This is a genomic window from Mycoavidus sp. B2-EB, from assembly GCF_014218255.1.
In the GTDB taxonomy this organism is placed as follows: Bacteria; Pseudomonadota; Gammaproteobacteria; order Burkholderiales; family Burkholderiaceae; genus Mycoavidus.
In genome coordinates this window covers 807,401-1,038,086 of the sequence record NZ_AP021872.1, presented here as the reverse complement: position 1 = coordinate 1,038,086, position 230,686 = coordinate 807,401, and the positions used below count along the sequence as shown (strand labels likewise).

Annotated in this window: 177 protein-coding genes, 2 tRNA genes, 1 other RNA gene and 12 pseudogenes (1 of these 192 only partly in view); 82 read left to right on the top strand and 110 right to left on the bottom strand. The window is 48.4% G+C overall.

What is annotated here, in order from left to right:
* Positions 1 to 236 precede the first annotated feature (236 nt).
* Complete coding sequence (blaOXA, locus tag MPB2EB_RS04635) at positions 237 to 1,061, top strand: class D beta-lactamase (protein WP_185181210.1); 825 nt, start codon at positions 237 to 239, stop codon at positions 1,059 to 1,061.
* 389 nt (positions 1,062 to 1,450) lie between these two features.
* Positions 1,451 to 2,866: a gamma-glutamyl-gamma-aminobutyrate hydrolase family protein gene (locus tag MPB2EB_RS04630; protein ID WP_232534413.1), complete on the top strand. Its 1,416-nt coding sequence runs from the start codon at positions 1,451 to 1,453 to the stop codon at positions 2,864 to 2,866.
* Between the two features lie 321 nt (positions 2,867 to 3,187).
* Here the strand turns inward: MPB2EB_RS04630 and MPB2EB_RS04625 are convergent, their stop codons facing one another.
* The 4 genes and pseudogenes from MPB2EB_RS04625 to MPB2EB_RS08640 form a co-directional block, all read right to left on the bottom strand.
* Positions 3,188 to 4,009 carry a hypothetical protein gene (locus tag MPB2EB_RS04625; RefSeq protein ID WP_185181208.1) on the bottom strand — a complete coding sequence of 274 codons (822 nt, stop codon included), beginning with the start codon at positions 4,007 to 4,009 and terminating at the stop codon, positions 3,188 to 3,190.
* A 66-nt stretch (positions 4,010 to 4,075) separates the two neighbouring features.
* Positions 4,076 to 4,165: pseudogene (locus MPB2EB_RS08645) on the bottom strand (hypothetical protein); the annotation flags it as partial.
* 465 nt (positions 4,166 to 4,630) lie between these two features.
* Entirely contained in the window at positions 4,631 to 5,677 is a 1,047-nt protein-coding gene (locus tag MPB2EB_RS04615) for a WD40 repeat domain-containing protein (protein WP_185181207.1), read from the bottom strand.
* 483 nt (positions 5,678 to 6,160) lie between these two features.
* On the bottom strand, positions 6,161 to 6,541 hold the full coding sequence (locus MPB2EB_RS08640) for a DUF6685 family protein (RefSeq protein ID WP_370576581.1): 381 nt from the start codon (positions 6,539 to 6,541) through the stop codon (positions 6,161 to 6,163).
* Here MPB2EB_RS08640 and MPB2EB_RS08635 point away from each other — a divergent pair.
* The gene (locus tag MPB2EB_RS08635) at positions 6,480 to 6,719 is read left to right on the top strand and encodes a group II intron maturase-specific domain-containing protein (protein ID WP_370576580.1); all 240 of its coding nucleotides are present in this window, start codon (positions 6,480 to 6,482) and stop codon (positions 6,717 to 6,719) included. The two genes, MPB2EB_RS08640 and MPB2EB_RS08635, sit on opposite strands and share 62 nt — an antisense overlap.
* 239 nt (positions 6,720 to 6,958) lie before the next feature.
* Here the strand turns inward: MPB2EB_RS08635 and MPB2EB_RS04605 are convergent, their stop codons facing one another.
* Together MPB2EB_RS04605 and MPB2EB_RS08630 are read right to left on the bottom strand one after the other, a co-directional pair.
* Positions 6,959 to 7,780 (bottom strand): hypothetical protein, encoded by an 822-nt coding sequence (locus MPB2EB_RS04605; RefSeq protein WP_185181206.1) that lies wholly within the window; start codon positions 7,778 to 7,780, stop codon positions 6,959 to 6,961.
* A gap of 78 nt (positions 7,781 to 7,858) precedes the next feature.
* A pseudogene (locus tag MPB2EB_RS08630) lies at positions 7,859 to 7,948 on the bottom strand (hypothetical protein); the annotation flags it as partial.
* A 241-nt stretch (positions 7,949 to 8,189) separates the two neighbouring features.
* Here MPB2EB_RS08630 and MPB2EB_RS04595 point away from each other — a divergent pair.
* From MPB2EB_RS04595 to MPB2EB_RS04585, 3 genes and pseudogenes are all read left to right on the top strand, one after another.
* Positions 8,190 to 8,438, top strand: a pseudogene (locus MPB2EB_RS04595) (penicillin-binding transpeptidase domain-containing protein); the annotation flags it as partial.
* Between the two features lie 332 nt (positions 8,439 to 8,770).
* Positions 8,771 to 9,970: a hypothetical protein gene (locus tag MPB2EB_RS04590; RefSeq protein WP_185181204.1), complete on the top strand. Its 1,200-nt coding sequence runs from the start codon at positions 8,771 to 8,773 to the stop codon at positions 9,968 to 9,970.
* A 327-nt stretch (positions 9,971 to 10,297) separates the two neighbouring features.
* Positions 10,298 to 12,829 carry an ATP-binding protein gene (locus MPB2EB_RS04585; protein ID WP_185181203.1) on the top strand — a complete coding sequence of 844 codons (2,532 nt, stop codon included), beginning with the start codon at positions 10,298 to 10,300 and terminating at the stop codon, positions 12,827 to 12,829.
* Here MPB2EB_RS04585 and MPB2EB_RS04580 read toward each other — a convergent pair.
* The 5 genes from MPB2EB_RS04580 to MPB2EB_RS04560 form a co-directional block, all read right to left on the bottom strand.
* Positions 12,826 to 16,383 carry a YadA-like family protein gene (locus tag MPB2EB_RS04580; RefSeq protein ID WP_185181202.1) on the bottom strand — a complete coding sequence of 1,186 codons (3,558 nt, stop codon included), beginning with the start codon at positions 16,381 to 16,383 and terminating at the stop codon, positions 12,826 to 12,828. The genes MPB2EB_RS04585 and MPB2EB_RS04580 overlap by 4 nt on opposite strands.
* 290 nt (positions 16,384 to 16,673) lie before the next feature.
* The gene (locus MPB2EB_RS04575) at positions 16,674 to 17,783 is read right to left on the bottom strand and encodes a cell division protein ZipA C-terminal FtsZ-binding domain-containing protein (RefSeq protein WP_185181201.1); all 1,110 of its coding nucleotides are present in this window, start codon (positions 17,781 to 17,783) and stop codon (positions 16,674 to 16,676) included.
* A 26-nt stretch (positions 17,784 to 17,809) separates the two neighbouring features.
* Positions 17,810 to 21,325 carry a chromosome segregation protein SMC gene (gene smc / locus MPB2EB_RS04570; RefSeq protein ID WP_185181200.1) on the bottom strand — a complete coding sequence of 1,172 codons (3,516 nt, stop codon included), beginning with the start codon at positions 21,323 to 21,325 and terminating at the stop codon, positions 17,810 to 17,812.
* A 380-nt stretch (positions 21,326 to 21,705) separates the two neighbouring features.
* Complete coding sequence (locus MPB2EB_RS04565) at positions 21,706 to 21,924, bottom strand: DUF1127 domain-containing protein (RefSeq protein ID WP_185181199.1); 219 nt, start codon at positions 21,922 to 21,924, stop codon at positions 21,706 to 21,708.
* 516 nt (positions 21,925 to 22,440) lie between these two features.
* Positions 22,441 to 23,418: a DMT family transporter gene (locus MPB2EB_RS04560; RefSeq protein ID WP_185181198.1), complete on the bottom strand. Its 978-nt coding sequence runs from the start codon at positions 23,416 to 23,418 to the stop codon at positions 22,441 to 22,443.
* A 170-nt stretch (positions 23,419 to 23,588) separates the two neighbouring features.
* On the opposite strand from MPB2EB_RS04560, the gene dapC reads away from it, so the two are divergent.
* The 14 genes and pseudogenes from dapC to MPB2EB_RS04490 form a co-directional block, all read left to right on the top strand.
* Complete coding sequence (dapC, locus tag MPB2EB_RS04555) at positions 23,589 to 24,791, top strand: succinyldiaminopimelate transaminase (RefSeq protein ID WP_185181197.1); 1,203 nt, start codon at positions 23,589 to 23,591, stop codon at positions 24,789 to 24,791.
* 28 nt (positions 24,792 to 24,819) lie between these two features.
* Positions 24,820 to 25,662, top strand: a complete 843-nt coding sequence (gene dapD / locus MPB2EB_RS04550; protein WP_185181196.1) for a 2,3,4,5-tetrahydropyridine-2,6-dicarboxylate N-succinyltransferase — start codon at positions 24,820 to 24,822, stop codon at positions 25,660 to 25,662.
* Positions 25,659 to 26,018 (top strand): Spx/MgsR family RNA polymerase-binding regulatory protein, encoded by a 360-nt coding sequence (locus MPB2EB_RS04545; RefSeq protein ID WP_185181195.1) that lies wholly within the window; start codon positions 25,659 to 25,661, stop codon positions 26,016 to 26,018. Before dapD ends, MPB2EB_RS04545 begins: the two co-directional genes overlap by 4 nt.
* Positions 26,019 to 26,140: 122 nt before the next feature.
* Positions 26,141 to 27,286 carry a succinyl-diaminopimelate desuccinylase gene (gene dapE / locus MPB2EB_RS04540; protein WP_185181194.1) on the top strand — a complete coding sequence of 382 codons (1,146 nt, stop codon included), beginning with the start codon at positions 26,141 to 26,143 and terminating at the stop codon, positions 27,284 to 27,286.
* Between the two features lie 15 nt (positions 27,287 to 27,301).
* Positions 27,302 to 28,189, top strand: coding sequence for a 50S ribosomal protein L3 N(5)-glutamine methyltransferase (prmB, locus tag MPB2EB_RS04535; RefSeq protein ID WP_185181193.1), 888 nt, complete (start codon positions 27,302 to 27,304; stop codon positions 28,187 to 28,189).
* Entirely contained in the window at positions 28,189 to 29,637 is a 1,449-nt protein-coding gene (gene cls / locus MPB2EB_RS04530; RefSeq protein WP_185181192.1) for a cardiolipin synthase, read from the top strand. Before prmB ends, cls begins: the two co-directional genes overlap by 1 nt.
* 9 nt (positions 29,638 to 29,646) lie before the next feature.
* Entirely contained in the window at positions 29,647 to 31,578 is a 1,932-nt protein-coding gene (locus MPB2EB_RS04525) for an ATP-binding cassette domain-containing protein (protein ID WP_185181191.1), read from the top strand.
* Between the two features lie 139 nt (positions 31,579 to 31,717).
* On the top strand, positions 31,718 to 32,065 hold the full coding sequence (locus MPB2EB_RS04520; RefSeq protein ID WP_232534412.1) for a holin: 348 nt from the start codon (positions 31,718 to 31,720) through the stop codon (positions 32,063 to 32,065).
* Complete coding sequence (locus MPB2EB_RS04515) at positions 32,062 to 32,322, top strand: hypothetical protein (RefSeq protein WP_185181190.1); 261 nt, start codon at positions 32,062 to 32,064, stop codon at positions 32,320 to 32,322. The genes MPB2EB_RS04520 and MPB2EB_RS04515 overlap by 4 nt, the downstream gene beginning before the upstream one ends.
* 1,228 nt (positions 32,323 to 33,550) lie before the next feature.
* Positions 33,551 to 33,865: a hypothetical protein gene (locus tag MPB2EB_RS04510; protein ID WP_185181189.1), complete on the top strand. Its 315-nt coding sequence runs from the start codon at positions 33,551 to 33,553 to the stop codon at positions 33,863 to 33,865.
* A gap of 180 nt (positions 33,866 to 34,045) precedes the next feature.
* Positions 34,046 to 34,855 carry a toll/interleukin-1 receptor domain-containing protein gene (locus MPB2EB_RS04505; RefSeq protein ID WP_185181188.1) on the top strand — a complete coding sequence of 270 codons (810 nt, stop codon included), beginning with the start codon at positions 34,046 to 34,048 and terminating at the stop codon, positions 34,853 to 34,855.
* Positions 34,856 to 34,992: 137 nt separating this feature from the next.
* Positions 34,993 to 35,655: pseudogene (locus MPB2EB_RS04500) on the top strand (helix-turn-helix domain-containing protein); the annotation flags it as partial.
* A gap of 122 nt (positions 35,656 to 35,777) precedes the next feature.
* Positions 35,778 to 37,226 carry an IS4 family transposase gene (locus MPB2EB_RS04495; RefSeq protein ID WP_185181187.1) on the top strand — a complete coding sequence of 483 codons (1,449 nt, stop codon included), beginning with the start codon at positions 35,778 to 35,780 and terminating at the stop codon, positions 37,224 to 37,226.
* 97 nt (positions 37,227 to 37,323) lie between these two features.
* A pseudogene (locus MPB2EB_RS04490) lies at positions 37,324 to 37,518 on the top strand (IS3 family transposase); the annotation flags it as partial.
* Positions 37,519 to 37,560: 42 nt separating this feature from the next.
* Here the strand turns inward: MPB2EB_RS04490 and MPB2EB_RS08625 are convergent.
* The 3 genes and pseudogenes from MPB2EB_RS08625 to MPB2EB_RS04475 all read right to left on the bottom strand — a co-directional run bounded on the left by MPB2EB_RS08625 (position 37,561) and on the right by MPB2EB_RS04475 (position 39,462).
* A pseudogene (locus MPB2EB_RS08625) lies at positions 37,561 to 37,850 on the bottom strand (Arm DNA-binding domain-containing protein).
* A 177-nt stretch (positions 37,851 to 38,027) separates the two neighbouring features.
* Positions 38,028 to 38,120: transfer RNA gene (locus tag MPB2EB_RS04480), tRNA-Ser, on the bottom strand.
* Positions 38,121 to 38,202: 82 nt separating this feature from the next.
* Positions 38,203 to 39,462: an aspartate kinase gene (locus tag MPB2EB_RS04475; RefSeq protein WP_185181185.1), complete on the bottom strand. Its 1,260-nt coding sequence runs from the start codon at positions 39,460 to 39,462 to the stop codon at positions 38,203 to 38,205.
* 270 nt (positions 39,463 to 39,732) lie between these two features.
* Here MPB2EB_RS04475 and MPB2EB_RS04470 point away from each other — a divergent pair, with 270 nt between their 5' ends.
* Positions 39,733 to 40,677, top strand: coding sequence for a DMT family transporter (locus tag MPB2EB_RS04470; RefSeq protein WP_370576578.1), 945 nt, complete (start codon positions 39,733 to 39,735; stop codon positions 40,675 to 40,677).
* Positions 40,678 to 40,687: 10 nt separating this feature from the next.
* On the opposite strand, the gene tilS is transcribed toward MPB2EB_RS04470, so the two are convergent.
* The 4 genes from tilS to cysS all read right to left on the bottom strand — a co-directional run bounded on the left by tilS (position 40,688) and on the right by cysS (position 45,582).
* Positions 40,688 to 42,181 carry a tRNA lysidine(34) synthetase TilS gene (tilS, locus tag MPB2EB_RS04465; RefSeq protein WP_232534411.1) on the bottom strand — a complete coding sequence of 498 codons (1,494 nt, stop codon included), beginning with the start codon at positions 42,179 to 42,181 and terminating at the stop codon, positions 40,688 to 40,690.
* Entirely contained in the window at positions 42,168 to 43,145 is a 978-nt protein-coding gene (locus tag MPB2EB_RS04460; RefSeq protein WP_185181182.1) for an acetyl-CoA carboxylase carboxyltransferase subunit alpha, read from the bottom strand. Before MPB2EB_RS04460 ends, tilS begins: the two co-directional genes overlap by 14 nt.
* A gap of 95 nt (positions 43,146 to 43,240) precedes the next feature.
* On the bottom strand, positions 43,241 to 44,143 hold the full coding sequence (locus MPB2EB_RS04455) for a DNA-3-methyladenine glycosylase (RefSeq protein WP_232534410.1): 903 nt from the start codon (positions 44,141 to 44,143) through the stop codon (positions 43,241 to 43,243).
* A 47-nt stretch (positions 44,144 to 44,190) separates the two neighbouring features.
* Entirely contained in the window at positions 44,191 to 45,582 is a 1,392-nt protein-coding gene (cysS, locus tag MPB2EB_RS04450) for a cysteine--tRNA ligase (RefSeq protein ID WP_185181181.1), read from the bottom strand.
* 124 nt (positions 45,583 to 45,706) lie between these two features.
* Here cysS and MPB2EB_RS04445 point away from each other — a divergent pair, with 124 nt between their 5' ends.
* From MPB2EB_RS04445 to MPB2EB_RS04435, 3 genes are all read left to right on the top strand, one after another.
* Positions 45,707 to 46,300 carry a tetratricopeptide repeat protein gene (locus tag MPB2EB_RS04445; protein WP_185181180.1) on the top strand — a complete coding sequence of 198 codons (594 nt, stop codon included), beginning with the start codon at positions 45,707 to 45,709 and terminating at the stop codon, positions 46,298 to 46,300.
* A 74-nt stretch (positions 46,301 to 46,374) separates the two neighbouring features.
* Complete coding sequence (locus MPB2EB_RS04440) at positions 46,375 to 46,869, top strand: peptidylprolyl isomerase (protein ID WP_185181179.1); 495 nt, start codon at positions 46,375 to 46,377, stop codon at positions 46,867 to 46,869.
* On the top strand, positions 46,862 to 47,692 hold the full coding sequence (locus tag MPB2EB_RS04435) for a UDP-2,3-diacylglucosamine diphosphatase (RefSeq protein ID WP_370576631.1): 831 nt from the start codon (positions 46,862 to 46,864) through the stop codon (positions 47,690 to 47,692). Before MPB2EB_RS04440 ends, MPB2EB_RS04435 begins: the two co-directional genes overlap by 8 nt.
* Positions 47,693 to 47,757: 65 nt before the next feature.
* Here the strand turns inward: MPB2EB_RS04435 and MPB2EB_RS04430 are convergent, their stop codons facing one another.
* Both MPB2EB_RS04430 and MPB2EB_RS04425 read right to left on the bottom strand, forming a co-directional pair.
* Positions 47,758 to 49,077, bottom strand: coding sequence for an ankyrin repeat domain-containing protein (locus MPB2EB_RS04430; RefSeq protein WP_185181177.1), 1,320 nt, complete (start codon positions 49,075 to 49,077; stop codon positions 47,758 to 47,760).
* 272 nt (positions 49,078 to 49,349) lie between these two features.
* On the bottom strand, positions 49,350 to 50,174 hold the full coding sequence (locus tag MPB2EB_RS04425; RefSeq protein WP_185181176.1) for an RNA methyltransferase: 825 nt from the start codon (positions 50,172 to 50,174) through the stop codon (positions 49,350 to 49,352).
* 111 nt (positions 50,175 to 50,285) lie between these two features.
* Here MPB2EB_RS04425 and MPB2EB_RS04420 point away from each other — a divergent pair, with 111 nt between their 5' ends.
* The gene (locus MPB2EB_RS04420; RefSeq protein WP_185181175.1) at positions 50,286 to 51,086 is read left to right on the top strand and encodes an inositol monophosphatase family protein; all 801 of its coding nucleotides are present in this window, start codon (positions 50,286 to 50,288) and stop codon (positions 51,084 to 51,086) included.
* A gap of 252 nt (positions 51,087 to 51,338) precedes the next feature.
* Here MPB2EB_RS04420 and MPB2EB_RS04415 read toward each other — a convergent pair whose 3' ends face one another.
* The 14 genes from MPB2EB_RS04415 to iscR all read right to left on the bottom strand — a co-directional run bounded on the left by MPB2EB_RS04415 (position 51,339) and on the right by iscR (position 71,317).
* Positions 51,339 to 55,661, bottom strand: coding sequence for a HEAT repeat domain-containing protein (locus MPB2EB_RS04415; RefSeq protein WP_185181174.1), 4,323 nt, complete (start codon positions 55,659 to 55,661; stop codon positions 51,339 to 51,341).
* Between the two features lie 247 nt (positions 55,662 to 55,908).
* The gene (locus MPB2EB_RS04410; protein WP_232534409.1) at positions 55,909 to 56,310 is read right to left on the bottom strand and encodes a diacylglycerol kinase; all 402 of its coding nucleotides are present in this window, start codon (positions 56,308 to 56,310) and stop codon (positions 55,909 to 55,911) included.
* The gene (locus tag MPB2EB_RS04405; RefSeq protein WP_185181172.1) at positions 56,303 to 58,369 is read right to left on the bottom strand and encodes an LTA synthase family protein; all 2,067 of its coding nucleotides are present in this window, start codon (positions 58,367 to 58,369) and stop codon (positions 56,303 to 56,305) included. Before MPB2EB_RS04405 ends, MPB2EB_RS04410 begins: the two co-directional genes overlap by 8 nt.
* 401 nt (positions 58,370 to 58,770) lie before the next feature.
* Positions 58,771 to 59,871 (bottom strand): cell division protein ZapE, encoded by a 1,101-nt coding sequence (gene zapE / locus MPB2EB_RS04400; protein WP_185181171.1) that lies wholly within the window; start codon positions 59,869 to 59,871, stop codon positions 58,771 to 58,773.
* 75 nt (positions 59,872 to 59,946) lie between these two features.
* The gene (gene lpdA / locus MPB2EB_RS04395) at positions 59,947 to 61,383 is read right to left on the bottom strand and encodes a dihydrolipoyl dehydrogenase (protein WP_185181170.1); all 1,437 of its coding nucleotides are present in this window, start codon (positions 61,381 to 61,383) and stop codon (positions 59,947 to 59,949) included.
* A gap of 26 nt (positions 61,384 to 61,409) precedes the next feature.
* Positions 61,410 to 62,651, bottom strand: coding sequence for a 2-oxoglutarate dehydrogenase complex dihydrolipoyllysine-residue succinyltransferase (gene odhB, locus MPB2EB_RS04390; RefSeq protein WP_185181169.1), 1,242 nt, complete (start codon positions 62,649 to 62,651; stop codon positions 61,410 to 61,412).
* Positions 62,652 to 62,766: 115 nt separating this feature from the next.
* Entirely contained in the window at positions 62,767 to 65,622 is a 2,856-nt protein-coding gene (locus MPB2EB_RS04385) for a 2-oxoglutarate dehydrogenase E1 component (protein WP_185181168.1), read from the bottom strand.
* A gap of 192 nt (positions 65,623 to 65,814) precedes the next feature.
* On the bottom strand, positions 65,815 to 66,162 hold the full coding sequence (fdx, locus tag MPB2EB_RS04380; protein WP_185181167.1) for an ISC system 2Fe-2S type ferredoxin: 348 nt from the start codon (positions 66,160 to 66,162) through the stop codon (positions 65,815 to 65,817).
* Between the two features lie 31 nt (positions 66,163 to 66,193).
* Positions 66,194 to 68,071, bottom strand: coding sequence for a Fe-S protein assembly chaperone HscA (gene hscA, locus MPB2EB_RS04375; protein WP_185181166.1), 1,878 nt, complete (start codon positions 68,069 to 68,071; stop codon positions 66,194 to 66,196).
* Positions 68,072 to 68,082: 11 nt separating this feature from the next.
* Complete coding sequence (hscB, locus tag MPB2EB_RS04370) at positions 68,083 to 68,610, bottom strand: Fe-S protein assembly co-chaperone HscB (RefSeq protein ID WP_185181165.1); 528 nt, start codon at positions 68,608 to 68,610, stop codon at positions 68,083 to 68,085.
* Between the two features lie 88 nt (positions 68,611 to 68,698).
* A complete protein-coding gene (gene iscA / locus MPB2EB_RS04365) occupies positions 68,699 to 69,022 on the bottom strand; it encodes an iron-sulfur cluster assembly protein IscA (protein ID WP_185182655.1) in 324 nt (107 codons plus the stop codon).
* A gap of 63 nt (positions 69,023 to 69,085) precedes the next feature.
* Positions 69,086 to 69,490 carry a Fe-S cluster assembly scaffold IscU gene (gene iscU, locus MPB2EB_RS04360; RefSeq protein ID WP_185181164.1) on the bottom strand — a complete coding sequence of 135 codons (405 nt, stop codon included), beginning with the start codon at positions 69,488 to 69,490 and terminating at the stop codon, positions 69,086 to 69,088.
* 105 nt (positions 69,491 to 69,595) lie between these two features.
* Positions 69,596 to 70,819 carry an IscS subfamily cysteine desulfurase gene (locus MPB2EB_RS04355; RefSeq protein WP_185181163.1) on the bottom strand — a complete coding sequence of 408 codons (1,224 nt, stop codon included), beginning with the start codon at positions 70,817 to 70,819 and terminating at the stop codon, positions 69,596 to 69,598.
* A 21-nt stretch (positions 70,820 to 70,840) separates the two neighbouring features.
* A complete protein-coding gene (gene iscR / locus MPB2EB_RS04350) occupies positions 70,841 to 71,317 on the bottom strand; it encodes a Fe-S cluster assembly transcriptional regulator IscR (protein ID WP_185181162.1) in 477 nt (158 codons plus the stop codon).
* Positions 71,318 to 71,592: 275 nt separating this feature from the next.
* Between iscR and MPB2EB_RS04345 the strand changes: the two genes are divergently transcribed.
* The gene (locus MPB2EB_RS04345) at positions 71,593 to 71,928 is read left to right on the top strand and encodes a helix-turn-helix domain-containing protein (RefSeq protein ID WP_185181161.1); all 336 of its coding nucleotides are present in this window, start codon (positions 71,593 to 71,595) and stop codon (positions 71,926 to 71,928) included.
* A 5-nt stretch (positions 71,929 to 71,933) separates the two neighbouring features.
* Entirely contained in the window at positions 71,934 to 73,211 is a 1,278-nt protein-coding gene (locus tag MPB2EB_RS04340; protein WP_185181160.1) for a type II toxin-antitoxin system HipA family toxin, read from the top strand.
* A 102-nt stretch (positions 73,212 to 73,313) separates the two neighbouring features.
* On the opposite strand, the gene MPB2EB_RS04335 is transcribed toward MPB2EB_RS04340, so the two are convergent.
* The 3 genes from MPB2EB_RS04335 to MPB2EB_RS04325 are packed head-to-tail and all read right to left on the bottom strand — an operon-like array spanning position 73,314 to position 75,048.
* Positions 73,314 to 73,976 carry a DUF799 domain-containing protein gene (locus tag MPB2EB_RS04335; RefSeq protein ID WP_185181159.1) on the bottom strand — a complete coding sequence of 221 codons (663 nt, stop codon included), beginning with the start codon at positions 73,974 to 73,976 and terminating at the stop codon, positions 73,314 to 73,316.
* The gene (locus MPB2EB_RS04330; protein ID WP_185181158.1) at positions 73,976 to 74,341 is read right to left on the bottom strand and encodes a DUF4810 domain-containing protein; all 366 of its coding nucleotides are present in this window, start codon (positions 74,339 to 74,341) and stop codon (positions 73,976 to 73,978) included. Before MPB2EB_RS04330 ends, MPB2EB_RS04335 begins: the two co-directional genes overlap by 1 nt.
* 32 nt (positions 74,342 to 74,373) lie before the next feature.
* A complete protein-coding gene (locus MPB2EB_RS04325) occupies positions 74,374 to 75,048 on the bottom strand; it encodes a CsgG/HfaB family protein (protein WP_185182654.1) in 675 nt (224 codons plus the stop codon).
* Between the two features lie 146 nt (positions 75,049 to 75,194).
* Here MPB2EB_RS04325 and MPB2EB_RS04320 point away from each other — a divergent pair, with 146 nt between their 5' ends.
* On the top strand, positions 75,195 to 75,653 hold the full coding sequence (locus tag MPB2EB_RS04320) for a hypothetical protein (RefSeq protein ID WP_185181157.1): 459 nt from the start codon (positions 75,195 to 75,197) through the stop codon (positions 75,651 to 75,653).
* A gap of 34 nt (positions 75,654 to 75,687) precedes the next feature.
* Here the strand turns inward: MPB2EB_RS04320 and MPB2EB_RS04315 are convergent, their stop codons facing one another.
* The 6 genes from MPB2EB_RS04315 to MPB2EB_RS04290 all read right to left on the bottom strand — a co-directional run bounded on the left by MPB2EB_RS04315 (position 75,688) and on the right by MPB2EB_RS04290 (position 82,269).
* The gene (locus MPB2EB_RS04315) at positions 75,688 to 77,232 is read right to left on the bottom strand and encodes a 2-isopropylmalate synthase (RefSeq protein WP_185181156.1); all 1,545 of its coding nucleotides are present in this window, start codon (positions 77,230 to 77,232) and stop codon (positions 75,688 to 75,690) included.
* A gap of 55 nt (positions 77,233 to 77,287) precedes the next feature.
* Positions 77,288 to 78,157, bottom strand: a complete 870-nt coding sequence (pssA, locus tag MPB2EB_RS04310; RefSeq protein ID WP_185181155.1) for a CDP-diacylglycerol--serine O-phosphatidyltransferase — start codon at positions 78,155 to 78,157, stop codon at positions 77,288 to 77,290.
* A gap of 127 nt (positions 78,158 to 78,284) precedes the next feature.
* Positions 78,285 to 78,923 carry a phosphatidylserine decarboxylase gene (locus tag MPB2EB_RS04305; protein WP_185181154.1) on the bottom strand — a complete coding sequence of 213 codons (639 nt, stop codon included), beginning with the start codon at positions 78,921 to 78,923 and terminating at the stop codon, positions 78,285 to 78,287.
* Positions 78,924 to 78,930: 7 nt separating this feature from the next.
* Positions 78,931 to 79,947 carry a ketol-acid reductoisomerase gene (gene ilvC, locus MPB2EB_RS04300; protein ID WP_185181153.1) on the bottom strand — a complete coding sequence of 339 codons (1,017 nt, stop codon included), beginning with the start codon at positions 79,945 to 79,947 and terminating at the stop codon, positions 78,931 to 78,933.
* A gap of 31 nt (positions 79,948 to 79,978) precedes the next feature.
* On the bottom strand, positions 79,979 to 80,470 hold the full coding sequence (ilvN, locus tag MPB2EB_RS04295) for an acetolactate synthase small subunit (protein WP_185181152.1): 492 nt from the start codon (positions 80,468 to 80,470) through the stop codon (positions 79,979 to 79,981).
* A gap of 8 nt (positions 80,471 to 80,478) precedes the next feature.
* On the bottom strand, positions 80,479 to 82,269 hold the full coding sequence (locus MPB2EB_RS04290; protein WP_185181151.1) for an acetolactate synthase 3 catalytic subunit: 1,791 nt from the start codon (positions 82,267 to 82,269) through the stop codon (positions 80,479 to 80,481).
* A 385-nt stretch (positions 82,270 to 82,654) separates the two neighbouring features.
* Here MPB2EB_RS04290 and MPB2EB_RS04285 point away from each other — a divergent pair, with 385 nt between their 5' ends.
* The 6 genes from MPB2EB_RS04285 to MPB2EB_RS04260 all read left to right on the top strand — a co-directional run bounded on the left by MPB2EB_RS04285 (position 82,655) and on the right by MPB2EB_RS04260 (position 86,400).
* On the top strand, positions 82,655 to 83,221 hold the full coding sequence (locus MPB2EB_RS04285; RefSeq protein WP_185181150.1) for an RNA polymerase sigma factor: 567 nt from the start codon (positions 82,655 to 82,657) through the stop codon (positions 83,219 to 83,221).
* Complete coding sequence (locus MPB2EB_RS04280; RefSeq protein ID WP_185181149.1) at positions 83,218 to 83,640, top strand: DUF3619 family protein; 423 nt, start codon at positions 83,218 to 83,220, stop codon at positions 83,638 to 83,640. Before MPB2EB_RS04285 ends, MPB2EB_RS04280 begins: the two co-directional genes overlap by 4 nt.
* 17 nt (positions 83,641 to 83,657) lie before the next feature.
* Positions 83,658 to 84,206: a DUF3106 domain-containing protein gene (locus MPB2EB_RS04275; protein ID WP_232534408.1), complete on the top strand. Its 549-nt coding sequence runs from the start codon at positions 83,658 to 83,660 to the stop codon at positions 84,204 to 84,206.
* Between the two features lie 175 nt (positions 84,207 to 84,381).
* Positions 84,382 to 85,077 carry a TetR/AcrR family transcriptional regulator gene (locus MPB2EB_RS04270; protein ID WP_185182652.1) on the top strand — a complete coding sequence of 232 codons (696 nt, stop codon included), beginning with the start codon at positions 84,382 to 84,384 and terminating at the stop codon, positions 85,075 to 85,077.
* Between the two features lie 179 nt (positions 85,078 to 85,256).
* Positions 85,257 to 85,811 (top strand): hypothetical protein, encoded by a 555-nt coding sequence (locus tag MPB2EB_RS04265; RefSeq protein ID WP_185181148.1) that lies wholly within the window; start codon positions 85,257 to 85,259, stop codon positions 85,809 to 85,811.
* An 88-nt stretch (positions 85,812 to 85,899) separates the two neighbouring features.
* Positions 85,900 to 86,400, top strand: coding sequence for a DUF4385 domain-containing protein (locus MPB2EB_RS04260; protein WP_185181147.1), 501 nt, complete (start codon positions 85,900 to 85,902; stop codon positions 86,398 to 86,400).
* A gap of 62 nt (positions 86,401 to 86,462) precedes the next feature.
* Here the strand turns inward: MPB2EB_RS04260 and MPB2EB_RS08530 are convergent, their stop codons facing one another.
* Positions 86,463 to 86,666, bottom strand: coding sequence for a DUF488 family protein (locus MPB2EB_RS08530; RefSeq protein WP_370576630.1), 204 nt, complete (start codon positions 86,664 to 86,666; stop codon positions 86,463 to 86,465).
* Between the two features lie 404 nt (positions 86,667 to 87,070).
* Between MPB2EB_RS08530 and MPB2EB_RS04250 the strand changes: the two genes are divergently transcribed.
* Positions 87,071 to 87,922: a pirin family protein gene (locus tag MPB2EB_RS04250; protein WP_185181146.1), complete on the top strand. Its 852-nt coding sequence runs from the start codon at positions 87,071 to 87,073 to the stop codon at positions 87,920 to 87,922.
* Positions 87,923 to 87,948: 26 nt separating this feature from the next.
* Here MPB2EB_RS04250 and MPB2EB_RS04245 read toward each other — a convergent pair whose 3' ends face one another.
* Genes MPB2EB_RS04245 through hemC form a run of 4 tightly spaced genes read right to left on the bottom strand, consistent with a single transcriptional unit; the run spans position 87,949 to position 92,145 of the window.
* Entirely contained in the window at positions 87,949 to 89,160 is a 1,212-nt protein-coding gene (locus MPB2EB_RS04245) for a heme biosynthesis HemY N-terminal domain-containing protein (RefSeq protein WP_185181145.1), read from the bottom strand.
* Between the two features lie 3 nt (positions 89,161 to 89,163).
* Positions 89,164 to 90,270: a uroporphyrinogen-III C-methyltransferase gene (locus tag MPB2EB_RS08525; RefSeq protein ID WP_232534407.1), complete on the bottom strand. Its 1,107-nt coding sequence runs from the start codon at positions 90,268 to 90,270 to the stop codon at positions 89,164 to 89,166.
* Positions 90,271 to 90,288: 18 nt separating this feature from the next.
* The gene (locus MPB2EB_RS08520; protein WP_232534406.1) at positions 90,289 to 91,092 is read right to left on the bottom strand and encodes a uroporphyrinogen-III synthase; all 804 of its coding nucleotides are present in this window, start codon (positions 91,090 to 91,092) and stop codon (positions 90,289 to 90,291) included.
* Positions 91,093 to 91,146: 54 nt separating this feature from the next.
* Entirely contained in the window at positions 91,147 to 92,145 is a 999-nt protein-coding gene (gene hemC / locus MPB2EB_RS04235) for a hydroxymethylbilane synthase (protein WP_185181144.1), read from the bottom strand.
* 294 nt (positions 92,146 to 92,439) lie between these two features.
* Here hemC and MPB2EB_RS04230 point away from each other — a divergent pair, with 294 nt between their 5' ends.
* Positions 92,440 to 93,327: an Rpn family recombination-promoting nuclease/putative transposase gene (locus tag MPB2EB_RS04230; protein ID WP_185181143.1), complete on the top strand. Its 888-nt coding sequence runs from the start codon at positions 92,440 to 92,442 to the stop codon at positions 93,325 to 93,327.
* A 63-nt stretch (positions 93,328 to 93,390) separates the two neighbouring features.
* Here MPB2EB_RS04230 and MPB2EB_RS04225 read toward each other — a convergent pair whose 3' ends face one another.
* From MPB2EB_RS04225 to MPB2EB_RS04205, 5 genes are all read right to left on the bottom strand, one after another.
* Positions 93,391 to 94,143, bottom strand: a complete 753-nt coding sequence (locus MPB2EB_RS04225) for a uracil-DNA glycosylase family protein (protein ID WP_185181142.1) — start codon at positions 94,141 to 94,143, stop codon at positions 93,391 to 93,393.
* Positions 94,136 to 94,642, bottom strand: coding sequence for a ribosomal protein S18-alanine N-acetyltransferase (gene rimI, locus MPB2EB_RS04220; protein ID WP_185181141.1), 507 nt, complete (start codon positions 94,640 to 94,642; stop codon positions 94,136 to 94,138). Before rimI ends, MPB2EB_RS04225 begins: the two co-directional genes overlap by 8 nt.
* Positions 94,635 to 95,372, bottom strand: coding sequence for a tRNA (adenosine(37)-N6)-threonylcarbamoyltransferase complex dimerization subunit type 1 TsaB (gene tsaB, locus MPB2EB_RS04215; protein WP_185181140.1), 738 nt, complete (start codon positions 95,370 to 95,372; stop codon positions 94,635 to 94,637). The genes rimI and tsaB overlap by 8 nt, the downstream gene beginning before the upstream one ends.
* A gap of 12 nt (positions 95,373 to 95,384) precedes the next feature.
* Positions 95,385 to 95,461 (bottom strand) — tRNA-Arg (locus MPB2EB_RS04210).
* Positions 95,462 to 95,514: 53 nt separating this feature from the next.
* Positions 95,515 to 96,213 (bottom strand): peptidoglycan DD-metalloendopeptidase family protein, encoded by a 699-nt coding sequence (locus MPB2EB_RS04205; RefSeq protein WP_185181139.1) that lies wholly within the window; start codon positions 96,211 to 96,213, stop codon positions 95,515 to 95,517.
* Between the two features lie 273 nt (positions 96,214 to 96,486).
* On the opposite strand from MPB2EB_RS04205, the pseudogene scpB reads away from it, so the two are divergent.
* The 9 genes and pseudogenes from scpB to rng form a co-directional block, all read left to right on the top strand.
* Positions 96,487 to 97,041: pseudogene (gene scpB, locus MPB2EB_RS04200) on the top strand (SMC-Scp complex subunit ScpB); the annotation flags it as partial.
* 62 nt (positions 97,042 to 97,103) lie between these two features.
* A pseudogene (gene rluB, locus MPB2EB_RS04195) lies at positions 97,104 to 98,465 on the top strand (23S rRNA pseudouridine(2605) synthase RluB); the annotation flags it as partial.
* 164 nt (positions 98,466 to 98,629) lie between these two features.
* Complete coding sequence (locus MPB2EB_RS04190) at positions 98,630 to 99,358, top strand: YebC/PmpR family DNA-binding transcriptional regulator (RefSeq protein WP_185181137.1); 729 nt, start codon at positions 98,630 to 98,632, stop codon at positions 99,356 to 99,358.
* 23 nt (positions 99,359 to 99,381) lie between these two features.
* Entirely contained in the window at positions 99,382 to 100,650 is a 1,269-nt protein-coding gene (gene purD / locus MPB2EB_RS04185) for a phosphoribosylamine--glycine ligase (RefSeq protein ID WP_185182586.1), read from the top strand.
* A 98-nt stretch (positions 100,651 to 100,748) separates the two neighbouring features.
* Positions 100,749 to 101,675, top strand: a complete 927-nt coding sequence (hemF, locus tag MPB2EB_RS04180; RefSeq protein WP_185182585.1) for an oxygen-dependent coproporphyrinogen oxidase — start codon at positions 100,749 to 100,751, stop codon at positions 101,673 to 101,675.
* 97 nt (positions 101,676 to 101,772) lie between these two features.
* Positions 101,773 to 102,462, top strand: a complete 690-nt coding sequence (locus tag MPB2EB_RS04175; RefSeq protein WP_232534490.1) for a nicotinate-nucleotide adenylyltransferase — start codon at positions 101,773 to 101,775, stop codon at positions 102,460 to 102,462.
* 1 nt (position 102,463) lies between these two features.
* Positions 102,464 to 102,817: pseudogene (gene rsfS, locus MPB2EB_RS04170) on the top strand (ribosome silencing factor); the annotation flags it as partial.
* A 5-nt stretch (positions 102,818 to 102,822) separates the two neighbouring features.
* Entirely contained in the window at positions 102,823 to 103,293 is a 471-nt protein-coding gene (rlmH, locus tag MPB2EB_RS04165) for a 23S rRNA (pseudouridine(1915)-N(3))-methyltransferase RlmH (RefSeq protein WP_185182583.1), read from the top strand.
* A 74-nt stretch (positions 103,294 to 103,367) separates the two neighbouring features.
* Complete coding sequence (gene rng / locus MPB2EB_RS04160; protein ID WP_185182648.1) at positions 103,368 to 104,822, top strand: ribonuclease G; 1,455 nt, start codon at positions 103,368 to 103,370, stop codon at positions 104,820 to 104,822.
* On the opposite strand, the gene msbA is transcribed toward rng, so the two are convergent.
* Positions 104,819 to 106,573 carry a lipid A export permease/ATP-binding protein MsbA gene (gene msbA / locus MPB2EB_RS04155; protein ID WP_185182582.1) on the bottom strand — a complete coding sequence of 585 codons (1,755 nt, stop codon included), beginning with the start codon at positions 106,571 to 106,573 and terminating at the stop codon, positions 104,819 to 104,821. The genes rng and msbA overlap by 4 nt on opposite strands.
* 54 nt (positions 106,574 to 106,627) lie before the next feature.
* Here msbA and MPB2EB_RS04150 point away from each other — a divergent pair, with 54 nt between their 5' ends.
* Positions 106,628 to 107,905, top strand: a complete 1,278-nt coding sequence (locus MPB2EB_RS04150) for an O-antigen ligase (RefSeq protein ID WP_185182581.1) — start codon at positions 106,628 to 106,630, stop codon at positions 107,903 to 107,905.
* Entirely contained in the window at positions 107,886 to 108,662 is a 777-nt protein-coding gene (locus tag MPB2EB_RS04145) for a glycosyltransferase family 2 protein (RefSeq protein ID WP_185182580.1), read from the top strand. Before MPB2EB_RS04150 ends, MPB2EB_RS04145 begins: the two co-directional genes overlap by 20 nt.
* Positions 108,663 to 108,790: 128 nt before the next feature.
* Here MPB2EB_RS04145 and MPB2EB_RS04140 read toward each other — a convergent pair whose 3' ends face one another.
* The 6 genes from MPB2EB_RS04140 to MPB2EB_RS04115 all read right to left on the bottom strand — a co-directional run bounded on the left by MPB2EB_RS04140 (position 108,791) and on the right by MPB2EB_RS04115 (position 115,569).
* Positions 108,791 to 110,059, bottom strand: a complete 1,269-nt coding sequence (locus tag MPB2EB_RS04140) for a 2-hydroxycarboxylate transporter family protein (protein WP_185182579.1) — start codon at positions 110,057 to 110,059, stop codon at positions 108,791 to 108,793.
* A 205-nt stretch (positions 110,060 to 110,264) separates the two neighbouring features.
* A complete protein-coding gene (dnaE, locus tag MPB2EB_RS04135) occupies positions 110,265 to 113,828 on the bottom strand; it encodes a DNA polymerase III subunit alpha (RefSeq protein WP_185182578.1) in 3,564 nt (1,187 codons plus the stop codon).
* Entirely contained in the window at positions 113,755 to 114,405 is a 651-nt protein-coding gene (locus MPB2EB_RS04130) for a hypothetical protein (RefSeq protein ID WP_185182577.1), read from the bottom strand. The genes dnaE and MPB2EB_RS04130 overlap by 74 nt, the downstream gene beginning before the upstream one ends.
* A gap of 178 nt (positions 114,406 to 114,583) precedes the next feature.
* Positions 114,584 to 114,862, bottom strand: a complete 279-nt coding sequence (locus MPB2EB_RS04125; RefSeq protein WP_185182576.1) for a hypothetical protein — start codon at positions 114,860 to 114,862, stop codon at positions 114,584 to 114,586.
* A complete protein-coding gene (locus MPB2EB_RS04120) occupies positions 114,859 to 115,212 on the bottom strand; it encodes a hypothetical protein (RefSeq protein WP_232534489.1) in 354 nt (117 codons plus the stop codon). The genes MPB2EB_RS04125 and MPB2EB_RS04120 overlap by 4 nt, the downstream gene beginning before the upstream one ends.
* 36 nt (positions 115,213 to 115,248) lie before the next feature.
* A complete protein-coding gene (locus MPB2EB_RS04115) occupies positions 115,249 to 115,569 on the bottom strand; it encodes a hypothetical protein (RefSeq protein WP_185182574.1) in 321 nt (106 codons plus the stop codon).
* Between the two features lie 110 nt (positions 115,570 to 115,679).
* On the opposite strand from MPB2EB_RS04115, the gene MPB2EB_RS04110 reads away from it, so the two are divergent.
* Genes MPB2EB_RS04110 through MPB2EB_RS04100 form a run of 3 tightly spaced genes read left to right on the top strand, consistent with a single transcriptional unit; the run spans position 115,680 to position 117,820 of the window.
* Positions 115,680 to 116,009 (top strand): hypothetical protein, encoded by a 330-nt coding sequence (locus MPB2EB_RS04110; RefSeq protein ID WP_185182481.1) that lies wholly within the window; start codon positions 115,680 to 115,682, stop codon positions 116,007 to 116,009.
* Entirely contained in the window at positions 116,009 to 116,365 is a 357-nt protein-coding gene (gene tnpB, locus MPB2EB_RS04105) for an IS66 family insertion sequence element accessory protein TnpB (RefSeq protein WP_198422345.1), read from the top strand. Before MPB2EB_RS04110 ends, tnpB begins: the two co-directional genes overlap by 1 nt.
* Before the next feature lie 21 nt (positions 116,366 to 116,386).
* On the top strand, positions 116,387 to 117,820 hold the full coding sequence (locus MPB2EB_RS04100) for an IS66 family transposase (RefSeq protein ID WP_185182573.1): 1,434 nt from the start codon (positions 116,387 to 116,389) through the stop codon (positions 117,818 to 117,820).
* A 63-nt stretch (positions 117,821 to 117,883) separates the two neighbouring features.
* Here MPB2EB_RS04100 and MPB2EB_RS04095 read toward each other — a convergent pair whose 3' ends face one another.
* The 5 genes from MPB2EB_RS04095 to MPB2EB_RS04075 all read right to left on the bottom strand — a co-directional run bounded on the left by MPB2EB_RS04095 (position 117,884) and on the right by MPB2EB_RS04075 (position 130,097).
* Positions 117,884 to 118,681, bottom strand: coding sequence for a hypothetical protein (locus MPB2EB_RS04095; protein WP_232534488.1), 798 nt, complete (start codon positions 118,679 to 118,681; stop codon positions 117,884 to 117,886).
* 10 nt (positions 118,682 to 118,691) lie between these two features.
* Positions 118,692 to 119,684, bottom strand: coding sequence for a hypothetical protein (locus tag MPB2EB_RS04090; protein WP_185182571.1), 993 nt, complete (start codon positions 119,682 to 119,684; stop codon positions 118,692 to 118,694).
* Positions 119,685 to 119,813: 129 nt separating this feature from the next.
* Positions 119,814 to 120,746 carry a PoNi-like cognate immunity protein gene (locus tag MPB2EB_RS04085; RefSeq protein WP_185182570.1) on the bottom strand — a complete coding sequence of 311 codons (933 nt, stop codon included), beginning with the start codon at positions 120,744 to 120,746 and terminating at the stop codon, positions 119,814 to 119,816.
* A complete protein-coding gene (locus MPB2EB_RS04080) occupies positions 120,743 to 128,383 on the bottom strand; it encodes a hemagglutinin repeat-containing protein (protein ID WP_185182569.1) in 7,641 nt (2,546 codons plus the stop codon). The genes MPB2EB_RS04085 and MPB2EB_RS04080 overlap by 4 nt, the downstream gene beginning before the upstream one ends.
* Positions 128,384 to 128,804: 421 nt before the next feature.
* Positions 128,805 to 130,097, bottom strand: coding sequence for an NAD(P)/FAD-dependent oxidoreductase (locus MPB2EB_RS04075; RefSeq protein WP_185182568.1), 1,293 nt, complete (start codon positions 130,095 to 130,097; stop codon positions 128,805 to 128,807).
* Positions 130,098 to 130,439: 342 nt separating this feature from the next.
* Here MPB2EB_RS04075 and MPB2EB_RS04070 point away from each other — a divergent pair, with 342 nt between their 5' ends.
* Positions 130,440 to 130,706: a hypothetical protein gene (locus MPB2EB_RS04070; protein WP_185182567.1), complete on the top strand. Its 267-nt coding sequence runs from the start codon at positions 130,440 to 130,442 to the stop codon at positions 130,704 to 130,706.
* Here the strand turns inward: MPB2EB_RS04070 and polA are convergent.
* Positions 130,703 to 133,459: a DNA polymerase I gene (gene polA, locus MPB2EB_RS04065; protein ID WP_185182566.1), complete on the bottom strand. Its 2,757-nt coding sequence runs from the start codon at positions 133,457 to 133,459 to the stop codon at positions 130,703 to 130,705. The genes MPB2EB_RS04070 and polA overlap by 4 nt on opposite strands.
* A 24-nt stretch (positions 133,460 to 133,483) precedes the next feature.
* Here polA and MPB2EB_RS04060 point away from each other — a divergent pair, with 24 nt between their 5' ends.
* The gene (locus tag MPB2EB_RS04060) at positions 133,484 to 134,242 is read left to right on the top strand and encodes a TIGR00730 family Rossman fold protein (RefSeq protein WP_185182565.1); all 759 of its coding nucleotides are present in this window, start codon (positions 133,484 to 133,486) and stop codon (positions 134,240 to 134,242) included.
* Positions 134,243 to 134,307: 65 nt separating this feature from the next.
* On the opposite strand, the gene MPB2EB_RS04055 is transcribed toward MPB2EB_RS04060, so the two are convergent.
* A complete protein-coding gene (locus MPB2EB_RS04055) occupies positions 134,308 to 135,801 on the bottom strand; it encodes an AMP nucleosidase (protein WP_185182564.1) in 1,494 nt (497 codons plus the stop codon).
* A gap of 228 nt (positions 135,802 to 136,029) precedes the next feature.
* Between MPB2EB_RS04055 and MPB2EB_RS04050 the strand changes: the two genes are divergently transcribed.
* The 3 genes from MPB2EB_RS04050 (at position 136,030) to MPB2EB_RS04040 (ending at position 138,751) form a co-directional block, all read left to right on the top strand.
* Entirely contained in the window at positions 136,030 to 137,007 is a 978-nt protein-coding gene (locus tag MPB2EB_RS04050; RefSeq protein WP_185182563.1) for a homoserine kinase, read from the top strand.
* Between the two features lie 27 nt (positions 137,008 to 137,034).
* Complete coding sequence (locus MPB2EB_RS04045; RefSeq protein ID WP_185182562.1) at positions 137,035 to 137,877, top strand: BPSS1780 family membrane protein; 843 nt, start codon at positions 137,035 to 137,037, stop codon at positions 137,875 to 137,877.
* Between the two features lie 100 nt (positions 137,878 to 137,977).
* Entirely contained in the window at positions 137,978 to 138,751 is a 774-nt protein-coding gene (locus MPB2EB_RS04040) for a BPSS1780 family membrane protein (RefSeq protein ID WP_185182561.1), read from the top strand.
* 44 nt (positions 138,752 to 138,795) lie between these two features.
* Here MPB2EB_RS04040 and cutA read toward each other — a convergent pair whose 3' ends face one another.
* The 3 genes from cutA to MPB2EB_RS04025 form a co-directional block, all read right to left on the bottom strand.
* A complete protein-coding gene (gene cutA, locus MPB2EB_RS04035; RefSeq protein ID WP_185182560.1) occupies positions 138,796 to 139,119 on the bottom strand; it encodes a divalent-cation tolerance protein CutA in 324 nt (107 codons plus the stop codon).
* 30 nt (positions 139,120 to 139,149) lie between these two features.
* Positions 139,150 to 141,474, bottom strand: coding sequence for a UvrD-helicase domain-containing protein (locus MPB2EB_RS04030; RefSeq protein ID WP_185182559.1), 2,325 nt, complete (start codon positions 141,472 to 141,474; stop codon positions 139,150 to 139,152).
* 110 nt (positions 141,475 to 141,584) lie between these two features.
* Positions 141,585 to 142,382 (bottom strand): hypothetical protein, encoded by a 798-nt coding sequence (locus MPB2EB_RS04025; RefSeq protein WP_232534487.1) that lies wholly within the window; start codon positions 142,380 to 142,382, stop codon positions 141,585 to 141,587.
* Positions 142,383 to 142,892: 510 nt separating this feature from the next.
* On the opposite strand from MPB2EB_RS04025, the gene MPB2EB_RS04020 reads away from it, so the two are divergent.
* Positions 142,893 to 144,362, top strand: coding sequence for a DEAD/DEAH box helicase (locus MPB2EB_RS04020; protein WP_185182557.1), 1,470 nt, complete (start codon positions 142,893 to 142,895; stop codon positions 144,360 to 144,362).
* Here the strand turns inward: MPB2EB_RS04020 and MPB2EB_RS04015 are convergent.
* The 6 genes from MPB2EB_RS04015 to ffs all read right to left on the bottom strand — a co-directional run bounded on the left by MPB2EB_RS04015 (position 144,353) and on the right by ffs (position 147,971).
* Entirely contained in the window at positions 144,353 to 144,787 is a 435-nt protein-coding gene (locus MPB2EB_RS04015) for a universal stress protein (RefSeq protein ID WP_185182556.1), read from the bottom strand. The genes MPB2EB_RS04020 and MPB2EB_RS04015 overlap by 10 nt on opposite strands.
* A gap of 108 nt (positions 144,788 to 144,895) precedes the next feature.
* Positions 144,896 to 145,093 (bottom strand): Fe-S cluster assembly protein IscX, encoded by a 198-nt coding sequence (iscX, locus tag MPB2EB_RS04010; protein ID WP_185182555.1) that lies wholly within the window; start codon positions 145,091 to 145,093, stop codon positions 144,896 to 144,898.
* Between the two features lie 79 nt (positions 145,094 to 145,172).
* Positions 145,173 to 145,769, bottom strand: a complete 597-nt coding sequence (gene recR / locus MPB2EB_RS04005; RefSeq protein WP_185182554.1) for a recombination mediator RecR — start codon at positions 145,767 to 145,769, stop codon at positions 145,173 to 145,175.
* A 31-nt stretch (positions 145,770 to 145,800) separates the two neighbouring features.
* A complete protein-coding gene (locus MPB2EB_RS04000) occupies positions 145,801 to 146,127 on the bottom strand; it encodes a YbaB/EbfC family nucleoid-associated protein (RefSeq protein WP_185182553.1) in 327 nt (108 codons plus the stop codon).
* A 13-nt stretch (positions 146,128 to 146,140) separates the two neighbouring features.
* Positions 146,141 to 147,853, bottom strand: coding sequence for a DNA polymerase III subunit gamma/tau (dnaX, locus tag MPB2EB_RS03995; protein WP_185182552.1), 1,713 nt, complete (start codon positions 147,851 to 147,853; stop codon positions 146,141 to 146,143).
* A 19-nt stretch (positions 147,854 to 147,872) separates the two neighbouring features.
* An RNA gene (gene ffs, locus MPB2EB_RS03990) (signal recognition particle sRNA small type) lies at positions 147,873 to 147,971 on the bottom strand.
* Positions 147,972 to 148,224: 253 nt separating this feature from the next.
* Between ffs and MPB2EB_RS03985 the strand changes: the two genes are divergently transcribed.
* Positions 148,225 to 152,766 (top strand): HEAT repeat domain-containing protein, encoded by a 4,542-nt coding sequence (locus MPB2EB_RS03985; RefSeq protein ID WP_185182551.1) that lies wholly within the window; start codon positions 148,225 to 148,227, stop codon positions 152,764 to 152,766.
* A gap of 108 nt (positions 152,767 to 152,874) precedes the next feature.
* Here MPB2EB_RS03985 and MPB2EB_RS03980 read toward each other — a convergent pair whose 3' ends face one another.
* The 4 genes from MPB2EB_RS03980 to alr form a co-directional block, all read right to left on the bottom strand.
* The gene (locus tag MPB2EB_RS03980) at positions 152,875 to 155,427 is read right to left on the bottom strand and encodes a hypothetical protein (protein WP_185182550.1); all 2,553 of its coding nucleotides are present in this window, start codon (positions 155,425 to 155,427) and stop codon (positions 152,875 to 152,877) included.
* A 69-nt stretch (positions 155,428 to 155,496) separates the two neighbouring features.
* Positions 155,497 to 156,210, bottom strand: a complete 714-nt coding sequence (locus MPB2EB_RS03975) for a hypothetical protein (protein WP_185182549.1) — start codon at positions 156,208 to 156,210, stop codon at positions 155,497 to 155,499.
* 353 nt (positions 156,211 to 156,563) lie between these two features.
* Entirely contained in the window at positions 156,564 to 157,937 is a 1,374-nt protein-coding gene (gene radA, locus MPB2EB_RS03970; protein WP_185182548.1) for a DNA repair protein RadA, read from the bottom strand.
* 6 nt (positions 157,938 to 157,943) lie between these two features.
* Positions 157,944 to 159,008, bottom strand: coding sequence for an alanine racemase (alr, locus tag MPB2EB_RS03965; RefSeq protein ID WP_185182547.1), 1,065 nt, complete (start codon positions 159,006 to 159,008; stop codon positions 157,944 to 157,946).
* Between the two features lie 138 nt (positions 159,009 to 159,146).
* Here alr and lplT point away from each other — a divergent pair, with 138 nt between their 5' ends.
* The 4 genes from lplT (at position 159,147) to argH (ending at position 164,055) form a co-directional block, all read left to right on the top strand.
* On the top strand, positions 159,147 to 160,451 hold the full coding sequence (gene lplT / locus MPB2EB_RS03960; protein WP_185182546.1) for a lysophospholipid transporter LplT: 1,305 nt from the start codon (positions 159,147 to 159,149) through the stop codon (positions 160,449 to 160,451).
* Positions 160,452 to 160,484: 33 nt separating this feature from the next.
* Positions 160,485 to 161,294 carry a bifunctional hydroxymethylpyrimidine kinase/phosphomethylpyrimidine kinase gene (gene thiD, locus MPB2EB_RS03955; RefSeq protein WP_185182545.1) on the top strand — a complete coding sequence of 270 codons (810 nt, stop codon included), beginning with the start codon at positions 160,485 to 160,487 and terminating at the stop codon, positions 161,292 to 161,294.
* Positions 161,295 to 161,433: 139 nt separating this feature from the next.
* Positions 161,434 to 162,351, top strand: coding sequence for an Rpn family recombination-promoting nuclease/putative transposase (locus MPB2EB_RS03950; RefSeq protein ID WP_185182544.1), 918 nt, complete (start codon positions 161,434 to 161,436; stop codon positions 162,349 to 162,351).
* A 291-nt stretch (positions 162,352 to 162,642) separates the two neighbouring features.
* On the top strand, positions 162,643 to 164,055 hold the full coding sequence (gene argH / locus MPB2EB_RS03945; RefSeq protein ID WP_185182543.1) for an argininosuccinate lyase: 1,413 nt from the start codon (positions 162,643 to 162,645) through the stop codon (positions 164,053 to 164,055).
* A 34-nt stretch (positions 164,056 to 164,089) separates the two neighbouring features.
* Here the strand turns inward: argH and MPB2EB_RS03940 are convergent, their stop codons facing one another.
* From MPB2EB_RS03940 to apbC, 8 genes are all read right to left on the bottom strand, one after another.
* Complete coding sequence (locus tag MPB2EB_RS03940; protein ID WP_185182542.1) at positions 164,090 to 166,363, bottom strand: arginine/lysine/ornithine decarboxylase; 2,274 nt, start codon at positions 166,361 to 166,363, stop codon at positions 164,090 to 164,092.
* Positions 166,364 to 166,486: 123 nt separating this feature from the next.
* Positions 166,487 to 167,056, bottom strand: a complete 570-nt coding sequence (dcd, locus tag MPB2EB_RS03935) for a dCTP deaminase (protein WP_185182541.1) — start codon at positions 167,054 to 167,056, stop codon at positions 166,487 to 166,489.
* 209 nt (positions 167,057 to 167,265) lie between these two features.
* The gene (locus MPB2EB_RS03930) at positions 167,266 to 169,062 is read right to left on the bottom strand and encodes an ABC transporter ATP-binding protein (RefSeq protein WP_185182540.1); all 1,797 of its coding nucleotides are present in this window, start codon (positions 169,060 to 169,062) and stop codon (positions 167,266 to 167,268) included.
* Between the two features lie 3 nt (positions 169,063 to 169,065).
* On the bottom strand, positions 169,066 to 170,814 hold the full coding sequence (locus MPB2EB_RS03925; protein WP_185182539.1) for an asparagine synthase C-terminal domain-containing protein: 1,749 nt from the start codon (positions 170,812 to 170,814) through the stop codon (positions 169,066 to 169,068).
* Entirely contained in the window at positions 170,738 to 171,547 is an 810-nt protein-coding gene (locus MPB2EB_RS03920) for a lasso peptide biosynthesis B2 protein (protein ID WP_232534486.1), read from the bottom strand. The genes MPB2EB_RS03925 and MPB2EB_RS03920 overlap by 77 nt, the downstream gene beginning before the upstream one ends.
* A 110-nt stretch (positions 171,548 to 171,657) precedes the next feature.
* Positions 171,658 to 171,792 carry a burhizin family lasso peptide gene (locus MPB2EB_RS08500; RefSeq protein WP_232534485.1) on the bottom strand — a complete coding sequence of 45 codons (135 nt, stop codon included), beginning with the start codon at positions 171,790 to 171,792 and terminating at the stop codon, positions 171,658 to 171,660.
* Positions 171,793 to 172,541: 749 nt separating this feature from the next.
* A complete protein-coding gene (locus tag MPB2EB_RS03915) occupies positions 172,542 to 173,075 on the bottom strand; it encodes a superoxide dismutase family protein (protein WP_185182537.1) in 534 nt (177 codons plus the stop codon).
* Between the two features lie 122 nt (positions 173,076 to 173,197).
* Positions 173,198 to 174,286, bottom strand: a complete 1,089-nt coding sequence (gene apbC, locus MPB2EB_RS03910) for an iron-sulfur cluster carrier protein ApbC (protein ID WP_185182536.1) — start codon at positions 174,284 to 174,286, stop codon at positions 173,198 to 173,200.
* A 376-nt stretch (positions 174,287 to 174,662) separates the two neighbouring features.
* On the opposite strand from apbC, the gene MPB2EB_RS03905 reads away from it, so the two are divergent.
* A complete protein-coding gene (locus MPB2EB_RS03905; protein WP_185182647.1) occupies positions 174,663 to 175,322 on the top strand; it encodes an OmpA family protein in 660 nt (219 codons plus the stop codon).
* A 170-nt stretch (positions 175,323 to 175,492) separates the two neighbouring features.
* Here the strand turns inward: MPB2EB_RS03905 and MPB2EB_RS03900 are convergent, their stop codons facing one another.
* Positions 175,493 to 180,811: an NACHT domain-containing protein gene (locus MPB2EB_RS03900; protein ID WP_185182535.1), complete on the bottom strand. Its 5,319-nt coding sequence runs from the start codon at positions 180,809 to 180,811 to the stop codon at positions 175,493 to 175,495.
* A gap of 509 nt (positions 180,812 to 181,320) precedes the next feature.
* On the opposite strand from MPB2EB_RS03900, the gene MPB2EB_RS03895 reads away from it, so the two are divergent.
* The 3 genes and pseudogenes from MPB2EB_RS03895 to metG form a co-directional block, all read left to right on the top strand.
* Positions 181,321 to 182,802, top strand: a complete 1,482-nt coding sequence (locus MPB2EB_RS03895; RefSeq protein ID WP_185182534.1) for a hypothetical protein — start codon at positions 181,321 to 181,323, stop codon at positions 182,800 to 182,802.
* A gap of 322 nt (positions 182,803 to 183,124) precedes the next feature.
* The gene (locus MPB2EB_RS03890) at positions 183,125 to 184,582 is read left to right on the top strand and encodes a hypothetical protein (RefSeq protein WP_185182533.1); all 1,458 of its coding nucleotides are present in this window, start codon (positions 183,125 to 183,127) and stop codon (positions 184,580 to 184,582) included.
* Positions 184,583 to 184,730: 148 nt separating this feature from the next.
* Positions 184,731 to 186,398 (top strand): annotated as a pseudogene (gene metG / locus MPB2EB_RS03885) (methionine--tRNA ligase); the annotation flags it as partial.
* A gap of 4 nt (positions 186,399 to 186,402) precedes the next feature.
* Here the strand turns inward: metG and MPB2EB_RS03880 are convergent.
* A complete protein-coding gene (locus MPB2EB_RS03880) occupies positions 186,403 to 189,666 on the bottom strand; it encodes a translocation/assembly module TamB domain-containing protein (protein ID WP_185182531.1) in 3,264 nt (1,087 codons plus the stop codon).
* Entirely contained in the window at positions 189,666 to 191,408 is a 1,743-nt protein-coding gene (locus tag MPB2EB_RS03875; protein ID WP_185182646.1) for an autotransporter assembly complex family protein, read from the bottom strand. Before MPB2EB_RS03875 ends, MPB2EB_RS03880 begins: the two co-directional genes overlap by 1 nt.
* Before the next feature lie 264 nt (positions 191,409 to 191,672).
* On the opposite strand from MPB2EB_RS03875, the gene MPB2EB_RS03870 reads away from it, so the two are divergent.
* The 5 genes and pseudogenes from MPB2EB_RS03870 to MPB2EB_RS03850 all read left to right on the top strand — a co-directional run bounded on the left by MPB2EB_RS03870 (position 191,673) and on the right by MPB2EB_RS03850 (position 195,050).
* The gene (locus MPB2EB_RS03870; RefSeq protein WP_185182530.1) at positions 191,673 to 191,858 is read left to right on the top strand and encodes a DUF3460 family protein; all 186 of its coding nucleotides are present in this window, start codon (positions 191,673 to 191,675) and stop codon (positions 191,856 to 191,858) included.
* A gap of 14 nt (positions 191,859 to 191,872) precedes the next feature.
* Positions 191,873 to 192,721: pseudogene (locus tag MPB2EB_RS03865) on the top strand (ScpA family protein); the annotation flags it as partial.
* A 78-nt stretch (positions 192,722 to 192,799) separates the two neighbouring features.
* Positions 192,800 to 193,636 (top strand): pantoate--beta-alanine ligase, encoded by an 837-nt coding sequence (gene panC / locus MPB2EB_RS03860; RefSeq protein ID WP_185182528.1) that lies wholly within the window; start codon positions 192,800 to 192,802, stop codon positions 193,634 to 193,636.
* A gap of 72 nt (positions 193,637 to 193,708) precedes the next feature.
* Entirely contained in the window at positions 193,709 to 194,104 is a 396-nt protein-coding gene (panD, locus tag MPB2EB_RS03855) for an aspartate 1-decarboxylase (RefSeq protein WP_185182527.1), read from the top strand.
* A 16-nt stretch (positions 194,105 to 194,120) separates the two neighbouring features.
* Positions 194,121 to 195,050: a cobalamin-binding protein gene (locus tag MPB2EB_RS03850; RefSeq protein WP_185182526.1), complete on the top strand. Its 930-nt coding sequence runs from the start codon at positions 194,121 to 194,123 to the stop codon at positions 195,048 to 195,050.
* A 152-nt stretch (positions 195,051 to 195,202) separates the two neighbouring features.
* Here the strand turns inward: MPB2EB_RS03850 and MPB2EB_RS03845 are convergent, their stop codons facing one another.
* Complete coding sequence (locus MPB2EB_RS03845) at positions 195,203 to 197,845, bottom strand: WD40 repeat domain-containing protein (RefSeq protein WP_185182525.1); 2,643 nt, start codon at positions 197,843 to 197,845, stop codon at positions 195,203 to 195,205.
* 460 nt (positions 197,846 to 198,305) lie between these two features.
* Between MPB2EB_RS03845 and MPB2EB_RS03840 the strand changes: the two genes are divergently transcribed.
* Positions 198,306 to 199,034, top strand: coding sequence for a hypothetical protein (locus MPB2EB_RS03840; protein ID WP_185182524.1), 729 nt, complete (start codon positions 198,306 to 198,308; stop codon positions 199,032 to 199,034).
* Positions 199,035 to 199,126: 92 nt separating this feature from the next.
* On the opposite strand, the gene mltB is transcribed toward MPB2EB_RS03840, so the two are convergent.
* The gene (gene mltB, locus MPB2EB_RS03835; protein WP_370576618.1) at positions 199,127 to 200,296 is read right to left on the bottom strand and encodes a lytic murein transglycosylase B; all 1,170 of its coding nucleotides are present in this window, start codon (positions 200,294 to 200,296) and stop codon (positions 199,127 to 199,129) included.
* Positions 200,297 to 200,475: 179 nt separating this feature from the next.
* Here mltB and MPB2EB_RS03830 point away from each other — a divergent pair, with 179 nt between their 5' ends.
* Positions 200,476 to 201,603: a L,D-transpeptidase gene (locus MPB2EB_RS03830; RefSeq protein ID WP_185182523.1), complete on the top strand. Its 1,128-nt coding sequence runs from the start codon at positions 200,476 to 200,478 to the stop codon at positions 201,601 to 201,603.
* A 126-nt stretch (positions 201,604 to 201,729) separates the two neighbouring features.
* On the opposite strand, the gene aroC is transcribed toward MPB2EB_RS03830, so the two are convergent.
* From aroC to aceE, 5 genes and pseudogenes are all read right to left on the bottom strand, one after another.
* Positions 201,730 to 202,821, bottom strand: coding sequence for a chorismate synthase (aroC, locus tag MPB2EB_RS03825; protein WP_185182522.1), 1,092 nt, complete (start codon positions 202,819 to 202,821; stop codon positions 201,730 to 201,732).
* An 82-nt stretch (positions 202,822 to 202,903) separates the two neighbouring features.
* Complete coding sequence (locus MPB2EB_RS03820; RefSeq protein WP_185182521.1) at positions 202,904 to 203,350, bottom strand: CBS domain-containing protein; 447 nt, start codon at positions 203,348 to 203,350, stop codon at positions 202,904 to 202,906.
* Between the two features lie 80 nt (positions 203,351 to 203,430).
* A pseudogene (gene lpdA, locus MPB2EB_RS03815) lies at positions 203,431 to 204,834 on the bottom strand (dihydrolipoyl dehydrogenase); the annotation flags it as partial.
* Between the two features lie 62 nt (positions 204,835 to 204,896).
* Entirely contained in the window at positions 204,897 to 206,252 is a 1,356-nt protein-coding gene (gene aceF / locus MPB2EB_RS03810) for a dihydrolipoyllysine-residue acetyltransferase (RefSeq protein ID WP_185182519.1), read from the bottom strand.
* A gap of 92 nt (positions 206,253 to 206,344) precedes the next feature.
* Positions 206,345 to 209,038: a pyruvate dehydrogenase (acetyl-transferring), homodimeric type gene (gene aceE, locus MPB2EB_RS03805; protein WP_185182518.1), complete on the bottom strand. Its 2,694-nt coding sequence runs from the start codon at positions 209,036 to 209,038 to the stop codon at positions 206,345 to 206,347.
* 363 nt (positions 209,039 to 209,401) lie between these two features.
* On the opposite strand from aceE, the gene folD reads away from it, so the two are divergent.
* Together folD and MPB2EB_RS03795 are read left to right on the top strand one after the other, a co-directional pair.
* Entirely contained in the window at positions 209,402 to 210,277 is an 876-nt protein-coding gene (folD, locus tag MPB2EB_RS03800) for a bifunctional methylenetetrahydrofolate dehydrogenase/methenyltetrahydrofolate cyclohydrolase FolD (RefSeq protein WP_185182517.1), read from the top strand.
* Positions 210,278 to 210,284: 7 nt separating this feature from the next.
* Positions 210,285 to 212,360: a M3 family metallopeptidase gene (locus tag MPB2EB_RS03795; protein ID WP_185182516.1), complete on the top strand. Its 2,076-nt coding sequence runs from the start codon at positions 210,285 to 210,287 to the stop codon at positions 212,358 to 212,360.
* Here the strand turns inward: MPB2EB_RS03795 and MPB2EB_RS03790 are convergent.
* Positions 212,293 to 213,528 carry an SDR family oxidoreductase gene (locus MPB2EB_RS03790; protein WP_185182515.1) on the bottom strand — a complete coding sequence of 412 codons (1,236 nt, stop codon included), beginning with the start codon at positions 213,526 to 213,528 and terminating at the stop codon, positions 212,293 to 212,295. The two genes, MPB2EB_RS03795 and MPB2EB_RS03790, sit on opposite strands and share 68 nt — an antisense overlap.
* Before the next feature lie 149 nt (positions 213,529 to 213,677).
* Here MPB2EB_RS03790 and MPB2EB_RS03785 point away from each other — a divergent pair, with 149 nt between their 5' ends.
* Entirely contained in the window at positions 213,678 to 213,914 is a 237-nt protein-coding gene (locus MPB2EB_RS03785) for a type II toxin-antitoxin system Phd/YefM family antitoxin (protein WP_185182514.1), read from the top strand.
* Between the two features lie 273 nt (positions 213,915 to 214,187).
* On the opposite strand, the gene MPB2EB_RS03780 is transcribed toward MPB2EB_RS03785, so the two are convergent.
* Positions 214,188 to 214,976 carry a 4'-phosphopantetheinyl transferase superfamily protein gene (locus MPB2EB_RS03780; RefSeq protein ID WP_185182513.1) on the bottom strand — a complete coding sequence of 263 codons (789 nt, stop codon included), beginning with the start codon at positions 214,974 to 214,976 and terminating at the stop codon, positions 214,188 to 214,190.
* 47 nt (positions 214,977 to 215,023) lie between these two features.
* Positions 215,024 to 215,785, bottom strand: coding sequence for a metallophosphoesterase (locus MPB2EB_RS03775; protein ID WP_185182512.1), 762 nt, complete (start codon positions 215,783 to 215,785; stop codon positions 215,024 to 215,026).
* A 519-nt stretch (positions 215,786 to 216,304) separates the two neighbouring features.
* Here MPB2EB_RS03775 and fabD point away from each other — a divergent pair.
* Positions 216,305 to 217,432: an ACP S-malonyltransferase gene (fabD, locus tag MPB2EB_RS03770; RefSeq protein WP_185182511.1), complete on the top strand. Its 1,128-nt coding sequence runs from the start codon at positions 216,305 to 216,307 to the stop codon at positions 217,430 to 217,432.
* Positions 217,433 to 217,778: 346 nt separating this feature from the next.
* Here the strand turns inward: fabD and MPB2EB_RS03765 are convergent, their stop codons facing one another.
* Together MPB2EB_RS03765 and MPB2EB_RS08620 are read right to left on the bottom strand one after the other, a co-directional pair.
* A complete protein-coding gene (locus MPB2EB_RS03765) occupies positions 217,779 to 218,132 on the bottom strand; it encodes a hypothetical protein (RefSeq protein WP_185182510.1) in 354 nt (117 codons plus the stop codon).
* Entirely contained in the window at positions 218,050 to 218,238 is a 189-nt protein-coding gene (locus tag MPB2EB_RS08620) for a hypothetical protein (protein WP_370576628.1), read from the bottom strand. The genes MPB2EB_RS03765 and MPB2EB_RS08620 overlap by 83 nt, the downstream gene beginning before the upstream one ends.
* A gap of 31 nt (positions 218,239 to 218,269) precedes the next feature.
* Between MPB2EB_RS08620 and MPB2EB_RS08570 the strand changes: the two genes are divergently transcribed.
* From MPB2EB_RS08570 to MPB2EB_RS03750, 3 genes are all read left to right on the top strand, one after another.
* Positions 218,270 to 218,392, top strand: coding sequence for a hypothetical protein (locus tag MPB2EB_RS08570; RefSeq protein ID WP_255491208.1), 123 nt, complete (start codon positions 218,270 to 218,272; stop codon positions 218,390 to 218,392).
* A 593-nt stretch (positions 218,393 to 218,985) separates the two neighbouring features.
* Positions 218,986 to 220,098 carry a branched-chain amino acid ABC transporter substrate-binding protein gene (locus MPB2EB_RS03755; RefSeq protein ID WP_185182644.1) on the top strand — a complete coding sequence of 371 codons (1,113 nt, stop codon included), beginning with the start codon at positions 218,986 to 218,988 and terminating at the stop codon, positions 220,096 to 220,098.
* Positions 220,099 to 220,204: 106 nt separating this feature from the next.
* Complete coding sequence (locus MPB2EB_RS03750) at positions 220,205 to 221,383, top strand: efflux RND transporter periplasmic adaptor subunit (protein WP_185182508.1); 1,179 nt, start codon at positions 220,205 to 220,207, stop codon at positions 221,381 to 221,383.
* Between the two features lie 100 nt (positions 221,384 to 221,483).
* Here MPB2EB_RS03750 and MPB2EB_RS03745 read toward each other — a convergent pair whose 3' ends face one another.
* Positions 221,484 to 221,684 carry a DUF1127 domain-containing protein gene (locus MPB2EB_RS03745; RefSeq protein ID WP_185182507.1) on the bottom strand — a complete coding sequence of 67 codons (201 nt, stop codon included), beginning with the start codon at positions 221,682 to 221,684 and terminating at the stop codon, positions 221,484 to 221,486.
* A 327-nt stretch (positions 221,685 to 222,011) separates the two neighbouring features.
* On the opposite strand from MPB2EB_RS03745, the gene mutS reads away from it, so the two are divergent.
* Positions 222,012 to 224,615: a DNA mismatch repair protein MutS gene (gene mutS / locus MPB2EB_RS03740; protein ID WP_232534508.1), complete on the top strand. Its 2,604-nt coding sequence runs from the start codon at positions 222,012 to 222,014 to the stop codon at positions 224,613 to 224,615.
* Positions 224,616 to 224,684: 69 nt separating this feature from the next.
* On the opposite strand, the gene MPB2EB_RS03735 is transcribed toward mutS, so the two are convergent.
* Positions 224,685 to 225,242, bottom strand: coding sequence for a peptidylprolyl isomerase (locus MPB2EB_RS03735; protein WP_185182505.1), 558 nt, complete (start codon positions 225,240 to 225,242; stop codon positions 224,685 to 224,687).
* Positions 225,243 to 225,496: 254 nt separating this feature from the next.
* Between MPB2EB_RS03735 and MPB2EB_RS03730 the strand changes: the two genes are divergently transcribed.
* Positions 225,497 to 225,748, top strand: a complete 252-nt coding sequence (locus tag MPB2EB_RS03730) for a hypothetical protein (protein WP_232534482.1) — start codon at positions 225,497 to 225,499, stop codon at positions 225,746 to 225,748.
* A 58-nt stretch (positions 225,749 to 225,806) separates the two neighbouring features.
* Here the strand turns inward: MPB2EB_RS03730 and bamC are convergent, their stop codons facing one another.
* The 5 genes from bamC to MPB2EB_RS03705 all read right to left on the bottom strand — a co-directional run bounded on the left by bamC (position 225,807) and on the right by MPB2EB_RS03705 (position 230,384).
* On the bottom strand, positions 225,807 to 226,583 hold the full coding sequence (bamC, locus tag MPB2EB_RS03725) for an outer membrane protein assembly factor BamC (protein ID WP_185182504.1): 777 nt from the start codon (positions 226,581 to 226,583) through the stop codon (positions 225,807 to 225,809).
* A 58-nt stretch (positions 226,584 to 226,641) separates the two neighbouring features.
* Positions 226,642 to 227,550: a 4-hydroxy-tetrahydrodipicolinate synthase gene (gene dapA, locus MPB2EB_RS03720; protein WP_185182503.1), complete on the bottom strand. Its 909-nt coding sequence runs from the start codon at positions 227,548 to 227,550 to the stop codon at positions 226,642 to 226,644.
* Between the two features lie 41 nt (positions 227,551 to 227,591).
* Positions 227,592 to 228,794, bottom strand: a complete 1,203-nt coding sequence (locus MPB2EB_RS03715; RefSeq protein WP_185182642.1) for a tryptophan--tRNA ligase — start codon at positions 228,792 to 228,794, stop codon at positions 227,592 to 227,594.
* A gap of 8 nt (positions 228,795 to 228,802) precedes the next feature.
* Positions 228,803 to 229,465 (bottom strand): site-2 protease family protein, encoded by a 663-nt coding sequence (locus MPB2EB_RS03710; protein WP_185182502.1) that lies wholly within the window; start codon positions 229,463 to 229,465, stop codon positions 228,803 to 228,805.
* 85 nt (positions 229,466 to 229,550) lie between these two features.
* Complete coding sequence (locus MPB2EB_RS03705; RefSeq protein WP_185182501.1) at positions 229,551 to 230,384, bottom strand: 3',5'-nucleoside bisphosphate phosphatase; 834 nt, start codon at positions 230,382 to 230,384, stop codon at positions 229,551 to 229,553.
* A gap of 97 nt (positions 230,385 to 230,481) precedes the next feature.
* On the opposite strand from MPB2EB_RS03705, the gene MPB2EB_RS03700 reads away from it, so the two are divergent.
* Positions 230,482 to 230,686: the 5' portion of a hypothetical protein gene (locus MPB2EB_RS03700; protein ID WP_185182500.1), read on the top strand. It continues 110 nt past the right edge of the window; only the first 205 of its 315 coding nucleotides appear in the window; it begins with the start codon at positions 230,482 to 230,484; its stop codon lies off the right edge, out of view.

The window sequence follows — 230,686 nt, the reverse complement described above, 5'->3', positions numbered from 1 at the left end:
CGGCCCGATAACCCAGATAGGGGAGTTACCATCTGGCTTTCTGAAAACTTCGATTTTTTCATGTAAAACTTCCTCTCTTTTGTTTGGAGAAAATTCTACTTTCAATCTCTTTCAATTTGTGGGGGGATTACCTCCTACATGATATTGTGTTGGTTTAATATGTCACAATTCATCCTTTCTTCTTTTTCTCCACCCCCACATTTCTTTGGCGGATGGATAAGGATCTATAACTATAAATGTATTTACAATGCGCTGTGGCTGGCTTTCTGGCAGTCAATTTTTTTATTTCAACGGTTCAAGCCAAAACAATTTGTACGGCTATTGCCGATGCTAAAACGGGTAAGATAGTCCTGGAAGAAGGGAACTGCAGTGCTCGATTCACGCCTGCATCGACATTCAAAATCGCCTTAAGTGTGATGGGATACGATTGTGGTTTTCTCAAAGATACACATTCGCCAACGCTTCCATTCAAGAAAGGTTACGTGGAATGGGGAGGGGATAACTGGCGTCAGCCCACAGATGCAACCAGGTGGATGAAATATTCGGTGGTTTGGTTCTCACAGCAGGTTACGCAATTTCTCGGGCAGGATCGTTTACAGCAATATGCAACCCAATTCGGCTATGGAAATGCCGATTTCGGTGGGGATCCCGGTAAGAATAACGGCCTTGAGCGAGCTTGGATCAGCTCTTCATTAAAAATATCGCCATTAGAGCAACTTGCATTTCTTCGGAAACTTGTTAATCGGCAGCTTCCTGTGAGTGCGAATGCTTTCGACATGACGAGCCGCATCGTTGAAAAAATCGCACTGCCAAGCGGTTGGGATGTACAAGGCAAAACAGGTATGGCATATCCGCGGCAAGCTAATGGTGATTTTGATGAGGAACACCCTTGGGGCTGGTTTGTTGGCTGGGCTACAAAAGGCGACCACACTTTAGTGTTTGCGCGGCTCATTCAGGACGATAAAAAAGAGCTAGGCACAGCTGGAGTACGGTCACGCGAGGCTTTTTTGATGCAACTGCCTTCCTTGTTGGCGGATTCTTTCGTCAAGCAAACAAAGTGAGGGTTGTTCGCGCAACGATTGATTCACTTCATCAGTTTCATGCAACACCGAAATTAAATGGTCCAACCAGCGGCCAATGTCTGGCCCCTCAGTTCAGTAGCACGGACAGGATCGAGCCGATTACTAAACAAGGCCTTATTCCTGACGACTTGACATCAGACTAAGTTGTCGCCAATCGGATGGCCAACTTCCAACGCAAACGTATCAATTTTAAATCGCTGTTGCCCCCTACACCATAATCGATTCCGGACCCATCTTGGGTGTGGTACGAGCACTCAATAGCTACCGAATGTATTCGTGCTAACTTTAGCTATAATCTATCCTGTTCATTCACGCACAGGTGACCACCGTCGGGCCGTATGGACCAATGCCAATGTAAACTATGCAGGATGCCATCCATCCTGTCTAATTGGCATATTTCTGAACTTCAAATAGAGCTGATTATGGACAACAAAATAACAGCAACGATTGCCTATCGCGACTGCTCGAGAGGAACCGGGGCGTTTTGGGATCACCACAGAATTCAGTCTATCACTGGTGGGCGGACTATTGCTGCGACCCCAGAACCAAGTGCAAATACCTCCCCAATAGAGATTCAGGCAAGCTATACAACAGATAACGTAAACCATAAAGGTCATTATTGCGAAAATCGCCTACCAAAAGGAATGCCAAAACAGAGTCGACAAGGCTGGGGACTTCTTATTGTTCCCGGGGGGAACTGGTCATTAAGGGGAGAGCTTCCTGAACCAGCTACAGCGCATATGCCTAAAAAAAATGATTCTGAGGCGCAAAGGCGTTACGATGCGCGTGAAGCATTTGAGCATGAGTTATTACGCGATGCAATAAGAAGAGGGCGACCAATACTAGCTATTTGTCATGGGTCAGCAAGGCTCTTGGAGGTCTTTGGCGGAGTTACACGCTGTGTGAAGCCGAAGACGCACCAGTCACGTCAAATGCTTTACCTGTGCAAAGATGGCTCGGTCGCTAATGTCTGTGATCAGCATGATATAAAGTTTATTAAGTCAAAACACTCTCTGCTGAAGAGGATGGTTCTTTGGGAAAGAACGCCAGCCACTCCGCCCGTAAGAGGGGGCTGGAAAAAGAATAAAAATCATATAAGCCTGCCAGATAAAGTAAATAGCATGCATTGGAGCGTGGCGGCTGAAAAAAATGGGGTTTCTGTAGAATCAAGCTTCTCTCCAGTACCAGAATTTGAATTGCGCCGATATAAAATTCATTCCGAAAAAGATGCAAGAGCCGAAGGTACCCAAGTTTCTCGGCTGGCCAACTTAGTTGTGACAGTCCGTGCTCAAAAGCACTCGAACTGTTATGTACAAGAATCGCCTAAAACTAAAGCAAGTACTTTATCTAAAGAATACCCTGAATATCCTGCTGAAGCTTTTGAGACGCGGTATGGTGCTCCCACTATGGGAGTGCAGTGGCATCCGGAAGCTTATGAAATTCCAGAAAAAGGAAAATCCACTGCAAATAGAACAACAAAAGATACGATGGGCTTTCACCATAAACTAATTTTGTATTTTGCCCAAGCAGGATGGGCATATGGAATGCGGGTTCAGGCTGTTAATGAGATTAAGAAAGCCGCATTGAGTAAGGCTTATGTAAAAAGCAGGAATGCCGCTGACCTCCTACAAAAAGCTACATTTCAAATGACTAAAAAAGTAACTGCTGTTGAGCCGGAAGATTATTTAAGTGAGGCGATATCGAATTTAGCGATTAGTGAGTCCGATGAAGTACTTGACCTCACTTCACAAATGGCTTCCCTAACGGTGCGTAGACTTGCTTGAAATGCAGAGGATGAAAAATAGTCAATAAGTCTAATGCAAGCCATATTTTGATGAACACTACGCATGGGGTTACTCCTTAGCGCTTACGCGCTGGTTTAATAAAGTTTCGTACCTCTATCAAACCGGAGAACCCCACCAGTTGGCAAGGCCTTACTGTACGATCAAGTAAGAACTAATACAGATGATACAACGCATTGGCATATTGACAACTTGCAACTTCCAGGAGTTGGTTTCCTTGCCAAGTATGCTGCTTTTAAGGCGGCCAATGCAAGTGGCGTGTCGATTCGTTTCAAAATGCATATCGATCGAGACCACTACAAATTATGTACTCTCCATCAACCTTGGGTCTTCAAAATGAATCTTAAGTTCTTCGCATATTTCATTGAAATAACCTCCAAGCTCTTTGAAGTTATCTTGAGGTGTATTCAAGCTCTCTTGAATCGAACTCATCATAAGCGCAGGATTATTTTCTTTAAATTCAATATTAAGTTTTTCACATATTTCGCGCAAACTATTTTTAATGGATGCCATCGCTTCCTCACGTTGAGAGTGAGGGGTGCGTACTTCAGAAGTATCTTTCGTGCTATTAATTAGAATATTGACCTGATTGAAGACGTTATTAAAATTATTTATCAAATGTAAAGAGTCAATATCATCTGATGGTATTTGTAAATTTAACTCATTTATATCTCCGATGGTCCGCGTAATTTCTTGCCTAGCGGGTTGAGTATCTATATCAGACGGCGTGTTTTCATCTGATTTAAGCGAATTTAAGAAATTATCTACTATAAGCCGTAATTTCATTAAGAGAACAATAGCTGCATCCTGTGCATTCGTAGTTGCAGTACCCTGCATCGATTCTAAGGTCTGTCTCGCTTCTTGAAAAACCCGATCAAAAATTATTTCCGCATCACTTTTTGTTGTTATTGGGACATTTTGCCGCTCGTTACGTAAAATTTCCCCCAACGGTCTAATGACTGCTCTTTCGAAGTCACGTGCAACTTCTCCAGCAGGCCTGATGACCGCTCTTTCGAAGTCACGTGCAACTTCTCCAGCAGGCCTGATGACCGCTCTTTCGAAATCACGCGCTATTTCTCCAGCAGGTCTGATGAACGCTCTTTCGAGACCTTTTAGAAAACCCATAACTATCTCCTTAAAGAAAAAGATTGCACTGTGCAACATATTGTAATCTGCGCAGGAATGCCGTTTTCAGGTGGGGGCGCCGGGCAGAATAACGGCCACCGTAATTGTAAGGGCATCGCCCAAACGAGTTGTCATTTGCGCAAATGGCATCAGCTGTAAGAGGTTAGAATACTACATTGCCAATCTCGCCCGCAAGCATGAATAATTACTCATTCAATCGGAAACTCTATCATTAGATATATCCTACGTGATATCAAAAGGCGATTACACCTTAGTGTTTGCGCAGCTCATTCAGGACGATAAAAAAGAGCTAGGCACGGCTGGAGTACGGTCACGCGAGGCCTTTTTGATGCAACTACCTTCTTTGGCGGATTCTTTCCTCAAGCAAACAAAGATGATTCATTCATTTTGAATACAGTCAGAAAAACGATAAATTAGAGGCACTGTCTTTAACCAATGAGGTATCAGGTAACCTTAGGTGCCAAGATGCGGAGCTGGCGAATCAGCAAAAAATCTTTAATTTCGTAAACTAACTAGAATGTGGATTATGTTAAATTGAACATATTAATCTCCGAGATACCTTTCCCCCTGAGTATTCGACGAGAAAGATATATACCGCCTCTAATAAGCATCTTTAGAGAGTTTGTCCTTTTTGCTCTCTAATATTTTTTTGACTTGTTGTTCGTGCTCCGAGAGAACCCTCGATGCATTAGTTGCCTCTGCCTTATCTTCCGGTGACGACATCTTGAACACCATTTCTCTTGCAAATTTCAGGCTTGGTTGCATTTGAGACAATAGATTTTCTAATTCCTCGTTTTCTTTCCTTAACCTTTCTTCAAAGTGCTGCCGCTCCAATTTCAGTTTCTCTGCATGTTCACTGCTGATGAGACTATAGGGCGTATTTTTTCTAATAGCGACAGGTTCTCTAAATATAGTACTCTTGCAACGAATCATTAAATCAATTACTTGATCTGTTTGGCGCCAACTTAGATCAGATATCTCCTCTTGTTTGCTAGCGTCTATAATCATTTGAGCCTTTTGTTCTTCCCCTGGATCTTTTTCAGTAGACCATATTTCAATATATTTATGATTAGTGGCTACAGCAAGGAGTTGGCCATCTTTGGAAAAAGATAATTTAGTTACTTCAGAACCTGAACCTTCGAGGATATAAGTAAAGCTATTACTTATCCATTGCAGCGCAACAGCATATTTACCGGGTTTTTTGCTTTCTCCTCCAACAGCAAGCCATTTTCCATTTAAAGAGCATGCTAGTGCTGTGATTTGCTTCAGCGATTCCGAATAATCCTTTCGTTTTGTATCGTGGATTATCCCTACTGAGGTATAACAAATAGTATTAGAATCATTGACCGAAACAACCGCTCTGCTATCGTATAGAAAAATAGGCTCAGGACGCATTGTAGATTTCTGCAAAATATAAGGTTCTGTTCTTTCCTCCAGAAGGCGTGCCCAGAATCCTTTGCCCAGAACATTACCATTCCCTATTAATCCTATTTTCTCGTTCTCCAATCGAACAAGCATATAGCAATTATTAGGCGAGGTTTTTATACAGCTAAAAGAGCTTGATCCAAACTTAAGGCCGCCCTTGAAATTATCGTGTCCTATATATGGGCGCCAAACCACCTCGCCCGCACCTGGCTCTTTGATCATCCATCGGCATGCTACTTTGTCTGAAATTGTAAGAAGGCAGTCTTTGCTTGTAAATAATAAGGTATGAAAACCAGGGTCAGATAGGCGAGCTGGCCTCAGATAAGTCCTAAGCAAAAGGTGCTAGCGTCTCCATGGTGAGATAAATGTTCTTGCAAATTCACTCCAGAGTCATTGAGAATGACTTCTGTTGGTTGTGATTTATTGCGCTCGTATGGTCTCTCAGTAGCAGAAGCAGGTATACAAGAAATTGGACGGCTATATGAGAAAATCCTGAACATATCATTTCTCCATTCTGATAGATGCCTGATGTAATAATATACCAAAAACAAAACCACGCTACCTGCATACGCTGATTCGGCGTAACGAGGTTAATAGGAATGGCTACTTGGGCTACAATATTCTTTGATAGGCTTAATCTATGGTAGAAACTGACCAATAAATATTGGCCAACATCAAAAACGTTATATTCACGCAATATCGAGGCTATCTTTCTAGAACGGTTATTCTCTTAGGAAAGAAAACCAAAGAATTAGCTAGCTGCCTTTTGTTTGGTCCTGGACACCAGAAAAATGGGATTTCAAATCGTAGCATTTCATTCATGAACCAAGGATGGTAGTCAATATCTACAGTTGAAAATATATCGAATTTTTCTGTCAATTCGAGCAGCGCCGAACGGGAAATATAAGATCGCCACAATTTGCCACGTATTATAAATTTTGTACGATGTTTTCTTGCTATATAACGGGCTGCAGCAAAATCATGTGGCCCATCGCAGCATAAAAAATAGCTGTTTATCCCATGAGTGCCACGCGCTGGATGGCCTGGCGCGCATGTGTTTAATGCGAAGATCCGAGGATGGGTCAATTACTACAGTGCTTTCTACAAATCGGCACTGTACCCGACCCTTGCGCAGATCGACCGTAAACTAGCATTGTGGACTACTCGAAAATACAAACATCTGCGTGGGCATCGTCGCCGAGCCAGTCATTGGACTCGACTTTACTTGGCGTGCCCTCTTGGGCTATGGACCAAGGTTGTTTGAAGAATCAAGCCACTTTTAAAAAGCTGGGTGATTGATGGACAAGCGCCGAGTGCATGCGCTTGTCGTTATAAATGTGCTCCAAGGCGCGATGATACAACGCGCTGGCATATTGACAACTCCTGTCAGTAATGCAACTTCCAGGGGTTGGTTTCCTTGCCAAGTATGCTGCTTTTAAGGCGGCCAATGCAAGTGGCGTGTCGATTCGTTTCAAAATGCATATCGATCGAGACCACTACAAATTATGTACTCTCCATCAACCTTGGGTCTTCAAAATGAATCTTAAGTTCTTCGCATATTTCATTGAAATAACCTCCAAGCTCTTTGAAGTTATCTTGAGGTGTATTCAAGCTCTCTTGAATCGAACTCATCATAAGCGCAGGATTATTTTCTTTAAATTCAATATTAAGTTTTTCACATATTTCGCGCAAACTATTTTTAATGGATGCCATCGCTTCCTCACGTTGAGAGTGAGGGGCGCGTACTTCAGAAGTATCTTTCGTGCTATTAATTAGAATATTGACCTGATTGAAGACGTTATTAAAATTATTTATCAAATGTAAAGAGTCAATATCATCTGATGGTATTTGCAAATTTAACTCATTTATATCTCCGATGGTCCGCGTAATTTCTTGCCTAGCGGGTTGAGTATCTATATCAGACGGCGCGTTTTCATCTGATTTAAGCGAATTTAAGAAATTATCTACTATAAGCCGTAATTTCATTAAGAGAACAATAGCTGCATCCTGTGCATTCGTAGTTGCAGTACCCTGCATCGATTCTAGGGTCTGTCTCGCTTCTTGAAAAACCCGATCAAAAATTATTTCCGCATCACTTTTTGTTGTTATTGGCACATTTTGCCGCTCGTTACGTAAAATTTCCCCCAACGGTCTAATGACTGCTCTTTCGAAGTCACGTGCAACTTCTCCAGCAGGCCTGATAACCGCTCTTTCGAAGTCACGTGCAACTTCTCCAGCAGGCCTGATGACCGCTCTTTCGAAATCACGCGCTATTTCTCCAGCAGGTCTGATGAACGCTCTTTCGAGACCTTTTAGAAAACCCATATAACTATCTCCTTAAAGAAAAAGATTGCACTTATGAGTATAGTGCAACATATTGTAATCTGCGCAGGAATGCCGTTTTCAGGTGAGGGCGCCGGGCAGAATAACGGCCACCGTAATTGTAAGGGCATCGCCCAAACGAGTTGTCATTTGCGCAAATGGCATCAGCTGTAAGAGGTTAGAATACTACATTGCCAATCTCACCCGCAAGCATGAATAATTACTCATTCAAGGAAACTCTATCATTAGATATATCCTACGTGATATCAAGTGGGAGAGTCGGAATGAAACAAAAGGATAAGGATCTATAATTTCTTCGGAAACTTGTTAATCGGTAGCTTCCTGTGAGTGCGAATGCTTTCAACATGACGAGCCGCATCGTTGAAAAAATTGCACTCCAAGCGGTTGGGATGTACAGGGCAAAACGGGTATGGCATATCCGCGGCAAGCTAATGGGGATTTTGATGAGGAACACCCTTGGGGCTGGTTTGTTGGCTGGGCTATAAAAGGCGATCACACCTTAGTGTTTGCGCAGCTCATTCAGGACGATAAAAAAGAGCTAGGCACGGCTGGAGTACGGTCACGCGAGGCCTTTTTGATGCAACTACCTTCTTTGGCGGATTCTTTCCTCAAGCAAACAAAGATGATTCATTCATTTTGAATACAGTCAGAAAAACGATAAATTAGAGGCACTGTCTTTAACCAATGAGGTATCAGGTAACCTTAGGTGCCAAGATGCGGAGCTGGCGAATCAGCAAAAAATCTTTAATTTCGTAAACTAACTAGAATGCTTATACCGCCTCTAATAAGCATCTTTACTCTGTATTTTATATGTAGTTCTATTTTTCCATCAAAGTGTGAATGAGATACTTTCATTTATGATTTTTAAGAAACATCTATGTAGTAATTCGTTTTATACGACTTTGCTTCGCATGATTTTGAGAATTTCTTCTTTTATTTATATAAAGTTGCTATTTTTATAGGAGTATATTGATGTTATCAGCAAATGTTGACGGATCATCCCGGCGCTCAAGTTTTACAGAAGGCACTGGTGTAGCAGCTGATGTAAAGGTTCAAGGATTATCCCGGCGCTCAAGTTTTACAGAAGGTACTGGTGCCGCAGCTGATGTAAAGGTTCAAGGATTATCCCGGCGCTCAAATCTTACAGAAGGCACTAATGTAGCAGCTGATGTAAAGGCTCAAGGATCACCCCGACGCTCAAATCTTACAGAAGGGTATTTCAATAATTATAGCTATGATCTTGGCGCAAATGATAAAGCAAATTTTAGCAGTGTTTTTAGTAGAGGTCTTTCTTCCCTTAAACAAAAAGTAGATTTAACCAATGCTAGAAGCCGCATTGGCACATTTTTTTCTTCCATTAAACCAAGTTTACCTGAAGTAGATTTAACCAATCTTAAAACTGGTTTAGATAATTTTAGAAATCAAGCTAGTAAACACTTATCTTATACTAACATTAAAAATAAAGCTGAAGAAGCTTTGTCTAAAGCTGAGCACAATTTTAAAAATTTCAGAAGGCAAGTTATTTATGCTGGAGATAATTGCTTTATTAAGGATTATTTAAGAAAAAGTAATTTAAATAAAATTAAAATCGAATCCGAAACCCAGCTCCGTTTGCTTAAGAGGAAATATAAGTTAAAGATGTTTCCATCTAAAAACAAGAGGGATTTTGAGAGCGGCATAAGAAATTGGATAGAAAAAATACCTCCATCTCCTCAAAAAATACTCCGTAGAGCAATTGAGGAAGAGCTTAAAATAGCAATGACAAATAATCTTAATTATATAAATGCCGATAATATTGTTAAAAGAATTGAAAAATATATCTCGACTAATCAGAGAGCAGCTGTTGAAAATGAATTTAAAAATCAGGATTTGAATAATATTTTGGCGTATCTTCCAAAAGTAGAATGTTTGAGATATAGTGATGGTCGCTCAGTTTCTTTTGGGGAAGATGACCCTGGGAAAGATGACCTATTTAATACAGAAGATAAAGATCTTTTATATTTTAATCAGAAAGGTCTCTGGCATGATTTAAGAGGCTTAAATCTTTCTGTCAGAAATTCTTATCGAGACTCATTTGGTTTAGAAATTCTCGAGCCAGATGATGAACTGTCACAAACTCACCGTATATCAAGAAGTAATTCTAGAAGTACAACCACTACGTCGAGGCTATAGATATGTCTAGTACATCTAAAACTACGTCAAGACTATATTTATAATAATTAAATTTAACTTTTTCAGCTATAGCCTTTCCAATAATGGAAAGGCTATAATTTATTTTTTTGGAAAGAATTTTAATCATAAATTTCTTTAAACAAGCATCAATCCGCTCACGCCTAGCTTAGCCATTACCTCAATTTCAAACAAAAGATTGTTGTTATATAGCAATTAATGCATACTGCATTGGCCTTCTCTCCGGTATGATCCTGCCCTTTGCTTATAGATTCTAGCGTTTTGGCTCCTACGCAAATCTGTCCCCAAACACCTCGAATGAGCATATATTTGGATCGCAAACTTTGCTACTCGTTGTGGTTAGCGGTTACTTTGATAATTTCGCCTAACGTGCATGGCGCCGAGAAAAAAATTTGCTTTTCTGCTGAAGAGCGGGCTTGGCTTGAGCTGCGCCCAGTGGTGCGAATAGCGGTGGCGCCGGATTGGGGGCCGATTGAATTTATTGAACATGGCCAACATCGAGGTTTAACCGCTGGATATTTACAGGCTATTACACAAATCAGCGGCTTGCAATTTCAGCTCGTCCCTACTCGCTCTTTGCAGGCATCGCTCAAAAAATTAAGGGCCGGGCAGGTTGATCTATTGCCGGTTGCTTATGGTTTTTCTGAGGTCGATGAGGCGCTAGGCTATGTGCGTTGCACGCGTCCTTATTTTAGCGGCTCAAGCGTTGTTATTACTAAGGGGGAGACGCCGGTAACCGGCGATTTGCGGCAACTCGCCGGCCATGTAGTGGCCATTAGTAATAGTGCATTTTATGCATACTGGTTACGTCAATATCACCCCGATATTAAAATATTACAGGTAACCTCGCCGGAGGCTGCGCTCTCCGCTGTAGCCAAAGGTAAGGCTTATGCTGCTTTAGGTTTTGGTATGAATTTTCATGGTTTAATGAATACAAAGTACCGCGGCGTGCTTTTTTATTCAAGTAAAGTCCCTAATCTACCTATTGTTGGCCGCATGGGGGTGCGAGGCGATCTTGTTTTATTGCGAGATATTTTAGATAAATCTCTCGCTATGCTTTCAGCCGCGCAAAAAGGTGAGATTGAACAACGCTGGATATATTTTTCTCCTCAGCTTACTAAGATGCAATCTACGCCTCAAACCGTGGTGCAGCAAGCGTCATTTTATAGCATATATAATGAAGCGTTAGTGCTTGGGATTAGCTCAATTATTTTTATTTGTCTGGTGCTTCATCTGTGGCAAACGCATAAAAAAGCCTCTGAAACAGTTAAAGAAAAATCCATGTTATTGGCTGTTTTCAGCCATGAATTACGTACCCCGATTAGCGCTATTATCAGCGCGGTTGAAATGCTTAAACGGTTTTCTGGCGACGCAAGGCGGCAATCGCGCTTGATTGCTGTGACTGAATCCACAGCCCAATCACTCTTATTATTATTGAACGATACACTCAATAACGCCGGAGATATATCGTTTAAAAAAACTCCCGTACGGCCCGCCGCGCTGGCCAAAGAAGTGGTAGATGTTGTGGCTGCGCCCGCTGCAAATAAGCATCTGCCTATTTTTATTCAGATCAGCGAGAATTTGCCGGAACGAGTTTGCTTAGATGTTTTACGATTTAAACAAATTTGTGTCAATTTACTTGCTAATGCAGTTAAATTTACTGATACCGGTTCAGTAACTTTAAGGCTTGCAATAGATAAACCTGATTTTGTTGAAAACACCGCTGAACTTGTTTTATCTGTGTGTGACACTGGGATCGGGATTTGCCCACAACAACAAACCCGTTTGTTCCGCCCTTTCTCGCAAGCTAATCATTTAATTGCACGCCACTATGGCGGCTCTGGCTTGGGGCTAGCGATTTCAAATAAGCTAGCGAAACGCATGGGGGGCTATATTACGATTAACAGCGCGCCGAATCAAGGCACGACAGTGAGCGTACGGGTTCCGATACAAGTGCTGAAATGGCATTCTAAGGCGGATGCTAATCAAGATGAAAAGCAGTGTGCTCAAACACAAATTCAACAGAATGTGAAGCAATCTTCATTACTGAGCGTCGCGCATTCGGTGGCCGAGCCACCTGCTGTACCTAGGGTGCTTTTGATTGAAGATCATATTGCCATTCAATCTGTTGTACTGGAGCAGATTACCTTACTTGGCTATCATGCAGTACTTGCTACGCATGGCGCGCAAGGGTTAAAAATGTGGCAAGAGCAACTGTTTCCAATTGTATTGATGGATTGTTCATTGCCTGATCTGGATGGTTACACCATAGCGCGTGAAATTCGACGTATCGAGCGTGAACGAGGTCCGCTTTATCCGCACACTGCCCTCTTCGCTCTTTCTGCAGCTACCGATGACGCGCATCAAATGCAGTGTTTGGCCAGTGGCATGGATGGAGTGCTCAGCAAACCGCTAGAGAGTGAAGTACTACAACGTATGTTGGCTATTTGGGTGCCCTTGCCTACTCCTGCGAATAATCTTGCAAACCTGGCGCATCAGGCCACGGCTTTTTCTAGAGCAAATGATTCGGAAAATATAGGTGAAACGGCCCAGACCTTAAGCGAAGATTCGCGCCATCTCATTACACGTTTTCAACAAACTACAGTGCAAGATATTCATCAGCTTGATGCTGCTTTAAACCAGTGCGACATGGAAGGCGTTGCCCGCTATGCGCACCGGATTAAAGGCTCAGCTTTAATGTTTAAGTTTTCTTCTATTGCTGATACAGCAGACCAACTCGAGACCTCCGCCCGCTCGCGCAGCACGGATCGAGCCCGGCTAGACAAAGCGTTACAGGCTTTACGTGAAGCCTGTAACGGTCAGCTCTACCCGCTAACTTAAAATTCGTAGCCAAGCTGTACACGCATACCTGTGTCTGAGCCTGCTTTTGAAGCAGCAGCATTAATCACCACTTGCCCTCCGCGTGAACGGTAAGTGACGCCCACACCGGTTGCTTTGCGTCCTTTAAAGCTTGCAGTGCCTACGCTTACCATGGTGCGACCTGGGCTAACTGGCCCCATGCTGGGCATAGCCATGGCGGCAGCTACGCCTGAATAGGCGTGGCTTGCTACGCTGTTGATGCTTTGGCGCATTTCATTTATGTTCTGCCCCATTTCATTCATGTCTTGCTGTATTTCAGAAAAACGCTGATCGGTGTATTGCATTGATTGATTAATCGAAAAATTTGTATATTGGAAAAGTTGAGCTCCATTGACTGCATCGGTGCTGTTTGGCGATACATCGCCAGGAGCTACGTTGTGTACTTGGACGGGAGTTTTATTGATACCGCCTAAAGTTAGGCTATCACGTTTATCAGTGTCATAAATCACGGTGCTGTCAGGGTTGCCTGAAGGAAAGGCAGAGATAGCCATATTTTTTGTAAGTCCCTCAAATGCAAGAGTCATTTGTTGCTTAACGTGTGCAACCGTAGCTTCGTCAGCAAGGACGGCTTGCTTAGTTTCTGCAACCGTATCTTTGTCAGCAAGGATGGTTTGCTTAGCATCTGCAACCGTATCTTTGTCAGCAAGGACGGTTTGCTTAGCATCTGCAACCGTATCTTTGTCAGCAAGGACGGCTTGCTTAGTTTCTGCAACCGTAACTTTGTCAGCAAGGACGGCTTGCGTAGTTTCTGCAACCGTAACTTCGTCATCAAGGACGGCTTGCTTAGCATCTGCAACCGTATCTTTGTCAGCAAGGACGGCTTGCTTAGTTTCTGCAACCGTAACTTTGTCAGCAAGGACGGCTTGCGTAGTTTCTGCAACCGTAACTTCGTCAGCAAGGACGGCTTGCTTAGCATCTGCAACCGTATCTTTGTCAGCAAGGACGGCTTGCTTAGTTTCTGCAACCGTAACTTTGTCAGCAAGGACGGCTTGCGTAGTTTCTGCAACCGTAACTTCGTCATCAAGGACGGCTTGCTTAGCATCTGCAACCGTATCTTTGTCAGCAAGGACGGCTTGCTTAGTTTCTGCAACCGTAACTTTGTCAGCAAGGACGGCTTGCGTAGTTTCTGCAACCGTAACTTCGTCATCAAGGACGGCTTGCTTAGCATCTGCAACCGTATCTTTGTCAGCAAGGACGGCTTGCTTAGTTTCTGCAACCGTAACTTTGTCAGCAAGGACGGCTTGCGTAGTTTCTGCAACCGTAACTTCGTCATCAAGGACGGCTTGCTTAGCATCTGCAACTGTATCTTTGTCAGCAAGGACGGCTTGCGTAGTTTCTGCAACCGTATCTTTTCCAGAAAAAGTGGTGGTTTGAAAATTAGAATTTGCTAAAACTGGTTCAATAGAAAGAAAGGGGAATGAGCTATCCTCAGGCTGTAAATCATCTGTCGTAAAACTGTCTGTAGAGATATCACTTTTTCCCAACATCATAGCTGAAAAAGTAGGATAGGGGCTGAAAGCCTTTTTATGATCAGTCTTGAGAAAGGTACTGCTACGGTGCATCTTTCTTGGGTCTTCATTATCTGAAGGTTGACTTTCTACGTCTGATAGCTCTTGGCTAAGAGATAGTGTAGGGCTATGACTTGTCGACATGGTTAAAAATAATTGGCTAATTGATTCTCTATTAGAATTTTCTCCACTACGGATTGTTTCTATAGAAGAATTTAATTTTCCAGATAAATTATCAATGTCAGATTTAACTTTATCTGATAAAGATCTTTCTAAACCTTCATATAATGAAGTTAAGTTATCTGGGGTTAAGTTCTCTTGAGTTTTTTTATTATTGATGGGGCTTATTAGATTTCTTTTAATGATTTCCACCTCTTTGGGTAAATCGATAATATCTTGGGGTAATATTTTATTTAAAATGGTGATTACATTTTCTTCTAATGAATTTTTAAATGTATAAAAATTATTTTTGCTGATTTTTTCTTTCAATTCGTCCTTAATTTCACCTTGAGATTTATTTATTTCACTCAGTTTATCTATTGCTAATTTGAATAAATCGGCATTTCTATTTAAATCAGTTTTATATTGTTTAGTTTCGTCTTGAATTATGGCTGGTAATTCTTCACGTAGAGTTGTGTGTGCTTCTAATGATTGTCCTAGTCTACTATCCAATGTGCGGATAGATTTTGTGTTTTCAATAATAATGCCATCCAATGAGTTAAATTTATCATGTAATTCCTCACGATTAACGGCATCACTATTTATTTCACTTTTTGCAATCCCTTTTAATATTACCGGATTTTGACCCTCTGAAACAAAACTAACTGACTTTTGATTTTTGTCAAATTTAATAATTTTTTCATTTTGTATCTTTTCCTCAATTAAATTTTTAGTGGCCTTTTGCGCAGAATTTATCGTTTCAATAATCCCCGTAAAAACTCTACTCAGTTGACCTACCACTACGACGTCACTGTCTTTCTCTCCATCTTCTACGCCACTAATTCGACGTCCGCTCATTAAAATTGACGCTGGAGTTTTTGGCATTTCATGTGTTCCTGGAATTTCAGGTGCAATATAAATTGGTGGATAGCTAGGGGCATTTTCCATATTTCTATTAATATAAAAAGGTATTTGCTCTTGGGTAATGTGCATAATAAGATTATTGATTTGCCCTTGATTAACTGCATCATTTTCGCTTTTAGCCGGCGCTAAGCCGGAAATTCTCACGAGCTTATTTTCATCAGGTTTTTTTGCGAGCGTAATTTTGTTGAATTCAGGATCATCAGAAATTTCATCATACAAAACTGCCATACTTTTTACTTGACCTACCGTTGCGGCATCGCTATTTCTCCTGCCATTTTCCACATGGATAATTTTTCGTCTGGACGTTGAACTTCCAATTGATACTACATTTTTTTTATCAGCTTCACTATAATCTCCAAGCGCAGTTGAGTTAACTGCAGATTCATGCACTAAGGCTTGAAATCCAAGCGCGGTTCCTATCTTTGCATCTACCTGTGCATGCGAACCATAATGCACTTTTTTACTTTCAGTTTCTAAATCTTCTTTTTCTTGTTCAAATGTTTTTATATGATCAAGAAGTTCCTGGCTATCTTTAATTAAACTATCACCTATTGTGAATAATCTATCATTTTGTGCCGGGTTATGATTGACTTCTGGTGTGGAAGAAGTCACATCCATTCCTTCTAACATAAAAGAGAGAGAAGATGACGAGGACATGCTATCTCTTATGCTTCTTGTCTTAGATTCTGCCTCTACGACTGCTTTATCTGCATTATTTATTATTTGATCTAATATTTTACTACTTGATGAATTTCGTTTTAAAATCCATCTTTTTTTATCTGAAATTTTTGCATCATCAGTAGAGTTTTCAAAAAAATTAGGTTTTTCTGAATCTATATGAAAATTCAGTGGGTCTTCAGCTGATTCTGAGCCTTCCACAGCATAAACTAATTTGCTGTTAATAAGCACTAAACTGATTACCATAAGAAAAATTATAGCTTTATGTATCCACCAGCAGAAAGAGTGATTTTCTTCTGTATACTTTTGATTTCCTAGGATTCTGTGATATGATTTGCAACGATATTGCATTAAATGCCTCTAAATAAAAAGAAAAGAACGAAAGTATATTTCAAATTTGGCTGAACAAAAACTCAGCCATATAAGAATAGTCTTAAAAATTCAAAGTAAAAAGGATATTACTTATTTTTAAATAAATAATTTTTTATTTTTCAGAATGAAAAATAGATTTTTGATTCTAAATATTTTAATTGGAATTAAATAAATAATCGCCGCGCTAGCGGTGAACCGGCGGGTATGCTTGCTTCTTCAAGCTTAGTGTAGAGAGTCATTAATTGCTGCTCAATTGCAGCCAGAGCAGTTATTGGCAAAGGGTTTTGCCGATCATCCGTTAAATGGGCGCCAATGCGTTGCGAGAGAGATGTTGCGTAGTTATACATCAACCTAAACGGTACGTTTTCTTCGCCAACAGTCGGCACATCAAGTAAAAAAGTAATGCTTCTACCTCCTTTATACGTTAAGTCATCTCGTAAGAAATTGGTGTTGTTAAATTGCAACACAAAGACAGGATTTTGCTTTGCATCCAGTTTGATGAAGCGAGTGCCATCGCGTGATAAGAGCAGGCCATCTTGTGCTGCAATGGCTTGTACATAATGAGCAGACCATGGAGCACTATCTGAGGTAACGTTGATTAAGAGTTGCACGTCGCATTGAGCAGCGAATGCGTCAAGTTCACGCGCGCTGGCAACGGTTGTATGCATGTCTGGGCAATCCAATTCCGCGTCTAGCGTATCTGCTAGAATTTGCATGCCCGCGATAAATTCTGAAAACTCTAACTCGTTGAGCGGGCCGGAACGATTGGCTAGCTGTACAGCAATATGCAAGGCCTGATAGCGTTCGCCAGCTTGCAAATTTTGCCAGATAGCCGTGTTGCTGCTCGGTTCTCCTGCAATTAAGATGGGTTTATTGCCAGCGCGGCGTAACCGTTGCGCGAGAGGAATGAGTTTTTCAGCTGCAATCGGCGTGGTAAACCGCAATGGCACAATGCAATCGATACGGGGATCGATTATGCTGGTTAGATCGCTCTTAGGATGAGCGGCTGGGGAAAGATTTACAGTTGGTTCTTCAGCTTGAGAAGGCTGTGTATTAATGGATTCCAACTGAGTTTCAGGATCCGCAGATGTTGGCTTCAGCAGTGTAGGTTCCGCGGGTGCGCTTTGAATTTGTCCGCTGCTTTGTTGTAACTCCGTTGACAATGAACGGGGCAAAGCACGCCGAACCTTAATACGTTGCCATGCGTTGTAAATGATCACGCCCAGTAAAACTGATACCCCCGCGCCGATTAAAGCGAATTGTAGTTCACCCATGCCCTTTCTCTAGTCTGCTCCGTGCATCAGGCCGCGGCTACAAAATTCTCTGCCGCCTCCATATCGACTGCGACAATCCGCGAAACGCCCTGCTCTTGCATGGTAACGCCAATTAGCTGCTGTGCCATTTCCATCGCAATTTTGTTGTGTGAGATAAACAAAAATTGCGTGTGGTCAGACATCGTGCGCACTAAATTGACAAAACGTTCTGTGTTTGCATCGTCCAGCGGGGCATCTACTTCATCTAGCAGACAAAATGGCGCTGGATTAAGTTGGAATAAGGCAAAGACCAGTGCGGTAGCAGTCAGAGCTTTTTCACCGCCGGAAAGTAAATGAATGGTTGAATTTTTCTTGCCCGGTGGCTGTGCCATGACTTGCACGCCGGCATCAAGAATTTCGTCGCCAGTCATCAGGAGTTTGGCTTGCCCTCCCCCAAAAAGGCGTGGAAAGAGTTCGCCAAAATGACGGTTCACTTCATCAAAAGTGTTTTGTAAGAGTTGACGTGTTTCTTGGTCGATTTTGCGAATGGCGGTTTCAAGCGTATCGATTGCGCTATTTAAATCGGTGGATTGCGCATCTAAGAATTGCTTACGTTCACGGGCGGTGGCGCATTCGTCAAGCGCCGCCATATTGACCGGACCGAGGGCTTGAATGGCTTGATTTAAGCGGGTGAGTTCACTTTGCAAAGCGGATGGCTTAAGCTGTGCGGGAAGTTTAGTGGCAAGTTCAGCTTGGTTAGCGTCGGCGCTAACCAGTTGTTCGTCGAATTGCGTTTGATTCATCTGCGCTGCTTGTACTTTAAGCTGCAATCCAGTGATTTGTTCGCGTAATGGCTGTAACGTGCGCTCAGCGGTTAAACGCGCCTCGTCGGTCATGCGTAGTTGCACACCAAGCATGTCAAGCTCGGTGCGCGCTGCTGATAATGAGTGTTCTTTTGCAACGCGCGCATTGAGCGCCTCTTCAAGGCTTTCTTGTAGGGTTTGGCTATGGGTTGCTTCGAGTTCAGCCTGGGTTTGATGTAGTGTCTTAAGGTGCTGTTCGGCTTGCTCCTGGGCGGCTTGGATAAGGCGCTTTAGCTCATCGATGCGAGTGGTTGCGGCACGCACCGCGTAGTGTGCTTCTTGTGCATTACGCTCATGTTCGCGGGCTTGCTGACGCGCTTGGGTCAGTTCTTGCTCAAGTGTGCTGAAGCGGTGTTGATCATCGCTGAGATTCGCCTGGGCCGCTAGTAGCGCTTGGTGGGCTTGTTTAAAATTATCTTCGGCTTGAGCGAGGTGTTCGTGTTGCGTCTCGATGTGCGCAATGACTTCGGATAACTCTTCATTGATTTGCGTACTGCGTGCGGTATAGCGCTCTTCAGCTTGAGTCAGTTTAAGTGCTTCGAGTTGTAAGGCATGGCCACGTTGGATGATGTGTTCGATCTGCGCGCGTGCTTCGGTAAGCGTTTGATTGGCTTGATGCCAGGCGGCTGCAGTGCGCGTTGCCGTGGTTTTGAAGTCTTCCGTGAGCAGGCTTTGTGCGCGCACTTGTTTGTCTAAGTTTTCAATTTCTTGCGCGCGCGCAAGCAAGCCAGCTTGCTCCGAGTCTGCGGCATAGAATTGCACGCCGACGCGGCTAATTTGATGACCCGCCGGCACGACAAAGACTGAGCCAACTGGCAATTGTGCGCGTTCGGCGAGCGCTTGCGCCAGATTATTGGCAATAAATACGCCTGCTAGCCAGTCTGCTAATACAGCACGCAAACTGGGGTCGTTAATGCGCAAAAAAGCGAGGAGTGGGCGTAAACCGGTGGCTGGCATGACCGCGTAACTCGCTGGCGGTGGCGCAAAAAAGGCGAGTTTTGCGGGCGGAGCTTCGGCTACCAGCGTAGCAGTTTGGGCCAGATCTGAAATTTCAAGGGCCGCCAAGCGTTCACGCAGCACGGCCTCGAGTGCAGTTTCCCAGCCTGGTTCGATATGAAGTTTTTGCCATAAGTGCGGTGCTGCGGCGAAATCGTGCTGCTCAAGCCAGGGCTGCAGGGCATCGTTGGCTTGGATACTGTGTTGGAGTTGCTTTAATGCGTTGAGTTGCGCTTCGAGCTGCTGTAGGACCGTGCTTTCAGCTTGCCACTGTTGCTGGGCTAAACGCAGCACTTGCTCGCTTTGTAGGGCGGCTTGCTGGGCTTGGTTTAAATGTTGTTGCTGATGCTGTAGATTCTCATCTTGTTCAGCGCGTTGGAGGCGCGCTGCTTCAAGCTGTGCTGGATCGGGCATAGCCAGTGAGCGGATTTCATGGTGCAGCCGTTCGCGCCGTTGTTGCCATTGCTGTAGCTGCTGTTGCGCATTATGTTGCTGGGCGGTTTCAAGTTTGCAAGCTTGTTCAAGCTGGGCGATTTGGCTATGCCCATGCGTTAATTGAGCTTGCGCCTCGCGCCAGCGCGTTTCGAGGGCGGGTAGCACCGTGTTTTGGGACCGCGCAGCATGCTCTGCTTGCGCACTTTTTTCGGTGGCGATCGCTAAGGTTTGCTCTGCATTGACATATTCAGCACGAGCCTGGGCGGCCTGCGCTAGCCATTGCTCACGCTGCGTATTCAGGTTGCTAATTTGGGTTTGTATGCGATGACGCGTTTCTGTGATGAAACGTATTTGCGTTTCCAGTTGGTTGATTTGCGCATTGATTTCATACATTGCGCCCTGCTCGGCTTGCAACGTGTCGCTGGCGGTGGCGTAGGCTTCTTTTAAAATTTCAAGCTGGGCTTCAATTTCACGTAGCTTAGCGGTTTGCTCTTCAAGCTCGACTTGAGCGTTAGCCAGTGCGCTTTGTTGCAGCGCTTTTTCTGCTTGCGCTTCATTTTTGCGCAGTAGCCATAATAGAAGTTGCTTTTCTTCGTTTTCGGCCTTGAGTATCTGGTAACGTTGGGCGATAGTCGCTTGAGCTTCGAGTTTATCGAGCTGACAGTTGAGTTCGCGGAGAATGTCTTCAACCCGCGTTAGATGTTCGCGCGTGTCATGCAAGCGATTGGCGGTTTCCCGCCGCCGTTCTTTATATTTTGAGACACCGGCTGCCTCTTCAAGAAAAACCCGCAATTCATCAGGTTTGGCCTCGATGATGCGCGCAATCATGCCCTGTCCGATGATGGCATACGCCCGAGGACCTAAGCCAGTGCCGAGAAAAATGCCTTGAATATCGCGGCGGCGCACGCTAAGGTTATTGATGTAATAGCTCGAAGTGCCGTCGCGCGTGAGAATGCGCTTAACAGCAATTTCAGCGTATTGGCTCCACTGCCCAGCGGCGCGGCCGGCGGTATTATCAAAAATGAGTTCTACACTGGCGCGGCTAGCTGGCTTGCGCTGTGTTGAGCCATTAAAAATCACATCTTGCATTGATTCGCCGCGTAATTCAGAAGCGCGCGATTCGCCTAGCACCCAACGCACGGCGTCAATGATATTGGATTTTCCGCAGCCATTCGGTCCAACCACACCAACCCGTTGACCCGGTACCGCAAAAGAAGTCGGGTCAACAAATGACTTAAAGCCTGCCAGTTTGATCGAGATTAAACGCACGAAGCAACCGCTGATCTAAAAGAGCTTAACGAAAAAATGTAAGGCGCCTGATACTGTATTGCCTTGCGCCAGAGAGAATAGCCCAAGGTTGAGGCGTCGGTGCTAAACCGAGATCATACCACTGCTTGCTTACATTTTTAAGTGTTCTACTTAACGGTTGGATATCTTAACAGCCAGATTCAAATTGCATTTGAATCACTCGTCAGGCTTTAATCACTCAATTTGTGCAGTAATAAAGAAAGAAATGCTCTGAGGGTTGTGGATATCTAATTTTGGTAATGTTTTTCCTATCTGGGTGATAATTAATGCTTGAATTGAGTGAAATGGGCTGCTTCTAAAAATGATGCCCGCCCTTCTCTCACTAGGCTGATTATCAATGATTAACCTTGGTTGGCTCTACGGTGATGATAAGGATAATTTTTTGAGCAAGATTTAATGCGCGGGGTTTCTTCTAATAGCCATATTTGAGCTCGGGTTAGTCCAACATCTTTTAACGCCTCATCGTCCAGTATGCTCAGCGCTGAACGAGTACGGGCGATACGCCACTCATTTTGCAATACTTTAAGTATTTTAGCGCCTAAGCGCGAAAAATCCACCATATTTACCCCCGATTGAGTTGCCAATAAATAATTCGGTTTAAAAATATAAAGTATAAGAAAATATAAGGCCTAAAACTGCGATCAAGTGATAACCTAACAATGAAGCGACTTTTCTCCGCCTTATTAGGCGAGATTGAATCAGCTAAAATTAATTTAGGGTTTTCTAAGATAAATTAATTTAGGGTTTTCTAAGATAAATTAATTTAGGGTTTTCTAAGATAAACGATAAAAAATCTTTGTCAAGATTAAATTAGCAACGATACAAAGAATATGAATTATTTTATATCTTTCTAAAAATAAATTGATGCGTTGCAAAATTATAATAAGTTCATATGGATTCTGATTTCATTATAAAATTTCTTGAAAAGCATGTTGCACTGCGAAAAACGTTTAGGTAGGTTGATCTATATAAATAGTAAGATGCAAACACGGCGCTTAATTGAAGTAAAACGGCGCAGCAGATGCGGAGCCCTCTCTCCGTTTGCGCGCCTTGATTGCCTGATGAAAAAACGGGGGTTAACGCTGCCGATGTACCCAACTGGATAAAAGCGTAGCTACAATAATACAGCTCGCCCCGCTCCATTCACGTGGCGAGGGCATTTCACCGGTGAGCCACCAGACGGAGAGTGCGGTGATTACAATTTCAAAGAGCATAATCAGCGCCGCGCGGTTTGCTGATATGCGCTGGATCCCGTATTGCACGAGCATATTATTTAACGCGAGTACTGCACCTAGGCAAATTGTCAGAAGCAGCGCATGACTTAATGCGGGCGATGTGAGCGGTAAGCTGGCGAGTGAAATCGGCTCAAGTGGAATGAACACCAAGCCCACTAAAGCGCCACCACCAAAGATTATGGCGGTGCGTAACTGGGGGGGCAAGCTAGGTAACGCGCGGCTCACTTTGCGGGAGAGTATGTTTTGCAGAGCAAAGCTGATGCCTGCAATGAGCCCGGCCCATTCTGCCAGGTCCGCGGGTAACGGGAGACCAAGCTCGGGGGACCAAAGCATGAGCATGGCGCCCGCTAATGATAAGCATGCAATCGCGATATCCGCCGCATTTAAACGTTCGTGCAATAACCAGTGCGCTAAAAAAACTGTCCAAGCCGGCGATAAGTAAAATAACAACATGACCCGCATGACCTGCCCATGAATCGCGCCCCAGGTGAAGCCAACATTGGTTATGCCTCCAGCGAGCGCAAGCGCAGCGAGCAGTAGACAGGCATCGTATCTAGAAATAGGGAGTGCATTCGATACTATTGAGCGGAGCGCTGTGGATAGCGAACGCCAAAATACAACCCACAAAAATAGACAGGTAGAAAAGCCAACCAGCGTACTGGCCAGCGTGCCAGAGATGCCAAGCGCAGCTAATAAGCGTAGCGGATACCAAATTACACCCCAAACGGATGCGCCGAGTAAAATAGCCAGCGTTGGCAAACTTTGTTTGCTATAAGAGCATAGAGTTGAGCACTCTTTGCCAAGTAGATTTAAATTCATATTGCTTTTTTTAGGTTGTTTGTATTAAAAATTCTGAACGGACTCTATTGTCTGGCATTCTGTAAACCGTGCTTAGGCTACGCTCGGTTCAGCTGTTTTAGCATTTTTGCCCTACAATCTTGAGCTTAAATTGCGCCCACTTTTTTCATTTCTTATGCAAGATCATTGACGTGAATCCTCTTCTGAATCAATTACAGCCTTATCCGTTCGAAAAGCTGCGCAGGTTGTTCGCGCATATTATGCCAGCATTGCTGCGCCCCATCAGTTTTGGCATGGGTGAACCCAAGCATCCTACACCACAGTTTATCAAGGATGCATTCATTAATGCGGTAAGCGGGTTGGCGCACTATCCATCTACGGTGGGTTCAGCCGAGCTTAGGCAAGCGCTGGCAGCTTGGTTGCAAGCACGTTATCAACTGCCAACAGTGGATGAAGCAACTCAGGTGTTGCCTGTGGCGGGTTCGCGCGAAGCGCTTTTTGCGCTTGCGCAAACCGTTGTTAACAGCAGCCGCCCAGGTGCGCTGGTGGTATGTCCTAACCCGTTTTACCAGATTTATGAAGGCGCAGCGCTGTTAGCCGGTGCACGACCCTATTTCGTTTCTGCGCAGGCTCAGAATTTTGCCTGCGACTATAATACCGTACCTTCTGAGGTTTGGGCACGCGTGCAATTACTCTACGTGTGTACCCCCGGAAACCCAACGGGCGCGGTGTTGCGCCTGGAAGATTGGCGGCAGTTGTTTGCATTATCGGAGCGTTATGGCTTTGTGATTGCTTCCGATGAATGTTATTCAGAGATTTATTTTGATGAGGCCAAGCCACCGTTAGGTGGCCTGCAAGCGGCGCATCTCCTTGGCCGTGGCTTTGAGCGGTTGTTGGTGCTGTCGAGTCTTTCTAAGCGCTCGAATGCGCCGGGTTTGCGCGCGGGGTTTGCCGCGGGTGATGCGGCGTTACTGAAGCAATTTATACAATACCGCACGTATCATGGCAGCGCCTTAAGCCCAGTGGTGCAAGCGGCCAGTATTGCTGCGTGGAGCGATGAAGCGCATGTGCGCGCAAACCGCACTCAATACCGCCGCAAATTTGAAGCTGTGACGCCCTTGTTGGCTGAGGTGTTGGATGTGCGTATGCCGGATGCGGGGTTTTATCTATGGGCGCGCGTTGACGGATTGGGGATGGATGACACAGAATTCGCGCAGCGCCTTTTTGCTGAATACAATGTAACAGTGCTGCCAGGTAGCTATTTAGCGCGTGATGTAGGTGCGGTTAATCCAGGCCGCAATTACGTGCGGATTGCGCTGGTGGCTGAATTAGATGAATGTGTGGCTGGAGCACAGCGCATGGTTGCATTTTGCCAAGGGCTTAAACGGATTTAAAGCATCTAAACTTTCTTTTTTTATTTTTATGTCAGAACAACTGCAAGCTATTATCAACCGCGCATGGGACAACCGTGCTGAACTTTCACCTGCATCAGCCTGCGCTGAAGTGCGCGAGGCTGTCGCACATGTGCTGGATAAACTGGATAGCGGCGCTTTAAGAATTGCCAGCCCACACTCTACGGCACCTGCTGACAGTGGATGGGAAGTTCATCAATGGTTAAAAAAAGCCGTCTTGCTCTCATTTCGGTTGAGCGACAATACGCCTGCAGCAGGTGGATACACCCAATTTTATGACAAGGTACCCAGCAAGTTCGCTCAATATTCAGCAGATGATTTTGCGGCGGGCGGTTTTCGGGTCGTGCCGCCTGCGTTTGTGCGGCGCGGCGCGTTTATTGCAAAAAACGTGGTGTTAATGCCATCTTACGTGAATATCGGCGCCTATGTCGGTGAAAACAGTATGATTGATACTTGGGCGACGGTGGGTTCGTGCGCGCAAATTGGCAAAAATGTACATATATCGGGCGGCGCGGGGATTGGCGGCGTGCTTGAGCCTTTGCAAGCTAATCCGGTGATTATTGAAGATAATTGCTTTATCGGGGCGCGCTCGGAAATTGTAGAAGGCGTTATTGTGGGCGAAAACTCTGTCATTTCGATGGGCGTATTTATTGGGCAAAGCACCAAGATTTATGATCGTGAAACTGGAGAAACTTTATATGGCCGAGTGCCGCCTGGCTCGGTTGTGGTGGCGGGGAATTTACCTTCGCCAGATGGCCTCTATAGCTTATATGCCGCGATCATTGTCAAGAAGGTTGACGCAAAAACACGTGCTAAAACAGCGCTTAACGAACTGTTAAGAGAAGATGCATGAAGGTTTTTGTGTATGGCATTCCAAATTGCGAGACGGTGAAAAAAGCCCGTCTTTGGCTGGCCGAGCATGCTATTTCGTATCAATTCCATGATTTTAAAAAAGCGGGGGTTGAGCGAGCCCTATTATGTAGTTGGCTCCAGGATGTTGCGCTAGATCTTTTGTTAAATCGGCGCGGCACAACCTGGCGTATGCTCCCGGATGAGGTTAAAGCTGAGGCCATGGGTGAAGAGTGCATGTTAAAGTTAATGATTAACAGTCCTTCGGTCATTAAACGCCCAGTGCTGGTAGTTGATGGTCGAGTTCAGGCAGTCGGTTTTTCAGCGGCTGCTTACGCCGCTTTTTTTGCCCAAAGTTAATCCTATTTATTGCTTGATAAAATATCGATAAGTGTTTGATTTATATAAATATTACCTTTTAATTTGATCTTGTGGCAGAAGAGAGTTGTGCTCTTTTGCTTGATCTATTCAATCTAAACTGCATGTCTACTACGCTTTCTCTTGTTGAAGAATTAATTGCCCTCGCCTCAATCACGCCGGCTGACGCAGGATGTCAAACCCTGATTGCCAAACGCTTAAAGCAGATAGGTTTCGCTTGCGAAACTATCGCTGAGGGTGAAACCACTAACCTTTGGGCGGTGCGTCACGGCACTGCAGCGGGCACGGGTAAATTGCTGGCTTTTGCGGGCCATACGGATGTGGTGCCGCCAGGTCCGCTTGAGGCATGGAATTTCCCCCCTTTTACGCCCACTCAACACAACGGTAGGCTGTACGGTCGAGGGGTGGCCGATATGAAAACCTCGCTGGCGGCTTGTGTGGTTGCGGTTGAAGAATTCGTGGCGGCACACCCTACTCATACTGGCTCGCTGGCATTTTTGTTGACGAGTGACGAGGAAGGTCCGGCAACAGACGGCACCATTAAAGTGGTAGAGCGTTTACAGGCACGCGGTGAACAGCTCGATTATTGTATTGTGGGTGAACCAACCAGTCATAAACAGCTGGGCGATACGCTTAAAAACGGCCGGCGCGGTTCATTATCTGGCAAGTTAACGGTACATGGCCGCCAGGGACATATTGCTTATCCACAGCGTAATCCGATTCATCTATTGGCGCCAGCGCTCGCGCAGCTGGTAGCGGCAGAATGGGATCGTGGTAATGAATACTTTCCACCCACGAGCTGGCAAGTTTCAAATATTCATGCCGGAATGGGCGCAACCAATGTAACGCCAGGTGAGATTGTGGTTGATTTCAACTTCCGTTTTTCAACTGCAAGCACTGCGGATACGCTTAAACAGCGTGTCCACGCTATGCTGGCGGCACATGGACTTAACCCAGGCAAAGAATATACGCTTGACTGGAAACTGAGCGGCGCGCCTTTTTTGACGCAGCCAGGCACTTTATCCAATGCTCTGATGCAAGCGATTAAAAATGAAACCGGCGTGCAAGCCCAGCTTTCCACCACCGGCGGTACTTCGGATGGCCGTTTTATTGCCGCTATTTGCGATCAGGTGATCGAATTTGGGCCGACTAATGAAAGTATTCATCAAGTCAATGAGTCGATCTGTCTGAATGATATTGAGCCCCTAAAAAATATTTATTTTAGGGTGATTGAGCAACTTATCGCTTAGGAAAAATCTTTTTTTATGACACCTCCATTTCTGACTGTGCGCGATCTATTGCGTTATGCTGTGTCGCGCTTTAACGAAGCTCAATTATCGTTTGGGCATGGTATTGCCAATGCTTATGATGAAGCCGCTTATTTGATTTTACATACGCTGCATTTGCCGCTTGATATGCTAGAGCCTTTTTTGGATGCGCGCTTGCTTGAGGCTGAAATGAGCAAGCTTTTGCAAGTCATTGAGCGACGCGTGCAGGAACGTGCGCCTGCCGCCTATATTACGCATGAAGCTTGGCTGCATGGCTATCCATTTTATGTTGATGAGCGCGTGATTGTGCCGCGCTCGCTCATTGGTGAGTTATTGCAAGAAAAGCTGGCTCCCTGGCTGAATGAAACTCACCCGGTCCAGACGGTGCTAGATTTATGCACAGGTTCGGGCTGCTTGGCGATCCTCGCAGCTGAAAATTTTCCCCAGGCTAGAGTCGATGCAGTCGATGTGTCAGCGGATGCGCTAGCAGTGGCTCAACGCAATGTCGCCACGTATGATTTGGAGGAACGAATTACTTTATATGAAGGTGATTTGTATGCTCCGCTACCTGCCACGCGCCGCTATAATTTAATTATCGCGAATCCCCCTTATGTGAATGAGGCTTCTATGCATGAGTTGCCGGCTGAATATCAGCACGAGCCGCGGCTTGCGTTAGCCGGCGGCAGCGATGGTATGGATATTGTGCGCCAGATTGTTGCCGGGGCGCGGCGCTGGCTAGCACCACATGGCACGTTGGTCGTTGAGATTGGGCATGAGCGGGAATACGCGCAAGCGGCGTTTGGCAAGCTTAACCTCAATTGGCTGACGACCAGCGCGGGGGATGATTTTGTTTTTATGCTGAATGCGGCTGATTTGAATTCCTAATGTTTCTCGATTTATTAGGCATTGGCACGCTCATTGCCCTCATCCAGTTGTTGGGGGTGCTGGCTGCGTTTCATGCGATTCGGCATGCGCGTACTTCGCAAGGCGCAGTGGCCTGGGCCGTGTCATTGGTTGCAGTGCCTTATGTCACATTGATTCCTTATCTTTTTTTAGGTCATAGCCGGTTTACTGGTTATGTTAGAGCGCGGCGGCTGTGTAACCAGCTTATGCGCCGCCGCGCCCGGCAAAAAATCCTGACGCAGGCGCTTGATTTAGAACCTGGACACGGTACACGGACTGACTATTTAAATCAATATGCGCTTGCCGCTCTGACCCAATTAGCGCAAAACCCTTTCTCAGAAGGGAATCAAGTTCGTGTGCTGATCAATGGCGCCGCGACCTTTGCCGCGATTTTTGCAGCGCTTGAACGCGCAACTCAATATGTGATGGTGCAGTTTTTTGTGGTGCGCGATGATCATCTCGGACGGCAGTTAAAAGACATTTTATTAGACAAAGCGGCAGCGGGGGTACGGGTTTATTTTTTATACGATGGCATCGGCAGCTATGAATTGCCACGGCACTACACGGATAGCTTAAGAGCGGGTGGCGTCGAAGTCTATCAATTCGCTGCACGGCGTTTTGTCAATCGTTTTCAGCTTAATTTCCGTAACCATCGTAAACTCGTCGTGATCGATGGTGAATGGGCGTTTGTGGGGGGGCATAATGTCGGCATCGAATATCTTGGCGAAGAGCCGCCGCTAGCGCCCTGGCGGGATACGCATATTGAAGTTCTAGGTCCTGCGGTACAAGATCTGCAAGCGGTCTTTATCGAAGATTGGTATTGGGCCACGCAGCGCTTTCCGGTGCTTGAACCGCCCCAACCCTGCGCACCGCTTAAGGCGGAGATGCATTGCTTGGTTATCCCAAGTGGTCCAGCGGATCCTTATGAAACCTGTTTATTGTTTTTTATTGAGCTGATTAATGCAGCGCGCCAACGTATCTGGATTAGCACCCCCTACTTTGTGCCGGATGAGGCTTTGTTTGTCGCGCTCCGCCTGGCAGTCATGCGTGGTCTTGATGTACGTATTTTGATACCTGCGCGCAGTGATCATACGGTGGTTTTCGAAGCCTCTACGCTTTATGCCTATGATGCAGTGCGGGCCGGAGTCAAATTATTACGCTACCGGCCTGGTTTTTTGCATCAGAAAGTGGTGCTGATTGACGAAGCTGCTGCCGCGATCGGGAGCGCGAATCTAGATAATCGCTCTTTCCGGCTCAACTTTGAGCTGATGGTATTAACCCTTGACGCTTCCTTTGCGGCCGAAGTCAGTAAAATGCTAGAGGCCGATTTTGCCCTGGCCGATGCAGTAGAGTTAACTGAATATATAAAAATTCCCCCCTGGCGGCGTACAGTGATGCATGTGGCGCGCCTTTTTTCACCGATTTTATAGTGCATAAGCATGATTCGTTTTGATCAATTTACGTTGGCCCGTGGGGTTAAATCTCTTTTTGAAAAAACTTCATTTACTCTGAATCCTGGCGAAAAAGCCGGCCTTGTGGGGGCCAATGGAGCGGGCAAATCAACGCTCTTTGCGGTTTTGCGCGGGGCCTTGCAAGCGGATGCTGGAGAAGCATCTTGGCCGTTATCCTGGCGCATTGCACATGTTGCCCAAGAAACCCCGGCGACGGAGCGCAGCGCACTTGACTATACGCTAGATGGCGATACTGTGCTGCGTGAGATTGAAGCGCAGATTGCGAGCGCCCATGCGGCTCATGATGGCTTGGCTGAAGCCAATGCCCATGCGGCCTTTGCTGATGCCGATGGGTATACCGCGCCAGCCAGAGCGCAAGCGCTTCTACTTGGCTTAGGCTTTACGCTTGAGCAAACTGAGCAACCGGTTGCGCACTTCTCCGGGGGCTGGCGCATGCGGCTTAACCTTGCGCAGGCGCTGATGTGCCGCTCTGATTTGCTGCTCTTAGACGAACCGACCAACCATCTCGATCTCGATGCAATTGTGTGGCTGGAAGATTGGCTCAACCGCTACCCGGGTACCTTGGTGGTGATTTCGCATGACCGTGAATTTCTAGATGCAGTCTGTGCCATAACGCTGCATATTGACCAGCAGCAAGTGAACCGTTACGGCGGCAATTACAGTCAATTTGAGCGCTTACGCGCGCAGCAACTTAACTTACAGCAAAGCGCTTATGACAAACAGCAGCGCCAGGTTGCACATTTGCAAAGCTTCATTAATCGTTTTAAAGCCAAGGCCAGCAAAGCTCGCCAAGCACAGAGTCGGGTTAAGGCGCTTGAAAGAATGGAGCAAATCGCCAGTGTCCAGGCAGACTCCCCTTTCAGTTTTAGTTTTCGTACCGCTGGCACAGCCCCCAATCCAATGTTGACGCTGGATGAGGTGCAGTGTGGCTATCGCTTGGAAAAGCGTGATGCCACGATCATTAACGAGATAACGTTATCGATTCAAAATGGTCAGCGCATTGGTTTGTTGGGCGCAAATGGTCAAGGTAAATCCACCTTAGTTAAAACCCTGGCTGGCGTATTGCCGCCATTGACTGGCAACATGCATGTTGGCAAAGGACTAAGGATTGGCTATTTCGCACAGCATCAATTGGAAACGCTGCGCGACGCAGATTCGCCGTTGCAGCACTTAATACGCCTTGCACCAGAGACACGCGAGCAAGAGCTACGTAATTTTCTGGGGAGTTTTAACTTTAGTGGCGCGACCGCCACCTCACCCATCGCCCCGTTTTCCGGTGGCGAAAAAGCGCGTCTTGCGCTGGCTTTGATGATTTGGCTTAAGCCTAATCTGTTATTGCTGGACGAGCCAACCAACCATCTTGATCTCGAAACCCGCGAGGCGCTCACTTTGGCATTAGCGCAATTCGATGGAACTTTGATTGTGGTTTCACATGACCGGCATTTGTTACGCGCCGTATGTGATCAATTTATGTTGGTTGCAAACCATTATTTGCAACCTTTTGATGGCGACCTTGAGGATTATCGCGCTTGGCTTTTGCGTGACGCAGCAAATAAACGGAGTCTCAGCAACGGTTGTGCTGCCAGTGTCTCAACCAGCAACCATGCGGTTGACCGAAAAGCTAGGCGGCGCGCGCAAGCGGATCCACGGCAACAGGCTATACACTTGAAAAAGCCGATCCAGCAGCGCATTACGCAATTGGAAAAAGTGTTGCAGCGCTTGGGCACAGAGAAAAACGCAATCGATACCCAGTTGGCGGATCCTGCAAGCTATGAAAGCGCAAATAAAGTGCTGTTGAGCGATACGCTAAAACGTCAGGCTGAAGTCGCCGCCCAGCTCGCAGAAACTGAAAGCGCCTGGTTGAATGAACAAGCAAGCCTAGAGCAGTTAGAGTCTTAAACAACGAATCTGTGTGCAGTATGTGAGCTTTTAGTCGCCATTTGCAGTGGGTTAGTTTCAATTTTTCTTACACTATCCCAGTGGATGATTATAATGCTGTAAGAGACAGTATTCAGCTTTTGCCTAGAAAGTGAGAACTATGCTTGAATCAATCATCAATCTAGCGGCGGCTTGGGAGTCTGATTTTGTCGCCTGGTTGCAGTTGCTGCTACCCAGTGCTGCCGGGTCAGCATGCTCGCTAAAATGTTTAGAGGCGTCTTTAGAGAAGTGGCAGAAGCTTTATACTTTTCTGATAGGCGTGAGTTGTGCTGTATTTATTGCACCCGCTCTGGTTGAGATATTGGCAATTACAGCCCCTAAAATAGAAATGTGCATTAACTTTTTAGTAGGCTTATTTGCCCTAGCCGTCATCAGCGAAATTTTCAAAGAAATCCAATCCGCGGATTTTATAGGTGCAATTAAACGTTATTTGTTGAAAAGACCATGAATATCTTAATTGCGATTGGCTATGGGGTGATTTTTCTGATTACCACTTGGGCGGTGCTGAATCCGCGTGTTCCGACCCAGATCATCGGCACTTTGGGCTTATCGGGAATTGCTTTGGCCGCTTTTTCTTCGATCGTTGTAGAACCTGAGCGCTACAGCGTCAATGCAGTCAGTATTAGGCCAACAGAATGGATGCTAGTGTTCTGTAATGCATTAGTTGGGATCTGGTTTTTTATTCGCTGGGTCCGGCGGAAGTAGCTTTTGCGTTGGCATCTTTTCGTTTTTTTCAGCTCCTCTAGATTAAACAAATCTTTACACTTGCAGGCGTTAGCTTATGGTGTAAAGTTCTGAGCGTGGTTGATAATCTGTACGACCGTATTTAGCTTTGGCCTAAATCAAGTATCGTCGATGGATTGGTTTATCTTCCAATGATGGAAATAAATGCATTTCAATGCCCCGTAATACATTTGACCGGTACGATGGTGTTATATCGCCCCGCCCAATACTGCAACACAGCATCCTTAAACCTTAACGCGACGGAGGGATTCATAAAATTAGATACAACTCAATATTTACAATGTATTTTATATATGAAAATTAATAGTTACCCTCAAAGTTACCCATATCTTATTAATGCTTCCTTTTGATACCGCCTATTTTTCTACGTTTATAGGAGCAGCCTAACGACTCCCCACTATTTACCAGTTCGAAGGAATCCAAAACTACAATTGTGTTTCTTGAACGGCTAGCTGTTGTTATCTCTTGTTCTGAATGCGAGAACTAAAAATATAGTGCTTGAAAAAGTAAGCGCGCTTACCCACGGGTCAAGTCTTACGAAGGGTGATAAGCCGCAGTTAGGTCATACCATAACTACCTGACCACCAAGGCTGCAAATTGTTATCCTGCCGCTGAACATAGAGCCGCACGCTACTCAACCTGTCACTTTCCTAATGTTCTAGCGCCGCAAGCTCGTACATATGCAATTTTATATAAATAACGTTGCCACCACTGTAATTGTTCAAATTGAGCTTTAATATATCTAAGGTATTGCCATACTCTCCCGCTTATCCATTTTTATCCGAAACATCGAAACAAGCCTGGTATGACAAGGGCTAATGTGTTTTATTTTGCATTTCTGTTTCGAAACATTTCTTCCATCCGAAACAGCTAGGGTAATTCGTTAACCGCATCATATTGTCAAACCAAAATAATAATGTCCCCTTTTGACCCAAGTAGAAATGTCCCCACATTGAAAGTTTAAGAGCAAAGAGATCTAAAGATTGTGCCTGTCTCAAAGGCATAAGGATGAGCCGCTTTTATCGTTAATCCATTGAGCCTGTTCAGCAACCTGGGGATGGGATGCGGTGTTCCACTTTTTCCAAGGATGATGCGAAGGCGGCCGATGCATTTTTTTCATGGCTGCCTTGTCAGAAGCGGCTTGTGCCCGTACCTCAAGTGTCTTGTCGTCCGCCGCTTCCTTGATCGCTTGGAGAGGATCGAAGACCCTGTAGGGCAGCGTCTATTAAAAGGTACGCCTAATGCAGATGCCTGCCGTCAATTTATCCAGTTTGCCACAGACCCTGAGCAACAGGCACGCCTTATCCCCTATGGGATAGCTCCGACCCAACCTAGTGCTTTGACCCAAGAAGTTCTACAAAGAAACCGGATTGATCCAAAATATGTAAGGCTACTCGCCACTTATCCAGATAATTTGAAAAAAGGGATGCCAAGCGATGGAGGATATTGGGCTAGTAGGCACAGTACAGTTCTTGAGCGCTATAATCATTGGCTTTTGAGTTAATAAAAGGGCGGCCATTGCGATTGACAATGTGCTCAACTGATTATCGGGCGCAGCTAACTAAGCGGTGCGAATTTGTAACTTCCTTTTAGAATTTGGATAATCTCTATATAATTTCCCAATGAATCGTCTTTCAAGCTTAAAAGTGATATTTAAGATTTATAGTACTATTAAGGCGAGCACATGATCCAAGACTATATATATATTTTTGAGTGCGATTACGGATCGAGAGTTAAGGAACGCCAGTTCGTAAAAGAAATCCTCAGGACTTTCGATAAGAACTACGCAACAATGGTTGGGGCTGTCGTTAACAATAATCCATATTGCCTAGAATTCTTTATTGTCGTAAATCTCGAAGGTGATCCTGTGAAATTTGAACGATGGCTACGAGGCAATTATCCAGAAAAAATAAAACGACATAATGTGTTTCTGAAGGATACGTTGTCGTTCAATGTGCTAACATTCATAGACGAATTTATGGTCGACCTGGCCTTCGTGCGTGAAGGCCAGGGATTTTTATTTCATTGGCCAGAGCAAGAATTTCTTGAATCTCTATATCCGCAGTACAAACGCATGAAACGAAATATGTCGAAGGTATTCATTAGCCATTCCTCAAAAGATAAGGAACTAATCGTCAATCCGTTAAACGCGTACTTACAGGCGCAAAGCATTGGTACTTGGCTGGACAGTTACGAGATTGACTACGGCGAGAACATATATCTAAAAATAAACGAAGGCATTGAAACTGCAAAAGTTGGGGTGTTTGTACTAACAGAAAACTTCTTCGATAATTCCAGCGGTTGGCCAATTACCGAATTTTCGACTTTTTTCATGGGGTTAATGAAGTGCAACAAAAAGGTGCTCATGGTGAACGCAGGTGTAGACCCAGAAAAAATTGATTCAATGATGAAAGTCTATCGTTACTTAACTTGGGATGAAGGAAAAGGTTTGCCAGAAATTGCAAACGCCATAAAAAGAAAACTGGCTACCTGAACCTAAACATTACTAATTTATTTGTATTAGTTCAGATTTGATCGTACAGTAAGGCCTTGCCAATTGGTGGGGTTATCCGGTTTGATAGAGGTGTGAATCTTTATTAAACCAGCGCGTAAGCGCCAAGGAATAACACCATGTATAGTGTTCATCAAAATATAATTAAACACAAGGTCGGCCTGCTCAATTTGGCAGCAGAACTTGGTAACGTGTCTCGCGCCTGTAAGGTGATGGGATTTTCCCGCGACACATTTTATCAGTATCAAACGGCGGTAGAAACCGGCGGAGTGGATGCGCTGATCGATGCCAATCGAAGAAAGCCGAATCTTAGAAATCGTGTTGAAGAAGCCACCGAAATAGCGGTAACTGAATTTGCTTTGGAACAGCCAGCTTTTGGTCAAGTCCGAGTCTCCAACGAACTGCGTAAGCGGGGTATTTTTGTTTCCCCATCGGGAGTGCGGTCAGTTTGGCTACGGCGCGATTTAGAGTCATTTAAACAGCTCCTTTCGGCGCTGGAGAAGCACGTTGCCGCAACCGGTGTGGTTTTGACGGAAGCACAGGTCGTTGCGCTCGAGAAGAAGCAGGAAGATGATGTAGCACACGGCGAAACTGAAACAGCTCATCCGGGTTATCTTGGCAGCCAGGATACCTTTTATGTTGGCACGATCAAGGGTGTAGGCCGAATCTACCAGCAAACCTTCGTGGATACCTACTCGAAGTGGGCGGCGGCTAAGCTTTACACAACCAAAACGCCCATTACCGCAGCAGATCTTTTGAACGATCATTCTCTTGCCCGCTTTCTTCAAGTGCAAGGTGGGGTTAATTTCCTTTCAATTACCCACAGATTTAACGCGTTTAAAGCCTGTTAACAATGATCGAGTTCTGTTAACGTCATTGCTCGTACAGATGATGAGACCTATGGATGTTAAAAAGAAAGCGTGGCAAAGATAGCAGGGTAGGAAAGAGTGAAGATCAGAAATGGTTTGAAGAGGAGATAGGACAGAATAAGTTCCGCGATGAACGCCTTACGAAGAGATTTAGGCTGGTCCTAGAGCGTTTGTGGTCTTACGTTGGTCAGAGTATTCCGATGGCCTTTCAGGACTGGAGTAACACGAAAGCAGCCTACCGGTTTTTTTCGAATGCTAAAGTGAGCGAACAGGAAATCCTAAGTGGGCATTACGAAGCAACTCAAAAGCGGTTTGAAGCCTCAAGAGGCCCCATATTAGTATTGCAGGATACGACCGAATTCTCATATAAACGAGAGCATCCGGAGTGGATAGGCGCGACGCGTGAAGTTGCAGGTCGCAAAGACCAGATGGGGAAGAACATCAAATATACGGTGTGTGGGATTTTGATGCATTCGAGTCTGCTGGTTACCACACAAGGTGTTCCACTGGGGTTGGCAGCAATCAAATTCTGGACGCGCAAGAAGTTCAAGGGGACCAGGGCCCTCAAGTGTAAAATTAATCCAACACGCATTCCGATCGAAGAGAAGGAAAGTTATCGGTGGCTCGAGAATTTGCGGCAATCCACCGCATTGCTTAGCGATCCCCAGCGGTGTGTCCATGTAGGTGATCGCGAAAGCGACATTTACGAACTCTTCTGTTTAGCGCAAGAGCTCCAAACAAATTTCTTGGTTCGGACCTGTGTGGATCGGCTCGCAACAGATGGGAAGCATACGATCTCGCAAGAAATGGAAGAGGTTCGCGTTAATGGAATACATCGAATTACGGTTCGAGACTCTAAGGGTAAGGAGCATCGAGCTGTGCTGGAGCTTCGATATCATCGCATAAAGGTGTTGCCTCCCATCGGCAAACAGCGTCGTTACCCGCCTTTGCATCTGACGGTGATTCATGCATTTGAACGGGACGCACCTGCAAGCAGAGAGCCTATTGAATGGAAGTTGATCACCAATTTATCCGTGACTTCTCGCAAGCAAGCTATTGAAAAATTGGACTGGTATGCACTACGCTGGAAAATAGAGGTATTCCACAAAGTCCTCAAATCAGGCTGTAAGGCTGAAGAGTCCAAGCTGCGTACAGCTGAGCGGCTAGTCAATCTCATTTCTATATTCTGTGTCGTGAGTTGGCGTATCTTCTGGATGACTATGCTACATCGAGCTGCGCCAGATATATCGGCTGAAATCGCGCTGACGCCTTCTGAAATGCAGCGGCTTGATCAATTGGTCAAAGATAAGCCGAAAAATGTAAATGCCAATCCTCTTACACGGTACATCATTAAGCTAGCTCAACTAGGGGGCTATCTAGCTCGAACCGGTGATCCTCCTCCTGGTAACACCGTTATCTGGCGTGGGTTACGAAAACTTATTGATATACAGATCGGTTTTGAACTCGCTCATAATTGTGGGTAATTGCAAGGTTAATTTCGCGCTTACGTTTCTCTGGAGTGAAACTGTAATTTTTTAGGGTGACTTCCGAAAACACAAAATTTCTGACAGGCCCCCCCTTAACGCGGCCATGGAGAGTTTCTTCGCTACAATAAAATCTGAGTTCTTTTATCTAAATAAATTTCGCAATATTGACGAATTGCAAACAGGTTTAAGTGATTACATTTATTACTATAACCACGAGCGGATTAAACTCAAATTGGATGGGCTGAGCCCTGTACAATTTCGACTACGGTCACAGCCTTTTTATTCTTAACTAATTTACCTTCCAACTTTTGGGGGGCAGTTCAAAAATGAGTCAACACCAACTTAACGTGGCGCGGTTTGCCTTACGCGGTGCCATAGGATCAGCGCCGTCCCGTAACTGGGTTTTCAGTTCATCCCGTCTAGCCCTAACATCCGCTAAAGATACGCTAGGATAAGGACCAAAACTAATCGTCTGCGGCTTTCCAGCAAGTCGATACGCCATATCTTGCCGCCTTTAGACGATACCCATAAAAAAAGCCCACCTCCATCAAATAGTTTGTAGTCTTTTTTAGCAGGTCTCGCAGCTTTGCATTTAGCGTCAGATAGTCTATTTGTAGGCATCTTGAGTACCTCTCTCTTCGGATGCCTACATAGATGCCTACAAAACATCTATGTATTTGGATCCGATTGCGTTGTTTTCGATTAGACTTAAGGGAATAAATACCCCGTTAAGCCTTTATTTTACAAGGCTTTTCGGTTTATTTAAAGGGGAAGGTGTTGGGGCCAGTTTTGGGCAACTGGCGGAGACGGAGGGATTCGAACCCTCGATGCAGATTTTGTCCGCATGCTCCCTTAGCAGGGGAGTGCCTTCGACCTCTCGGCCACGTCTCCGAACTTCTTTTGCGTCTAAGGTAAAAACGACGAAAACCGGATGATAGCGGGTTCGGCTTTCGAGGTCAAATTTTTACTGTGTTTAGGCGGGCCTGCCCTGCTCTAATTCAAATGCTTTATGGAGTGCGCGTACTGCGAGTTCCATATATTTCTCATCGATGAGCACTGAAATTTTGATTTCGGAGGTGGAGATCATTTGAATATTGATTCCTTCTTCCGAAAGGGTGCGGAACATCTTGCTGGCAATGCCAACGTGCGAGCGCATGCCCACCCCAACCACGGATACTTTAGATACTTTCGCATCGCCTAGCACTTGTTGAGCGCTGACTTGGCTTTTGATGTGTTGATTTAAAATATCCATGGCTCGCGCGTAGTCATTGCGGCCAACCGTGAAGGTAAAATCGGTTTTGCCTGCTACGCTCTGGTTTTGTATAATCATATCGACATCAATGTTCGCCGCAGCAATCGGGCCTAGGATTTGATAGGCAATGCCTGGTGTATCCGGTACGCCAACTACGATAATGCGACCTTCATTGCGCTGAAAAGCGATTCCGGAAATAACAGCTTGTTCCATAGTTTTGTCTTCTTCAAAGGTGATGAGTGTGCCTGAGTGCATTTCTTCGTCAAGCGGTATCAAAGGGTCTGTGAGGCTGGACAAGACCCGTGTTTTAACTTGATATTTTCCGGCAAATTCGACCGAACGGATTTGCAATACTTTCGAGCCCAGACTCGCCATTTCCAGCATTTCTTCAAATGTGATGCGCTCAAGGCGGCGCGCTTCTTCGACGACGCGCGGATCTGTCGTGTAAACGCCATCCACGTCGGTATAAATTAAACACTCATCCGCGTTAAGCGCCGCCGCGACTGCTACGGCCGAGGTGTCGGTGCCGCCGCGTCCTAGGGTCGTGATATTGTGTTCGCTATCCACACCTTGGAAACCCGCAATGACGACAATCCGGCCTGCCGCCAGGTCTTGTTGCACGCGGGCCCCATCAATCTCAGCAATCCGCGCCTTAGTGTGGGTGTTATCGGTTTTAATTGGCACTTGCCAACCGGTGTAGCTGCGTGCATCTAGCCCGAGTTCTTTGAGCGCGATCGCAAGTAAACCTACGCTGACCTGCTCTCCAGTGGCGGCAACCATATCCAATTCACGCGGGTCGGGTTGGGGAGAAATGGCATGCACTAATTCAAGCAAACGGTTGGTTTCGCCAGACATGGCTGACGGGACCACCACAATCTGGTAGCCAGCCTTATGCCATTTGGCAACGCGTAACGCAACGTTTTTAATGCGCTCAATCGAGCCCATCGAAGTACCGCCATATTTATGTACGATTAAAGCCATAGTGGTTTGATGAAACAAAGGAATAACAGATTTCAGCGCATCGCGTGCAAGGCTGATGCAGGCAAGCGTTGAAAACTACATGAAGCACGCTAAAAAAACAAGTTTATTGCTTAGAATATCGTGTAGCTGAATTAAATTTCGCGCCGGATTCACGAAGCCACTGATGCCAATGCGAATCCCGGAGAGCGCAAGTGCGCGGCGGCGCTTCCTGTCTATATGCCGATCGACGGCTTGCTTACACAATTCAAGTACTGTATATTTGTACAGTATATGGAATCGTGCGGGGGATCACACGTGAACGGCAAATCATTTTTTCTTTTATTTTTACTGGCTGCGCTTTGGGGTGGGTCGTTTCTCTTTATTTGTATGGGCGTTTCTGCGTTCGGCCCGATTCCATTGATGGCGGTGCGCGTAGCGATTGCCGCGAGTTTTTTATTAGCGGCACTTTTATATCAGCATGGCATACCTGGACTACGCAATTTATACATTTATCTTGGGCCGTTATGCGTAGTCGGCATGCTCAATGCTGCTTTGCCATTTATTTTATTTGCTTATGCAGAACTCACGATCGCCGCTGGGCTGACCTCAGTGATTGCGGCCACAGCGCCGCTTTGGGGGGCGCTGATTGGACGGGTATGGTTTAAAGAACATTTAGGCTTGTCTCGTACCATCGGTTTACTGATTGGTTTTGCCGGGGTACTCTTGTTGGTTTGGCATCAAGTGTCCATTTCCGTGGGTAAACTTGAAGAGGCGCCAAACCCCTTGCCTATCTTACTGGCCATATTGGCCTCGTTGGTGGCGGCGCTAATGTATGGAGTTAGCGTGAATTATACAAGTCGCTATTTAAGTCAATTAAACTCTATGCAGATTGCCACGGGCAGTATGCTCAGTTCTGCTGTGGTGCTGCTTCCGTTCGCTATTTTGCAATGGCCAAGTGTACCGGTGCCTTGGCAGGCGTGGGCGGTGGTTACCGCATTGGGGATTGCCTGTACAGCGATTGCCTTTATTGTGTATTTCCATTTAATCGCCACGACAGAACCCGCTTACGCCATTTCAGTCATGTTTTTAGTTCCGATTTTTGGGGTCTTGTGGGGCGTACTTTTTTTGCAAGAAGAAGTATCGCCCGATATGCTTGCGAGTGGCTCGGTGATTTTAATCGGCGTACTTTTGTCTACTGGGCTGGTGAGTCGTCTGTATGCTAAATGGAAGAGTTGATTGCGACTAGCTATTCAGACACACGCCACTCAAGCCGCACGCGTTCTGTTACAGCGGGGTCAATCAGTTGAGAAAGCTCGTAATTTAAACCGAGATAAGGAACAAAGAGCAATCTATCGCCAACATAAATACAGGGTGTATTACGTTGCCAGGCGGGAATGCCCGCTTCTTGGAAGAGATTTTTTAGCGTGCGACGTGGACCCTGCGGCGCTTTGCGCATGCGCTCACCGCCCTGGCGCGGAGCGGCGCGGAGCGGCGCTAACCGGAGTAATGAGGTGGGCACGCCAGCCGGATCACAGTTATGTGTGGCGGTAAAAAGTAACGTGCCGCGCCACTGTGGAAGACCCCAGGCGGTTGGCCCTGACCAACATAAGCTGGGTTCTGGCGCATCTGAGCGTAAAGCGGCATGAGACGCTGAGGCATCCGCTGCGCACAGTGGATCATGTGGGCGCTCAACTCGGTCCCACCAAATTTTGTCACGATACATGCGTAGTCGGTGGCCAGCATGATCGATCTGGAGCGTAGCGTCTGCGCGCGCCGTGCACAATTGTTTGAGTATATTCTCGAGTCGCGCGTTTGAGGGGGCTGGCAAATTGAGCCTTCGCAACCAGTAGCGGATTAAATTGATGGCACGCAATGCCTGCTCTGTATTGAGCGTAATAAGAGCGGCGCGGGATAAGACAGAGGCGTTGGGCGGCACGGCGACGCGCTGTAAATCGAGCTTTGCCAATTCATCTAATAAGGTTTGCGCATCGGCTGCGTGTTGTGCTGCGCGCGCCAAGGTGGTGCGGTAAGCTGGAAAATGCGCGCCAATCTGCGGCAATAGAGTATGCCGTAAGGCATTGCGCGTATAACGCAAATCCGTATTTGATTCATCCTCAAGCCAACGCAAATTATATTCCTTGGCGTACGTTTGCAGCGCTTGGCGGGGTATGCCCAGTAATGGCCGCAGATAGGTCAGCTCATTTGAGGTCAGGTTTGAAGCCGATGCAAGCGGCTCCGTCTGAGTAATTTTTTTAGCTTTTTTAAGCGTGGGCATTGCCGCCAGTCCGGCGATCCCTGTGCCGCGCAATAATTGTAGCAAGACGGTCTCAGCTTGATCGTCAGCATGATGTCCAAGCAGCAAAAGTTGCGCCGCTTGTGCTTGGCAAAGTTGGTTTAACGCGGCATAGCGCGCATCCCGCGCCGCAGCCTCAAGGCCATGGCCAGACTTCATCTCGATGGTGATTTGGCGTGCGGCAAAACGCACGCCCAGCTGAGCAGCGTAGGCCTGACAATGGGCTAACCAAGCATCGGCGTGCGGGCTTAAGCCATGATGAATGTGTAGGGCAATACAGTGTTCAGCGCCTACAGATGCCATCGCTGCGTGCAGCAATACCGTCGAATCGAGTCCGCCGCTCAGTGCAATCGCCAACGTCTGCTGCACATACAGCGGCTGCAGCGCCGCGTGCAGTGCTTCTGCTACCCGCTTAACCTCAGTGGCCTGAATGCTAGGTGGAGCCAAGCGTGGTGGTTTCCTTGAATTTGCCATAGCTCATTAAACGCTCAAAGCGCCGCTCATGCAAATCCGCTGGGCTCATGCTCTGTAATTGGCGTAACGTATCGACCAAAGCGCGCCGTAATAATGCGAACATGGCTTTCGGATCTCGATGTGCGCCGCCCAAGGGTTCATTGACAATTTTATCGATTAAGCCCAAGGCTTTGAGTCGGTGAGCGGTGAGGCCAAGTGCTTCGGCAGCTTCGGGGGCTTTGCTCGCGCTTTTCCAGAGAATGGATGCGCAACCTTCTGGCGAAATCACCGAATAAGTCGAAAATTGCAGCATTAATACACTATCTGCCACGGCAATTGCGAGTGCGCCGCCTGAGCCACCTTCGCCAATGATGGTCACGATGAGCGGTGTTTTTAATTCCGCCATCACATAGAGATTGCGGCCAATGGCCTCTGACTGCCCGCGCTCTTCAGCACCGATTCCAGGGTAAGCGCCGGGCGTGTCGACAAAAGTAAAAATCGGAATCCTGAATTTTTCAGCCAACCGCATCAAGCGTTCTGCTTTGCGATAGCCTTCGGGACGAGGCATGCCGAAATTACGCAAAGCGCGCTCTTTAGTATCGCGCCCTTTTTGATGGCCAATCACCATGCAGGGTTGTCCATTAAAGCGCGCTAGGCCACCTACCACAGATAAATCGTCAGCATATGAACGATCGCCATGCAGCTCATGAAAGTCCGTGAAGATTTCTCGAACGTAATCAAATGTATAGGGGCGTTGTGCATGCCGCGCAATTTGCGCAACTTGCCAAGGGCTTAGCCGCGCATAGAGATCTTTTGTGAGCTGTTGGCTTTTCTTGGACAAGCGCTCAATTTCCTCCGAAATATCGACAGCTGAATCATCTTGTACAAAGCGCAATTCGTCGATTTTTGTCTCAAGTTCAGCAATTGGCTGCTCGAAATCCAAAAAAATGGTCTTCATTTTATTCACATCCCTCGTTCTCCATGCAGAGCATGGACTTTAACATTTAATGTATGGCTTTTATCTCGCGCTGGTTTGGCGCGACTACACTGGATTTAGTAATCAACCGGCAAGGGATCAAGGCTACGCCACATATACCAAGTCGCAACTGTACGCCAAGGCTCCCAATTGGCGGCCACCTCGCGCGCCTCGCTACGCGTCACCGGCTCACCGCTAAAGTAATTTAAGCTAATCGCGCGGATTAAGCCAACATCGTCTAGCGGTAGCACATTCGGTCTAAGCAGGTTAAAAATCAGAAACATTTCAGCCGTCCAACGGCCAATGCCACGAATTTGCGTCAGTTCGATAATCACCGCTTCATCGTCCATGGTTGCCCACTTATCGACGTGCAACGCCCCCGAAACAAAATGTTGTGCGAGGTCAAGAATATATTCGGCTTTTCTTTTTGACAGCCCACACTGGGCCAGGGTGTCGCAATCCAATTTTAAGAACTGTTTGGGGGTTAATTTGGGACAGGTTTTTTGTACTCGCTGCCAAACCGTTTGGGCTGCTTTAACTGAAATTTGCTGCCCCACAATCGAACGTGCTAGTGTGACAAAGGGCTCGCCCCGGCCTACCAAATGTACCGGCCCGAACTTTGGAATGACCTTTTTTAGGATCCGATCGCGCTTCACCAAATCCGCACACGCTTTATCCCAATAGGTTGGCCGTATAGCACTGGGCTCTAAGGTATCGACGGGTACGGCCACCGCGGTTTCTTGCAGTGCGCGTTGTATGGTGTTGCTGGTTTTTGCTTTGGGCGTAGCTTGAGCGGTCACTCCCTTAGTGATGGCCGCCACCTGGGCGGTGGCTTCAGTTGCTGCAACTTTGACTGGGTTGCTGGCCGTTGTCGCCACGGCCTTTAATGGCGGCTTTTTGGCAGGGGTAGTGCCCAGGTGCAAGGCCGCCTTACGTACTGTCTTACTGGCTATTGCCATGGTGCCCTCTAATTGACTCACTGACTTAATTGCTCAACCGTTATGAAATGATGTGTCGGCCATACTGATTAAGCGCGCCGCCATTCAGTCAATTCATCTGATTTATCTTCAAGCACGATGCCGGCCGCCAAAAGCTCGGCGCGAATTTGGTCCGCCAGATGATAGTTTTTAGCTCGCTTGGCGGCTTGCCGCTCGGCAATCCGGGCGGCAATCGTGGTTGGATTTAAAACGGCGTTGATCGGTGCGCTTTTTTGTAAAAATAACTGCGGCGCGCGCGCTAGTAAGCCGAGAACGTCAGCTAATCCTTTTAACTGTCGCGCCAGCGCCTGATCACGGTGTTTATTGACTGCAAGCGCTAGGTCAAACAAAATAGCCACGGCAATCGGTGTATTGAAGTCATCGTTCATGGCGGCGTGAAATCGCAGCGCATGCGCTTCATTCCAATCCAGCGGCAGGGTATCTGGCACGGTTTCTTTAAGCGCTGTATACAACCGTATGAGTCCACTCCGCGCATCTTCAAGGTGTGCGTCGCTATAGTGAATCGGGCTGCGATAATGCGTGCGCAAAATAAAAAAACGGATCACTTCGGCATCGAAGCTAGCCAACACGTCGCGAATAGTGGAAAAATTACCCAGCGATTTTGACATTTTTTCATCATCAATTTGCACATAGGCATTATGCATCCAGTAATTCACAAATGGATGCCCATGCGCGCCCTCGCTTTGCGCAATTTCGTTTTCATGGTGCGGGAACTGCAAATCCTGTCCGCCGCCGTGAATGTCGAAGCGGTCGCCGAGCAAGGCGCTACTCATCGCTGAGCATTCAATATGCCAACCAGGCCGCCCACTGCCCCATTTAGAATCCCAGCGGGCTGTCGTCGGTTCATCTGGCTTAGCGCGCTTCCACAGCACAAAATCTAGCGGATCTTGCTTAGCTGTATTGGCGGCAACCCGCTCGCCAGCGCGCAAATCATCCGGCGTGAAGCCGGCGAGTTGGCCATATGCGGCGAATTTGCGCACCGCGTAATTGACATCGCCATCGGCGGCCTGATAGGCATAGCCGTTTTGTTCTAAGGTTTCAATCAGGGCGAGCATGTGTGGCACAAAAGCGGTTGCGCGCGGCTCAAAATCTGGCCGCTCCACGCCCAGCGCGTCGGCATCTTCATGCATGGCGTGCGTGAAGCGTTCGGTCAGCGCGGCAATGGTTTCGCCATTTTCTGAAGCGCGGCGAATGATTTTGTCGTCAATATCCGTGATATTGCGCACATAGGTGACCCGGTAATCAAGCGCACGCAACCAACGCTTAACCATATCAAACACCACCATGACACGCGCATGGCCGAGATGGCAATAATCGTACACAGTAACGCCACAGACATACATGCGGACTTCGCCAGCCACAAGGGGTACAAAAATCTGCTTGTCGCGCGTAAGCGTGTTATAAATACGCAGTGAATTCATAGAAAACAGGGGGCTGGCCGTCAATGCTTCACCTATGAAAGTAAGGCTTACTTGCCAGAATTTTGGATAATAGGTGACGTTTTGTTAAAATGGCCGAGATTATAACATTGATGGATTTAAAGCTATGAAGACCTCCACTTGGGGCTATGCGGCGCAGCTTGGGGCCGCCCTCTTATGCGCGAGCAGCTTTTTAAGCAGCGCCTATGGGCAACCTATAGTGACCGTAGAAGATAGTGCACGCCTAAGCCCGCTCGCGGATAGTGCATCTTCTGCACTTGTTGCGCAATTGCAAAAGCTGGAGCAACGCATTAAAAGCCACCCTAAAGACGTGCAGGCGCGCTTTAAACGTGCGACCACGCTGATTCAGCTTGGCCGCGAGCGCGAAGCGATGGCCGCTTTTCAGGCCCTGATTAAACAATACCCGGAACTGCCTGAGCCTTATAATAATTTAGCCTATCTTCATAGCCGGCATGGTGCTTATGAAGCGGCACGCGGTGCGCTGGAAACCGCGTTGAGCGCTAACCCTAGTTATCCGCTGACGCAACAAAATCTCGGTGCGCTTTATCTACAGCTTGCCGCTCAAGCCTACCAACGCGCCCTCACGCTAGATCGGCGTGATACGCTTTCTGCGCAGCGCCAACAACAGATATCTTCTATTCTGTACAACACCCCTGCTCATCCTCTTACAATGGCACCGGCTCCTGCTGGCTTCAAATAAGAAAAATCAAGGATTAGAGATTAATTTTTTTCGCCGATTGGCTTTTTTTACTTCTATTTGTAAGGATATTTTTGATGATCGAGCTGCACACTAATCACGGCGTGATTAAACTTGAACTGAATGCGGACAAAGCGCCTAAGACGGTTGAGAATTTTATTCAGTATGTCAAAAAGGGACATTACGACAATACGATTTTCCACCGCGTGATTTCAAATTTTATGATTCAAGGCGGGGGTTTCGACCCTGAGATGCAACAAAAAACCACCGCAGCTCCGATTACGAATGAAGCCGATAACGGTTTAAAAAATACGCGTGGCACGATTGCGATGGCTCGCACCAGCGATCCGCATTCAGCAACAGCACAGTTTTTTATTAATGTAACGGATAATGCATTCCTCGATTTTTCCAAGCCAACCCCACAAGGTTGGGGATATTGCGTGTTTGGCGAAGTCGTGGCAGGTTTAGAGGTTATCGATGCCATCAAGGCCGTTAAAACCGGCTCGAAAAACGGTCATCAAGATGTCCCGCTTGAAACCGTTATCATCGAAAAAGCGCTTGTTGTTGCCTAAAGAGGGCTCAGCAATGTCTAAAACCGGTGGCGCATCGGATCAGCTGCAAAGCCTTCAGCCAGCTGATGCGCGGCCGGTTTATTTTATTTCAGACTTGCATCTAAGCCCGGCTATTCCCTATACAGTAGCTGCGTTTAAGCATTTTGTCGAGAACACTGCCCACGATGCGCAAGCGGTTTATATTCTTGGCGATTTATTTGAATATTGGATCGGCGACGATATGCTGGTCACGCCGTTTGCCCAAAAAATCGCAGCGCAGCTCCATACGCTAACTGAGCGCAGCATTCAACTTTATATTATGCCTGGCAATCGAGATTTTTTGCTTGGCGCGCATTTCGCTCAAGTGGCTGGGGCGAAGATATTAGATGATCCATGCCTACTCGAGGCTTTTGATCTGCGCATGGTTCTCGCGCATGGTGATGCGCTTTGCACGGCCGATGGTTTTTATCAAGGGTATAGAAAGATTGTACGCTGCCGTGCCGTGCAGTGGTTTTTTCTGAATTGGCCATTGTGTTGGCGGTTAGCGCTCGCAGCGCGCATCCGGGCGCGCAGTGGTGCGCAAAAACGGCCACGCGAACGGATACTCGGAGAGGTAACCGAAGCCGCAGTGTTGGGCCTTTTGGCGCAATATGGCGTCACGACAATGATTCATGGCCATACTCACCGACCTGCGCAACATAGGCATGGCGCGGCTACGCGCTGGGTACTCCCCGATTGGGATTACGATCATAGCGAGCCGCGGGGTGGGTATTTAAAGCTAGATCGAAACGGGATTCAAGCCTGGCCGTCGGAATTAGCTCCTTTAGGTGGCTATTCGGAATAGCCGTAGTCCCGCCTCTGTGAGGCTCATGATCACAGCCATCCTACGCCTCTGCTTTTATCCCGAACTTAGGTTAAATTATATCCGCCCGACTTAAGTAAATTAACAATCATGTTTTTATTGTCCTGCTTAACCGCTTGATAAGTTGCCTCTATACGCTCAGGGAGATCCATTGCTTTGATCAGTGTTTCCATATCCAAATCTGTGTTCGGAATAAATGTGCCGCTGAAATAAAGCTGCTTTAAAAATTGAATAGCCTTTGTGCTTTTTGAATCTGATGCAATTTGCAAAACCGTTTTATTTTCTTTATTCAAAACCGAAAAATCAGCTTGTTTCCTATATAAACGACCTAGTATATCAATGTCATTTTTTGATGCAGCAATATGTATTGCGCAATTGCCAGAGATATCTTTCTCATTTACATCGACCCCCCGATTAAGTAAAAATCGAATCATCTCCTCATCTTGTTGTTCTGCTGCTATATATAAAGATTTTTGTTTTTCCTCTTTAGTCATGTTTTGAGCTAGGAACAACTTTTGATTTCTATTAAGCTGATGGACATCAATTTTATTATTAAGATAAAATTCCTTTAAAGAAATAAATTCTTTCAATTTATTTCGAAAAAATACTTGATTCTCTTCATTTTCTGGCTGAGATATCTCCTCTGCATGAAACGTAGATGGTGTTTGATAGATATAACTATCCTCTGGAGGATTTTTAAAAGGGTCTGTAATTTTATTATCCCCTAATTGCTGAGCAGATGAATTTTGTGCAAAAAGAGATTCAGATATCCAATCTTCAGTGAATTCAGGAATTTCTGCTTCAGAGGAAATTCCTTGTCTGTCGCTTATTGGCACAGTATGCACATGGATTTCGCGTTGGACATCATTTAAAAAAGGGTCAAGGTCAAATAGATTATCCGTACTATATGAAAGATCGTTATTGATGCCGATGTTAGTCAAAATTCCTGTTTGGTCAGTGTCTAGTATTTCGCTATCAGATGGATGTGAATTATTATTTGGACTCTTAATGGATTCTGGATTGGTAAATTGAGCGGCATTATCTATATGGCTTGTTAAATCACTGCCAACACCATCGTTAATCAAAGTATCTGTTGTGTCAATATTTACAGATTTACTATTAATTTGATATGAGTTGTCATTTTTGTTTTTCCATAGATTTAATCTTTGCTTACTTAGATTAATTATTTTTGTTTGAGCATCCTGTTGAGCTTTAAGGGCTTCAGGACTTAGTTGCGGCCTATTATTTGGGAGTGAGCTGTTATTTAGAAACGGAGGCCCGGGACGAGCACGTTTTTCTTGCCTTGGTACGGGTCCTTGATTTTGAATTTGGTTATCATTTCTCCGTCTTTTATCTACCCCATTCATGATAAACCTCAAGATTGCGTTCTCTGAAAAAATGCTTATATCTTGTCTGACGCATAAAAAAATCATCAGGCGCAAAAATAAACGGTGCAGATCTTACTTTACTGTTTATAGCGCCATCCGATGCCAATTTAACGAAATGCGTCTTGCTTATACGAAGCTACTCAGAAGGCTATGTTCTACTTTTATGCTAAAGCTTTCCATCTTGCGCCAGCGTCCAGTGAGCAAACAAGCGGGGTTGCTGATGTCGTATTTTGATCATCAGTTCCCGTGCCCTACTCCAGGTCTCGTGATTTTGCCTGCCAGATAATGCGTTTTGCGATGCCCCGCATAATATTCACTTCTTCGCGCTCAAGAGCGGTCCGCGCAAACAGCCGCCGCAGCCTAGACATAAGTTTTTTCGGTTGGGCCGGATGCAAAAAATCCAAGGCAATGAATGCGCTTTGCAGATGCGCAAACATGCGCTCAACTTCATCGCTTGTAGCGAGCGCACTGACGGATAAACCGTGCGCCAAGGTAGGCGTATGTGGTGGGCCATCGCCTTCGTTCAGTAGAGTCATTCTTAATTCATAGGCCAGCACTTGCACGGCCTGTGCAAGATTGAGCGAACTGTAAACTGGATTGGCTGGAATATGCACCAGTGCATTGCAACGTTCAACATCCGCATTGGATAAACCCGCGCGTTCATTGCCAAATATATAGGCAACTTCTCCCTGTGCTGCGACTAGGCGCGCTTGCTGCGCCGCACTGCGCGGAGTCAAGATAGGTGGGCTATAGCCACGCGGTCGAGCCGACAGCGCAACCGACCATTGCACGCCGCTTAGTGCAGTTTCAAGGGAATCGGTAATTTGGGCTGCAGCAAGCACATCCTGCGCGCCACTGGCTAGGGCCAGTGCATCAGGGTGCGTCAATACATTTGGGTGTTGCGGCTTAACCAGGATGAGACGACGCAAGCCCATGGTTTTCAGCGCTCGCGCCGCCGCGCCAACGTTACCGGGATGGCTCGGCTCAACCAAGACAAAGCGGGTCGAGGTTAAAGCGCACACTGAGTCCGAAGTGGGCTCGATTGGATCGGTGGGTTGATGGTTTTGCTGTTGCATATTCACGTATAGAAAAATTCAAGATGCATATCGACACCTCGCAAGTCAGTAAGTCCGTTAAAATAACGGCTTTTATAAATTAGTATAAAGCTAGCACAAAGGATTTTACTCATGCACCCTATGCTCAATACTGCAGTCAAGGCCGCGCGCCGGGCCGGGCAGATTATTAGTCGTGCTTCAATTGATCTGGATCGGATTCAGGTCAGTAAAAAACAACATAACGATTTTGTGACTGAAGTCGATAAGGCTGCTGAAGCCGCGATTATCGAAATTCTGCTCACAACTTACCCGAAGCATGCCATTCTGGCCGAAGAATCAGGCCATTCTGAACACTCCTCAGAGTATCGATGGATTATTGATCCACTTGATGGCACCACCAATTTCATTCATGGGTTTCCGTATTATTGCGTATCTATTGCACTCGCGCACAAAGAAGTGATTACGCAGGCGGTGATTTATGATCCGATTCGCAATGATCTTTACACTGCCTCGCGCGGCAGCGGCGCATTTTTAAATGACCGTCGTCTACGTGTTGCCCCGTGCGATCGGTTAGCCGATGCACTGCTAGGTACTGGCTTTCCGTTCCGAGATCAACAAGGTTTGGAAGCCTATTTGGAACTTTTTGGGAAAATGACCCAAGCGTGTGCTGGTTTGCGCCGCCCGGGCGCAGCTGCACTTGATCTAGCCAACGTTGCCGCAGGCCGACTTGATGGCTTCTTTGAGCAAGGACTTAACCTATGGGATATTGCTGCGGGCAGCCTGATGGTGACTGAAGCCGGTGGATTAGTGGGGAATTATACTGGCGACTCAAATTTTACCGAGCATAATGAAATTATGGCGGGCAACGCTAAATTGTACGCACAGATGGCGCAAATTCTTAGCCCGTATTCAAAAGTTAATTTAAAGAAATAAAATCTTGGGGCTTGCATCAGAAAAATAGAGTTTGCTAGTGCAGACTAGATTTCTTTTATGTGAGCTCCGAGCTTACCGAGGAATTTTTTCACATGGGCCGGTGCTAGGGTGCGTTGACGTTTTACATGTCAAAGCTATTTGAATGTAGTGGCTATTTTGAAATAGCAAGAATGTGCATTATGTTAAGTTTAGCCTGAATTTCATGGCACAAAATCCTTGAAAAGCCTTATGCCACGCCTGCTTAACCCATCTTTAGTACAGGGAAAAGTTCCTTTTTACCCAATAGGAAATATGGCGCGACACAGATGGCATCGGGATCATTCCCTCTTTTATTTGCACCGCTTCAAAAGCTTGAATTATCTTTTCTAGCTTAGCTTGCTCTATCCGGGCCGTCTGGCCTGGCCCCTTTTCTGTATAAAAATGAAGCCGATCCCCTTGAACATATAGTGGCGCTATGTGTTCACAGCTGTAATTAAACAAACATTCCGTATAAAGGCGCTCAATCTGGCAACGCGATAAACCTGGCAACACAGCATAAATAACATCAATATGCTGAACTAACGCCCTTGCTGCCCCTCTATATCCATCTTGATGCTGCAAAGCGCCGATCAAGGCCTGCACAGTAGCTTCGGACAGCGTACTCTGGCCTTCTAACGCCCACGCTGCTGCAGACCTAACAGTCTCACTTTCATTCTGTAAAGCGCTGATCAAGGCTTGCACAGCAGCTTCAGATAGCGTGCTCTTGCCTCTTAACGCATTCGCTGCCGCAGACCTGACATTCCACTCTTGATGCTGCAAAGTGCTGATCAAGGCCCGCACGGCAGCTTCAGACAAAGTGTTTTGGCGGTCTAACGCTTTTTCTGCCACAAACCTGATATCCTTATTTTGATCCTGCAAAGCGCAGATCAAGGCCTGCACGGCAGCTTCAGAAAGCGTGCTCCGGTTTCTTAGCGCCCACGCTGCCGCAGATCGGATGCTCTTATCTTGACCCTGCAAAGCGCAGATCAAGGCCTGCTCGGCGGCATCAGACAGCGTACTCTGACCTCCTAACGCACTCGCTGCTGCATCCATGACATCCATATCTTGATGCTGCAAAGCGTGGATCAAGGCCTGCTCGGCGGCTTCAAACAGCGTACTCTGGCCTCCTAACGCGCTCGCTGCCGCAGACCTGACGTCCTTATCTTGACCCTGCAAAGCGCCAATCAAGGCTTGCACGGCAGCTTCAGATAGCGTGCTCTTGCCTCTTAACGCCATCGCTGCTGCAGACCGGAGGCTCTCATCTTGATCCTGATCCTGCAAAGCGCAGATCAAGGCCTGCTCGGTGGCATCAGACAGCGTACTTTGTCCTTCTAACGCGCCCGCTGCCGCAAACCTGACGTCCTTATCTTGACCCTGCAAAGCGCCAATCAAGGCTTGCACGGCAGCTTCAGATAGCGTACTCTGGCCTCTTAACGCCATCGCTGCTGCAGACCGGAGGCTCTCATCTTGATCCTGATCCTGTAAAGCGCAGATCAAGGCCTGCTCGGTGGCATCAGACAGCGTACTTTGTCCTTCTAACGCGCCCGCTGCCGCAAACCTGACATCCCGCTTTTGATCCTGCAAAGCGCCGATCAAGGCCTGCACGGCAGCTTCAGACAGCTTGCCCTTGCCTCTTAACGCCATCGCTGCTGCAAACCTGACATTCCCATTTTGATGCTGCAAAGCGCCGATTAAGGCCTGCATAGCGGCCTCAGACAGCGTGCTCTTGCCTCTTAACGCCATTGCTGCTGCAAACCTGATATCCCACTCTTGATGCTGTAAAGTGTCGATCAAGGCTTGCACAGCAGTATAAGATAGCGTGCTCTGGCCTCCTAACGCTCTAGCTGCCGCATCTCTGACATCTTTATCTTGATTCTGCAAAGCACGGATCAAGGCCTGTACAACGGCATCAGACAGCGTGCTCTGGCCTCCTAACGCACTCACTACCGCAGATAGGATACTCTTATCTTGATTCTGCAAAGCACGGATCAAGGCTTGCTCGGCGGCTTCTGACAGCGCGCTCTGGCCTTCTAACGCTCTCGCTGCCTCAAACCTGATATACGCATCTTCATCCTGTAAAGCGCGGATCAAGGACTGTACAGCGGCTTCGGACAGCGTGGGACGTGCGCCTAACGTTTCAATTACCTTGCTCTTTCTATTATCTGGCTGATCTAACAACGTGAGCAGTAGATGCTCCGGAAAAGCCCTCTGCTGACCCAGCGCGCCACTATTCCCTAATCTCACCCCAAAATCCAACCACTTCATAAGCTCTTTTTCTAACCCACGCACGACTTCTGGGTTCAATCGACTCCGCGCTTCGTTTAAACAGCCCATCAACACCTGCTGGTGACGTCCTCCGATCAGGTCTCGCGGCGACTGTTCTAAGCCAGTAAAAAATTCCTCTAACGGAACACCCTTTAGCAGCCCCGCTACCATCCACCAGACTATTTCATAACGCGGGTTATATTTATGGCCAGCCATAAATGTATGAAGCGCGTCCTCACTTAACATCAAGGATTCATTGGTACGCTCGGATTGCCCTAAAGTCGAAGCGCCCCCATTTCCCGAATACGCCTCAAGATGCCTCACCAGAAACTTCGCTGCAAAAAACTCCTGAAACGTTAAATGGAGGAAATGATATTGGCGCTCTGATTCAGGACGATACCCTTCCGCTGTATGTAGATACGAAGTCTTTTTCAAATTGTCTGTAAAGCTGAAAAGTAATTTTTTTCCTAGAAATTCATTCTCAAGTTCTGCTTGGCACTGATCCAGTTCTTTCAAATTAAATTCTATTTTGCCTTCTTCGAGTCCTTTAAAAGCTAAGTACCCTAAATAATCAATTTCATCTTTCATCAGTTCTTCTAACTTTTCCTTTGAGGAAATTTGAATGACGTTAGCTTTTAATACCTTACTTTTTTGATCTTCCTTCGCCAATCGAACGCCGTCTTTGCGCCATAATTTATCCACCATCGCCTCATACAGCATCGACATAGTGATCTCTTGCTGCGGCGGGAGTTTATCCCAGCTATAACACAGCGCATCGAGCTGAATCGGGATATTCACTAGTCCCTGAATCAACAGAGTCTGGTGGATAAACTGCTGAATCGAGGCTTGATTTGATTCAGGCACAAATTTTTCTATATAGGCCTGTACATTGGCCGGACTAAAGCCGACTGTCTCCAACTCCAAATCTAGCTGCCCCAACAATCTGACATCGACCCCGGCCGGTCGGGAGGTAATTACCACATGCGCTTGATCGAGCAAGGTCTGTAAAAGATCCTTTAAAGGCGCACCTTCGTTGAGTTCCTCGATCACTTCATCCAAGCCATCTAAAATAAAGAGCGTTTTGGCCTGATGTGTATAAAAAGCTTTAGATAAGGCCTGCGCTTGGCTCATTTCATAGCCCGCAAAATACTGAGTGCAGAGCAAATCTTCTAAACGTTTTGGCGCATGCGTCTTCAGTTGTCGGAGGGGTATCCACAATACGCAATCAAACTGATCTTGCCAAAGCCCGCCGTTTTGATAGTCATAGACCAATTTTTTACACAAGGTGGTTTTGCCAATCCCCGCTCGACCTTGAATTAAGATCCGTTTGGGAATGCCTTCTGAACCATCGCGTAATTTTTGCTTCTCAAAAAGCTTATCTAACTCAATCAACTTGTTGGGATTCGTCGCCTCAAGCCGCTGCCGTTCACTGCTGGGCAGGCGGTTGAAAGTCACTACTTGCTTTTCCAGCTCTTGTTTGTCTTTTTCGCGTTGCGCCTGACTTTCTACAATCGCCAGATTGATATAACAGTCTTTTAGTGAAGCAGTCTCACCCGATACACGCCGAATCGACAGACTCGATAATTCATAATATTTATAGAGTGCATTGCGCAAGCCCTCTAACGGAACTGTATTCGATTGTGAATTATAGTATATGTTGACTGTGTTATCTCTGCCCTGGACTGGCGCATTAACCGTACCTTGGCAGTATTGAAAGACAGTCTTTCCAGCGGGATGACCCGCTTGAATAGAAAAGGGTAAAGCGTCGGGCGAAAGATTGGACCGATGCGCGGCAGACGCTGAATCGTTTGTGGGTGGTAAAAATCTGTCTGAACTGGCTTTGTGTTCAGACAGATTTTCTTTAACCCATTGTACTGTTTCTTGAAACACTTGCTCGGATTGGGCGCTCTGTCCTTGAGCCGATAAATACTGGCTATGACAAAGGCCAATGCTTTGCAGCAGAACCTGGACATCGGCTTGATTCGGCCCTAATCGGTATGCCTCTAGTGCGTATCTTTGAGCTTGTCGATAGGCATTTCCTGCCATGATATTACGTTGATTTTTTAACAAACCTGCATAATCCAAATGGATCCGAGCAAGGGTTTGAGACACTGCGGGTTCAGTTGAATTTAATTTTTCCGCTACGCGAAGGGCCTGTTGATAGCACGTTTGGGCCTTATCTACTTCACCTTGTTTTTCATACTCCAGCGCTTTTTTGTGAAAATCTGCCGCTGATTGAGGGGCACCACGCGTTATCCCAAAATTAGAGTTTGATACTGGCCCTATCTCCATTTTTCTTCCTTTAGCCTGTTTTACTTAAGGTGTGCATTCCGCACCAATTTTTTATTCGTAGCGCGATTTTAGCAAAGCAAGATTGTCCTACAACCCACTTTTGTGGAATGTGGTGAAACGCCGACGCTCAACGTCTGGCTCGGCCATTTTCTCCCTCCGAATATTTCACGATGTAAAAAATAAGTCCGTCGCCTTATCTGATAACTTGTATCATTTTTATAGTAGAGAAAAAATAAACGCTACGAAATTAGACTAACCCGGCACGTAACCACGCCCATACCAGTGGGCCAGCCAACGTTAGCCAGATTAATCCACACAAACACAGTGCGATAAAAACCGCTGCACTCGCAAAATCTTTCGCTTGTTTGGCCAGTGGGTGTGGCTCTAGCGAAATCCGGTCAATCGCAGCTTCAACCGCAGAGTTAAGCAGTTCAAGACTTAATACCCAAAGTATCGAGGCAATCAACATCAACCTTTCAACCATCGTCACCGGTAAAACCACCGCAAGTGGAATCAGGATGAGGGCCAGCATCATTTCTTGGCGGAAGGCCCTTTCCTGCATCAGCGCATCGCGCATACCGCACAAAGAATAGCGTAGCGCATGCCAGAGACAAGCTAACCCTCGGGGCTTTTGATCAAAGTTATTCATTGACTTTTGCTCCTCTATTTTGCACATTGGCGCGCTGCAATCCTTGGATCACTTGATAACGCGTATACCAATCAGCCAATGCCAACCATGCGCGCGCTTGCCGGCCTTGCTCTTGTAGTAGAGGCGCCGCTTCTGCGCTTGCGGTTAGCGCGGTCTGAGAAACATCCCAGTCAAAAGCCGACAAATGCCGGCCAACAAAGGGCAATAAAGCACCTTCTCGACTGAATAACGACTCAAAAGCTACGATCGCATACTGGTTTTGTGGCGGTGCTTCAGCAAACAGGTTGTCTCCAAAATGCGGATACACTGCGTCCGATAAGGCTAGATGATAAAGACTCGGAAAAATATCTCGGTGGCCGGCATAGCGGTTAGGATCGGGTTTATAGTGGGGCCGATACGCTGGCGGCACCCGAAAGTAGGCAGGAACGCGATACAAGTCTTTACTATCGGTGGGTTGGCGATAACGCAACAAAGCACGCAGATTATGATCCCCGGTTGCCGCCACCAAAGTTTTCTCACTTAAGGTTGAATGGTCTATACGGTCAAGAAATAAACCCAACTGATGATTTGCATATTGGTAAGTCTCAACCATTTTCTGAGCGCTCTGCGCATCGGCAGAAAAATGGGGAGCCATCTTAGAGAGCTCGAGTGGTAACGGCTTATAATGATCCGGGGTTTGATGAGGGGGATGATTGGTTGTCGTTAATAAAAAAAGAAAAACTTTCTCTCCGCGCGCTTCGCTCTCTTGCAAAATGTCATAAGCAAAGCGGAATAAATATTCATCATAGATACCCCATACATTACGTTGCGCATCAGGGTAACGCTCAATAATGTTACCCATATCGTAGACTTCATCAAAGTACTGATGCTTCATCACGCGGCCAATCGAGCGCCATGCATTGCTGCCGCCATATAGAAATAAGGTACGATAGCCCTGCTCTTTAAAGGGTTTTGCGGCCGCCGCTGGATAGCTGATAAAGCCATAGCTGCCTTGCGTCAATGGCGTTAAGGGTGAATTGAGCAGAAGTGCTTCTAGCGTTGGGTGAGTGCCTAGTTGGGCAGAGAAAAAATTATGAAAGAGTGTATCGCGCTCTAAATGCTTTCTTAATGCGCCCGTTAAATCGTTTTGTGCCGTATCAAATTTAAGCTGATGCGCGCCCCATGATTCCATCAATGCGAATACCACATGCGGCGGGTGTGCCTTAACAAATTGATTAGGGGGTGTACGATGAAAAATAAAAGCCTCTAAATCATCTTGATGGCCTGACTTTGCCCCGAGCGTATGGGCTACCTCTTCGAGTGAATGGAACCCATATGCTGCCAATTGTCGAGTTGGATCGTCACTGGTGAGATTAATTTGCTGACGCCGATCTTTAACTGCATCGTAGAGTGCCTGCCAGGCATTGCGGACTAAATCATTCACGAAAGGGTTGGCGCTGACAACAGCATCTTGATCGCGCAATGGAAATTTACCCAATTGCCCACGCGCAAAAAATACCAGCGCCAGTAGCGTCACCAGCACCGCAGCCGGTGCCCACCAGCGGAACTGGGTTAAGTGGGATCCCCTCGCCCACCAAAAGGTTAGGCGCATTTGCAGCCAGCTTAATGCAAGCACGATCAGCACGGCCCAAACAACTGGATAATCACTCCAAATCGCCGCTATCACACCATGCGTATCGTCCTCATACAAGCCGAAGAGAATAGGCGTAAAGGGTGTCTTATAAAAACCATAATAAAAATATTGGCAAATTGCGGCAAAATTGGCAGCGAAAAACAATGTGGCCACCATCGCCCGCTGCAAACACCTCCCTATCTTGTGCGAAAATTTTGGCACGGCGATGAGACTCGCAGATACAAAGAATATGAGCAATCCGGTCGCCAACATTTTGAAATCAAAACGTGCGCCCATCCAAAAGGCTCGGGCCAACTCTTTGTACTGCTGTCCAAGCAAGCTTGGGTCGCCATAGCTTAACAACTGAGCGATACGAAAGCCCATAAAACTTAAAGTACCCAGAATGAGCACGGCCCATACCGCACGAGAAAAATTTAAACCTGACATAAAATAAATGTATTGAATAGACGACTTCGACTGCGGTTACCCAATGCTTGGCTTTCAACCTAACCAGCCATTCATCTGATACTCAGAAAATAGGATTAGAGGGCGCTTTTGACACGTATGTGCATATTACCCCAGCAGAGCGCTCAACAAATGTGCATTGCATAGCACAAGGTCTCCAGAGGCCTGATTTTATCTTTCAAATGGAAGAGTAATACAGGCTTTTCAACAGACTTATCCACTGCGTTTGTGGATAAGTAGTCGGTGCTAAATAAACCATTTTTTTAAATTTAGAGAGAAATAGAAAAAACCGAGCGGCTGATCGCTAAGCCCGAAATAAGCACAATAACAAGATACAAAAGCCCAAACGTTCTAAGGGCCATGCACATAGCGCGCGCCACAGCTTATGTCAACGAAGTGTCCACGGTGCTTCGATTCGGCGCTTCTAAGTAAGTTTTTGACTGCATTTCAATAATGCGCGACACCGTGCGCGCAAATTCATTCGCCAGCGGGCCACCAAAATAAAGCTCGGTGGGTGTGACTTCGGCTGAAATTAACAGCTTAACTTTATGGTCATATAAAACATCGATTAACCAGGTAAAACGGCGTGCCTCAGAAGCCATGCGCGGCGTCATTTGCGGCACACCTGACAGAATAATCGTATGAAAGCGATTGGCCAGTTCAAGATAGTCATTCTGCGAGCGCGGTCCTCCACAGAGAGTCGCGAAATCAAACCAGACCACCCGGCCAGCGCGGCGTAATGCAAGTAATTTACGCTGTTCAATACGCAATAACGGGCTTTCGTCAGGCCCGGCGGCTAGCGCCGCAAAAGTTTGCCGCAAGGCTTCATCGGCGGTTGGGCTAAGCGGCGTATAGTAAACATTCGCTTGCGCGAAAGTCCGTTGACGGTAATCAACACCGCCATCCACATTGATGATTTCAAGCTTGCTACTGAGTAGATCGATGGCCGGTAAAATGCGGTCACGGTGCAAACCTTCTGGATAGAGCGTTGCAGGGTGGTAATTTGAGGTCGTTACAAATTGCACGCCGCTTTTAAATAAACGTTCAAGCAAACGATGCAGGATCATGGCATCGGCAATATCCGACACATGGAATTCATCAAAGCAGATTAAGCGATAACGTTGTGCAATATCGCGTGCTAACACATCCAATGGATTAGCGGTTTTTTTAAGCTCATCAAGTTGCCGGTGCACTTCACGCATAAATTCATGAAAATGCAACCGAATTTTGTTCGGCAGTGGCACGCAAGCGTAAAAACTATCCATCAAGAAGCTCTTGCCGCGTCCTACGCCCCCCCACATATAAACGCCTTTGGGCGTTTCGCCAGGGCTTAGCAATTTCATAAACACATTGGCGTGCCGCGCTTGGTATTTGACCCATTGCTCATAGCAACGCTGCAAGCTCGCCACCGCTGCATGTTGAGCGGAATCTACCCGATAGCCGCGGGTTTCGAGCTCACGCTCATAATATTGTATGACATTCATTGCGCAGCCAATAAAAAAGACGAGTCACCTCGCCTTTTTTATTCACCTCTATTGTGCTTTCTGTTGATCCACGTCTTACATATTCAGCGCGCGCTTTTCCACGGCCAAAGCGGCCTCGCGCATGACTTCAGATAAGGATGGGTGGGGATGGCAGATCCGGCCAATATCTTCAGACGCTGCTTTGAATTCCATGGCAGCGACCGCTTCAGCAATTAAATCAGAAGCCGCAGACGAGACAATATGTACGCCGAGAATTTCATCGGTTTTCGCATCTGCTAGCATTTTGATAAAACCTTCCGCCTTTGCCATGCCAAGCGCGCGGCCATTCGCTGCGAATGGGAATTGCCCCGCTTTGTAGGCACGCCCTTCTTGCTTAAGTTGCTGCTCGGTCTTGCCTACCCAGGCAATTTCAGGTGCGGTATAGATCACCCAAGGCACGCAATTGTAGTCGATATGCGGTTTTTGACCATCAATGACTTCGGCTACCATGACCCCTTCGTCTTCCGCTTTATGGGCCAACATTGGGCCTCTGACGACATCGCCAATTGCATATACATTAGGCAATTGAGTCCGGCACTGCTCATCGACTTCAATCATGCCGCGCTCGTTCACCGCTAGCCCAATCTTTTCTAAGCCTAAACCATCTGTGTTCGGCACACGCCCGACGGAGACGATTAAACGATCCGCGGCCAGCGTGTGTGCGGCGCCTTCTTTGTCAGTATAGGCAATTGAAACGCCCTGCTGGGTGGTTTTAACGTCGCCGATTTTGACCCCAAGGTGAATCGCTAGCCCTTGCTTGGTCAATTGTTTCCAGGCTTCTTTAGCAACGCCATCATCCGCGGCCGCAAGAAAACTCGGCGCGGCTTCTAGCACGGTAACTTGTGCGCCTAGACGACGCCATACCGAACCCAGTTCTAGGCCGATCACACCGGCCCCAATCACCGCGAGTTTTTTAGGGACAGAGTCAAACGAGAGCGCGCCTTCGTTATCGGCGATGATACGGTTATCAATCGGAATGTTTGGCAAATGTCGGGCTTTTGAACCGGTCGCAATAATGATATGTTGACCGGTAATGGTTTGCGCTGCGCCCTCGCCGATGACTTCGATTTGATAATTTCCCGCGCTATTGCGAGCGGTAAATTGAGCATGGCCTTTGAGCCAAGTCACTTTGTTTTTGCGCAACAAAAACTCAATGCCTTTGGTCATTTTACTCACAATGCCATCTTTACGAGCCAGCATTTTGGCTAAATCGAGCTGCACTTCGCCGTTTACTGAAATCCCATGCTCGGCCAGGTGATGCGCTGTGTGCTCGAAGGTTTCAGACGACGCCAAGAGTGCTTTGGAAGGGATACAGCCGACATTCAGGCAAGTGCCGCCTAGAACTGTTTCGCCGTTTGGGTTTTTCCATTTTTCCACGCAAGCCACCGATTTACCGAGTTGCGCTGCGCGAATTGCTGCGATGTAGCCGCCTGGGCCACCGCCAATCACAATGACATCAAATTGATTAGACATAATTCAGATACAGAAAAGTTAGACGGTTACAGGTCGAGCAAGAGTCGCGCTGGGTCTTCTAACGCTTCTTTGATGGCAACGAGCGCTAATACGGCTTCCCGCCCATCGATAATGCGATGGTCGTAAGACATGGCGAGGTAGTTCATTGGACGCACCACAATTTGCCCATTTTCCACTACAGCGCGCTCTTTAGTGGCATGCACGCCAAGGATCGCGGATTGGGGTGGATTAATAATAGGTGTGGATAGCATTGAGCCAAATACGCCACCGTTGGAAATAGAGAACGTGCCGCCGGTGAGTTCTTCTAGCGACAACTTACCCTCTTTCGCTTTTTGGCCATATTCTGCAATCTTGTTTTCAATCTCAGCCAAGCTCATTTGATCTACGTCACGCAAGACGGGCACCACCAGTCCGCGTGGCGAACCAACGGCAATGCCAATATCAAAGTAGCCGTGATACACCACATCGTTGCCATCGACTGAGGCGTTTACGATCGGGTATTTCTTTAATGCATGCACGGCTGCTTTAACAAAGAAAGACATAAAACCTAAGCGCGCGCCATGGGCTTTTTCGAATTTATCTTTGTATTTATTACGCAGCTCCATAACCGGCTGCATATTGACTTCGTTAAACGTCGTCAAGATCGCGTTGGTTTGTTGCGATTCAAGGAGGCGCTGTGCAATACGGGCGCGCAAACGCGACATCGGCACTCTTTGTTCTGACCGGCCTTCAAGCGACTGGCTTAAATTCACCGCAGCTTTCACCTCAGGCAGTGCGGGTTTAACCGCAGCGCGAGCAGGTGCAGCCGCCGTGGGCGCCACTGCAGGTGTAGCTAGCACATCGCCCTTCGTGATTCGCCCATCGCGTCCACTGCCTTCTACTTGAGCTGCACTCATGCCTTTTTCAGCCATGAGTTTCGCTGCTGAAGGCATGGCTTTCGCACTGGCTGGCTCAGCCGGTGCGGCAGCATTAGGTACACTTGCGGCTGGCGCTGGTTTAGCTTCGCTGGAGACGGCTCCGGCTTGAGCTGCCGTATCGATTTTAGCAATCACTTCATCCGCGACCACCGTATCGCCATTTTCGCGGACAATCTGCATCATGACCCCGGCTGCTGGCGCAGGGACTTCAAGCACAACTTTATCGGTCTCAACTTCAATGATGATTTCATCTTGTGCGACCGCCTCACCGGGACGTTTTTTCCATTGCAGCAGGGTCGCATCAGCGACGGATTCGGATAGCTGCGGCACCTTGACTTCTACAATAGCCATTGATTTTCCTGAATAGATCTCTAACAAACCGAAGTATATTTATTTTTCGGCACACGAGCGTGCCGAAAAATGCTTGTATTCTATAACGGCGTTGGGCTTTAAAAGCCCAACGCTTTTATTTTACGCGTACTGCGCCTTTCAAGCGGCCAAATGCTCCTTCAATGAGTTGCTTTTGCTGCTCATAATGTTTCGCATAATACCCCACCGCTGGCGAAGCAGAAGCAGGACGGCCACTATAGGCAAGTTTTTGCCCTTCTTTCATGCCTTCTAGCAGATGATGCTCGATATAGAACCAAGGCCCTTGGTTTTGTGGCTCATCTTGGACCCAGACTATTTCGGTAACATGCTCGTATTTCTTCAATTCTGCTTCAAAGGCTTTATGCGAGAAAGGATAGAGCTGTTCCACTCGAATGATGGCGGCATCCTTTATCTTGTTTTCACGGCGATGCGCTACTAGATCATAGTAGACACGGCCCGAGCAGACTACCAGTCGCTTGATTTTTTTAGGCTCGAGTGTCGTATCTGTTTCACCAATGATCGTGCGGAAAGATCCTTTAGCGAGCTCAGATAAACTGCTCACGGCCTCTTTATGACGCAGCAGCGATTTCGGCGTAGCGACGATTAAGGGCTTACGGAACAGACGAATCATCTGCCGACGCAATAGATGAAAGACCTGTGCTGGCGTTGTCGGTTGTACCACTTGCATATTGTGATCTGCGCAGAGTTGTAAAAAACGCTCAATCCGCGCGGATGAATGCTCTGGCCCTTGGCCCTCATAACCATGTGGCAACAGCATCGTCAAGCCTGAAACCCGACCCCATTTCACTTCACCCGATGAAATGAATTGGTCAATCACGACCTGCGCGCCATTCGCAAAATCGCCGAATTGCGCTTCCCATAATACAAGGGTATTGGGCTCGGCTGTCGAGTAGCCATATTCAAAGCCTAGCACGGCCTCTTCGGACAGCACGGAGTCGATCACATTAAAGGTCGCTTGATTCTCGGTGACGTTCTTTAATGGGATATAGCTGCCGCCATCCCAGCTTTCTCGGTTTTGATCATGCAACACGGAGTGACGGTGCGTAAATGTGCCGCGCCCGCTATCTTGCCCAGTTAAACGTACGGCATAGCCAGAAGCGACTAACGAAGCATAAGCCAGGTGCTCGCCCATGCCCCAATCAAGCGGCTGCTCACCTTTACCCATGGCGCGGCGATCATTCACCACCCGCTCAACTAATGAATGCAGTTTGAGCGTTTCTGGTACCGTAGTAATCCGCTCAGCTAAGCGTTTTAGCTCAGCTAACGGCACGGCTGTGTCTGCCGCATCGGTCCATTTACGGTTTAAAAATGGTACCCAATCGACTGCATATTTACTTTTGTAATTCGACAAGACGGGATCAACCGTATGCTGTCCTTCGTCCATCGCTTGACGGTAGCGCTTCACATACCCATCGGCTTCTTCGTTGGTTAAAACACCTTGCGCCACTAGTTTCTCGGCATAGAGTGCACGAGTGCCTGGATGCTGAGCAATCTTTTTATACATCAATGGCTGCGTGACCGCAGGGGTATCTTGCTCATTGTGGCCTAGCTTGCGGAAGCAAACAATATCCAGCACCACGTCTTGATGAAATTTTGCCCGGAAATCGACCGCGAGCTGAGTCGCTAAGATCACGGCTTCTGGATCGTCGCCATTCACATGAATAACGGGCGCTTCGATCATCTTGACAACGTCTGAGCAATACAAAGTTGAACGCGCATCGCGCGGATCAGAAGTCGTAAAGCCAATTTGATTATTAATCACGACATGCACGGTACCGTACGTGCCATAGCCCCGGGTTTGCGCCAGATTGAGCGTTTCCATCACAACCCCCTGCCCGGCAAACGCAGCATCGCCATGCACTAGCACGGGCAATACTTGGCTGCCATCTGGATCGCCGCGGCGCTCCATCCGAGCTTTGGCTGACCCTTCAACTACTGGGTTGACAATTTCAAGGTGGGACGGATTGAACGCCAGCGACAAATGCACGGGACCGCCTGGGGTCGATACATCGCTGGAAAAACCTTTATGGTATTTAACATCGCCCGCCGGCAGCTCATCTAAGTGCTTGCCTTCAAACTCAGCAAAAAGATCCGCCGGCATTTTGCCCAGGGTATTGACTAAGATATTCAAGCGACCGCGATGCGCCATCCCAATCACGATTTCTTGCACGCCTAGCCCGCCGGAATGGCGCACCAGCTCGTCCATCGATGCGATAAAACTTTCACCCCCTTCGAGGGAAAAGCGTTTTTGGCCGACAAACTTAGTATGCAGGTAACGCTCAAGCCCTTCGGCTGCAGTGAGGCGCTCAAAAATATGCTTTTTCTTTTCAGCCGAAAAATCTGGCGTGGCGCGAGTCGATTCCAGGCGCTCTTTCCACCAGCGTTTTTGTTCAGGGTCACTGATGTACATGAACTCAACGCCGATTGTGCCGCAGTAAGTATCGCGCAGCGCTTTGACGATTTCTCTTAGAGTGGCTTGCTCAAAACCAAAATATAAATTCCCGGCATGGAATACTTGATCCATGTCGGCTTCAGTGAAATCATAGAAAGCGGGTTCAAGCTCAGGGATGTGTGGGCGCTCTTGGCGCTTAAGCGGATCTAGATTAGCCCAGCGCGAACCCATAAAGCGATAGGCATCAATTAACGCTTGAACGTAAACTTGTTTACGCGCAATCCCCAAATCCATGCTGCCTGTTTGCTGCTGCAATGTATTTGCTTTAGCACGTTGCGCAAAGGACTCAATAATTGGACCATGTGCCACATCGCTCGCGTTAGAGCCATCAACCGCAGGCACATTTTGGAGCGCATCGAAATAGTCGCGCCAATGATCTGACACGGAAGCAGGATTGTTGAGATAGGCTTCATAAAGCTCTTCAACATACGGCGCATTACCGCCAAATAAATATGAGTTTGATCGAAATTGTTGCATCATTTGACGCTCACCTTTTCCTCAAGTTTGTCGAGAAATAGCGGGTTAACCAGACCTCCCGCAGCACGGCCTGACCGTTTAGCGGATCGCAATTAGCGCACAGGAAGGAGGGAATTCAGATAGCGCCTCAATCAAACCACTGACTGAGGCGATCTATACGAATAATTTTAACACAGCAAATAGCGAGCGCTATTCTTAATGCTTTTCTTTTGCATGATTAATTGTATACCGTGGAATTTCAACCACGATAGCGCCCTCGGCTTGGGCTGGGATCAGCGCTTGGCATGATAAGCGAGAAGTGGCTTCCAACCCCCAGGCCATATCAAGCAAATCTTCTTCCATTTCACCAGGATGGCCGAGTTGCTTAAAGCCTTCTCTTACAATCACATGGCAGGTTGTGCAGGCACACGATTTCTCACAGGCATGCTCGATCTCTACCCCATTTTCAAGTAATGTATCGCAGATACTTTTGCCTGGCGTCGCATCGATCACAGCGCCTTCTGGGCATAATTCGAGATGAGGTAATACAATGACCTGAGGCATCTAAGGTTCCCGTTATTTCTTAAAAATAATGTTATTGTTCAGTCAGCTCTTTAACTTTGCGGCCAGCTAGCGCCGCACGAATATTCTGATTCATGCGCCGGGCCGCGAATTCATCGGTTACGGTCGCTAATGTTTTAATCGCTTGTTCCAAAGCATCGTGTTGCGGACTCTCTTTGAGTTTCTGCAGCGTATCTAGGGCGGTGTCAATCGCGGCTCGCTCGGCTTCGCTGAGCAACGCCGCATCGCTGGCTAAAGCGCTTTCTGTGGCGGCTAACAAGCGCTGCGCATCGACTTGGAGTTCACGCAATGCGCGCGTATCTTTATCGAGGTTAGCCGCCTGAAAACTGTCATTTAGCATACGAGAAATATCTTCATCGTTTAAACCATAGGCCGGTTTGACTGCGACTGAAGCGGCAACGCCGGAGTGCGTTTCACGCGCAAATACGGATAATAACCCATCCGCATCCACCTGATAACTGACCTGAATGCGTGCCGCACCTGCCACCATAGGCGGAATCCCGCGCAACTCAAAACGCGCCAGCGAACGACAATCTGCAACAAGCTCGCGTTCACCTTGCACGACATGAATCGACATGGCGGTCTGCCCATCTTTAAAGGTCGTAAATTCTTGTGCACGTGCAACCGGAATGGCTGAATTACGCGGAATAATTTTTTCCACCAGCCCACCCATGGTTTCAACTCCCAACGAGAGCGGAATGACATCCAGCAAGAGCCAATCGTCATCCGCGCGCCGGTTACCGGCTAACAGATCGGCTTGGATTGCGGCCCCCAGTGCGACCACTTGATCTGGATCAATGCCAGTCAGTGCGGGTTGCTCAAAAAACCCTTCAACCGCACGGCGAATCACGGGCATGCGCGTTGCACCGCCGACTAATACAACGCCTTGCACCTCTTTTACGGTAATCTGCGCATCGCGTAAAATTTTACGCATCGGCGTCAACGTCCGCTGCACCAGCGGTTGAACCTGCTCAGCAAATTCAACTTCACTGATGTGCACGGCAATCTGTTCGCCACTTGCCAACAAAACATTCACGCTGGCTTGCTGAGCCGTCGATAAAGCTTCCTTCGCGCTCCGCGCAGCATCCAGTAATAGCCGCTGCTCACCAACGCTCAGCAAGTGCATCTCTAAGCCTGCTTTGGCAAGCACATAGTCTAGCAAGGCTTGATCAAAATCATCTCCGCCTAGCCTTGAGTCGCCGCCAGCCGCGAGCACTTCAAACACCCCTTGCGTCAGTTTAAGAATCGACAAATCAAACGTGCCGCCCCCTAGGTCATAGACCGCGTAGATTCCTTGCGCACCGCTTTCAAGCCCATAGGCAATCGCCGCCGCAGTAGGCTCGTTGAGTAAGCGCAGTACATTAAGACCGGCAAGCTGAGCGGCATCTTTTGTGGCTTGCCGTTGCGCATCATCAAAATAAGCCGGTACCGTGATCACTGCGCCAAATAGTTCGCCGCCCAGCGCAGCTTGCGCGCGCTGCTGCAATGCTGCCAGGATTTCAGCCGAAACTTCGACCGGGTTTTTGATACCGGCTGCGGTTTTGATTTGCACCATGCCCGGCGCTGCGACCAAATTATAGGGGGCATGGGCGGCTTGCTCGATTTCTTCCTTGCCGCGCCCCATTAAGCGTTTGACCGAGACAATCGTATTTTTGGGGTCGAGTGCCGCGTGTTCTTTTGCCAGGCGGCCCAACTGTCGCTCACCGCTTGGGAGATAACGCACCACCGAGGGGAGTAAGGCATCCCCTGCTCTATCTGGCAATACTTCGGGTAGGCTATTGCGTACTGCAGCCACTAAAGAATGGGTTGTGCCAAGATCGATGCCCACTGCAAGCCGTCGCTCGTGAGGCGCGGGCGCTAGACCGGGCTCGGAAATTTGTAATAAAGCCATCAGCTTGCCTTCTACACGTATTCAAGTTTTTCAATCTGAGCCTGCGCTTCTTGCGCGACCCGTTCGATGAACATCAGTTCACGCACCACTTCCGCCGCTTGATCTATCTGAGTCTTAAACAAGCTCACGAGTTTTGTCAGGCGGAGCGCGCGCTCATGGTGCAATTTATCCAACAATGCTTGCAGCGCGGGTAGATTTTTCTCAAGTTGCGCAGCTTCGATAGATTCTCGCCATTCGAGCTGTAGCATAAGAAAATCGTTCGCCATCACCGTGTTATGTTCGGCTTGCGTTTCAATGCCACCTAACTGCAGTAAATAAATGGCTCGTTGCAATGGATCTTTTAAGGTGCGATAGGCATCATTCGCGTGGGTCGCCCATTGCAATGCAATCCGTTTTTGGGCTTCCGAGTCTGCGGCAAAACGATCTGGGTGAGTGTGCGCCTGCACCGTGCGATACGCATTAGCAAGTTCTTTATCTTGGATCTCGAAACTCGCAGGCAAGCCAAATAAATCGAAATAAGTACCGCTGAAAGAAGACATGAAAATTAGACCGCCAAGCTTTTAGTGAACGGCAAAAAACGAATGGGGAGCGGCTCTACATTGCGCGGCTAGATGCACCATGGTTGCTCTAGATGCGGAATGATTCACCGCACCCACATTCATCTTTCACGTTAGGGTTTTTAAATTTAAAACCTTCATTCAAACCTTCGCGCGCAAAATCTAATTCAGTGCCATCAATGTAAGTCAAGCTTTTAGGATCAACCACCACTTTTATGCCATGACTTTCGAATACTTGATCTTCTGGCGCGAGCGCATCCACATATTCAAGCTTATAGGCCAGCCCTGAACATCCTGTCGTACGCACGCCCAAGCGCAAGCCGAGTCCTTTGCCACGGCGGAGCAAATATCTCTGTACATGTTGCGCTGCTTTTTCGGTCAATGTAATGCTCATATCAGTCAAAAAAATGTAGAGCACATCGCTCTGCTTACGTGCCGTCTAAAATTAAACTTCTGCTTAGCTTGCAATGAGTTCAGCCGTCTTAGCATGGCGCTCTTGATAATCTTTAACGGCGGCTTTAATCGCATCTTCCGCGAGAATTGAACAATGGATTTTCACTGGGGGTAACGCCAATTCTTCGGCAATTTGCGTATTCTTAATGGTCAAGGCTTGCTCTAGCGTTTTCCCTTTAACCCATTCGGTCACCAGAGAACTCGAAGCAATTGCTGAACCACAGCCGTAGGTTTTAAATTTTGCGTCTTCAATAACGCCATCAGCGCCTACTCGAATTTGCAGTTTCATTACATCCCCACAGGCCGGCGCACCTACCATACCGGTACCAATACCAGCGCCATCTTTATCAAATGACCCGACATTACGGGGATTTTCATAATGATCGAGCACTTTATTGCTGTATGCCATGATCTAACTCCTAAAAGACTCTTGTGTTTAACGGATTTACGAGCGCTTCGTTCTACGCCAGCGCCCACTCACCCAGGATCCAACGCTACCCAGCGGTGGCTATTTTTAATGCGCAGCCCATACGATTGAATTCAAATCAACCCCTTCTTGATGCATTTCCCATAATGGCGACAAATCGCGTAATTTAGCAATTTTACTTTCCATTAAACGTATCACGTAATCCACTTCCTGCAAGGTGGTAAAGCGTCCTACGCTAAACCGGATCGAACTGTGCGCCAATTCATCATTGCGCCCAAGTGCGCGCAACACATAAGAAGGCTCAAGTGAAGCAGAGGTACATGCGGATCCAGAAGAGACCGCGATATCTTTCACGGCCATAATTAACGATTCGCCCTCAACAAAATTAAAGCTAATGTTTAGAATATGAGGCACGCGCTGTTGCGCATCGCCATTTACATAGACCTCTTCAATTTTGCTTAAACCTTGCAACAACCTCTCATAGAGCGTGTGCGCATGCTTGTTTTGGGCCTCCATCTCTTCGCGTGCGAAGCGAAAAGCCTCGCCCATGCCAACAATCTGGTGGGTGGGTAAAGTGCCTGAGCGCATGCCCCGTTCATGGCCGCCGCCATGTATTTGCGCTTCAATGCGCACCCGCGGTTTGCGGCGAATATACATTGCGCCAATGCCTTTAGGGCCATACACTTTATGCGCGGACAATGACATTAAGTCAACTTTTAAGCGCGCCAGATCAATCTCTACCTTACCGGCTGCTTGCGCTGCATCAACATGGAAAATAATGCCTTTATCACGGCATATTTCACCAATTTGCTCAATATCTTGGATCACGCCGATTTCATTATTGATCATCATGACTGAAACCAAAATCGTATCGGGCCGCAGCGCTTGCTTAAATACCTCTAGATCGAGCAAGCCATTTTCTAGAACATCAAGATAAGTGACTTCGAAGCCTTGCCGCTCAAGCTCACGGCATGTATCTAGCACCGCTTTATGCTCAGTTTTAACGGTGATGATATGTTTGCCTTTGCTTTGATAAAAATGCGCGGCGCCTTTTAGAGCCAAATTATCAGATTCTGTTGCGCCTGAAGTCCAAACAATTTCACGTGGGTCACAATTGAGTAGCGCGGCTACTTGCGCGCGCGCCTCTTCGACCGCCTGCTCTGCCGCCCAACCATAAGAGTGGCTGCGCGAGGCGGGGTTGCCAAACTGTTCGCACAAGTAAGGAATCATCTTGTCCGCGACTCTGGGATCAACCGGCGTAGTGGCGCTGTAGTCCAGATAAATCGGAAGGCGAGGAAGAACGTTTTGCATCAATAACTCCGAAAACCGTACTTAAAGTATATCCATTGTATTTGCGCGCTGGTCGCGTAACCTGGCTGTGCCAGTCTCACGCCCATATTGCTGCAGCACCAAATCCTGTAGCGAGACTGAATCAAGATAGTCGCGCATTTTTTGATTCAAGGTCGACCATAATCTATGTGTCATACAGTGCCCATCTTGATACGTTGTATGACCACAACTGCCTTTGCCGCCGCAGCGCGTCGCATCAAGCGACTCATCTGCAGCAATAATAATATCGGCCACGGTAATTTCTTCAACCGGTCGGCCGAGTTTATAGCCACCGCCCGGACCGCGTATGCTCTCAACAATTCCTTGCCGCCGCAGCTTGCTAAATAATTGCTCAAGGTACGATAGCGAAATCTGCTGCCGCTCGCTAATGCCAGCAAGCGTGACAGGGCCTTTTTCGCGGTGTAGCGCTAAATCTAGCATGGCGGTCACAGCAAAGCGACCTTTTGTCGTAAGTCTCATAACTAGACAAAAACATTAAAGCGGACAAAGACATCAAATTAGGCTGAGTAGGTCAACTATTTTTATCCTGCATACTTAAATAGTGTCACTCATACTGCTAAGTATAAATAACCTATGAATTTAGTCAAGTATGGGGTATCTTTTATTCGATCGAAGATGCCGCTGAGGTTTCAACGGCTCTTTCTGAATGTGTTTAAGTCAGCGCACAAGTCGAAATGGCAAAAAAGATATAATTGTATACACTATGCTTACTTTTATACATTAAAGCCATATTTATGTCTTTATCGGAACCACAACGCTCTACCGACGAATGGATGCTTCATCTCGGCAACCAACTCCGCGCGCTACGCATCCGGAGCGGACTTGATCAAACTGAACTCGCAGCCCTGGCCAATAGCAGCACGGGTGCAATTAAGAATTTGGAAAATGGCAAAGGCTCGTCTCTTAAGACCCTGATCAAAGTCATTCGTGCTTTAAACCGCACCGATTGGCTAGAGCTACTCGCCCCCATGCTATCCATCAGCCCCATGCAAATACTTAAAGCCAAACATAAAAATCCGCCACGCATGAAGGTTTATCGAGCACGCCGGGCTAAAACTGACCATGGATAAAATCAATGTACGAAGCTGTTGACACGATAGAAGTGCGCATATGGGGTAAAACCGTCGGTGCGGTGACCTTGGCACCCACGCTTGGCTACTATGCATTTGAATACGATCCCCTGTGGCAAAAGCATGGGATTGAACTCGCGCCGCTGACGATGCCGATTGCGCAAGCTTTTTATGTTTTTCCTAGCTTGCCAGAAATTACCTATAAACGTTTGCCCGCGATGCTAGCGGATGCCCTCCCCGATGACTTCGGTAATGCTCTAATAGATGCTTATCTGGCACAGGCAGGGGTCGAAAAAAATGCCATTACACCGCTGGATCGTCTAGCCTATATGGGTCATCGTGGCATAGGCGCATTAGAGTTTCGTCCGGTGCGAGGTCCCAAACGAAGCAAAGCAACCGCCCTCAAACTTCATGAGTTGGTCAGCAGTTCACAAAAAGCGCTGGCAGGTCAATTTGCGGGGGATAAAGAAACTGAAGCTGCGATTATGAATTTGATTCAAGTGGGTACTTCAGCGGGCGGCGCGCGCGCCAAAGCCGTGATTGCTTGGAATGCGCAAACCAACGAAATTCGCTCGGGTCAGTTGCCTGCGGATCCCGGTTTTGATTACTGGCTGCTTAAGCTCGATGGCGTAGGCAAAGATAGCGAACTTGGGGCAAGCGCTGATTATGGAAGAATCGAGTACGCTTATTATCTGATGGCAACCGCCGCCGGGATGAGCATGACTGAATGCCGCTTACTCGAAGAAAACGGGCGGGCCCATTTTATGACCCGGCGCTTCGATCGGCAAAATGGCGCAAAACTTCATACGCAAACACTGTGCGCAATGCAGCACCTAGACTACAAGCAACGTGCAACTCATAGCTACAGTCAGTACTTCCAGGTGATCCAAAAGCTCGGCTTAGGGCCTGCTGCGCTAGAGGAAGGTTTTCGTCGCATGGTTTTTAATGTACTTGCTGCGAACTGTGATGACCACACCAAAAACCTGTCGTTTCTGCTAGCGGAAAACGGGCAATGGCAGCTTGCGCCAGCCTATGATGTGACCCATGCTTATAATTCACAAGGGCAATGGACTTATCAGCATTTAATGTCGGTTAACGGGGCCTTTAAAAATATCACGCGCGATGACTTATTAAGCGTTGGTGACCGCTTCTTTGCGCCACGCTGTAAAGAAGTGATTAAACAGGTTAAAGCAGCAATTGCGCACTGGCCTGAGTTTGCTGCGCAGGCGGGTATTTCAGAAGTAGAAGCGATGCGTATTCAGGGTGATTTCGTCGCCATCTAAGGGGGGCAGGTCAAAAGTGGAGCGTTTCAATCACGCATGCTACGGGTTAAGCACAAGCTAACTCCTCTACGAACATCGGAGTTGGCTTGTGCTAACAGAGCGTTAATCCGTGCCGTACTTAGGTGACCGCGGGCCGTAGAGAATACCCGCTGGCTGCCCCGCCGACAGCAGGCGAAAGCTTGTCGTTCCGGCAATGTCGTAACTGTGGTCGGTTGAACTGTGGATGATCTGCTTGACCACCGCGGTCATCAGCATGCCAACCAGGCTGCCGCCGCTATTATTGTTGCCTTCGTTGCTCGACGCGCGGGCCTGGCCGGTCCACAACGTCTGGCCGCTCTTGAGGTCCACTAAACTAGCTACGGCCGCCACGGTGCTGATGCTGTCGAGCACCATATATTTGGTGCCGTACTGCGTGATCGTGATGTATAGAGCGGTATCAGCGTTGAAGATGTCTCTGAGCTTGGCGACCGGCACGTCGTGGATGTCGCTAGCAACAGTCAGGCCATTTTGCTGGAAGGTCTCGTTTACCAGGGTAACGGGCAGCACGTAGTAGCCCGCCTCGGCTAGCGGCACAGTCACCTGCGATAGTAGGCCGTAGTTCGCCCCTACTTCGAGTGATTTGTTGAGTGGCGGCAACACAACGATCGAGCGCGGCTTGCTCGCTTTGAAGGCCGCATAGTCGAAATTTTTCGTTGGTGCGGCACACCCTACCATCAACGCCATCATGCCGGCGGCGGCAAATAGTTTCAGAAAGCGCTGGGTCATCAGTGGCTCCTCTTTTTGACATTCTTCATCAGGAAGTCGATATAGGCTTCCGACTCCGGAAACAGTGCCTTCTCGGTCTGAAATTCTTGGACCATCTGATCATCCTTGCCTAGGCTCGAATACAGAAGGCCCAGGTGGGCATGGTAGCCCGGCGGTACCGCACCGTTGGTTGATTTGATTTTCTCCAGGCCGCGTTCGAGTTCCGCAATCTGCTTTTCCTTTGGTGCACCCTTGAAGTACTCGTAGACTTGTGGTTGATAGCTCTCCCACTGATACAGCGGCTTGCTCGGTGCGGCACAACCGACTAGCAGCATGCCTCCCATGATAGCGGCGGTCGCTCGCCAAAGCGTAAACGTTTTGCCCATGACTGTAGTTTCCCTCGTAATGTCCGATTGCTCTATTTTATTGCGCCTGGTTTCCACGCACCGCTTTCAACTCCATTGACTAAGTTCGTCACGGCTTCTCGCATGGCGAGGTCCAGCACTTTGCCGTTGAGCGTCGAATCATAGCTGGCGGTGCCGCCAAAGCCGATCACTTCACGGTTTGACAGTTTGTATTCGCCGGCCCCGCCAGCTGAGAACACCACTTCAGAGGTCGAGATGTTAACCACATTTAGATTAACCTTCGCATAGGCAACCTGCTCCTTGCCACTGCCCAGGATGCCAAACAACTGGCGGTCACCGATTTCTTTGCGGCCGAATTCAGTTACGTCGCCGGTGATCACGTAATCTGCACCCTTGAGCTTTTGCATCGTTTTCTTGATCGTGGCCTCTTGCTTGATCTCGGCCAGGTTGTCGCGGTCGAGCACATTGAAGCGGTTGGTCTGCTGCAAGTGCGTAATCAAAATGGTTTTGGCCTGGCCGCCAAGACGATCCACTCCGTCCGAGAACACGCCGCGCATGTAGGCTGATCGATTATCGAACTTGCCCACTGCGATAGGCGCGCGCACCCCTGCGTAAGGACGGCTTGCGCTTTCTACTTTCTGCACTGCCAGTACTTGCGAGGTTTCGGTCGCACAACCGCCAAGCATGGCAGCGAACAGGACTGTACTGACACTTATCATGCCAGCCATCGCCCTAGAAGATATTTTCATAATACGCCTCGTGGGTAAAAGTGTTTTTCAATTTTTCAAACATCAATTTTCATTGAATGTCAAGGATTGTATACTAAATAGGCGTTGATGCAACTGGCAAGTAAAATATATAAACCAACCCCACAATGTGGCATATTTGCCCGATCAATAGCATGGTTCTGTGTCACGTCGGTGACATGGGTGAATCCAAGCGATTGCCCGCGATGCTAGCGGATGCCCTCCTCGATGACTCTAATAGTGCCATTACACCGCTGGATCGTCTGGCCTATATGGGTCATCGTGGCATAGGCGCATTAGAGTTTCGTCTGGTGCGGGGTCCCAAACGAAGCAAAGCAACCGCCCTCAAACTCCACGAGTTGGCCAGCCGCTCACAAAAAGCGCTGGCAGGTCAATTTGCAGGGGATAAAGAAACTGAAGCTGCGATTATGAATTTGATTCAAGTGGGTACTTCAGCGGACGGTGCGCGCGTCAAAGAATGGGGATGGACCTACGGAAAATACGACCTAGGTTGTTACCGTCATCCAGCGTTGCAAGAACAACGTTTTATTCAACGTAACCTCATCGCCGCCGAACTCGGATTATGAATCCGATACGCGTTGCGGTTGAGTAAGCCTTTATTCAACCCGCCTGCGGATTAAGCTTCTGCGCTTTGGCATGTAATTTGTTCAATGCCGCCAGATAGGCTTTGGCCGAAGCGGCAATAATATCTAAATCGGTCCCAACGCCATTCACAATTCGACCATTTTTGGATAAGCGCACCGTCACTTCGCCTTGCGCTTGGGTTCCCATTGTGATCGCATTCACGGAATAGAGAATCAACTCTGCCCCACTTTTAGTCTGCGTTTCAATTGCGTTGAAAGTGGCATCAACCGGACCATTGCCCACGGCTTCGCCAGTCACATGACTGCCATCGATGGTGAAAAAGATACACGCATAAGGCTCCTCGCCAGAGATTGAACGCTGCGTGAGCGAAGTAAATTTGAAGCATTCATTAAGTTCGGAGGCTAATCCCCCCTCGGCAACCAAGGCAATAATATCTTCATCGTAAATCTCAGACTTACGGTCCGCCAGCTCTTTAAAACGCATAAAGGCCGTGTTTAATTCATTTTCACCGTCTAGCGCAATGCCTAATTCTTGCAGGCGCTGCTTGAATGCAGTGCGGCCAGACAGTTTGCCCAGTACGATTTTATTAGTACTCCAGCCGACTTCCTCTGCGCGCATAATTTCATAGGTGTCGCGCGCTTTAAGGATGCCATCTTGGTGAATGCCAGAAGCATGGGCAAAGGCATTGGCCCCTACAATTGCCTTGTTCGGCTGCACCATAAAGCCTGTAATTTGCGACACTAATTTAGAGGTTGGCACAATTTGCGCGGTGTCGATGCCCACTTCAAGTCCAAAATAGTCTTGACGCGTTTTGACCGCCATGACCACTTCTTCAAGTGAAGTATTACCCGCCCGCTCGCCTAAACCATTTATCGTGCATTCGATTTGCCGTGCCCCGCCAAACTTGATCCCGGCCAGGGAATTCGCCACTGCCATGCCTAGATCATTATGGCAATGGACCGACCACACCGCGCGCGCCGAATTAGGAATGCGTTCACGCAAGGTACGCAGCAACAGACCATGATGCTCGGGCATAGCATAACCTACGGTGTCGGTGATGTTAATGGTGGTCGCGCCCTCGGCAATCACAGCCTCGAGCACTCGACATAAAAAATCTAACTGAGAGCGACTGCTATCTTCCGGAGAAAATTCAACATCGTTGGTAAATTGTCGGGCATGACGCACCGCGCTGCGCGCTTGCTCAAGCACTTGCTCAGGTGTCATACGCAGCTTCTTTTCCATATGCAACGGCGAGGTTGCAATAAAAGTATGGATCCGAAATGCCTCAGCGCAACGCAGAGCTGCGGCAGCCTGCTCAATATCTTGTTGATGCGCGCGCGCAAGACTACATACGGTGCTGTTTTTGATCACTGACGCGATGGCTTGGATCGCCTCAAAATCGCCTCTTGAGCTAGCCGCGAAACCGGCTTCAATGACATCTACTTTTAATCGTTCAAGCTGTTTAGCGATGCGCAGCTTTTCCTCTTTAGTCATAGAAGCACCTGGCGACTGCTCACCATCTCGTAAAGTGGTATCGAAAATGATCAATTTATCAGTCATGCCTAGGCACCTAAAAAACAAAAATTAAGCTCAGCCCCAAATCGGGCGGATTACCCTACTCTAATGGTTCCGGCTCTTTAGCTGTTGGACTTGTCTTGCCATGCAACATGCGAATTCCCCAAAATACATAGCCCGAAAGGCCATACAGGACAAATAAGCCAAACAACATAATCGGTGGGTCGGATGACACCAGCACAAAAACCAACACCACTAACAAAATCACCCCAAATGGCACGCGATAGCGGATATCTAGGGTTTTGCCACTGTAAAACGGCGCGTTTGAGACCATTGTGATACCGGCATAAAGCGTTAAGGCAAAAGCCACCCAAGGCAGCCAACTGAGCTTCATTGGAATGCGGTTATCAATTACCAGCCAGACGAAACCTGCAATCAATGCTGCTGCAGCCGGACTCGGCAAGCCTTGAAAAAAACGCTTGTCGATTTTGTTTAAGTTCGTGTTAAAGCGCGCTAGACGCAAGGCCGAGCCTGCGCAATACACGAATGCCGCCAACCACCCCCAGCGCCCTAAATCCTTTAATGCCCATTCATACATCACCAGCGCCGGCGCCACGCCAAATGACACCATATCGGAGATGCTGTCATATTGCTCGCCAAATGCGCTTTGCGTTTTTGTCATGCGTGCGACCCGGCCATCCATCCCATCCAGCACCATAGCCGCAAAAATAGCAATCGCAGCTATTTCAAATTGTTGGTTCATCGCCTGCACGATGGCAAAAAATCCACAAAAAAGCGCAGCCGTAGTAAATGCATTCGGTAATAGGTAAATACCACGTTTACGCAAGCGTCTTTGCCGCTCAGCCCTTAACCTATCATCATTATCAACCTCACTTTCGGTTTGATGGCGAAGCGAGCGCGGCAAAAACGTAGCATTCTGGCGTGCGCGGCGCAGCTTGGAAGCAGACATTTAAATCCCTCTTAAAAAATTTAGCTTACCTAAATGCCGAGTCTGCGTGCCCTTAGGCTGCGACCTGGAGGGCACGCCATAAGTCGAGCAAAGTTGGGTAAAATCAGCTTGGTCGACTTCTTGAAGGCTAAAACTCAGCAAGGATCGTTGAGGTAGCGAACACTTTTTCGCCAATCGCCACCTTAGGGCGGCTGCCCAGCGGCAGATATATATCCACGCGCGAGCCAAAGCGGATAAAACCGTAACGTTGGCCACGCTTAACCGCATCATTCGTACTCACATAGCATAGAATGCGACGCGCCACTAGCCCCGCGACCTGCACCACCGTCACGGTCTGCCCCGCCTCAGTTTCAACCACCAAAGCGTTGCGCTCATTCTCAAGCGAGGATTTATCTAATGCGGCATTCAGAAATGCGCCAGGAAAATAGGCGGCTTTTTGAATCACGCCATTCACAGGTGAACGCTGCGAATGGGCGTTAAAAACATTCATAAATACGCTAATCATTAAGGCTTCACGTTCAGCGTAAGGATCATAGCAGGTTTGCACCGCCACCACCCGACCATCAGCCGCACTTAGCACAGCGTTTTCTTGGCTTGGAATGGGGCGCGGCGGATCCCGAAAAAACTGCACCACAAAAGCGGTCAGCAACCAAAATGGCCAAGCCCATGAAAACCCCGCAAAAACCTGCACGAGAAGCGTCAAGACCGCGATAAAAAGCAAAAATGGCCAGCCCTCGCGGGCAATAATTGGGTGAGGATAGTTCATATAGGGTTTAATTTTTTGACTGGTCAACTAACTTGTTTTTCGTAATCCAAGGCATCATCGCGCGGAGTTTTCCGCCCACTTGCTCGATTTGATGCGAGGCATTTAAACGCCGCCGCGAGATCAGTGTGGGTGCGCCTGTTAGATGCTCGGTGATAAAGCTTTTTGCATATTCGCCATTCTGAATGGCTTGCAGTACCTTGCGCATCTCGTCTTTAGTGTGCTCGGTAATAATACGGGGGCCCGTGACATACTCACCGTATTCTGCATTATTTGAGATCGAATAGTTCATATTTGCAATCCCGCCTTCGTAAATCAAGTCAACGATCAGCTTCAGCTCATGCAAACATTCAAAATAAGCCATTTCCGGAGCGTAACCTGCCTCAACCAAAGTTTCAAAGCCAGCTTTGATCAATTCAACTGTGCCGCCGCATAAAACCGCTTGCTCGCCGAACAAATCTGTTTCAGTTTCTTCGCGGAAATTGGTTTCAATAATCCCTGCCCGTCCGCCGCCATTCGCAACGGCATAAGACAGTGCCAACTCACGCGCAAGCCCGGATTTATCCTGTGCTACGGCAATTAAATGCGGTACTCCCCCCCCTTGGGTATAGGTTGCACGCACCGTATGGCCTGGCGCTTTGGGCGCAATCATAATCACATCTAAATCAGCGCGCGGCGCGATCTGCCCATAATGAATATTAAAACCATGCGCAAACGCTAGGGCCGCGCCTGACTTGATATGAGGTTCAACTTCACGCCGATACACTTCAGCGATCTGCTCATCAGGTAGCAACATCATAACCATATCGGCATTCTGTACGGCTGCAGCCACTTCTTGTACCTTCAATCCCGCTTGTTCAGCCTTATGCCAAGACGCGCCAGAGCGGCGCAAGCCAACAATGACCTTAACTCCGCTATCGTTCAGGTTAAGTGCATGCGCATGGCCTTGCGAGCCGTAACCAATAATGGTTACGGTTTTACCCTTCAACAACGACAGATCCGCGTCTTTGTCATAATAAACTTTCATGTATCTATTTCCTTATAAAATTTAAATCTCTTTAAAGCTTAAGAATACGCTCGCCACGTCCAATCCCTGAGGTGCCAGTACGTACCGTTTCCAAAATAAGGCTAGGCTCAATGGCGGTGACAAAGGCATCAAGCTTGACGCCATCTCCGGTTAATTCAAGCGTATAAGTTTTATCCGTCACATCAATAATGTGACCGCGAAAAATCTCCACCATGCGTTTGATTTCCTCGCGCTCTTTGCCGACGGCTTTGACTTTGATCAACAGCAATTCACGCTCAATATAAGCGCCATCCGTCAAATCAATCACCTTAACCACTTCAATTAATCGGTTGAGATGCTTGGTAATTTGCTCAATAATATCTTCTGACCCTGCCGTGACCAAGGTCATGCGAGATAGAGAGGGGTCTTCCGTGGGCGCTACCGTAAGCGTTTCAATATTGTATGCGCGTGCTGAAAAAAGCCCAACCACGCGTGACAATGCGCCGGGCTCGTTTTCTAGCAAAATAGAAATAATGTGCTTCATAACAAAAACTAGAGATCTTCAGAGCCCAGCAGCATTTCAGTAATCCCCTTGCCCGCTTGTACCATCGGCCAGACATTCTCGGTGGGGTCCGTTTGAAAATCCAAAAAGACCGTACGATCTTTGAGCCGCAAGGCTTCTTTTAACGCGGGCTCAACGTCAACGGTTTTATCGATGCGGATTCCAATATGCCCATAGGCCTGCGCCAGTTTTACAAAATCCGGCAAAGCCTCCATATAAGAGTGCGAATAACGCTTACTATATTCAATTTGTTGCCACTGCCGCACCATCCCTAAGTAACGGTTATTCAACGAAACAATTTTGACGGGCGTATTGTGCTGTAAACACGTCGATAATTCTTGGATGCACATTTGGATTGAGCCTTCACCCGTGATACAAACCACATCTTTATCCGGATAAGCCATCTTCACGCCCATCGCCGCTGGCAGGCCAAATCCCATGGTACCAAGGCCGCCAGAGTTAATCCAGCGGCGTGGTTTATCAAAACGATAATATTGCGCTGCCCACATCTGATGCTGGCCTACATCTGAGCAGACAAAAGCATCGCCATGCGTCAGTTGGTGCAGTGTTTCAATCACAAACTGTGGCTTAACCACCTCGCTGGTGCGATCATAGTTTAAGCAATCAATGCTGCGCCATTTCTCAATTTGCATCCACCATGCAGCCAGCGCTTCACGTTTAGGGGACGCGTGCCCTGCTCGCAACTGCCCGAGCATATCTTGCAAAACCTCTTTGACATCGCCCACAATCGGAATATCGACTTTAACGCGCTTTGAAATCGACGAAGGATCGATATCAATATGGATAATCTGACGTGAGACAGACATAAAATGCGCGGGGTCGCCAATCACCCGATCATCAAAGCGCGCGCCAATTGCAATCAGCACATCGCAGTGCTGCATTGCCATATTGGCTTCATACGTTCCATGCATACCCAGCATGCCCAGAAATTTACGATCCGAAGCCCGAAAGCCACCCAATCCCATCAAAGTATTCGTGACCGGATAATCGAGTAAATCGGCAAATTGGTTAAGCTCATCCGAGGCATTTGCATGAATCACACCACCGCCCGCATAAATATATGGACGTTGCGCCGCCAATAAAAGATTCAGAGCCTTACGGATTTGACCGGCATGACCTTTAGTAATGGGGTTATAGGAGCGTAATGTAACGCTTTTGGGATACTCGAAATGGCACGGCGTTTTTGAAATATCTTTGGGAATATCGATTAAAACTGGGCCAGGCCGTCCGCTTCTTGCAATATGGAAGGCTTTGCTAATCGTCGATGCCAATTCGCGTACGTCTTTAACCAAAAAATTATGTTTCACGCATGGACGTGTAATGCCGACTGTATCGCACTCCTGAAATGCGTCTTGTCCAATCGCCGCGGTGGGGACCTGTCCGCTAATGATGATGAGCGGCACGGAATCCATATAAGCAGTAGCAATACCCGTTACCGCATTGGTCACACCAGGTCCTGACGTAACTAGGCAGACCCCCACCTTACCGGTTGCGCGCGCATACGCATCAGCCGCATGTACGGCGGCTTGCTCATGGCGCACTAAAATATGCGTAATCGTATTTTGCTTGTATAGCTCATCATAAATATAAAGAACTGAGCCCCCTGGGTAGCCCCAGATATATTCAACCTGCTCTTGCTCGAGCGAACGGATCAGCACCGTCGCGCCAATCGAGCCGTTTATAGCGTGCGCATCGGACTCAGACGCCGACGCATTGGAGGCAGAAGATTGCTGATTGCATTTTTTATGAATTACACTCATTTCTCACCATTTCAAATTTCGGGTAAAAATCGATCAGGCTCTTTGCGCGCAAGCTCGTGACTTGCATTGCAATTGAGATTCTCGCATCCTAAATAAATTGAGTCACTGGGCCAGCGGCCTACCTGTAGCAACTCTTTGCCCTATGCAATACACAATTTCTTACAATGAGAGAGCACTTTTTACTTAGAACCCAGGACGATAGCTTGCTACTATGCGTCGGTCAAGCAGAAATTTAAGCCTTGCTTGGTGGTAGCAGCTTACAAGACATGCGCCGCCTGCTACGGGACTTCGTTTTTTGCTAGCATTGATGAGTTTTAGATACTTAAAGGTTACAGATTGCACTTTGCAGGCGATGGCCGCGTTCAATTCAAGCAGGGGCTCATGAATGGCATCTAATAAAGAGCTGGCGGATTTTTTGGCCAGCATCGAACGGCGCGCATTCAAACAAACTCTTTATACGGTACGTGACGAAGAGGCAGCGCTCGATATTGTGCAAGATGCAATGATCAAACTTGCTGAAAAGTATGGCGATAAGCCAGCTACCGAGTTACCATTGCTATTTCAGCGGATTGTGCGCAATACTGCGCTTGATTATTGTCGGCGGCAGAAAATCCGCAACACGTATGTGAATCTTTTCTCTTCATTCAATTCCAATACGGATGAAGACGACTTTGATTTTCTTGAAACGTTCCCGGTTGAGGCGCACTCGGCAGCTCTGCAAAGCAGCGAAGCCCAGCTCGAGCAGGCGCAAGTACTGGGTCTGATTGAAGATGAGATCCAAAAGTTGCCAGCGCGTCAACGCGAAGCTTTCCTCATGCGTTATTGGGAAGAAATGGATGTTGCTGAAACTGCTGTGGCAATGGGGTGTTCCGAAGGCAGTGTTAAAACCCATTGTTCACGAGCTACCCAAACTCTCGCCCAGGCGTTACAGGCAAAAGGAATTACGCTATGAGCTCCGCCCCTGATACGAAAGAAGTCGAATACGCGCATAAAATATGCGCCATGCTCGATACGAGCGTGGCACAGCTCCCTGAAGCTACGCTGGCTAAATTGGCGCAGGCGCGCCGCAGCGCCCTTGCCGCCCAAAAATCAGAAAAAGTCATGCAACCCGCCTATGAGCCGGCCTTTGCTTCAGGCTTAGGCCGCTCGAGCATTAGCGCTGCCTCGCACGGCCGGCATTTATTTAACAAATTGGGCTTAATCTGGCCGCTGTTAGCGCTGCTTGCTGGACTCAGCGCAATCACTTATTGGGCAGATCAACAACGCGCAGCAGAAATAGCGGATATTGATGCGGCCATCTTAAGCGACGAGCTCCCATTAAATGCTTATCTCGATCACGGTTTTGGTCGCTATTTATCCGATACACGCTAGTGTATAAGGAGGATTAAGTGATAGGTCAACGGGGATACGCCATCTTATTTCTGAGTTTAATCGCGACATTGCTTGCGCTCAGCACCACTTATCCGCGCTGGGTCCACTTATTAGCACACCCTGATTGGACATCAGCCGGTCAGTTTAGAAAAAGTGCCCGCTCTGCTGAGGCAGAAAAGCGCCTTAGCGAACAGATGAACCAATGGTTAGAAATGACTCCAGAGCAACGCCGCATTGCGCGTGAAAACTACCAGCTCTCAAAATCATTGCCTCCCAAACAACGGCAAAACGCCTGGCAGGCGTACCAAAATCTTCCTGCTGGACAAAAAGAAAAACTGAGCGCTGCAGCACGCCCTCATCGCCACTCAACGGTAGTTAGCGCGCCACCTTCTGGTAAAACCAAAATCGAAGGACTACAACGCATCCCGCGCAAACGCGCTACAAAGCCAGCCCTCTCTAGGCCCAACGCTTTGCATCCTGCTTCGCCAGATATATCTATCCCACTCGCAACGCCCACCGACAAAGCCAATAATATGCCGCCGATTTTCAATGAGCACGCACAATAATGCCCATTAAATTCTCATTAAGCGCATAAAAATACATTAAGACTCGTTGTAGAAGCACGACAAAAGGCCCAGCCTAACTGTGCTTAAGCTCACTATAATGGCTTATAGTATTCTGTAGTAGATCCAACTCGCTTTTCCTAGGCTTATCTAAATTTAGAATACGGGATATTAAATGATGGACGTGAAACTACCCCGCCGCACGCGAGAACGCATTCTTGAACTTTCTTTAAAACTTTTTAATGAAATTGGGGAGCCCAACGTAACGACAACCACCATTGCAGATGAAATGGAAATTAGTCCGGGCAACCTTTATTACCATTTTCGTAATAAAGACGATATTATCAACAGCATCTTTTTGCAATTTGAGCAAGAAATTGAGAAACGCTTGCGTTTTCCAGAAGACCATCGGCCCACCATCGATGAAGTATGGGCCTATCTACAATATATGACCAACTTTCTTTGGCGTTACCGGTTTCTTTACCGCGACTTGAATGACCTGCTGGCGCGCAACCGTACCCTTGAAACGCATTTCAAGCAAATTATGGAGCATAAGGTGCGTTTTGCGCGGGATTTATGCGAGTTGCTCGTCACGGACGGCGAGATGGTCGCCACGCCCGCGGAGATCGGGATCATGTCAACGAATATGTGCGTACTAGCGACCTATTGGCTGTCCTATCAGTTTGTAATGAATCCGCGTAAATATAATGACCAAGCTGCGATTGGCGCAGAGTTAAACCAAGCGAGTCGGCATATTTTGTCCGTGATAGCGCCCTATTTGCGTGGCCGCTCACGCCAGTTATATGATGACCTACTCAGCGGAAAAATTCCGCCTAAAGAATATATTTCTCCTGCCAAAGCCATGCATCAATAAGACCAAGCGCGCTTTTGAAAACACTTTATAAGCGCAGCTTAATTGGAGTCTAACCAACCTGGGGTTAAACCTTTCTCGCCAACTTTTTAAGGGCCATGCATGCCCAGAGAGCTAAGGAAATAATGTTTCCTAAGATGTTAAAGTAATTTATTAGATGTATTTCTTAACCAAGGGAAAATATGTCACTTATCGTTGCGGGACGTTTTGATACTTTTGAAAAAGCTCAGCAAGCGGCTCAAGTTTTATTTGAGCATGGATTTGCAGAAGAAGATGTGACCATTTTCTTCGTAAACCCTCCAGGCCAACATGATCGCCTCGTCGGCGGGACTCATCAAGTTGCAGATCCAAGTTCAAAATCAATTTATAAAGGCGCGAGCATAGGGCTCATGGTTGGCGCGACACTTGGCGCAAGTATTGGGGCCATGCTCTGTACGGTATTTGGCCTACCCCTGCTGGTGACTCTAATCGCGGCCTCAGTGGGCGCTTACCTTGGTTCATTAATGGGCGCGATGGCCGAAGCAAAAACGTCTAAGCAAGAGCCCGCCTTGGCAAAAATACATGAATCCGGTGTGCTGTTGGCGATTCATGTCACCGTTAATAACCAAGCAGATGCCACTGCGGTTTTGCGCAAGGCCAGCGCAAAAGATATTGAACGTGCACATGGACGCTGGACGCATGGGCGCTGGAGCGATTTTGATCCCTCAAAAGAACCGTCTCTACCCAAAAACTTTTAACTGAGTACCCCCTATCTTTATAAAATAATTACCTTAAGGTCTAGCCATTTAAAAAAATAAAGGTGACTTCTAGGATAGGGTTTTTCTAATGGCCTATAAACCTTCAACAAAACAACATAAAAAAGAGAACTGGAATAAGCTTAAGGATAGCTACTCCTGGAATTCTGAAACAGATTATCGAGTGCATCCTGAACAATATAAAGTTGGTAAAGGCGAGCAAGGCGTTCTGTTATGTGAGCCTTATAAATCAGAAATTTTGCCGCATTGGCGTTTCAAAGATGCTTCAGTTGCTGAAATAAGCAGCACTAAAATTTTCGAAATTTTCCAAGCCTATCTAGAAAAAGAAGACTTTGTTGGAGCGGATATGGCGCGCAAATTTCTGCAAATGGGTTATACGCGTGCGCGCCGCTATGCAAATCATGCAGGTGGAAGAAAATACAATCCGCAAAACGGTGAAGAATTGCCGCGCGCGCCGGAAGATCCTGTCAAAGCAGAGAGTGCCGCTATTTTTTATAAAAAATGGCAGGCAACGGAAAATCATGCTTTATATAAGAAAATGAAGCAAGATTGGAAAAAAACCTATGGGTAACGGGGAAAGGCTTACACAACCCTTGACCAGGATGAATACTCCTGCCCATTTTGAGTCTTGTTTTATAGCCTGGGCTTGAAGATAGTCTGAATAATATCTACGATTTTGGGGGGGATTTCCGGCTTTTGAAGAAGCGCTTCAGCGCACATCAGGACACAACGCTCAGTGCGCGCCAGGTTCGCGACCCATTGAACGTTGTCAGCGAACTCAGAAGACTGCATATAGTCCGCATATCCTCGAAACGAGAGATGGCGCGACCACGGCACGGTCCTCACATCAAGCACTCGGACAATCTCATTGCGCTGAAGCAGATCGAGGAATGTCTCTAGTGGCCGATTGGAATGGCCGATCCATCGTGAACACACTGAAGGACCAGCAAGTGGCGTTCCGTTCGTTAAATGGCGGCTGGTGACACGAGTGTTGGATCTACTCTTAATCAGTCTATTTGACAGGCAGGATTAGATAGACCATGGATGAGAATGCATTGATGCTTGAAATAAAAATGATTTTTATCGAGCAAAGGAAGCGGATAGATCTATTCAAACAAAGGTGGCACTTTTGATAGCTATGTGCAAACTATCCCAGGTACGCCCAAACTGTGAGTTAGCAATGAACTAAGCTATACTTTTTTCAATGCTACAAACTTTCTTATGCTCGCTTTGGAGAGACCATGAAAAAGGTCGTCGGTGTCTATAATGCGCCTAACCAACATTGGGTGGGCGATGGTTTTCCAGTGCGCTCGTTATTTTCGTATCGCGGCCACGAAAAAACCCTGAGTCCCTTTTTGCTACTGGATTACGCGGGGCCTACTGATTTTGCGCCAAGCCACCAGCTGCGCGGCGTTGGTCAACACCCACATCGCGGTTTTGAGACGGTAACGATCGTTTACAAAGGCGAAATTGCCCATCGTGACTCTACTGGCCAAAGCGGTGTGATCCGATCCGGTGATGTGCAATGGATGACGGCCGCTGCAGGTATCTTACATGAGGAGTTCCATTCGGAAGCATTCACTCGTACGGGGGGCACATTCGAGCTGGTGCAACTCTGGGTTAACTTACCGGCCAAGGATAAGATGTCCGCGCCAGGGTATCAAACCCTCCTAAACGACGTGATCCCTAAGGTACCTCTGCCTGAAGGTGCTGGGTCAGTGCGCGTCATCGCCGGTGACTACAGCGGGCACGCCGGACCGGCTCGCACGTTTTCCCCGATGAATGTATGGGACATCCGCCTAAGCGCCGGATCTGCGGTTGGGCTCCCCGCCGCAGAGGGCTGGAATACCGCTATTGTGGTGCTACATGGCGCAGTGCAAGTTGACCGTCAAACCAGCGCTCGTGAAGTGCAGATGGTGCTATTGGAACGCGAGGGTGACAGTTTTATGCTTGAAGCCAAAAGCGATGCGGTTGTACTCCTGCTAAGCGGAGAACCCATCGACGAGCCAATTGTGGGGCACGGCCCTTTCGTTATGAACACCCGTGAGGAGATTGCTCAAGCGCTGAATGATTTCAACCGCGGGCGCTTTTGATAAAGCGCCCAAGAGGTTCTTCTTGGCTACCTCTGCGCTTCAAACGCAAGCGCACTTGCCCGATAGTGCGTACCCGCCTCATTATGCTGGCCCAGCTTCTCATGCAAACGAGCCAGCGCCAGATACGCTTCTGCGCGCAACATAGCCCGCTCACCGCCACGGCTTGTAAGGTGCAACGTGGTTTCCAGAAAAGCCTGCGCCTTGCCCCATAGTTTTTGCTGCTGGCACAAGCAACCTAGTGTAAAGAGCAGCTCAGGATCATCGGGGTGCTCCTGTTGCCACGCCTCGGCTCGTTGAATTAAAGGTAATGGATCATGTCCCGCGCATTGGCTATAGCGTCGCAACAAAGCCGCTTCCCATTGCTGAAGCAGCGCTTCTTCGACAATCTGCCGAGCTTCTTTATGCCGCTCTAAAGCAATCAGAAGTTGTGCCGCTAAATCCGCTGTGCGTGGCCTGTGTTGTTCCGAGACGGGCAAGCTATGCCACGCCATAAGCAGGGTTTGCGCTTCATGGCGGCATTCATACAGGAGATGCTCTGCCGCTACCTGCTGTGCGCGCTGCCACGAAACGGCGGATGGATATGAGGTCTCTTGTGCATTAAAAGATTTAATAATTTGCAACACCTGCGGCCAATGTTTAAGCTGTTGATGCGCGCGTAAAGCAATTTGCCGAGCATAGTGTCGGCGCGCCCCCTGCGCCGACATCTCGCTCAAGGCCGCCAAAGCACCTTCTGCATCGCGCGCATCAAGGCGCATTTCGGCGGTAGACAGCAATTTAGCTTCTTGCCAATCGCCAATGACTTGCGCCAACCAACCATCGCGCCGCGCATATTCATGCATCTGATGGGCTGCCCGTGCTCCAATAAGCGCTGCGGCGGGTTTATTCTCTGGATTAAGAGAGGCTGCCGTGCGTGCCATTTTTTCTGCGCGCGCAAAGCGGCCAGCAAAAAGATGATTCAAGGCCGAGTACAAAGCATCATAAGCCTTGGCTGAGCGCGCACGCATACGATATAGCGCAAAACGCGCTGGCATTTGGTAGAGATAAGTCAGCAGCCGGATCAATAGGTAAAAGGCAATAAATGCAAGCGTCAAGAGCGCGCCGAATAAATGCATCGACATGTCGATACGATATGGCGCTTGGATAATTAACACTTGCCCAGTGCCCAATGTGCTCATTACTGCAATCAAAACAGCCGCTGCAAATAGGATAGTCAGCCATACAAGCCCTCGAATCGCCATCGCTTAGCTCCCGTTTTTTTGTTGGCGCACAGCTTGTAAGCTGGCTTCTAAACTAGGCAAGGCAACTTCAGCCGCAGCTTGTTCAATGTATTTAATTGAATCAAGCGCGCTGCGCGTATGCGGGGCATGCATATCAAAATAACGCGTAAGAGCGGTTGCCACTGCCTGCGCATCAGCCTTGAGCTGATCTGCGTTACGCGCAAAAAGTGCCAAGCGCGCTGAGAGTAACCGTAATTTCAAATTTTCGCGCAAAAAATAACCCTGATCCGGCGCTACGAGTAATGTATCGGCATGATCTAGCCGGCGCACTTGCACAAAATTCTCTAGCTGTTGTAGTAGACCTGCCTTAAAACGCTGCCATCCAATACGCCACAGCGGTTCCTTGCGATCAGCCGGATTCTCGCTGGTGGGTGCAGGCGCGGTGACTGGCTCTGCCGCTTCGCCAGTGAGCGGCAAATTATCGATTAGCGCCAATACCGCATCCAGTTTAAGTGCAAGCCCCATCAAATCAATGTGCGGCGTGGCTTTTAACGCAGCCAGGTCGCGCCCAAGTGCTTTACGCACCGCCAATGCCCGTGGCGAAGAACTTGTCGCCAATTGCGTATCGGCATTTTGCAGCGCGCCAAACACGCGTTGAGGATTGCCGGTGAGTTGCAGTTGCTCATTGGCAAGCACTAAGGTTTGCTCGATCTCAGCTAAGATCCAATCATCTCGACTTTGGGTCAATTTTTGCGAAAGACTCTCCAGTGCTTGCTGCCGCGCTTGAGTTTCATCCAATTTACCGCTTAACTGCGCCAACTGCATTTGCAACTGGTGGAGCGCATCAAGCGCTTGCTGACTTTTTAACCCAGCTTCAATCAGTGCACGCTCATTCACCTGTTGGCGCTCAACCAATTGCATATTTTCAGATTTAAATTTTTGATGCAGTAAATAGCCACCCGCTAGCCCGCCAAATACCGTCAAAAACCATATTAACCAAAGGCCAAATGCGCCACGCGCGCGGCGTAGTGGCGGTGCAGCAGGCGCAGATAGGAATGGCTGGGCACCGCGGGTGGATTCTGGTGGAGCTTTCGATGAAGCTGCTTGCGTTACATTTTTATGATCAGTCATGCTTATACGCCTAGAGCGCTAACCTGTGGAAGAAAGTAAAGCACGCGCGACGGATGTGTCGCACGCGTGACATTGCGTAATCGTAACAAAACCTGCCGCGTAAGCAAATTCAGCAATTCGAGCGTGTGGTGCAACGATAGGAGAGCGCTTCAGTGCGTTGCGCTCAGTTTCGCTTAAATGAGTCTGGGCGAGCTGATCTAAGTGACGCACTCCCTGCGAGCTGGTTAAAAGCCAGGCATGAGACTCCCCTGCTAGCAAAGCGCGCAGGCGCGCCCATTGCGTTGAGGTAGGCACTGGCAGCATACGACGGTATGCACTCACAATTTCAACCTGAGCGCCATGCGCCTGTAATGTCTCTGCAAGCCATTCACGGCCGCCATCGCCACGCACAATCAGCACCGTACGGCCACTAAATGAAGCTAGCCCAAGCGCTTGATCTAGAGCTGCAGCCAGCGCTTCAGAATCATACCGCGCCGCTTGGCCTGCATCCTGACTACTCGGCGCAATCACGCGCAGCGGAGCCGTAATGCCATGCTGCTCAAGCGCGCGGACACTACCTGGCCCGACCACGCCAATGGGCACGCTCGCCGGCCAGGGTTTAGGCCACAACGCGGAGGCAAAATCAATCGCCGCTGGCGACACAAAAATCACCAATGCGAATCGCTTAAGCGCAGCAAATACTTGAACCAGCAGCGTATTGTCAGGTGCTGCTGCAAGCTCGATTAAAGGAAACTCAAAAGCCTCCATGCCAGCTGTAGTCAAGGTCTGCAACAAGCTAACGGATTGCCCGCGCGAGCGGGTCAGCACAGCGGTACGCGTCATCGCCTAAACCTATTTAGAGGCCATCGCATAGCGCAAGGTTATCCCCTACTACGTTCACGCGCGTAGATCCCCATCATATACCTCAGCGGGGACTTGTAAGCCCAGTGCTTGCATAATTTTATGCGCGCCCTGCTTGACTAGCTCAGCGGCAACGCTCCGGCCAAGCGCGCTGGCCTGCGCCAGCGTAGCTGGGCTTGCCTGCCCTTGTGCAAACACCTGCTGGCACCCATCCGGCATGGCAAGATGCGCCTTTAAAGACAAAATCTCGCCGTCCCATTTAGCAAAAGCAGCCAACGGCACCTCACAACTTCCGCCCAGCGCACCGGACACCGCCCGTTCGGCCTCGACTGAAAATGCTGTGCGATTATGATGCAACGGCGCAAGCCAGGCTTCAACTTGCGCCTGATCAGCGCAAATTTCAAGCCCCAACGCACCCTGTCCAGCCGCTGGCAAACTCTCGGTTGGCTCCAGCGCCTCGCGTATGCGCTCAGTCAAATCAAGGCGGATTAAACCCGCAGCAGCGACAATAATCGCCGCATATTCACCCTCGTCTAGTTTACGTAAGCGCGTATCCAAATTGCCGCGCAAAGGTTGCACCTTAAGGTGCGGATAGCGGGCCCGCACCATCGCCTCGCGCCGCAAACTTGAAGTCCCTACTACACTCCCCGCTGGCAATGCCGCCAGCGACTCATAATCAGGGGATACAAAAGCATCACGTGGGTCCGCGCGCTCAAGAATAGCTGCCAACTTAAAACCCGCTGGCAATACCATTGGCACATCCTTTAACGAATGCACCGCAAGCTGTGCTCGGCCATCGGCCAACGCATATTCAAGTTCTTTAACAAATAAACCCTTGCCGCCTACCTTCGAGAGCGCGCGATCAAGGATCTGATCCCCGCGGGTGGTCATGCCCAAGATTTCAATCCGCGCTTCTGGATATAGTTTTTGTAACGCATCGCTGACATATTGAGCTTGCCATAACGCCAGTCGACTTTGCCGCGAAGCAATCACCAGAGTCTTAGGGGCATCGAATGAAGTTGACTTAAAATGCATCGCAGCGCGGGTAAGTTAAAAATGAATGTTAGCACGGGCGTGTTTCTCTTTCACAAAAGTTGCACGCTGGTTTTGCCTACGTCACCGTACGCGCAAGGCCATCTTCGAGTATGGCTATCTGATCCGGATTATCTATACGATCAAGTATCTATGCGACTTTCAACTGCAATGCAACGTACACCGCTCATAAAACCACATCGAATCCGTATCACCAGCTTCGTTCGGTTATCACACAGGTGAGCGGCAGAATGTGGAGCATGCTTAACCTCTTGGGGTGATACGTCGATCAACAAAATGAATGCTTTATCCATGCCGCATGACGCCTTATGCAAGTTATTTCTGATGGATGTAGAGATTGCCAGAGAATTTCTACAAACCCATTTACCTAATTCTTTGCAACAAGAATTTGATTTCAATACTTTAACCCTCGCGCCAGGCGCATTTGTTGAAGACAATTTAAGCCAGCATTACAGCGACATTGCCTATTCAATCCAAGCCATCAAAGGCCAAGGCCCCGCGTATATTCTGTTAGAGCATGAAAGCACAGCGGGTCAATTAACACCTTTTAAGTTATGGCGTTATCAAAGCGCCATTATGAAACAACACCTTAATCAAGGTCATGCATTACTACCGGTGGTGGTGCCATTGATTTTTTATCGGGGCATAGGCCCCTATAAAGGGCCACTCAGTCTTTTAGAATGCTTCAAACACCAATCACTAGCACAAAAAATATTTGCGTTAACTCACCCAATTCAACTGATTGATTTATCAGCGATACCAGACGAGGTGTTGATAACCCATAAGCGTTGCGCAGCCATGAGCTTAGCGCAAAAGTACATCCACCGTTGGGAGCTAACGCAGCTTGCGCCTAAAATATTTGAGCTCTTTGAGCGTTATCCTCTCTCAGTTGAAAAAAGAAGAGGATTGCTATATTATCTAGCAAAGGAAGGTCGAGGAATCGACAAGCAATTTGTCCAATCTATGATTAAAATCTCACCACATTATCGGGAGGATATTATGTCTGCTGCACAATATTTAATTGAAGAAGGACGACAAGAAGGTTGGCAAGAAGCTAAGCTTGAAATTGCTAAAAATCTGCTAGCCTGCGGCATGAAGCTCGATTTTATTAAACAAGCTACACAACTTTCTGACGATAAAATCAAAGCACTCAGTTGTCATTGAATTGTGCGCAATAAAATGGCCGCGGGTACGCTAGCCCGTCAGTGCGCAAGAATAAGGCATAAGCTAATGTTTCATAGCTTGATAAATTTCTTGCGCGCGGCATAAATCTGCCCAGGCTTTCGCTTTATCAGGTAAGTTGCGCAACAAATAAGCTGGATGGTAAGTCACTATCACCGGCACACCTTCGTATTGATGCACGCGATTCCGTAGCGATGAAATACTGGCATCGGTTTTGAGCAAGCTTTGCGCAGCAAAGCGACCAAGCGCGATAATGAGTTGCGGGCGGATGATCGCCAACTGTCGTTTTAGATACGGCTCGCATTGAGCCACTTCATCAAGTTGAGGATCACGATTGCCAGGCGGACGGCACTTGATCACATTCGCAATATAAATGCCATTTTCACGGGTGCGCCCTACTGCATGCAACATATTATCTAGCAGCTTGCCGGCCTGCCCCACAAAAGGCTCTCCTAAGCGATCTTCATTGGCGCCAGGCGCCTCGCCTACCAACATCCAGCTCGCTTTTTCATCGCCAACACCAAATACGGTACGATTGCGTTTTTCACATAACCGGCAACGCTTACAATCAGCAACACGTGCTTTAAGTGTGTCCCAATCCAGCGAACTAATGGGTGTTTCAGAAGCGCTTAGGGCCGCGTCGGGGATAACCTCAAATTCTTTTTTTTGTGCTTTAACGTTCGCGCTTGAGCTCGCTTCAAGCGCGGCAGGTTCAGCCGCGCTGATTGTGCTCAAAGCACGCTTCTGCCAAACAGGCATCAAACCTAATTCTTCCAGGATTGGATCCGACTCAGGCATGGGCACTCTCCATGGATAAGGTAAGCTGCATCACAAGCGCATCTTCACGCACGCCATGCTGAGCTAAATAATATTCTTTCCGACGGCCAATCACCGTAAAACCAAATTTCTGATACAAGCGTAAGGCGTTCTGATTGGAGAGTCTGACTTCGAGTAAAAGACGGCGCAACTTTGCTGTACGTGTAGATTGTATCGCTACTTTAAGCAGCGCCTGCCCCAGCCCTTGTCCTTGCAGCGCTGGAATAATGCACAAATTTAAGAGTTGCATCTCGTCCACGGCTGGCATTAAAACACAATAGCCCAGTAAAGCTCCGCGGCTATCTCGCATGCAAATGCCGATATTATGATTCTCTAATGCGTCGACAAAATTAGCCTGGCTCCAGGGGAAAGTATAAGCCATACACTCAAGCGCCATGACCTCAACCAAATCGACTTGACGCATAGCGGTGAAGTGATACGCAGCAGTAGTTTGCTGGGGGGATTGCGCGTGGTTACGCATGGGCGGCTCGTGCAGCGCGCTCCGCAGTCGTGAACGCAACTTTATTGCGAATATAAACCGGCATTGCGCTTTCAGCGGATACCACCTGACCCGCGCGCAAAGCGCATAGACCCAGCGTGGCGATCGCTGTCGCATGAGGTTGCGCCAACGGATCAAGGCTAACCTTGTGTGGCACGCTAGCAAGCTGCGCACTCAAAAGATCAGCCGCATTGCCCGCCAAGGTAAAAGGCGCATCTGGGAAATTGACCGCATTAGGTGCAGTCAGCGTTACGGGTTGCACCGTACGCCAATTATGGATTTCTGGGTCCCACTCAAACTGCGCCCAATATACTTCATTCATACGCGCATCTAACACCGCCAGCACTCGGTTAAGCGCTCCTGCGCGGTCACGGGTGGCCTGTGCACAAGCGAGCAGAGTGCTCACTGGAACCACCGGTACGTGTAGTGCAAAAGCTAACCCTTGCACAACACCCGTTGCAGTACGCAGGCCCGTAAACGAGCCGGGGCCCGCGCCAAAAGCAAGCGCCGTGCAAGCACGCAGATTCAGCTTGGCTTCAGCAAAAACCTCTTGCACCATGGGCAACACGCGCAAGCTAGCCGTTGCCCCCGTCAATTCATGCCGACTATACAATTGAGGCGGTTCCTGCGCGGTCGAGCTTACAGCAAGGGCGACAGAACAAAATTCAGTGGACGTATCAATTGCCAGCAAAATAGTTGGTCTGTGATTCATAACTGTGCATAATGGCCTGCCCAGAGGGATTCGAACCCCCGACCCTCGGCTTAGAAGGCCGATGCTCTATCCAACTGAGCTATGGGCAGAAAAACGACGCGAGGCTTTTTTATAAACGCGGATTCTAACACATACTGCTCGACTAACGAGCAGGCAAATAGTGCAACGGATTAAGCGAACGGCCTTGATAGCGCAGCTCAAAATGAAGCATAGCAGCCGTGCTGTCCGTGTTGCCCATCTCTGCAATGCGCTGCCCTTTTTTTACATTTTGTCCTTCGGGAATATAGAGGGTCCGATTATGCGCATACGCGGTTAAAAAATCAGCCCGGTGCTTAATAATAAGTAAATTGCCATAACCGCGTAACTTATTTCCAGCATAAACTACCTTGCCATCGGCTGCGGCGTAAATTGGGTCACCCACTTTGCCAGTAATATTAATGCCTTTGTTATTGATGCCGTCAAAACCGCGGATGATCGGCCCTTGAGCAGGCCAATCCAAAGCAAATGGAACAGCAGCGGACATCTTTGCTATACTAGAGGGCAGAACGGGTGTCGCTCGCGTCAAGTGGCGCGCTTGAGTGGCAGACCGCTTGGGGGGGTGTTTCGAGGCAGGTGGTTTAACGCGCAGTGTTTGGTTAATTGCCAATACATTAGGTTTAGATAAACGGTTCCACCGCGCGAGGTCTTCCGTGCTGGCTTTGTGGCGTTGGGCAATGCGACTTAAAGTGTCGCCACGCCGGACTCGATAATAGCCTGCTGGCGCACTACAGGCCGCCAAGAAAACGGCGATTAAAACAAGGCCCCAAACGGCTGACAGCCGGCGCAAAAATCCGTATTGCATTGCAGATGACTTACCTTACCGTGTAGCAGAAAAGTTTAAAAATGCTCATTCTAACGCAGCCGCTCAGAGCGATGTTCGGAAAATAAGGTTTGCAAAAATGCATCCGTGCAGTCGGCTTAAATCAGCAAAACGGTACAATAGGAATAAATTACCGAGTGTTTTTGGTTATGATGAAACGAACAAAAGCGTATTTGTAGATAGCCTTTGCTATATATACATTTGATATTTTTGATGAAAGCTACAAAGTCATCGGTGGAAAAGGAAATCGGCGGCATGAGCGCCCAGCAAGCGAAAATTGCGCTTGAAACTGCTTTAATATGTGCGCAGGAACCGCTCAAAATCGATGATTTACGTCAATTATTCGCTGCCGAGATAACGTCTAATGATGTACGCGGCCTGCTTGAAGAATTGTGCGCTGACTGGTCGGAGCGGGGCATTGAACTGGTTTCATTAGCCAGCGGTTGGCGTTTTCAGAGTAAACCCGAAATGCAGCCATTGTTAGACAAACTGCATCCTGAAAAACCGCCTAAATACTCGCGCGCAGCCCTTGAAACTTTAGCGATTATTGCTTATCGTCAGCCGGTTACGCGTGGCGATATAGAGCAAATCCGCGGGGTGACGGTCAATAGCCAAGTACTTAAACAGCTCGAAGAACGCGGCTGGGTTGAAATCGTAGGCCAACGTGATACGCCAGGCCGGCCAGCGCTTTATGCAACAACCCAATTTTTTCTGGATGATCTTAGTTTGCCTGCGCTAGATGCATTACCCACTTTATCTAATTTATCGGCAGATCATCCCATTGAGCAACATACAATCGAATTTACTGATTAAAAAAACAAAGCGCGCTACTTTACCCATAGCGCCCCTACTTTCACTTTCCAGAGGTTGTTTTGAAACATAGTCAAGAAACCGATTTACTTAAGGTTAATCAAGGCGAGACTGCGCCTGCTTCTGCTGTGCCCGCTACAGATGAGACCAATACGAATATTGGTCCAGCGGAGACGGCTTCCGCACCAACACCAGCGGGCGAAGGGCAAGTGCGGCGTGGTTTGCGGCGTGGCCCGCGTAGTTTAATTGCGCGGCGCCGGGCTGAAAAAACTAAAGGCGCACAGCCGCCAGCCACCCCTTCAGACGCGGCGCGCCAAGAGGCCAGCCCGCGCCCGAAACGCCCACCCAAGTCAGAAAAAAATCTGACCTCTAGTGAGCCCTCCCCCTCCAAAAATGGCAAAGCGGACGAGGTGTTTTCTTATGTCACCTCACCCGCTTATGACGCGGATAATGCCAGCGGAAATGTGCGTGCGCCAATGCTTGGACGCTTGCGCAAAACTGCGCTGCCAAAGCGTGTGCTGGCACCGGACGAGGATACCCCTAAGCTACACAAAGTGCTGGCTGAAGCGGGCATGGGCTCACGCCGTGAAATGGAAGAGTTGATTATGGCGGGCCGGGTCTCCGTCAATGGCGAGCCAGCCCACATCGGGCAACGCATTATGCCAACCGACTTAGTGCGGATTAATGGTAAGTTGATCGCCCGCAAATTACCGACCCAACCACCGCGAGTGCTGATCTATCACAAGCCAGCCGGAGAAATTGTGAGCCACTCTGACCCAGAGCGTCGGCCTTCCGTCTTCGACAGATTGCCCACCATAAAAATGGCTAAATGGCTTTCAATTGGCCGCCTTGACTTTAACACAGAAGGGTTACTCTTACTCACCACTTCAGGCGATTTAGCCAATCGTTGCATGCATCCACGTTACAACGTCGAGCGTGAATATGCCGTGCGGATTGTGGGTGAGTTGTCGGAAACTGCACGCCAGCAGCTTTTGCGCGGCGTCACGCTGGACGATGGCCCGGCTCATTTTCTGCGCTTGCAAACAGGCGGTGGCGAAGGAACCAACCGCTGGTATCACGTCGCTTTAGCCGAAGGCCGCAACCGAGAGGTACGGCGCATGTTTGAAGCAGTCGGCTGCATGGTCAGCCGGCTCATTCGTACCCGCCACGGCCCAATTTCTTTGCCTCGTGGCCTAAAGCGTGGCCGCTGGGAAGAAATGGATGAGGCCCAGGTACGAGCTTTATTCGCTTCGGTGGAATTGAAGCTGCCCAGCAATCACGATAAATCCTCACGCAATGCGACGCAGACCGGTCGAGCAGCGGCGCCACGGCGGCGCCAACCTGATCCGATGCAAACTGCGCTTGGCTTCGCTGACTACAATAGCAATCCCGCCCCTCGCCGTTACGGACAAACGCATACGCCTTTTAACGAAGGCGTACGCAGTGGCAATAGCAATGGTAATCGTTACCATGAAGCTCCGTATGCAAATGGCACCGGCACAACTCGCAACAATGGTAACCGCATTGGCCGCAGCAATTCCCGCCAGCGACCGCGCGACCGTTAGCATTCAATCAGGAGAAAAAGCCTATGGCTGGTCATTCTAAATGGGCCAATATCAAGCATAAAAAAGCGGCTGCGGATGCAAAGCGCGGCAAGGTTTGGACACGTTTGATTAAAGAAATTACCGTGGCCGCCCGCTTAGGCGGTGGCGACGTGAATAGTAATCCGCGCTTACGGCTGGCAATTGATAAAGCCACCGATGCCAATATGCCCAAAGACAATATTCAACGGGCCATTCAACGGGGTGCTGGCGGACTTGAAGGCGCTCACTACGAAGAAATCCGTTATGAAGGTTATGGCTTAGCAGGCGCTGCGATTATCGTCGATTGCATGACGGATAATCGTACCCGCACCGTCGCTGAAGTACGCCATGCTTTTTCCAAACATGGCGGCAACTTGGGACAAGATGGTTCTGTGGTTTTTATGTTTACCCACTGCGGGCAGTTTTTGTTTGCGCCTGGCGCGTCTGAAGAGAGCTTAATGACCATCGCGCTCGAGGCAGGTGCTGATGACGTCATGAGTCATAGCGATGGCAGCATTGAAATTTTATGTGCGCCGAGCGCTTTTAGCCAAGTCAAAAGCGCTCTCGAAACCGCAGGTTTTAAGGCCGAATTGGCGGAAATCACCATGAAGCCACACAGCGAAATCGCCTGCTCCGGCGAAGATGCCGTGAAAATGCAAAAACTGCTAGACACCCTTGAAAATCTCGATGACGTACAAGCCGTCTTTACGAACGCACTGATTGACGAAATTTAAGTCATTTCTAGGAACAGATACGTATGAAGTTACTTGTTATTGGCTCAGGAGGCCGTGAGCATGCGCTGGCATGGAAACTTGCCCAAGCGCCACGCGTGCAGTTTGTCTACGTTGCGCCAGGCAATGGCGGTACGGCGCGCGACGACCGGCTACGCAATATTGCTCTGACCGATTTGGAAGAACTCGCCGATTTTGCGCAGAAAGAACGGGTTGCTTTTACGGTGGTCGGGCCAGAAGCGCCCCTCGCGGCAGGTGTAGTGAATCTATTTCGCGCCCGCGGGCTTAAAGTATTTGGCCCAACGCAGCAAGCGGCTCAATTAGAAAGCTCCAAGGCTTTTGCCAAAGCTTTTATGATGCGGCACCAGATTCCAACCGCCGCGTATGCTAGCTTTGAAGATGCGCCGGCAGCGCACCATTACGTTGAGGCACAAGGTGCGCCAATCGTCATTAAGGCGGATGGCTTAGCTGCAGGCAAAGGCGTTGTGGTTGCCACTGAACTGGCTGAGGCGCATGCCGCTATCGATACGATGTTGGCTGGCGGAAACGGCGCGCGCGTGGTGATTGAAGAATACTTGAGCGGTGAAGAAGCCAGCTTTATTGTCATGGTGGATGGCAAACATGTACTCCCACTGGCCTCTAGCCAGGATCATAAACGTTTGCTTGAGCATGATGCAGGCCCCAATACAGGCGGCATGGGTGCCTATTCGCCGGCCCCGATTGTGACGCCCAAATTACATGCGCGCATTATGCGAGAAATTATCTTGCCCACGGTGCAAGGTATGGAGCAAGAAGGCATTCGCTACACCGGTTTTCTATATGCCGGGCTGATGATCGATGCGCAGGGCAATCCCAAGGCGCTTGAGTTCAATTGCCGCCTAGGCGATCCAGAAACGCAACCGATCATGGCGCGCTTAAAAGGGGATTTTTCTAAGGTGATTGAGCACGCCATTGCGGGCACGCTAAACCAGGTGGAATTGGCCTGGGATCGCCGTACTGCATTAGGGGTCGTACTGGCGGCTCACGGCTATCCAGAAGCGCCGCGTAAAGGAGATTTAATTTCTGGCATCCCAGCGCAAACGGAACAGATCCAGACCTTTCATGCAGGGACCGCTCTGGTTGATGAGCATCTTGTAACCGCAGGTGGCCGAGTACTTTGCGTGGTTGGACTGGCGGACTCTGTGCGTGGCGCACAAACCGCCGTCTATGATGTAGTGAATCGAATTGCTTTTGATGGAATGCAATATCGACGCGATATTGGTCATCGCGCATTAAATCGGAAGCCATTGAATTAAAAATATTCAGCGCTGGGTGTGCGACGTTTTATAAGTTTTAACCGTGAAGTCTGGCGCGCTTCTATTATTTTTTTATTTGATCGATAAGCTATCAAGGCATGGATTCTCAAATCGACTTTGCGCGCGTGCGCAGCTATTTGCTTAATTTGCAGCAAAAGATCACCGCTTCTTTCGAGCAGCTTGATGCGCCGCGTTTTATCCATGATCAGTGGCAGCGCGCGCCAAGCGAGCGCCTGCGTGGCGACGGCATTTCATGCATTATAGAACCCGGTGGTTTACTGGAAAGCGGCGGCGTTAACTTCTCTCACGTGAGCGGCGATACCCTACCAAGTTCAGCCACATCTGTCAGACCACAGCTGGCTGGCTGCCGTTTTGAAGCGCTTGGTATCTCGCTCGTACTCCATCCACATAACCCGTATTGCCCAACCGTGCATATGAATGTGCGCTTACTGGCGGCTACGCCCGCCGACGCGGATACGGCCCCTGTATTCTGGTTCGGTGGCGGCATGGATCTTACGCCCTACTATGGTTTTGCAGAGGATGCGCGCCACTTTCATCGTACTTGCCGGGATGCCGTTGCGCCATTTGGGGCAGATCTTTATCCACGCTTCAAACAAGCCTGTGATGAATACTTTTTTTTAAAACATCGCAACGAGCCGCGCGGTATTGGTGGAATTTTTTATGATGATTTTTCCGAGCTAGGCTTTGAAGCAGGCTTTAAGCTCATGCAAAGCGTTGGCGATGCCTTTACAAAAGCCTATTTGCCCATTATTAAGGCCCGTCGCCATCTGCCATTTGGTCCGAATGAAAAAGCCTTCCAAGCATATCGACGTGGCCGTTATGTTGAATTTAACCTAGTGTGCGATCGCGGCACCCTCTTTGGCCTACAAAGCGGCGGGCGGACTGAATCGATTTTAATGTCGCTGCCCCCGATCGCGCACTGGCGCTATGACTGGAAACCCGAGCCCGGCTCGCCTGAAGCCGAGCTCTATAACGACTTTCTAATTGCGCGCGATTGGCTATGATTAAATCGAATGGCGGTACGCAATGTGTCGTTAGAAGTGCAGTACGCAGTGGGGGATGTTGTGCGCAATCCTCGGCGGGCTGAGATTGGGGCCATCAATGACGCTATGTGTTGGTATTTTCGGTGGGACTTTCGACCCGTTTCATCATGGGCATTTGACGCTCGCTGCCGATTTTGCAAAACGTTTGCACCTTAATCAATTAATTCTTCTGCCCGCGGGGCAGCCGTGGCAAAAAGCGCATAACACCACTCTAAACCAAGTATCGGCAGCCTCTCACCGCTTAGCAATGACGCGCCTGGGTGCTGCTCAACTGAAGTTGCCTGAGACCGAGATCATCGTCGCCACCGATGAAATTGAGCGTGCCAGCCCGAGTTACACAGTTGATACGCTGGCTGCATGGCGTAAAAAAGTGGGCGCTCACACCTCGCTATCGTTTCTGATAGGAGCCGATCAATTCATACGGCTTGATAGTTGGCATCAATGGCCGCGGCTCTTCGATTATGCGCATCTTTGCGTAGCCGCGCGCCCGGGGTTTTCGCTTGCCGCAGCCCCCCCTGTGATTGCCACAGAAATTGCCCAACGCACAGCGCCTGCACATGCTTTATGCCTACTCACGCATGGCCTAATTTTACTCGATAGCGAGCTCGCGCTTGATATTTCCGCGACCCAAATCCGCGCCCAAATCCGCGCATCCCGATCTACCTTAAACGCTGCAGCACCGCCCTCTTTGCCAGCCCCCATCTGGCACTATATTCGTCAGCATCAACTTTATCAATCCACCTTGTAATATGAATATACGTACACTCCAACGCTCCATTGTCGATGGCCTTGAGGCAATGAAAGCGCAAAATATAGAAGTCTTTAATACCAGCCATCTCAGCGAATTCTTTGACCGGGTGATTATCGCCAGTGGCACGTCAAATCGGCAGACTCGCTCTCTGGCTTTGAGCGTGCGGGAAAATGTCAAAGCCGCTGGCGGTCAGGTCCTCAACATTGAGGGGACCGAAACAGGCGAATGGGTGTTAGTCGATTGCGGCGATGCGGTCGTGCATATTTTGCTCCCCGCGCTACGGCAATATTACCGACTCGAAGAAATTTGGGGCGGCAAGCCGGTCCGCATGAAACTCTCGGCACCGGCTTCATTGCAATGAAATTATGGATCCTCGCCGTGGGCCATAAAATGCCTGACTGGATTCGGTGCGGCGTGGATGAGTATGTCAAGCGCATGCCGCCCGAGCTGGCCTTAGAAGTGCGTGAGATCAAACCCGAACCGCGCTCTACTCGACACAATACTGCAAGTTTGCTCAATGCCGAGAAACAACGGATCGAAGCAGCCCGGCCTAAAAATGCGCGCTTAGTGGTTCTCGATGAACACGGTCAAGCTTGGACCACCCAGCAGCTTGCTCAAATATTACCCAGTTGGCGCGAAGACGGACGTGATATTGCGTTTGTGATTGGCGGCGCGGATGGTCTAGATCGCGCCTTCCACCAGCAAGCCGATTTAGTCCTACGCGTTTCGAGTTTCACCCTACCCCATGCCATCGTGCGCGTGTTGCTTGCAGAACAGCTTTACCGCGCCTGGAGCATTACTCAGCAGCACCCCTATCACCGCGCTTAACCCCCCAAGCGCACCCAAATATTTTAAAAAATAATTTCTGCTCAACATAAAGGCTTAGATTCCCCCGCAAAATGATGAAGCAAGAAATTTTGATCAATATTACGCCGCAAGAGACGCGGGTCGCGATTATCCAACAAGGTGTGGCGCAAGAACTCTATATTGAGCGGACTTTATCGCGCGGGTTAGTCGGCAATATTTACTTGGGTAGGGTAATCCGAGTTTTGCCTGGCATGCAGTCGGCTTTTATCGATATTGGGCTTGGACGCGCCGCTTTTTTACATGTCGCCGATCTCTGGCAACCGGGCGGCAAAGAGCATCACATACAGCCCATCGAAAAAATGCTCAGCGAAGGGCAAGCGCTGATGGTGCAAGTGATCAAAGATCCACTTGGCAACAAAGGGGCACGCCTTTCAACGCAGATTAGCATTGCCGGTCGCACCTTGGTGTATTTACCCCATGAACCGCATATCGGCATTTCGCAAAAAATTGAAAGCGAGGTCGAGCGCGAAGCAATCCGCGCACGGCTGGCAGAGGTTTTACCCGCAGCTGAAAAAGGGGGCTATATCATACGGACGATTGCCGAGGATGCAAGCCAAGAAGAACTTGCCAATGATGTACTGTATTTGCGCAAAACTTGGGCCACCCTTCAAAGCCAAGCTCAACGCTCACCAGCACCGCTTATGCTTTACCAAGATCTTGAGCTGCCGCAACGCGTACTACGTGATTTTGTCAACGAACACACTACGGCAGTTCAAGTCGATTCACACGAAACCTTCCAAACTCTGAGCAGATTTGCCGCGGCCTTCACCCCAGACGTGCAGGCAAAATTGCAACACTATACTGACGAGCGGCCGCTGTTTGATCTCTATGATATTGAAACCGAGATCCGGCAAGCCTTGGCTAAACGCGTCGATTTAAAATCCGGCGGTTATCTCATCATCGATCAAACTGAAGCTATGACGACGATTGATGTTAATACCGGTGGTTATGTAGGCGCTCGCAGTTTTGACGACACCATTTTTAAAACCAATTTAGAAGCCACCCATGCGATTGCGCGTCAGCTACGGCTACGTAATCTGGGTGGTATTATTATTGTCGATTTTATCGATATGGAAAACACCGAGCATCGCGAAGCGGTGCTTAAAGAGCTGAATAAAGCGCTAGCGAACGACCGCATCCGTACTTCGCTAAGTGGTTTTTCTCAACTTGGATTAGTTGAGATGACGCGTAAACGAACCCGCGAAGCGCTCGCTCACCTACTCTGCGAGCCCTGTCCAACCTGCTCCGGAAAAGGCCAAGTTAAAACCGCGCGCACAGTGTGCTATGCGGTGCTGCGAGAAATCTTGCGCGAAGCGCGGCAATTTAATCCACGCGAATTTCGGATTATTGCCGCACCCACGGTGATCGATCTATTCCTTGAAGAGGAATCTCAAAATCTCGCCATGCTCTGCGACTTCATTGGTAAGCCGGTTTCGTTGCAAGCCGCCGCCGGTCTAAGTCAAGAACAATACGATATCGTCTTGCTTTAAATCGTTTGACGCGATTCGTGCTGAAGCCGATAAAGCTGCGCATATCGCCCGTTTTGAAGTAACAGTTCGCTATGCTTGCCTTGCGCCACAATCTGGCCCGCTTCCAACACCAGGATCCGATCCGCGCGTTCAATCGTCGCTAACCGATGTGCAATCACAAACGTGGTACGGCCACGCATCAGGACATCTAAAGCGGCTTGAACATGACGCTCAGACTCTGCATCCAGCGCCGAAGTCGCCTCATCGAGAATCAGAATAGGCGCATTCTTATAAATAGCCCGCGCGAGCGCCAGCCGCTGACGCTGGCCGCCCGAGAGCCGCATGCCATTACCACCAATTTGGGTCTTTATCCCGTCAGGCAACTCCGCCATCAACTCCATTAAATGCGCCGCCGCGAGCGCCTGCTCAACGCGCTCAAGGTCAATCGTTTGCCCATAAGCAACGTTAGCTGCGATTGAGTCATTAAATAGCACCACCTCTTGGCTGACAAAAGCAAGTTGATTACGCAGATCAGCAAGCTGATAAGCCGTCAACGGCGTTTCGTCGATCAAAATCTGCCCCGCACTGGGATCGAAAAACCTTGGCAACAGGTTGATTAATGTGGTTTTGCCACTGCCAGATTGCCCCACCAACGCGCACACCTCGCCAGGTGCTACCGTAAATGAAAGATCGCGCAACGTGGGCGGATGGGCTGCCCCATAACTAAAAGAAACATGCTGAAACTCAATCTTACCCTGTGCGCGCACTAAAGTGCGCCCACCCCCAGTGGGTTCAGCAGGCTCATCAATCAAGCCAAAAATCAGCTCCGCCGCAGTCACCCCTCGTTGCAGCGGCTGGTTAATATCAATCAGATGTTTAAGCGGCGAAATAATCAACAACATGGCCGTGACAAAGGCGACAAAACCTCCAATCGTAGTTTGATCAGCCGCTGCCTGCATCACGGCAATCGCCAGTACCAGCGCTAATGCAATAGAAGCCAAAAATTGAGTCAGCGGCTGCGCCAGCGCACCAGAAACCGTCAGGCGCATTGCATAACCACGCAGGCGCGCGCTCATTGCCGCAAAACGCCGCATCTCATAATGCTCACCATGATGAACCTTAACTACTTTATAGCCTGCTATAGTTTCCTCAACGATGTAAGAAAGTTCGTTAGTTAATTTCTGGTGCTCACGATTTAAGCGCCGCAAACGCAGATTAATTTTACTGACCAGCCAGCCGATGATAGGTAAAATCACCGCCAAAATTAAAGTCAGGCGCCAATTTAAATAAAATAGATAGCACAGCAGAAAAAAAACCGCTAATGAATCTCGCACCAAAGTAATTAATACGCTCGTGAGTATATTCAGCACCTGGTTCACTTCAAAAACAATCGCGTTTATGATCGTGCTAGCGGTCTCGCGCTGAAAAAAGAATGCACTCGCATGTAACATGCGTTGAAACATATGTAAACGCAAATCGAGCAAGACGCGGTTAGAGATCCACGACAACAAATAATTAGACGCATATTGCGCCGCACCACGCACTAAAGCTAAACCAATCACCGCCAACGGCACCAGCCATTTGACCTGTGTAGCTTGATCTTTAGCGCCAAAGCCTTTATCTAACAAAGGCTTAAGTAAAGCCGGAATACCTGCCTCGCTTGCCGCCACCAGCGCCATTGAAGCAATTGCCAACGCCATAATCCAGCGGTGCGCTTTGAGATAACCCCAAATACGCGTTAAGGTTTTAGTAGCAGTAGAAGATTTATTCATAAAGGGGGAATAAGCTATAATTTTGGGCTAAGCTAAAAACGTAAACCCTCTATTATGCATGGCACAAAAATTTCTGTTTCATATCCGCTAGCAAGCGCCCAACTATTTGCGTTAATCGCGTTATGGTGTGTACCTGTTTCGACAGCGTTGACCAATATTACACTTGGCCTGTTCGCTATTGCAGCATTGCTAGCGCCAGAGGTATGGCGTAATTGGCGCAACGCTCTGCGCCACCCGGTTAGTATCGCTACGCTCGCCCTCCTGAGTGTGCTCGCTATCAGTGTACTATATAGTTCCGCGCCGCTTGAAGAAAGCCTACAATGGCTCGCCAAATATCGGAAATTACTTTTTATTCCATTATTAATCGCCGTCTTTCAAGGCAGACCACTCGCCAACGTTGCGCGCCTTGGCTTATGCATTAGCTTGAGCTTTGTCTTACTTCTGTCAATCAGCAATTATCTTGGGCTAACCGCCTTAGGCCCTCTCTATAACGCAGGCGATCCTCTAACGCATGCTTGGGTATTTAAAAATCATATTACGGCGGGGCTTTTTTCAGCGCTACTCTTTAGCCTAGCGTTAGATATAGCTGAAACGGCATCGTCTGCACGCGCGAAAGGACTCTATTATTTACTCTCGCTACTCGCGCTGGTTAATGTGTTAGTCATGTTGCAAGGCCGCACCGGCCAAGTCATTATTGTCATGCTTGCCATTTACCACATCGTGCGTAAATTGAGACAGATCAACTTCCGCCATGATCGCCGCTTGGCCGTGGCTCAAGCTGTGTTTCTCGTTCTTTTGCTCGGTACGACAAGCACTTCGCTCTATTTTAAGAGTACTCGACTCGCTGATACCGGCTCTGAAATCAGCTCGTACCAGCAACACAATCAGTCTAACGCAACCGGCTTGCGCCTTGAGTGGTACCGTAAAAGCATGGAGCTAATTACCCAGCGTCCGGTTTTTGGCTATGGTGCAATGGGGGTGCATGAAGCATTTAAGCAATTGACCCATGGCTATACGGGCGCCCGGGGGGCGATAACGGCTAATCCGCACAATCAATATCTTTTGTTTGCAGTCGAGCTGGGCCTAGTTGGCTTAGGGCTTTTTATCCATTTGTTGGTGCAAATTGCACGGGCTGCAATCCGCCTTCCACCCGACAGCCGCCAACTGCTATGCACCTGGCTATTTATATTTACGCTCGGATGCCTCGTGAATTCTTTGCTGCTCGATATTTCAGAAGGCAATTTATTTGTTCTGTTAAGCGGGATCTTGATTGGCTGCGCTAATCAACCCAGCACACATAAGGTAATATCTGATGAAACGCGCTACCCTTAGTGTTATCGTCGTCGCCATGAATGAGGCGCACGATATTGGCGATTGTCTTGAATCAGTACGACATTGGGCTAACGAAGTCATCGTTTTAGATTCAGGAAGCACGGACGGAACGCCTGACCTCTGCCGTCAATTAGGCGCACTCGTCTTTGAGACAGATTGGCCGGGCGACGGGCCTCAGAAAAATCGCGCCTTGGCGCAGGCCCGCAGCGACTGGGTGCTTTGTCTTGATGCTGATGAACGCGCAACCCCTGAGTTACGCGCAGAGATTGAGTCTGTACTCACCAGCGATACCCCGCATGCCGCTTTTTCAACACCGCGCCGGTCCAGCTTTTGTGGCCGTTTTATGAAGCACTCCGGTTGGTGGCCAGATCGCGTTGAGCGCTTATTTAAGCGCGGTCACGCGCGCTTTTCCGATAGGCATGTTCATCCTAGCTTAATCGTCGACGGTAGCAAAGGCAAATTGAATCAGCCCATTATTCACTTTTCAATTCCCAATCTACACGAAGCACTGGATAAAGTTAATGCTTACTCAAGCACTGGGGCACTGTTTTTTTTCGAGCAAGGTCGACGCGCTTCGCTGCGCCAAGCCATCGGGCATGGCTTATGGGCTTTCATCCGCACGTATTTGGTACGACTCGGTTTTCTGGATGGTAAAGAGGGTTTTCTATTAGCCGTCGCCAATGCAGAAAGTTCATATTACCGTTATGTCAAACTTATGCTGATGCACCGGCAGGACAACAAGAACAGCCCGCGCTAACTTACTTATTGCAAAGTTTATTCTAGCGTATATGTATGTAGCGCTGGCTACGCGCGCCCTGAGCGGGCCAAATGCAAAGCAATTTCTCCGCAGAAATGCATCAGCGGCTGATGCGAAATTTTTATACGCTATACGGGTGGCAATTGGCTCATCACGAGCAGCGCAAGCATCACCGTAAACGCTCCACCAATGCGAGTCGCAAGCTGCGCAAACGGCATTAATTGCATGCGGTGCGACGCAGTTAGAATCGCCATATCTCCTACACTTCCCATACCGCTATGACACGCATTGACAATTGCACTTTCAACTGAATGCAGGCCCGCCCAGCGTCCAACCAAAAAACCCACTACGGTTAGGGTAACTACCGTAACAAAGATCGTGACAAAATGCGCCAGCGTTAGAGCTTCTACCAGCGCATCCCAAGGCGTTAAAATCAAACCAATCCCAAATAAAATCGGATACGCGGCAGCCACAGCAAAGAAGTGGTACATTTTATACGCGCCGTGCTCAAACTTAGGCGGGATAACACACGTTAGCTTAACCAGCACCGTGAGTAACAACATGCCCAACGGCGCAGGCAAGCCCGTAAATTGACAAATCACCGTGCCTGCCACATATAGGCAAAGCGCAATCATCCCGGCCGCAGCGACATGTTCAACGGTTACTGTGAATGGTTTTTCCTCAAGCGGCAAAACGGGTGCCGTTATCGGCAATAAATGACCATCACCACTGCAACGCGGATAGCGTTTGCCAAGTTGATGAAACAGCGCAGCACATACAATCGCCGTAAGATTACCCAACACCACAGGCGGCACAACTTGGGCAAATAGCTGAGCTTGGGGGACTTGTAAAATCGCTGCATAACCTAGCGTAAGCGGAATCGCACCTTCGCCAAGGCCACCGGCCATAATCGGAATGACAAGATAAAAAAAGGCATGGTGCGCGCTAAGCCCGAACGCCATGCCAGTCAGCGTGCCGACTACTGCCGCCGCAACCGAACCGGCGCCAAGCGGAATGAAAAGCTTAGCACAACCTTTAATCAGAAGTTGCCGATCCATACTCAAAATACCGCCGACAATAACCGCCACGGTAAATAGATAAAGGATATTAGTGGCCTGCCAAAAGTCGCTAATAGATTGCACCAGCTGCATTGGCAACAGCGAACGATGGACCAGGTAAGAAGGCAACAATACGGTCAAGATAACCGCACCGCCAATTTGGCGCAAACCTGGGATACGCGCACCCAATTCAGCGCAGCCAAAACTCAGTACCGCAAGCATACCGAAGATAATCGATATTTCGCTGGATAATTTTTCTATTGCTAGGAGAGCGCCAAGGCTTACAAACAACACGCAGTAAATCGGCAGCGGGATAATGCTAACACGCTGTGTATCCATTATCCGCCACCAGCGTATAACCCTTAATTTTGAGCCTGATGAGGCCAATACTGAGGCATCAGTAAGCAATGAATTCTGCTGCATTTAAAGGTCTCCACTGTAACTGCCGCTATTATCTAGTCGTTGACAGAGTATGTAGAGAGCACCAGTGAATTATACTGATGCTTATTTAGCAGCTCTCATCAGAATACTTCAATACATTGATTTAATAAATCACTTCGACTGAGGTCGCCCAAGCCTCCGCTTTCAACTCCGCCAGCAACTCATCCGAAGGCTTAACGCGCCATCCATCCCCCAGCGTAAATTCACTGCGTAGCGCTTGGTTACAGTAATCAATCAGCACCGGCAGGCCGCCATCGGACTCTCTTTTGGGAGAATCATGAGCGTGCCCGACCGGCTTATGCCTTGGATTACTAGACGAGCTGAGATCGCTCACGGCCTTGTACGATTGTAAAAGCTCATGCAATCTACGCGGGTTAACAGGGTGATTCACAGAGATACGCAAAGCTCGAGCAAAAGAGCCGCGCGCACGTGCCAAATCTAACACCGCACTAGCGCTTAAGCGAATGCCGCCAGTGAAGCTGTCATAGCGCGCGTTGCCCATTACAATCAGCAGCTCATCTTCTTTGAACAGCTCTCGGTTCGCGTCATAAAGCTCATTAAACACCGTCACTTCACAGTGTGCTGTGCCATCATCCAGCATCACCATAAACATTTTTCCGCGTGGTGTAAGCTGCGTACGGATACTGTTAATCACCCCAGCAACCAGCTTCTCCCGCCCTTCCTGCAAGTTATTCAGTTTTTGTTTAACAAAACGACTGATTTCGCTGCGATAGGCATCAAATAAATGCCCTGACAAATAAAAACCTAAGGCCGCTTTTTCTTCCTGCAACACGCGTTTTTTTGACCATGCAGGTTCAGCTACAAGCTCGCAACCGTCGGCCAGCTCAGTCTGGTCAAATAAGCCCGCCTGCAATTCGTGCGCACAACGCTGCTCAGCCGCGCCTAACGCAAGCGATACGGAGGCCAATAACTGAGCGCGATTGGGGTGCAAAGCATCAAATGCGCCGGCGCGAATCAAGGCTTCAATAGTACGGCGATTGACAATGCGGCGATCGACCCGCAAACAAAAATCGAACAAATCGGTAAACGGCTTTTCAGCGCGCGCACGCAACACATCTTCAATCGCGCTTTGTCCGCTTCCTTTAATCGCACCAAGCCCATAATGAATAGTGCGCGCCGGCTGCCCCGCGCTCGCTGCGGCAGGTTCAAAACGGTACACTGAGCGGTTAACATCCGGTGGCAACACCGTTAGCTGATTCAGTTGACAGTCGTCAAATAAAATTTTGATTTTATCGGTGTCATCTAGCGCCAAGCTCATATTAGCCGCCATAAATTCAGCCGGATAATGCGCTTTGAGCCAAGCAGTCTGATACGCAAGCAGCGCATAAGCCGCCGCATGCGATTTGTTAAAACCGTAGCCGGCGAATTTTTCCATTAAATCAAAAATTTCGTCGGCTTTTTCGCCCATCAGCCCATTATGCGCCGCGCCCTCCCGAAAGAGCGCGCGATGCTGCGCCATTTCTTCGGGTTTTTTCTTACCCATGGCGCGGCGTAATAAATCAGCGCCACCTAATGAATAACCACCGATGATCTGCGCCATCTGCATGACCTGCTCTTGATAGACCATAATGCCATAGGTCTCTGCCAGCACGTCTTTTACGCGAGGATCAGGATAATTGACTTTCTCGCGGCCATGCTTACGGGCACAAAAACTTGGAATCAGATCCATTGGCCCAGGACGGTATAGCGCAACCAGCGCAATAATGTCTTCAAAGCGATCCGGCTGAGCGTCTTTCAGCATCCCTTGCATACCGCGGCTTTCAAGCTGGAATACAGCCACTGTATTAGCTTTTTTTAGAAACGAGAAAGTTGCCGGATCATCCAACGGGACTTGCGCGAGCGACCAACCAGAACGGTTTGGATCAAGCCGGCGGATATCCCGCTCAGCCCAATCTAAAATAGTCAGGGTGGTTAATCCTAGAAAGTCAAATTTGACTAAGCCAACGGCTTCTACATCATCTTTGTCATATTGGCTAACTACCGCCCCGCTATGGGTTTGGGCCTCGGTAAGACCCGCTCCGTTTTCTACCAGCGGCATATGTTGCGTATAGAGTGGGCAAAAATGCGTGAGCTTGCCGGGCGCGATCAGCACGCCACCTGCATGCATGCCAATATTGCGCGTTAATCCTTCAACGCGTTGCGCCAACTCAAGTAATTGCTGCACCTCATCTTCATCCGCCAAACGTTGCGCCAACAGCGGCTCTTCTTTAATCGCGTCAGCAATCGTCACATGCTTGCCGGGTTTAAAAGGAATGAGCTTGGCGACCCCATCCGTAAAGTTATAGCCTAGATCAAGCACACGGCCAATGTCCCGCACCGCAGCTTTAGCCGCCATCGTGCCAAAAGTAGCGATCTGCGAGACTGCATCTGCACCGTATTTACTCTTCACATATTGAATGACGCGATCACGCCCGTGCTGACAAAAATCAATATCGAAATCCGGCATCGATACGCGCTCAGGATTTAAAAAGCGCTCAAACAATAATTTATAACGCAGCGGGTCAAGGTCTGTAATGCCTAACGCAAATGCCACTAACGAGCCTGCACCGGAACCCCGACCAGGACCTACCGGCACACCATTTTGTTTAGCCCAGTTGATAAAGTCAGCAACAATTAGAAAATAGCCGGGAAAGCCCATTTTGATAATCGTGGCGCATTCAAACTCAAGCCGCTGACAATAATTGGGCCGCTCGCGCTCACGCTGAACTACGTCAGTAAATAACTGCTCGAGCCGCTGCTCCAACCCTTGCCGTGCTTCTTGCATCAGATAGTCATCCAACGATAGACCGGCTGGCGTTGGGAAGAGGGGGAGCTTGGGCTTGCCCAGCTCTAGCGTTAAATTGCAGCGTTGAGCAATCTCAACTGTATTCGCTACGGCAGAAGGCAAATCGGCAAAAAGCTCCACCATTTCAGCTTGCGTGCGAAAGTACTGAGCCTGCGTAAACGGCCGGGCGCGGCGTGGATCAGCTAGTAAATTTCCGGCAGCGATACAAACCCGCGCCTCATGTGCAGTGAAATCATCTTGCGTCATAAATTGCACTGGGTGCGTCGCCACTAACGGCAACTGCAACTCAGCGGCAAGCGCGGCGACTTGCTGGATATACGCCGCCTCGCCAGGCAGCCCCGCGCGCTGCACTTCCAGATAAAAACGCTTAGGAAAAATCCGCATCCAGCGTTGTGCAAAGCGACGTGCAGCCTCTTCATTACCCGCTGCAAAAGCCTGTCCAATATCACCAGAAAGTCCGCCCGATAAAGCCATTAAACCGCTTGCCAGGCCATTCTCAAGCCATTCCATTTGAATCTGGGCGCGGCCGCGATGCTGGTTGGTTAACCATGCCTGACTTAACAATTCGCAAAGATTTAAATAACCTTGCAGCTCGCACACGAGCAGCAAAACTCGGCTGGGTTTGTCGCTATCGAGCGGATTAGTCAGCCAGACATCGCAACCGATGATCGGTTTGACACCTGTGCTACGCGCTTTTTGATAAAACTTAACAAGACCAAATAGGTTGCCCAAATCAGTGAGCGCAAGCGCTCCCTGTCCGTCAGCTGCAGCGGCTTTAACCGCATCGTCAATGCGTACGATGCCGTCTGTAATTGAATACTCGGAATGGAGGCGAAGGTGGATAAAGCGAGGATTTGACATGACCGCTATTGTACCTAACCCTCGGGGGTTGCAGCTCAACTTGGCGGCCGGTGTCGCCATAGTTGTGTGATTTTTTTAGAAATGGAGTGGGCACAATAGCGCCTGTTGAGATTGAAATATTTATCACTTTTCCTGAATACACTTCAGTCAATGACAGTATTCCTTGTTCTTCATTAAGAACCCAATCTGAAACAATGTCTGTAGGAACACTCCATATCTCAGTTAACTCTTTCGTAACAACTTGCGCGCCTATTTCATGAATAATGCAAAGATTTCCATTTTTCAGTAGGAGCAACTCAAAAAAGACTCCATATAGCCGAAATAGTAGGTTTTCGATAGTTGAAGTGGATCTATCAGTTGAGACCGCTGCTATATAAGAGTCAAATCCTATGTACACTGTTTGATAACTTTCGACGAGTAGTGCTTTAGGTGTAACCCCTCTGATTGCAACCGCTATACCCAGCCCAAAATCAAATTCATCTGAGTCAGATTCAAGTGAGCAGCATTCATAAATTGCTTCATGATTGGAGCCGAGGATTAGCCATTTTTCATGTTTATCCTGGAACCAATATTTCATTTCTCTTACAGAATCATAACTCTCAGTAACTGTGATCAGTGTCGTTGTATTTTAGTTGGTGGGCAGCCCGAATGCTGTTCCTGATATTAGGCGATTTCTATCTCAATACGTTTCTAGCTTCATACCATCTCTAGGCCAGCACCACTTTGTGGTCCGTTGACCCTTAAAGGCTTTTTAATTATAAATCTTCGTGGCACAAATCAAATAGTTGTGTTTTTAAAGAATCAAATTCGTCATTTTCCTTTCTTAAAGGGTATCCATCTTTATGGAGAATGAGATCATTTAATGATCCCATACCTCCATATAATGACAGTATCTCTCGCTTAGTTTCATTAGGCATGCCTAGAATCTCATAACTGAGTTTTTGGATGGTCCTTTCCCAGTCTTTAGAATTACTTAATTTAAGCAAGGCTAACATTTCAACTAATATCAGCTTTATGTCTTCGGCCTGCGTCATTTTAGTGGTCTCACATTAAGTATTTGTATACCCTCAATCGTCCAAGGTTTTTGCACAACAATCTGCTGGGTTCCACCAACATAAAAGCTTCCTTGCGAACCAATCTCACCTATATAAACTTTGCTTCCGGCTGGTATCTTAACCGTTATTAATGAATCAATAGGTGAAGCATTACCTCCTGGCCACTTAGGTAGAATGGCCTTATCGATTCGGCTTTGAATCACACTATTTGAGACTTGTTGGCTAAAAAACTCTCCAAATGGCTGACTAGCGATCCCAGCTCGATAAAGAACGGTGTCTTGTGTTAATAAAACTTCAGTATATCGACCACCAGAAAAAGTTTCAGCCAATTTATTTGGCAACGGGCCTATCTTGATTGCTGAGTATTAGTCTAGTACTTTGCCAAATGTACCTTCTATTTTTGAGGTATTTGCTGATCGGCTAGCAGTCGTGAGCAGTTTACCATCAGCTACAGAAGAACCACCCACCTTTGCCAAATTCTCAGATTTCGATAGCCTGGATACTTTTTCTAAAGTTTTCTTACCTACATGAATCCCTACTCTACCCAGTGAGGCAGCCAACTTCACAGCCCCTCCCACTGCAGTGATTGCCGTAAATGCCTGAAAGAATAAATTACCTACATCGCGCCCCAGTTGCACAGCATTTTGGTCCCCGCCTTCCGCTATGGCAACCTCTATTCGATTCATTTCGCTTCACCCACCTGAGCTTGTATCTCGTAAGAACGCCACGACCCCCAGGCTATTCGCCGAAATGATCCACAGCGATACTTTCGCTTTCGAACTTAAGAATGAGCGATATGGCCAAGAAGACATTAAGCGCCAAGATTTGGTCAGAGCATTTGTTATCAGCGAGAAAAGAAGGCCTGTCCTTGAGTGATTATGCCAAGCGAGAAGGGTTATCCAGAAAAGCGCTGTATTACTGGAAAAAAAAGTTGAGTGTAGTTGGAGAAAGAGTAGAGCCAAAGCAAGAAAGCAAATTTGTGTCGCTGCGGGTGTCGGAGAAGACAAGTGAGCCGCGTCTGTGCAGCAGCCTAATTCTGGCCTCAGGGGTGAGGCTAGAGTTATCAGGGGTGCCGTCCCCGGAATGGCTGATAGCGCTGGGTCGTGCAGCGCAAGGAGTGCGCTAATGCATCCAGGCTGTGAGATTGAGCAGGTCTATCTGTGCCAGGAGCCGGTTGATTTCAGGAAAGCGATCAACGGATTGAGTGCGCTGGTGGAACAAGAGTTGGGTCTTAACCCGTTTGGAGAAGCCCTGTATGTATTTGTGAATCGGCAGCGCACGAAGCTGAAAGTATTGTACTGGCATCGGAATGGATTTTGCCTATGGCTCAAACGGCTTGAATCGGAGAGATTTGCTTGGCCACGAGATGCACAAGGGGCGACACAAACAATAAGCGTACAGGAGTTTGAGTGGTTGCTGGAGGGTTTTGATCTGTGGCGAAATAAACCGCATAAAACGCTTTATTTTAATACGATTGCATAGGGGAAATTGTTAAAATACGGCATGCTTGAAAGCCCTGCCAAAGAATCGAATGTATCCCTAGAGTTTGATCTACCGGAGATCAAGCTGCCGGAGGTATTGCCCACGGATGTGGCAGGACTCACGGCGCTGTTGCACACGCAAGAGAAAGCCAGCAAGACGTTGTGGATGGAAGCCCAGAGCAAATTGGTCGAAACACAGAGCGAGTTGATCGAAGCGCAGAACGAATTGATCGAGGTGCAAGAGAAATTTAAGCGCCTGATCGAGCAAATTGTGCTGTCGCGGCGACGCATGTTTGGGCCCAGTAGTGAAGCCAGCGGCCAGGGCCGTTTGTTTGATGAGGCCGAGGGATTAGCCCAGGCGAGCACAGAGGCGCAGGAGATTGCCCCGCTGCCGGCCCAGTCAGAACGTAAAGATAAGCCGGCGCGTGGTAAGCGGGGTCCATTACCTGCGGAACTGAAACGCGTTGAGGTGGTGCACGAGGTGCCCGAAGCCGAGCGCAGCTGTGCCTGCGATACGCCCATGGTGGAAATTGGACAGGACGTGAGCGAGCAACTCGACATTGTGCCGATGCAGATACGCGTATTGCGCCATGTTCGTAAGCGCTATGGCTGCCCGAGCAGCCTTCATGCTCCAGTTACAGCGCCCTTGCCGCCCCAGCCGCTGCCTACGAGTAACGCAAGTCCGAACTTCCTGGCGATGCTGTTGACAGTTAAATTCGTCGACGGCTTGCCGCTGACCCGTTTCGCCAAGGTGCTGGATCGGCACGGTATGCCTGTGCCGACCCAGACCCTGGCGCGCTGGGTGATCGGTTGTAGCGCGGTGTTACAGCCGTTGCATAATTTGATGCGCGATACCTTGCTTGAAAGCGCTGTGCTGCATATAGATGAAACCGAGGTGCAGGTGCTTAAAGAACCGGACAAAAGTCCCACTTCGAAATCCTACATGTGGGTGCAAACCGGAGGGCCGCCTGGTAAGCCCGTGGTGATTTACGACTATGATCCTCGTCGAAACAAGGAGGTCCCGGTACGCTTGTTGCATGACTATCGCGGTTATCTGATGACGGATGGCTACGAGGGTTATAGCAAACTGGCCCAAACTGAAGGGGTCGAGCGGCTGGTTTGTTGGGCGCACGTGAGGCGGCGTTATGTCGACGCAGTTAAAGTACAGCCCAAAGGCAAACGGGGTCATGCTGACGAAGCCGTTACCCTGATTGGTGAGCTCTATCACATTGAACGTCTTCATAAAGACGTGGATGATGAGACGCGCTGGCTTGCGCGTCAGAAGCAAAGCCTACCAATCCTTGAGAAGCTCCGCACCTGGATGGAAAGGCTTGTGCCTGGTGTGACGCCGAAGAGTGCACTGGGTGAAGCGCTGTCCTATATGCGGAATCACTGGGGGATGCTGACACGCTATACCGAGCGAGGCGATTTGCCGATCGACAATAACCTGTATTAGTCATTACTTGATCGTACAGTAAGAGTCATCCAAAGCGAAATTCACCTTGCTCTACGGCCTAGTTCATTCTTTATAGTTATAGTGCGCTGGCACTTTATAATCTTCCGGGAAAGAGGGCCAATTGAAATACTTATCTGACAAGGCATTTTCTAAAGCGATTCCAATAGCATTAGAAAAATTATATAGCTGAAAATTAATTAGCCTAATTCTCTGAAGAATAGCTCGAACTGCACGCCAATCCTTTTGTACTGATGCTTTTTCATACCCATCAAAGGCTATCTGCAAAGCTAGCAACTTCTCATTGAATGATTTATTAAAGTCATTTTTTAAATTGACACCCCATACCAATCGCCCTGTTCTTTTATCCACACGCTCCAATTCTTCATCTGTTACGCCATGAAATTTGGTGAAATCCATTAATATTATTTTAACCCCATTTAAATCAATCAATTCTTTTTGATCCACCTCATTTATTTTTACATCAAAATACTCATTTGGAATAACATAACCATTTCCCAAAGAGGGCCAATTAAAACGCTTATTATTCAGAATTTTTCTTAAATCCTTTGAAATTGCATTAAATGGACGACTAGCCAAAAACCCAATTCTTATGGAAATATCCATAAGGCCAGCCTTAGCTGCCAACAAATCTTTTCTTAATAATGCCTTGTTATACAATTCAACCGAATCTTTTATTTGATCCAACTTCTCTTTAAAAGATTCATTATAATCACCACTCCAATTTATACGCCATTCAGAATATCCAGTTTTTTTATTCAAGGCCTCTAGATCTGAATACGCAAACCCATGCGATTTAAAAAACCCCATTAAACATAATTTAAATTTATTAAAATCCAACATTATTTTCACTCTAACCCTCCAATCTTCTGCCTCTCGCTTTATCTGTTTTCTTCCGATTAACTGTTCCATCAAGATTCAAAACATGCCTGGAAACTCTGTTTTCAGTATATACTTCCAAGTGATTTTTGTGTTTTCTATCTAGATAAAACAGATCACCTTCTTCTATTTTACCTTTAATTCTTTCAGTTGCTTCGTATACTCTTGACCCTTTATAAATTTCTTTAGTAGGATTAGCTATGTCCTTCATCTCCCTCCCAAACTCCGTTTCATTAAAGAAATTCTCCATCTTCTGCACAGAGCCAGCATTCGGCACATAATCCTTATCTCTATTAGCCTTCGTCTCCTTACTAAAAATTGCATTCCCTAATTTCCCTAGCGCTTCAGTAATCGGCAGTATCAGAGGTGCTACCGTATATTCTCCAAATTGATTTGGCGTCACAAAAGGCTGAACGAGATGCTCACCCGATTGATCCGGCATACCTTCAAGCAGCACTTCTTTATCTTGACGCCACTCTCTGCCTGGAATTTGGCGCGACTGCGGTGGCTCCATCGGCGTGATCATCGGCCGCGGGGGCCGTAGTATTAACTGATCCTCATCCCCATCCTCTCCATCTTGCCCTGCATTATTGGCTCGATATTTTTGATACGCTTCATTAGCATTCCATGCCACTAAGCCCGCAGCTACCACGCTTAATACAACAACCCCAGGTGGGGTGAACGCTAATGGTGCGGCCAGCACCACGGCAGCATTATTTTCTGTCTCAATCTGCGCCGCATTCTGCGCGGAGGCCGCATCCGCTCCTCCGACACGGGCCACCCCCGCTACTAGGCTGGTGACGATATTTTTGCGCGCTTCTTTCTCCTCTTCAGACGAACCCTCTACAGGACCTAACAGATGATTCACCCATACACTGGCACTCGCCCCCAAGGCCGCTGAGCCACCCGATTGCCCCCGTGCGACTGCACCGCCATAAGCCAATACCCCATGCAACGCAGCACGCATCGTTTCATCATTCAGGCCATCTGCAATATGCTTGATTCTATGAGTCCCGAAGTAAGATTGTGGTGCAATGTTTCGCCTGCACCTTCCGCGGTTTTTAATTATATTTATTGAGATTCATAAAAATATTAATCAAAGCTTAGGCTTTTTTATATTAAAAATCCTCGACCAAAAATGATAGAAATTCTTTTTGGGTGTTTCCTTAGCATGCTCTTCTTTAGCCGCTAGATCATTCTCTATTGGTTCTACTCGTTCAGGGTGAGTAGAAGGCCCATTAGGCCGTAGTAAATCGCCTGGATAATTGGGATGGCCTAGGCATAAAGAGTCATCTAAACCAAAGGCTTTGACGGCAGCTACAGCTTCGATGCACCAATAACCAAAATAGGCTCCGTCTATTTCATGATCTTTATACCAATAGGGGCGCTTAGGAAATAGAGCCTCTACTTCTTTGGGTTGCTCTTTTTTAGGCTGCCGAATTAATTCAGCGTACCATTTTTCAACAAAAATTTTGAGTTTCTTTGCTTGTTGCTCCTTGGGTGCATTGATAGCATCAAGCAAGCGCTGATAAGGTTTTGTATGGCATAGCTTGTTCCCAATTTTACGGGAAGGCGATCGGCTTGCAATAATGCGATCTAGTATTTCATCTTCACCATCATTATTAATCAAAGCAAGTAATCGCTGCCATTGGTCATTGGGGATTTCAAGGACAAGAGCCAAACCTACCAGCCAGAAACAATCAATGTATTGATCAAAATTGACCTCCCACGCATTACGTGTGTATTGTGTTTGCTTGTCCCAGATATCTTTCCCCAACCTTTCAGACTCTTCCCAAGCATCAAGCATAGGCGGGAAGTACTGTGCTAATTCATGAATGGCATCGCCTCGAGAATAACGGCGCTGCATTAGACGCCAGTATACTTGCACTAACTCGAAGATATATTGTGGTTTATATGTAGGATCATGAAAAGGAGTTTTGCACCCCTCAATATATTTACTAATTGCATATTCGTCAAATTTAGTCCACTTATCAAACCACTCTTTATCTTTTAAGCTATCGCGAATCATTTTTCCCCCAGCAGTTTCGAGGTATTATAAGGGATCCGTTTGGCATTCTTATCTAAGAGACTAACGGACACTCTACCATGACGGCTCGTATGGACGAGCCATTTTTCAGCACGCCCCATCTTCCACGCTTCTGTAATATTTAATCCTTCTTCTGGACCTGCAAATCTCAAAATCCGGTTACGCCCTGTTTTCTTCCCAATCAACCAGCTATCGCTCATTTGTGGCCCGTCAGCGGTTTTTTTGCTTAATCTAGATTTATCATATTTATATTCCACTATGACATAGTCGATACCATTCTTATTGACCTTATATAAAGCATCAATGCCTTTTTCACTCGCCCCCACTCGTGCAATGGGTTGTGCATCGGGCAGTAAATTCTGAATAAATTTGCCACCAAAGTGCTCGCCCACCATGCTTTTTTCCATGTTGGCTAATTGCTTAAAGTCTAGCAATGGCTTGCCGTTATGACCGAAATTCCCCCCCATCGTCACCCAGTCAACATGCAAAAACTCTTTTGCCGCTTCCTTACCTAAACGAACTCCAACTTTACCCAGCGATGCAGTGAGCTGAGCCGCACCTACTGTTCCCATTGCGATTGAGCCTATCTGCCAGATTAAATTGCCTAAATCCCGGCCAAGCTGTAATGCATTTTGGTCGCCGCCTTCTCTTAAGGCAACCTGCATCCGGTTGATTTTGGCATTGAACTCAGCAGCAATCTCTTCTCCTATTTGATCGCGTACTTCTTGGTTAACCAGAGAAGCCAATCCTGCTAGACTCTTGGGAAGATCTTTAAAAAATTCGGCCAATCCTTTTAAATCATGCCAACCCGCCTCAGCCAAACCGCTGATCAGACCCGACATTGTCAATGCATCTTGCTTCGCCGAAACACCGGTCCATTTAATCATTGTCCCTGCGTTGCAGACGAAATCGTCTTCACAGGCATCTAATTCTTTTTGGGCTAGCACGAGTTGTTCTGTAGCCAGCCAATTATTATCGATAGCCGCTGCGGCACTGTGTGTAGCCACAGTCGCATCGGCCCCAGTCAGTGCCGCTACACCCGCAACCAGTGTGGTCGCAAGATTGTGTTTGGCTTCCTGTTCAGTACGCGTTTCATCTGGACGGGTCGGACTAAAGGCATGCGTTAAAATGCTCGATACCGCGCCACCTAATGCCCCCGCGCCGAGGCTTTGATTCGAGGCGGCTGCGCCACCTAACCCAACCAGTGCGTGCAACACTGCATGCGCTGCGCTGCCTTCGTTTACTGCGCCAGATTTCACCAACTCGCCAACGTAGCCTGCCCCGTGCTGTTGGAGCAAATTCACAACACCGCTTTGCACAAACTGTTCGGTCGCCCCTGTTACATTACCGGAGGCGGCTGCGGTTAACGCTGTCAATATCCGCCGGCTTAAGCCACCAGGTCCCCATTGCTGATTCAGCGCTTGCGCCTGGGCGCGCAATTCAACTGCCATGTTTTGTAATGCCTCTTGCTGCTCCACAGGCATTGGCTCATTACCCGCCATCTCGATACGCTTAGCTTGCTCGAGCTTTTGATCTACTTCCCGGGCTCGATTGACGATAAAAGTATTGGCTTCCCGACCTAATGCATGGACAATATCAAAGCCGGCTTCAATCTCCGCTTGATTAAAAATCGGCGCTAACGCTTGATGACTCTGTGCCGGATGACGGTTTAGGTCTGCAATCGTCTCGGCCGCGCTATGTCCCGTCAGCTCGATTTGCCGCGCCTCATCCGTAATCACCATCTCCGCACCGCTGATCGCACTGCGGGTAGTGGATCTTGCCTGGCCTGAAGCACTCATCACAATCGGTAGCGCAGCACTCACTCCACCCCGGCTTGCCAGTTGATTGCCGCTATGCGCCGGCGTTATGGCTTTTCCTGATGGGTCTGAGCCCACTCCTTTGCCACTTTGACTATACCCACCGCCTAAGCTGATACTGCTTGCAGAATAGCTCGCCTGATTCGTCAGATCCGTGTTGTGCAGAGTTGCTGTTATCAGTTTATTTTTGCCTTTCTGCACCGCCTGCTCAGAACCTGCCATCACGCCACCAACCAGCTTCGTATCTCCTTTAACGCTGATCTGAAAGCCATCCTCTCCAGCCTGAATCCCCGCTTGTTCTGCCACACTCAGATAATCACTGTCCATCCTGCGTTGTGAGACATTCAGACTCGCTGCCGAGACAGAGCCGGCGGTCGCACTGCCACAGATACTTTGAGCATGGCTTTGGTACCTCGCCGTGTTTTGCACACTGTCTATGTCAAGGTCACCCTCAATCTGGGCTTTAACCTGCTTGCCCACCATCTGAGCGCCTTTGAGGCGCACATCACTTTTTGCTTTGAGCTCTAGCGTGCCACCGGCCTGAATCAGAGTCGGCGTATAGTTAATTTGCGCTCCTTTTGTACGGCCATGCCCTACACTGAGTGCAACCGATGCGCCCACTGAGCTCTGACTGCCCAGCGTTGCCACGGCCCCCACTGCAGAACTCTGGCTGTGCTGCTGACTTTGCTCGATCAGGCTATTCGGCGCGGCTTCCATCTTCAGACGGCCTTCTACGTTAAGCGCTATATTCTGTTTGGCTTCGATGCGAGCGCCCATCAGATCCAACGTGGATTTTTCTCCTAAGCCACCGATCTGGATCGAGATATCCCCTCCGGCTGCCAGGGTGCTGTTGAGCGCTGTCCGGCTGAGCTGTATCTGCTCGCTTTCAGAATGCTCTTCGCCCAGCATTACGCTCACGGTGGCGCCACCGGCTGCTTTGGGATCTGCTTTGATCGCATCGTAGGCGTTTTTCGCCGCCAGTGCGCCTGCACCGGCCGCTAACGCGTGCATCCGCGCATCGCTGACCTGGGTACTGGTTTGCAGCATCTGACGATTCGTTTGCGCCGCGGCAATCACCGGCGCACTGACCGATACCGTCAGACCCGATTGATGCCATTCACTGCGCTGCCAGACTCGGCTTTGCTCATAGGCCGCTTCAATCTTGCCTTGACCGGCTCGAATCTCTATATCGCCGGTGGGCACCACCCATTGACTGCCGCTTTGCTCGTAGTCTCGGCCGGCAATCGCTCTGACAGGACCTGATACGCTGCCTATGACTGAGCCAATCTGAGGGGTGTGCTCCTTTTCTTGAGCGTCTTTTTGGGTTCGCGTGCCGATCGTCACGCCGAATTTCCCGCTCTCTAATAAGCCGGAGCGTTCTTGAACGGAATAGCGCTGAGTGCGCTCAGCCTGTTCGACTGCCTTTTGCTGGAGGGCATTTCCCGCATAAAGATCCACATCATGCATCCCCGCCACGTTTGAACCGAGGATATTCAGGTCATGTCCAGCTTCTATCTGTACTGTGCCTCCAGATAAGGTGCTGCTTAACGCTTGTTTTCTATACAGCACGTTGCGCGTTAATTCGCTTGAGGAACCGAAGAAGTGACTCGATTCATGATAATGAGACTCCTCAAAATCCGTCTCTTCATACGCGGCTTCCAAATGAATATCTCGGCGGGCTTTCACCGCGAGTTTCTCTGCCGCTTTGACATACGCGCCGGTTGCAGTTACATCGCGCCCAGCCTTCAGCTCAAGCGCGCCGGCCTGAATCTGGGTGCCAACTTCAGTGTGCTGGCTTAGGCTGAGGGCATTCCGTTCATCCCAGACGATCTTCTGTTGCAAGCCGGTGGTGGCGGTCCCTAAGATCAGATCTTGCTGAGCGTCCAACCTTGCCGTGTGTTCCACTTCAATTTGGGTGGCGGCTAGGTGGAGATCGGATCCCGCCGTCGCTTCCAGCTCTCCGGCCTGGATCTGGGTGAGGCCCGCTAAGTTTGTTCGGCTGCCGCTGGCGGCATGAGTGGTCTGTGTCTGGCTTTGCAATTGTAGATTTTGGCCGGCCTGTACGGTGAGTTTTTTAACGGCAATCAGCTTACCGGCGCGGCTATCGATGTCGTCGCGGGCTTGGATAGAGAGGGTGCCCCGGCTGGCCAGCGTGCCGCGCGCGTTATCGATCTGGCTTGCGCGAATACGTGTTGTGCTGCGACTGAGCACGGTTCCGGTGTTTTTAAAGGGGCGGTCGCTCTCTAACTCGATCGTATCGGCTGAAATCAGTGCATTGCTTCGTGGGATGGCCGGCGCATCGCTTGGGGCCAGATACACTTTAGGCACCAGGACCGTCTGTTCTGAGCCATCGGGTAATTGAATACGTTGATTCACTAGCCAGACGGGGCTGGTGGTTAACGCATTGATTTGCTCAGGTGTCGGTTCAATGCCGAGCATCAAATTGAACCGTTTGGCCCAGTCTGCCCCGGCGTGCATCAAGTCCCGAATCTCAGCAAACGGGTTTCGATGGTTAGAGAGGTAGTAATGGCCCGTTAGACCAATAATTTGGTCTCGAATCAGTTGCTGTTCATAGAATCCATCGCCCAGGCGTTTGGGAATGTGCTGAGGATCCAGATTCAGTAAGCGCAGCAATACATCGCTCGAAACGCTGTCGCTGTGGCGAGTAAAACGGGGATCGATCTGGATCAGATAGCGTTGATTGGGATCGGTGTTGAGGCGCAATAAACCGCTATTTAATAAAGTATTACGGCTTAAAGCCGAAGAACTCGGCACTAAGGCGGTAGAGGGCGCAGAATGCTCTACTGCCGTATGCGGTTGAGAGACGGCGACCGTCAGCGTGTGATGCTCGACCATTGGTGCCGGATGGTAGGGCGCGTGCCCACCCCACTCCCGTTGAAAATAGCGCTTGAACCCGCCTCGCCACTTTCTATCTGAGTATTGCAAGGTTCCCTGATCAGTCGTGACGCGTTGACCGATGGCATCCCGGTTTTCAATTTGGGCAGGCCTGCCTTCAAGGTCGCTGAGCGCCCCTCCAGCGATAATCATGCTTTTATCGTTCATCACCTGGTCTGACAGAGAGATCGCGCCACCTGCATGAATCTTGCCAGGTTCGCTGTGCGTCACCCTGGTTGTGGTCACTCGGCGCGTAAAGACATAGTTGATAAAACGAAATATTTCATGACCGGAGCTGTGCACACGGTAGAGGCCCCCTACGTCGCCGTGCCAGGCGATTTGGGAGCCATCAAAGCGTTGGTTTGTCTGGTCATCGTGACATTCGTGTATGCCCCGCTCCTCAATCAGCCTTTCTTCGATTTCGAATCTTGCATTTTGATTGACTAGCGCTTTTGCATGAATCGTTAGATCTCCCACCGCATCCATCGTGGAGCCATGATTGAGAATGCGTTCACTGCGACCCTGCACGATAGACTCCGCATTCAGCTTACGGCCAATGGCTAAACCACCGCCACTATAAAGCGTACCACCGGCACGATTTTGAATCTCATGAACCCCGATTTGAAGGTTGTTTTGCGCGAAAATCATGCTCTCCGTATTTCTCAACAGAGAGTCAGGCCCACGCGCACTGATTAAAATCGTATCGCCCGTAATCAGGCCCGGGTGAATCGCCAAACGCAATAAGTGCTGGGTCAATGTGCCACTTTCTCGACGGTTACGCATCTTATTAGAAAGGATCCGGATCTCCCCTTGGCTGTGTATCGTGCCTTCGTTACAAAAAGCCATCGCTAAAATGAAGATGCGCCCCTCACTTTGCAAAACCCCTTGTTGCATATTATCGAGCGCTAAGGCTTTTAAGGACAATCTATCGCGGGCAAATAACGTTGCATTGGCTTGGTTAAGAATTCTTTCTCCGATGACCAGATTGAGGTCTTTTCCCGTCATCTGGCTCTTATTCGTATGGACAATATTCGGCGCTTCTATCGTGATGCGACCCCAGGCATTCATTAAGCCCCCTTGTGCTATGTAGCCACCGCCGCTCGCATCTAAAAAAAGCTGGATCTGACCCTGTCCACTTTGAACGATTTGCCCCCCCTCCGTGTTAATGACTGTATGCGCACGAATTTCAAGGACACTGCCTGGATACGTCGGCTGTGTGGAACGGTCTGGATCACTTGAAATCTCCGGTTCGGAAGCTTCATCTTTCCCTACGGCAATCAGACCTTTGCTGTTATCTAGTTGATATGTATCAATCTCAATTTTTTGGTGCGCCGATAGTGTGCCGGCTAGATTTTTCAAATAGCATACCAAAGAAGCTGTGTAAAAAGTGCCTATTTTGAGTGTTTGATCCGAAAGGATGGTCCCACCTTGATGATTAGACAGCTTGGCAACGCTGATCGTTATCGGACCCTTACTGCTAATTAACCCCGCCCCTTTTATTGCTTCAACATTATGATTCTCCATCATGTCGGCAACTATCTGGATGGGTCCAGCACCATTATGAATCAGATAACCTGAGTGATTATTAATGATATCAGCCCGCACCTTCAATACGCTTTGATCTCCCTTCGCTTCTATATGCCCCTGATCATTGGTGAGCGTGTCACTTTCAAGAACCAGATCAGAACCCGCGGTAATCTGTCCTTTCTGATTATTTAAAAATATAGCTTTAATCAGAAGCTTTCCTCTTGATTCAACCGTGGAAAACTCCGCATTCATAAACTCTTTGGCTAAATCCGTGACGGTGTTTTGTTTATAAAAAGCATCTCCTATTGTCAGGTCGCCATCACTATGCAGTAACCCATGCTCCTGGTTATGCAGGGTCCTTGCTCCAAGCATCAGTTGATCTCGCCCGAGGATAGCCCCAGCCTGCTGCTCATCCGTATCTTCAGTGCCATCATTGAGCAAATGCTGCGTATCAATCACCACTGTGCTGCCCTGAATCACTCCATAATTCTTAAGCACATTTTCTACCTTGAATTTAAGGTGAACACCGTCTATCAAAGAGGTGGATTGATTTTCAAACGTTTTAGCTTTAAGCGTGATTTCACCTCGCGTTTTTAGAGTGCCTTGATTCGTGAAACTTTGGGCCGTTGAAATCGATAGATGCCGACCGGCGTTGAGTTGAGTGCGATGCGTGTAATTCTCTTCCAGCTTTGCCGTAAGATCCAGTGTGGCGCCGAGCGTTCCTGCGCCGATCAAACGGTTGGCTTTGAGGGTAATATTTCCGTTTGATTGAATCTGAGAACTGGCATTATCGAGCGTATCTGCTTGAATGCTCAAATGTTCTTCTGCTTTTACCTTGGCGGTGCCTGTGAATTGCAACAGACGGGGGAACTCCGAATGAATGGTCGTGTCGGCTATGTCCTGTTGCAGCGTAACGGGCAAGCTCAGATTTGAGCCATTCACCGCTGTATTCAAGTTAATTTGATTGGCGGATAACTCGCCCTCTATTTTAATCGAATACGCGATTACATCAATCTGCTCATATCCTTTGAGGATTGTTTTGCTTTGAATCGTTATTTGACCTGTTTTTAGACGAAAGGCCTGAAACTCACCGTCACGATTTAAAGCCGGTTCGCCGGTTGTGAGCACAAGGCGGTTGGTATGGAGAAATTGATAGCCGCAGCACTCCATCCCATTGGCATTAGAAAAAATCAATTGGGCCGGCTCTCCAGCCATCTTTATAACGCGATTCAGGCTGCGGGGGATAGAGTGAGCACGGTGCGCCGTCGGTGCATCCGCTTCTGGATTAGAAGGGGCGGGTATTTGCTCTGGCCTATCTGGTGTAATCGAATGAGTCCGAATGTATTGAGTGGATATACCATGAATAGGTCTTAACATCATTCACCCCGTTTAATCATATGTAATGCGCTCAGTCTAAATGATGATTCTCAAAACACCAAATAAACTTGCGTAATTATTTATTTTTCGCAAATAATCTTTTTAATAAATTTTTATTGATTTGCATCATTTCTGCAATAGGTTCTATGCACAAAAGGCTAAGGAGCCTCATAACCCTTGAGTTAGCGGATTCATTACTGGCACTATAAAACAACAAAGCCTAGGCTTAACGGTATTCGAATGTAAGCCAAAGAAGATGCGTAAACGGCAATTTTTAGAGGCAATGGAGCAAGTTGTGCCGTGGCCCCCGCCTTGAGAGTGTTGATCGAGACCCCCGGCCGTCAAGGAGGGCGTCTTGGGTATGCAACAGGATATGAACGCTTCTCGTTTGAGCAAGCATTTGGGATGAACCCTTTTTATCACCTTAATGCAACTTCACCCTTGGTACCGTCGAACGGCGTAACCAATGCGCCAAGGTATCTGTCACCATCCATACAAAACCATGTAAAGCAGCTATATGCATCCGGTACAAAGATGTATACATAAGGCGCGCAAAAAGCCCTTCAATAAACAAATTACCCCCCCTGATGCCGCCCATTAAATTACCTACCGCACTGAAATGACCGAGCGAAACGAGTGAGCCAAAATCGCGATAACGGAAATTAGGCAGGGAGGCGCCTTTCAAGCGGCGCGTTAAGGCATGGAGTAAAAAATTGGCCTGTTGATGCGCGGCTTGGGCACGAGGGGGAACGATGGTTTTTTTCTCTGGCCACGGACAACTCGCGCAGTCGCCAAATGCAAAGATGTCAGGATCGCTTTCAGTTTGTAGCGTTGCGCAAACTTTAAGCTGACCACGTGGATTGGTCGCAAGTCCATCTAATTGACTCAGTATCGCCGGTGCTTTAATGCCTGCTGCCCATATCGTGAGATGCGTGGGTATCGTTTTGCCGCTCACTGTCAACAATGCTGGTTCAGACACGCTAGCAACTTGCTCATTGAGAATGATTTCAATATTGAGTTTGGCGAGTAAGGTTGTGGTGGCTTTTGAGACGCGTTCAGGCAACGCAGACAAGATGCGTGGCCCAGCTTCAATAATAACGATGCGAATCTCTTGTTTAGGGTCAAGCGGGGATACGCCATAGGTGGCTAATATTTGGGCGGTTTGGCGCAATTGTGCCGATAATTCAACCCCGGTTGCACCACCACCAACAATCGCAATTTGGAGGTAGGGTTGCGGATTTGCATGAGCGCGCATGCATGCAGCCAGTAAATGGCGATGGCAGTTTTGCGCCTGTGCGACGGTATCTAACGCCAGGGCATATTGCTGAGCGCCCACGACATCAAAAAAATGCGTAGCACTGCCGATGGCAATGACCAATGTATCATAAGCCAGTTCGCGTGAAGGTAATAATTCAGCGCCATCCATATCATCGACAGCCGCTAGCGTAATCTTCTTCGCCAAGCGGTCAAGACCGCTCAATGCGCCAAGCCGGAATTCAAAATGATGCCAATGCGCCTGCGCGGCGTATTCAAGCTGATGCGTAAAAGGATCCATACTGCCAGCAGCGACTTCATGCAGCAAAGGCTTCCATAAATGCGTCGGATGAGCATCAACCAACACAATGTGCGCAGTTTGGCGAGCGCCAAACCGGTCACCTAAACGGGTTGCCAACTCAAGCCCGCCAGCACCTCCGCCCACGATCACAATGCGATGCATATCTGTTTAAATCCTAATAAGAAGCGAAATCTAGGCCAGTTAAACGAAGTATAGTTTCGTTTGCAAAAACACCAACGAATATACTCTCTAACTTATTCAGGCATAAAAAATGCCTCAAAGTTTTGGTTTTTTATGATTTAAATAGGGTTGTCCATGGCGCACAATTTTTTTGTATCAGTTTTTTCCTCTCATCCATTCATCTCATCTACGGCACCTCCTAAAGATCTTAAAAGCAAACCCCCAAGACCCCCGCTTATAAGAAGACCGCCTTACACCATCGGGTGTCTTTCTCACTTCGCAAAAACAACTTTTAAGAGTACTACCGGCACCTCTCCGATTATTATGCAAGCCCATGAGAGTCAATCTGATGATTTTTTCTCACAACCCATTACGCCAGACTCAGTGGGTCAATTTGTTCAATTAGAGAACCAGGCTATCGCCTCAACCCCACTGGGTTCTCCTCAAGACGTAGTGGCTTTTGGGGCGACCCCGGTTCGAGGCCCAATAGCTCACTTTATTGGCCAAAATGTAACGATCATACGAGAAGGGTACAATTCAGACAATGAATATTCAAGGGAGGCCTTACTCGCGCTTATTTCTCCCTATTAATGCGCCTCTTCCCAATTTTTGCCTACTCCCACTTCAACCACCAGCGGCACGCGCAGCTGCGCCACGTCGCCCATAAGCGTTGGCAAGCATGTGCGGACTGCCTCCAATTCCGCGTCCGGCACTTCAAGCACAAGCTCATCGTGGACTTGCATGATGAGCTTCGCTTGATGCGCCCCTTGCTGCAACCACTGCTGCACAGCGATCATCGATAGTTTGATTAGGTCAGCTGCAGTGCCTTGCATGGGTGCATTGATGGCCGCCCGCTCAGCCGCCTGACGGCGCGGCCCGCTCCCGCCGTTGATCTCAGGCAACCATAAACGCCGGCCAAAGACCGTTTCGACATAACCCTGCTCTTTGGCCCGCACACGCGTTTCGTCCATATAACGCGCGACGCCTGGGTAACGATTGAAATAGCGGTCAATATAGACCTTAGCGGCATCGCGCGAAAGACCTAGATTTGCTGCCAACCCAAAAACGCTCATGCCATAAATTAAGCCAAAATTAATCGTTTTGGCAACGCGTCGCTCTTCATCAGAGACCTGCTGTGGCGCAATACCAAAAATCTCGGCAGCGCTGGCCCGGTGAATATCTTCACCCCGCGCAAAAGCGCTCAATAAATTTTCATCGCCTGAAATATGCGCCATAATGCGCAACTCAATCTGCGAATAATCCGCCGACACAATCTGCGCTCCAGGTGCGGCAATAAACGCTGCGCGGATCCGCCTCCCTTCAGCCGTACGTACCGGAATATTTTGTAAATTAGGCTCGTTTGAAGCCAGCCGTCCTGTGACGGCAACGGCCTGCGCATAATTCGTATGGACCCGCCCAGTTTGGGGGTTAACCATTTTGGGCAGTTTATCGGTATAGGTTGTTTTGAGCTTTGACAGGGTCCGATGCTCAAGCAGCAATTTGGGTAGCGGATAATCTTCTGCTAACCGTTGCAAGACCTCCTCATCCGTTGAGGGCGCGCCGCCCGGGGTTTTTTTGATAACCGGCAATTGCAGGCGCTCAAAAAAAATCTCGCTGATTTGCTTAGGCGAGCTCAAATTAAATGGACCACCGGCTAAGGTGTGCGCTTCTGTTTCTATTTGCATCAGACGCACGCCAAGCTCATGACTTTGCTGAGCCAGCAATTGAGTATCAATTAAGACACCGTCACGCTCCATCAGACGTAGTACACGCGCTGTGGGCATTTCAATCTCACGATAAACATGCAACAAGCCAGGCTCTTCTGAAAGTTGTGGATAGAGCGCATGATGTAGGCGTAACGTCACATCCGCATCTTCCGCCGCGTACTGTATTGCCTGCTCAAGCGGGACTTGATCAAAACCAATTTGAGCTGCGCCTTTACCGCAAACGTCGACATATTTGATCGTATTCAGGCCCAGGTGGTGTAACGCCAGACTATCCATATCATGTCTTCGATGCGATTCGAGCACATACGATTGCAGCAAAGTATCATGCTCGATGCCGGCCAATGCGATGCCGTAGTTGGCCAGCACTTGCTCATCGTATTTCATATGCTGGCCCACTTTCTTTTGAGTCGGGTCTTGCAGCCACTCTTTAAGCCGCTCCAGCACAGCAGCGCGGGGCAATTGGACGCTTGCTCCGCCTATATCGGGTCCCCGATGGGCCAACGGCAGATAAGCTGCATGACCGACTTCGACTGAGAATGAAAGACCAACCAGCTGCGCGCGCAACGGATCAAGCGCAGTGGTTTCAGTATCAAAGGCGGTGAGTTCGGCGGCCTTGATTTTTTCTAACCAAAGATCGAATTGTGCCCAGCTCAGTATGCTCTCATAATGCGGAGCGTTGTCCAGCGCGGGTGCAGCTGAGTGGCTAGAAACACCACGCTCAGGCCCGGCTACGCCTGCCGCTGCAAGTTCGTGCAACCAGCTTTTAAAGCCGTACTGGGTGAATAAATCAAGCAGTTCGGTTTGCGCTTCAGGGCGCGTCTCCAGTGAGGCTTCAATGGACTGAACCTGCGGCTCAAGCGGGCAATCCGTGCGGACTGTGATCAACTTGCGCGCTAAAGGCAAAAAATCCAGGGCACGGCGCAAATTCTCACCGACTGCTCCGCTAATTTGCGCAGCATGTTCCACCACGCCCGCCAATGAACCATACTGTCCCAGCCATTTAAGCGCGGTTTTAGGGCCGCATTTTTCAACCCCAGGCACATTGTCTGAGGTATCGCCGATTAACGCTAAATAATCCACAATTAAGCTGGGTGGTACCCCAAATTTTTGCGTGACGCCGGCCTCATCGAGCACTTCATTGCTCATTGTATTGACTAGCGTAATTTGACTTGTCACCAATTGCGTCAGGTCTTTGTCGCCAGTTGAGACAATGACTTTCATGCCAGCCTGCGCGGCTTGCTGCGCTAAAGTGCCAATCACATCGTCCGCTTCAACTCCATCGACCATCAGCAACGGCCAGCCTAAAGCACGCACTGCGCGATGAATCGGTTCAAGCTGCTGAACCAGGTCTTCTGGCATGGAGGAACGATGCGCTTTATAGGCAGGATACCAGTCCTCTCGAAAAGTTTTACCTTTAGCATCAAACACACACGCGCTATACTGCGCCGGGTTGTCTTTGCGCAAGCGCCGCAGCATGTTGATCATGCCGTACAGCGCGCCAGTCGGTTCCGCATTGGGACTGCGCAAATTGGGCAATGCATGATAAGCACGATACAAATAACTTGAGCCATCGACCAATAACAAGGTATGGCCTTTTAAATTGGACTGCACAGACATATGAATACGCCAAACAATAGAAAAATGACACCAAGCTTACGCGCAATTGCAGATCAAGAGCGTGCCACTGCAAAAAAAGCGCGCGCATCATGGCAAATGTTTACGATTATGGCAGAGTTCATCGAAGCCACTGAATATCTGTCAGAAATCCGACCAGCGGTGTGTATTTATGGCTCCGCGCGCTTAAAACCCGATACGCCTTATTATGATCTCACTATCAAAATTGCGCGCAAGCTTTCAGATGCAGGCTTTGCAGTGATTTCTGGCGGCGGCCCAGGGTTGATGGAAGCCGCCAATAAAGGCGCGCATGCTGGCAAAGCCCCATCAGTTGGGTTGAATATTGAATTGCCACATGAGCAGCATGGGAATCCGTTTCAAGATATCTCACTGCGCTTTCGTCATTTCTTTACACGCAAGGTCGCTTTCACCAAACATTCTGATGCAGTGATTGGGATGCCTGGTGGTTTTGGTACTTTAGACGAAATGGCGGAGGTCCTCACTTTAGTTCAAACCCGTAAGGCGCGGCACGTGCCAGTGATTTTAGTTGGCTCTGAATTTTGGCAGGGTTTGCTTGATTGGTTCCGCACGGCAATGCTGCCTAGGGGGTTAATTAGCCAGGCGGATCTGGATTTGATACAAGTCATCGATGACCCAGATCAAGTGCTCGATGCCATCTTAGCCTTTTACGAAGAACACGCGATCCCCCCTGAATTGGTTGAAGAATCGGCTAAGGTCACACAAGAAACCAAACAGTCTGATGGCGATCGTATGTTTTCAATTTAAGGCCAGGGGTGTTGACGCTTTATATAGTCAACCACAGAAAATTACAAACTTCAACGCACTGTAGTTTATTGAAACGCTACCTCAGCAAAACTGCGCAGTTTACGGCTATGCAATTTATCTAAGCCGTTTTCGCGCAGTAATTCCATGGCCCTCACGCCAATTTTTAAATGTTGACTGATCTGCGTACGATAGAATGTATTCGCCATTCCAGGCAGTTTTAATTCTCCGTGTAGCGGTTTATCAGACACGCATAAAAGGGTGCCATACGGCACGCGAAACCGAAAACCATTGGCCGAGATCGTCGCACTCTCCATATCCAGTGCAATCGCGCGGCTTTGCGAGAGGCGGCGTATCGGCTCCAGGTGACTGCGCAACTCCCAATTACGGTCATCCACGCTGGCTACCGTGCCAGTGCGCATGACGCGCTTTAAAGCTTGGCCTTCGAGCTGTGTCACATCGGCCACCGCCCGCTCAAGCGCGACCTGAACTTCAGCCAATGCCGGAATCGGCACCCAAAGCGGCAAATCCGCATCCAGCACATGATCTTCGCGCACATAGCCATGCGCCAATACATAATCGCCTAAGCGTTGCGAATTACGTAAGCCCGCGCAATGGCCTAACATGATCCACGCGTGGGGGCGCAAAACCGCGATGTGATCGGTGATGGTTTTGGCATTAGAAGGCCCCACGCCAATATTCACCATCGTAATGCCAGAGCCATCCGCTCGCTTTAGATGATACGCAGGCATCTGCGGCAAACGCGTTGGCGCGACTCCATCACCCTCCGTTTTAAGGCCTGGACCAGCAAGGTTGGTGTTATGTGTAACGACATCGCCTGGTTCAATGAAGGCCACGTATTGACTACGATATGCGCTCTCAACCGGATCACTGGCAGGCGCCATTAAGGTACGGCCAAGCTGTACAAATTCGTCAATGTAAAATTGATAATTCGTATAGAGTACATAATTCTGAAAATGCGCCGGCGAGGTCGCCGTATAATGCTTGAGCCGATGTAAAGAAAAATCAACTCGTGGCGCAGTAAAAAGAGCCAGTGGGTGAGGTGCGCCAGGCAATGGTTGGTAAGAACCATTGACAATACAATCATCAAAAGCTGCTAAATCAGGCATATCGAAAATATCGCGCATTTGGCTGAGCTGTTCGTAATCTAGCGCGCTCTCTAAATGAATGCCCTCGGCAAACGCAAAATGGATCGGAATCGGTTGTTCTGATAGCCCCACTTCAAGCTGAACCGAATGATTGTTGGCCAATAAGCTAAATTGCCGCTGGTAGTAGTGGTCGAATAAATCTGGGCGCGTCAGCGTCGTTTCAAAGACTCCTGGACCGGATACAAATCCATACGATAGGCGTGAATCAAGCCGTGTGCTATTTTCAGTGCGGACTCGTACATAGGGGTAATAAGCGCGGACTCGGCGCGCAAACGAGTCGCCGCGTTGGTAACGCGTAAAGGCATCGCGCAAGGCAGCCGTGCTCGTCTCATAGAGTTCGGCCACCCGTTTGACGGCCAGGATTGGATCTTTAATGTGCTCTGTAGCTGTCATATTTTATTGAATATATTTTTAAATAAATACCCACGCCCTTAACCATCTTGGCTTGGTAACCCGCCACTTTACTTTAAGCGGCTCACGGTAGAGGCCGAGCTGCACGCAACCCGCTAAAGGAGTGTAGCATTCTTGCTGTACAAACACGCGGTTTTGCAACCAGTGGACTGAGTAGGTTTGCTAAAATCACCTTTTCTTTCCAATCAAGCTGTTACTTTATAAACCCACATGGCTGTTTTCACCCCTGTCACCGACGCTCAACTTACATCTTGGCTACAACACTACGCTCTTGGGCAGGTGCTCAGTTTACGTGGCATTACGGCGGGGATTGAAAACAGTAATTTTTTTCTCACAACCCGCCGTGGCAGTTATGTACTCACCATTTTTGAAAAACTGACTGCCAGTGAACTGCCGTTTTATCTTAATCTGATGCAGCATTTAGCGGTACATCAGGTGCCCGTGCCAGATCCAGTCGTGCGCAATGATGGTACTTTGTTCGGCGAGCTGTGCGGCAAGCCCGCTACGATCGTTACCAAACTGAAGGGCGTAGCCCAGCTTACACCTGGTACGCAGCATTGCGCCCAAGTCGGGCAAATGTTGGCGCGCATGCATCTAGCGGGCCGCACTTTTTCATTAACGCAACCTAATTTACGCGGCCTGAGTTGGCAGCAGCAAGCCGCCAGCGCAGTAGACCCTTTTTTGACCCTGCCACAGCGGGAGTTATTACAGACTGAACTGGCGTTTCAACACACTTTGCAGAAGAGTCCTGACTATCTTGCCTTACCTGAAGGACCCTGCCATTGCGATCTATTTCGCGATAATGTGCTTTTTGCGCCAGCTAACACGGCTCATCAAGCTGAATCTTTAAGCGGTTTTTTTGATTTTTATTTTGCGGGTGTGGATAAATGGCTTTTTGATATCGCGGTGTGTGTCAATGATTGGTGTATTGAGCCGTTAAGCAGCGAGCTTGATCCAGTACGGGCAAACGCTTTTTTGCGCAGCTATCAAGCGGTGCGCCCGTTTACTCCAGCTGAAACATTATGTTGGCGCGCAATGTTACGTGCCAGCGCATTACGTTTTTGGTTATCGCGCCTTTATGATGTTTATTTACCACGTCAAGCGCAAATGCTTAAACCTCATGACCCGGAGCACTTTGAGAAAATCCTACGTGCTCATATAATGACACCAGCTTTATCATCACTTTAATGCTAGGGATTTCCCGGCGCCTTATATATGAATATCAATAAACTTCCCGCCAAAATTGGTTATCTATGGTTTAAACAAGGACTTTGGCTATTTGGGCAAAACCCGTTTATCTTCTTGATCGGCTCTTTGTGCAGTGTGTTTTTAATCATGCCTCTGTTAATTGTGGGAGAATGGCTTTTAAGTCCATTCATACGAGTTGGCTTTATGGCAGTATGCCGCAATAAACTCAATCAAAAATCAACTTTACCCGCCACCCAGCCAACGCTACATAGTATTTATAATAAGAAAACTGTTGCGCGTTTGTTATTGCTCGGTTTATATGAGGTGTTCGCCCTTCTGATTTCAGTTATTTTAACATTATTAATAGTCTCAATATGGGTCAATCCCAACCATGTTATTCAATACTTAACCACAGAAAATTATGAATCGCTTTACCTTCTATGGCTATGCGCAGTGGTGATAAGGCTAATAATTTACAGAATATTTCGTATGTTGACCCGATTTGCGCCGGCTTTAATCGCTTGGCATCGAATGCCAGTGCATAAAGCACTAAGTCTTAGCATGACTGCATGTTGGCGTAATTTGAGCGCCATTATGCTGAGTTCACTTCTGTGGCTATTATGTTTAAGTGCTGCCTATATCTTAGCGTTTGGCATACTCTTTATGTTAAACGTTAATACGCTGGTGTTTGTAGTATTAGCACTGGCCATTCCTATCTTCTCGATACCCATTCTTTGGTGTATGAATTATGTGAGCTACGTTGACTGTTTTTCACCCGAGATTGAGGCTTTAAGCGATAAGCTAGATCCAAACGCTTTAAGCCTTATGCACGCGCTCATTTTGAAACAAGATCAGATGCGCCAGGAATAATTGCGCGTTATTCCGCTCACCATCCGTTAGCATTTGCTTAGTTAAACAAGTAGCATCTTAAGCACGGCCATAGCTTCAATTTTAAGAATGAACCCATACTATGTACTTTAATCAAGTTCCCGCTAAAACTGGCTATTTATGGTTTAAACAAGGGCTCCAGCTCTTTTGGGAAAATTTAACCATTTTTCTAATGGGCTCTTTGGGCTATACGCTTTTAATGCTGCTCATTTCCTCGGCACCGGTGTTGGGTCATTACCTGCCGCTGGTTTTGCTGCCGCTCGTAACGATTTGCTTCATGACCGTATGTCGCAATACGCTGAATCATGAATCGACGTCACCCATCGCTTTACTTGCCAGCTTGCGCACCACTTTTAGCCAGAGGGTTGTATGGCAATTGTTATTGCTCGGCCTGTGCCAGGCATTCGCACTCTTCATTTTAGTATTCTTGATACAGAAGGTCGCACTTCTGAACGCCCAACCCAAAATCATGGAGAGCAACCCTTTAATATTATTTGTATTGATGCTGGCGATGATTCTAAGTTCAATTGCGAATGCGATGCTACTTTGGTTCTCTCCTGCGTTAACCGCATGGCGTCAAGTGCCTTTGCATAAGGCAATTTTCTTTAGTGGGGTGGTCTGCTGGAGAAATCTAAGCGCTATTGTTGTGCATGGACTGTTGTGGCTAGGCTTTGCCTGTGCGTTGTCATTAATCGTGTTCAGTATCTTGTCCGCCTTCGGAAGCACTGAGGAACAAATTAAGCAAAATTTAATATTTATTATGCAAATTATTTTAGTTCCAGTTTCTTTTTGTACCCGTTATGCAAGCTATATAAGCTGTTTTCCAACTGAGCCACCGCCGACTATACAGTCGTGATTTTTGTCTTCTAGCGAGCGAGTAGCCAATGCCCAAGCAGCGCGCTAGAGCGCGGTGGTCTGGGCAGCGACCCATTGCGCATAAGCTGGATGAGCCGAAGTTGGCCAACTCAGAATTTCGGGAGTTTGATAAGGATGATGGCGCGCAATCCACTCTTTTAACTTTGGCGCCATTTCCACCGTAGTTTTAAAAAGAAGCGCAATCTCTTCGGTTTCTTCAAATTTGCCTTGCCAAAAATAGCGCGAGTGTACTGGCGCAAATTGTGTGACACAGGCCGCCAATTTCGTATCGAGCGCCTCGCGGCTAAAGCCAGCTGCGGCTTCAGTCGAAGGTAGCGTAGTGAGAACCAGAATTACAGTGTCGACCATAGTCTTTAAACAAAGTACGCATAAAGGTGCCTAATCGTCAATCGGTTGCAATTTCGCCACTGCTAGCGCCAGCCATTTCGCGCCGTGCCGACCAAAATTGACCTGCGCGCGTGCCTCAGCGCCACTGCCTTCAAGCGCCGCTACAGTGCCTTCACCAAACTTTGTATGAAAAACCGCCTGCCCGATCCAGAACCCCGTATCCGCCGTACGCTGACGCGCCTCGAGGGCGGACGGCGCAAGGCGTATCTCTTGCGTAGACTTTTTAGCAAACCAGTTACGCCCCCAGCTATTCTCGTCACGGCTCCGCGTCATGCTATTTTGGGCCAATGAATCATTCTTAGAGGTTAACCATTTCAGCCCTTCGGCCGGCAATTCATCGATAAACCGAGAGCCGATGTTATAACGCGTTTGCCCATGCAACATACGGCTTTGCGCGAAAGATAAGTATAAGCGTTTTTTCGCGCGAGTGATCGCAACGTACATTAAACGCCGCTCTTCCTCCAGGCTATTCGCATCATTTGTACTGTTTTGGTGAGGAAACAGCCCTTCTTCGAGGCCTGTAATAAAAACCGCATTAAATTCAAGCCCTTTAGCCGCATGCACAGTCATTAGTTGCACTGCATTTTGCCCCGTCTGCGCTTGGTTATCCCCCGCCTCAAGCGAAGCGTGAGACAGGAAGGCAGAAAGCGGCGTCATGCTATCTATTGCTTCAGCCGTCAAGCTAATTTGTGCAGATGGATCGTTTACCGGCAACTGAGCCGCTGGCGTAGCGCCAGGCGCTAGAGGGATCGAACGCGCTGGCGTGTTCAATTCATCTCCATTCTCGGCCATAAAAGCAACCGCCGCATTGACTAATTCACGTAAATTTTCAATCCGATCTTGTCCTTCACGCTCGGTTTCATAATGGTTAATCAGACCGCTTGCCTGCGTAATATATTCAACCGCCTCTGGCAAGCTCATGGCTTGCGTAGCGCGGCGCATTTGTTCAATAAACTGAACAAATGCGATGAGATTGGCGCCCGTTTTACCCCCCACATAGGAAACAGCAGCCGCCAGCGAGCATTGATGCAGGCGCGCCATATCATTTAACTGCTCCAGCGCGCGTGCGCCAATGCCGCGAGTTGGGAAATTGACAACCCGTAAAAATGAAGTATCGTCATCCAGATTATCAAGCAAGCGCAAATACGCCAGCGCATGTTTAATTTCCTGCCGCTCGAAAAAGCGCAATCCACCGTATACGCGGTATGGAATCCCCTGGCTGACCAACATATGCTCAAGCACCCGAGATTGCGCATTGCTGCGGTAAAGCAAAGCGATTTGGTCGAGCGCCTCCCCTGGTGCGGTCAAAGCGTGGATCTCTTCCACCAACCAACTGGCTTCCCGCGTGTCAGTCTCTGCTCGATAGACTCGCACGGGCTCGCCCGCGCCCGCTTCGGTATAGAGATTTTTGCCCAGGCGCTGCGCGTTATTTGCGATAAGGCCATTGGCGGCATCTAAGATGTGGCCATGAGAGCGGTAATTCTGTTCCAGCTTGATCAAATTACGCACTTCAAATTCACGCTGGAAATCCAGCATATTGCCAACATTAGCGCCCCGAAAACCATAGATACTTTGATCATCATCGCCAACCGCAAATAGGCTCCCTGCGGGACCCGCCAAAAGCTTGAGCCACTGGTATTGCAATCTGTTCGTATCTTGAAACTCGTCCACTAAAATGTGTTGAAAACGAGCTTGATAGTGCTCCCGCAGCGATGGCTCACGTGCGAGCAACTCATAACTGCGCAGGAGTAATTCTGCAAAATCAACCGCACCTTCTCGTTGGCATTGAATTTCATAAGCTTCATAGAGCTCAACAAATTGACGGTTAAAGGGATTATGCACATCCATTTTAGAAGGTCGCAAACCTTCTTCTTTTGCATGATTGATAAAGCTTTGTAGCTGTTTGGGCGGGTATTTCTCGCTATCGAGATTAAGCCCTTTGAGCAAACGCTTAAGCGCAGACAATTGATCGGCGATATCAAGTATCTGAAATGTCGCAGGCAAACCTGCCGCTTGGCAATGCACGCGCAGCAAACGGTTACACAAGCCATGGAACGTGCCAATCCACATGCCGCGAGGATTGATAGGCAGCAGTGCGCTCAAACGCGTAATCATCTCGCGCGCCGCCTTATTCGTAAACGTAACGGCCAGCACTTGCGCCGGACTCAAACGGCCCGTCTGAATCAGCCAAGCAATGCGGGTTGTCAGCACCCGCGTTTTGCCACTGCCAGCGCCAGCAAGAATTAACGCTGGCTCATCCGGCAAAGTCACTGCGGCTCGTTGCTCGGGGTTTAAAGAACTCAGTAAATCAGCCATGGGGGAATTTTAGAATCGGTCCCCTTTATTATACGATGGACAATCGGCTCTTAATAAATAAATGACGTTGTAATCCAGTATAAATGGGCAATGGCTCTGAGTGCTTTGGCTTAGAAGCAAGCCAGACTTGGTTTTTTGGTGTCAGCAGGCAAAGTTTGTATCGCGCGTCGCACCTCGGCCAACACCCTCTTATACAGGGCTGTCTCTCTGCCTAAGGTTGGCAAAAATTTTATAACAAACTGAATCACATCGGGTTGGACTCTAGCCTCAGTGACAAGGCTTTCAAGCAATTGCGCCCGCCCAGCAACCGTCAAACGCGCTAAGCAAGGTTCGATTAGGTTAAAGATCTGTTTCCGCGAGGCTAGATCTAGATCCAGCTGCTGCCAAGCAGAATTCAGACTTGTAAGGACTTGCGCTCGCCGATCAATCGGAAACGTATCCACCAAATTCAATACTTGAGGCCATAACGCACGGGGTATCGCCTCTAATGCTTGGGCCACTTTGGCGATCACTTTTCTAGCGACTTCCAATTTAACCGTGGGTAATTGCATGCCGAGCTCTTGCAATATTTTTTCACACACAACAGGCTGAACGGGTGCCACAAGCTGCTCAACCCATTGCATGACTTCCAGCTCGGAGGCTTCCATGGAGATTTCCGCGCCCCACGCGCCTGCTTGATAATCAGACAACCACTGCGGAAAAATTGGCTCATCCGCTAATTCGTCCGTTAATGAAGTTTGCTGCGGACGAGATGGGCGCTTAGGTAAACCCGCTAACTGAGTCATCGCCTCCCGCCTTGATGGAAATGACTGATAAACGGGTGTTGCTTCAGTTTTGGGTGTTGCTTCAGTTTTTTTCTGAAATGAGTGAGCCGAGAAAAAAGAGTGAACTGTACGAAAAGTACCCATGATAACTACCCCGAGACTTGGTCAATAAATCTTTGAATTGCTTTTGCAATATCTATACGCTCAGCCCTGGCCCGCCCTATATTTTATAGAGCATTTTTTCAAACCCAGAACTGACCCCATTTCATTATGGCGCTTTGATAATAATTACGCGGATGTAACGCGAAGCATCCAAGCAAAAAACGAAGTAACGCCCCCCCCGACTTGATTAAAAAAATCAGTTGTTGAGTTAAAGCAACAAATTCAGTATAATGCCCTTTGCTCTCCATTTTATAACTTTTATAAGTGGGTCAGCATTTCAGCGTTTTGTTCCTACCCCGCCTGGAAACTGTTCCTCCGTCTAGGTCGTGCTTTGCACGGATTCCCCATTCAGAGGCTGTCGTTTTTAATACAGCTTCCAAACAATGCTCGCAACGTATAAACCTTGGGTTTTTACATCGTATCGCGCATTTCGGCATGGTATGACTTTAGCTTACAAATAGCCGACGCATTGTTTACTTTTAGGGATCCTCAATGAATTCTGATTCTTCAGCTAGCACACCTACGCCTACACCAACCCCTACGACCACTGAGCAAGCAAAAAGCCTTTCAGCCTTTGCCGCACTGGGCCTATGCCCAGCAATTTTATCGGCGCTCGAGGGAGCGGGTTATACCGAGCCCACGCCGGTTCAGCAAAAAGCCATTCCAGCGGCTCTTGCCGGCCGCGATTTGCTCGTCTCCAGCCCAACCGGCTCAGGCAAAACAGCTGCTTTTATGCTGCCCGCCATTCAACGCTTTGCGCAAATGCAAAAGGAAGAAGCGCCCGCTGCTGCTGCCGCCCCTACTGAGCGTTCTCGTGAGCGCCGCGGCGCTCACCGCCAGCAGCAGCCAGCGGCCTTCCCCGCTTTACTTGTCTTGACTCCTACACGCGAGCTCGCGGCACAAGTTACAACGGCCGCAACAACCTATGGCAAACATTTAAAATCTTTGCGCACCGTCAGTATTTTAGGCGGCGTACCTTATCCTCAACAGCTTGCGTTGCTAGCCAAGCAGCCCGAGATCGTCGTCGCAACGCCTGGCCGTTTGCTAGACCATCTTAAACGCGGTCGTATTAATTTGTCTAAATTGACGATGCTCGTGTTGGATGAGGCTGACCGCATGTTAGATATGGGCTTTATCGAAGATATTGAAACCATCGTCGCGGCAACACCAGAAAATCGGCAAACACTACTGTTTTCAGCCACCATCGATAACCGGATTAGCCATTTAACCCATAAATTATTAAATGCGCCTGAATGCATTGAAATTACACGCCGCCCAGAACAACGCGCAAATATTACGCAAACCGTTCATTGGGTAGATGACCGCTCCCATAAAGACCGCTTGCTTAGACATTTATTGGCCGATCAAACCCTCGACCAAGCTGTGGTTTTTACCGCCACTAAAAGCGGCGCAGATGAGTTAGCCGATTTGCTTTTCGATGCAGGCTTCTCTTCAGCAGCGTTGCATGGCGATCTACCGCAAAGCGCACGGAACCGAACCATCCGTTCCTTGCGCGAGCGACGCGTGCGGGTACTCGTTGCTACCGATGTAGCAGCGCGTGGCATCGATATACCTGGCATTACACATGTATTTAATTATGATTTGCCAAAATTTGCCGAGGACTATGTGCATCGTATCGGCCGTACTGGCCGCGCGGGACGCAGTGGGACCGCGATTAGCCTAGCTCACCATAACGAAATGCAGGTCGTACGGCGTATCGAACGCTTTACAAAACAAACCTTACCCGTTAATGTGGTTGAAGGCTTTGAGCCTCGCCGCACACCCGCAGCAGCGCCGTCGCGCCCAAACAACAAGCGCCCGCCCTCACGCAATGCAAAATCGCATAACAATAATGGCCGGCCGTCTAACAGCAACCATGGCTACCGCGGTCCGAGCAATAACAGCAACAGTGCACCCGGCCGCCGCAGCTCAGGCACGCGCGTTGCAGCACGTCAACGATAAACAATCACCGGGACCTTGGTATGCGTTAGCACTCGTTGCGTTTCGCTGCCAATTAACAGCGCACTAAGTCCACCGCGGCCATGCGAAGCCATTAAAATGACATCGCAGCCGCACACTTGTACGGCTTCAATAATCCCTAAATAAGGCGATGAATGCGCACTGATATGGCTTGCACATGGCACTTGCGCATTCCTTGCCACCTCCTTAACCCGCCGCAGATACTCATGCGCTTCTTTTTCTTGGCGCTGTCGGAATTCAACCGGCGCCTCAATAGTCGCCTCAGCAAAAAGCGGATAAGGATATTGCAACAAACAGGTATACGCAGTAATGTGAGCACCTAGCGCCTTGGCAAGCTCAATGCCACTGTTAATCGCCTTTTGCGACAGCTCAGATCCATCAGTTGGAATCAGAATATGCTTAAACATAATCCCTCCTTCTAAGGGCACTCTCTCGCGCTTATGCCTAAAAAATACACCCACACATTACGTTGACTGCCCAATTAAAGAATAGACGATATTCATAATTTTTGTCTATCAATAATCCGAGTCTTCAATCCAGGCGGCTTGGATTGCTTCAAGTATCTTCTCGCTTGAGCGCTTCGGATCATCCTCAAAGCCGGCCAATTCCGTGACCCAACGGTGCAAATCCGTGAAGCGGACATATTGTGGATCAATCTCTGGGTGCTTCTCAGTGAGCGCCATAGCGATTTCTTGAATGTCGACCCATTTCATCTTTTGTCTCCAGTTTTTAACTCTAAATTCATGCTGTAAGGTAGTTTTTTATTCTGCACGCTACCCCACCCTCCCCACTTTAAAGCTGGCGTCGATCTAACACCGCGCGCGCAATCGTGCCGGCATCCGTATATTCAAGCTCGGCACCCACTGGCACGCCACGCGCGAGCCGGGTTGTTGTCAAGCCGCGGACTTTTAACATCTGACTGAGGTAATGGGCAGTCGCCTCTCCCTCATTATTAAAATTCGTAGCTAAAATCACTTCTTGCACTCGGCCATCAGTAGCGCGCTGCATCAGACGTTCAAAATTAATCTCGCGCGGACCGATGCCATCCAATGGGCTCAAGCGTCCCATCAGCACAAAGTATAACCCGCGGTAAGCTAAAGTTTGCTCTAGCATGAGTTGGTCCGCAGGGGTTTCAACCACGCACAGCAGCGCCGCATCCCGGCTTGAATCTGCGCAAGTCTCGCAAGTTTGAGCCTCGGTTAAGGTGTTGCAACACACGCAATGGCGTAAATTCTTCAACGCCTGCGACAACGCGCTCCCCAAGCGAGCAGCGCCATCGCGGTTGTGTTGCATCAGATGGAAAGCGATACGCTGGGCGGATTTTGGGCCAACCCCGGGCAATATGCGCAAAGCGTCAATTAACGCACTCAAACTTGCGGGAGACGTCATTCAAAAACACGGATAGACATAAGGTTGAAACTTAGAATGGCAGCTTAAAGCCTGCTGGCAAAGGTAAATCGTTGGTCACTTTCCCCATTTTTTCTTGGGTTGCTTCACTGACTTTATGCACCGCATCATTAAATGCGGCAGCAATCAGATCTTCGAGCATATCTTTGTCATCGTCAAAAAGGCTTGGATCGATCACCACACGGCGCACTTCATGCTTGCATGTCATGGTTACTTTGACCAGACCAGCACCTGATTGCCCTTCAATTTCAATCAAGGCAAGCTCTTCTTGCGCTTTATTCATATTTTCTTGCATTTGCTGAGCTTGCTTCATCAGCCCGGCGAGTTGGTTTTTCAACATTAATGACTCCTCTTTAAATATTGGGGGTGTTGGTAGAAGGCGCCGGCTTAACCGAGCCTGGTACGATGGTTGCATCAAAATCGCGCATCAGGGTTTGAGCAAATGGGTCTTGCGCCAACGCTTGTTCTGCTGCTTGCTGACGCTGGATATTATGCGCCGCGTCTAACGCTGCGGCAGTTTGCGTCACTGGGCCAATCTCCGCGACTAATTTGAGCGGTTTACCTAAATATTCAGTCAGCGCTGCGCACAGTTTATCCAATTGCCCACGCTCAGCGAGCTGCGCTACAGAGACTCTCAAGGTTAACTTTGTGCCTTCAATACGCACCAGCTCGCTGCAATACGCAAGTTCTTTTACAAGGCCACGCAATGGCAGGCGCGTAACCAGCGCGGGCCAATCATGTTCACATCCTAAAGCTGCGAGTGAATCTGTTTGAGCCGAAGCATCCGTATGATTAGGCATGGCGACCGCTGCACGACTAGCCGTTGCTAGCTCAGGTTCGAACTGGATATCCGTCACTGAACTGGCTTGGCTGGCTTGGCTGGCTTGGCTGGCTTGGCTGGCTTGGCTGGCTTGGCTGGCTTGGCTGGCTTGGCTGGCTTGGCTGGCAGCAATTGTAGATGATATACCCGCTGCCGCTGTAGTTGCCGGATAAAACGCTAGCATTCTTAACAGCGTCATCGTAAAACCCGCATATTCGTCCGGCGCAAGTCCAAGCTCAGAGCGGCCGATGGTTGCAATCTGATAATACAACTGCACCTGTTCTGGCGAGAATAGGCTAGCAAAGCGCCGAATATCTTGCGCCTCAGGCAGTTCGTCAAGGACTGACTGTGGCGCGACTTGAGCCCATGCAACCTGGTGCAAGAGTGTAGATAAATCTTGCAAGGCCGACAAAAACGATAAGCTACGCGCGGCCAGTTCATCCGCAATGGCCAATACTGCAGCACCATCGGCCAGTGCCATCGCGTCCAGTAGCCGAATCAAATAATGCTGATCAAGCGCGCCCAACATATCGCGCACCGCGGCTTCACTCACTTGGCCTGCAGCATAGGCAATCGCCTGATCGGTTAGCGACAGCGCATCCCGCATACTACCATCCGCCGCGCGCGCTAATAAGCGTAACGCTTGCACCTCGAAGCTAAATTTTTCTTCAGTTAGGATTTTCTGCAAGTGCGCAACAATATGCACAACCGGCATCCGCTTAAGATTAAATTGCAAGCAGCGCGATAGTACCGTGACCGGGATTTTCTGGGGATCTGTCGTAGCTAGAATAAATTTGACATGTGACGGCGGCTCTTCAAGCGTTTTTAACATTGCGTTGAACGCATGGTTAGTCAGCATGTGCACTTCATCGATCATATAGACTTTAAAGCGCGCATCGACTGGCGCATAAACAGCGCGCTCAAGCAAGCTAGCCATTTCGTCAACGCCACGATTGGACGCCGCATCCATTTCTACATAATCAACAAAGCGCGCCTCATCAATTGCGCAACATGCTGTACATTGACCACAAGGGATTGCCGTAATGCCAGTTTCACAATTCAATGCTTTAGCAAGGATCCGCGCCAAAGTCGTTTTGCCAACGCCACGCGTTCCAGTAAATAAGTAGGCATGGTGTAAACGCTGCTGTTCAAGCGCATGCGTAAGCGCTCTTACGACATGCTCTTGTCCAACGAGCGACGCAAAATCCTTGGGTCGCCATTTGCGCGCGAGAACTTGATAGGTCATTGAAAAATTTAAAATTAGGGGTGACGAGCCCAATCCTCGGCACTAGCGGGAAGCGGTTGTGGCTGCTTCGTTCCCGACCTGACCAGATTGGCCGCACCGCCATGCGAGGAGGCCCGTCACCCTGAATTCTACCATCGCAAGGAAGATTCGTTGTGAACCAATATGTGAATCGATCGATTAAATCATTTTTTTGGAACGCAAGGCAAATCGCTCTTTCTGCTTGGATAAATGAAATTCGATGCAAGTAAGAACAATCTGAAGGTAGTTTAAGGCTAAATCCTATACAATTCAAGTTCAGCGCTAGGTCGAGCCAAGCCTTTTTCGACTTGCAGCGCATAAGGAATAATCTTAAAAGAGTGATGTAGAAAATAATGAAAATAGGTATTTTACTAAACCCCATAAAAACTTCTTCAATATCGCCTGGCTGCAGCACCCCGTCACCCATAAATCGTGCCCCTGAAAAAAACGATCAACCCATCACGCGCAAAGATTCCGGCATTGGGCTCCCCCCTTCCCCTCAGGCAGGTACATCCCACCCGCCAAGTAGCCCGGTACAAAAAACGGATTCTCTCGCTTATGTTGTGCCGCAAGATGATGCGTCGGTCCGTGAGCAACGTCATTGGATGACCGGCACGAAGCAAACCGTCAAACCGCTTGAGCCAACCGAAAGCAAAACATCAGCACGGGTCCGACAGGCCGTGAGCCACGGCCTAAATAGGCTAAAGCAGTTATGGCTCACACCGCGCCCCACGACTCAGCAAAACGTCTCTAGACCTTTTACTTGGATGCCATTTTGGGCAACACCGCCAAGCGCGCCATTAGTCAACCCAATACCGCGCAGTAAGCTAGCTACTGCGCTCTATCCACTCACTCCGCTCAACCCGCGGCTACAGAAGTTGTCGACCCAAGCCATTTCCCTAGCCGCTTTGCGCAATGCGCTCTACCAACATTATGAGTGCGCGGGCTTATCGACTCAGCCGTTATCCGCTCAAAACGCAGCGCTTGATACCTGCTATGCCAATCTCACCCGGATTGAGCATCCTCTTCAACCGCAATCAGAGCACACTGCGCTGACGCAGCCAAGCACCGCTTCCGAGCAGCAATCTAATAGCGAATCGCACTCTACGCCGCCTCCCAAGAGTCCCATTACACTCAATCACCTCTTTGAGCCCCAAACGTTACGTGATGGCTCAATCGGTCAGCCTAAACGGGTTTTGCTGCATGGGCAAGCAGACAGTGGCAAAACCGTTGTATGCAAAAAGCTAGTCTCTGACTATCAGCACCATGCGCTTTGGCACAATCGTTTTGATTGCGTATTGTGGTTGCCATTGGCACAGCTCAAGACCGATCAGCCCCTCAATTTAAAAATCTTACTTTGCGAGCACTTTTTTGCGCATCAAGCAAACGCGCAAGCATTAGCCCAAACTTTTGAGCGCCATCAAGCCAAAACCTTGTTTATCTTGGACGGGTTAGATGAAGTCATTGGCGAGCTGGAAGAAGGCCGCCCTTTACATCCACTGTTACAAGAATTACTCAGTCAAACTCATGTTTTAATCACCTCTCGGCCAGTTGGCGTGAATTCACGGGCACTCGGTCAGTTTGATTTAGAGCTAGAAACCGTGGGCTTAAATCTGGATGATGTGCAGGCCTACGTGCAAAACTTTATCCCTGAATCAAACCCAGCCACAATCCAACAATTGATGCAAAGTACCTCGCTGACTCAGGGGCCAGTCAATCTTCCGCTTCTGCTTGATGCACTTTGTGCAAACTGGGAAAAACGCCACGCAAATCAAGACATCACTCTAGCCACGCTCTACGAGGCGATCGTCAATCAGCTCTGGCGTAAAGATTGCGTTCGCTTAAAGAAAAGACATCAAGGCGAACGCTTGGAACCCTTAGCACTCCAAAATCTACCTCAAACTATACTAGAAGAGCTCATCGCTCCGGAACTCCACGCTTTAAGCTATTTAGCTTTTAAAGGATTAGAGGCCGGAACCCTTGAAGTGGATCTGGATAAGCTGACCCAGGATCAAGCGCGGCTAGGAATAAAATCGCCGTTCTGGCTCAGAACTGATTTGAAACATACCTCCTTCTTACACACGACTGATATTAGGCTCCCGGAAGTCGAGCGCCGTTATCATTTCTTGCACCCCTCCTTGCAGGAATTTTTTGCAGCTAAGTTCCTGGCTCAGCAGCTGAAAATTGATGCACAAGCCGAGCAAACGTCTGCCCATACAAACAAGATACCTGTCGCTTCCGGTTTAATCCTCAGCCCAACACAATTGCATGTCTTTATCGCCGAACATAAATACGATCCTCGTTATGAGCCAATGTGGCAAATGTTGGCCGGGTTGCTTAAAGGCGCTGCCTTAGAACACTTTTTTACGCTATTAGAAGAGACGCCTCAGGACTTGCTTAGCGCGCGCCATCAACACGTGATGATGGGATGCGTGCAGGTAGCACGCGCCCAATTAGAAGAAAAAACTATCGATAGACTAGAAACAGAGTGGCTGCAGTGGCTACACTTTGAGATCAGTCTTAACCTAGATAAGGTCAGCGCATTAGGGCGCCAACCGGGATTCCCAGAGCATCTGCTGCTCACTTATCTACATCAGCCTAACAGCAATAAGGCCACCCTTATTCGAACCCTCAATGCACGCTCAACGCTATCTCACCATGCGACTCAAGCGATTATTTCAGTGCTGCTTAAGCCTGAAGAAAATAAAGAGGCGAAAAGTGCAGCGGCCGAAATCTTGGGTCAACAGCACACATTGTCTGATGCCGTCGTTCAGGCCTTAAGCACGGTGTTACAAAATGAGGATGAAGATGAGGATGTCAGAATTGCAGCCATTGGAGCCTTAGGCCGGCAAAAACCATTGGCCGAAGCCGTCATTCTGACCTTAATTTCAGCATTACTAGATGCAAACTGGGAAATTAGATATGCCGCAGGCAAAATATTGGGCCGACTGGAAACACTGCCTGACACGGCGCTTAAAATCTTAATAGCCGCCTTACAGAATAAAGAAAAGCATATCAGGTCTACGGCGACTGAGGCTTTAGGCCAACAGCAGCCACTCTCTGACATCATCACTCAAGCTTTGGTTGCAGTGTTACTCAATAAAAGTGAAGACAAGGAGATCAGAGGAATAGCTGCGAACGCATTCAGCTCGCAGCAAACGCTGTCCGAAGCGACCATAGATGCCTTGCTCACAGTCTTGCGCAATAAAGATGAAAACGAAGAGTTAAGGGCTTCGGCCGCCGAGGTTTTTAGTTGGCGGGAACCGTTTGCTCAAACAGCCCTTCAAATCTTGATCTCGCTGCTGCTGGATAAAGATGAAAAAGAATATATCAGGTCTACCGCGGCACAAGTATTAAATCGACGCAAAATAATACCTGAAACAGCCATTCAAGCCTTGTCTACCGTGTTACAAGATAAGAATGAGAAAGAAAACATTAGAGTGTTGGTTGCCAAAGCGCTCAACAATCAGGAAACGCTACCGCCCTGCCTCACGCAAACTTTACTTTCCGTGTTAAAAAGTGAGCTTGGAACAGAAAGCTTGGGAAGCAGAATTGCCGCTGCCGATACATTAGGCCAAGAAACCGTACTCTCTGAAGAGATTATTCAAGATTTAACTGAGATAGTACAGAATCAGGACGAAACATGGCGGATCCGGCTCGCCGCCATTCAAGCCTTGCATCGACAGCCAAGATTACCTGCCAATACCTGTCGCGCCTTGATTATAGCGCTCACAGATGAGCATCAAAAAACCCGCTCTGCAGCCGCCATGGTATTAAGCCGACAAGAAAACCTATCTAACGAAGTGATGCAAGCCTGGATCGCCGCGCTATCGAGTGCAGATCAAGATATACAAGCTAAGGCCATTAAGAGCTTAGGCCAACACCAAACGCTGCCCGAGCACGCCAAATTAGTCCTAACCCAAGCCTCACTGGATCAACAGTGCACTTTCAGAATTGAGGCGATACAAGCTTTAAGCAAACAAAAAGAACTGACTGAGGCTGTCATTCAAGCATGGGATTCGATCCTCAAAAATAAAGCCGAGGATGCCTCCCTCAGATCCAGCATTGCCCAAGCACTCGGACAACCCGAGACGCTAGCAGGCAACGTGATACAAACCTTGGTGACGTTGATCGCAGATCCGAATGAAGAAGACTCCGTCATATCCGCCGCAGCTAAAGCATTAAACCAACAAAAAATACAGACTGAAACCGTGATTCAAGCGTGGGCAGCAATCCTCAAAAATAAAGCAAGAGGAAAGCTCGCCAGATCTACCGCAGCCACAGCACTAGGCCAACCCAAGGCGCTGCCAGAAACCGTGATGCAAACCTTAGCGACGGTGCTAGCAGAGCCGAATGAAGCAGACTCTGTCATATTCGCAACGGCTAAAGCACTCAACCAACAAGAAATATTACCTGATGCCGTGCTTCAAACTTTGGTCGCTACGCTAGAGAAGAAGAAAAATGATAAATTTGTCTTATCTGCGATTACCAAGATTTTAAATTTACACATTGATCGGCTTTACACTTTGCTGCCAAGCCTAACCCCTGAGCAAATACAGTCACTCTATATGAGCGTTTTATTCCCATGGAGTTGCGCCCATATTGCACCGCTTTATATGCACAATAATAGACTGCATTTCTATACAACGGCTGGGCTAAAGAAGTCCATTTCTCTAACCACTCAACACATGGGTGGTTTTATGAACACCTGGTTGAAGAGCACCGTACCATTACGCCACCCTTCCTTCAAAGAGATCCAGACACGTTCCCGCGCTTATCGCTCAAGCCCTGTAGAGCCTTCTCTTATAAGAGAGCTGGCCTCTCCCACCTCAATCCCAAGTGGTGAACTTGCCCGCTTATGTACAGATATTCAAGGGCATGCGCATTTAGTTTAATGCCATTTTGTGCAAATGCACCACGCCATTTAGCTTTGCTATACAAGCTAAGCTTTTGGGTGGTGCGTTTTGGTTTGAATCAATTGGACTGATCGACAAACCTTCGAATTATTTCTTTTCTATTTCTCGGGTTGTTGGATCAGAGGCCGGTGTAGAAGTAGGACTCGAACCCAAATAAGTCGTGCTTACGTTGTTATTACCGGATACCGCTCTACTGCCTAGCCCCCCCGCGTACTGGAACACAACTTTCCCTCCTGACTGACGACGCGAAGCAAGCGCTGCATCTAAACCCTGAGAAAATTGTACTTGGTTTGAGTTTGCAGCCCAAAACTGCGGATCTAAGTCTGCGGGGTTGATATGCACAGTGCTCGTGTTACCTGAGCCACTCACCACCTCACTGCTCACACCGTTTGATATTTGTATAAGCGTGTCTTGATTTTCTTCCGGCAGTCCCTGCGCACTCCGTCTCATTGCAAGCTCAAATAGCTGCGGCAAGAGTCTGTACCTCATCTCAGCAAGCCGCTCAGAAATTTGCTGAACCCTCTCATTGGACGCAAAAAACACCGTCGCGATATCATCTAAACCAAAATACCCGTTTCCACCCGATGCCGCTTGCCCGTACATTCCTCTATAGAGAGTAAGTCCGCCCTTTATCTCCCCAATTTCTTCCAGGCTCTTTAGATACAGATCTTTTTGCTCTTTCAGGTCCGTCGGTAAAGTGGTTAATGGAGCAAGGTCAGGTAACGGTTGTTGCGCTTGTTGCTGTTCTAAAACGCCCAGCATTTGCTGCATTTTCTGCTCCAACATGCTTTGCGTTTGCTGCATCTGCTGTTCTAATATGGCCTGCATTTTCTGCTCTAGATCAGGCATGCCTTTTAACAGCAGGCTGATCACATCTAATTTATCCGGCACCTGTTCCAGACGAATCTCGCCTCGTACTTTATCTAACAATTGTGTCTCAAGTGGCACACGCCAGAGCGGAGACCACGCGGGTATGTAATCTTGGTCACCTATTGGCTGAGGCTGATCTAAGCGCTGCGAAGCCTTCTGCGCCATTTGCATAACACGCTCGTGCCCGCCCCACTGCTTATCTTGCGCAAGGCTCTTTAGAAATTCTTTCGCCCCTTTTTGCACTTCGCCCTCATGCGTGAGTGCTACTCGCTCTAACCGTTGGCATAAACCTTGTAAGAATTTCTCATTGTGACTATAGCGAGGAATACGCGCAAGTTTCTCCAGCGCCGCCAATTGATTTTCCTCCAGTAACAAATCTGCAAAGCGCAGCGCCGCATACCATCCATGCGGACGGTTGAGCTGCTGCAATCCCTCACTTGCTGCTTCATATTGCGCGAGCAAGGCCTCAGCAGTAGCCATTGCGACCTCACCCAGTTGATTGAGTGTCTGCAGGGCACAAACGAAGGCATCTTCAAACCGGTTCAGTGAGGCTTCCAATTTGTCTATGTCTATATTCTTAATCGCAGACGCAAGATTTAGAACCCCCTTTCCTACACTAAAGGTGTGGCGCAATATGCATTTCCATACCACTTCATTGTTCGGAATATGAGCTAATGCCTGACGCGCATAGCGCGCTTGCCAAGCAAGCTCGGGATCGGAGTGGCCGATTAATCCATCTAACGTGGCATACAGCGGTGCTTGAACCTCTTCCCGATCAATTCCACTCACGCCTAAACACGTCATCGCATCAAGCAGTTGTGAGGCCGTATACAACAAGGTTTGGCACTGGAGCAAATTGTTTGTTTTATGAACTTTATCCAAATGCTTGTGTAACAATTTAAGCGCATTCACCAAATCACCAGAAGGTACTTGATTGAATAGGTCTTTTGGGCAGTCTCGAATCATCACCGCCAGCCCTTGTGCAACGGGTATGTTCAGAAAAATCGCTTGATTTTCAGACAGCGCATTTACCGTTTGGCTGAGTAACTGCTGGTATAGCTCTCGATCAGCAATGGTAGCGAGTGGTACAACTTCTCGTACCAGCTCAAAATAACCTTTTGCATTAGTATCAGAAAATTTTTCTACTATATCGCGTGCGAGCTGTTTAAACTGTTTTTCTTGCGCCTCAGAAAGATAGTTCTTCTGTAAACACCAGGCTAAGTGTCGAGTATCGCTCAGCTGAGCGAGCTCAGTAACAAGAGGATAGGTCTGAGCAAGTGGGGATGGCTGGGGCTGGTTTTGACTTGACTTAAAAAAACTTAAGGCGACCTGAGACGGAGATGAAAACTTTTGCTTGATCGCTTCTTGAGCTCTAGAGGCTGCTTGCCAAGGGCTTGGTGTCTCCGGCAGAGCTAATTTAGCTAGTTTTTCTTTCGCCTCACTTTGACGGGCATTATAAGGCTCGGCAGTCGCTTTTATATAACTCGCATGAGCCCGTCTGAATAGGTCGTGAGCGCAGGCCAAATCCTCTCTCAAAGAGAGCTGACCGCGTGCTTCATAAAGATCCCCTCTTTCCAGGTAGACCGTGGCAATCGCTGTTTCAACCGCCGAATTAGTTGGAGCCGCCTTTTTCAGTTCACTTTTTGCTCGATTGAACTGATTCAGCGCCAAATCAAACTCTTGCTTATCCCGATGCTCACGAGCAGCTTTTAGATAATTTTCACCTTTTTGCAAAGCAATTGCAGCGTCCACTTTCCTCAAACCTATCATCTTATCTCTCCGATATTCAAATACTTAATACTGCCTAATTTCTATTAGGCAGCACCCCTCAAGCTCGCGCTAGCCTAAATTCATAGGATTGGGTCCAGGAATTGTTTCAGAGGTATTATTTACGCCCCATATCGTCGTAATTTTATTATTTTGGCCAGATGTTGGGATATTCGCCACACCAGATGCAAATTGGACAACCGTTCTTCCTCCTTTCCCTGCACGTACCTGAGGCAGCACCGCCAACACTTGCTCTAAAGAGGTTTGCTGTTTTTGAACTTCCGCGTATAACTGCAGATCTTTGTCTGTCGGGTTGAAATGCAGATAGCTAGTATTCCCCGAACCATCTATCATTTGTCCTCCCAAGCCATTTGCAATTTGGATTACAACTTCCTCTCGCTCTCTGCTCGGGTTTTGCAAGGATGCTAATTTCTGCTGCGCCTCCAACGCGCCATATTTCAAAGCATCTTCGTAACTAACACACGCCTCTTCAAATCTACTCAGATTACATAAAATATCTCCACTGACTAGATAGGTTCGAGCTAGATGAGCTTGAATATCCTGCTGTTCACCAAAAGCAAATACTCTATTCTGAGCCAACGCATCCTTAAAATTGTTTTTCGCCATCTCCAATGAACGCAGTGCGCCTTCATAATCTCTGCTATTTAAGTAATTCTGTGCAATGTTGATGGCTTGCTTGCCCTGGTCAGCAAGAGTCAAGTACGTTAAGGTACTGGTTTGGCTTTGGGCAGCTGCTATCGGGGTTACGCCTGATGTAGATTGCATGTAAATCTCCTTATCTTTATTAAGATATTATAAAAATGCATTTAACGTGCTTCTAAAGGCTTTTAGAGGCAGATTTTACTCATCAATCTTCTTGTTCTGCTGCGCTCTTAAACCCTCGACAATATGCTGCCGAAGGTAAGCGCGATTTTAGCAGAGCTGCTGCGGAAAACTCGAATCTGTCGTTATAATGAGATAGTCCGTAATCCCCCAGCAAATAATGCGATTTGAAAGTCAAATTTAAATGCCTACCGCATTGGGCTAAGCGGTGTTCACAGTCGGAGAGCCTGCTTCTGTATTAAGACGGGATGTTATTTGTTCTTGTTTATTAGGGAAAATTCACGCGCCACTATTTCTCACACTCTCACACGTATCTGTTCAATGGCTTTTTCAATTCGATCCACCGCAATAATCTCAAGCCCTTCAATGGCTTGTTTAGGGGCATTTGCAGTTGGAATCAACGCCAATGAAAAACCTAATTTTGCCGCCTCTTTCAAACGTTCTTGTCCGCGTGGGCAAGGACGAATCTCGCCAGCGAGTCCAATTTCGCCAAATACAACTAAACCATTGGGCAGTGGCTGGTTGCGCAGGGAGGATTGAATCGCAAGCAAGACCGCAAGGTCGGCAGCCGGCTCAGAGATTTTAACTCCGCCAACAGCGTTCAAAAATACATCTTGATCAAAACAGGCAATACCTGCGTGACGGTGTAACACCGCCAATAACATTGCGAGCCGATTTTGCTCAAGCCCAACGGCGAGTCGACGAGGATTGGGCACGTGAGCCGTGTCAACCAGAGCCTGAATTTCAACTAACAACGGCCGCGAGCCTTCTTGCGTCACTAATACACAAGAACCTGGCACGCGATGTTCATGCTGCGATAGAAACAACGCCGACGGATTCGCCACACCGCGCAAGCCACGCTCGGTCATCGCAAAGACGCCGAGTTCATTGACTGCGCCAAAACGATTTTTAAAAGCGCGCACGAGCCGGTAGGCGGAATGCGTATCTCCCTCGAAATACAGCACTGTATCCACAATATGCTCAAGCACGCGCGGCCCAGCTAAACTGCCCTCTTTTGTGACGTGGCCAACCATAATAATGGTTACGCCCATTTGTTTGGCTAAGCGCGTAAGTTGTGCCGCACATTCGCGCACTTGCGCGACTGAACCAGGTGCTGAGCTAAGCGCTTCTGAGTAGAGCGTTTGGATGGAATCAATCACCGCTACGGTCGGTTGTTCAGCCACAATAGCTGCTTGGATTTTTTCGAGCTGAATCTCGGCGAGTAAATGTAGCTCGCTCGCGCGTGTAGCATTATCCACCAGACCTAAACGTTGCGCGCGCAAGGCGATTTGCGCACCTGATTCTTCACCGCTGACATACAATACCCGGCGCTCACGGGCTAAGGCGGCAAGTGATTGCAATAACAATGTTGATTTTCCTATGCCCGGGTCTCCGCCAATCAGGACCACCCCACCCGCCACTAAACCACCGCCCAACACCCGGTCAAACTCTTGTAAGCCGCTTGAAAAGCGCGGCACATCGGCGGCCTCAATAGCGGCCAGTTTCTGACTTGGGGTTGACTGCGTCAAGGCTTGATAACGATGAGCCGCGGGCGTTTCAGCTAGGGTTTCAATCAGCGTATCCCACGCGTTACAGGCAAAACATTTCCCTTGCCATTTAGGTGATTGCGCGCCACAAGCGCTGCAGACATAAAGTGCTTTTTTCGCCATATTCATTTACACCACAGAGACACGCGGCGCGAGGGCGCACAACAATTCATACCCCACCGTGCCACAAGCCTGCGCGACCTCATCTACCGGCAGTTCAGCGCCCCATAATTGAACTTTTGAACCAATCCTGGCCGTAGGCAGTGCCGTTAAATCAACCGTTATCATATCCATTGACACCCGACCCACCAGTTGAGTCCTGATATGGTCCACCATAATTGGCGTACCAGAGGGCGCAGTGCGAGGGTAACCATCCGCGTAACCACACGCTACTACGCCAATGCGCATCGGCTTTTCCGCCTTATAGCTGGAACCATACCCTACCGTGTCTCCTGGTACTAGGGTTTGCACTGCAACAATCTCGCTGGTGAGTGTCATCACCGGCAAAAAGCCATAGTTGGCAGGCACTGCCGCAACGCCAGAAGGCGATGCGCCATACAGCAATATACCTGGACGCACCCAGTGAGTATGGGTGCGCGCATGCCATAGCACAGCGGCTGAATTAGCCAAACAGCGTGGGCCGGTCAGCTCTTTAGCGCCACGTTCAAATTCACCCATTTGATACTCAACACCCCGACCGTTATCGGCATCGGAAAAGTGTGTCATAAGCGTGATTTGACCAATATTCGGGCAGGCGCGGGCACGTTGCCAAGCCGCTTGATAAAATTCCGGACGGTAGCCAAGTCGGTTCATACCCGTATTCATTTTCAACTGAATATTCACAGGCTTGGTCAGACGCGTTGCCGCCAACATGTGCAACTGTTCATCGCTATGAATAATCGTGGCTAAGCTGTATCGATCAACCGCCTCAAGATCGGTCGTATGAAAAAATCCTTCAAGTAACAAAATTGGCCCGGCCCAGCCCAGCTCCCGTAATTTGATTGCAGCGTCAAGGTCAAGCACACCAAAACCATCGGTTTTACATAACCCTGGCAGAACCTGGGCCAAGCCATGCCCATAAGCGTTCGCTTTAACAATAGACCAGATTTTTGACTGAGGTACCAAACGGCGAATGGTAGCGAGATTATGAGCAAGCGCCGTAAGATCGATAGCAGCGGAAATTGGACGAGGCATGGATTCTGATGGTGAGGACAAATCGATTGTCCTAAGACGGTTCACTTAAAAAACCGTATTTTCGTGTTATAACGTCACGAAAACAACCCTCTTTTACATTACTTTTTTTATCTCAGTAGGCTAAGCGATTCGATTTCAATGAAAAAAGGTTTTTACATTATTATGGCCGCGCAGTTCTTCTCCTCTTTGGCCGACAATGCTTTGCTGATTGCGGCCATTGCGTTATTGAGCGATCTGTTGGCACCGCCCTGGATGACCCCGCTATTAAAGCTTTTTTTTGTGCTTTCTTACGTGCTACTCGCGGCTTTTGTTGGCGCTTTTGCTGATTCTATGCTTAAAGGCCGGGTGATGTTTATCACCAACGCGATTAAAGTAGCCGGCTGTCTCACCATGCTGTTGGGCGCCCATCCACTGCTTGCTTATGGCATTGTGGGGTTTGGCGCAGCAGCTTATTCGCCGGCCAAATATGGCATCCTCACCGAACTTTTACCCCCTGAAAAATTAGTTGTCGCCAATGGTTGGATTGAGGGCGTTACCGTCAGCTCAATTATTCTTGGCGCAGCCCTTGGCGGCATTTTAATTAACCCCTCGGTTGCGCATTATTTGCTAGGACTGAACTTTCCTCTGATTGAAACTCGTACCCAAGCAGCCATTCTTGTGATTACCGGGATTTATATTTTGGCCTCCGTCTTTAATCTTGGCATTCCCGATACAGGCGCCCGCTATCCGCGACAGCAACGCAATCCGCTGCGCTTAATAACGGATTTTGCCGATTGTTTTGTAACGCTATGGCGTGACAAGCTTGGGCAAATTTCTCTTGCCGTCACCACATTGTTTTGGGGCGTAGGCGCAAGCCTGCAATTTATTGTGCTGAAATGGGCTGAGCTATCGCTGGGCATGAGCCTATCACGAGCAGCCGCACTCCAAATTGTCGTCTCGTTAGGGGTTGCCGCAGGCGCCATTATTGCAGCGGCTAAAGTTCCGCTAAAGCGCTCGTTAAGCGTTTTGCCAATCGGTATTTTGATGGGCTTAGCACTGATTGCCATGGCATTTATCACCAACGATCTAGCGCCGAATCAGGGGTTAAATCTTGGCTCTATACACATCCCTCTTTATTTGCTTTTGGCCAATCTACTCTTAGTTACAGTTGGCCTACTTTCTGGTTTTTTCTTAGTGCCGATGAATGCGCTATTGCAACATCGAGGGCATGTTTTGCTGTCTGCGGGTCACTCAATTGCCGTGCAAAACTTTAACGAGAATTTATCGGTCTTGGCGATGTTATGCCTTTATGCAGCCTTGATTTGGTTAGAAATGCCAGTTACCTTAGTGATTATCTTGTTCGGCCTATTCGTTTGCGTCATGATGTGGGCGTTAATGTGCTTACATCGAGCCAATCAGCGTCAATTTGATGCTGTGGCATCGATTGGCGAAAATAAGCCTTAAACTTTGTTAAAGGTCGGATAAAGGAAGCTTTTTATGTCTACTTCCATTCACAATGTGCTGACTATCGCTGGTTCTGATTCTGGGGGCGGCGCTGGCATACAGGCTGATTTAAAAACTTTTTCAGCGCTGGGGGTATATGGGACCACGGTTATCACGGCACTCACGGCACAAAATACGCATGGCGTACAGGGCGTTTATGCAGCGACTGCAGAATCTGTAAGTGCGCAGCTTGATGCTGTCTTGAGCGACATTCAGATTGATGCGGTCAAGATTGGCATGCTCGCCACGGCAGATATTGTACGGGCGGTAGCAGCTGCGCTGCACCGCTACCAACCCGCGCATGTGATCCTTGATACAGTGTTGCTCTCAAAAAGCCAGCATGCATTGCTCGATAAAGAAGCCATTGCAATTTTACGCGCAGAACTTATCCCACTTGCCGAACTGATTACGCCCAACCTACCTGAGGCAGCCGCTCTACTTGAACAAGACTGCGCTACGAGCGAAGAAGAAATGGTGCTCCAGGGCGAAGCGCTATGCGCTTTAGGAGCACGCGCAGTATTGATGAAAGGCGGCCACCTAGGCAGCGAGTTCAGCCCGGATTGGCTCATTGAAGCAAATGGTCATCATACACGTCTTGGCGGCGCACGCATTTTAAGTACTCATACGCATGGCACAGGGTGCACTTTATCCGCCGCTATTGCGGCCTTAAGGCCGCAACGACTAGATTTAGAAAATGCAGTAAGCGATGCCAAAGCGTATCTAACCCAAACCTTGATCAATAGCGCAAAGCTGACCGTGGGAAGTGGCACAGGTCCAGTGCATCACTTTTATCAGTGGTGGTAAACCTCGATAGCGATTTTTTTGATTTACGGAGCATTGCATCATCAGCAAATTAGCTATTTAGCCTAGTATTCATGATTGAGGCGGCGCGGCAGAATGTGGAGCATGCTTAACCTCTTGGGGCGATACGTCGATCAACAAAATGAATGCTTTATCCATGCCGCATGACGCCTTATGCAAGTTATTTCTGATGGATGTAGAGATTGCCAGAGAATTTCTACAAACCCATTTACCTAATTCTTTGCAACAAGAATTTGATTTCAATACTTTAACCCTCGCGCCAGGCGCATTTGTTGAAGACAATTTAAGCCAGCATTACAGTGACATTGCCTATTCAATCCAAGCCATCAAAGGCCAAGGCCCCGCGTATATTCTGTTAGAACATGAAAGCGCAGCGGGTCAATTAACACCTTTTAAGCTATGGCGTTATCAAAGCGCCATTATGAAACAACACCTTAATCAAGGTCATGCATTACTACCGGTGGTGGTGCCATTAATTTTTAATCGGGGCATAGGCCCCTATAAAGGGCCACTCAGTCTTTTAGAATGCTTCAAACACCAATCACTAGCACAAAAAATATTTGCGTTAACTCACTCAATTCAACTGATTGATTTATCAGCGATACCAGACGAGGTGTTGATAACCCATAAGCGTTGCGCAGCCATGAGCTTAGCGCAAAAGTACATCCACCGTTGGGAGCTAACGCAGCTTGCGCCTAAAATATTTGAGCTCTTTGAGCGTTATCCTCTCTCAGTTGAAAAAAGAAGAGGATTGCTATATTATCTAGCAAATGAAAGTCGAGGAATCGACAAGCAATTTGTCCAATCTATGATTAACATCTCACCACATTATCAGGAGGATATTATGTCTGCTGCACAATATTTAATTGAAGAGGGACGTCAAGAAGGGTTACAAGAAGGGCAGCAAAAAGGTTGGCAAGAGGCTGCGCTTGAAATTGCTAAAAATCTACTAGCCTGCGGCACAAAGCTCGATTTTATTAAACAAGTCACGCAACTTTCTGACGATAAAATTAAAGCGCTCAGAGTTGCTAATGAATGATTCCGTGATGGAAACCTTAAATAAATTTCCGGATCAATAATATAATAAGCCGACAGACTTTAAAAAATCCATTAGCGGTTTTAGATACTAGTTTAAAAGAAATTTAACTATCATAAATTAACGACTTTAAATTACAAGTTAAATTAAGCCAGTTTGACCCGCCTAGGAGCGTGCATTCGCCTTAGAGTGCCAAACTGGCCTATTTTTCACTCCCGCCAAGCTCTTGCTATAATTCAGCAACTTTTGAAGTTTGTCGGGCTAGCTAGCCTTCCCTCTCTATTTGCGATCTCAATGACCTCTCAACTTGATAAAAAAGTCGAAGCGTGGTCGGCTCGTTTTTCTGAACCGTTACCCGAACTTGTACAGCGTTACACTGCATCCGTTTTTTTTGATAAAAGACTGGCTCTCGTCGATATTGAAGCCTCGCTTGCGCATGCCACTATGCTGGCGGAATGCGCGATCATTAGCCTAGACGACTTTAACGACATTAAGCGTGGGATGACGCAAATCCGTGGCGAAATAGAGCGTGGTGAATTTAACTGGCAGATTGCTTTAGAAGACGTTCACTTAAATATTGAAGCGCGTCTTACCACACTGATTGGCGATGCGGGCAAACGTTTACATACTGGCCGCTCGCGCAATGATCAAGTTGCAACTGACATGCGGCTCTGGCTACGCGGTGAAATAGATCAAATCCATCCATTGCTGATCGAGCTGCGGCGAGTTCTGATTGAGCTTGCCGAACCGCACGTGGCTACGATTTTGCCTGGCTTTACACATTTACAAGTGGCTCAGCCGGTCACTTTCGGCCACCATTTACTGGCTTACGTTGAAATGTTGGCGCGCGATAGCGAACGTTTACTGGATTGCCGCAAACGCGTTAACACCCTGCCCTTAGGCGCAGCAGCTCTAGCGGGCACCAGCTATCCGATTAAACGGCAGCGGGTTGCCAAATTACTTGGCTTTAATCAATTGTGCGCAAATTCTCTCGATGCCGTCTCTGATCGAGACTTTGTTATTGAATTTGTGTCAGTGGCCGCTCTAATTATGACGCACCTCTCGCGTTTATCTGAAGAATTGGTGTTTTGGATGAACCCGCGTGTGGCTTTTATTGATTTGCCGGACCGTTTTTGTACCGGCTCGTCCATCATGCCGCAAAAGAAAAATCCCGATATTCCCGAGCTGGTGCGCGGCAAAACCGGTCGCGTCAATGGCCACTTGATCGCGTTATTAACCATCGTCAAAGGGCAACCTCTGGCCTATAACAAAGACAATCAGGAAGACAAAGAACCTCTTTTTGATACCGTTGACACTTTGGTCGATACTTTACGCATCTTTGCAAACATGGTTGCCGGCATTCAAGTTAAGCCCGAAGCCATGCGTGCAGCAGCGTTACAAGGGTATGCCACCGCCACTGATTTAGCGGATTATTTGGTCAAGCGCGGCGTACCATTCCGTGATGCGCATGAGGCCGTCGCGCATACCGTACGGATTTGTATTGAGCGCAGTTGTAACCTGACCGATCTTACCCTAGATGAGTTACGCAGTATCTTGCCCACCCACGCAGGGCTCATCGAACCTGAAGTATTTAGCTACTTGACGCTTGAGGGCTCCGTAGCAAGCCGCCAACATCCGGGCGGCACCGCGCCGGAACAAGTCCAACAGGCACTCAATGCCGCACGCAAGGCGCTCTATACAACTTAACTAACCTGCTCTCCGCCGCACAGCGGAGAGCGCATCATGAATCGCGCACGCAATCGACAAAATAGACTGCGCGCCCATCGACAACCTCAGTCACCAGGCCATGAATATCCGTATAAAAACCTGGGAAATGCTGATTAAACTCACGCGCAAATTGTAAATAACGGACAATTGCACGGTTAAAACGCTCGCCTGGAATAAGCAGCGGAATGCCTGGTGGATAAGGCGTTAATAATACGCTCGTGACGCGGCCTTCTAACTCATCAATCGGAACCCGATCAATCTCGCGATGGGCGAGTTTGGCAAACGCATCTGCCGGCTTCATCGCCGGTTCCATATTGGATAGATACATCTCGGTGGTCATGCGTGCCACATCGTTTGACTTATAGACGGTGTGGATCTGTTGGCACAAATCACGCAAGCCGACTCTTTCATACGCCGGATAATGCGCGACAAATTCGGGCAAGATACGCCATAGTGGCTGATTATTATCGTAATCATCCTTAAATTGCTGGAGCTCGGTCACCATGCTATTCCATCGGCCTTTGGTAATGCCAATCGTAAACATGATGAAAAAAGAATAGAGCCCAGTTTTTTCAACAATAATCCCATGTTCGGCCAGATAACGGGTCACGATCGCTGCCGGAATGCCGCTTGCGCCAAAGTCTCCCTCTACATTCAATCCAGGCGTGATAATTGTCGCCTTGATGGGGTCTAACATATTAAAACCTTCGGCTAGCTCGCCAAAGCCATGCCAGCGATCATGCGGCGCTAGCATCCAATCTTCACGGTCGCCAATGCCCTCTTCTGCTAAGGCTTCTGGCCCCCACACTTCAAACCACCAATCCGCGCCATAATCAGCACCCACTTTGCGCATCGCGCGACGAAAATCCAGCGCCTCGGCAATCGACTCCTCAACCAGCGCCGTGCCACCAGGCGGCTCCATCATCGCAGCAGCCACATCGCAGGAGGCGATGATCGCGTATTGTGGGCTGGTTGAAGTGTGCATCAAATAAGCTTCGTTAAAGCGATGTCGATCGAAAGAACAGTGCTCCGAATCTTGCACGACAATTTGCGATGCTTGCGAAATTCCGGCCAGCAATTTATGCGTTGAATGTGTCGCAAAAACCAGTGCGCCGGTGCGAGCGCGACCTGCCCCGATGGCATGCATATCCCGATAAAAAGGATGGAACTCTGCATGGGGCAACCAAGCTTCGTCAAAATGCAACGTATCCAGTAGATCTCCAAGCAGCTCTTTAATCATTTCAACGTTGTACACCACCCCATCATAGGTGCTCTGGGTGATGGTCAAGATGCGTGGCCGTACTAGCGGATTTTGCTTAAGGACCTCACGTGCAAACGGGTTGGCTTCAATCTTGCGGCGAATATTTTCTGGTTTAAATTCATCCCGTGGAATGGGGCCAATAATGCCGTAGTGATTTCGCGTAGGCGTCAAAAACACGGGGATCGCGCCGGTCATTGTAATAGCGTGTAAGATCGACTTATGACAATTACGGTCAACCAAGACAATATCATTGGGGGCAACGGTTGCATGCCAAACAATCTTATTAGAAGTCGATGTGCCATTCGTGACAAAGAACACGTGATCCGCACTAAAAATGCGCGCGGCATTATGCTCTGAGGCAGCAACTGGCCCCGTATGATCGAGTAACTGGCCTAATTCATCAACGGCGTTGCAAACATCGGCGCGCAGCATGTTTTCACCAAAAAACTGATGGAACATCTGACCAATTGGGCTCTTTAAAAAGGCCACGCCCCCTGAATGCCCTGGGCAATGCCATGAATATGAACTATCTTCCGCATAATGAGTCAGCGCGCGAAAAAACGGTGGCGCGAGCGAATTCAGGTAGCTTTTCGCCTCGCGCACAATATGGCGCGCGACAAACTCCGGCGTGTCTTCAAACATATGAATAAAACCATGCAGCTCACGCAGAATATCGTTTGGAATATGGCGCGAAGTGCGCGTCTCACCGTATAAAAAAATCGGCAGATCCGCATTACGCCGGCGCACTTCGGCAATGAAAGCGCGCAAGGCAATCAAGGCATGCACAATTTCGCCATTTTCATCCACGCCGTTAGCGCTGATTTCATCATCATCAATCGAAAGAATGAAACACGAGGCACGGCTTGATTGCTGCGCAAATGAGGTCAGATCACCGTAACTGGTTAAGCCAAGTACCTCCATGCTCTCGCCTTCAATCGCCTCAGCCAGTGCACGAATACCAGAGCCCGAAATGTTTTCGGAGCGAAAATCTTCATCGATAATAACGACGGGAAAACGGAATTTCATTAAAGGGGTTTCTCAAAGACGGGGTAGAGAATTGCCAGACCTGCATACAAAGATATCTGCCCAGCATAGCAAGCACACAGCATTTTGCTCAAACATCAGCGGCCAAAGCCGCGCCTTAAGCGATCAAGTTTTGGGCAAAGTCACACCGCTTTGCCCTTGATATTTTCCGTCACGATCACGATATGAAACTTCACATACCTCGTCGCTCTCAAAAAATAATACCTGCGCCACGCCTTCATTAGCGTAAATCTTGGCGGGCAGCGGTGTCGTATTAGAAAACTCCAGCGTCACAAAACCTTCCCATTCTGGCTCAAACGGCGTCACATTAACGATAATGCCACAGCGTGCATAGGTCGATTTGCCTAAGCAAACCGTCAAGACACTGCGTGGAATCCGAAAATATTCAACCGTACGCGCCAGCGCAAATGAATTGGGCGGAATAATACACACGTCACCTTTAAAATCAACAAACGACTTTTCATCGAAATTTTTCGGATCGACAATGGTTGAGTTGATATTGGTGAAGATTTTAAATTCGTCCGCACACCGAATATCGTAGCCATAGCTTGACGTACCATAACTGACAATTTTTTTGCCGTGTTCATCGGTACGAATCTGGTGTGCTGAAAACGGCTCGATCATCTTATGCGTTTCGGCCATGCGCCGAATCCATTGGTCGGATTTAATTGTCATTCGATGTGCTGAGAAGAGAAGTAAAAGAGATCATTTTACTTGATTGTTGCGGCTTAGTGAAAGCCGCTATACGGATGCCCGTCTGGTGCTTAATGAATCACTTTCATTTTATTTAATGATGGAAATTTCCTCGCCCGTAGACTCTCTCTCCCTCATCTAGCGTGAGAAAATTGGCGGTTCGTTTGAACTTTAAATTCTGAGGCGATAATTCAAAGCACAGCACTGACTTGACGCCGCTCAGTCATAGGCGTCCCAACCTGTTTATGCCAAAGGCTTGCATAGATGCTATTTTTCTCCAACAAACCATCATGCGTGCCTTGCTCCGCAATCACGCCATCTTTTAAAACTAAGATCAAATCCGCATGTTGAATGGCTGACAGACGATGGGCGATGATCAGTCGGGTGGTTTGACGATAACGTTCATGCAAATGCTTGAAAATTGTTGCTTCAGTTTGCCCATCGAGCGCGGCTGTGGGTTCGTCCAAAAGGAGCAAGTGACTTTGCCTCAGAAGGGCGCGGGCCAGCGTAACACGCTGCCGCTCTCCCCCTGAAAGTTTATTGCCTCGCTCACCGATTTGAGTTTCTAGCCCAGCCTTTGCCGCCGTAATGACGGGCGTGAGCGCCGCTGTGCTGATGGCCCGCGCAAGTTCTGCATCAGATGCCTGCGGACAAGCAAAACAGATATTTTCGCGGAGTGAGCGGTCTAACAAATGCGCATCCTGCGTGGCGTAGCTGACCGATTGGCGCAACCTTGCCTCAGAAAACGATGCAATCGGTCGACTATCAATCAAAATCTCTCCGCTTTCAAGAGAATACAACCGCAACAATAGTTTCATCAAGGTAGACTTGCCTGCGCCAGTCGGGCCAACAATCGCACAAAAGGCACCCGCTGGAACGGAAAAACTAGCATCTCGCAAAACGTATTGGCCCGGGGTATGGCTAAAACTCGCATGCTTAAATTGAATCGAAGGTGCTCGCTCAAATAGCGCATGGCTAGTCGCGTTGAAATCCCAGCGCGTAGTCAATTTATCCAGCAGCTCTTCGAGATTGAATAAACCAAGCCGTGCTTCACGAATTGCATAGCCAAAAGAACTCAATGGCAGGGTGAATTGCAACAGATAACCATTTAAAAGCGCGAAGTCACCCACGGTAAGCCGATCTGCAAAAATATCCCGGCATGCCAGACTCGTCAACGTCGTGAGTCCAATGCCAACAATCAGTAATTGCAGCACGCCAAAGATTTCCATTTTGCGAGCAAGCTGGACACTCGCTTGTTCTCGGGCTTGGTAAACTCGGTCAAGCTGTCCCAGTTCACCCGCTTCATTTGCAAAAGCTTTGGCCGTATCGGCATGCGTGAGGGTATCAATCAGCAACGTTGAAGCGCGGTCCGAGGCCAGATTTTTCTTACGTTGTAAGCCTGTATAATATGAAATCGTGAGGGTCGTGGAATACAGATAAGCGGATAAAAAGCCAAATAAGACCAAAGCATAAACCGCGCCAAACATCGAAAACACGACAATGCAGGCTAAGCCGATTTCAATGCAAAGCGGCGCAATATGCCAAAAAATCCCAAGCAGAGCACGCATCACGCTGTCTTGGGCGCGGCTCGCCTCGCTCGCCGAAGCACCGCTTTGGTGCTCACTCAGCGCAGCCGCAGAACGGCCGAGCACCTGACTCACATAATTGATGGTGATTGACCGTTTAATGCGCTCATTGATTGCCGTCACCAGATATTGCTCGCCACGCCGCAACGCCTGCGAGAAAAACCACGCGCAACCATAAGCGACGCACAACAGATAAGCGGTGATGGATGAGGTCGATAAATTCGAAAAATCGTCAATCAGTAATTTAAGCAGTACCGGCGTCACCACAGCCAAGCCAATTGAAAATCCAGTACACCCGGTGGCGGCCACCACTTGCCAGCGCGCATAACGCTCATGCGTCCATAAGCAACGCAGCAAAAAACCCAGCACCTTGAAAACTTTAGGAACTTTGCGTAATTTCATGGGCTATTGCCATCCTTGAATAAAGAGTTCTGCTGCATAAAGATGAAGAATATCCATGAAATATTCACTACGGCCTTTGCAACTTTCCTGGATTGCCGCATGAGTTTTAATCGGGTCGATATACCCTTGCCTGACCAGAAAACCTTCGAGACAGTGCGCCATCACATGTTCCTTATGTTGGCGTATGCCGAGCAAATCAATGCCAGAGGTTTCTCCTTTGTTGCGCCGCCAAAGATGCGCATAGCCGGTTGCCTCGGAGACAGATTGCCGCACGATAATTCGATTATGAGGACCGTCAAAATGCCGATAGCTGGGTATCGACAGCGCAAATTCGACCATTGGCTGACACAGAAAGGGATAATGTGTCCCCTTTTTGAATGGATGTGCCGGCGTTCTTACATCATCTAGCGACAAATAGGCGAGAAATAATTGGTATAGCTTGCCAGGCAGGCGAATCTTCGTCTTTTGCATAAACGGGTGCAAATGGGACCGGCCATCCAATGGCTTGAGTTCAGCCGCCTTAGACATTAACCCGAAGGTGCCGCTCACCCCCTCAGAAGGATCAGCCGAAAATGCCGCCTTGATGGCCTGCCCCGCAATATGGAGCAGCGATGCTCTGCGAATTAACGCTAAATTAAGCGCAATCCGATACAGCTGTTGCCAGCGCAGCGTAAGCATTGCATCCGCCAGCACGCCAAAAGGTGGGGGGGCAAGAAATAACGAATCCCCGCCATGCCCACTAATCAGAACACTGTTTTCACGCTCCTCGAGCCGGCTCGCAAAATGCTGATTAAATGCGAGCAAGCAATATCGGATATGCGGCTTTGCAACTCGCGGGAGATGTTTAACCGGTGCGAACGACAAAACGTCCGTGTCGATTTCACCAAGCTGAGCTCCCACGCTTTGGGCGACGCGACGAGCATGTTCAAGCTCGTTAGACGACCCGACCTCTGAATTGTAATAATGAGCACAAGCAATCTGCTGCTGAGCAGGCGCGATCGCGCGTAGCGCCAGTAAAACCGAACTCGACTCCAGGCCACCTGAAAGTTCTAATACCGGCCGTTCATGATTTTCCAGCTGCAGGCTGAGATAGTTTTTCAAGATCTCATACGGATTTTGAACGACTAAGCTATCCTTAGCGTTCACCAGCGGATCCCAAACCGGCAACATTTCTGGCTTATGTCCATGCGTATAGGAAATAGCGCATCCTGGTGGCAGCTCTGAGATATTATCAAATGGCATCTCGCCACTTTGAACTGAACCCGTGCGCAGCCAAGTGCCAAAAAACGAGGTATTCCATCCAGGGCGCTCGCCTATATCTTTGAGCGCCTGATGCAGACATGTTATGGTGTCTGAAAACAATAGCCCGTGGCACTCAGACCACGACCAATAGATGGCCCACTGGTTACTCGGATCGCAACTGCAAATGAATTTCTTGGCTACTTTATCAAAGCAGACAAATAAATACCGCCCCCAAAATTTAGCGGTTAACAAAGACGGGCCTTCTAAAGCAATCTCACGCAAGTCATTCTGATTCATTTCAGTATTGTCTTGCTTTGAAAATGCCTGTCCATAAAAGCCATAGAAATACGCTTCGCTCTCTTGATACAAAGCGCATGGACTATGACGTTCGTCTGCCTCCTGCCATAACGCACCGGCTAGCTGGCCGCTTTTATCATGCGTTAAAACCCAGTCCCGGTTTGGCGTTAAAAGCTCCTGTGCTGTAGGATAAACGATGCCGAGCACGGTCATAAGGGAGTTCCAAAAGCGGAGTTGGAAATTCAAGGATGACGGACAGCTCTTCTCTTCTCAAAGTACTGTCGCCAATGATCGCATGGTCGGTTTCTGACCATGCATGCGCATAAAATGGAAAAGATTGCACCCCGATAATCAGCTTCGATGCCAGGCCAGCACGCGCACACACGAGCGTTAGTGCGGCAGACCATTCCAAACATTTAGTGGGTTTTGGATAAAATAAACAAGCCCAATTGAGCGCGTTCACAAAAGGCGTATATTCTTCAGTTTGACCAAAACGCAACTCATTTTGCCCAATCGCTTGAGAGCACCGTTTCAAAACTCCAGTGAGTCCCTGCTTTGCAGCTGACTTGTGCGCCGCTCTTAGGTCAAGCAGCGCTCTTGCGATCCAGCGCCAAGCCGGCCTATGCTCAAAAGCATTATCCGCCAGCTTCCACCCGTTAGCAGACATCCCGCCCATTTGAGGGGAAGGACTGACTGAATTTAGCTTGGGATCAACTACAGAAAACGTTTGCGCGGTGACTAAATCGGCATCAACTAATTTCTGCAAAATGCCGGTATTGGAGGCAATCTTCGCTTCAAAAAAAGCTGAATCAAGGCCAAGGTAAGGAGCAACTGCGGCTGACTGCCCATGAGATAAAACCACATACCGGTCACGGATCATGTCGAGCACAATAATTTGCCCTGAAAAGCAAGCTCCAAAAATATTGGGCATCAAATGATGAGGCATCTAATTCTTTTTTTATCTCGTTGTCTTCCCCAAACGCCAGACACAAACTCTTGCTCTACTCTTAAGTGCCTGGTCTGGCGTCACCCTACGTCGTCATAAACCGATGATCCTTATAGGAATCGGCCAACACCCGCCTCTCTATATTGCCCTGAGCCACCCATGGTTGCTTCGGAAGCACAAAACTCGCTCAGAGTTTCGTCTTGCAATTGGGTTTCTTGTGTTTTGGTTTCTTTACTATTGGTCATGACTTCTTCCTTATTCTGATAATGAAAAGTAAGCCGCCCCCTACTGCAGACGGATGACAGTAAACTACACACGGATGGAACTCAAAAACGAAGATTCCCTCTAAATTCCATCGCGCGTTTTCCAACTATAGAAGGCAAGAGAAATTATGCAAGAAAATTTTTGAACTTTTTTAGTCAAGCCAGCGAACTCCGCTCCAGCAAAGAGGGTATTTTTAATTATAAATTTTAGCCGCGTAGCGCTATCACATCCATCCACCAGAATTGGCCCCCTCTCAAATCTGGCTTAATAAAAAACTCACAAAATTTTCTTGACTAATTATTCTACGCTACTATATTTGCAAGACGCACGTAGGGGATCTAGCTGGGCGAGTCAGCTTATGATTCCATCCGTGTTTAGTAGTAGTTTGCGTCCTAGCGTCGAGAAAAATTCGTGATGGCACGTGTTTCTAGCTTGTTGAGTGTTACACAGCAGCTAGAGTTGAATCGTCTTAAAATTCACAAAAGCATTAATATGAATCAACAACTCAATCCTTCCTTCGACAAAGCAGTTCCTCTAGGTGCGGCAGACGTGGAATGAAAAAGCCGCTCGGTAGTGGCGTCAACAGCGATTTAAAATTGATACAGTTTTTCATCAATCCTACCTCACTGACGGAACAGTTGGTCTCTCTACTGCTTATTGGCAGGCGAGACAATCCTTTACGCAGCCTCGCGTCGCACCATCGCGAAGTTCACGGATAGCAACGAATGGTTTATCTCCGAATCACGCCACACGCAAGCCGTGATTTTTCTACCGAAGTATCCTCATAGTGCAATACAACCACCGAGCGGCCAACCACTGAACGAATGCCGTCTAAGGTGAGTTCAGTGACCACCACAAAACCCGTTGCGCCACCATTTGCATCGGCTTTAATATTGGGCATATTGCCTGCTGGGCGCGCGTTACTCAAAGCGCTGCTCCCACTCAAACGACTCGGGTCAAACACCTGGCCGCTATCACGCGCGCTAAACGCATTGCAGTGACCCCGTTCATAAATTCGAAAAGAATAATCACTGTTTGGCGGCAACCCCACAAGATTGTAGGTCACTTGCATACCATCGACCCGTTCAATAAAATTCACCGTACCACGCGCACTACTTCCTAGCGTTGGCAGCAGCACCGCATGCGCGCGTTTTTCATGCGGCCTGAATAAGGTCGAACACCCAGCATTGAGCGCACTGAAAACGCTTACGATCAGAAACACACACAAAACTGGGGAAATGATTTTGCCCAGTGGTTTTCTCATACAGTCCTCTGATACTTAATTTAAATAAAATATTGTCTTGCTTAAAAAAGCTCAGCGCCTTGCGCAAACCATATCATAACGCGTTCAAAGCCAAAGATGCGGGCCGCGCAGGCGGTGAAACATTAGGTTTTTTGCACCACAATATCTGGAAACTTTGAACTCATATCGCGTGCTTTACGGGCCACGGCAAGCGCAACTTTGCACGCGATTTCGTGGTAAATCTGCGCATTATGGCTGTGCGGCTCCGCCACTACAGTGGGACAACCCGCATCAGTCCGCTCACGAATGCTCATATCAAGCGGCAAGCTGCCCAACAGCTCAACCCCGAATTGTTTGCACATTCGTTCTGCACCACCTGCGCCAAAGATAGATTCTGCATGCCCGCAATTAGAACAAATATGCGTACTCATATTCTCCACAATGCCAAGAATCGGGATCTGCACTTTCTCGAACATTTTGAGCCCCCGCTTAGCGTCAAGTAACGCCATATCTTGCGGTGTCGTAACGATCACGGCCCCCGTTACAGGCACTCGCTGCGCTAACGTCAATTGAATATCGCCAGTGCCTGGGGGCATATCGATAATTAAATAATCCAGTTCACGCCAGTTGGTTTGCCTGAGCAACTGATCAAAGGCAGAGGTGACCATCGGGCCACGCCAAACCATTGGGGTATCTGTTTCCACCAAAAAACCGATCGAATTCACTTGGATGCCGTATCGTTCAAGCGGCTCCATCGATTTTCCGTCTTTTGATTCAGGTTTGCCCTCAAGGCCAAGCATCATGGGCTGAGATGGACCATAAATATCCGCATCCAGCAAACCAACACTCGCCCCTTCAGCCGCCAATGCAAGCGCCAGGTTAACGGCGGTGGTGCTTTTGCCTACGCCCCCTTTGCCAGATGCCACCGCAATGATATTTTTTACATTAGGCAGTAATTTAATCCCCGGCTGCACTGCGCGCGCCACAATCTGCTGTGAAATCGTAACATCAACGCTCGTCACCCCGGGCACAGCGGCAAGCGCATGTGTAATGCGAGTGTGCAGTGCTTCAAACTGACTTTGCGCTGGATAGTCCAGCACCACATCCACGGTTACGCAACCGTTCTCAATCACGCTATGGCGTACGCTTTTTGTCGTAATTAAGTCTTCCCCCCGTTGCGGGTCAATGACCTGAGCCAATGCAGCTTGAATTTGAACGTTATCAATACTCATAAAATTTCCATTCGTTGATTGTAACGGCTGCGCACCGAGTAACTCGCATCAAACGAGGCAATGAAAATACGCAAGCGCGCTATCCTTTAAGCTGGCTAAAAGCGAGTAGAAACTATTGATCATAACGCGATATCTAAGCAAATTGAATGATTCAATTTTATACAAAGCATTCAGTTGATGCGCAATTCAGACAGTTCAGGAAGATAGCTTCAAAATATATTGCATAAACTCCCTTTTCTAGAACAATCTTAAATATATTCAAATTCAAGGAGAAGTCGATCGCCTCTGTTATAAAGCTTATTTTTGCAGTTCGTGTTGTGCCAATGGTTGCAACAAACCTTAGTCCCAAACTTAACTTTCGGAGTCTATGATGAAAATGAGCTCGAAAACACTCGCCCTACCGCTTGCTTCCTGTCTATTGGCGAGCACCCTTTTTGCAGGTTGCGCAGCGCCCCCTGGGCAACAAAACAACGCCGCGCTAGGTACCGGCATTGGCGCGGCTACCGGTGCTGGCGTGGGGGCGCTCATTGGCCACTCAGAAGGCGCGATGATTGGTGGCGCAATTGGCGCATTAGCGGGCGGGCTGACCGGTTACAATTGGACCGCAATTAAACAACGCTTAGCGGGCGCCACCCAAGGCACGGGTACACAAATCACTGAGCAGCAGGATGGGTCACTCAAAGTCAATATACCCAGCTCAGTCTCTTTTGCCACCAATAGCTATCAAATTCGCCCAACCTTCATGTCAGCTCTTGACGAGGTGGCGCGGACCCTAGTGCAAAATCCAGAGCTGGCGGCCCGCATCATTGGCCACACGGATAATACCGGTGCCGTACCTTACAACATGACGCTGTCACAAAGCCGCGCGCTAGCCGTGGCTAACTATCTCGTCAGTCGAGGCACCGCCTCTGGTCGGCTCTCATCTGAAGGACGCGGACAAACGCAACCGATTGCCGACAATCTTACGCCAACCGGTCGTGCCCAAAACCGACGCGTCGAAATTTTCCTCTACCCATTGCAAGCAAATCCGAAGTAGTCAAATTGCCAAAGCGCAAAAAAATAGCGAACTTAATTTACATTACTTTGTCTGATTCTGCGGCACCCAGAGAAGATGTACCTCTGGTGCCGCCTTCTTCTCTTGTTTTTTATAACGGGGCTTTACGCTCCGTTTTTTTCTCTCTAATTGAATTTGATTTAATTCGAACCTTAATGCAATTGCACAATGGCTCCTTTTTGGCGGAGCAAATTAGCATTATCTGGACTTAGGCCTCGCACGCCTTGAATCGACAGGCCATCTACAGATAATTTATTTTGATATGAAGTCCACCATAAATAGGATTTCCAACGGTCTTCTTCTTGTTCTAATTGGAAAATACGAATCGCGCGATCCGCTCCTCCCAGCGCGATTTTCATTGAGCCCGTACAAGATTCTAACCAAACAATTGAACTAATAAAATACCCAATGTCACCCTGAATCTTTACTTCACACTTGTGTGTGTCTGACGACCATAGCATGACCGTATTACTCTGCCCTCCAGAAGCCACCCATTTGCCATCTGGAGAGATAGATACACTGTGTACCGCACCTTTATGTCCTTCTAACATATAACGCTTCATTTCTGCGCCGTCAGGCTTCCATAGATTCACCACCCCATCATTCGTCCCAGATGCCATAAATTCACAGTCTGGTGCAATCGACACACTATGAACTGCTCGGTCATACTCCTCTCCAAGGCTCTCATTAAGAGTAAAGAACTCTGATAATTGATCACCTTCTAGCTGCCATACTTTCACTGTTTGATCATAGCTTCCTGAGGCTATCAATTTACCTTCCAGCGAGCTCGCGCTTGATAAACTCGAAACTAGATCGCTATGTCCGCTGATCATTTGAAGCGGCAGCTCTTCTCCTTCTGCTAACGCTTTCAGCCTCATCACGACTATATCTTTTCCATATGCGGCCAACCATCTATTATTTGAAAAAATGGACACCGCCTGCGTACTATGACGATATCCATTAAGGGTGCGCTGCAACACCATTCCTGAGCTTTTCTCTCGCTTCCAAACTTTCAGCGCGCCAGCTTCATCCCCAGAGATTAGCCACTGACCATCTGATGAGAGGGATATATTCGATACTATTTCTTGATGTCCTTCGAGCGTCTGCTCCAACGCCACCTCTTTATCTCCTACTCTCCACAGCTTCACCGTCTTATCGTAACTCGCAGAGGCAAGCCATCTCCCTTCGGGCGAAAATGACATATACAACACCCCCGCACTATGTCCCTTAAATTTTGGTTGCGAAAAAACCTCTGGATTTCCCAACGGCCATAATTTCACCATACCATCCATAGCCCCAGAAACTAACTCCGTCCCCTCCGGAGAAATACAGACACTTGATACCGCGCCATTGTGCCCATCTAACCTTTGATAAGATGAGATTTTTGAGGTTTCTAAATTCCAAAGCGCCACTCCGCCACTCAAGCCTCCAGCTACCGCCCATTTACTATCTGAAGAAAAAGCAACAGATAGCGCCATATCATCACTTCCTTCAAGGGTCTGAGATAATATTGCTCCTGCTTTTGTGAGACTCCATAACTTCACCGTCTCGTCAGCGCTCCCAGACACGATAGTTGCTCCGTCCGACGAAAAACATACACTGCAGACAGTATCGCTATGCCCTCCATGAGATTTCTCAAGCGTCTGAAACAACGAGGCTTGCCCTTCTTCTAACGCCCACAATTTTATTGTGTTATCCCTACTCCCTGACACTAGCCATTTTCCATCTGGCGAGATAGACACACTATGTACATCCCCGCTATGCCCATTGAGAGTATGATGCAAGCTAAGAGTACCGTCGTCTTGCACTTTCCATAATTTGATGGTGTTGTCACCACTGCCTGAAACCAACCACCGATTATTGGGCGAAAATGCAATGCTATAGACTTCACCCTCATGATTTATCAATTCTTTCAACAGCTTACTTGAATTAACATCCCATAAACTTATACGCTGACCACTATCCCCTGCCACCAGCCATTTGCCATTTGGCGAGAAAACGACACTGTAGTACCTTTGAGCATTGGGATTTTGCAGAAGATGCTTAAGCTTGCGCGTTTTTGCTTCATACACTTGAATATGGTAACCCGCGCCTTTACCCCCATAAGCACCCATAGCTAACCACTGACCATCCAATGAATAACTACAAGCATGGACCTCTGTTCCTATTTCTAACGCTGGCGCTTCTCCAAATTCAGCCCCTGATAACGTTGCATTACGCATATTCGCCCCACGTAACCATGCGCCACGCAACGTTACTTCGCTTAGATTCGCTCTTTCAAACTGAGCACCATCAAATACACCGTAGCTCAAATCAGCTCCAGGCACTTTAATCCCATTAAAATCCGAGCGATTAAATTGCATTCCTGCTTTGACTAAAATAGTCAGCGCATTTGCTGCGCCCATTTCAAAACCTTCATTTAATTTCGAATACTCCACGTAACTCAACAAGCTCTTTTCCAAGAGGGGTACTTGCTTGACGCGTTCAACCAAAAATTCCAGCGCGGTAGGCTCTTTCACTAAATTGAGTCGATTCAATAATGCGTTTTGACGCACTGGCCCCTGCGCTTGGCCTAGCTCTTTCCACACTGCGCTAGCCACCAAATAATCTTGAAATGATTTATGCAGAAAACGGTATTGGTTACCTTCACGAATTAGAGGAGCATTAAGGTACAAAAGCCGTATTTTTTCATCACCTGCATATTCCGGTAGCGCGTCTAAAGTAACCGCTGCTGTCCGCTTTTTATACATAGCTATGGCTAATTCTTGACTAAACTCTATCCCTAATTGAGTAAATCCTCGCTTAACTAAAAATTTATACGCATCCTCTTCGCTTAATGTGAGTTGAATAGACTTAAGGCGCTCTTCTGAACGGGCGAACCAATTAGTCAAAAATTGTTCATATAATGCAAGCTGAGTCAAACCGTTTTGACTCAAAGTAGCCTCTCCCACACTAGATGCAGACAAAACATCTAGTACCATTTTCAGCAGAAAAGGCGTTCTTGCTAACATCCTTAAATCAAACGTTTCAAACGCTTTCTCGTAATTGATAGCAGACGAAGTGGCTGAATTGATATAAGCCTTGTAGTTACTTATATATAGCTTGCGCTCTTTATCAGAGAATGGGGCTAACTGATAAACTTGCAGTAGCCGAGGTTGGCCCAATGGACAAAATTGACGTTCATAGCCGGGGTTTAAATATTCAGGCCGGCTACTCACAATAACTTTGGCTTTCCATTCATTGAGCCGGTTATCCGCATAGAACCGACCGTCACGTTGCGCGATCTCATCATACCCATCCAAAATAAAAATAAAGCGCCGCGTTGTACGCAACGTTTCAATCTGCTGTTTTGAGAATCCTTGTTCTTGCAAAAAGGAGGCAATCAGGTTTTTGGTGGGTTCTCTAAGGGTTGAGAGAGAGATAAATAGGGGGATCGGCGTCTCATCAGACTCAGATGAATCACGGTACTGATGCCACAAGCGTTGTGCTAAATGACGATTAAATGTCGATTTTCCAGAGCCGGCTTTGCCTAGTAAAAGCAGGACTCGTTTTTCTGACTTAAGAAATGCATCCGTTTTTTCATCTAGATCGAAAGATTCCGATGTATTGGCCAGAGTCGTGCCTCGCAGTTTTACATAAAGCGCCCGAGCCTCTCGAATTTCATCTATAGCTTCTAAGTCGTTTAGATAGGTTTTTTTTAGCTCTTGAATATTTTTGCCCAATTCTGCAAACGGAACGATTTCACGTTGCCACAATGCGTCTTGTTTTTGCTTCAACAGCGCTTCCTTTAATAACTGAGTACCCTGAGCCGTCTGCCAGATAGAGGACCAAGCAGGCAGAATAATTCCAGACTGGCTTTTGCTTGTTTGCTTAGCCAGACGAACGATAGCAGCTTGAGCAATAAGTTGAACTGCCTGTTTTTCACTATCTAACAAGCTCTTCAAAAATCTAATTGCACCGCCTCGAACCTCTCCTGTCTGAGTATCGGCAATCTGTTCTAGGCGCTGGCATAAACCCAGCAAAAAATCTTTATTCTGGCAATCTGAGTGATTACAAACAAAATATTCGAATTTCGCCCATTGCTTAGCTTCTAGCAGTAAATCAGCAAACCGTAGCGCTAAATACCAAGTGTTCTGTCGCCCTCTCCATTTCTGGCCAAGGTCTTGCCATGAAGCCTTGAAAAATTGAAACGCCTCAATAAATTTAGCCGGCTCGATCTTGAGTTTAAGAGCGTTTATCACGCCCCCACTCAAAGAAGCAAGCCCACTTCCTATGTTAAAAGCATTCCGTAGCGCGGTTTGCCAAGTTTCTTCATTATTCGAAATATGCGCCAACGCTTGGCACACGTAACGAACCTGGTAGGCCAACTCTTGATCAATAGACTGCTCAAGTAAGTTTTCCAACGCGTTATTGAGAGGCTCTAACAAACGCTCACGATTGAGCTCAGTAAGGCCAGTTTGCACCATGGCATCTAGAACATATGAGAAAGCTTCTAGCAAAGCACGAAGTTGCACATAATTATTATTCTGATGGATTAAAACTAAGCGTTTCTTTAAAACATTTAATACATCCACCAAATCCCCTGCACTGACGCCTCGCATATCAAATAAGACCTTGGGACAGTTTCTGATCGCTGCAGCTAGCCCTTGCGTCACATCTAAATTTAATATGCTTTCGTCATTCAGCGTTACCACCATTTGGTTAATCAACTGACGATAAAACCGAGCATCGGGGATCGTTGCTAGCGGGACAATTTCGTGCACTTGCTCAAACATTTTAGTTTTTTTATGCGCAAAAATCTCTAAAACATCTTTGGCTAACGCGCTTAACTTCTTTTCCGATTCATTTGACAAATGCGTTTGTCGCAAACAGCGGGCCAAATATTGAGTATCGGGAATATCGGTTAATTCCACTTTATCTGTGAGTGGATGACTCAAAGCGAGCGCTGAGTTGTCATCTTTAAGGAAAAATGGATGGTTGTATGATATGGATAAACTAGAAAAGCTTGACTCTAAAGACATAAGGGCCAAGTTATGCATGACTTTAGATTGCTCGGAACCACCCATCTTCATCGGCAATTCTTTTTCAAACTTAGAGTGAGATGAAGAAGTGGATAAGGTTCTTAAATTGGCTAGTTTTTCGTTTGCCAAGTCAGGCACATATTTTTTTGCTTTTATATAACTTTCACGAGCTTTTTCTTCTAAATTAAGCAGACTTAAAACGTCGCCGCGCTCCACATAGGCCTCCCCCCAAAGTCTTTGAATGGTATCGGCTGTCAGCTCATTAGAAAGCTTAACTTTTTTAAAAGCCTCTTTAGCCTCGCTGAATAAAGCAACCGCTTGTTCCAGCTCATTCTTATTCTTGCAGCTACGACCTTGTTCCAAATAGATCTTGCCAAGTTCAAAATTTTTATCGATTGTTTTCTGACGAATAGAGTTTCCAGTAAATTTATTGTCGATTCTTGACAGCATAATATATCCCCGTTAACCTCAAAAAATCCAAATAATCAGTTTATTTATATTCTTAATTAATAACGCTAATAAAATTAGATTTATGCCTGAAATTATTTCTTATTTTATAATTTTCCTGCGCAACCAGGCATTTTCTTTGTCACTAACGTTTTATATAGTTTCACAAAGTATTTTTATACACGCTAATTATTTCACCAACATAAATATAGCGCCCATACCATACAAATTTCCACCCAATCCCCTGCCTATCCGCCTATCCGCCTATCCGCCTATCAACCGCAACCACATATTGCTGTAATAGGCTTACATAAGTGCTCAATGATGAGCTTTTTCTTTGATTTATCTCTGGAACACTAGCGAGCACACCAAATCCTTACTTCAATCCAGCCCTTCGCTTATCTGCACATCACTTCTTCAAACGGGGGCTAATTATTTAGTATTTTGCTAAATTTCTTTACAAAGCGTTAACAGCGAATAATCTTCTATAGCAAAGAAATTTTGGAGTTACTATGTTCAGTGCAGGTAAAACGAGAGGAGAGGTTGGCAGCTCTTCTACTTCTGAGCCAGATCAGCAGGGCCAATCATCGGCCCGCCGTCCCCCTTCCCCTACATTCGGAAGTTTTTCAGCAAATCTAGAAAAATTACCCGGAGATTTCAAACCGTCAGCTGGAGCCAGTAGTAACCAACCGAAAATATACAAGCAAAAATCTGAGAAATTTCAGGGTTTCTACAATGTATCGCCGAATTGCACAACCACAGCTACGCCTGGATCATCACTAGGCGATGAAGCATCGATAAACCAACAGCAGCAAGAAAGAAAAGACAGAGCAGACTCGGTAATCCACCTCGAAGATAGAGATAAGGGTACTTCAACAGCAACTTCCGGTCAATCCACGTTACGACCAAACAGTGGTGGAGGAGCTTCGACAACCCACACCGAACATGGAAGCTCGAGTACTTCAGCATCAACTTCCAGTCAACCCGCAAGTGGCCGACGAATGATTAATGAGAATGAATTAGATGAAGATACAGTTATAGACGAAAGTGCTCGAAAAAAAGACCTTAAATTACGTCAGTCAATCGCCCATCAAATATACGCAAATCTTCAAAAGAATCCAGGAATCTATATGGAAAATTCCCTGATATTTGATAATTTAGACTGTTTCGAGGTTGATGAACTACAAAATATACTCGAAATTACACGCCCACAAAACTACAGCAGGCAAAATGCCCGTAGATCTTCAGGACCAGCACAATCTAACGAAAGCGACGAAGGATCTGAAATATCGTTTTCGCCATCTGAACCTGACCTAGATAGAATGCGTGCAAGACACATAAACCTAACGGCTCCCGCAGCTCCTGAAATAAACCGTCGTCTACTCAGTGAGATAAAAGAAATTGTTAAGAACAACCCAAGAATCGGAAATGAGCACAAAGAACTGTTCGGAAATTTAGATAAGTTGGCAAATGAAACTGAGCTGCTACAAAGCATATATGCAGACTTAACTAAACCTAGCAGACCATTTACGCCCTCTCCACCACCAAGAAACCAAGCATTCGTACCGTCACGCTCTATTGGTAATGGGCCAAGCAATAACCATCAGCCGCTCCAAAATTTTGCGACGAGCTATCAACCTCTGCCAGCCCAAGGCTATGCAGCGCCGCCCCATCAATTCTATCCGCCACGTCCGTACCATTACAACCCACCCCAGATTTATATTCAGCACATACCTTACCCTCTAGTCCAACCAAGAGGTTTTTTTGACAGTGTCATGGATTTCTTTAACCCTTACGGGGCGGTATTTAGTGCTTTGCAGGATCAACATGCGATGCAAATGCAGCAACATGCAATATATGCAGCACAAATGGAGCAGATAAAATACCAATATTTAGCACATTCTTGGCAACAGCCTTATGGCCAGAATCCTGCTTATCAACCCAATGTAATGCATCAACCGACCGGTAATTTCCAGGCTGGGCGGGCTTATTAAAGCCAGTATAGCTTGATTAATGGATGAATCACCAAGCACAGTCTATTACCCAAAATAGACTGGCGAGATGCAATCAAATTTATGCCCGCTTGCTGCCATAACCGCAGCAAGCAATTTGGATAAAATAATGGAAGCTTCAGCCATTACAGGCATATTTGATTGCCTCTAAACTTCGCTTTTCTATACGCAATTTACCAAAGATTAAGAATTTTATTTCTAATTTAATTAAATTATATTAAATTGAGTGCGATGTAATTTATTAAAGTCTTAATTTTGTAACTGATCGCAAAAAATCTGCTGCGCGATTATTCTGGAGCTACATATGGTATCCATTAATAGAGATATAGGATCTACTAGAACCTCTTCTAATCACTCGGCAAATCGCCCATCAGGCACAACGCAAACAAAAGATACCAGAAATTTCACCTCTGGAAATCATGCGCTTCACTCTTTAACACAAAATAAACCTCTGAGTTATAGCAAAAGTAAAGGTGCTCATTCTGTTAAAGGAAGCAATAGATTTTCACCTACAGAGGCTAGCTCAAACAAAAAAATAGATGGAACTGCCTCTGCAGTAGAGAGAAATGATGCTGAGCCGGACGATTTCGGCTTATCATGGTTATTTGCAGAGTCTGACTCAATGTCCTCTCATCAATCATCGGACAGGGTGGATTCACCTCACCCAATGGCTAATCATCTAAGCCATATTGGCAATATAGCTAAAACGAGTGCATCAGACCAGGCGAGCCCAAAACATCAAGAGAGTCAACAAATTCTAGACAGTGCAAAAGAATACCTTGATGCTCATCCAGAGATACGCTCACCGATGATTGATACATTAATGGCATCTTTAGCTGAGAATATTTCCAAAGGGCCACAACATGCTGAAGAAACCCATACTTTAGCCATGCAGACAAAAGATGCGATTCGAGAAAGTACCAGCAGTGAATTAGTAGATAAAATGAACAAAGCGGGTTTAAAAAATATTAAATCATTTTTAGATCAACATCCGGAGCTGCATGAAAACCCAGATAAATTAATTAGTTCTTTAACACAAAAAATTTACGGCGGCCATGAAGACCCCAAAAAAATCAATGATGCATTTCGTTTAGAGGCGATTAAAATCAATGAAAACAAAGATAAAAAAAATAAAATCAATATTAATAAAAGCAAGGATCTATTAAATAAACTAGAGCCTTTTTTCAAAGAACATGAGAAAGACATCAGCGCTGAAGATCAGACATCGTTAAAAAAAATATCTACTATTCTTAATAATGATTCCGAAAATGATCTAGAATATGGTGAAGTTAAAGAAATTCTTTCAAATCTGAAAGTGCTTTTTCTCTCTCATATTAAGCCAACAACCTCAAGTGCTCAAAACCAGAAAAATAAAGAAGTCTCTCCTATCAACCACTTAGCATCAGATACCCAATTAAAACCACCTACTCAACGCCCAATAACGCTGAACAATACCTCTCGGCCAGTACTGCAATCTAACGTTTCTCGTCCACCTGCAGCGCAGCCTGCTAAACACCCGCCGCTTCAGCACTCTGCATCAACTCCCGCATTTCCTACTTATCAATTCCAACCTTATCAGCAGCCGTTATTTTTCCAAGAAATGCTACAGAGTGTACCGTTTCTAAACGTGCTACTTAACTCTTACATGCAATTCATGCAGGAAATTATTTCAACTCAAATGAACTTACTCAACTACCAATATCAAGCGAGCTTTGCACAACCGTCTTATGCGCAAACGCCTCATGCTGCGCGCACGGCTTAGTCATCCCTATTCTGAAATCAGTCTAACGACCCTATACTTCCTTTCTATTGACTAAGGGCATGCCGAATTAGATAACAAAGCAATTTAAATCGCGCTCGATACCTTCGGGCTTTGCTAAAATCTATGCTTTGCCTGATTGAACGCCACTATGCCCATTCGCCGCATTCTTGTCACTTCCGCGCTCCCCTATGCCAATGGCCAAATCCATATTGGTCACTTGGTTGAATATATGCAAACCGATATTTGGGCTCGAACCTTGCGGATGCACAGCCATCAGGTGTACTACGTAGGGGCGGATGATACGCACGGCACCCCTGTCATGCTGCGGGCAGAAAAAGAAGGCCTCACGCCACAAGCCTTAATCAAGCGCGTCTGGGCTGAACACAAACGGGACTTCGATGACTTTGGCATTTCTTTTGATCATTATGATTCAACCGATTCCGCTGACAACCAGCAGCTTTGCGAGCAAGTTTATCTGGCACTGGCAAAGGCAGACTTAATCGATACCCGCGAGATCGAGCAAGCGTATGATCCAGTCCGCGCAATGTTTTTGCCAGACCGTTTTATTAAAGGCACATGCCCTAAATGCCAGGCGCCAGATCAATATGGCGATGCATGCGAAATATGCGGCTCAACCTATCAGCCTACAGAACTGGTTGACCCTTATTCAGTGATTTCTGGCGCGATGCCGATCAGAAAAATTTCAACTCACTATTTTTTCCGTCTTTCTGATACCCGTTGCGAAAATTTTTTGCGCCAATGGGTAGCACAGCTGGCGCAGCCTGAAGCGCGTAATAAGATGAGCGAATGGTTAGGCGCTGAGGCTAAAGATAGCCAGACGACGCAGCTCGCGGATTGGGATATTTCACGTGATGCTCCCTACTTCGGCTTTGAGATTCCCAATGCGCCAGGAAAATATTTTTATGTATGGCTGGATGCGCCGCTTGGCTATTATGCGAGCTTTAAGCAGCTATGCGCTAAAGAAGGCTTAGATTTTGCAGATTGGGTTAAGCCCGATAGCACCGCAGAGCAGTACCATTTTATTGGCAAAGATATATTATATTTTCATACGTTGTTCTGGCCGGCAATGCTTAAGTTTTCCGGTTACCGGACCCCAACCAACGTCTTTGCGCATGGTTTTTTGACGGTGGATGGGCAGAAAATGTCAAAGTCGCGCGGCACTTTTATCACGGCCCATAGTTATATTCAAGCAGGACTAGATCCGGAGTGGCTGCGCTATTATTTTGCAGCTAAGCTCAATGGCTCACTCGAGGATATTGACCTCAATCTGGATGATTTTATCGCTCGGGTGAATAGCGATTTAATTGGTAAATATGTCAATATTGCCAGCCGCACGGCTGGTTTTCTAGCGAAGCACTTTAATAGTTGTGTGCTAGAGAGCGCCATGCATCATTCATTATTGACGCAGCTCCGCGCGGCGTTGCCAGAAATTGCAACACACTATGAAAACCGCGATAGCGCGCGTGCGCTGCGCCGCATCATGGAAGAAGCCAGTGCCATCAATCTTTATATCGATACCATGAAGCCCTGGAATCAGGCCAAAGATCCAACACAAAGCAGTGCTTTACATGAAACCTGCAGCGTTAGTTTAGAGGCGTTCCGCTTACTCACGCTCGCGCTAAAGCCGGTTTTGCCACAATTAGCGGCTCAAGTTGAAGCTTTTCTGGGCGTCGCGCCGCTGGCCTGGTCACACCATGCCACCCCGCTGAGCGCGCACCAGCCGCTTAGACCTTACCAGCATTTAATGACACGGGTTGAGGCCAAGCAAATTGATGCGCTCTTAGCGGCGAATCGTTGATTTAATCAAAGCGCCGGTTAAACAGTAAGTCAACGCCGTTGAGCGTACCGGTATGGGCGGTAATCGACCAACTGCGGGAAAATTGCCAAGTGGCTTTGAAAATGCTGGCGGCAGTCGTAAGGCCCTGTTCATAGCCTAAGATAAAGCGTTCATTCAGGGCTTTAGCCAAGTTCACCACCTGCGGATCAGTGAGCCCGGCCTCGCTTTCGCCTATGGAAAATTCGTCTAAACCAATGGTTTTGGCGATCTGCTTGCCGCCTACGCTGCCTAATAAAGCAAAAGCGGCCGCGGCGGTATTGACTTGCCCTAAATTCATACCGCCACTGCTACCATGCCCAAATAGCAGCCATGAAATTTTTTCATTGTCGGGTAAATTGGGTTCTGAGATTAAAAGCGCGTGAGGCATGCGTAAGGTGCCGCTGACCTGTACGCCGACTTCAACCTCTTGATTGCGCCGCATCGCAAGGACATTAATGCTTGGATTATTAAGCGGTCCATTAAAACCAAAATAACCATTTTCAATGGCTAGCTTGCGGCCAAAGGCTTCATAGGTTGAGCCTGGATCTACGCGTATATCGCCAACTGCATAAAGAGGTTTGTTAAATTCGCTTAACACGCTTAATTTACCACGCAGTTTTAAATCCGCCCCAGCACCATGAAAACGGAAATCACGGCCAAGGTCGAGATGGATTTTAGCGGCGGGTAAGAAACCACCGGGAGAGCACTGTTTGTCTGACGCGAGCACAGGCAGCACAGCTTGTGCAGGTTCATCATTAGCGCGCATGACGATTACGTCATCGCCGAGCTTGGGCGAAGGCGTAGCCGGTAAATCAAAGAGTGCATGATCGATTTTAAAATCGCCGTCGATCGCGAGTCCACCTGAGGCATCTCGATTAGCAAGCGTAGCCTGGCCAGAGAGCGAGAGCTGCTTGTCTGGGGTGGCAAAGAGCTCAAATTTATCCGCCACCAGCTTGGCCGATAAAATCGGATTCACATGATCCAAGGCAATCCCGCCAAGAATGCGCACGGTGCCTTCCACCCCATGAAATTCAACCTGCCGGAAATCCACCTGGTTTTCAGATAAGGCAATGCGGATAATCCCTCGCGATAGCGCGACCCCCTCATCAAGCAAATTCACGGCTAAGTCGTCGCCACTTAAGTGGCCCGAGACTTTCGGTTTGGCAAATTGTCCAGCGAGCGTCAGATCCATCGCTAAACGCCCTTCAAAGATATATTGCGGGCCAAGCAAAGCACTGATGGTTCTAAGCGCAGGCGCAGCCAACGCAATCCGTCCTGATAACGGCGCCTCAGGCGCAATCGACCATTGCCCCTGGTTTAAACTCAGGGTTGAGGCGAGCTCCGCATCTAATGCACCAAGTCGCGCAGCTTGAGCGCGCAAGTTGAGATGAATCTGACGCTGCCCCGATAAATCAATGCGCGCAGCGAGGGCATTGATACCAAGCGCCGTGAATCTTTGGCTCGTATTCAGTCGTATATCGCCAGTGCGCCGCGTCACTTGTAGATAGCCGGTGGCGGTGGTTTCCCCCAAAGAGAAATCCCAATCGCCATCCAGCACCAGGTCCGTTTTGAAGGTATGCAGGTTACCGGTTAATACCTGCTGAAGACGTAATAACTCAGCGCCCTCCACACCTTTGAGGGTTCCTGCCGAGCGCAAGATACCTGGCGCATAAATCAAGGTGCGTAACGCTAGCGTGGCTTGTTCAATCTGTAATTGCGTCGCCCCAAGGGTGACCCGGTTAGGTTCGACGCTAAGGTCAACGGGCGCGAGCAGGCGTAAAGCGGGCAATCCTGTGACTCTCGTGAGGTGCGAATTGCGGTTTTCAAGTTGGGTCAAGGTCCCCTGCCAGCGCATCTGCGCTGCAGTATTTTGCAATGCCCCGTGCGCCGCGAGATTCAGATCAAACGGATTTTTACCCACCTGGCCGATTGCCGCTGCAGTTAATTGATGGCGCGCGCGCGTGCCTATTACGCGCGCTTTTAGGGTTTGCAGCGCCAAGCCCGGCAGCATGATATTACGCCCATCGATTTCCCAAGCCAGAACGCTATGCGCTGCGGCGCCCCACTCAATTTGGCCCTTGGCTTGCGCTACACGGGTTTGGCCCAATACCAGCTTGGTGGCTTGATAATTTGCCACAATATTGGGCGCGGCAAGCTGCCCGCTTAAATGTCCGGTTGCCTTAAGTGCGCCACTTAAGCCCGCGTAAAATGCGTCGAGCCGCTTCAGATGAGGCGCGTCAAGCGTAAACTCAAGCTGATCGCCTACTTCCCCTAAACTCCCTTGTACCCGTATTTTATTGTCTGCTATCAAGAGCTGCGTAGCGCTTAGAACGACCCGTTTTGCGCCTAATTGTAGGTGACCTGAACCCGTGAGCGGCAGGCCTGCATAAACGCTATCCTGGATTTTAAATTTGACCTGCGTTACCGGGGTTGCAGATTGCGTTGCAAACGGTGGCATGATTTCAATCTGAGCATGGCCGGTGAGCTGAGTGCCTAACGCATCCAGCTCCACCACGATCTGCTCCAGCGCCCCCGATAACTTTAGATGCAATTGCTGAACCGGCAGCGCAGGCTTGGTGCGTGGCAGGCTTAAAAAATGAACCGCACCACTAAGCGCAAAAGGTTTTTGAGCACCCAGTTCAAGCGCTCCTTTAAGCTTGCCCAATGGCGTAGTAAGCTGTTCAACTATGAGCTGATGGGTCTGGCTATCGCTGCGCGCACGCAAGCTTAAAGCGCTTAGCTCAGTCACTGCGGCGTTTGCTGGGTCTTTTTGATGCGCTATGTTCGGCGTGCTATGCTGAGCCGGGTGCAAACGCAAACGGTTAATCCGCAGCGCTAGAATTTCAAATGGCAACGGCAGCGCTAAGGTTTGGGGCAAAGTTGCCAGGGGCAACGTTTCAGATGCCTTGGCAGCCGGCGCTAAGTACGCGTCTACTGTCCCGATCTGCAACTCATCTACTTTCAAGCGCCACGGTTTGCGCACCACACCCCACTGGCCATTGATTTGATCAATCTGAATTTGATGGCCTGAGGCATTCCATGCAACCTGTTGCAAGCGCAAGCCGGTCGCTAACGTGCCACCTTCCAAGACGCCGCTTAAGCGCCCGCCCGATAGCTGCAACGCTACGTGCCAGAGCACGCGCGTTCCGGGTTCAGTATGGCTGGCATATAAGAGTGCGCCAACCAGTAACCCAGCAATGGCCAATAGAATTTGCGTTAGCCAGCCAAGCACGCGCCACAATTTCATCAGAATGCGATTCCAAGCGTTAAATAGGGGCGAATTCTACGCTCCCGCAATCCATACCCCAAATCTAAATTTATTGGACCTACCAGACTACGCCAGCGCACCCCGATACCGACCCCTTGATAGAGGATTTTCTCTTGCCAGCGATCGGTTGCAGTACCCACGTCATAAAATAGGGCCGCCCCCCAATCCCGATTAAACCAATGCTGATATTCGCCGCTGCCAGTCGCCAAATATTTAGCGGGTAGAACCGAGCCATCTACTTCATGGCCAATACTTTGATAGCTGTAGCCGCGCACTGAATTAGCGCCCCCCGCGCGAAATAATAATGAAGCTGGAATGCCATCTGAGCCCCCCCCCGTCAAAACGCTGCCCAATTCTGCGCGCAATAAAATGACATCATTTTTTCCAAGTGGAAAATACTGACGTCCATGCATATAGAACCGGCCAAATGACTGCTCAGTCAGAATGCCTTTGACGGCAAACCCGGTTGCTAACGAAATAATATTACCTTGGCGCGCGAACATCGAATCATCGACATTGCGTCGCGTCCACGACCAACCTGGCACAAGCGCTCGACTCACCTCTGGCGCTTGCGCATTTTGCAGCAGCTGATCTTCGTAATACAGCAAAGACCATGCATAATCATAATCTTGCAGTGAGCGCGCGCGTTGCGCACCGAGCCGCAAGCTGCGGATATCCGTATCTTCGATATAAGTACGAGTGTGAGATCCTAAGATACTATTAATATAGGCTTTGCGATCAGGAGGCATCGATAAGCGCAATGCAGTGTTTTGCTGGCGCTGTTCAAACTGCCCTTGCGCACTCAAGATCCAACTACGGCCAAACATATTGTTATAGACATAGTGACCTTGCACTCGAGCGCCTGTATCCGATGAGTAGCCAATCCCCGAACGAATCGCATGAAATGGATATTCGCTGACTTTTACCTTGACTGGAACTTGGTTGGGCTGCTTTGCATCATTCGCCACATCGACTGTAACACTGGCAAAGTACGTGGTGTTTTGCACTTGCCTTTGCAACTCAAGCAACCGTTCCACGCTATAACGTTCGCCCGGTCGCAATGGATTCACATGGTGAATGATTTTTTCAGGATAACGTTTTAGGCCGCTAATTTCGATCGGCCCGATCGTAAAAGTTTGGCCACTCTCAAAAGTGGCCTCAAGTTGGGCGTGCTGCGTGCGGGGGTCAATCCGCGCTTGCGAGTGCGTAATTTGGGCCGCGGCATAGCGTTCTGCTTGCAACGCTTTGAGTGAAGCCGCTTTAGAATTTTCCCAAGCAGCTTGGCTAAATAGCTCGCCACGCCGCAAAGTCCAGCCGCGCCGCGCCGCTTTTCCACGCCCTGGATCTTCAGTTTGCATGGGACCCGTAAAATTGAGGGCAACGGATGAAACTGTCGTGTGCGGGCCTGGGTCAATGTTAATCGTCACCACATGTTTATCGGCAAATTCACTCACATCTGTAATCACCGCGGCACTAAAATATCCTTCTGTTTCAGCAAGTTCGCGCGCTTGCTGCGGCGCTGCGGCGACTAAAAATTCAAATTGCTCCTCACTAATATCTGTACGTTTTGCGAAACGCGCCAAATCCAAATGGGCTTTTAGCAATGCTTTGAGCTTGCGCGGTGCATTAATATCAACCGTATATTCCGCTTGCGCAGATTCCGGCGAAAAAATAAATATACTGGCTAGTCCAATGCAACAAAACCTGTGCCAAGCGCGCATGGGTTTGCTTAACGGGTGGTCGATTTCGCTCAAACTGGGTCCCAATAAAATTTTTAGACGTTTAAGTCGCTTTAGAAAGCGCAGCGAGCATACTATTGGAACACATTTATAGGATGCCTTTCCACCCCAAAAAGCCTTAAAATTAACCTAAGTCAACCTTCAAGGATAATTTCAGATAAGATTGAGCTCTTAATTCAGTCAATCATCCGTTAAACAGACGGGTGCGTAGACTAAACGATAAAATCTACCCCATATTTTGCTTACATGAAACGTCACTATCAGTCCGAGGTTACTCAATTTATTAACCACCTCAAACAGCAAAAGCCTATGCTCGAAGAGACGCAGCGCCGCGGACGCTTATTGTTGTGGGATAGACCACCGATTAATCTAGATGAACGGGCACGGCAGCAAACCTCCCGTATCAAACAAACGCCCTACGTTTATTATTAAAGTAGGCTAAACCAATGAAGCAGCTTGCTTTAAGCGCGCCAACCGATGATGCGTTGCTTGCGCCTGCTGCTGATACCGTAGATAGCGTAGCTTATGCGCGTCTGTATGGCGAGCCGCTTTTTAAACTGCCGCGCGATCTATATATTCCGCCAGATGCGCTGGAAGTGTTTCTTGAGGCGTTTGAAGGCCCTCTCGATCTCTTACTATATTTAATTCGCAAGCAGAATTTTAATGTGCTTGATATACCGATGACGGCCGTCACTCATCAATACCTTGAGTATGTTGAACAGATCCGTAGCCACAATCTTGAGCTGGCTGCCGAATATCTGCTGATGGCCGCCATGCTCATTGAAATTAAAGCGCGCATGCTACTGCCAGTCAAACCGGCTAACCCAGAGCAAGAAGCAGAAGACCCACGCGCAGAACTCGTACGGCGCTTGCTTGAATACGAGCAAATCAAGCTCGCTGCGCTCAAACTGGACCAGCAGCCCCAACTCGGACGCGACTTTCTGCGCACGCATATTTACGTCGCGCCAAGCTTGGTTGCGCCGCGCTGGCCCGAGCTAAGCCTGGCCGACCTGCGCCTGGCTTGGGTAGAGCTGGCTAAACGCGCAAAGCTTGTGGCACATCACCGGATTCCACGCGCCACGCTCTCAGTGCGTGAGCACATGAGCGGTATTTTGCGCAAACTACAGCATGCGCGTTTTATTGAATTTAGCGAGCTCTTCACACCAGCCGCACCAGCGTCGGTCATCGTGGTTAACTTTATTGCCCTGCTGGAGTTGGCGCGTGAAAGCTTGATTGAAATCACACAGGCAGAGGCGTTTGCGCCGATTTATCTGCGTCTTTCTTATATCCCTAACACCCTGACGCACCATGAGTCGGCCTCAAGCGATCCATCTCAATTACACAAAAACAACCAATAGGGTGTTATTTTAACCATGAAAATCATTCATTCGATTCAAGAACTACGCGATCAATTACGCGGACAAAATCGCGCGGCTTTTATACCTACCATGGGCAATTTGCATGAAGGGCACTTATCGCTCATACGACTGGCTCATCAGCATGGTGACCCGGTCATCGCCAGCATCTTTGTCAATCGCTTGCAATTTGGGCCGCAAGAAGATTTTGACCAGTATCCCCGTACTTTTAAAGCGGACCTAGAAAAACTGCAACAGGAAAACGTCTATGTATTATTCGCGCCCCGCGAAACCGATTTATACCCAGAACCTCAGCATTATCGCGTGCAACCACCGAATGGAATCAGCTCAATCCTCGAAGGTGAATTCCGGCCTGACTACTTTCAAGGGATGTGCACCGTAGTGATGAAGCTATTTGGCTGTGTGCAGCCACGGATTGCGGTATTCGGTAAAAAAGACTATCAACAACTCATGATTGTGCGAGCGATGAGCCAGCAATTTGCATTACCCACTGAAATTATCGCGGCCGAAACGGTACGCGCTGAGGATGGCCTAGCACTTTCTTCACGCAATATGTATCTGAACCCAGCAGAACGTGCTGAAGCGCCGAGGTTATTTAAAACATTATCTGATCTGCGCCACAAAATTCTCATAGAAAAACGTAGCGACTTCGCTAGGCTTGAACAAGAAGCCGTCACTCAGCTTAGCGCGCATGGTTGGGCGCCGCAATATATCGCCATTCGCAAACAAGTTGATCTACAAGCCCCGGCTGCGCATGAGACAGAGGCGCCATTAGTCGCCGTCGCAGCGGCTAAACTGGGCGCCACGCGGCTGATCGACAATCTTGAAATTTAAACCAACCTACTTTGCTCTCTTGCCGAGTTCGCATTATTATTTCTTTAACATTTACTTTATTGAATACCGCTTATGCAACGCATTATGCTGAAATCAAAAATCCATCGCGCTACTGTGACTCACTGCGAGCTACACTACGAAGGCTCATGCGCGATCGATGAAAATTTACTCGAAGCCGCCAACATTATAGAAAACGAACAAATTGAAGTTTGGAATATCAATAACGGCGAGCGCTTTTCGACTTATGCAATCCGCGCTGAACGCGGTAGTGGCATTATTTCATTAAATGGCTCAGCAGCACGGCGTGCGCAGTTAGGCGATCTGGTCATCATTGCGACCTTTGGCTTGTTTGATGATACCGATGTGCGCGCAGGCAATGTAAAACCTAGCCTAATTTTTGTGGATCACAATAACCACATTAAAGATAGCCGCGAGCATATCCCGCTGCAAACCGCGTCACCACGGTAGACGTATTTCATCTGGGATGAAATACGTCTTATATCTGCTATTTGGATTACTGGCACTAGGACCTTGCCGGGTCTATGCAACCCTCCAACTCATAGACGACAGCGGCGCAGTCATAACCCTTTCCGTGCCAGCAAAACGTGTGATTAGCCTAGCGCCACATATCACCGAATTGATTTACGCCGCCGGTGGCGGAGCCACGTTGCGCGGGGCTGTCATGTATAGCGATTACCCAGAGGCGGCGAAACAATTGCCACGCGTAGGCGATTACCAAGCGCTTGATTTAGAGCGCATCATCGCTTTAAAACCTGATTTAGTTATTGCTTGGCGGTATGGCAATGTGGAACGTCAATTGGAAGCCTTGCGCAAACTGGGGATCCCGATTTTTTATAGCGCACCGCGCCACCTCGACGATATTGCGCTGACGCTTGAAAACTTCGGCACCTTACTGGGCACCCGCGCTACCGCCGCGCCAGCAGCCACTGTATTGCGCGCAGACCTTAACGCGCTGCGGCAGCGCTATGCGCAGCGTGCGCCAATCCGGGTGTTTTATCAAATATCTGAGCACCCTCTGATAACGCTAAACGGTAAACAGATCGCCAGCGAGGTGATTACATTATGCGGTGGGCGCAATGTGTTTGCGCATTTAGCACCAATCGCCCCAGTTATTTCTGCAGAAGCCGTATTGGCGGCTAACCCGCAGGCAATCATTGTTACGCGCCCTAGTGGTAGCGCAACCGAGCAGCCGCTATCAAGCCTTGAGCGCTGGCGTAAATGGCCTCAACTGGCCGCCACCCAGCATCATGCACTTTTTTCGCTTCATGCGGATTTAATCGACCGCCCTACTCCACGCATTGCACAGGGTGCAGCGCAGCTTTGTGAGGCGCTGGCTACAGCGCGCAATCGGTTAGGACTTAGCGACTTGTCTCCGTTTAACCTCCAGAATTAAAATCCGGAAATCTTATTTTTAGTAAAATAAGACCTATATTTAGCCCAATTTCGAACTCGATCAATCCTGCCTCAAGCCGTTAGCTGTGCGTTTTACAGACAGCTACAGCGAATCCAGCATTCTTCTGAAATCAACACCCAAATACATTCGACCTAAGCCGCACCACGCTGTATAAGCAAAGCTCGGTTTTCTGGGCTTAAATTGTGGACATTTTCGATGAATACATCTGCCGTAGTCAATGAATTCTGCTGCGAGGTCCATTCCAACATAATTTGCTCTTGTGTTAAATCATTAGGAATCCTCCAAAGACGAACTGCATTATCCTCTCCACCTGTGGCAAGGACGGTAGCCCCATCCGATGAAGAATGCCATGCAACGCTATGAATGCCACCGAAAAACCCTCGCAGTGTGACTTGACATTTATTAGAGTGAATAGACCATATTCTCACCGTACTATCATGACTTCCAGAAGCTAACCACTGACCATCTGGCGAAAATGCTACGCTATCCACGTTGCCCTCATGCCCTGCATACGTATACTCAAGAGATCGATTGCCTAAGACATGCCATAGCTTTACTGTCTCATCATCACTTCCAGACGCTAACCACTGACCGTCATTAGAAAGCGCTACGCTATTGACCCCTTTTTCATGTCCCTCATAGGTGTGCAGGAGAGAACGCTCCCCCCAAACTTTCCACAATTTGATTGTATTATCAGAACTCCCAGACGCTAATAGCCCCCCATCTGTGGAAAAAGCCACGCTTGTAACCCAGAAACTATGTCCTGTATAAGTATGTATCGGAGAGCGTTCGCCTAGAACGCTCCATAGCATCACTGTATTATCAGAACTTCCGGAGGCTAACCACTGGCCGTCGGCAGAAAACGCAACACTCCGCACTCCAAACTCATGCCCTACATATTCGTGCGGAGAAGAGCCGCTATCAGAAGTGCTCCATAATTTTAAAGAATATTGACTTCCAGAAGCTAACCATTGACTCTCGGCGGAAAACGCGACACTCCTTACGTGACCATGCCACGCTTTATACGTATGTATAAGAGTGTGCTTGCCCGAGACGTTCCATAACTTCACTACGCTATCATCGCTTCCGGACGCTAGCCACTTTCCGTCAGACGAAAATGCGACACTATTTACGCTACCCTCATGGCCGGCATAGTGATATGAAAAAGGGCGCTCGCACGAAACTCCCCATGTTTTTACGGCGTCCCCGCCTGAAGAGGTTAACCATTTCCCGTCGACCGAGAATGCAACACGAGACACCAAACTTCCGTGCCCAGCGTAGGTGTACATAAGAGACCAGTTACCCAAGGCGCTCCATAGTTTGATGGTATGGTCACTACTTCCAGAAGCTAACCATTGACCGTCGCCCGAAAAGGCGACGCTATGCACACGCTCTTTATGCCCAACACAGGTGTGCATGAGATCGTGGTTGCCTAAAACACGCCATACTTTTATCTGGCCTTTGGCATCTCCAGATGCCAGCCAGCGCCCATCTGCAGAAAACGCCACGCTGTTGACAGACATACTGGGCCAACTATAAGTGTGTACAAGAGTGTGCTTGCCAATTACATTCCATAGCTTGACTTTTCCGTCACCCACTCCACCTGCGGAGGCTAACCATTGGCCATCAGGTGAAAAAGCAATACTTTCTACGCTCCCCTTATGCCCGACATAAGTATGCGCCAGAGAGCGGTCACCCGAGGCGTACCATAATTTCACCGTTTTATCTTTACTCCCAGACGCTAGAAATAGATTGCCAGATGAAAGTGCGACGCTATTCACTAATTTTGAGTGGCCAACATAGGTATGTATGAGAGAACGATCACCCAATACATTCCATAATTTTATCTTCCCATCCTGACTGCCCGAGACCAACCAACGACTGTCGGCAGAAAAAACGATACTACTGATATAACCCTCATGCTCTGTCGTATAGGAATGAACTCTTTGCAGATTTTCAGTTTTGTAGAGCAGAATATCGCGAGAATTTGCCACAGCAAGCCAACAACCATTTTGCGAATAACTAAAGGCCCCCCCTTTTAAAGCTGGCTTTTCACCCAACTCCATCCCCGTAACATTGGCTCCATTGAGATTAGCGCCTCTCAGCCAAGCTCCTGTCAAATTTACATCTTTTATATTTGCATCTTGAAATTGAGCACAATCAAATACCCCATAACTTAAATCCGCTCCAGGCACGCGTATTCCACGGAAATCCTGCCCACTAAAACTTACTCCTGCTTTAACCAACAGCGTTAACGCATGAGCGGCTACAGGCTGTACTTCTTCTGTTTTCGACCTTTCCACCCAGTTCAATAACTTCTCTTTTAGCTGTGTATCTTGCTGGATTTTTTCTTGTAAAAATTTAAATACCTCTACATCATTAACAAGGCTTACCAACTCAAAAAGGGCTGATTTCTCCACAACTTGATCGAGTTGCCCTGAGTCTGATAACTTTTGTAATTGACTCAATGCAAATTTCTTTAACTCTCCGTCTGAGCGAATTAACGCCCCTTGATATTGAGATTGAATCCTATCTTTGATCAGATGTAGCTTCAGAGCGGGCGAATCTATAGGCGCACCATTGCGAGTCACTGTAGTCAGTGCTTTAAAAAAAGCCTGCCGACTCGAAAGATCCAGCGGCTTTTCTATTTCTTCTCGAATTTCTAAGGGTAGCGAGAGGCACGATGGTTTTACGGTCGGTTGTGCCGCCGGAAAGTACGTAATGGCAGAAGTCAAAATAGAGGTGCGCATAAATAGTTTACTTAAAAGGTTCATTCAAACGATCCCAGTCATCCTGGGCTCCTTTCAACCCACGATGTGAGCCATCCAATTTTACATGTCTCCTTCGGCACAATTGAACAAAAACTCTTAAAGTGACGCGTAGTGCTCACAAATCTTGATGATGCAACTTTCAGCTTTTGGATTGGCCCCTTAAATAACCGAACACAGTCATTCACTTAAGATAGAAGGGAATATATGAATCCGTGTTAATTGAAATTAAACAAGACCAGATAGAAAAGCAAAAGGATGCAGAACCGACCTAAGTCAACGCGTGATATTTCTAATCCACCCGAATTTTGCGTCAGCCTCATTTCTTGAGAATTTAGAAGAAGTATTCTTCATAGAGAGACGCGAAGGATAGTAGCAAAAAATGAATTACTAAAAATTACCTTTCATTTTTACACACTAGATTAGTTAGAAATCGGTAAATTTCTAACTAACCATAGGTGTTATTATGACGGACAAAATAAGCAGTTCATTTAATAATTTAAGACTTGAAGATACGGATCATTTAGATGCTCAAACGAGTTCGGCATCTACTTCATCTCATACCTCTGCACCTGCCAGAAACTCTGCTGCTATGCTTGAGGGCCTTGCAAAAAGAAGAAAATTTGTTGCAGATGAAAGCAATTTTGAACATCAATTTTCTGTCGATAAAGAAAATGAGGCGGAAACTTCTAAACCTCCATCTAATGAGTCAGAAACTTCTAAACTTCCATCTATTTACCAATATGAGTCTGAATACAGAAAAGATGGAGGCGAATTAGGATATTTTGTAAATAAATTCAAAAAAGACAAATGGACATTTAAAGAGAATTATAAAGATAAAACAAGAGATTTTTACGCATCCGACATTGCTAGACACCAATATACACAAGTTTCGAAAAGGCATAATTTTCAGGGGAAAATGCCAAAGATAATCAAAAGAAAAAATGTAATAAATGAGAGTACTTTAGATTTAATAAACCGAATGGGAAGTGAACATCCGGACTTTCAGAGTCAGTTTTTCAAATCCACTGAAAATGGGAAAAGTACCCAAAGAATTATGGATGATTTTGGTTTAACAGCGACTAACGTTGAGCTAAAAAATCCTGGATATGAAACGATAAACGAAAGAGGAGAAGGCGAAGGTAAAATTATAGGTGTGGATATATTCGTTCATGTAAAGCCTAAGGACGATTAACTGATCCTACCCCGATATTTAGGACCCATTAAAACTGGAAAATTTGGCTGTTGGGGATCCCCATTTTACATAGCTCCTTAAGCGAATTTTGTTCACGTCCCGTTTGCTTTTCTCCGGCTAGGTTTTCTTGCTGGTAAAGAGGATTTTATACTCGCCATTGCCAATGCAGAAGGCGGCACAAGCTCTTCACTCATTTGCAAGCGCCGCTTAATTTGCTGACCAAGCTGATAGACGCTCAGCGCATAAAAAAAGCTACGGTTATATTGCATGAGCACAGCAGAATTGTGCAGGCCGAGTTTATATTCAGTTGGCTGCTTAACGTTGGGTAAATCAATGATATTGACCAAAGTGCTTAATTCAGCCTCTGTGTTGAGTGTTTCATTAAGCAATAGGCCCGCTTTGAGTAGTTGCCCCAGTGGTCGACGTGGTTTGATCTTTCCATCCGCTCCTGCCTGTGCAATACCCAAGCTACCCTTATCGGAAGCGATTTCCCAAATCACCGGCCGATTAGCCTCCCAACCATGTTGGTGCAAATAATTGGCGATGCTGCCAATTGCGTCGGCAGCGCTTGTATATAAATCGATCTTTTGGTCAGCATCATAATCAATTGCGTATTGCATAATGCTGCTTGGCATAAATTGTGCAAGACCTATCCCCCCGTCATAAGAGCCTAAAATACGAGTTGGGTCGAGGCCAGCAGCACGGGTCCAGAGGAGAAAATCTTCCAAATTTTTTCGAAACAGCCTCATGCGTTCCAACTGGTTTGGTTTAGTTGGATAATCAAAAGCCAGTGTTGTCAGGACATCTAGCACACAATGACTGCCCATATTGCGGCCATAGAAAGTCTCAACACCAATGATCCCAACAATAATCTCAGGCGGCACGCCAAATTCTTCTTGAGCGCGTCGCAAAGTTGCTTGATGAGTACGCCAGAAGTGCACGCCCGCATTAATGCGCTGCGCATTAAGAAAGCGTGACTGATACGTATACCAATCACGAGGGGATGGCGCGAGTGTTCGTTGCTCACGCTTTACAGATATGGCGGAATATTTAACTTGCGAAAAAAGTGCACGTAACGCGCTGGGTTCGAAGTGATGACGCGACACTAGATCACTGATAAAAACCTCGACAGCTGGATGATTCCGATAGCATTGTGAAACACGCTTTTTCTCAAAAGCCTGCTTCAGTGTATGTACTGTTGATTCAGCTAGAGACTGTGCTAGCGTACAGTCAGTTGCGAACGCATATCCAAGGGCAAACATCCACCTTAGAAACACCCTAGAGTTGAATACGCGGTGAATAAAAAGAAAAGTTAAAACGTTGGTCCCGGCCATCATAAATTGATAAAGTCATATGCTCTATATTGAGCGTGTCAGTCATTTTGTGTGGAAACGGAAGTCACATGATAATAGATTAATAGATGTAATAAAAAAGTAAACATATGAAAAAACTAGGACGAAGGGCTATTAAAGTGAGACCACATAGTCCTGTAACCTTTTTGCAACTCTTTTGTAACTTTTTCAAAATTAAAATTTCTCTTATGAGAGTTTGGCTGCTATGGCTTGCGCTTTCTTATAGTTGCCTCTGTGGAATGTCAACACGCCCTAACGAGGGTGAGGAATACAAGCGCGGCAATGAGGTCGGTGTACAGCCTAAACTCAAGGCCAACGAACCCTATTATCACTATGAGCAGGAAGCGGATCGTATCACCGACAAAAGTGTCCACTCAGATGCGCTTGATGGAGCGTTCCGTTTGAGCTCTATCCATGCAGTTACTCGGCCAATCACCGGAGTGCGGCGACCAGAGGTGGAAGATAGCGGTCACCCCCTCGAAGCCGATGTGCAGCACGCCATAGGGCAAAAGATAGGATATGACTTTGGCCCATGGAAAAGTGGAAAGCGAGGTTGTGGAGAAGGCTGCAAACGCCCTAATCGAGAAAATATTGACTTCCCCAATACGTATATCAGCCGTATCACGATCAATCTCAGCATGGCGAAAATGTCGTTGACATGGAATAACCCACGCAACTTGCTTTTACCTACCCGCACCTACAACATTTCTGCGGGAGCGGGTCGCTGTTGCCATGAATGCCATGACGAGACCGTCAGTAATACCGAAGATACATTATGCACTCCCAAGGGTACATTCATCGTGCACAGTAAAGCTCCTGTGCTGATTGATTACATCTGGGCTAAGAATCCGATCTATTTCGGCCGCAACGGCATTGCTATTCATTCTGGTCCCCTACCAGGTTATCCAGCAACACACGGTTGCATACGTACGGAGGAAGAGGGATCAGCGATTGTTCACGACAACTCCCTATATTCTGCTGGATATGCAGCCAATCCTGCACTCGGGCTAGAGGAGCGCCGTACTCAAGTTATCGTAGAGGGTACTTGGAAAGGCTCGCGCTGCTACCTCCAGGGGGGAAAGGAGGAACTGCTCGTGCTCAGGAAAGAGGTATGCTGTCTAAAATCGAAAGGAGGAGGATCCGGGCCTCCTGAAAAGTCACCCACATCTCCTAAGGGATCACTCCTACCTCCTAAGAAACAAATTGTAAATCATTAATTTTTAAAGTTTTTTAATTTCCTGTACAACAGGCTTAAGCTGAAAGAAAATGGCATCGGCAGCCATTAGATTCGCGCAACATCAACTCAACGCCCACTGCGCATGTCCCCTAATCGTTCTAAGAACCTAAGCAGAAATCCGCGGCGTGGCCACCTGTACATCGCCGCACTGCGCGCGATGACGCAGCACATGGTCAATCAACACGAGTGCTAGCAAGGCTTCAGCTATCGGCGTGGCGCGAATGCCAACGCATGGATCATGCCGGCCAAATGTTTCAACCATCGTCGGAGCACCGGTTTTATCGATCGACCGGCGTGGCATGCGAATGCTGGAAGTGGGTTTAATGGCGATAGAGACCGTGATATCCTGTCCGCTCGTAATGCCGCCCAGAATGCCTCCGGCATGATTACTCAGAAAGCCCGTCGGGGTCATTTCATCGCCATGCTGCGAGCCGCGTTGAGCGATGCTCGCAAAGCCAGCGCCAATTTCAACCCCTTTAACTGCGTTAATGCCCATCATCGCGTGTGCGATAGCGGCATCTAGTTTATCGAACACGGGCTCGCCAAGACCTACCGGCACGCCACTTGCCACGATTGAAATGCGCGCTCCAATTGAATCGCCTTCTTTGCGCAGTTGATCCATATAGGCTTCTAGCTGCGGCACAATCTCTGCATTAGGGGCAAAAAATGGGTTTTCTGATACCTGGGCCCAATCAATGAACGGAATCTGAATCTCACCAAGCGCGGCCATATAAGCTTGTATCTTGATTTTTAACTGCTCATGCAACCATTTTTTGGCGACTGCGCCGGCGGCTACCAAGGGCGCGGTTAAGCGTGCAGATGAACGACCTCCGCCGCGATAATCGCGCACGCCATATTTATGCCAGTATGTGTAATCGGCATGGCCAGGGCGAAAGGTTTCTGTAAGGTTACCGTAATCTTTGCTGCGTTGGTCCGTATTGCGAATCAAAAGCCCAAGCGGCGCACCTGTGGTTACGCCGTCAAATACACCCGAAAGAATTTCAACAATGTCGTCTTCTTTGCGTTGCGTCACATGACGCGAAGTGCCTGGCTTGCGACGATCTAATTCAAGCTGAAGATCCGCTTGCGTCAGCGCAAGCCCAGGCGGGCAGCCATCAATCACGCAACCGATGGCAGGGCCATGGGATTCGCCAAAGGTGGTGACAGTGAAAAGCGTGCCAAGCGTGTTACCAGACATATCCGTTGTCCTAAAAAATCAAACGGAGAATTAAGAGAGAGCCGGCAGTGCCGGCTCAGTATGCGTTGTTAAACCAGTCGCTTTATTGGCTTTCTGCCTCAGGCCAATCCCGAATATAGGCTTTGAGCATCCGGTTTTCGAAACCGTGCTCTTCAACTACGGCTTTCGCCACATCGTAAAAAGAAATGACGCCCATTAAGGTGCGCTCATTTAACACCGGCAAATAGCGCGCATGTCGCTCTAACATCATGCGCCGGACTTCATTAATGTCTGTTTCAGGCGTGCAAACCAGCGGGCTGTTATTCATGATGTCACGGATCACTGTCACGCCAAGCATGCCGTTATTAACCCGCAGCGTTAAGATAATTTCGCGGAAGGTGAGTAGTCCCACCAAATGCCCCTCTTCCATCACAACAAGCGAGCCAATATCGTGCGTAGCCATAGTCTCTACCGCTTCGAACAACGGCATCTCAGGTCTTACCGTAAACAGCGTATTGCCTTTGACTTTCAAGATGTCACTGACTTGCATAAATCCTTTCCTCGGGTTGCCTCAACGCTTTGATGCTAACGGAAAGTCAGTCAAAGATAAAGTAGGCGATTCGGCTAGCGCTATTTCTTTCGTGACGGAGGTAAATCCGTACAGACCCCTTCAAACAGCTCAGCCGCCATGCCAATCGACTCGCCTAGGGTTGGATGAGGATGAATCGTTTTGCCAATATCCACTGCATCTGCACCCATTTCAATGGCTAAGCAAAGCTCGCTAATCAGATCCCCAGCGTTAGTCCCCACGATTCCGCCACCAATCACACGTTGCGTAGTTTGGTCAAAAATCAGCTTAGTGAAACCTTCATCACGGCCATTCGCAAGCGCGCGGCCAGATGCCGCCCACGGGAAAACGGCTTTGCCATATTGCAAGCCCTCTGCTTGACACTCGGCTTCGGTCTTGCCCGTCCAGGCCACTTCTGGATCAGTATAAGCTACGGAGGGGATTTGCTGCGCATCAAAATAGGCTTTCTTGCCGGCCGCTACTTCGGCTGCGATATGTCCTTCGTGCACGGCTTTATGCGCCAACATCGGCTGGCCTACAATATCGCCAATCGCAAAAATATGCGGAACGCTAGTGCGTTGTTGTTGGTCAACTGGGATAAAACCTCGTTGATTAACTTGCACGCCGGCTTTGTCTGCGCCAATTCGATGCCCATTCGGCTGACGGCCTACCGCCACCAGCACTAGGTTATAGCACTGCGCTTCGCGCGGTGCCGAGGCCCCTTCAAAAGCTACATAAATCCCATCCTCTTTTGCCTCGGCCCGGACGGTTTTTGTTTTGAGCATCATTTGCCCTAGGCGCGGGGCGTTAAATTTTTGCCATACTTTGACTAAATCACGATCGGCTCCTGCCATCAGGTGCTCCGACATTTCAACAATATCGACCTGTGCGCCAAGCGCTGAGTAGACTGTCGCCATTTCCAGCCCAATGATGCCGCCGCCAATCACCAACATGCGCTGCGGAATTTGGCGCAATTCAAGCGCCCCAGTTGAATCGACGATGCGCGGGTCATCTGGCATAAACGGCAACGCAATGGATTGCGAGCCAGCGGCAATAATCGCCTGCTTAAACTTAACCGGCTGCATCTGCCCCGCCGCCGTTTGAATCATCATTTGGTGGGAGTCTGTAAATTCGCCTCGCCCGGCTATGACACGTACCTTACGTGCTTTGGCCATCTGCGCTAGACCACCGGTCAATTTCGCGATGACGCCAGATTTAAAAGCGCGCAGTTTATTTAGATCGATTTGGGGCGCACCAAACGAGATTCCGTGAGCCGCCAACGCTTTCGCTTCCTGGCTAATTTGCGCCGTATGGAGCAAGGCCTTAGATGGAATGCAACCCACATTTAAACAAACACCACCAAGCGTTGGATAGCGTTCAACTAACACCGTATCCAAACCAAGGTCAGCCGCTCGAAAAGCTGCGGCATAACCGCCAGGCCCAGCGCCTAGCACCAGTAAATCACACGCCACCGCCTCTGCTGCGGGCAGCGCTTTAGTCTCAATTGAGCTCATTGATCAAACCTTTGCTACAGGGTTACGCGACGGAAATCTGCTAATAGGCTAGCCAGGTAGGCATTAAAACGCGCCGCTTCAGCGCCATCGATAACCCGGTGGTCATACGATAAAGAGAGAGGCAACATCAAACGCGGCATAAACTGCTGACCATTCCATACCGGTTTGAGAGCACTGCGACAGACACCTAAAATAGCCACTTCTGGCGCGTTAATGATGGGCGTGAAAGAGGTGCCGCCAATTCCGCCTAACGAAGAAATTGAGAAGCACCCTCCTTGCATCTGCTCCGATTTGAGTTTGCCTTCGCGCGCCAGTTGGGCCAATTCAGAAGTCTCTTGCGCAATTTCCAACACACCTTTTTGATCGGCGTTTCTAATCACCGGCACCACTAAGCCATTTGGGGTATCTGCCGCAAAACCAATGTGGTAATACTGCTTGTAAATCAGGTTATCGCCATCCAAGCTGGTATTAAAGCTCGGATATTGCTTTAATGCTGCCACGCTTGCTTTGATCAAAAAAGCCAGTAAAGTGACTTTAAAAGCCGTTTTACTATTTTCTTGGTTAAGCTTGACGCGCAAAGCCTCAAGCTCGGTAATATCGGCCTCTTCATTAGTCGTCACATGCGGAATCATGACCCAGTTGCGATGCAAGTTAGCACCTGCAATTTTCTTAATGCGCGACAAAGGCTTCGCTTCAAGCGGGCCAAATTTTGTGAACGCAACTTGCGGCCAAGGCAGTAAGTTCAGTGCGCCGCCCGCTCCGCTCGCCGCGCCAGAAGCCGCAACGCCGCTTTGCAAGGCGGCTTTTACGTAGGCTCGCACATCGTCTTGCGTGATGCGGCCTTTCGGTCCAGTGCCATTAATTTGCCGCACATCCACGCCTAGCTCGCGCGCAAATTGGCGCACAGAAGGACTCGCATGGCTTGCCGTATGATTTTCAGCGCTTGGCTCATGCACTTGAGCCGGGGACGGCTCTGCATGCGTTGCGCTTAATGTCGGACTTGACTGGGTGCTGGGCTGGAGCAGGCTAGCGGCTGGCGGCTCAGTTGACGCCTGCGCCGGCGGCTGTTGGACGCTACTCGCAGCTGAGGCTGCAGCAGATGGCGCGCTCTCAGCAGGCTGAGCTTTGGCCTCACTCTCAAGCAATACAATCACCGCGCCTTCAGAAATTCGCTCACCCGGTTTTACTTTAATTTCTTTAACCGTGCCAGCGCTGGGGCTAGGAATATCCATGGTCGCTTTGTCTGACTCTAAAGTCAGTAACGACTGCTCTTCTTCAACCCGATCTCCTGGACTCACCAGCACTTCAATCACAGGCACATCGGCGTAGTCGCCAATGTCGGGCACTTTAATTTCAATGATTTGGCTCATTATGCATTCTCTAAGGGGATGACGCGCAGCCCTAGGTAAAGGACTGCACTATATCCTATTCATAAATCAATATGAACAGGCCTATTAGCCTATTAAACAGTCATCGGGTTAGGTTTAGCCGGATCAAGCTGATATTGAGCTAATGCATCAGCAACTTTCTGTGGCTTAATCACTCCTTCATCAGCAAGCGCCTTAAGCGCTGCAACGGTGACCCAATAGCGGTCAACCTCAAAGAAGTGACGTAGCTTCGCGCGCGTATCCGAGCGGCCAAAGCCGTCGGTCCCCAGCACCCAGTAGCGGCCTGGCACAAAAGCGCGGATTTGCTCCGCAAAGGCGCGTACGTAATCCGTTGCAGCAATCACTGGACCTGCGGCGTCTTTTAATAATTTTTCAACGTGAGATTGCTGCGGCACTGCCGTAGGATGCAAGAGATTATGACGTGCGGTTGCCTGCCCATCTCGAGCCAATTCAGTAAAGCTCGGGCAGCTCCATATATCCGCCGCCACGCCCCAATCTTTTTCGAGTAAATTGGCCGCCGCAATGACTTCATTCAAAATCGTGCCGGAGCCGAGCAATTGGACGCGCTGCGCCGTGTCCTGCTGAATGGTAGATTTTTTAAGGCAGTACATGCCTTTTATAATATCTTGCTCAGCCCCTGTGGGTAGCGCAGGGTGTTCGTAGTTCTCATTCATTACCGTTATATAGTAATAAATGTCCTCTTGCTCCTGCACCATGCGGCGCAAGCCGTCTTGCATAATAACCGCAAGTTCATAAGCAAACGTCGGATCGTAACTGACGCAGTTTGGAATGCCTGCGGAAAACAGATGTGAATGCCCATCCTCATGTTGCAGCCCTTCGCCATTCAGGGTGGTGCGGCCCGCCGTCGCGCCTAACAAAAATCCGCGCGCGCGCATATCCGCCGCAGCCCAAGCCAGATCACCAATGCGCTGAAAGCCAAACATTGAATAAAAAATATAAAACGGGATCATGGGCTCGCCATGCGTTGAATACGACGTCGCCGCGGCAATCCAATCGCACATGCCACCTGCTTCGTTAATCCCTTCTTGTAAGATTTGGCCGGTTTCTGATTCTTTATAGAACATCAACTGGTCAGAATCTTCTGGCACATATTTCTGGCCGTCTTGATTCCAAATGCCAATCTGCCGGAATAAGCCTTCCATGCCAAAGGTGCGTGACTCATCCGGCACAATTGGCACAATCCGTTTACCCAACGCTTTATCTTTCAGCAAGATATTTAAAATCCGCACAAAAGCCATAGTGGTTGAAATTTCGCGGCCGGCTCCAGTTCCTTTTAAAACCGGCTCAAAACCAGGCAACCCAGGCACTGGCAACGACTCAGCTTGCGTGCGGCGAGCTGGCAGATAACCGCCCAACGCCACGCGCTGCGCACGCATATAGGTGAGCTCTTTTGAACCCTCTTCAAATTTCAGATAAGGCACCTCGGCGAGCGCTTCATCGGCAATCGGTAGACGGAATTGATCACGGAATTTTTTCAATGCCTCAATCGGCATTTTCTTTTGTTGATGCGTGATATTCATCGCTTGGCCGGCCTCACCCATGCCATAGCCTTTAATGGTTTTGGCTAAAATCACGGTGGGTTGACCGTGCGCTTGCGACGCTGCGGAAAACGCTGCATAGATTTTATGGGGATCGTGTCCACCCCGATTTAAATTCCAAATATCATCGTCCGACCAATCCGCAACTAATGCTTTAAGCGCGGGTGTATTGAAAAAATGCTCGCGCACATAAGCGCCACTTTCGGATTTGTAGGTTTGGTATTCGCCATCCACAACTTCTTTCATGCGGCGCATCAGTACGCCGGTTTTATCACGCGCAAACAAAGCATCCCAACGACTGCCCCAAATGACCTTAATCACATTCCAGCCGGCACCACGGAAGGAGGACTCCAATTCTTGGATCACCGAGCCATTGCCGCGCACCGGGCCATCCAGTCGCTGCAGATTGCAGTTCACCACAAACACTAAATTATCGAGTCGCTCACGGCCTGCCATGCCAATTGCGCCAAGGGACTCCGGCTCATCCGTCTCGCCATCGCCTAAAAAGGCCCAGACTTTGCGCCCTTCAGCTTGAATGATTCCACGCGCCGCTAGATATTTCATAAAGCGCGCCTGATAAATCGCCATAATGGGCCCCAATCCCATCGATACGGTTGGGAATTGCCAAAAGTCTGGCATTAACCAGGGGTGTGGATAAGACGATACACCTTCCCCGCCTACTTCTTGGCGGAAATTATCCAATTGCTCTTGGGTCAAGCGGCCGAGCAAAAAAGCGCGCGAATAAATCCCTGGCGACGAATGGCCTTGCATAAACACTAAATCGCCACCGTGCTCTTTTGAAGGCGCATGCCAAAAATGGTTAAACCCTACGTCATAGAGCGTAGCGGCCGAAGCAAATGAAGCAATATGCCCGCCTACATTGGTTTCTTTGCCAGCCCGCAACACCATTGCGACGGCATTCCAACGCGTATAAGAACGAATTCGATGTTCAATGTCCGAATCTCCAGGATATTGCGCTTGCTGCTCAACTGGGATCGTATTGATGTAAGGCGTAGTGGCCGAAAAGGGCAAATGCGCGCCGCGCAAGCGGGCTAGTTCAATTTGCTTTTCAATCAAATAGTGAGCGCGTTGTGGACCAACGTTAGCGAGCACGCCTTCTAGTGCTTCTAGCCATTCCCCCGTTTCTGCGGGATCTTCATCATGCTCAACAGCAATATACTTCAATACTTCCTTGGATATAGCAGACATTTTGTCTCCTGGTGAAAGGATCATCCCCTGCTTAGCCTATTTCGCTTTAGAAGGCGCTTTAAGTGCAAGCTGGTCGTAACGGCCAAATTGTAAAGAGCACTCATTCAGCAATGCAAGCAGAATTTTCAAATTACGGAATATATTTTCATAATGCGGGAAAATATTGCGACGCAGCATTAAATCTGCGTATTGATCACTAACCCCCTCCTCTCTAGCAAAGAGGATCAATCTGGGTTAAAACAATAAAATATGATTGTTTCACAGGCCTATCAGTATAATATTGTTGTTTTTTTAAACAACAAAGTGCTGTGTTATAGCCTCTCTGGCCATTTTAATTAGGCTAAAAAAACTCGCTCTCTCACTATGACTGCAACTCTAATTAACGGTAATGCTCTCTCCAAAATCATGCGCGCTGACGTCGCGGCGCGCGCGGCGGCTCTGACGCAACAAGGATGTCGCCCCGGGCTGGCGGTGCTCTTGGTCGGCAACGAGCCCGCCAGCGCCGTCTATGTGCGCAATAAGATAAAAGCCTGCGAGGAACACGGCCTGCACTCTACCTGCGACCATTATCCAGCCGATCTTAAAGAGGCTGAACTGCTCGCTCGCATTGATGCGCTAAACCGCGACCCAGCCATTCATGGCATCTTAGTGCAATTGCCTCTGCCAGCGCACATCAATAGCCATAAAGTGATTGAGGCGATTGCCGCAGCGAAAGACGTAGATGGCTTTCATATTGCAAATGCAGGTGCATTGCTCACTGGCCAACCAAGCTTCCGCCCTTGCACACCCTATGGCGTCATGATGATGCTGCAGGCTGCAAAAATTCCGCTCAGCGGCGCATCAGCAGTGGTGATTGGTCGCTCAAATATTGTGGGTAAACCGATGGCGCTCTTGTTACTGGAAGCCGGGGCAACCGTTACCATCTGCCATAGCAAAACGCGAGACCTGGCCAGCTATACACGCGCCGCGGATATTGTTGTGGTGGCTGCCGGTCAGCGCAATGTGCTACGCGCGGATATGGTTAAACCCGGTGCGACCGTGATTGATGTTGGCATGAACCGTGACGAGGCGGGCAAACTCTGCGGCGATGTGGATTTCGAACCCGTTAAAGAAGTGGCCGGCCATATCACACCGGTACCCGGTGGCGTGGGTCCAATGACCATCACGATGCTGCTCGTCAATACGGTTACAGCGGCTGAACAAGCCTACGCGGATCGCCTCTCTTCACACATCGCTTAAACATTTTATGCAAGCTCATAATCCACTCCTCGATTTTTCCAATTTACCCCGCTTTACGCAAATCCGCGCCGAACATGTAACGCCCGCGCTGGATGAGTTGCTCGCCAGCGCAATGGCCGCGATTGAGCGCGCGAGTGCGGCTGACACACCGGCTAACTGGCACAATGTAGTGGATGCGGTTGAATATTCAACTGAGCCGCTCTCACGCGCTTGGGGCGTCATTGGTCACCTCAACGCCGTAGCCGACACCCCAGAGCTGCGCGCCGCACACAGCGCCAACCTCTCACGCGTTACGGAATTTTGGACCAACGTTGGCCAAAATTTGGCGCTCTATGAAAAATATAAGGCGCTAGCAGCAAGCGCTGACTATGCTGATTTATCCGCGGCGCGCAAAAAAATCCTGGCGAACGCACTGCGCGAGTTTAAACTTGCCGGAGCTGAGTTAGATGCTGCCAGCAAACCCCGTTTTGCGGCACTGCAAGAACGGCTAGCTAGTTTGTCAAAAGCCTTTTCTGATCATGTGCTAGATGCCACCAATGCCTACTCATACCTCGTGACGAACGAGGCTGAGCTGGCAGGCTTGCCAGCTGATGTGCGCGCCAGCGCACAGCAGCTGGCCAGTCAAAATGGTCAGTCCGGCTGGGCGTTTAATCTGCACTTCCCCTCGTATTTTCCGATTATGCAGTATGCGCAATCTCGGCCGCTACGCGAAGCGATGTACCGCGCCTATCATAGTCGCGCCTCAGCCGCGGGCGTTCAATACAGTCAGGGCAAGCTTGAATGGGATAATAACCAGAATATGCTCGAGCAACTTAGCTTGCGCGCTCAAGAAGCAAACATGCTGGGCTATGCCAATTTTGCTGAAGTTTCACTGGCCACTAAAATGGCCGAATCCCCTGCGCAGGTCAAACAATTTCTTGAAGATCTTGCGCAACGCGCCCGCCCCTATGCAGAAAAAGATTGGCAGCAATTACAGGCTTTCGCTGCCCATGAACTCAACTTACCTGAGCTGGCGCCGTGGGATATTACCTTTGCCTCTGAAAAACTGCGTGAACAACGCTATGCGTTTTCCGAACATGAAGTGAAACAATATTTCCCTGAGAACGCAGTGCTTGCGGGTTTGTTCAAAGTTGCCGAAACGCTTTTCAATGTAACCTTACGCGCCGATCACGCGCCAACCTGGCACCCCGATGTACGGTTTTTCCGCATCGAAAACGCCAGCGGTCAGCTCCTGGCGCATTTTTACCTTGATCTTTACGCCCGCGAAGGCAAACGTGGTGGCGCTTGGATGGATGACGCGCGGTCTCGCTGCCGTCAAAGAGACGGGGCCATCCAAACGCCAGCCGCTTACCTCGTGTGCAATTTCTCAGCCCCGGTTGGCGACAAGCCGGCGTGCTTCACCCATGATGAAGTGATGACCCTGTTTCATGAATTTGGTCATGGACTACACCATATGCTCACACGCATCGACGAGCGTGGCGTCTCCGGCATTAATGGCGTTGAATGGGATGCGGTTGAACTGCCATCTCAGTTTATGGAAAACTTCTGCTGGGAATGGGAAGTCTTGCACGCAATGAGCGCACATATCGAGACTGGCGAGCCGCTACCACGCGCCCTGTTTGACAAAATGCTAGCCGCTAAGAATTTTCAAAGTGGTTTAGGTACGCTCAGACAGATCGTTTTATCGATGTTTGATCTACATTTACATACTGAGTTCGATCCCAGCGGCACCCTCCGTATCGACCAACTGGCGCGGACGCTTAATGACAAGTACCATCTGATCCCGCAAGCGGCATTCTCGCACTGGCCAAATACCTTTACCCATATTTTCGCAGGCGGTTATGCGGCTGGCTATTACAGCTATAAATGGGCTGAAGTACTGTCCGCCGATGCTTACGCGGCGTTTGAGGAAGCCGCGCAAGCGCACAATGGCAACGTGCTCGACCCCATTATCGGCGCTCGCTACCGCACAGAAATACTTGAAGCGGGCGGCAGCCGGCCGGCAATGGCGTCATTCAAAGCATTTCGCGGTCGTGAACCGACCATTGATGCGCTTTTGCGTCACCATGGGATGAACGCTTAAGGATCGCCGATACAGCTTCTGAAATAACTGGTTGCGCAGCGGGGTTATCCTGGCGCAGCATACCCGCTTGCGCGCGCTGCTTAAGAAAAACGCTGACTAACTCCCGTAGTCGAGTTAAATCGAATAAGTAGCGCTCTTGATAACGCGCCGTGCCGAATAAGTGAACGTTGCGCCGATCAAAACGGTGAAAGTCCATCAGATAAGGCAGGTAATGACACAGGCCCAATTCCACCAGCGAGTGTTGCTGTAGCGCGCTGTACGAAAACTGCATGTCCAACAACGCTTCAAGCGCAAAGCAAAGGTCCGCGACTGAGAATGGATGCTCATTTGTAATATGGAAACAACGGTAAGCGCTCATCACGCCTTGTTCCATCAAATCCAAGATTTCAAGCGCAGCTAAATCGACGGGAACCAGATTCAGCGTTGCGGCGCGCTTGAAAGACGGGGCCATTAATTTTTGCGCTGAGCCCTGTAGCGCGTGGCGTTGTTTCGTACGCAGCAATCTATCGATAAAAGCATAAAAACCCGTCATGGCGAAAGCACGGTACGTGACTGAATGCCCAACTAAAATACTCGGCCGAAAAATCCGGTAAGGCAACCGCTGCGCACTACACACTTGCTTCACGATTTGTTCTGCATGCCATTTGCTTTCTTCATGGCTATTATTAAAGCCTGGCGGACGTTCTGTTGCATCTTCAAGAATATGCCCTTCTCGCGTTCCGGTTACATAGGCAGTGCTGATGTAATTAATAGACTCAATTCCGGGCTGCTCAAGCAAAACGGAGAGTAAAACCCGCGTACCTTCCACGTTATGACGCCAAACCAAGCGGCGATCTTCATCGCGTAGCGATTGGTTCGCTGCATTATGGAGCACTCTTACTCGGCCACCTGCTGCAAACCATTTTTTGAAAGCCGCTTGTTCATGCCAACCATATTCCGCAATATCGCCACGCAGTACGGTGATGCGCGGCTCAAGCTGAGCCAACTCAAGGTCCAAATTCTGGTCATATAGCGCCTGCTTTAACGCGCCCATGAGCTTATCGCGCGCAGCCGCATCAGTAGGTGCTCGCACTAAACCAGCGACTGTTCCATTCGGCTGCTGGCATAACCATTGAACAATGGTATGCGCGCCAAGAAAACCGCTTGCGCCGGTAACAAACAAATTCATCCACGCCCCCTTTTAATGAAATCTGAGCCTTAGCGAGAACGCCATAACAAAGATCATACACAAAAATCGTGTCAATTAGCTTGCTATCTCGATCAAAACCAAATAGAATAAATATTAATTAATCAGTTTAATTAAATGGAGGCTAAAAAATGCAAGTAGTCGATATTTATGAAGCACAGATCAAGTTATGCAGCCTGATTGAAGCCGTGTTAGCAGGGGAACACATTGTGATCGCTGATGCTGACCGGTTTTTAGTCAAACTCGTTCCATGGGAACAAGGCCTTAACGTAACGCCCCCCACTTTGAGGCCCAAAAAGCCCCCCACTGTTGATCGCGCATTGCCCAGGCCCATCAGCCCGCCATTTGGAGAGCCGGCGTTTGCGTAGGATTTGTGGTCCATCGGGCAAATGAGCCGCTAAATTGTGCTAAACGCTACACAACTATCTAGAAAGTATACTTATTGGCCTTTGGGGATCAATGGAACATAAAGTGTATTTAAGCTGCTTCGACATCTTCTCAGGGGTCGCGCAGCGGACGTAACTCGTCTCGGGCAACAGCGATTCATCTGACTTTCCTTTTTTCAGTTACCTGAAATATTAGTAAAATATCAGACTAAGTCTTAACTTTTACATTTGATTGACTTCGAACTCAGACTGTGACTAGTTTGAAGCTTCTTTCTCAGGTATTTGACAAAGCATCTGATCCAGCGGCTCTTCCTTGATTAGCGGAATACAATTTTTCATGGTTAAAGTCTGTCGGGCGCTGCCAAAACGCTCTGCGCAGACTGCCACGAGGTAATCCATCGTGGGCTGAAACTGCCAAAAATGCCAGCGAGATGGGTGATCTTTTAAAACCGGATGAATTGAAATTTCTATCTCGTGATCCTGCATAAAATGAAAACTAAATTGATCCAATGGGATTGATAATCCCATGCCACGCGCTTTGATATACGATTCTTTGAGAGTCCAGTACTGAAAAAAAACCTGATGCTGCGCTTCTAACGAGAGTTCACGTAACGCTCTCACTTCATCTGGCGCAAAATGCTGATGGGCCACTTCAACTGGAGCCCGCCGCACGCGGATATTTTCCGTATCCACACCCAGCGCATTACCCGTGGTCACGCCAAGCACAATCAGGCTTTGCGTATGGGATAAATTAAATGATATTTTTTGTGCGAGACCGGAATTCGCAATTTCAGGACAGCCATAGGCATTAGCCGCAAATAACCATTGTTCCGGTGCAATGCGCGCATAGCGGGATAAAACCGTTCTCACCAATGCTCGTGTCACAAGATAACGGCGTTGATCCTTAACAAAGTAAAAACGTTTTTCCTGATATCGCTCCTCTTCTGTGAGTAGGCCTCGATACTGATTGAGTAGCGCTTCATCCTGTATCGCATCAAAAAAGACTAACCATAAATCGATTCTCTCGGGACTCAGTTCCAGCATGATAAAACCTAGTACATTGACCGTTGTTTAAGGATGGCGGCCATTGCTCAAATTTCGTAGACACACAGAAGTTGTTTAGCCGTAATGCGAACTTCCTGAGGATACCCAAAGGCATTATTAATATACGAAATACCGTCAATCGTGATATTTTGATTAATGTGGCTATGGCCGTAAACATGGATTTTTGACGCTAATTGCCGAATCTGTGTTTCAAGGGCATAGGCGCCAAGAACTGGATAAAGCTTTCTTTTATCAAGCGGAATATAGGCGGGCATCAGATCAATCCGCGGCAGGAAATGCGAGAAGGAAATCACGGTTTGCCTGACATGACTTAATATAGGCTCATTCAGCTGAACAAAATGGGTAGTAATATCACGTGCGCTAAAATGCGCCGGCCAACGACAGGCATAAAAATCCGCCCAGATGGAGAAAAGCTCTGTGTCCGGCTGACCAAACGAATAATCGTACCAGCCCAGAAGAGGAATGATGGATAACGATCCCTCATGGAATGCCTGCATTGAGGCGCCGCAATCTCTAACCAGCGTACAAATCTGATTAAATTTGTCTAACGAATGACGCTCAGACTTATCCCGTATCACCCAGAGATCGTGGTTACCAGGCACGTAAAGAATTTTTTTAAACCGGCTGACCAAACTTTTAAGGCACCACTCAAGCTGTAGCAAAGAATCGGAGACATCGCCGGCCAGGATCAATACATCATCACGATAGTCGTAAGTAGATAGTTGCGCAGTCCATTGCTGGTTGAGCTCGTAGTCAATATGTAAATCTGACAGCGCAAAAACTCTCATAATCCGGCAATCCTTTATTTTGATTCGAGCAAAGAATGATGAGAAACAGTTACGCTACAAGCTCCTTGAGCCGGGTTAAGTAAGGACTGGGCCCCGGAACAGACCGCCCCTTTTATGTCGGACATTTTATGCATGAGATTAACATCTTAAATCAAATAATACATGCCAAATCATACATTCGTCTGATTAAAAACCATGCAATCCGTGATCAAACAATTTAGCTCATTGATACAACGTTCCTATAGGATAAAGCGCTAATTCCAGGCGAGAAGCTACTTGTTAGGCTTTAACTTCTCTGCTAACGTGGATTGGCACACGATCAACCGCCATAACCATGGCTGCGCTTAAAAAGCTGCGCTGTGGCTTTGTCCTGCACAATTTTGTGCCAGAAATCCTCAGCCAGGATGGCGAATTTATTGGGGGGCTTAGATCTGATTTAATAACGTAAAGTTGATCCTAGCCTACGCAGCGTCTATAGTCGTTTTTACAGTCTGTTAGCATTTTATGAGGGGGATTGTCATGAGTGTCTATATGTTTCCAGGTCAAGGTTCCCAAGCGAAAGGAATGGGCGCCGAACTCTTTGAACTCTTCCCAGAGCTCACCGCGACCGCGAACGAAATTCTGGGTTATTCAATCCAGGAGCTGTGCCTCAAAGACTCAGAAAAACAGCTGAATAACACACGCTATACGCAACCCGCCTTATTCGTCGTTAATGCGCTTGCATATCGGCAACGCAACCGCGCGTCAAGCACTCGCGCCGATTATCTTGTCGGCCACAGTCTGGGTGAATACAATGCGCTGGAAGCGTCAGGCGCAATCCGTTTCGAAGATGGCCTAAAGCTCGTCAAAAAGCGGGGAGAATTAATGAGCGCAGCGCCCGCAGGAGCGATGGCTGCCGTCATCGGACTCACGGAAACAGCGGTTAAGGAAATTTTACAAACTCATAACCTGACATCCATCGACATCGCCAATCTGAATTCGCCCACGCAAACCATTCTTTCTGGCTTAAAAGAAGATATCATTCGCGCGGCCTCATTCTTTGAAACCGGCGGCGCGCGATACGCACCATTGAATACCAGCGGCGCTTTCCACTCCCGCTATATGGAAGCCGCTCAGAAAGAATTTGAAGCTTATCTAAAGGAATTTACTTTCTCTACGCTTTCAATTCCGGTCATCGCAAACGTTAATGCCAACCCCTACCAAACTGAACGCATTGGGGCCTACCTAGCAGCCCAGATTACGCACCCGGTGCAATGGACCCAAAGCATCCAATACCTGCTAACCAAAGGAGAAACCCTCTTCGAAGAGCTTGGCGTAGGAAACGTATTAACCAAGCTGCTCACAGACATCAAAAAGCATCCGCTACCTAGCGCAACTTCTCAACCTGATGTAACGACTCCTGCTATGCCTGAGAGACCGGCCGCCATGCCGCATACTGACCGTGAGCAAGCGCTTGCCGAATTACAAAAGAAGATCAATGAATGGAATCACAACTATCCGATCGGCACCCAAGTCAAGACCGCTTCGCTAGACCGCCCTATAGCGACGAAAACCCAGGCCATGATGCTCTTCGGTCACCGCGCTGCGATTTACCTGGAAGGCTATAACGGATATTTTGAGTTATGTGACGTGCAACCTGCTCAATGAGGCCATACTCTATTTATCTTTCGCAGCACGCAACACAAGCAAAGCGTAGCACAAAATAAATTGTTGGCAAGAACTATATTCAACTTCAATCAGCTCGCATCACCGTAGTCTGAACCGAGTTCGCGCAGCAATAGAGAGAGGCTATTCAGGTTCTGACCAAACTGATCGATCGCGTGATGATATCGCGTTGAATCATGCAGCATATACTTGATAAAGTTGGCCAGAGAGCCCGTCGCACTTAGGTCTACAAAGACATTAGGCGGCCTCTCTAACACCAGCGCCTGAATCAGCGCATGAAAATCCACCGGCTTGCGGATAACGTCCCAAAGATACTGACCTGGATTAATTAATCGGACTCTTTAATCAAACGCCCGTAAGTAGACGAGTAATAAGGTATATGCGGGGATTGAATCGCTACGCCATTAGCGAGCGTCATAACCTTATCCTTTATGGATTCGATATAGCTCGAATGAAATGGGTAAAGAACGGGCAGATCGACTGCCCCAATACTCGCTTTGCTTAAGCTGGCTTGCACGTGCTCCAGCGCTACCCTATGACCGGTAACGCAAAAATTATTAGCAGAATTGGCGCAACCCAGCTCAACGCCCTGATAGACATCAGGATACTGCTCGAAGTGAGCCAGCGGCGCCAATACAACCAGCATACCGCCTAGCGCACAATCGTTTACGACGCTCATCATAAATAATCTGGGCCAGTGAGTACCCAAGTTCAGGCTCAACGATTGCGCTGCATGCGTCCATATGATGGCGAAATACAAGGTTCTTCTCATATAACTGCCGCCCCATTTGAAAGTACTGGGTACCCTGCCCACCATACATGAAGACTGTGCGGTTTGTCGTGCATACCCTGGGGGTTGCCGCCAGATCGTTAGAGTTTGAGGTCCGGGTTGTCATGATCGAACAGGCATGGCGCACAACTCAAACGATTTTGATGGACTAAAGCACGCTTTACGCGTTTCACGAATGCGATGTGGCCACTCTAGGAAGGCAATACGCATCTGATTGAAAAACCAGTGAATCTTTTTACTCATTGTCACCGCTTTTTGGGATTTCATGCCAGCCCTCAAAAAAGCTACACTGAGGACGCCCCTTCATTATTCAACAGATGTCAAACAACCGGATTTTTACTTTGATGTTCAATACCAAAAAACTATAGCAACAAAGCTTAGTTTTCCACAAGATCTCTTTAAATTTTTTAACAAGATGCAGAAGTATTTAAGCTGGGCATCTGTAATAAAAATCCTCACACCAATATCCCGAGACCAAGAATTCACCGTTTGGTGAAAATTTCACACCCGTTACTATAAAGTACAAAAAATCACTCATAAGTCAATTTTTACGAACGACAAATCGTTTGAGCCTTGTGTCGGGTACGGAGAGAAGCCAGCATCACTTTTTAGAAATCAGGCATCATTTATGCTACATTGAGTTCGCTAGCGCTGTCGTACGATTCAGCCATAAAACCATCAGGAGAATGGAGGAGCAATGGAACGGTTTCTTAAACGCATAAACCTCATCTTGCTAGCAGGATGGATGTTGGGTATTAGCTTCAGCGCTGCGGCGCGCAATGCTCAGAATATTGCCGAAATCAAGGTTGGATGCGCAGTGCCTATTACTGGCGCACAAGCCCATTACGGTCGGGATTTTCTAAATGGTGTGATTCTCGCGGTTGAAGATTTCAATGCAACTGAACCGGTGATTGGCGGCGAGCCCATTCGAATCGTACTGCTAACGCAGGATGACCGCGCCGATCCTCATATGGCGATTAGCGTGGCTAAAAATCTGGTAGACCAAAATATTAAGGGGGTTTTGGGTCATTTTAATTCAGGCACCACCATTCCGGCTTCTCATATTTACGCTCAAGCCAACATTCCCCAAATTGCCATGGCCTCAGCCCCTCAGTACACTCAACAAGGCTTTAAAACTACCTTTCGCATGCTCGCTTCAGATCTCCAGCAAAGTGCCTTGGTCAGTGCTTATGTCGCCAAAAAACTTAAATTGGAACGCATCGCCATTGTCGATGACCGCACCACCTATGGTCGGGGTTTAGCCGATCAATTTGAAACCGCCGCTCAAGCAGAGGGCATCAAAATCGTTGGCCATGAGTACGGCAGCGATAAAACGATTGATTTTAAGGCCCTCTTAACTCGCCTCAAGCGGAGTCATCCACAAGCGATCTTTTATGGAGGCGTTGATGCGCAAGCGGCAGCCATGGCTAAACAAATGCGCGCACTGCATATAGATGCTGTTTTAATTGGCAGTGAAGGGATTAAATCAAAGGCTTTTTTAAAAGTGGCGGGGCCGGCCGCCGAAGGCGTTATCGCTTCATCGATCTGTCTGCCGCTGGATAAAATGCCACACGGCAAAGAATATGCAGAGAAATATGAAAAACGTTTTCACGAGAAAGTGCAGATCTATTCACCTTATGCTTATGACGGCGCGATGGCCATGTTTACTGCAATGAAAACAGCGGATTCAGCTGAACCCGAACAATACTTACCTTATCTGGCTAAGACTGAAATGCCTGCGATCACAGTAGAAACGCTGGCTTATGATGAGTTTGGCGATTTGAAGCAAAGCGAGGCCATCGTCTATAAGGTTGTGCATAGGCAATGGGAGGCTCAGCCTATCATGCATAAAAAATAATCTCGTGTTATCGTTCTTGTTGCAACAACTTCGCCCGAGCGTACTGGCTTTAGCCCAAAAAGTAGCATGCTAGGACCCACCCCTTCGTTTCAAAAAGGAAAAAAATATGAGTGGCACTCAGCGGCAGTCGTCTGCCTCAGTGACCGTCAACGAACCGCCCATCAATCGCAAACGCCACCGCATGATGCTCACACTGTGCGCATGCATTGGCAGCACAGTCATCGGGTATAGCTTATATTATTTTCTGCATTCGCGTTTTTACGAAACCACAGATGATGCCTATGTTAATGGCAGTATTGTCCAAATTACGCCGCAAGTCACCGGCACTGTAGTTGCGGTTTATGCTGACGATACACAACGGATACAGGTCGGTGCGCCCATCGTGCAGCTCGATTCAGCCGATGCCAAACTCGCTTTAGAAGAAGCTAAAGCCGGACTCGCGCAAGCGGTACGCCAAGTCCGTACGCTCTATGTCGGTAACATGACGAACCAAGCTTATCTAGCGCAACGCCAAACTGAGCTCGCGCGGGCGCAAGGCAATTTACGCCGCCGGCAAATGCTGGCGCAATCGGGAGCGCTGTCGGTTGAAGAGATCGAGCATGCTCAAAATGCAGTTGCTTCCGCGCGAGCGGCCCTGCGCGTAGCCCAAGAACAACTTGCCTCAAGCCGCGCACTGACGGGTCGCACGCAGCTTGCCGCGCATCCGAATGTGCTGACCGCTGCGGCGAAACTACGCAGCGCTTGGCTAAACGACGCGCGTAATACATTACCTGCTCCAATTACAGGCTATGTCGCTAAGCGCTCGGTTCAAGTCGGGCAACGTGTTGCGCCCGGCACCCCTTTAATGGCGGTGGTGCCACTCAATAACGTATGGGTTGATGCAAATTTTAAAGAAGTTCAACTTAAACAGATTCGCCTCGGTCAGCCCGTGACGCTAAGCGCGGATATGTATGGCAAATCGGTAGTCTACCACGGCCGTGTGGCCGGTTTTTCAGCAGGCACGGGCAGCGCGTTTTCGCTTTTACCAGCGCAAAATGCGACGGGTAATTGGATTAAAGTCGTCCAGCGGCTGCCAGTGAGAATTGCGCTCGATCCTAACGAGCTAGAAAAACACCCGCTCCGCCTTGGCCTATCGATGCACGCTACGATCGATCTCCATCCGACGAATGCTGAAACCGCTCTACTACAGTCCACCTCTTCATACGAAACCAAGGTATTTGATCAATCTGGGAAGCAAGCGGAAGCAGAAATTCAACGCATTATTGCGGAGCATTCAGATATATAGCCAATAATATTAGGTTTATATTTATCTTTTATAAACCCAAAGATCGATACCTGCTATTTATTATCCACTCAGGTATCGATGAAACTATAAAATAATAATCCTAACTGGCTTTATGATGACGATAAGGATCGTTTCTTATCCAATTGGCTAATCTTGGATTTTCCCAGACTTGCGCCCGCGTTAAACCTATGTCCTTTAAGGTTTCATCATCTAGCAAATCTAGTGCTGAGCGCGTACGAGCCAAATACCATTGATCCTGTAAGGTTTTTAAAATTTTCCCTAAAAAATGCATGACAGACATAACAAACCCCGTTGAGTTACTCGCTTTATAATCACATCGAAATCCATCGATGGTCTTCTAAGATAATCCATCGTAAATCTTTGTTCAAGTTTATAGCAGCAACGAAATAAGAATTATGAGCGATTTAATGTCTAAGCGATAAAGTGCACTATTTTTGACGCGAGATTCTGTGTCTTAAGCGCCAAACTGGATTAGACTAACGCCTAACAACAAAAGCCAGCACGCAAGCCTTTCTCAGACCAAAATATGCATTTTCAGCCATTAAACGAAGACTCTTTTACCTCGAACACCCCGCCCCACTCTCGCGACGCTAGCGGCCATACGCCAATGATGCAGCAATATCTGCGGATTAAAGCGGAGCACCCGCACACTCTACTTCTGTATCGGATGGGAGATTTTTATGAGCTTTTTTTCGAAGATGCTGAGAAGGCCTCACGCCTACTCGATGTAACGCTAACACAACGCGGCGCATCGGCTGGACAACCGATCAAAATGGCGGGTGTACCCTATCATGCGCTTGAGCAATATCTGGCAAAATTGGTCAAACTGGGGGAATCTGTCGCTATTTGTGAGCAAATTGGCGATCCTAACGCCTCAAAAGGACCCGTCGAGCGCAAAGTCATGCGCATTGTCACGCCGGGCACCTTAACCGATGCCGCCCTCCTCTCAGATAAGCAAGATGCCTGCTTGCTGGCTTTTGCAGCCGTGCAAAACCGCCGCAACCGAAGCCAGACACTCGGCTTAGCCTGGCTTAATTTAGCCAGTGGCGCTTTGCGGCTGACCGAGACCAACCCGGCTGATTTGCCCGCGCTGCTGGAGCGGATTCGCCCGGCTGAAATCCTCGTCGCTGAAAATAACGCGGCAGCGCCGCCTCATTGGTTGGGTGCCTTAACCCGCGTTCCAAGCTGGCATTTCGATCTGGATGCAGGGCATAAGCGCTTATGTGAACAACTGGCTGTCGCCAACCTTGATAGCTTTGGCGTTCACACCTCATCCGCCGCCTGTGGCGCAGCAGGCGCTCTATTACTCTATGCTGCCGCCACGCAAGGCCAGCAATTACGCCATATACGCAGCATACAAGTTGAACAAGAAACGCAATATATTAGTCTTGATCCGGCCACCCGCCGTAATCTCGAGCTCACTGAAACCTTGCGTGGCACGGATGCCCCAACTTTACTCTCGGTACTCGATACCTGTTGCACATCAATGGGCAGTAGATTACTGCGCCATTGGCTGCATCACCCACCCCGCGACATGCAGATTGCCCAGACCAGGCAACAAGCCGTCACCGCCTGGCTGCAAGCCGAGTCGCATGCCGCGGGCGATGGCTTGCTTGAATTGCGCCAAAGCCTGCGGCAGATCGCCGATATTGAACGGATCACAGGCCGTATTGCCCTCTTAAACGCCCGCCCGCGCGATTTAGCCAGTCTACGCGATTCATTGCATCAACTCCCAAACATCAACGCTCACCTGGTTCCTCTCACTCCGTCAGCTTCTTTGCTAACGACATTAAGCGCCGCGCTGGAACCTCCAGTGGAGTGCCTCGCTTTGCTGCAACGAGCGATTGCCGTTGAACCGGCAGCGATGATTCGTGATGGCGGCGTGATTGCCAACGGCCACGATGCAGAACTCGATGAATTGCGCTCGATTTCCAAAAATTGCGGTCAGTTTTTGTTGGAATTAGAAACGCGGGAACGCATCCGCACCGGAATTGCAAATCTACGCGTCGAATACAATAAAGTGCATGGCTTTTTTATTGAGGTAACCCGCGGCCAAACCGATAAAGTGCCGGCTGACTATCGGCGGCGGCAAACCCTAAAAAACGCAGAGCGCTATATTACTCCAGAGCTTAAGACGTTTGAAGATAAAGCCTTGTCCGCCCAAGAACGCGCTCTGATGCGCGAAAAAACCTTATACGATGAGTTGCTGCAAACGCTGCTAACTTATATCGCGCAATGCCAACGCATCGCAGCCGCTTTGGCTGAACTCGATGTCCTGGCAACCTTTGCCGAACGCGCACGCATGCATCATTGGACTGCACCTGAATTAACGCATGAAAGCGGAATTGCAATTGAGCAAGGATGCCACCCCGTGGTAGCGGCTCAAATTGAGCGATTTATTCCGAATGATTGCCAACTTTCCGCGCAGCGCAAACTGCTTTTTATCACCGGCCCGAATATGGGCGGCAAATCTACTTTTATGCGGCAAACCGCATTGTTGGTGCTGCTGGCTTATATTGGCTCTTATGTACCGGCACAAAGCGCGCGCTTGGGGCCGATTGACCGAATTTTTACGCGCATTGGCGCGGCCGACGATCTAGCGGGAGGGCGTTCAACGTTTATGGTTGAAATGACTGAAGCCGCAACGATTTTGCATCACGCAACTCCGGCTAGCTTAGTGCTCATGGATGAAATCGGACGCGGCACCTCGACTTTCGATGGCCTAGCGCTGGCCTGGGCAATTGCACGACATTTGCTCACCGTAAACGGTTGCTATACGCTATTTGCCACCCATTATTTTGAGCTTACACAACTCCCTGATGAATTTGAACAGGCCGCTAATGTGCATTTATCCGCGGCCGAACATCAACAAGGGATTGTGTTCTTGCACACCGTCAATGAAGGGCCCGCCAACCAAAGTTATGGTTTACAAGTCGCCCAACTGGCAGGCGTACCGCCCGGCGTGATTCGCGCTGCCCGCAAACACCTGCAGCAATTAGAACAACAAGCGTTAAATCGCCCTTCGCCACAATTGGATCTGTTCAATCTCGCTACGCCCGCCGTCAGTGTGCCAGACGAAAGCTTATGCACGGTACCAACGGAGCACGCCACCCTTAAAAAGCTACGCGCTCTTAATCCAGATGAAGTGCGGCCGCGTGAAGCGCTAGATATATTATTTGAATTACACGCACTGGCGACAGAAGCCGAGTAAAAGAGATACGCCCCCACTGGATGCTCTAAACATCCAGTGGGGGGAAACCCGAATTTAGATTTTTAAATTTTAGTGCAGCAGGGGCGAAGCATCGTCATCGGATGAATCAGAAGGTAGAAGCTCAAGGCCATCCTCCCCATGCACATGACCATGATCAATTTCTTCAGCTGTTGCAGCGCGCACGTTGATCACTTTTAGTTCAAACCTGAGCGCCATGCCAGCCAGTGGATGGTTACCATCTAGCACGACGTGATCGTCGGCAATATCAGTGACGATGTAAATCGGCAAATCCTCTTCGTCATCTTCATCTTCGTCGCTATCTTCTTCATCCTCGTCTAGCATACCCTCAAACTGCATACCTACTTCTAGCACTTCAGGAAAGCGGCCACGCGGCTCAACTCGTATCAGCTCAGCATCATATTCGCCAAAAGCCTCACTGGGTTCGAGTTGAATTTGAGTTTCAAATCCTAGCTCTTGCCCTTCTAACGCTTTCTCAACCTTTGGAAAAACGCCATCATATTCGCCATGCAGATAGACCATCGGCTCACTGCTTTTCTCGATCAGATTATTTTGCGCATCAGATAAGGTATAAGAAAGGGACACTACAGTATTTTTTGCAATCTTCATCGTTAACTCTCCACAACACAGACTATATTATACGCTGCGAAGCTTCATCTGACGGCAAGAATATATGCGCGATTTGAGTGGCAGCCACGCATTGACTACGCCGAAAGATTTTGTAACATTGCTAACCGTTCTGCAATGGTGAAGTGGTTAAGGAGCTGATATTGTAAAGCCTGGTGCGATTGGCTAAGTTGCTTTAACGCCTCTCAGCCAGTGTTGGATTAATCTATTGCCCACTTTAACTGTAAAAGGACGTAATGATGAAAAAAAGCCTACTCCTCGCCTCTTTAATGACCGCTCTTGTTTTAGCTGCATGTAATAAAGCCAGCGAGCCTGCGGCAAGTGCCCCTAGCGAAACACCAGCCGTTACAGCGCCTGCTGCGACAGATACAGTAGCTACACCAGATACGACGACTGCCGCCCCGGCAACTGAAACGAGCAGCACCCCTAGCGCGGCTCCTTCAGATACGCCTGCCGCAACCGGCACGACGACACCTGCGGGCCAATAAGCGTCAAATCACTTCTCGTTAGTCTAGGGGGCCAAACGCCCCCTACCACCCCTAACCCTTACTTGACGTCCTGTCGACGCGCATTAACGTTAAGCTGCTCCGCTTGCGCAGCAGTCAGCCCAAACTGCTCAATCAAGCGCTTCAATAACGCTGTTTCAAGCTCGGCGTTACGCGCTCGATCTTGCCAGCGCGAGCTTTCTTGGAAGCGACCAATTAATACTTCTTCCATCCCACGATGCGTAATTGAAATAGATGTCGTGCCGTTTGCATTGTGCTCCACTAACATGCGGAAGCGGTCGCGCATACCGGATGAATATAATTTATCCGCCACTTGGCCAAGCGTACGGCGCAGCCAATCATTAGACATTTGCGCGCGATTTTCGGCCCAATCGGTCTCCATGAGGCCCATTTCGGGCCGATCTAAAGTCAATCTAAAACCATTGTTCGACCAAAATGCCCGCAACAATGGCCATAATTGTGTAGGGGTGTAGCCCACGACCACCAACCAACGTTGATCATCGTCCGCTTCAACTTGCAGTCTTAAAGAAACCGACTGGGTGCGCCCTAAAAGCAGGTGAGGCTTGGCTTGTGCACGTTGCTCTGGCGTCCCCAGCGACTCTATCTTCGCCTGGCTTGGCGCAGAAAAATTTTCGCTATGCTGAAGCGGCGCTAAATCAGCGGGTACCGTGAGCGAAGGCGCAGCTTTCGCGTTTTTATAATCAACCCGATCAGGGGAAAACCATTCGTTCACAGTGCTACACCCCATTAGCGCGGAACTCATTAACAGCGTAGTGGTCGCGCACTGGACAAAAAAGTAAGGCTTAAGATATTTCATCAGATGTGATTTAAGGCGGGCTCGCAGCCCGCAGGTACAAATTCAGGAGGAGCGATGGCTAGACTAAACATGCTTCGCGTAAGGCACTGCGCAAAGCCGCGTGATGAGATTCATCGAGTGGCGTAAGTGGCAAGCGGATACCGCTTTTGATCTTACCCAACTGCGCCATCGCCCATTTTACGGGAATCGGATTCGACTCAATAAAAAGATCGCGGTGCAATGCTAAAAGCTGCATATGGATGGCGCGCGCGCGCGCCACTTCACCGGCCAGCGCCGCGGCGCATAAATCGCTCATGGCCCGCGGCGCCAGGTTTGCGGTGACTGAAATATTGCCGTGGCCGCCCATTAACATGAATGCCACAGCCGTTGGATCATCACCGCTATAAATAGAAAAATACGCCGGTGCAGATTTCATCAATTCAAGACCGCGTTCAAGTTTGCCCGTTGCATCTTTAACCCCAACAATACCAGGTACTTGAGCCAGTTTTAGAATCGTTTCATTGCTCATATCGGCCACGGTGCGACCGGGCACATTATATAAAATCAGTGGCAAATCGACCTGCTCAGCAATCTTTGCAAAGTGTTGGAAGATACCGGCTTGGGTCGGCTTATTGTAATAAGGCACGACTTGCAAAGTCGCATCTGCGCCGACTTGCTTCGCATATTCAGCGAGCGCCACCGCCTCAGTCGTTGAGTTGCCACCAGCCCCCGCAATCACTGGAATGCGCGCCGCGGCATGTTCCACTGCAGCTTTAATTAATAACTGATGTTCATCGATTGAAACCGTCGGTGATTCTCCGCTCGTGCCTACAATCACGATAGCCTGGGTACCTTGTTCTACATGCCAATCAATTAATGCACGCAAGGTGGACAAATCCAAGCTGCCGTCTTCGAACATTGGTGTGACCAACGCAACGATACTGCCGCGCACAGAAAAAATAGAGGGTTCTTTTATCAAACCAGTCATCGTATGAATAAATTAGGCGATTAATTAAATTGAATGGGCAATTAAGAATAAGCAAGACCCATCGCTTCCCGTACCTCACGCATGGTCTCTTGGGCGATTTTGCGCGCTTTATCGCAACCGTCCGCCACAATCGCGCGCAGCAACGAAGGATCATCGACATATTTCTGGGCTCGCTCAAGCATCGGTTGCTGTTCACGCAAAATGGCATCAATCACCGGTTGTTTGCACTCTAGACAACCAATTCCAGCACTGCGGCAACCTTTTTGCACCCAGGCTTGCGTGGTTTCATCCGAATAGGACAAATGAAACTGCCATACCGGACATTTTTCTGGCTCGCCTGGATCAATGCGCCGCACCCGGGCCGGATCCGTTGGCATGATGCGCACTTTCTTTTCAATCGAGCGTGCATCTTCACGCAAGCCAATCGTATTGCCATACGATTTTGACATTTTTTGGCCATCTAGGCCAGGCATGCGTGAAGCTTCGGTCAACTGCGCTTGCGGTTCCACCAAGATGAGTTTACGCGTGCCCTCAAGATAGCCAAACAGCCGCTCGCGATCGTTCATTGATAAGCTTTGCGATTCTTGCAAAAGCGCGCGCGCTTTTTCTAGCGCCTCGCTGTTCCCCTCTTGCTGGTAAGCATTGCGCAGTTCATGGTAAAGCTTACTGCGCCGCCCACCCAATTTTTTAGCAGCCGACACCGCTTTTTCTTCAAAATTAGCCTCGCCGCCATAGAGATAGTTAAAGCGCCGCGCAATTTCACGCGTCATTTCGACATGAGGCACTTGATCTGCGCCAACTGGCACCAGCGATGCGCGGTAGAGCAAGATATCCGCCGACATCAACACTGGGTAGCCTAAAAAGCCGTAAGTCGAGAGATCTTTCTCTTTGAGTTTTTCAATTTGCTCACGGTAAGTCGGGACCCGTTCGAGCCAGCCGAGTGGCGTACCCATACCAAGCAACAAAGCCAATTCCGCATGCTCCGGCACGCGGCTTTGAATAAAAAGCGTGGCCTGAGCTGGATCAATGCCAGCCGCCAGCCAATCAATCAAGACTTCCCAAACATTGCGCTCAATCACTTCTGGCGTTTCATAATGCGTGGTTAATGCGTGCCAATCCACCACGCAAAAAAGGCATGGGTACTCAGATTGAAGCCGCACCCAGTTTTTCAAAACACCATGATAGTGCCCAAGATGTAACGCCCCAGTTGGGCGCATACCGGAAAAAATACGATCTGGAAACAGCATAAATATCAGCGCATCAGCGCAATCAAAGGAGTTAACAATAAAGTAATCATATCGTAACCTAACTCAATTAACGGACGTAGCCATAAGGCGCCTAACACACCGGTCATCACGAGTGCTAGCACGATAAAAAAGCCATAAGGCTCAAGCCGAGCTAACGTCAAAGCCGAACGCGGCGGCAATAGCGAGACTAAGATACGCCCACCGTCTAAGGGCGGCACCGGCAGCAGATTAAATACGCACATCACTAGATTAACCAATACGCCCGCCATTGCCATGCGCAAAAAGAAGGGCTCATCGACCCCTAGAGCACCTAGCATAATACTCGCAAAGGCCCAAGCCAACGCCTGCACAAAATTGCACGCCGGCCCGGCTAGCGAGACCCAAAGGCTGTGCCAACGCGGATTACGCAAATTGCCAAACACCACCGGCACTGGCTTAGCATAACCAAAGATAAACGCCCCATTCGTCGCAAAATAAAGCATCAGCGGCATTGCAATCGTCCCAAGCGGGTCAATATGCTTAAGGGGATTAATGCTAACCCGTCCTAATATATAGGCCGTGCTATCGCCGAAGAGACGCGCCACATAACCATGCGCGGCTTCATGCAGGGTAATGGAGAATAAAACAGGTAATGCGTATACCGCAATAGTTTGTACTAAATGATCCATAACCCGCTATTGTAACTAAGCGCGGGCGCCAGGTTTAAAAAATCAAAATCCATGATGGGTTTAATTCCTCTTGATTGCTCAGCGCTTATAGCCATAAGTGCCAAACGGGGGTTAAGTCAGCCGGCAGCGCGGGCAAACTGCCCAAGGCGGTCCGGCTTTCTTTCGGTGCATGGAAATCTGAACCGCGCGAAGCCCAAAATCCGTAGTGACGCACAATCTGCGCATACTCTTGATACTGTTGCTTAGTATGGCTGCCGGTAATCACTTCAAGCGCTTTGCCACCCAATTCTTTAAAAGTAGTAAACAGGATCTCAAATTCACGCGGCGTATAGCGATAACGGCCTGGATGGGCAAGCACCGCAACCCCACCCGCAGCGTTAATCCAGCTGACTGCATCAGCCAGTTGCGCCCAGCAATGCGCTACAAAACCCGGATGACCTTCAGTTAAATACCGTTTAAATACCGCCGGCAGCGATGGCGCAAAACCGGCTTCAACCAAATAACGCGCAAAATGCGTGCGCGCGATCAAATCGGGATTAGAAGCGTAACGGAGAGCGCCAGCATACGCATCTTCTATGCCCACCTTAGCCAACTGCGCCGCCATTGCCTGCGCCCGCGCCACTCGCCCGCGGCGCGCCTCAGCCAAGCCATTGACGAGCGCTTCACAGGCTGGATTAAAATTCAAACCTACCACATGCACGGTGCGCTCAGCCCACGTGACCGAGATTTCAACCCCATACACATATTGCATTCCCAACGCAGTTGCCGCTTGATGCGCGGCGTGCTGCCCACTTAATTCATCATGATCCGTCAGTGACCACAACTGCACTCCGCCATCATACGCATAACGTGCGACTTCCGCCGGCGTGAGCACACCGTCGGAACAATTGGAATGGCAATGAAGGTCAGCGTTAAGCATAATGAAAATTCGCGAATGGGGGTATTTTACTTGCTTTGCCGTGTTATTTTTAAATTTTTACGAGATATACCATTTAGCACCCTAGTTCACCTCATTTATGCGCCAAAAACTTCTTACGTTAAAACGCCTCTCGGTCCCCCGTGTACTCACGGTTTTCTCTCTCACATTAGCCAGTTGCGCCCAACCCGGATCGGCTGGGTACACAACCGTACTCAGCCAGCTTCCCGCGGCTTCAGCGGTGGTGCCGCTCAGCCCTCAGCAACGCCTAGCTTATGATGTGATTGGCGCGCAAGCTACTGGCT

What these genes read in the sequence shown, in the direction of transcription:
- dapA (WP_185182503.1), bottom strand. Translation starts at nt 227,550, where the DNA reads ATGACTGGTTTGATAAAAGAACCCTCTATTTTTTCTGTGCGCGGCAGT.
- MPB2EB_RS03895 (WP_185182534.1), top strand. Translation starts at nt 181,321, where the DNA reads ATGTTCAGTGCAGGTAAAACGAGAGGAGAGGTTGGCAGCTCTTCTACT.
- MPB2EB_RS04050 (WP_185182563.1), top strand. Translation starts at nt 136,030, where the DNA reads ATGGCTGTTTTCACCCCTGTCACCGACGCTCAACTTACATCTTGGCTA.
- MPB2EB_RS04250 (WP_185181146.1), top strand. Translation starts at nt 87,071, where the DNA reads ATGAAAAAGGTCGTCGGTGTCTATAATGCGCCTAACCAACATTGGGTG.
- hemF (WP_185182585.1), top strand. Translation starts at nt 100,749, where the DNA reads ATGGATTCTCAAATCGACTTTGCGCGCGTGCGCAGCTATTTGCTTAAT.
- MPB2EB_RS04305 (WP_185181154.1), bottom strand. Translation starts at nt 78,923, where the DNA reads ATGAACTATCCTCACCCAATTATTGCCCGCGAGGGCTGGCCATTTTTG.
- hscB (WP_185181165.1), bottom strand. Translation starts at nt 68,610, where the DNA reads ATGTCTTCTTTCAGCGGTACTTATTTCGATTTATTTGGCTTGCCTGCG.
- prmB (WP_185181193.1), top strand. Translation starts at nt 27,302, where the DNA reads ATGACACCTCCATTTCTGACTGTGCGCGATCTATTGCGTTATGCTGTG.
- dnaX (WP_185182552.1), bottom strand. Translation starts at nt 147,853, where the DNA reads ATGACCTATCAAGTTCTCGCGCGCAAATGGCGACCCAAGGATTTTGCG.
- MPB2EB_RS04565 (WP_185181199.1), bottom strand. Translation starts at nt 21,924, where the DNA reads ATGGTGGATTTTTCGCGCTTAGGCGCTAAAATACTTAAAGTATTGCAA.
- MPB2EB_RS04460 (WP_185181182.1), bottom strand. Translation starts at nt 43,145, where the DNA reads ATGAAGACCATTTTTTTGGATTTCGAGCAGCCAATTGCTGAACTTGAG.
- mltB (WP_370576618.1), bottom strand. Translation starts at nt 200,296, where the DNA reads ATGTTTGCCCTTGGATATGCGTTCGCAACTGACTGTACGCTAGCACAG.
- MPB2EB_RS03905 (WP_185182647.1), top strand. Translation starts at nt 174,663, where the DNA reads ATGAGCTCGAAAACACTCGCCCTACCGCTTGCTTCCTGTCTATTGGCG.
- MPB2EB_RS04320 (WP_185181157.1), top strand. Translation starts at nt 75,195, where the DNA reads ATGTGGCATATTTGCCCGATCAATAGCATGGTTCTGTGTCACGTCGGT.
- MPB2EB_RS03850 (WP_185182526.1), top strand. Translation starts at nt 194,121, where the DNA reads ATGAAATACGTCTTATATCTGCTATTTGGATTACTGGCACTAGGACCT.
- MPB2EB_RS04280 (WP_185181149.1), top strand. Translation starts at nt 83,218, where the DNA reads ATGAGCTCCGCCCCTGATACGAAAGAAGTCGAATACGCGCATAAAATA.
- purD (WP_185182586.1), top strand. Translation starts at nt 99,382, where the DNA reads ATGAAGTTACTTGTTATTGGCTCAGGAGGCCGTGAGCATGCGCTGGCA.
- tsaB (WP_185181140.1), bottom strand. Translation starts at nt 95,372, where the DNA reads ATGAATCACAGACCAACTATTTTGCTGGCAATTGATACGTCCACTGAA.
- aceF (WP_185182519.1), bottom strand. Translation starts at nt 206,252, where the DNA reads ATGAGCCAAATCATTGAAATTAAAGTGCCCGACATTGGCGACTACGCC.
- MPB2EB_RS04355 (WP_185181163.1), bottom strand. Translation starts at nt 70,819, where the DNA reads ATGCAAAACGTTCTTCCTCGCCTTCCGATTTATCTGGACTACAGCGCC.
- MPB2EB_RS04470 (WP_370576578.1), top strand. Translation starts at nt 39,733, where the DNA reads ATGGAATCGTGCGGGGGATCACACGTGAACGGCAAATCATTTTTTCTT.
- MPB2EB_RS03930 (WP_185182540.1), bottom strand. Translation starts at nt 169,062, where the DNA reads ATGAAATTACGCAAAGTTCCTAAAGTTTTCAAGGTGCTGGGTTTTTTG.
- MPB2EB_RS04110 (WP_185182481.1), top strand. Translation starts at nt 115,680, where the DNA reads ATGGCCAAGAAGACATTAAGCGCCAAGATTTGGTCAGAGCATTTGTTA.
- MPB2EB_RS03755 (WP_185182644.1), top strand. Translation starts at nt 218,986, where the DNA reads ATGTTGGGTATTAGCTTCAGCGCTGCGGCGCGCAATGCTCAGAATATT.
- MPB2EB_RS04545 (WP_185181195.1), top strand. Translation starts at nt 25,659, where the DNA reads ATGAAGGTTTTTGTGTATGGCATTCCAAATTGCGAGACGGTGAAAAAA.
- MPB2EB_RS04260 (WP_185181147.1), top strand. Translation starts at nt 85,900, where the DNA reads ATGGCCTATAAACCTTCAACAAAACAACATAAAAAAGAGAACTGGAAT.
- MPB2EB_RS04040 (WP_185182561.1), top strand. Translation starts at nt 137,978, where the DNA reads ATGTACTTTAATCAAGTTCCCGCTAAAACTGGCTATTTATGGTTTAAA.
- MPB2EB_RS04290 (WP_185181151.1), bottom strand. Translation starts at nt 82,269, where the DNA reads ATGAGTGTAATTCATAAAAAATGCAATCAGCAATCTTCTGCCTCCAAT.
- cysS (WP_185181181.1), bottom strand. Translation starts at nt 45,582, where the DNA reads ATGAATTCACTGCGTATTTATAACACGCTTACGCGCGACAAGCAGATT.
- MPB2EB_RS04415 (WP_185181174.1), bottom strand. Translation starts at nt 55,661, where the DNA reads ATGGAGATAGGGCCAGTATCAAACTCTAATTTTGGGATAACGCGTGGT.
- MPB2EB_RS04560 (WP_185181198.1), bottom strand. Translation starts at nt 23,418, where the DNA reads ATGAATTTAAATCTACTTGGCAAAGAGTGCTCAACTCTATGCTCTTAT.
- MPB2EB_RS04445 (WP_185181180.1), top strand. Translation starts at nt 45,707, where the DNA reads ATGAAGACCTCCACTTGGGGCTATGCGGCGCAGCTTGGGGCCGCCCTC.
- MPB2EB_RS04420 (WP_185181175.1), top strand. Translation starts at nt 50,286, where the DNA reads ATGCACCCTATGCTCAATACTGCAGTCAAGGCCGCGCGCCGGGCCGGG.
- MPB2EB_RS04020 (WP_185182557.1), top strand. Translation starts at nt 142,893, where the DNA reads ATGAATTCTGATTCTTCAGCTAGCACACCTACGCCTACACCAACCCCT.
- MPB2EB_RS03710 (WP_185182502.1), bottom strand. Translation starts at nt 229,465, where the DNA reads ATGGATCATTTAGTACAAACTATTGCGGTATACGCATTACCTGTTTTA.
- aceE (WP_185182518.1), bottom strand. Translation starts at nt 209,038, where the DNA reads ATGTCTGCTATATCCAAGGAAGTATTGAAGTATATTGCTGTTGAGCAT.
- thiD (WP_185182545.1), top strand. Translation starts at nt 160,485, where the DNA reads ATGTCTACTTCCATTCACAATGTGCTGACTATCGCTGGTTCTGATTCT.
- MPB2EB_RS04190 (WP_185181137.1), top strand. Translation starts at nt 98,630, where the DNA reads ATGGCTGGTCATTCTAAATGGGCCAATATCAAGCATAAAAAAGCGGCT.
- MPB2EB_RS08520 (WP_232534406.1), bottom strand. Translation starts at nt 91,092, where the DNA reads ATGACGCGTACCGCTGTGCTGACCCGCTCGCGCGGGCAATCCGTTAGC.
- MPB2EB_RS04060 (WP_185182565.1), top strand. Translation starts at nt 133,484, where the DNA reads ATGACACCAAGCTTACGCGCAATTGCAGATCAAGAGCGTGCCACTGCA.
- dapD (WP_185181196.1), top strand. Translation starts at nt 24,820, where the DNA reads ATGTCAGAACAACTGCAAGCTATTATCAACCGCGCATGGGACAACCGT.
- MPB2EB_RS03830 (WP_185182523.1), top strand. Translation starts at nt 200,476, where the DNA reads ATGAAAAAACTAGGACGAAGGGCTATTAAAGTGAGACCACATAGTCCT.
- MPB2EB_RS03900 (WP_185182535.1), bottom strand. Translation starts at nt 180,811, where the DNA reads ATGCTGTCAAGAATCGACAATAAATTTACTGGAAACTCTATTCGTCAG.
- MPB2EB_RS03940 (WP_185182542.1), bottom strand. Translation starts at nt 166,363, where the DNA reads ATGAAATTCCGTTTTCCCGTCGTTATTATCGATGAAGATTTTCGCTCC.
- MPB2EB_RS03890 (WP_185182533.1), top strand. Translation starts at nt 183,125, where the DNA reads ATGGTATCCATTAATAGAGATATAGGATCTACTAGAACCTCTTCTAAT.
- MPB2EB_RS04025 (WP_232534487.1), bottom strand. Translation starts at nt 142,382, where the DNA reads ATGGGTACTTTTCGTACAGTTCACTCTTTTTTCTCGGCTCACTCATTT.
- polA (WP_185182566.1), bottom strand. Translation starts at nt 133,459, where the DNA reads ATGTCTGTGCAGTCCAATTTAAAAGGCCATACCTTGTTATTGGTCGAT.
- MPB2EB_RS04145 (WP_185182580.1), top strand. Translation starts at nt 107,886, where the DNA reads ATGAAACGCGCTACCCTTAGTGTTATCGTCGTCGCCATGAATGAGGCG.
- panD (WP_185182527.1), top strand. Translation starts at nt 193,709, where the DNA reads ATGCAACGCATTATGCTGAAATCAAAAATCCATCGCGCTACTGTGACT.
- MPB2EB_RS04575 (WP_185181201.1), bottom strand. Translation starts at nt 17,783, where the DNA reads ATGGGTGAACTACAATTCGCTTTAATCGGCGCGGGGGTATCAGTTTTA.
- dcd (WP_185182541.1), bottom strand. Translation starts at nt 167,056, where the DNA reads ATGACAATTAAATCCGACCAATGGATTCGGCGCATGGCCGAAACGCAT.
- aroC (WP_185182522.1), bottom strand. Translation starts at nt 202,821, where the DNA reads ATGTCTGGTAACACGCTTGGCACGCTTTTCACTGTCACCACCTTTGGC.
- MPB2EB_RS03915 (WP_185182537.1), bottom strand. Translation starts at nt 173,075, where the DNA reads ATGAGAAAACCACTGGGCAAAATCATTTCCCCAGTTTTGTGTGTGTTT.
- iscA (WP_185182655.1), bottom strand. Translation starts at nt 69,022, where the DNA reads ATGAGCATTACATTGACCGAAAAAGCAGCGCAACATGTACAGAGATAT.
- MPB2EB_RS04285 (WP_185181150.1), top strand. Translation starts at nt 82,655, where the DNA reads ATGGCATCTAATAAAGAGCTGGCGGATTTTTTGGCCAGCATCGAACGG.
- MPB2EB_RS04150 (WP_185182581.1), top strand. Translation starts at nt 106,628, where the DNA reads ATGCATGGCACAAAAATTTCTGTTTCATATCCGCTAGCAAGCGCCCAA.
- MPB2EB_RS04245 (WP_185181145.1), bottom strand. Translation starts at nt 89,160, where the DNA reads ATGGCGATTCGAGGGCTTGTATGGCTGACTATCCTATTTGCAGCGGCT.
- MPB2EB_RS04085 (WP_185182570.1), bottom strand. Translation starts at nt 120,746, where the DNA reads ATGATTCGCGATAGCTTAAAAGATAAAGAGTGGTTTGATAAGTGGACT.
- MPB2EB_RS04315 (WP_185181156.1), bottom strand. Translation starts at nt 77,232, where the DNA reads ATGACTGATAAATTGATCATTTTCGATACCACTTTACGAGATGGTGAG.
- zapE (WP_185181171.1), bottom strand. Translation starts at nt 59,871, where the DNA reads ATGAATGTCATACAATATTATGAGCGTGAGCTCGAAACCCGCGGCTAT.
- MPB2EB_RS04270 (WP_185182652.1), top strand. Translation starts at nt 84,382, where the DNA reads ATGGACGTGAAACTACCCCGCCGCACGCGAGAACGCATTCTTGAACTT.
- MPB2EB_RS04425 (WP_185181176.1), bottom strand. Translation starts at nt 50,174, where the DNA reads ATGCAACAGCAAAACCATCAACCCACCGATCCAATCGAGCCCACTTCG.
- MPB2EB_RS04175 (WP_232534490.1), top strand. Translation starts at nt 101,773, where the DNA reads ATGACGCTATGTGTTGGTATTTTCGGTGGGACTTTCGACCCGTTTCAT.
- MPB2EB_RS04015 (WP_185182556.1), bottom strand. Translation starts at nt 144,787, where the DNA reads ATGTTTAAGCATATTCTGATTCCAACTGATGGATCTGAGCTGTCGCAA.
- dnaE (WP_185182578.1), bottom strand. Translation starts at nt 113,828, where the DNA reads ATGTCAAATCCTCGCTTTATCCACCTTCGCCTCCATTCCGAGTATTCA.
- MPB2EB_RS04430 (WP_185181177.1), bottom strand. Translation starts at nt 49,077, where the DNA reads ATGAATGGGGTAGATAAAAGACGGAGAAATGATAACCAAATTCAAAAT.
- iscR (WP_185181162.1), bottom strand. Translation starts at nt 71,317, where the DNA reads ATGAGACTTACGACAAAAGGTCGCTTTGCTGTGACCGCCATGCTAGAT.
- MPB2EB_RS03795 (WP_185182516.1), top strand. Translation starts at nt 210,285, where the DNA reads ATGCAAGCTCATAATCCACTCCTCGATTTTTCCAATTTACCCCGCTTT.
- MPB2EB_RS04525 (WP_185181191.1), top strand. Translation starts at nt 29,647, where the DNA reads ATGATTCGTTTTGATCAATTTACGTTGGCCCGTGGGGTTAAATCTCTT.
- MPB2EB_RS04340 (WP_185181160.1), top strand. Translation starts at nt 71,934, where the DNA reads ATGTACGAAGCTGTTGACACGATAGAAGTGCGCATATGGGGTAAAACC.
- MPB2EB_RS04115 (WP_185182574.1), bottom strand. Translation starts at nt 115,569, where the DNA reads ATGAATCGAATAGAGGTTGCCATAGCGGAAGGCGGGGACCAAAATGCT.
- cls (WP_185181192.1), top strand. Translation starts at nt 28,189, where the DNA reads ATGTTTCTCGATTTATTAGGCATTGGCACGCTCATTGCCCTCATCCAG.
- MPB2EB_RS04615 (WP_185181207.1), bottom strand. Translation starts at nt 5,677, where the DNA reads ATGATCAAAGAGCCAGGTGCGGGCGAGGTGGTTTGGCGCCCATATATA.
- MPB2EB_RS03920 (WP_232534486.1), bottom strand. Translation starts at nt 171,547, where the DNA reads ATGCCTCATCATTTGATGCCCAATATTTTTGGAGCTTGCTTTTCAGGG.
- MPB2EB_RS04495 (WP_185181187.1), top strand. Translation starts at nt 35,778, where the DNA reads ATGTTAAAAAGAAAGCGTGGCAAAGATAGCAGGGTAGGAAAGAGTGAA.
- lplT (WP_185182546.1), top strand. Translation starts at nt 159,147, where the DNA reads ATGAAAAAAGGTTTTTACATTATTATGGCCGCGCAGTTCTTCTCCTCT.
- MPB2EB_RS04520 (WP_232534412.1), top strand. Translation starts at nt 31,718, where the DNA reads ATGCTTGAATCAATCATCAATCTAGCGGCGGCTTGGGAGTCTGATTTT.
- MPB2EB_RS04475 (WP_185181185.1), bottom strand. Translation starts at nt 39,462, where the DNA reads ATGGCTTTAATCGTACATAAATATGGCGGTACTTCGATGGGCTCGATT.
- panC (WP_185182528.1), top strand. Translation starts at nt 192,800, where the DNA reads ATGAAAATCATTCATTCGATTCAAGAACTACGCGATCAATTACGCGGA.
- MPB2EB_RS04205 (WP_185181139.1), bottom strand. Translation starts at nt 96,213, where the DNA reads ATGCAATACGGATTTTTGCGCCGGCTGTCAGCCGTTTGGGGCCTTGTT.
- MPB2EB_RS04030 (WP_185182559.1), bottom strand. Translation starts at nt 141,474, where the DNA reads ATGGCTGATTTACTGAGTTCTTTAAACCCCGAGCAACGAGCCGCAGTG.
- MPB2EB_RS03880 (WP_185182531.1), bottom strand. Translation starts at nt 189,666, where the DNA reads ATGAAATTGTGGCGCGTGCTTGGCTGGCTAACGCAAATTCTATTGGCC.
- MPB2EB_RS04125 (WP_185182576.1), bottom strand. Translation starts at nt 114,862, where the DNA reads ATGACGCAGGCCGAAGACATAAAGCTGATATTAGTTGAAATGTTAGCC.
- MPB2EB_RS04630 (WP_232534413.1), top strand. Translation starts at nt 1,451, where the DNA reads ATGCCATCCATCCTGTCTAATTGGCATATTTCTGAACTTCAAATAGAG.
- MPB2EB_RS04225 (WP_185181142.1), bottom strand. Translation starts at nt 94,143, where the DNA reads ATGCCTGAGTCGGATCCAATCCTGGAAGAATTAGGTTTGATGCCTGTT.
- MPB2EB_RS03780 (WP_185182513.1), bottom strand. Translation starts at nt 214,976, where the DNA reads ATGCTGGAACTGAGTCCCGAGAGAATCGATTTATGGTTAGTCTTTTTT.
- MPB2EB_RS04505 (WP_185181188.1), top strand. Translation starts at nt 34,046, where the DNA reads ATGATCCAAGACTATATATATATTTTTGAGTGCGATTACGGATCGAGA.
- MPB2EB_RS04230 (WP_185181143.1), top strand. Translation starts at nt 92,440, where the DNA reads ATGAATGCTTTATCCATGCCGCATGACGCCTTATGCAAGTTATTTCTG.
- iscX (WP_185182555.1), bottom strand. Translation starts at nt 145,093, where the DNA reads ATGAAATGGGTCGACATTCAAGAAATCGCTATGGCGCTCACTGAGAAG.
- iscU (WP_185181164.1), bottom strand. Translation starts at nt 69,490, where the DNA reads ATGGCATACAGCAATAAAGTGCTCGATCATTATGAAAATCCCCGTAAT.
- MPB2EB_RS03870 (WP_185182530.1), top strand. Translation starts at nt 191,673, where the DNA reads ATGAAACGTCACTATCAGTCCGAGGTTACTCAATTTATTAACCACCTC.
- bamC (WP_185182504.1), bottom strand. Translation starts at nt 226,583, where the DNA reads ATGAAATATCTTAAGCCTTACTTTTTTGTCCAGTGCGCGACCACTACG.
- cutA (WP_185182560.1), bottom strand. Translation starts at nt 139,119, where the DNA reads ATGGTCGACACTGTAATTCTGGTTCTCACTACGCTACCTTCGACTGAA.
- MPB2EB_RS04515 (WP_185181190.1), top strand. Translation starts at nt 32,062, where the DNA reads ATGAATATCTTAATTGCGATTGGCTATGGGGTGATTTTTCTGATTACC.
- MPB2EB_RS04045 (WP_185182562.1), top strand. Translation starts at nt 137,035, where the DNA reads ATGAATATCAATAAACTTCCCGCCAAAATTGGTTATCTATGGTTTAAA.
- MPB2EB_RS03980 (WP_185182550.1), bottom strand. Translation starts at nt 155,427, where the DNA reads ATGATAGGTTTGAGGAAAGTGGACGCTGCAATTGCTTTGCAAAAAGGT.
- MPB2EB_RS03705 (WP_185182501.1), bottom strand. Translation starts at nt 230,384, where the DNA reads ATGCTTAACGCTGACCTTCATTGCCATTCCAATTGTTCCGACGGTGTG.
- MPB2EB_RS04345 (WP_185181161.1), top strand. Translation starts at nt 71,593, where the DNA reads ATGTCTTTATCGGAACCACAACGCTCTACCGACGAATGGATGCTTCAT.
- MPB2EB_RS03735 (WP_185182505.1), bottom strand. Translation starts at nt 225,242, where the DNA reads ATGAAGATTGCAAAAAATACTGTAGTGTCCCTTTCTTATACCTTATCT.
- alr (WP_185182547.1), bottom strand. Translation starts at nt 159,008, where the DNA reads ATGCCTCGTCCAATTTCCGCTGCTATCGATCTTACGGCGCTTGCTCAT.
- MPB2EB_RS04070 (WP_185182567.1), top strand. Translation starts at nt 130,440, where the DNA reads ATGCAAGCCCATGAGAGTCAATCTGATGATTTTTTCTCACAACCCATT.
- MPB2EB_RS04130 (WP_185182577.1), bottom strand. Translation starts at nt 114,405, where the DNA reads ATGAAATATTGGTTCCAGGATAAACATGAAAAATGGCTAATCCTCGGC.
- lpdA (WP_185181170.1), bottom strand. Translation starts at nt 61,383, where the DNA reads ATGTCTAATCAATTTGATGTCATTGTGATTGGCGGTGGCCCAGGCGGC.
- MPB2EB_RS04265 (WP_185181148.1), top strand. Translation starts at nt 85,257, where the DNA reads ATGTCACTTATCGTTGCGGGACGTTTTGATACTTTTGAAAAAGCTCAG.
- odhB (WP_185181169.1), bottom strand. Translation starts at nt 62,651, where the DNA reads ATGGCTATTGTAGAAGTCAAGGTGCCGCAGCTATCCGAATCCGTCGCT.
- MPB2EB_RS04330 (WP_185181158.1), bottom strand. Translation starts at nt 74,341, where the DNA reads ATGGGCAAAACGTTTACGCTTTGGCGAGCGACCGCCGCTATCATGGGA.
- MPB2EB_RS03745 (WP_185182507.1), bottom strand. Translation starts at nt 221,684, where the DNA reads ATGTCTGTCATGCATTTTTTAGGGAAAATTTTAAAAACCTTACAGGAT.
- recR (WP_185182554.1), bottom strand. Translation starts at nt 145,769, where the DNA reads ATGACGTCTCCCGCAAGTTTGAGTGCGTTAATTGACGCTTTGCGCATA.
- blaOXA (WP_185181210.1), top strand. Translation starts at nt 237, where the DNA reads ATGTATTTACAATGCGCTGTGGCTGGCTTTCTGGCAGTCAATTTTTTT.
- fdx (WP_185181167.1), bottom strand. Translation starts at nt 66,162, where the DNA reads ATGCCTCAGGTCATTGTATTACCTCATCTCGAATTATGCCCAGAAGGC.
- rlmH (WP_185182583.1), top strand. Translation starts at nt 102,823, where the DNA reads ATGAAATTATGGATCCTCGCCGTGGGCCATAAAATGCCTGACTGGATT.
- MPB2EB_RS04625 (WP_185181208.1), bottom strand. Translation starts at nt 4,009, where the DNA reads ATGGGTTTTCTAAAAGGTCTCGAAAGAGCGTTCATCAGACCTGCTGGA.
- tnpB (WP_198422345.1), top strand. Translation starts at nt 116,009, where the DNA reads ATGCATCCAGGCTGTGAGATTGAGCAGGTCTATCTGTGCCAGGAGCCG.
- fabD (WP_185182511.1), top strand. Translation starts at nt 216,305, where the DNA reads ATGAGTGTCTATATGTTTCCAGGTCAAGGTTCCCAAGCGAAAGGAATG.
- MPB2EB_RS04335 (WP_185181159.1), bottom strand. Translation starts at nt 73,976, where the DNA reads ATGACCCAGCGCTTTCTGAAACTATTTGCCGCCGCCGGCATGATGGCG.
- MPB2EB_RS04440 (WP_185181179.1), top strand. Translation starts at nt 46,375, where the DNA reads ATGATCGAGCTGCACACTAATCACGGCGTGATTAAACTTGAACTGAAT.
- MPB2EB_RS03730 (WP_232534482.1), top strand. Translation starts at nt 225,497, where the DNA reads ATGATGAAAAAAAGCCTACTCCTCGCCTCTTTAATGACCGCTCTTGTT.
- MPB2EB_RS03750 (WP_185182508.1), top strand. Translation starts at nt 220,205, where the DNA reads ATGAGTGGCACTCAGCGGCAGTCGTCTGCCTCAGTGACCGTCAACGAA.
- MPB2EB_RS04385 (WP_185181168.1), bottom strand. Translation starts at nt 65,622, where the DNA reads ATGATGCAACAATTTCGATCAAACTCATATTTATTTGGCGGTAATGCG.
- MPB2EB_RS04325 (WP_185182654.1), bottom strand. Translation starts at nt 75,048, where the DNA reads ATGGCTGGCATGATAAGTGTCAGTACAGTCCTGTTCGCTGCCATGCTT.
- folD (WP_185182517.1), top strand. Translation starts at nt 209,402, where the DNA reads ATGACTGCAACTCTAATTAACGGTAATGCTCTCTCCAAAATCATGCGC.
- MPB2EB_RS04580 (WP_185181202.1), bottom strand. Translation starts at nt 16,383, where the DNA reads ATGGTAATCAGTTTAGTGCTTATTAACAGCAAATTAGTTTATGCTGTG.
- MPB2EB_RS03975 (WP_185182549.1), bottom strand. Translation starts at nt 156,210, where the DNA reads ATGCAATCTACATCAGGCGTAACCCCGATAGCAGCTGCCCAAAGCCAA.
- MPB2EB_RS03985 (WP_185182551.1), top strand. Translation starts at nt 148,225, where the DNA reads ATGAAAATAGGTATTTTACTAAACCCCATAAAAACTTCTTCAATATCG.
- rng (WP_185182648.1), top strand. Translation starts at nt 103,368, where the DNA reads ATGAAGCAAGAAATTTTGATCAATATTACGCCGCAAGAGACGCGGGTC.
- MPB2EB_RS08570 (WP_255491208.1), top strand. Translation starts at nt 218,270, where the DNA reads ATGAAGACTGTGCGGTTTGTCGTGCATACCCTGGGGGTTGCCGCCAGA.
- ilvN (WP_185181152.1), bottom strand. Translation starts at nt 80,470, where the DNA reads ATGAAGCACATTATTTCTATTTTGCTAGAAAACGAGCCCGGCGCATTG.
- MPB2EB_RS03775 (WP_185182512.1), bottom strand. Translation starts at nt 215,785, where the DNA reads ATGAGAGTTTTTGCGCTGTCAGATTTACATATTGACTACGAGCTCAAC.
- MPB2EB_RS04000 (WP_185182553.1), bottom strand. Translation starts at nt 146,127, where the DNA reads ATGTTGAAAAACCAACTCGCCGGGCTGATGAAGCAAGCTCAGCAAATG.
- MPB2EB_RS03765 (WP_185182510.1), bottom strand. Translation starts at nt 218,132, where the DNA reads ATGATGAGCGTCGTAAACGATTGTGCGCTAGGCGGTATGCTGGTTGTA.
- MPB2EB_RS04080 (WP_185182569.1), bottom strand. Translation starts at nt 128,383, where the DNA reads ATGATGTTAAGACCTATTCATGGTATATCCACTCAATACATTCGGACT.
- MPB2EB_RS04590 (WP_185181204.1), top strand. Translation starts at nt 8,771, where the DNA reads ATGTTATCAGCAAATGTTGACGGATCATCCCGGCGCTCAAGTTTTACA.
- dapE (WP_185181194.1), top strand. Translation starts at nt 26,141, where the DNA reads ATGTCTACTACGCTTTCTCTTGTTGAAGAATTAATTGCCCTCGCCTCA.
- MPB2EB_RS04090 (WP_185182571.1), bottom strand. Translation starts at nt 119,684, where the DNA reads ATGCGTGCTGCGTTGCATGGGGTATTGGCTTATGGCGGTGCAGTCGCA.
- mutS (WP_232534508.1), top strand. Translation starts at nt 222,012, where the DNA reads ATGATGCAGCAATATCTGCGGATTAAAGCGGAGCACCCGCACACTCTA.
- MPB2EB_RS03950 (WP_185182544.1), top strand. Translation starts at nt 161,434, where the DNA reads ATGAATGCTTTATCCATGCCGCATGACGCCTTATGCAAGTTATTTCTG.
- MPB2EB_RS04055 (WP_185182564.1), bottom strand. Translation starts at nt 135,801, where the DNA reads ATGACAGCTACAGAGCACATTAAAGATCCAATCCTGGCCGTCAAACGG.
- radA (WP_185182548.1), bottom strand. Translation starts at nt 157,937, where the DNA reads ATGGCGAAAAAAGCACTTTATGTCTGCAGCGCTTGTGGCGCGCAATCA.
- msbA (WP_185182582.1), bottom strand. Translation starts at nt 106,573, where the DNA reads ATGAATAAATCTTCTACTGCTACTAAAACCTTAACGCGTATTTGGGGT.
- apbC (WP_185182536.1), bottom strand. Translation starts at nt 174,286, where the DNA reads ATGAGTATTGATAACGTTCAAATTCAAGCTGCATTGGCTCAGGTCATT.
- hemC (WP_185181144.1), bottom strand. Translation starts at nt 92,145, where the DNA reads ATGCATTTTAAGTCAACTTCATTCGATGCCCCTAAGACTCTGGTGATT.
- MPB2EB_RS04405 (WP_185181172.1), bottom strand. Translation starts at nt 58,369, where the DNA reads ATGTCAGGTTTAAATTTTTCTCGTGCGGTATGGGCCGTGCTCATTCTG.
- ilvC (WP_185181153.1), bottom strand. Translation starts at nt 79,947, where the DNA reads ATGAAAGTTTATTATGACAAAGACGCGGATCTGTCGTTGTTGAAGGGT.
- MPB2EB_RS08525 (WP_232534407.1), bottom strand. Translation starts at nt 90,270, where the DNA reads ATGACTGATCATAAAAATGTAACGCAAGCAGCTTCATCGAAAGCTCCA.
- MPB2EB_RS04075 (WP_185182568.1), bottom strand. Translation starts at nt 130,097, where the DNA reads ATGCATCGCATTGTGATCGTGGGCGGAGGTGCTGGCGGGCTTGAGTTG.
- MPB2EB_RS03820 (WP_185182521.1), bottom strand. Translation starts at nt 203,350, where the DNA reads ATGCAAGTCAGTGACATCTTGAAAGTCAAAGGCAATACGCTGTTTACG.
- MPB2EB_RS03875 (WP_185182646.1), bottom strand. Translation starts at nt 191,408, where the DNA reads ATGCGCGCTTGGCACAGGTTTTGTTGCATTGGACTAGCCAGTATATTT.
- MPB2EB_RS08500 (WP_232534485.1), bottom strand. Translation starts at nt 171,792, where the DNA reads ATGACCAATAGTAAAGAAACCAAAACACAAGAAACCCAATTGCAAGAC.
- MPB2EB_RS03925 (WP_185182539.1), bottom strand. Translation starts at nt 170,814, where the DNA reads ATGACCGTGCTCGGCATCGTTTATCCTACAGCACAGGAGCTTTTAACG.
- MPB2EB_RS03785 (WP_185182514.1), top strand. Translation starts at nt 213,678, where the DNA reads ATGCAAGTAGTCGATATTTATGAAGCACAGATCAAGTTATGCAGCCTG.
- rimI (WP_185181141.1), bottom strand. Translation starts at nt 94,642, where the DNA reads ATGCGTAACCACGCGCAATCCCCCCAGCAAACTACTGCTGCGTATCAC.
- MPB2EB_RS04100 (WP_185182573.1), top strand. Translation starts at nt 116,387, where the DNA reads ATGCTTGAAAGCCCTGCCAAAGAATCGAATGTATCCCTAGAGTTTGAT.
- MPB2EB_RS03840 (WP_185182524.1), top strand. Translation starts at nt 198,306, where the DNA reads ATGACGGACAAAATAAGCAGTTCATTTAATAATTTAAGACTTGAAGAT.
- pssA (WP_185181155.1), bottom strand. Translation starts at nt 78,157, where the DNA reads ATGTCTGCTTCCAAGCTGCGCCGCGCACGCCAGAATGCTACGTTTTTG.
- MPB2EB_RS04605 (WP_185181206.1), bottom strand. Translation starts at nt 7,780, where the DNA reads ATGGGTTTTCTAAAAGGTCTCGAAAGAGCGTTCATCAGACCTGCTGGA.
- MPB2EB_RS04140 (WP_185182579.1), bottom strand. Translation starts at nt 110,059, where the DNA reads ATGGATACACAGCGTGTTAGCATTATCCCGCTGCCGATTTACTGCGTG.
- argH (WP_185182543.1), top strand. Translation starts at nt 162,643, where the DNA reads ATGACCTCTCAACTTGATAAAAAAGTCGAAGCGTGGTCGGCTCGTTTT.
- MPB2EB_RS08620 (WP_370576628.1), bottom strand. Translation starts at nt 218,238, where the DNA reads ATGGGGCGGCAGTTATATGAGAAGAACCTTGTATTTCGCCATCATATG.
- MPB2EB_RS03790 (WP_185182515.1), bottom strand. Translation starts at nt 213,528, where the DNA reads ATGAATTTGTTTGTTACCGGCGCAAGCGGTTTTCTTGGCGCGCATACC.
- MPB2EB_RS03845 (WP_185182525.1), bottom strand. Translation starts at nt 197,845, where the DNA reads ATGAACCTTTTAAGTAAACTATTTATGCGCACCTCTATTTTGACTTCT.
- MPB2EB_RS04095 (WP_232534488.1), bottom strand. Translation starts at nt 118,681, where the DNA reads ATGTTGGATTTTAATAAATTTAAATTATGTTTAATGGGGTTTTTTAAA.
- MPB2EB_RS04410 (WP_232534409.1), bottom strand. Translation starts at nt 56,310, where the DNA reads ATGAATAACTTTGATCAAAAGCCCCGAGGGTTAGCTTGTCTCTGGCAT.
- hscA (WP_185181166.1), bottom strand. Translation starts at nt 68,071, where the DNA reads ATGGCTTTATTACAAATTTCCGAGCCCGGTCTAGCGCCCGCGCCTCAC.